General features: G+C 54.6%; 211 protein-coding genes, 8 tRNA genes and 14 pseudogenes (2 of these 233 only partly in view). 122 read left to right on the forward strand and 111 right to left on the reverse strand.

Annotated features, from left to right (window positions below; all coding sequences use genetic code 11):
* On the forward strand, positions 1–119 hold the end of the coding sequence (locus B8P98_RS09715; RefSeq protein ID WP_095032930.1) for a sensor domain-containing diguanylate cyclase. Its footprint begins 853 nt before the window's first position; 119 of the gene's 972 nt are visible here — the last part of the coding sequence; its start codon lies beyond the left edge, outside the window; its stop codon occupies positions 117–119.
* Here the strand turns inward: B8P98_RS09715 and B8P98_RS09720 are convergent.
* Positions 116–1,216, reverse strand: a complete 1,101-nt coding sequence (locus B8P98_RS09720) for a protein kinase family protein (RefSeq protein ID WP_095032931.1) — start codon at positions 1,214–1,216, stop codon at positions 116–118. The two genes, B8P98_RS09715 and B8P98_RS09720, sit on opposite strands and share 4 nt — an antisense overlap.
* Before the next feature lie 141 nt (positions 1,217–1,357).
* On the opposite strand from B8P98_RS09720, the pseudogene B8P98_RS30435 reads away from it, so the two are divergent.
* Positions 1,358–1,435, forward strand: a pseudogene (locus B8P98_RS30435) (type II toxin-antitoxin system PemK/MazF family toxin); the annotation flags it as partial.
* A gap of 53 nt (positions 1,436–1,488) precedes the next feature.
* Here B8P98_RS30435 and B8P98_RS09725 read toward each other — a convergent pair.
* Positions 1,489–1,564, reverse strand: a tRNA-Asn gene (locus B8P98_RS09725).
* A gap of 5 nt (positions 1,565–1,569) precedes the next feature.
* Between B8P98_RS09725 and B8P98_RS32010 the strand changes: the two genes are divergently transcribed.
* From B8P98_RS32010 to B8P98_RS09740, 4 genes are all read left to right on the forward strand, one after another.
* The gene (locus B8P98_RS32010) at positions 1,570–1,749 is read left to right on the forward strand and encodes a DUF5951 family protein (RefSeq protein WP_219163281.1); all 180 of its coding nucleotides are present in this window, start codon (positions 1,570–1,572) and stop codon (positions 1,747–1,749) included.
* A gap of 8 nt (positions 1,750–1,757) precedes the next feature.
* The gene (locus B8P98_RS09730) at positions 1,758–3,194 is read left to right on the forward strand and encodes an EmmdR/YeeO family multidrug/toxin efflux MATE transporter (RefSeq protein ID WP_025711169.1); all 1,437 of its coding nucleotides are present in this window, start codon (positions 1,758–1,760) and stop codon (positions 3,192–3,194) included.
* 127 nt (positions 3,195–3,321) lie between these two features.
* A tRNA-Asn gene (locus B8P98_RS09735) sits at positions 3,322–3,397 on the forward strand.
* Between the two features lie 318 nt (positions 3,398–3,715).
* Positions 3,716–4,927, forward strand: coding sequence for a hypothetical protein (locus B8P98_RS09740; RefSeq protein WP_080897504.1), 1,212 nt, complete (start codon positions 3,716–3,718; stop codon positions 4,925–4,927).
* Positions 4,928–5,015: 88 nt separating this feature from the next.
* Here B8P98_RS09740 and B8P98_RS09745 read toward each other — a convergent pair whose 3' ends face one another.
* Together B8P98_RS09745 and pmrD are read right to left on the reverse strand one after the other, a co-directional pair.
* Positions 5,016–6,470, reverse strand: coding sequence for an AMP nucleosidase (locus tag B8P98_RS09745; protein ID WP_025711167.1), 1,455 nt, complete (start codon positions 6,468–6,470; stop codon positions 5,016–5,018).
* 129 nt (positions 6,471–6,599) lie between these two features.
* The gene (pmrD, locus tag B8P98_RS09750; protein WP_080897505.1) at positions 6,600–6,845 is read right to left on the reverse strand and encodes a signal transduction protein PmrD; all 246 of its coding nucleotides are present in this window, start codon (positions 6,843–6,845) and stop codon (positions 6,600–6,602) included.
* 270 nt (positions 6,846–7,115) lie between these two features.
* On the opposite strand from pmrD, the gene B8P98_RS09755 reads away from it, so the two are divergent.
* On the forward strand, positions 7,116–8,738 hold the full coding sequence (locus B8P98_RS09755; protein WP_080897516.1) for an alpha/beta hydrolase: 1,623 nt from the start codon (positions 7,116–7,118) through the stop codon (positions 8,736–8,738).
* Here B8P98_RS09755 and B8P98_RS09760 read toward each other — a convergent pair.
* The 3 genes and pseudogenes from B8P98_RS09760 to acuR form a co-directional block, all read right to left on the reverse strand.
* Positions 8,649–9,581: a nucleoside recognition domain-containing protein gene (locus B8P98_RS09760; RefSeq protein ID WP_095032932.1), complete on the reverse strand. Its 933-nt coding sequence runs from the start codon at positions 9,579–9,581 to the stop codon at positions 8,649–8,651. The genes B8P98_RS09755 and B8P98_RS09760 overlap by 90 nt on opposite strands.
* Positions 9,582–9,698: 117 nt before the next feature.
* On the reverse strand, positions 9,699–10,619 hold the full coding sequence (locus B8P98_RS09765) for an MDR family oxidoreductase (protein WP_223862129.1): 921 nt from the start codon (positions 10,617–10,619) through the stop codon (positions 9,699–9,701).
* A pseudogene (gene acuR, locus B8P98_RS09770) lies at positions 10,552–11,377 on the reverse strand (acrylate utilization transcriptional regulator AcuR). The gene B8P98_RS09765 and the pseudogene acuR overlap by 68 nt, the downstream one beginning before the upstream one ends.
* Positions 11,378–11,968: 591 nt before the next feature.
* On the opposite strand from acuR, the gene B8P98_RS09775 reads away from it, so the two are divergent.
* Complete coding sequence (locus B8P98_RS09775) at positions 11,969–13,603, forward strand: Na+/H+ antiporter (protein WP_025711161.1); 1,635 nt, start codon at positions 11,969–11,971, stop codon at positions 13,601–13,603.
* Positions 13,604–13,696: 93 nt separating this feature from the next.
* Here the strand turns inward: B8P98_RS09775 and B8P98_RS09780 are convergent.
* Positions 13,697–13,772, reverse strand: a tRNA-Asn gene (locus B8P98_RS09780).
* Between the two features lie 330 nt (positions 13,773–14,102).
* Here B8P98_RS09780 and nac point away from each other — a divergent pair.
* The 3 genes from nac (at position 14,103) to ldtA (ending at position 17,097) form a co-directional block, all read left to right on the forward strand.
* On the forward strand, positions 14,103–15,020 hold the full coding sequence (gene nac, locus B8P98_RS09785; RefSeq protein ID WP_002911729.1) for a nitrogen assimilation transcriptional regulator NAC: 918 nt from the start codon (positions 14,103–14,105) through the stop codon (positions 15,018–15,020).
* Between the two features lie 106 nt (positions 15,021–15,126).
* The gene (cbl, locus tag B8P98_RS09790; RefSeq protein ID WP_004180456.1) at positions 15,127–16,077 is read left to right on the forward strand and encodes an HTH-type transcriptional regulator Cbl; all 951 of its coding nucleotides are present in this window, start codon (positions 15,127–15,129) and stop codon (positions 16,075–16,077) included.
* A 78-nt stretch (positions 16,078–16,155) separates the two neighbouring features.
* Positions 16,156–17,097: a L,D-transpeptidase gene (gene ldtA / locus B8P98_RS09795; RefSeq protein WP_080897507.1), complete on the forward strand. Its 942-nt coding sequence runs from the start codon at positions 16,156–16,158 to the stop codon at positions 17,095–17,097.
* A gap of 47 nt (positions 17,098–17,144) precedes the next feature.
* Here ldtA and B8P98_RS09800 read toward each other — a convergent pair whose 3' ends face one another.
* Positions 17,145–18,155: a GntR family transcriptional regulator gene (locus tag B8P98_RS09800; protein ID WP_095032933.1), complete on the reverse strand. Its 1,011-nt coding sequence runs from the start codon at positions 18,153–18,155 to the stop codon at positions 17,145–17,147.
* Positions 18,156–18,474: 319 nt separating this feature from the next.
* Between B8P98_RS09800 and B8P98_RS09805 the strand changes: the two genes are divergently transcribed.
* From B8P98_RS09805 to B8P98_RS09850, 9 genes and pseudogenes are all read left to right on the forward strand, one after another.
* A complete protein-coding gene (locus B8P98_RS09805) occupies positions 18,475–19,881 on the forward strand; it encodes an amidase family protein (protein WP_095032934.1) in 1,407 nt (468 codons plus the stop codon).
* Positions 19,882–19,883: 2 nt separating this feature from the next.
* Positions 19,884–20,765, forward strand: coding sequence for a polysaccharide deacetylase family protein (locus B8P98_RS09810; RefSeq protein WP_025711155.1), 882 nt, complete (start codon positions 19,884–19,886; stop codon positions 20,763–20,765).
* Positions 20,766–20,797: 32 nt separating this feature from the next.
* Positions 20,798–22,171, forward strand: a complete 1,374-nt coding sequence (locus tag B8P98_RS09815) for an MFS transporter (RefSeq protein ID WP_025711154.1) — start codon at positions 20,798–20,800, stop codon at positions 22,169–22,171.
* Between the two features lie 9 nt (positions 22,172–22,180).
* Entirely contained in the window at positions 22,181–22,957 is a 777-nt protein-coding gene (locus B8P98_RS09820) for an SDR family NAD(P)-dependent oxidoreductase (protein ID WP_077253999.1), read from the forward strand.
* A gap of 9 nt (positions 22,958–22,966) precedes the next feature.
* Positions 22,967–23,713 carry an SDR family NAD(P)-dependent oxidoreductase gene (locus tag B8P98_RS09825; protein ID WP_095032935.1) on the forward strand — a complete coding sequence of 249 codons (747 nt, stop codon included), beginning with the start codon at positions 22,967–22,969 and terminating at the stop codon, positions 23,711–23,713.
* A 10-nt stretch (positions 23,714–23,723) separates the two neighbouring features.
* Positions 23,724–24,035: a hypothetical protein gene (locus B8P98_RS09830; RefSeq protein WP_080897511.1), complete on the forward strand. Its 312-nt coding sequence runs from the start codon at positions 23,724–23,726 to the stop codon at positions 24,033–24,035.
* Positions 24,025–25,047: a CobW family GTP-binding protein gene (locus B8P98_RS09835; protein WP_080924877.1), complete on the forward strand. Its 1,023-nt coding sequence runs from the start codon at positions 24,025–24,027 to the stop codon at positions 25,045–25,047. The genes B8P98_RS09830 and B8P98_RS09835 overlap by 11 nt, the downstream gene beginning before the upstream one ends.
* Before the next feature lie 4 nt (positions 25,048–25,051).
* A complete protein-coding gene (locus B8P98_RS09840) occupies positions 25,052–26,242 on the forward strand; it encodes an ABC transporter substrate-binding protein (RefSeq protein ID WP_025711149.1) in 1,191 nt (396 codons plus the stop codon).
* Positions 26,243–26,616: 374 nt separating this feature from the next.
* Positions 26,617–26,736: pseudogene (locus B8P98_RS09850) on the forward strand (CBASS cGAMP-activated phospholipase); the annotation flags it as partial.
* A gap of 158 nt (positions 26,737–26,894) precedes the next feature.
* On the opposite strand, the gene B8P98_RS09855 reads toward B8P98_RS09850, so the two are convergent.
* On the reverse strand, positions 26,895–27,776 hold the full coding sequence (locus B8P98_RS09855) for a hypothetical protein (protein ID WP_085802821.1): 882 nt from the start codon (positions 27,774–27,776) through the stop codon (positions 26,895–26,897).
* A gap of 436 nt (positions 27,777–28,212) precedes the next feature.
* Here B8P98_RS09855 and B8P98_RS09860 point away from each other — a divergent pair, with 436 nt between their 5' ends.
* Positions 28,213–28,530, forward strand: coding sequence for a JAB domain-containing protein (locus B8P98_RS09860; protein ID WP_445238324.1), 318 nt, complete (start codon positions 28,213–28,215; stop codon positions 28,528–28,530).
* On the opposite strand, the gene B8P98_RS09865 is transcribed toward B8P98_RS09860, so the two are convergent.
* Entirely contained in the window at positions 28,459–31,860 is a 3,402-nt protein-coding gene (locus B8P98_RS09865) for a DEAD/DEAH box helicase (RefSeq protein WP_085802823.1), read from the reverse strand. The two genes, B8P98_RS09860 and B8P98_RS09865, sit on opposite strands and share 72 nt — an antisense overlap.
* Complete coding sequence (locus B8P98_RS09870; protein WP_085802824.1) at positions 31,847–32,620, reverse strand: Hachiman antiphage defense system protein HamA; 774 nt, start codon at positions 32,618–32,620, stop codon at positions 31,847–31,849. The genes B8P98_RS09865 and B8P98_RS09870 overlap by 14 nt, the downstream gene beginning before the upstream one ends.
* A 610-nt stretch (positions 32,621–33,230) precedes the next feature.
* On the opposite strand from B8P98_RS09870, the gene B8P98_RS09875 reads away from it, so the two are divergent.
* From B8P98_RS09875 to B8P98_RS09900, 6 genes and pseudogenes are all read left to right on the forward strand, one after another.
* Positions 33,231–34,418 carry an ABC-three component system protein gene (locus tag B8P98_RS09875; RefSeq protein ID WP_064793689.1) on the forward strand — a complete coding sequence of 396 codons (1,188 nt, stop codon included), beginning with the start codon at positions 33,231–33,233 and terminating at the stop codon, positions 34,416–34,418.
* Positions 34,418–34,921 carry a three component ABC system middle component gene (locus tag B8P98_RS09880; protein ID WP_085802825.1) on the forward strand — a complete coding sequence of 168 codons (504 nt, stop codon included), beginning with the start codon at positions 34,418–34,420 and terminating at the stop codon, positions 34,919–34,921. The genes B8P98_RS09875 and B8P98_RS09880 overlap by 1 nt, the downstream gene beginning before the upstream one ends.
* Positions 34,918–36,861: a DUF3732 domain-containing protein gene (locus B8P98_RS09885; protein ID WP_157738361.1), complete on the forward strand. Its 1,944-nt coding sequence runs from the start codon at positions 34,918–34,920 to the stop codon at positions 36,859–36,861. Before B8P98_RS09880 ends, B8P98_RS09885 begins: the two co-directional genes overlap by 4 nt.
* A gap of 532 nt (positions 36,862–37,393) precedes the next feature.
* Positions 37,394–39,211, forward strand: a complete 1,818-nt coding sequence (locus tag B8P98_RS09890; protein ID WP_227676595.1) for a hypothetical protein — start codon at positions 37,394–37,396, stop codon at positions 39,209–39,211.
* 359 nt (positions 39,212–39,570) lie between these two features.
* Positions 39,571–40,020 (forward strand): annotated as a pseudogene (locus tag B8P98_RS09895) (IS66 family transposase); the annotation flags it as partial.
* Positions 40,021–40,473: 453 nt separating this feature from the next.
* Positions 40,474–41,418 carry an ArdC family protein gene (locus tag B8P98_RS09900; protein ID WP_095032937.1) on the forward strand — a complete coding sequence of 315 codons (945 nt, stop codon included), beginning with the start codon at positions 40,474–40,476 and terminating at the stop codon, positions 41,416–41,418.
* Between the two features lie 162 nt (positions 41,419–41,580).
* Here the strand turns inward: B8P98_RS09900 and B8P98_RS09905 are convergent, their stop codons facing one another.
* The 20 genes from B8P98_RS09905 to B8P98_RS10000 all read right to left on the reverse strand — a co-directional run bounded on the left by B8P98_RS09905 (position 41,581) and on the right by B8P98_RS10000 (position 58,752).
* Positions 41,581–41,868, reverse strand: coding sequence for a hypothetical protein (locus tag B8P98_RS09905; RefSeq protein ID WP_085802827.1), 288 nt, complete (start codon positions 41,866–41,868; stop codon positions 41,581–41,583).
* A gap of 107 nt (positions 41,869–41,975) precedes the next feature.
* A complete protein-coding gene (gene mobC / locus B8P98_RS09910; protein ID WP_095032938.1) occupies positions 41,976–42,722 on the reverse strand; it encodes a MobC family replication-relaxation protein in 747 nt (248 codons plus the stop codon).
* 36 nt (positions 42,723–42,758) lie between these two features.
* Positions 42,759–44,606, reverse strand: coding sequence for a type IV secretory system conjugative DNA transfer family protein (locus B8P98_RS09915; protein WP_095032939.1), 1,848 nt, complete (start codon positions 44,604–44,606; stop codon positions 42,759–42,761).
* A gap of 699 nt (positions 44,607–45,305) precedes the next feature.
* On the reverse strand, positions 45,306–45,608 hold the full coding sequence (locus B8P98_RS09925; RefSeq protein ID WP_095032940.1) for a TrbM/KikA/MpfK family conjugal transfer protein: 303 nt from the start codon (positions 45,606–45,608) through the stop codon (positions 45,306–45,308).
* A 60-nt stretch (positions 45,609–45,668) separates the two neighbouring features.
* Positions 45,669–46,688, reverse strand: coding sequence for a P-type DNA transfer ATPase VirB11 (virB11, locus tag B8P98_RS09930; protein ID WP_095032941.1), 1,020 nt, complete (start codon positions 46,686–46,688; stop codon positions 45,669–45,671).
* Positions 46,678–47,985 carry a VirB10/TraB/TrbI family type IV secretion system protein gene (gene virB10, locus B8P98_RS09935; protein ID WP_095032942.1) on the reverse strand — a complete coding sequence of 436 codons (1,308 nt, stop codon included), beginning with the start codon at positions 47,983–47,985 and terminating at the stop codon, positions 46,678–46,680. Before virB10 ends, virB11 begins: the two co-directional genes overlap by 11 nt.
* On the reverse strand, positions 47,982–48,872 hold the full coding sequence (virB9, locus tag B8P98_RS09940; protein WP_174705284.1) for a P-type conjugative transfer protein VirB9: 891 nt from the start codon (positions 48,870–48,872) through the stop codon (positions 47,982–47,984). The genes virB10 and virB9 overlap by 4 nt, the downstream gene beginning before the upstream one ends.
* A complete protein-coding gene (locus B8P98_RS09945; RefSeq protein WP_095032944.1) occupies positions 48,869–49,552 on the reverse strand; it encodes a VirB8 family type IV secretion system protein in 684 nt (227 codons plus the stop codon). The genes virB9 and B8P98_RS09945 overlap by 4 nt, the downstream gene beginning before the upstream one ends.
* Positions 49,545–49,685: a hypothetical protein gene (locus tag B8P98_RS30790; protein ID WP_032936799.1), complete on the reverse strand. Its 141-nt coding sequence runs from the start codon at positions 49,683–49,685 to the stop codon at positions 49,545–49,547. The genes B8P98_RS09945 and B8P98_RS30790 overlap by 8 nt, the downstream gene beginning before the upstream one ends.
* A gap of 89 nt (positions 49,686–49,774) precedes the next feature.
* Positions 49,775–50,806 (reverse strand): TrbL/VirB6 family protein, encoded by a 1,032-nt coding sequence (locus tag B8P98_RS09950; RefSeq protein WP_095032945.1) that lies wholly within the window; start codon positions 50,804–50,806, stop codon positions 49,775–49,777.
* 71 nt (positions 50,807–50,877) lie between these two features.
* Entirely contained in the window at positions 50,878–51,153 is a 276-nt protein-coding gene (locus tag B8P98_RS09955; RefSeq protein WP_095032946.1) for an EexN family lipoprotein, read from the reverse strand.
* An 11-nt stretch (positions 51,154–51,164) separates the two neighbouring features.
* Positions 51,165–51,893: a TrbJ/VirB5 family protein gene (locus B8P98_RS09960; RefSeq protein ID WP_095033622.1), complete on the reverse strand. Its 729-nt coding sequence runs from the start codon at positions 51,891–51,893 to the stop codon at positions 51,165–51,167.
* Positions 51,894–51,915: 22 nt separating this feature from the next.
* Positions 51,916–54,663 (reverse strand): VirB4 family type IV secretion/conjugal transfer ATPase, encoded by a 2,748-nt coding sequence (locus B8P98_RS09965; RefSeq protein WP_095032947.1) that lies wholly within the window; start codon positions 54,661–54,663, stop codon positions 51,916–51,918.
* 11 nt (positions 54,664–54,674) lie between these two features.
* On the reverse strand, positions 54,675–54,953 hold the full coding sequence (locus B8P98_RS09970; protein ID WP_032936806.1) for a TrbC/VirB2 family protein: 279 nt from the start codon (positions 54,951–54,953) through the stop codon (positions 54,675–54,677).
* On the reverse strand, positions 54,950–55,612 hold the full coding sequence (locus B8P98_RS09975) for a lytic transglycosylase domain-containing protein (RefSeq protein ID WP_095032948.1): 663 nt from the start codon (positions 55,610–55,612) through the stop codon (positions 54,950–54,952). Before B8P98_RS09975 ends, B8P98_RS09970 begins: the two co-directional genes overlap by 4 nt.
* A 71-nt stretch (positions 55,613–55,683) precedes the next feature.
* Positions 55,684–55,917 (reverse strand): hypothetical protein, encoded by a 234-nt coding sequence (locus B8P98_RS09980; protein ID WP_032936876.1) that lies wholly within the window; start codon positions 55,915–55,917, stop codon positions 55,684–55,686.
* Positions 55,918–56,314: 397 nt separating this feature from the next.
* Complete coding sequence (locus B8P98_RS09985) at positions 56,315–56,524, reverse strand: TraR/DksA family transcriptional regulator (protein ID WP_095032949.1); 210 nt, start codon at positions 56,522–56,524, stop codon at positions 56,315–56,317.
* Positions 56,514–57,098: a DUF2857 domain-containing protein gene (locus tag B8P98_RS09990; protein ID WP_095032950.1), complete on the reverse strand. Its 585-nt coding sequence runs from the start codon at positions 57,096–57,098 to the stop codon at positions 56,514–56,516. Before B8P98_RS09990 ends, B8P98_RS09985 begins: the two co-directional genes overlap by 11 nt.
* 61 nt (positions 57,099–57,159) lie before the next feature.
* Positions 57,160–57,345, reverse strand: coding sequence for an AlpA family transcriptional regulator (locus B8P98_RS09995; protein ID WP_032936812.1), 186 nt, complete (start codon positions 57,343–57,345; stop codon positions 57,160–57,162).
* A gap of 600 nt (positions 57,346–57,945) precedes the next feature.
* Positions 57,946–58,752, reverse strand: a complete 807-nt coding sequence (locus B8P98_RS10000; RefSeq protein WP_095032951.1) for an AraC family transcriptional regulator — start codon at positions 58,750–58,752, stop codon at positions 57,946–57,948.
* 76 nt (positions 58,753–58,828) lie between these two features.
* Here B8P98_RS10000 and B8P98_RS10005 point away from each other — a divergent pair, with 76 nt between their 5' ends.
* From B8P98_RS10005 to B8P98_RS10020, 4 genes are all read left to right on the forward strand, one after another.
* Complete coding sequence (locus B8P98_RS10005; protein ID WP_095032952.1) at positions 58,829–60,868, forward strand: FUSC family protein; 2,040 nt, start codon at positions 58,829–58,831, stop codon at positions 60,866–60,868.
* On the forward strand, positions 60,858–61,073 hold the full coding sequence (locus B8P98_RS10010) for a DUF1656 domain-containing protein (RefSeq protein ID WP_004899298.1): 216 nt from the start codon (positions 60,858–60,860) through the stop codon (positions 61,071–61,073). The genes B8P98_RS10005 and B8P98_RS10010 overlap by 11 nt, the downstream gene beginning before the upstream one ends.
* The gene (locus B8P98_RS10015) at positions 61,070–61,933 is read left to right on the forward strand and encodes an efflux RND transporter periplasmic adaptor subunit (protein WP_004899294.1); all 864 of its coding nucleotides are present in this window, start codon (positions 61,070–61,072) and stop codon (positions 61,931–61,933) included. Before B8P98_RS10010 ends, B8P98_RS10015 begins: the two co-directional genes overlap by 4 nt.
* Before the next feature lie 112 nt (positions 61,934–62,045).
* Positions 62,046–62,402 (forward strand): helix-turn-helix domain-containing protein, encoded by a 357-nt coding sequence (locus B8P98_RS10020; protein WP_059476402.1) that lies wholly within the window; start codon positions 62,046–62,048, stop codon positions 62,400–62,402.
* A gap of 575 nt (positions 62,403–62,977) precedes the next feature.
* Here B8P98_RS10020 and B8P98_RS10025 read toward each other — a convergent pair.
* Together B8P98_RS10025 and B8P98_RS10030 are read right to left on the reverse strand one after the other, a co-directional pair.
* Positions 62,978–63,896 (reverse strand): annotated as a pseudogene (locus B8P98_RS10025) (hypothetical protein).
* A 234-nt stretch (positions 63,897–64,130) separates the two neighbouring features.
* Entirely contained in the window at positions 64,131–64,937 is an 807-nt protein-coding gene (locus tag B8P98_RS10030; protein ID WP_016530710.1) for an SDR family NAD(P)-dependent oxidoreductase, read from the reverse strand.
* Between the two features lie 172 nt (positions 64,938–65,109).
* Between B8P98_RS10030 and B8P98_RS10035 the strand changes: the two genes are divergently transcribed.
* On the forward strand, positions 65,110–66,297 hold the full coding sequence (locus B8P98_RS10035) for an MFS transporter (protein ID WP_095032953.1): 1,188 nt from the start codon (positions 65,110–65,112) through the stop codon (positions 66,295–66,297).
* Here B8P98_RS10035 and B8P98_RS10040 read toward each other — a convergent pair.
* The 3 genes from B8P98_RS10040 to B8P98_RS10050 form a co-directional block, all read right to left on the reverse strand.
* On the reverse strand, positions 66,274–69,048 hold the full coding sequence (locus B8P98_RS10040) for a winged helix-turn-helix domain-containing protein (protein ID WP_095032954.1): 2,775 nt from the start codon (positions 69,046–69,048) through the stop codon (positions 66,274–66,276). The genes B8P98_RS10035 and B8P98_RS10040 overlap by 24 nt on opposite strands.
* Before the next feature lie 235 nt (positions 69,049–69,283).
* Positions 69,284–70,141 (reverse strand): DMT family transporter, encoded by an 858-nt coding sequence (locus B8P98_RS10045; protein ID WP_095032955.1) that lies wholly within the window; start codon positions 70,139–70,141, stop codon positions 69,284–69,286.
* A complete protein-coding gene (locus B8P98_RS10050) occupies positions 70,141–71,025 on the reverse strand; it encodes a MurR/RpiR family transcriptional regulator (protein WP_095032956.1) in 885 nt (294 codons plus the stop codon). Before B8P98_RS10050 ends, B8P98_RS10045 begins: the two co-directional genes overlap by 1 nt.
* 76 nt (positions 71,026–71,101) lie before the next feature.
* Here B8P98_RS10050 and B8P98_RS10055 point away from each other — a divergent pair, with 76 nt between their 5' ends.
* Complete coding sequence (locus tag B8P98_RS10055) at positions 71,102–71,998, forward strand: oxidoreductase (protein ID WP_095032957.1); 897 nt, start codon at positions 71,102–71,104, stop codon at positions 71,996–71,998.
* A 10-nt stretch (positions 71,999–72,008) separates the two neighbouring features.
* Positions 72,009–72,731, forward strand: coding sequence for a sulfite exporter TauE/SafE family protein (locus B8P98_RS10060; protein WP_095033623.1), 723 nt, complete (start codon positions 72,009–72,011; stop codon positions 72,729–72,731).
* A 299-nt stretch (positions 72,732–73,030) separates the two neighbouring features.
* Here B8P98_RS10060 and B8P98_RS31585 read toward each other — a convergent pair.
* Positions 73,031–73,352, reverse strand: a pseudogene (locus tag B8P98_RS31585) (IS66 family transposase); the annotation flags it as partial.
* Between the two features lie 437 nt (positions 73,353–73,789).
* Positions 73,790–74,683, reverse strand: a complete 894-nt coding sequence (locus tag B8P98_RS10065) for a LysR family transcriptional regulator (RefSeq protein WP_095032958.1) — start codon at positions 74,681–74,683, stop codon at positions 73,790–73,792.
* Between the two features lie 99 nt (positions 74,684–74,782).
* Here B8P98_RS10065 and B8P98_RS10070 point away from each other — a divergent pair, with 99 nt between their 5' ends.
* The gene (locus B8P98_RS10070) at positions 74,783–75,115 is read left to right on the forward strand and encodes a YciI family protein (RefSeq protein ID WP_227542025.1); all 333 of its coding nucleotides are present in this window, start codon (positions 74,783–74,785) and stop codon (positions 75,113–75,115) included.
* A gap of 571 nt (positions 75,116–75,686) precedes the next feature.
* Here B8P98_RS10070 and B8P98_RS31590 read toward each other — a convergent pair.
* Both B8P98_RS31590 and B8P98_RS10080 read right to left on the reverse strand, forming a co-directional pair.
* Positions 75,687–75,885, reverse strand: a pseudogene (locus B8P98_RS31590) (DUF1471 domain-containing protein).
* A 21-nt stretch (positions 75,886–75,906) separates the two neighbouring features.
* Positions 75,907–76,836 carry an aromatic alcohol reductase gene (locus tag B8P98_RS10080; RefSeq protein WP_095032959.1) on the reverse strand — a complete coding sequence of 310 codons (930 nt, stop codon included), beginning with the start codon at positions 76,834–76,836 and terminating at the stop codon, positions 75,907–75,909.
* Between the two features lie 85 nt (positions 76,837–76,921).
* Here B8P98_RS10080 and B8P98_RS10085 point away from each other — a divergent pair.
* Together B8P98_RS10085 and B8P98_RS10090 are read left to right on the forward strand one after the other, a co-directional pair.
* A protein-coding gene (locus B8P98_RS10085; RefSeq protein WP_095032960.1) for an IS3 family transposase occupies positions 76,922–78,135 on the forward strand; the annotation gives its coding sequence in 2 pieces (ribosomal slippage) (positions 76,922–77,216 and positions 77,216–78,135; 1,215 coding nt in all).
* 105 nt (positions 78,136–78,240) lie between these two features.
* Complete coding sequence (locus B8P98_RS10090; RefSeq protein WP_095032961.1) at positions 78,241–79,146, forward strand: LysR family transcriptional regulator; 906 nt, start codon at positions 78,241–78,243, stop codon at positions 79,144–79,146.
* A 166-nt stretch (positions 79,147–79,312) separates the two neighbouring features.
* Here the strand turns inward: B8P98_RS10090 and B8P98_RS10095 are convergent, their stop codons facing one another.
* The 4 genes from B8P98_RS10095 to B8P98_RS10110 form a co-directional block, all read right to left on the reverse strand.
* Entirely contained in the window at positions 79,313–79,870 is a 558-nt protein-coding gene (locus B8P98_RS10095) for a flavin reductase family protein (RefSeq protein ID WP_080896646.1), read from the reverse strand.
* 63 nt (positions 79,871–79,933) lie between these two features.
* On the reverse strand, positions 79,934–80,791 hold the full coding sequence (locus B8P98_RS10100; RefSeq protein ID WP_080924911.1) for an SDR family oxidoreductase: 858 nt from the start codon (positions 80,789–80,791) through the stop codon (positions 79,934–79,936).
* A 35-nt stretch (positions 80,792–80,826) separates the two neighbouring features.
* Complete coding sequence (locus B8P98_RS10105; protein WP_020078425.1) at positions 80,827–81,594, reverse strand: SDR family NAD(P)-dependent oxidoreductase; 768 nt, start codon at positions 81,592–81,594, stop codon at positions 80,827–80,829.
* A 34-nt stretch (positions 81,595–81,628) separates the two neighbouring features.
* Positions 81,629–82,372 carry an SDR family oxidoreductase gene (locus B8P98_RS10110; protein ID WP_095032962.1) on the reverse strand — a complete coding sequence of 248 codons (744 nt, stop codon included), beginning with the start codon at positions 82,370–82,372 and terminating at the stop codon, positions 81,629–81,631.
* 197 nt (positions 82,373–82,569) lie between these two features.
* Here B8P98_RS10110 and B8P98_RS10115 point away from each other — a divergent pair, with 197 nt between their 5' ends.
* Complete coding sequence (locus B8P98_RS10115; protein WP_075324496.1) at positions 82,570–83,514, forward strand: AraC family transcriptional regulator; 945 nt, start codon at positions 82,570–82,572, stop codon at positions 83,512–83,514.
* A 327-nt stretch (positions 83,515–83,841) separates the two neighbouring features.
* On the opposite strand, the gene B8P98_RS10120 is transcribed toward B8P98_RS10115, so the two are convergent.
* Positions 83,842–84,216: a hypothetical protein gene (locus tag B8P98_RS10120; RefSeq protein ID WP_080924908.1), complete on the reverse strand. Its 375-nt coding sequence runs from the start codon at positions 84,214–84,216 to the stop codon at positions 83,842–83,844.
* Positions 84,217–84,327: 111 nt separating this feature from the next.
* On the opposite strand from B8P98_RS10120, the gene B8P98_RS10125 reads away from it, so the two are divergent.
* Positions 84,328–84,747 (forward strand): Rrf2 family transcriptional regulator, encoded by a 420-nt coding sequence (locus B8P98_RS10125; RefSeq protein ID WP_020078429.1) that lies wholly within the window; start codon positions 84,328–84,330, stop codon positions 84,745–84,747.
* A gap of 54 nt (positions 84,748–84,801) precedes the next feature.
* Here B8P98_RS10125 and B8P98_RS10130 read toward each other — a convergent pair whose 3' ends face one another.
* From B8P98_RS10130 to mtfA, 5 genes are all read right to left on the reverse strand, one after another.
* The gene (locus B8P98_RS10130; RefSeq protein WP_095032963.1) at positions 84,802–87,993 is read right to left on the reverse strand and encodes an efflux RND transporter permease subunit; all 3,192 of its coding nucleotides are present in this window, start codon (positions 87,991–87,993) and stop codon (positions 84,802–84,804) included.
* Entirely contained in the window at positions 87,990–89,159 is a 1,170-nt protein-coding gene (locus B8P98_RS10135; protein ID WP_080896648.1) for an efflux RND transporter periplasmic adaptor subunit, read from the reverse strand. The genes B8P98_RS10130 and B8P98_RS10135 overlap by 4 nt, the downstream gene beginning before the upstream one ends.
* 634 nt (positions 89,160–89,793) lie before the next feature.
* Positions 89,794–91,044, reverse strand: coding sequence for a tyrosine-type recombinase/integrase (locus tag B8P98_RS10140; protein ID WP_080924906.1), 1,251 nt, complete (start codon positions 91,042–91,044; stop codon positions 89,794–89,796).
* 161 nt (positions 91,045–91,205) lie between these two features.
* Positions 91,206–91,281 (reverse strand) — tRNA-Asn (locus B8P98_RS10145).
* 100 nt (positions 91,282–91,381) lie between these two features.
* Positions 91,382–92,182 carry a DgsA anti-repressor MtfA gene (mtfA, locus tag B8P98_RS10150; RefSeq protein ID WP_165931779.1) on the reverse strand — a complete coding sequence of 267 codons (801 nt, stop codon included), beginning with the start codon at positions 92,180–92,182 and terminating at the stop codon, positions 91,382–91,384.
* 90 nt (positions 92,183–92,272) lie between these two features.
* Between mtfA and B8P98_RS10155 the strand changes: the two genes are divergently transcribed.
* A tRNA-Ser gene (locus tag B8P98_RS10155) sits at positions 92,273–92,362 on the forward strand.
* Positions 92,363–92,634: 272 nt separating this feature from the next.
* Here B8P98_RS10155 and ompC read toward each other — a convergent pair.
* Positions 92,635–93,780, reverse strand: a complete 1,146-nt coding sequence (ompC, locus tag B8P98_RS10160) for a porin OmpC (protein ID WP_025711147.1) — start codon at positions 93,778–93,780, stop codon at positions 92,635–92,637.
* A gap of 539 nt (positions 93,781–94,319) precedes the next feature.
* Here ompC and drpB point away from each other — a divergent pair.
* The 4 genes and pseudogenes from drpB (at position 94,320) to B8P98_RS10185 (ending at position 97,301) form a co-directional block, all read left to right on the forward strand.
* Positions 94,320–94,601, forward strand: a complete 282-nt coding sequence (drpB, locus tag B8P98_RS10170) for a cell division protein DrpB (protein WP_025711145.1) — start codon at positions 94,320–94,322, stop codon at positions 94,599–94,601.
* Positions 94,602–94,643: 42 nt separating this feature from the next.
* Positions 94,644–95,349 (forward strand): annotated as a pseudogene (locus tag B8P98_RS10175) (phosphohydrolase).
* Between the two features lie 76 nt (positions 95,350–95,425).
* Positions 95,426–96,826 (forward strand): DNA cytosine methyltransferase, encoded by a 1,401-nt coding sequence (locus B8P98_RS10180; RefSeq protein ID WP_025711143.1) that lies wholly within the window; start codon positions 95,426–95,428, stop codon positions 96,824–96,826.
* The gene (locus B8P98_RS10185; protein WP_025711142.1) at positions 96,807–97,301 is read left to right on the forward strand and encodes a very short patch repair endonuclease; all 495 of its coding nucleotides are present in this window, start codon (positions 96,807–96,809) and stop codon (positions 97,299–97,301) included. Before B8P98_RS10180 ends, B8P98_RS10185 begins: the two co-directional genes overlap by 20 nt.
* Here the strand turns inward: B8P98_RS10185 and yedA are convergent.
* Positions 97,276–98,187, reverse strand: coding sequence for a drug/metabolite exporter YedA (gene yedA, locus B8P98_RS10190; RefSeq protein ID WP_025711141.1), 912 nt, complete (start codon positions 98,185–98,187; stop codon positions 97,276–97,278). The two genes, B8P98_RS10185 and yedA, sit on opposite strands and share 26 nt — an antisense overlap.
* Positions 98,188–98,370: 183 nt before the next feature.
* Between yedA and B8P98_RS10195 the strand changes: the two genes are divergently transcribed.
* Both B8P98_RS10195 and dgcQ read left to right on the forward strand, forming a co-directional pair.
* Positions 98,371–99,282 (forward strand): DUF808 domain-containing protein, encoded by a 912-nt coding sequence (locus B8P98_RS10195; RefSeq protein WP_025711140.1) that lies wholly within the window; start codon positions 98,371–98,373, stop codon positions 99,280–99,282.
* Positions 99,283–99,406: 124 nt separating this feature from the next.
* Positions 99,407–101,077 carry a cellulose biosynthesis regulator diguanylate cyclase DgcQ gene (gene dgcQ / locus B8P98_RS10200; RefSeq protein WP_095033625.1) on the forward strand — a complete coding sequence of 557 codons (1,671 nt, stop codon included), beginning with the start codon at positions 99,407–99,409 and terminating at the stop codon, positions 101,075–101,077.
* 308 nt (positions 101,078–101,385) lie between these two features.
* Here dgcQ and B8P98_RS10205 read toward each other — a convergent pair whose 3' ends face one another.
* A complete protein-coding gene (locus B8P98_RS10205; protein ID WP_167382689.1) occupies positions 101,386–101,607 on the reverse strand; it encodes a DUF2525 domain-containing protein in 222 nt (73 codons plus the stop codon).
* A 136-nt stretch (positions 101,608–101,743) separates the two neighbouring features.
* Between B8P98_RS10205 and dsrB the strand changes: the two genes are divergently transcribed.
* The gene (gene dsrB / locus B8P98_RS10210) at positions 101,744–101,935 is read left to right on the forward strand and encodes a protein DsrB (protein WP_012541227.1); all 192 of its coding nucleotides are present in this window, start codon (positions 101,744–101,746) and stop codon (positions 101,933–101,935) included.
* A 32-nt stretch (positions 101,936–101,967) separates the two neighbouring features.
* On the opposite strand, the gene rcsA is transcribed toward dsrB, so the two are convergent.
* Positions 101,968–102,591, reverse strand: a complete 624-nt coding sequence (rcsA, locus tag B8P98_RS10215) for a transcriptional regulator RcsA (protein ID WP_080896651.1) — start codon at positions 102,589–102,591, stop codon at positions 101,968–101,970.
* Between the two features lie 372 nt (positions 102,592–102,963).
* On the opposite strand from rcsA, the gene yedD reads away from it, so the two are divergent.
* Positions 102,964–103,398, forward strand: coding sequence for a lipoprotein YedD (gene yedD, locus B8P98_RS10220; protein ID WP_167382648.1), 435 nt, complete (start codon positions 102,964–102,966; stop codon positions 103,396–103,398).
* 41 nt (positions 103,399–103,439) lie between these two features.
* Here the strand turns inward: yedD and amyA are convergent, their stop codons facing one another.
* On the reverse strand, positions 103,440–104,927 hold the full coding sequence (gene amyA, locus B8P98_RS10225; protein ID WP_025711134.1) for an alpha-amylase: 1,488 nt from the start codon (positions 104,925–104,927) through the stop codon (positions 103,440–103,442).
* Between the two features lie 200 nt (positions 104,928–105,127).
* Here amyA and tcyJ point away from each other — a divergent pair, with 200 nt between their 5' ends.
* The 5 genes from tcyJ to sdiA all read left to right on the forward strand — a co-directional run bounded on the left by tcyJ (position 105,128) and on the right by sdiA (position 109,468).
* A complete protein-coding gene (tcyJ, locus tag B8P98_RS10230; RefSeq protein ID WP_004203468.1) occupies positions 105,128–105,928 on the forward strand; it encodes a cystine ABC transporter substrate-binding protein in 801 nt (266 codons plus the stop codon).
* Between the two features lie 94 nt (positions 105,929–106,022).
* Positions 106,023–107,009, forward strand: coding sequence for a D-cysteine desulfhydrase (dcyD, locus tag B8P98_RS10235; RefSeq protein WP_025711133.1), 987 nt, complete (start codon positions 106,023–106,025; stop codon positions 107,007–107,009).
* Between the two features lie 15 nt (positions 107,010–107,024).
* Complete coding sequence (gene tcyL / locus B8P98_RS10240) at positions 107,025–107,693, forward strand: cystine ABC transporter permease (RefSeq protein ID WP_025711132.1); 669 nt, start codon at positions 107,025–107,027, stop codon at positions 107,691–107,693.
* Entirely contained in the window at positions 107,690–108,442 is a 753-nt protein-coding gene (gene tcyN, locus B8P98_RS10245) for an L-cystine ABC transporter ATP-binding protein TcyN (RefSeq protein ID WP_025711131.1), read from the forward strand. The genes tcyL and tcyN overlap by 4 nt, the downstream gene beginning before the upstream one ends.
* Positions 108,443–108,745: 303 nt before the next feature.
* Entirely contained in the window at positions 108,746–109,468 is a 723-nt protein-coding gene (gene sdiA / locus B8P98_RS10250; RefSeq protein WP_025711130.1) for a transcriptional regulator SdiA, read from the forward strand.
* A 67-nt stretch (positions 109,469–109,535) separates the two neighbouring features.
* On the opposite strand, the gene B8P98_RS10255 is transcribed toward sdiA, so the two are convergent.
* On the reverse strand, positions 109,536–109,760 hold the full coding sequence (locus tag B8P98_RS10255) for a DUF2594 family protein (protein WP_004122104.1): 225 nt from the start codon (positions 109,758–109,760) through the stop codon (positions 109,536–109,538).
* Between the two features lie 461 nt (positions 109,761–110,221).
* On the opposite strand from B8P98_RS10255, the gene uvrY reads away from it, so the two are divergent.
* The 8 genes from uvrY (at position 110,222) to B8P98_RS10300 (ending at position 115,629) form a co-directional block, all read left to right on the forward strand.
* On the forward strand, positions 110,222–110,878 hold the full coding sequence (gene uvrY / locus B8P98_RS10260) for a UvrY/SirA/GacA family response regulator transcription factor (protein WP_002911539.1): 657 nt from the start codon (positions 110,222–110,224) through the stop codon (positions 110,876–110,878).
* Complete coding sequence (gene uvrC / locus B8P98_RS10265) at positions 110,875–112,707, forward strand: excinuclease ABC subunit UvrC (RefSeq protein WP_025711129.1); 1,833 nt, start codon at positions 110,875–110,877, stop codon at positions 112,705–112,707. The genes uvrY and uvrC overlap by 4 nt, the downstream gene beginning before the upstream one ends.
* Before the next feature lie 57 nt (positions 112,708–112,764).
* Positions 112,765–113,313, forward strand: a complete 549-nt coding sequence (gene pgsA, locus B8P98_RS10270; RefSeq protein WP_008804219.1) for a CDP-diacylglycerol--glycerol-3-phosphate 3-phosphatidyltransferase — start codon at positions 112,765–112,767, stop codon at positions 113,311–113,313.
* A gap of 150 nt (positions 113,314–113,463) precedes the next feature.
* Positions 113,464–113,539: transfer RNA gene (locus tag B8P98_RS10275), tRNA-Gly, on the forward strand.
* A gap of 40 nt (positions 113,540–113,579) precedes the next feature.
* Positions 113,580–113,653 (forward strand) — tRNA-Cys (locus tag B8P98_RS10280).
* Between the two features lie 13 nt (positions 113,654–113,666).
* A tRNA-Leu gene (locus tag B8P98_RS10285) sits at positions 113,667–113,753 on the forward strand.
* 227 nt (positions 113,754–113,980) lie between these two features.
* Positions 113,981–114,862 carry a dihydrodipicolinate synthase family protein gene (locus B8P98_RS10295; protein ID WP_025711128.1) on the forward strand — a complete coding sequence of 294 codons (882 nt, stop codon included), beginning with the start codon at positions 113,981–113,983 and terminating at the stop codon, positions 114,860–114,862.
* Positions 114,863–114,960: 98 nt separating this feature from the next.
* Positions 114,961–115,629, forward strand: coding sequence for a YecA/YgfB family protein (locus B8P98_RS10300; RefSeq protein ID WP_025711127.1), 669 nt, complete (start codon positions 114,961–114,963; stop codon positions 115,627–115,629).
* 24 nt (positions 115,630–115,653) lie between these two features.
* On the opposite strand, the gene tyrP is transcribed toward B8P98_RS10300, so the two are convergent.
* Positions 115,654–116,865 carry a tyrosine transporter TyrP gene (gene tyrP / locus B8P98_RS10305; protein WP_025711126.1) on the reverse strand — a complete coding sequence of 404 codons (1,212 nt, stop codon included), beginning with the start codon at positions 116,863–116,865 and terminating at the stop codon, positions 115,654–115,656.
* 190 nt (positions 116,866–117,055) lie between these two features.
* On the opposite strand from tyrP, the gene B8P98_RS10310 reads away from it, so the two are divergent.
* Positions 117,056–117,295, forward strand: coding sequence for a YecH family metal-binding protein (locus tag B8P98_RS10310; RefSeq protein ID WP_080896653.1), 240 nt, complete (start codon positions 117,056–117,058; stop codon positions 117,293–117,295).
* A gap of 37 nt (positions 117,296–117,332) precedes the next feature.
* Here the strand turns inward: B8P98_RS10310 and ftnA are convergent, their stop codons facing one another.
* Both ftnA and B8P98_RS31595 read right to left on the reverse strand, forming a co-directional pair.
* Positions 117,333–117,830 (reverse strand): non-heme ferritin, encoded by a 498-nt coding sequence (gene ftnA, locus B8P98_RS10315; protein WP_025711124.1) that lies wholly within the window; start codon positions 117,828–117,830, stop codon positions 117,333–117,335.
* Positions 117,831–117,886: 56 nt separating this feature from the next.
* Positions 117,887–117,991, reverse strand: a pseudogene (locus B8P98_RS31595) (hypothetical protein); the annotation flags it as partial.
* Positions 117,992–118,259: 268 nt separating this feature from the next.
* On the opposite strand from B8P98_RS31595, the gene B8P98_RS10320 reads away from it, so the two are divergent.
* Entirely contained in the window at positions 118,260–118,898 is a 639-nt protein-coding gene (locus B8P98_RS10320; protein WP_004899182.1) for an RpiB/LacA/LacB family sugar-phosphate isomerase, read from the forward strand.
* A gap of 34 nt (positions 118,899–118,932) precedes the next feature.
* On the opposite strand, the gene B8P98_RS10325 is transcribed toward B8P98_RS10320, so the two are convergent.
* Positions 118,933–120,357, reverse strand: coding sequence for an MFS transporter (locus B8P98_RS10325; RefSeq protein WP_095033626.1), 1,425 nt, complete (start codon positions 120,355–120,357; stop codon positions 118,933–118,935).
* Between the two features lie 150 nt (positions 120,358–120,507).
* Between B8P98_RS10325 and B8P98_RS10330 the strand changes: the two genes are divergently transcribed.
* Complete coding sequence (locus B8P98_RS10330) at positions 120,508–120,759, forward strand: DUF2766 family protein (RefSeq protein WP_095032965.1); 252 nt, start codon at positions 120,508–120,510, stop codon at positions 120,757–120,759.
* Between the two features lie 39 nt (positions 120,760–120,798).
* Here B8P98_RS10330 and B8P98_RS10335 read toward each other — a convergent pair whose 3' ends face one another.
* A complete protein-coding gene (locus B8P98_RS10335; protein ID WP_025711121.1) occupies positions 120,799–122,310 on the reverse strand; it encodes an MFS transporter in 1,512 nt (503 codons plus the stop codon).
* 72 nt (positions 122,311–122,382) lie between these two features.
* On the opposite strand from B8P98_RS10335, the pseudogene B8P98_RS30805 reads away from it, so the two are divergent.
* Positions 122,383–122,451: pseudogene (locus tag B8P98_RS30805) on the forward strand (succinate dehydrogenase); the annotation flags it as partial.
* A gap of 150 nt (positions 122,452–122,601) precedes the next feature.
* On the opposite strand, the gene B8P98_RS10345 reads toward B8P98_RS30805, so the two are convergent.
* On the reverse strand, positions 122,602–123,111 hold the full coding sequence (locus tag B8P98_RS10345; protein ID WP_025711120.1) for a non-heme ferritin-like protein: 510 nt from the start codon (positions 123,109–123,111) through the stop codon (positions 122,602–122,604).
* 884 nt (positions 123,112–123,995) lie between these two features.
* Here B8P98_RS10345 and B8P98_RS10350 point away from each other — a divergent pair.
* The 5 genes from B8P98_RS10350 to otsA all read left to right on the forward strand — a co-directional run bounded on the left by B8P98_RS10350 (position 123,996) and on the right by otsA (position 129,898).
* The gene (locus tag B8P98_RS10350; RefSeq protein ID WP_004203441.1) at positions 123,996–124,976 is read left to right on the forward strand and encodes an arabinose ABC transporter substrate-binding protein; all 981 of its coding nucleotides are present in this window, start codon (positions 123,996–123,998) and stop codon (positions 124,974–124,976) included.
* A gap of 63 nt (positions 124,977–125,039) precedes the next feature.
* Entirely contained in the window at positions 125,040–126,554 is a 1,515-nt protein-coding gene (gene araG / locus B8P98_RS10355) for an L-arabinose ABC transporter ATP-binding protein AraG (protein ID WP_087805318.1), read from the forward strand.
* Positions 126,555–126,568: 14 nt separating this feature from the next.
* On the forward strand, positions 126,569–127,549 hold the full coding sequence (gene araH, locus B8P98_RS10360; RefSeq protein ID WP_004203438.1) for an L-arabinose ABC transporter permease AraH: 981 nt from the start codon (positions 126,569–126,571) through the stop codon (positions 127,547–127,549).
* 161 nt (positions 127,550–127,710) lie between these two features.
* Entirely contained in the window at positions 127,711–128,499 is a 789-nt protein-coding gene (gene otsB, locus B8P98_RS10365; protein ID WP_025711115.1) for a trehalose-phosphatase, read from the forward strand.
* Positions 128,474–129,898 carry an alpha,alpha-trehalose-phosphate synthase gene (otsA, locus tag B8P98_RS10370; protein WP_025711114.1) on the forward strand — a complete coding sequence of 475 codons (1,425 nt, stop codon included), beginning with the start codon at positions 128,474–128,476 and terminating at the stop codon, positions 129,896–129,898. The genes otsB and otsA overlap by 26 nt, the downstream gene beginning before the upstream one ends.
* Positions 129,899–129,921: 23 nt before the next feature.
* Here otsA and uspC read toward each other — a convergent pair whose 3' ends face one another.
* Complete coding sequence (gene uspC, locus B8P98_RS10375; protein WP_080896656.1) at positions 129,922–130,350, reverse strand: universal stress protein UspC; 429 nt, start codon at positions 130,348–130,350, stop codon at positions 129,922–129,924.
* A 352-nt stretch (positions 130,351–130,702) separates the two neighbouring features.
* Here uspC and B8P98_RS10380 point away from each other — a divergent pair, with 352 nt between their 5' ends.
* Complete coding sequence (locus tag B8P98_RS10380) at positions 130,703–132,286, forward strand: MFS transporter (protein WP_080896657.1); 1,584 nt, start codon at positions 130,703–130,705, stop codon at positions 132,284–132,286.
* A 4-nt stretch (positions 132,287–132,290) separates the two neighbouring features.
* Positions 132,291–133,430 (forward strand): beta-galactosidase BglB, encoded by a 1,140-nt coding sequence (gene bglB / locus B8P98_RS10385; protein WP_080896658.1) that lies wholly within the window; start codon positions 132,291–132,293, stop codon positions 133,428–133,430.
* A gap of 61 nt (positions 133,431–133,491) precedes the next feature.
* On the opposite strand, the gene argS is transcribed toward bglB, so the two are convergent.
* Positions 133,492–135,225 (reverse strand): arginine--tRNA ligase, encoded by a 1,734-nt coding sequence (argS, locus tag B8P98_RS10390; RefSeq protein WP_025711111.1) that lies wholly within the window; start codon positions 135,223–135,225, stop codon positions 133,492–133,494.
* Between the two features lie 236 nt (positions 135,226–135,461).
* Here argS and B8P98_RS10395 point away from each other — a divergent pair, with 236 nt between their 5' ends.
* Both B8P98_RS10395 and cutC read left to right on the forward strand, forming a co-directional pair.
* A complete protein-coding gene (locus B8P98_RS10395) occupies positions 135,462–136,031 on the forward strand; it encodes a VOC family protein (RefSeq protein WP_025711110.1) in 570 nt (189 codons plus the stop codon).
* Between the two features lie 76 nt (positions 136,032–136,107).
* Complete coding sequence (gene cutC / locus B8P98_RS10400; protein WP_025711109.1) at positions 136,108–136,851, forward strand: copper homeostasis protein CutC; 744 nt, start codon at positions 136,108–136,110, stop codon at positions 136,849–136,851.
* An 80-nt stretch (positions 136,852–136,931) separates the two neighbouring features.
* Here the strand turns inward: cutC and cmoB are convergent, their stop codons facing one another.
* Genes cmoB through B8P98_RS10425 form a run of 5 tightly spaced genes read right to left on the reverse strand, consistent with a single transcriptional unit; the run spans position 136,932 to position 140,545 of the window.
* On the reverse strand, positions 136,932–137,936 hold the full coding sequence (gene cmoB / locus B8P98_RS10405) for a tRNA 5-methoxyuridine(34)/uridine 5-oxyacetic acid(34) synthase CmoB (RefSeq protein WP_095032966.1): 1,005 nt from the start codon (positions 137,934–137,936) through the stop codon (positions 136,932–136,934).
* Positions 137,933–138,676: a carboxy-S-adenosyl-L-methionine synthase CmoA gene (cmoA, locus tag B8P98_RS10410; protein ID WP_025711107.1), complete on the reverse strand. Its 744-nt coding sequence runs from the start codon at positions 138,674–138,676 to the stop codon at positions 137,933–137,935. The genes cmoB and cmoA overlap by 4 nt, the downstream gene beginning before the upstream one ends.
* A gap of 39 nt (positions 138,677–138,715) precedes the next feature.
* Positions 138,716–139,111: an MAPEG family protein gene (locus B8P98_RS10415; RefSeq protein WP_008804243.1), complete on the reverse strand. Its 396-nt coding sequence runs from the start codon at positions 139,109–139,111 to the stop codon at positions 138,716–138,718.
* Between the two features lie 52 nt (positions 139,112–139,163).
* Complete coding sequence (locus tag B8P98_RS10420) at positions 139,164–139,982, reverse strand: DUF72 domain-containing protein (protein ID WP_080896660.1); 819 nt, start codon at positions 139,980–139,982, stop codon at positions 139,164–139,166.
* Entirely contained in the window at positions 139,979–140,545 is a 567-nt protein-coding gene (locus tag B8P98_RS10425; protein WP_025711105.1) for a hydrolase, read from the reverse strand. The genes B8P98_RS10420 and B8P98_RS10425 overlap by 4 nt, the downstream gene beginning before the upstream one ends.
* 267 nt (positions 140,546–140,812) lie before the next feature.
* Here B8P98_RS10425 and aspS point away from each other — a divergent pair, with 267 nt between their 5' ends.
* The 6 genes from aspS (at position 140,813) to ruvB (ending at position 146,079) form a co-directional block, all read left to right on the forward strand.
* On the forward strand, positions 140,813–142,600 hold the full coding sequence (aspS, locus tag B8P98_RS10430; RefSeq protein WP_025711104.1) for an aspartate--tRNA ligase: 1,788 nt from the start codon (positions 140,813–140,815) through the stop codon (positions 142,598–142,600).
* 1 nt (position 142,601) lies between these two features.
* On the forward strand, positions 142,602–143,045 hold the full coding sequence (nudB, locus tag B8P98_RS10435; RefSeq protein ID WP_025711103.1) for a dihydroneopterin triphosphate diphosphatase: 444 nt from the start codon (positions 142,602–142,604) through the stop codon (positions 143,043–143,045).
* Between the two features lie 27 nt (positions 143,046–143,072).
* Positions 143,073–143,813: a YebC/PmpR family DNA-binding transcriptional regulator gene (locus tag B8P98_RS10440; protein ID WP_002911459.1), complete on the forward strand. Its 741-nt coding sequence runs from the start codon at positions 143,073–143,075 to the stop codon at positions 143,811–143,813.
* Between the two features lie 34 nt (positions 143,814–143,847).
* Positions 143,848–144,369 carry a crossover junction endodeoxyribonuclease RuvC gene (gene ruvC, locus B8P98_RS10445; RefSeq protein ID WP_025711101.1) on the forward strand — a complete coding sequence of 174 codons (522 nt, stop codon included), beginning with the start codon at positions 143,848–143,850 and terminating at the stop codon, positions 144,367–144,369.
* A 79-nt stretch (positions 144,370–144,448) separates the two neighbouring features.
* Positions 144,449–145,060, forward strand: a complete 612-nt coding sequence (gene ruvA / locus B8P98_RS10450) for a Holliday junction branch migration protein RuvA (protein ID WP_002911454.1) — start codon at positions 144,449–144,451, stop codon at positions 145,058–145,060.
* Between the two features lie 8 nt (positions 145,061–145,068).
* On the forward strand, positions 145,069–146,079 hold the full coding sequence (gene ruvB, locus B8P98_RS10455; protein ID WP_004148860.1) for a Holliday junction branch migration DNA helicase RuvB: 1,011 nt from the start codon (positions 145,069–145,071) through the stop codon (positions 146,077–146,079).
* A gap of 63 nt (positions 146,080–146,142) precedes the next feature.
* On the opposite strand, the gene znuB is transcribed toward ruvB, so the two are convergent.
* Together znuB and znuC are read right to left on the reverse strand one after the other, a co-directional pair.
* Positions 146,143–146,928 carry a zinc ABC transporter permease subunit ZnuB gene (znuB, locus tag B8P98_RS10460; RefSeq protein ID WP_025711099.1) on the reverse strand — a complete coding sequence of 262 codons (786 nt, stop codon included), beginning with the start codon at positions 146,926–146,928 and terminating at the stop codon, positions 146,143–146,145.
* Positions 146,928–147,680, reverse strand: a complete 753-nt coding sequence (znuC, locus tag B8P98_RS10465) for a zinc ABC transporter ATP-binding protein ZnuC (protein WP_025711098.1) — start codon at positions 147,678–147,680, stop codon at positions 146,928–146,930. Before znuC ends, znuB begins: the two co-directional genes overlap by 1 nt.
* A 78-nt stretch (positions 147,681–147,758) precedes the next feature.
* On the opposite strand from znuC, the gene znuA reads away from it, so the two are divergent.
* From znuA to lpxM, 3 genes are all read left to right on the forward strand, one after another.
* A complete protein-coding gene (gene znuA, locus B8P98_RS10470; protein WP_025711097.1) occupies positions 147,759–148,703 on the forward strand; it encodes a zinc ABC transporter substrate-binding protein ZnuA in 945 nt (314 codons plus the stop codon).
* 15 nt (positions 148,704–148,718) lie between these two features.
* Entirely contained in the window at positions 148,719–150,038 is a 1,320-nt protein-coding gene (gene mepM / locus B8P98_RS10475; RefSeq protein WP_025711096.1) for a murein DD-endopeptidase MepM, read from the forward strand.
* 117 nt (positions 150,039–150,155) lie between these two features.
* Positions 150,156–151,130 carry a lauroyl-Kdo(2)-lipid IV(A) myristoyltransferase gene (gene lpxM, locus B8P98_RS10480; protein WP_025711095.1) on the forward strand — a complete coding sequence of 325 codons (975 nt, stop codon included), beginning with the start codon at positions 150,156–150,158 and terminating at the stop codon, positions 151,128–151,130.
* Positions 151,131–151,171: 41 nt separating this feature from the next.
* Here the strand turns inward: lpxM and pyk are convergent, their stop codons facing one another.
* Together pyk and B8P98_RS10490 are read right to left on the reverse strand one after the other, a co-directional pair.
* A complete protein-coding gene (gene pyk / locus B8P98_RS10485) occupies positions 151,172–152,614 on the reverse strand; it encodes a pyruvate kinase (protein ID WP_025711094.1) in 1,443 nt (480 codons plus the stop codon).
* 125 nt (positions 152,615–152,739) lie between these two features.
* Positions 152,740–153,645, reverse strand: coding sequence for a MurR/RpiR family transcriptional regulator (locus B8P98_RS10490; protein WP_167382649.1), 906 nt, complete (start codon positions 153,643–153,645; stop codon positions 152,740–152,742).
* A 159-nt stretch (positions 153,646–153,804) separates the two neighbouring features.
* Here B8P98_RS10490 and B8P98_RS30810 point away from each other — a divergent pair, with 159 nt between their 5' ends.
* From B8P98_RS30810 to B8P98_RS10510, 4 genes are all read left to right on the forward strand, one after another.
* Positions 153,805–153,954: a hypothetical protein gene (locus tag B8P98_RS30810; protein WP_042929057.1), complete on the forward strand. Its 150-nt coding sequence runs from the start codon at positions 153,805–153,807 to the stop codon at positions 153,952–153,954.
* Positions 153,955–153,964: 10 nt separating this feature from the next.
* Complete coding sequence (zwf, locus tag B8P98_RS10500) at positions 153,965–155,440, forward strand: glucose-6-phosphate dehydrogenase (protein ID WP_025711092.1); 1,476 nt, start codon at positions 153,965–153,967, stop codon at positions 155,438–155,440.
* A 222-nt stretch (positions 155,441–155,662) separates the two neighbouring features.
* A complete protein-coding gene (gene edd, locus B8P98_RS10505) occupies positions 155,663–157,474 on the forward strand; it encodes a phosphogluconate dehydratase (protein WP_025711091.1) in 1,812 nt (603 codons plus the stop codon).
* 38 nt (positions 157,475–157,512) lie between these two features.
* Positions 157,513–158,154, forward strand: a complete 642-nt coding sequence (locus B8P98_RS10510; RefSeq protein ID WP_002911423.1) for a bifunctional 4-hydroxy-2-oxoglutarate aldolase/2-dehydro-3-deoxy-phosphogluconate aldolase — start codon at positions 157,513–157,515, stop codon at positions 158,152–158,154.
* A 57-nt stretch (positions 158,155–158,211) separates the two neighbouring features.
* Here B8P98_RS10510 and purT read toward each other — a convergent pair whose 3' ends face one another.
* Positions 158,212–159,390 (reverse strand): formate-dependent phosphoribosylglycinamide formyltransferase, encoded by a 1,179-nt coding sequence (gene purT, locus B8P98_RS10515; RefSeq protein ID WP_080896661.1) that lies wholly within the window; start codon positions 159,388–159,390, stop codon positions 158,212–158,214.
* Positions 159,391–159,525: 135 nt separating this feature from the next.
* Here purT and B8P98_RS10520 point away from each other — a divergent pair, with 135 nt between their 5' ends.
* From B8P98_RS10520 to ptrB, 3 genes are all read left to right on the forward strand, one after another.
* Positions 159,526–159,873, forward strand: coding sequence for a YebG family protein (locus B8P98_RS10520; protein ID WP_080896662.1), 348 nt, complete (start codon positions 159,526–159,528; stop codon positions 159,871–159,873).
* A gap of 140 nt (positions 159,874–160,013) precedes the next feature.
* Positions 160,014–160,679 carry a tellurite resistance TerB family protein gene (locus B8P98_RS10525; RefSeq protein ID WP_025711089.1) on the forward strand — a complete coding sequence of 222 codons (666 nt, stop codon included), beginning with the start codon at positions 160,014–160,016 and terminating at the stop codon, positions 160,677–160,679.
* 120 nt (positions 160,680–160,799) lie between these two features.
* Entirely contained in the window at positions 160,800–162,860 is a 2,061-nt protein-coding gene (gene ptrB / locus B8P98_RS10530; protein WP_080896663.1) for an oligopeptidase B, read from the forward strand.
* A gap of 3 nt (positions 162,861–162,863) precedes the next feature.
* On the opposite strand, the gene exoX is transcribed toward ptrB, so the two are convergent.
* A complete protein-coding gene (gene exoX / locus B8P98_RS10535; RefSeq protein ID WP_080924781.1) occupies positions 162,864–163,523 on the reverse strand; it encodes an exodeoxyribonuclease X in 660 nt (219 codons plus the stop codon).
* Positions 163,524–163,601: 78 nt separating this feature from the next.
* Positions 163,602–163,832, reverse strand: coding sequence for a DNA polymerase III subunit theta (locus B8P98_RS10540; RefSeq protein ID WP_002911406.1), 231 nt, complete (start codon positions 163,830–163,832; stop codon positions 163,602–163,604).
* Between the two features lie 113 nt (positions 163,833–163,945).
* On the opposite strand from B8P98_RS10540, the gene yobA reads away from it, so the two are divergent.
* From yobA to B8P98_RS10555, 3 genes are read left to right on the forward strand one after another with little or no spacing between them, the layout of a single operon-like run.
* Entirely contained in the window at positions 163,946–164,320 is a 375-nt protein-coding gene (gene yobA, locus B8P98_RS10545) for a CopC domain-containing protein YobA (RefSeq protein WP_025711086.1), read from the forward strand.
* Between the two features lies 1 nt (position 164,321).
* Positions 164,322–165,191 (forward strand): copper homeostasis membrane protein CopD, encoded by an 870-nt coding sequence (gene copD, locus B8P98_RS10550; RefSeq protein WP_080924780.1) that lies wholly within the window; start codon positions 164,322–164,324, stop codon positions 165,189–165,191.
* Positions 165,192–165,207: 16 nt separating this feature from the next.
* The gene (locus B8P98_RS10555) at positions 165,208–165,546 is read left to right on the forward strand and encodes a YebY family protein (RefSeq protein WP_002911404.1); all 339 of its coding nucleotides are present in this window, start codon (positions 165,208–165,210) and stop codon (positions 165,544–165,546) included.
* 629 nt (positions 165,547–166,175) lie between these two features.
* Here the strand turns inward: B8P98_RS10555 and B8P98_RS10560 are convergent.
* From B8P98_RS10560 to B8P98_RS10570, 4 genes and pseudogenes are all read right to left on the reverse strand, one after another.
* Positions 166,176–167,138, reverse strand: a complete 963-nt coding sequence (locus B8P98_RS10560) for a glycosyltransferase (protein ID WP_025711084.1) — start codon at positions 167,136–167,138, stop codon at positions 166,176–166,178.
* 274 nt (positions 167,139–167,412) lie between these two features.
* Positions 167,413–168,549: pseudogene (locus B8P98_RS30445) on the reverse strand (DDE-type integrase/transposase/recombinase).
* 221 nt (positions 168,550–168,770) lie between these two features.
* Positions 168,771–168,914, reverse strand: coding sequence for an Ecr family regulatory small membrane protein (locus B8P98_RS30450; RefSeq protein WP_042929055.1), 144 nt, complete (start codon positions 168,912–168,914; stop codon positions 168,771–168,773).
* Positions 168,915–169,017: 103 nt separating this feature from the next.
* On the reverse strand, positions 169,018–169,986 hold the full coding sequence (locus B8P98_RS10570; RefSeq protein ID WP_025711083.1) for a VirK/YbjX family protein: 969 nt from the start codon (positions 169,984–169,986) through the stop codon (positions 169,018–169,020).
* 157 nt (positions 169,987–170,143) lie between these two features.
* Here B8P98_RS10570 and pphA point away from each other — a divergent pair, with 157 nt between their 5' ends.
* Positions 170,144–170,797, forward strand: coding sequence for a protein-serine/threonine phosphatase (gene pphA, locus B8P98_RS10575; protein WP_025711082.1), 654 nt, complete (start codon positions 170,144–170,146; stop codon positions 170,795–170,797).
* Here pphA and B8P98_RS10580 read toward each other — a convergent pair.
* The 5 genes from B8P98_RS10580 to yebS form a co-directional block, all read right to left on the reverse strand.
* Entirely contained in the window at positions 170,794–170,985 is a 192-nt protein-coding gene (locus B8P98_RS10580; protein WP_025711081.1) for a YdfD/YebW family protein, read from the reverse strand. The two genes, pphA and B8P98_RS10580, sit on opposite strands and share 4 nt — an antisense overlap.
* 97 nt (positions 170,986–171,082) lie before the next feature.
* A complete protein-coding gene (locus B8P98_RS10585) occupies positions 171,083–171,322 on the reverse strand; it encodes a YebV family protein (RefSeq protein ID WP_025711080.1) in 240 nt (79 codons plus the stop codon).
* 115 nt (positions 171,323–171,437) lie between these two features.
* A complete protein-coding gene (gene rsmF / locus B8P98_RS10590; RefSeq protein WP_095032968.1) occupies positions 171,438–172,871 on the reverse strand; it encodes a 16S rRNA (cytosine(1407)-C(5))-methyltransferase RsmF in 1,434 nt (477 codons plus the stop codon).
* Positions 172,872–172,996: 125 nt separating this feature from the next.
* A complete protein-coding gene (locus B8P98_RS10595) occupies positions 172,997–175,630 on the reverse strand; it encodes a PqiB family protein (protein ID WP_025711078.1) in 2,634 nt (877 codons plus the stop codon).
* Entirely contained in the window at positions 175,599–176,882 is a 1,284-nt protein-coding gene (gene yebS, locus B8P98_RS10600) for a membrane integrity lipid transport subunit YebS (RefSeq protein ID WP_025711077.1), read from the reverse strand. The genes B8P98_RS10595 and yebS overlap by 32 nt, the downstream gene beginning before the upstream one ends.
* A gap of 132 nt (positions 176,883–177,014) precedes the next feature.
* Here yebS and B8P98_RS10605 point away from each other — a divergent pair.
* From B8P98_RS10605 to htpX, 4 genes and pseudogenes are all read left to right on the forward strand, one after another.
* A pseudogene (locus B8P98_RS10605) lies at positions 177,015–177,528 on the forward strand (GAF domain-containing protein).
* 81 nt (positions 177,529–177,609) lie between these two features.
* Positions 177,610–178,287, forward strand: coding sequence for an RNA chaperone ProQ (proQ, locus tag B8P98_RS10610; RefSeq protein ID WP_025711075.1), 678 nt, complete (start codon positions 177,610–177,612; stop codon positions 178,285–178,287).
* Between the two features lie 19 nt (positions 178,288–178,306).
* A complete protein-coding gene (prc, locus tag B8P98_RS10615) occupies positions 178,307–180,355 on the forward strand; it encodes a carboxy terminal-processing peptidase (RefSeq protein ID WP_080896664.1) in 2,049 nt (682 codons plus the stop codon).
* A gap of 235 nt (positions 180,356–180,590) precedes the next feature.
* Entirely contained in the window at positions 180,591–181,475 is an 885-nt protein-coding gene (gene htpX, locus B8P98_RS10620) for a protease HtpX (protein ID WP_004203371.1), read from the forward strand.
* Positions 181,476–181,540: 65 nt separating this feature from the next.
* Here htpX and B8P98_RS10625 read toward each other — a convergent pair whose 3' ends face one another.
* Positions 181,541–182,911: an MFS transporter gene (locus B8P98_RS10625; protein ID WP_049162589.1), complete on the reverse strand. Its 1,371-nt coding sequence runs from the start codon at positions 182,909–182,911 to the stop codon at positions 181,541–181,543.
* A 177-nt stretch (positions 182,912–183,088) separates the two neighbouring features.
* On the opposite strand from B8P98_RS10625, the gene kdgR reads away from it, so the two are divergent.
* Complete coding sequence (gene kdgR / locus B8P98_RS10630; RefSeq protein ID WP_025711073.1) at positions 183,089–183,880, forward strand: DNA-binding transcriptional regulator KdgR; 792 nt, start codon at positions 183,089–183,091, stop codon at positions 183,878–183,880.
* Positions 183,881–183,938: 58 nt separating this feature from the next.
* Here the strand turns inward: kdgR and B8P98_RS10635 are convergent, their stop codons facing one another.
* Positions 183,939–184,178, reverse strand: coding sequence for a YobH family protein (locus B8P98_RS10635; protein ID WP_023290223.1), 240 nt, complete (start codon positions 184,176–184,178; stop codon positions 183,939–183,941).
* A 159-nt stretch (positions 184,179–184,337) separates the two neighbouring features.
* On the opposite strand from B8P98_RS10635, the gene mgrB reads away from it, so the two are divergent.
* The 6 genes and pseudogenes from mgrB to rlmA all read left to right on the forward strand — a co-directional run bounded on the left by mgrB (position 184,338) and on the right by rlmA (position 188,594).
* On the forward strand, positions 184,338–184,481 hold the full coding sequence (mgrB, locus tag B8P98_RS10640; RefSeq protein ID WP_002911375.1) for a PhoP/PhoQ regulator MgrB: 144 nt from the start codon (positions 184,338–184,340) through the stop codon (positions 184,479–184,481).
* 74 nt (positions 184,482–184,555) lie between these two features.
* Positions 184,556–184,846, forward strand: a complete 291-nt coding sequence (locus tag B8P98_RS10645; RefSeq protein ID WP_025711072.1) for a YebO family protein — start codon at positions 184,556–184,558, stop codon at positions 184,844–184,846.
* A gap of 589 nt (positions 184,847–185,435) precedes the next feature.
* A pseudogene (locus tag B8P98_RS10660) lies at positions 185,436–185,507 on the forward strand (DUF2627 domain-containing protein); the annotation flags it as partial.
* Between the two features lie 85 nt (positions 185,508–185,592).
* Complete coding sequence (gene cspE, locus B8P98_RS10665) at positions 185,593–185,802, forward strand: transcription antiterminator/RNA stability regulator CspE (RefSeq protein WP_001062678.1); 210 nt, start codon at positions 185,593–185,595, stop codon at positions 185,800–185,802.
* Between the two features lie 187 nt (positions 185,803–185,989).
* Positions 185,990–187,738 (forward strand): peptidoglycan glycosyltransferase FtsI, encoded by a 1,749-nt coding sequence (ftsI, locus tag B8P98_RS10670; protein WP_025711070.1) that lies wholly within the window; start codon positions 185,990–185,992, stop codon positions 187,736–187,738.
* A 61-nt stretch (positions 187,739–187,799) separates the two neighbouring features.
* The gene (gene rlmA, locus B8P98_RS10675) at positions 187,800–188,594 is read left to right on the forward strand and encodes a 23S rRNA (guanine(745)-N(1))-methyltransferase (protein WP_025711069.1); all 795 of its coding nucleotides are present in this window, start codon (positions 187,800–187,802) and stop codon (positions 188,592–188,594) included.
* 3 nt (positions 188,595–188,597) lie between these two features.
* Here the strand turns inward: rlmA and mntP are convergent, their stop codons facing one another.
* The 5 genes from mntP to manX all read right to left on the reverse strand — a co-directional run bounded on the left by mntP (position 188,598) and on the right by manX (position 192,797).
* Positions 188,598–189,164 (reverse strand): manganese efflux pump MntP, encoded by a 567-nt coding sequence (gene mntP, locus B8P98_RS10680; RefSeq protein ID WP_025711067.1) that lies wholly within the window; start codon positions 189,162–189,164, stop codon positions 188,598–188,600.
* 419 nt (positions 189,165–189,583) lie between these two features.
* The gene (locus B8P98_RS10690) at positions 189,584–190,042 is read right to left on the reverse strand and encodes a DUF986 family protein (RefSeq protein WP_025711066.1); all 459 of its coding nucleotides are present in this window, start codon (positions 190,040–190,042) and stop codon (positions 189,584–189,586) included.
* A gap of 62 nt (positions 190,043–190,104) precedes the next feature.
* Complete coding sequence (locus B8P98_RS10695) at positions 190,105–190,956, reverse strand: PTS mannose transporter subunit IID (protein ID WP_004145526.1); 852 nt, start codon at positions 190,954–190,956, stop codon at positions 190,105–190,107.
* A gap of 12 nt (positions 190,957–190,968) precedes the next feature.
* On the reverse strand, positions 190,969–191,769 hold the full coding sequence (locus B8P98_RS10700) for a PTS mannose/fructose/sorbose transporter subunit IIC (protein WP_004203359.1): 801 nt from the start codon (positions 191,767–191,769) through the stop codon (positions 190,969–190,971).
* Between the two features lie 56 nt (positions 191,770–191,825).
* Positions 191,826–192,797 carry a PTS mannose transporter subunit IIAB gene (gene manX / locus B8P98_RS10705; protein WP_008804289.1) on the reverse strand — a complete coding sequence of 324 codons (972 nt, stop codon included), beginning with the start codon at positions 192,795–192,797 and terminating at the stop codon, positions 191,826–191,828.
* Positions 192,798–193,243: 446 nt separating this feature from the next.
* Here manX and yoaE point away from each other — a divergent pair, with 446 nt between their 5' ends.
* Complete coding sequence (gene yoaE, locus B8P98_RS10710; protein ID WP_008804290.1) at positions 193,244–194,803, forward strand: CNNM family cation transport protein YoaE; 1,560 nt, start codon at positions 193,244–193,246, stop codon at positions 194,801–194,803.
* A gap of 33 nt (positions 194,804–194,836) precedes the next feature.
* On the opposite strand, the gene B8P98_RS10715 is transcribed toward yoaE, so the two are convergent.
* From B8P98_RS10715 to pabB, 4 genes are all read right to left on the reverse strand, one after another.
* Entirely contained in the window at positions 194,837–196,408 is a 1,572-nt protein-coding gene (locus B8P98_RS10715; protein WP_080896669.1) for an EAL domain-containing protein, read from the reverse strand.
* A gap of 190 nt (positions 196,409–196,598) precedes the next feature.
* A complete protein-coding gene (gene sdaA, locus B8P98_RS10720) occupies positions 196,599–197,963 on the reverse strand; it encodes an L-serine ammonia-lyase (protein WP_025711064.1) in 1,365 nt (454 codons plus the stop codon).
* 162 nt (positions 197,964–198,125) lie between these two features.
* Positions 198,126–198,704, reverse strand: coding sequence for a CoA pyrophosphatase (locus tag B8P98_RS10725; protein WP_025711063.1), 579 nt, complete (start codon positions 198,702–198,704; stop codon positions 198,126–198,128).
* A gap of 3 nt (positions 198,705–198,707) precedes the next feature.
* On the reverse strand, positions 198,708–200,063 hold the full coding sequence (pabB, locus tag B8P98_RS10730) for an aminodeoxychorismate synthase component 1 (RefSeq protein ID WP_025711062.1): 1,356 nt from the start codon (positions 200,061–200,063) through the stop codon (positions 198,708–198,710).
* An 88-nt stretch (positions 200,064–200,151) separates the two neighbouring features.
* On the opposite strand from pabB, the gene B8P98_RS10735 reads away from it, so the two are divergent.
* A complete protein-coding gene (locus B8P98_RS10735; protein ID WP_025711061.1) occupies positions 200,152–200,337 on the forward strand; it encodes a YoaH family protein in 186 nt (61 codons plus the stop codon).
* On the opposite strand, the gene B8P98_RS10740 is transcribed toward B8P98_RS10735, so the two are convergent.
* Positions 200,338–200,682: a RidA family protein gene (locus B8P98_RS10740; protein WP_025711060.1), complete on the reverse strand. Its 345-nt coding sequence runs from the start codon at positions 200,680–200,682 to the stop codon at positions 200,338–200,340.
* Between the two features lie 130 nt (positions 200,683–200,812).
* On the opposite strand from B8P98_RS10740, the gene B8P98_RS10745 reads away from it, so the two are divergent.
* The 5 genes from B8P98_RS10745 to rnd all read left to right on the forward strand — a co-directional run bounded on the left by B8P98_RS10745 (position 200,813) and on the right by rnd (position 207,272).
* Positions 200,813–202,723, forward strand: coding sequence for an ATP-dependent DNA helicase (locus tag B8P98_RS10745; protein ID WP_025711059.1), 1,911 nt, complete (start codon positions 200,813–200,815; stop codon positions 202,721–202,723).
* Positions 202,724–202,868: 145 nt separating this feature from the next.
* Positions 202,869–203,564 carry a tRNA (adenosine(37)-N6)-threonylcarbamoyltransferase complex dimerization subunit type 1 TsaB gene (gene tsaB / locus B8P98_RS10750; protein ID WP_025711058.1) on the forward strand — a complete coding sequence of 232 codons (696 nt, stop codon included), beginning with the start codon at positions 202,869–202,871 and terminating at the stop codon, positions 203,562–203,564.
* Positions 203,565–203,602: 38 nt separating this feature from the next.
* On the forward strand, positions 203,603–204,184 hold the full coding sequence (locus B8P98_RS10755; RefSeq protein ID WP_025711057.1) for a Slp family lipoprotein: 582 nt from the start codon (positions 203,603–203,605) through the stop codon (positions 204,182–204,184).
* A 205-nt stretch (positions 204,185–204,389) separates the two neighbouring features.
* On the forward strand, positions 204,390–206,075 hold the full coding sequence (gene fadD, locus B8P98_RS10760; RefSeq protein WP_025711056.1) for a long-chain-fatty-acid--CoA ligase FadD: 1,686 nt from the start codon (positions 204,390–204,392) through the stop codon (positions 206,073–206,075).
* An 81-nt stretch (positions 206,076–206,156) separates the two neighbouring features.
* Complete coding sequence (gene rnd / locus B8P98_RS10765) at positions 206,157–207,272, forward strand: ribonuclease D (RefSeq protein ID WP_167382690.1); 1,116 nt, start codon at positions 206,157–206,159, stop codon at positions 207,270–207,272.
* A 76-nt stretch (positions 207,273–207,348) separates the two neighbouring features.
* Here the strand turns inward: rnd and minE are convergent, their stop codons facing one another.
* Genes minE through minC form a run of 3 tightly spaced genes read right to left on the reverse strand, consistent with a single transcriptional unit; the run spans position 207,349 to position 209,156 of the window.
* Positions 207,349–207,618, reverse strand: coding sequence for a cell division topological specificity factor MinE (minE, locus tag B8P98_RS10770; RefSeq protein ID WP_004103270.1), 270 nt, complete (start codon positions 207,616–207,618; stop codon positions 207,349–207,351).
* Positions 207,619–207,621: 3 nt separating this feature from the next.
* Positions 207,622–208,434: a septum site-determining protein MinD gene (gene minD, locus B8P98_RS10775; RefSeq protein ID WP_002910900.1), complete on the reverse strand. Its 813-nt coding sequence runs from the start codon at positions 208,432–208,434 to the stop codon at positions 207,622–207,624.
* Positions 208,435–208,457: 23 nt separating this feature from the next.
* Positions 208,458–209,156 carry a septum site-determining protein MinC gene (gene minC, locus B8P98_RS10780; RefSeq protein WP_025711054.1) on the reverse strand — a complete coding sequence of 233 codons (699 nt, stop codon included), beginning with the start codon at positions 209,154–209,156 and terminating at the stop codon, positions 208,458–208,460.
* Positions 209,157–209,282: 126 nt separating this feature from the next.
* Here minC and B8P98_RS10785 point away from each other — a divergent pair, with 126 nt between their 5' ends.
* The 3 genes from B8P98_RS10785 (at position 209,283) to B8P98_RS10795 (ending at position 210,782) form a co-directional block, all read left to right on the forward strand.
* Positions 209,283–209,564: a YcgL domain-containing protein gene (locus B8P98_RS10785; protein WP_002910898.1), complete on the forward strand. Its 282-nt coding sequence runs from the start codon at positions 209,283–209,285 to the stop codon at positions 209,562–209,564.
* A 17-nt stretch (positions 209,565–209,581) separates the two neighbouring features.
* Positions 209,582–210,241, forward strand: a complete 660-nt coding sequence (locus B8P98_RS10790) for a fumarylacetoacetate hydrolase family protein (protein ID WP_095032971.1) — start codon at positions 209,582–209,584, stop codon at positions 210,239–210,241.
* Between the two features lie 94 nt (positions 210,242–210,335).
* Positions 210,336–210,782, forward strand: a complete 447-nt coding sequence (locus tag B8P98_RS10795) for a YcgN family cysteine cluster protein (RefSeq protein ID WP_167382651.1) — start codon at positions 210,336–210,338, stop codon at positions 210,780–210,782.
* A gap of 8 nt (positions 210,783–210,790) precedes the next feature.
* Here the strand turns inward: B8P98_RS10795 and B8P98_RS10800 are convergent, their stop codons facing one another.
* The 3 genes from B8P98_RS10800 to nhaB all read right to left on the reverse strand — a co-directional run bounded on the left by B8P98_RS10800 (position 210,791) and on the right by nhaB (position 213,496).
* Positions 210,791–211,135: a DUF1971 domain-containing protein gene (locus B8P98_RS10800; RefSeq protein ID WP_095032973.1), complete on the reverse strand. Its 345-nt coding sequence runs from the start codon at positions 211,133–211,135 to the stop codon at positions 210,791–210,793.
* Positions 211,136–211,286: 151 nt separating this feature from the next.
* On the reverse strand, positions 211,287–211,817 hold the full coding sequence (gene dsbB / locus B8P98_RS10805; protein WP_025711049.1) for a disulfide bond formation protein DsbB: 531 nt from the start codon (positions 211,815–211,817) through the stop codon (positions 211,287–211,289).
* 128 nt (positions 211,818–211,945) lie between these two features.
* On the reverse strand, positions 211,946–213,496 hold the full coding sequence (nhaB, locus tag B8P98_RS10810; protein ID WP_025711048.1) for a sodium/proton antiporter NhaB: 1,551 nt from the start codon (positions 213,494–213,496) through the stop codon (positions 211,946–211,948).
* 248 nt (positions 213,497–213,744) lie between these two features.
* Here nhaB and fadR point away from each other — a divergent pair, with 248 nt between their 5' ends.
* On the forward strand, positions 213,745–214,464 hold the full coding sequence (gene fadR, locus B8P98_RS10815) for a fatty acid metabolism transcriptional regulator FadR (RefSeq protein WP_025711047.1): 720 nt from the start codon (positions 213,745–213,747) through the stop codon (positions 214,462–214,464).
* A gap of 73 nt (positions 214,465–214,537) precedes the next feature.
* Here the strand turns inward: fadR and B8P98_RS10820 are convergent, their stop codons facing one another.
* The gene (locus B8P98_RS10820; RefSeq protein ID WP_025711046.1) at positions 214,538–216,070 is read right to left on the reverse strand and encodes a SpoVR family protein; all 1,533 of its coding nucleotides are present in this window, start codon (positions 216,068–216,070) and stop codon (positions 214,538–214,540) included.
* A 76-nt stretch (positions 216,071–216,146) separates the two neighbouring features.
* Between B8P98_RS10820 and B8P98_RS30820 the strand changes: the two genes are divergently transcribed.
* The 3 genes from B8P98_RS30820 to dadX all read left to right on the forward strand — a co-directional run bounded on the left by B8P98_RS30820 (position 216,147) and on the right by dadX (position 218,770).
* The gene (locus B8P98_RS30820; protein ID WP_167382652.1) at positions 216,147–216,293 is read left to right on the forward strand and encodes a hypothetical protein; all 147 of its coding nucleotides are present in this window, start codon (positions 216,147–216,149) and stop codon (positions 216,291–216,293) included.
* Positions 216,294–216,391: 98 nt separating this feature from the next.
* Positions 216,392–217,690: a D-amino acid dehydrogenase gene (locus B8P98_RS10825; protein WP_025711045.1), complete on the forward strand. Its 1,299-nt coding sequence runs from the start codon at positions 216,392–216,394 to the stop codon at positions 217,688–217,690.
* Positions 217,691–217,699: 9 nt separating this feature from the next.
* A complete protein-coding gene (gene dadX, locus B8P98_RS10830) occupies positions 217,700–218,770 on the forward strand; it encodes a catabolic alanine racemase DadX (protein ID WP_025711044.1) in 1,071 nt (356 codons plus the stop codon).
* Between the two features lie 82 nt (positions 218,771–218,852).
* Here the strand turns inward: dadX and B8P98_RS10835 are convergent.
* Both B8P98_RS10835 and ldcA read right to left on the reverse strand, forming a co-directional pair.
* Positions 218,853–220,520 (reverse strand): annotated as a pseudogene (locus B8P98_RS10835) (potassium/proton antiporter); the annotation flags it as partial.
* A gap of 92 nt (positions 220,521–220,612) precedes the next feature.
* On the reverse strand, positions 220,613–221,527 hold the full coding sequence (gene ldcA, locus B8P98_RS10840; RefSeq protein ID WP_025711042.1) for a muramoyltetrapeptide carboxypeptidase: 915 nt from the start codon (positions 221,525–221,527) through the stop codon (positions 220,613–220,615).
* Between the two features lie 175 nt (positions 221,528–221,702).
* On the opposite strand from ldcA, the gene emtA reads away from it, so the two are divergent.
* On the forward strand, positions 221,703–222,314 hold the full coding sequence (gene emtA, locus B8P98_RS10845) for a membrane-bound lytic murein transglycosylase EmtA (RefSeq protein WP_025711041.1): 612 nt from the start codon (positions 221,703–221,705) through the stop codon (positions 222,312–222,314).
* A 48-nt stretch (positions 222,315–222,362) separates the two neighbouring features.
* Here the strand turns inward: emtA and B8P98_RS10850 are convergent, their stop codons facing one another.
* The 4 genes from B8P98_RS10850 to B8P98_RS10865 form a co-directional block, all read right to left on the reverse strand.
* On the reverse strand, positions 222,363–223,187 hold the full coding sequence (locus B8P98_RS10850; protein ID WP_095032974.1) for a TIGR04222 domain-containing membrane protein: 825 nt from the start codon (positions 223,185–223,187) through the stop codon (positions 222,363–222,365).
* A gap of 12 nt (positions 223,188–223,199) precedes the next feature.
* A complete protein-coding gene (locus tag B8P98_RS10855) occupies positions 223,200–224,051 on the reverse strand; it encodes a hypothetical protein (protein WP_095032975.1) in 852 nt (283 codons plus the stop codon).
* 179 nt (positions 224,052–224,230) lie between these two features.
* Positions 224,231–226,351 carry a TonB-dependent siderophore receptor gene (locus tag B8P98_RS10860; RefSeq protein WP_095032976.1) on the reverse strand — a complete coding sequence of 707 codons (2,121 nt, stop codon included), beginning with the start codon at positions 226,349–226,351 and terminating at the stop codon, positions 224,231–224,233.
* Between the two features lie 253 nt (positions 226,352–226,604).
* Positions 226,605–228,338, reverse strand: a complete 1,734-nt coding sequence (locus B8P98_RS10865; protein ID WP_095032977.1) for an alpha,alpha-trehalase — start codon at positions 228,336–228,338, stop codon at positions 226,605–226,607.
* A 197-nt stretch (positions 228,339–228,535) separates the two neighbouring features.
* Here B8P98_RS10865 and B8P98_RS10870 point away from each other — a divergent pair, with 197 nt between their 5' ends.
* Positions 228,536–229,450, forward strand: a complete 915-nt coding sequence (locus B8P98_RS10870; RefSeq protein WP_095032978.1) for an alpha/beta hydrolase — start codon at positions 228,536–228,538, stop codon at positions 229,448–229,450.
* 182 nt (positions 229,451–229,632) lie between these two features.
* Positions 229,633–230,686: the 5' portion of a circularly permuted type 2 ATP-grasp protein gene (locus tag B8P98_RS10875; RefSeq protein ID WP_004180417.1), read on the forward strand. It continues 386 nt past the right edge of the window; 1,054 of the gene's 1,440 nt are visible here — the first part of the coding sequence; it begins with the start codon at positions 229,633–229,635; its stop codon lies off the right edge, out of view.

Raw genomic sequence — 230,686 nt, forward strand, 5'->3', positions numbered from 1 at the left:
TCTCCTGGGGCTGCGTTGAGTACGATCCCGCCACTCACCCCAATCTTAACGCGCTGGTGGCCACCGCCGACCGCCTGATGTACCAGGCAAAGCAGAAACAGGGGCGCGAACGTCGCTAACCTGGCGTGGAGGCGTTTTGCAGATACCGCTGTGCCTGCTGCCGCTTCTGTGCATAGCTGCTGAGCAGCGCCTGCTGTGATTTCCCTTCGTTGTCGTAAAACAGACCGCCTTCGTCAGCGATAAAGCGATAATGCTGCTCCAGCTGGTTTAGCACCCAGTCGATGCGTTGCAGGGTGAGTAAGGTACACGACTGGCCATGCAGATCGTCTTCGATATCCAGCACGTGGGAGCGGAAGGCCTCAACGGCAAATAACCGGCTCAGCGCGGCTGGGTCCGCCAGCGCCGACGCCCAGCGCGCCGTTATCTGCTGAAAATGGGCCTGCACCTGCGGAGCGGCCCGCCGGGCGCGGAGCCAGGCGAGCTTGCGCCGGTAGCTTTCGAGCGCCAGCCGCTTCAGATCGCGATAGTGCGCCAGCTGCTGCTCCGCGTCGGGGACCTGGGTCATCAGCCAGCCAAAAAAGAAACGGGTCTCAAAGCGCTCGACAAAGTGAAACAGCGGATCGGCCAGACCGTTGCTGTTGAATTCCCTGAGCGGATCGAAGGGATACATATAGCCAAAATCGAACAGCCACAGCTGCTCCTGACAGTCCACCAGCAGATTTCCACGACAGAGATCCCACTCCATCAGCCCCTTTTCCTCACAGGCTTCCAGGGTCGTAAATAGCTGGGCGATCAACGTCGGGGTCAGCTGGTGGATCAGCTCGCCATCGAGCCACGGTGAGAGCAGGATGCCGAGGCGATAATCGGCATACAGCGTCGGAACAATGTGGGTGAAGCGCGGGGCGGTGACCGGGTTATCCTTCAGCCGCTGCAACGCCTGCCGGCACTGCACTTCATTTAAAAACGACAGCTGGCCGTTGAGGTTGGCGACGCCGGCGACGGCGCGTCGTTTTTTTAAATTGTACTCCTTGCCAGCGATGCGCAGCCGGTAAACCTCGCCGGTCAGTCCCGAGCCGTATACCTGCACCACATAGGGTGAATCGGGGCCCAGCGCGGCGAGGGTTTCTGGTGGCAGCGGGCAGTGGCTGACGTCGCCAACGATAAGGGGGTCTCCGCTGCGATCGAACGCCTGCTGTTGCTGTTGTCTGAGGTTCATGGTGCCTCCGGGTATAACGTTAGACAGCGTGGATAATCCACGCTATCTCACCCGCAAGCGGCGGTGAATTCATCCTACTGGCGGGGGCTTTTTCAGGCTGAGCTGGGCTGCGTTCACGGAGGAGATTCGGGGCGTAGGGCGGCGGCCCGGAACGGCAAGCGTCTGGAACGCATACCTGACGCCGTTATCGATGCCAGGCTGGATGCGATTCTGAGTTAACGTCAGCGACGCAAAAAAGCAAAAAGCCTGCTCGAAAGCAGGCTTTTTAAATGTGGCTCCTCTGACTGGACTCGAACCAGTGACATACGGATTAACAGTCCGCCGTTCTACCGACTGAACTACAGAGGAATCGTGTGGAGTCGTATCTTAGCGGCGAAAAATCTTTTGTCAAACATCAATTCGCCTGTTCAGGTGCAACTGCCGCTTCCATCAACAATTTGTTGTCATTTCCGACAATTATTCAGGAAAAATACTTTGCAGGATACCCATTTCTCAATCATCATTTGAAATGTTGTTTCAACATCTCTCACTAAGGTCTCTCTTGAACGTCACCTCCGCCGTACGCCAGGCCGTCGAACGGACACCCTGGTTTAAAAAACGTCAGCGTTATCGTGTGCTGTACTGGCGCGAAATTAGCCCTCTCGCTGTGCCCATTCTGCTGGAAAATGCCTGTGTGCTGTTGATGGGGGTATTGAGTACCTTCCTTGTCAGCTGGCTGGGAAAAGAGGCCATGGCCGGGGTAGGTCTGGCCGATAGCTTCAACATGGTGATTATGTCGTTCTTTGCCGCCATCGATCTCGGCACCACGGTGGTGGTGGCCTTTAGCCTCGGCAAGCGCGATCGGCGACGGGCGAGGGCGGCCGCGCGCCAGTCGCTGGCCATTATGACCCTGTTTTCGATTTTGCTGGCGGGGGTGATCCATGCCTTTGGCCAGGAGATTATTGATTTTGTCGCCGGCGACGCCACCGCCCAGGTTAAGGACCTGGCGCTGACCTATCTGGAGCTGACGGCGCTGAGCTACCCGGCGGCGGCGATTGCGCTGATCGGTAGCGGGGCGCTGCGCGGCGCCGGAACCACTAAAATCCCGCTGCTGATCAACGGCGGGATGAATATCCTCAATATCTTAATCAGCAGCGTGCTCATCTACGGCATCTTCTCCTGGCCGGGGCTGGGCTTTGTCGGCGCCGGGCTTGGGCTGACCATTGCCCGCTATATTGGCGCGATAGCCACGATCTGGGTGCTGATGGTGGGGCTCAACCCGGCGTTACGACTGTCGCTGAAAGGCTACTTTAAACCCTTTAACTTCGCCATTATCTGGGAGGTGATGGGGATCGGCATTCCGGCCAGTATCGAATCGGTACTGTTCAATGGCGGTAAACTGCTGACCCAGATGTTTGTCGCCGGGATGGGCACCAACGTTATCGCCGGCAACTTTATCGCCTTTTCGGTGGCTTCGCTGATTAACCTGCCGGGCAACGCCCTTGGATCTGCCTCGACAATTATTACCGGCAAGCGGCTGGGGAAAGGGCAGATTGGCCAGGCTGAATTTCAGGCCTGGCACGTATTCTGGCTGTCGACGATCATTCTGACGCTAATTGCCTGGGGCAGCGCCCCCTTCGCCGGCTTTATTGCCTCGTTCTATACCCATGAAGAAGACGTAAAAGAGGTGGTGAAACAGCTTTTGTGGCTCAATGCGCTGTTTATGCCGATCTGGTCGCTGTCGTGGACCTTACCTTGCGCCTTTAAAGGCGCGCGCGACGTACGCTATACCATGTGGGTGTCGATGCTTGGCATGTGGGGCTGCCGGGTGGTGGCGGGCTATACGCTCGGTATCGTGCTGGGGATGGGGGTGATCGGCGTCTGGTTGGGGATGGTGCTCGACTGGGCAGTGCGCGGCGTGTTGTTTTACTTCCGCATGGTGAGCGGGCGCTGGCTGTGGAAGTACCCGCGCGTGAAGGCTTCGCCAGAAAAAAACTGAGTCTCTTGCCGGATAAACGCCATTTTTTGCGCAAAGTGAAGAATAATTCGGCAAACGATTCATTTTATTAAAAACAGGCTTTGACAGGACCGGGCGTCATCGTTACTATGCGCCCCGTTCACACGATTCCTCTGTAGTTCAGTCGGTAGAACGGCGGACTGTTAATCCGTATGTCACTGGTTCGAGTCCAGTCAGAGGAGCCAAATTTAAGAAGCCTGCTTTCGAGCAGGCTTTTTGCTTTTCTGCCCGCCACGCTTCTCTGTGGACGAAGATCTAAAGTCATCACCGGGCCGTTCGTCTGGCCCATCCTGACGCTTCCCAGCGGGGAACACAGCATTTTCCTTTGTATACATTTCTCTGTTTCAATAAAGCTTGTCATATAATTATCCATCATCAATGCAGAACACACACTCACTTCTCTAAAATACCGTTTCCATTGCCGCACGGGATCGTATAATAAGATGCGAATGGAACTCCGATCTGATTATTCACTACACTCTTTTTTGTTAATGGAAATAACGATGAAAAGTAAATACTTTATTATAGTATTGATATCTACACTCTTATTAAGCGCCTGTGCATGGACTTCGCGAGGTAAAATCAACCGTAACCTGGAGAGCGCTTCCTATCTGGCAAATAAGAATTCATATTCTTCTTCCTATTGTGACAGCCTTGATTACCTGAAGGGAGCCCTGGCAATCGCACAGGCTAAGGGGAGTACCGGTCTGCAAGCCAAAGTATTGCAGGCCTATGTCGATAATTACAATAAAATTATAATTAATCTTAAATATATTCATGCACAATCTAGTATTAATGATATTTGGCAAAAAGGCGAAAGCTATGCCTGCTGGATGCCGGAGATGCGCCGCGTCATGCCCTTAATGACGGCAGAAATGAAAGCGCAGATTCATCCTGAATCTTACCCATCCACGGCTTACGAGCAAAAAGGAAGGGACCTGGCGGGAGAGGCTTTTTATCAACTGGCGCAAAAAGAAAAAAATAAAACAGTGAAGCTCCATGACCTGCTTGCAACTTATCGTTACAGCCCGGGGCGTAAAGGTCTTAATCACGATCTGCAAACGGCTTATGAAAATGCTACCAATCATATTATTTTAAAAAATGCCGGGGACAGGGCTATCGCGGGTAAAGATGTATTGAGGGAAGGCGTTATTCCCGGACTTCGTCACTATTACGCGGAAAAATCACTCGATGAACGCAAAAAAGAAGCTAGCGACAGGAATAAAGTGCTTCCTTACCCTCTGGAAGTCAGCTGTATGTGTCACTATGTCTTCGACTATCCCAATGCCCCACAAAAAACCGGTACAAATTTTGTTATTACATTGCGCTTAACCAAAGCCAAACGTGAATCCGGAAGTTACAGACGGACCGCGCCGGAAGAAAGAGAGGGCGTCACACAGCAGTGTTACGATGTCCCTGTTTTCAGTCGCGACGGCAAAGGGAAAAAAATGAAAACCGGTGAAACGAAAACCCGCTGTGTCAATAGCACCTATACTTATACTGAAAATGCCGTTTACAGCGGAACAGAATATACGACCACCCTAAGGGGAAAAATAATGATGAGCATGAATGGTCGCACCATACTCAAAAACCAGGATATTATTGGCTATGAGTCGACCGAGTCTTCTTCCGCAGATAGCCTTGCAAAGGCCCAGAATGATATTGTCCGGCTTATGGCTTACAAAATAAAAGTGGGCATCTTCAGCGCCAAATGACTCTGCTCGCCGGTGGGTATATCGCTGCACACTGACGCTCCCCTGCGGGGAACGCCAGCGTATTTCCTTTCTATCTCTGCGTCATCGATTAACGGAACGGCGGCTCGTTGAAGGTGCGCAGCTTACGCGAGTGCATATGATCCCCCTCGGCGCGTAGCAGGTCGATCGCCCTGATACCGATCTGCAAATGCTCCGAGATAGCGCCCTCGTAAAAGCGGTTGGCCTGGCCGGGGAGTTTGATTTCACCGTGCAGCGGCTTGTCCGACACGCAGAGTAAAGTGCCGTAGGGGACGCGGAAACGATAGCCCTGGGCGGCAATGGTCGCGCTCTCCATATCGATAGCTACTGCGCGGCTGAGATTAAAGCGCAGCGCCGAAGCGGAATAGCGCAGTTCCCAGTTACGGTCGTCGGTGGTGACGACTGTTCCGGTACGCAGCCGTTGCTTCACTTCCTCGCCGGGCATCCCGCTCACCTGCTTGGTGGCGTCGTAGAGGGCGCGCTGTACTTCGGCAATGCTGGGGATCGGGATATCCGGCGGCAGAACGGCGTCCAGCACATGGTCGTCGCGCAGATAGGCGTGCGCCAGCACGTAGTCGCCAATACTCTGGCTTTCGCGCAGGCCGCCGCAGTGGCCGATCATCAGCCAGACGTCCGGGCGCAGCACAGCGAGGTGGTCGCAGATGGTTTTGGCGTTTGCCGGGCCGACGCCAATATTAATCAGCGTGATCCCTTTGCCGTCGTGGGTGATCAGATGCCAGGCCGGCATCTGGTGCTTCTTCCAGGCCAGATCGGAAATGGCCTGCTCCGGCGCTTCGGTTTCCGCAGTGATCCAGATCCCGCCGGCACAGGAGAGGGCGATATAGGGGCTGTCAGGATCGAGGATCTGGCTGCAGCCCCAGCTGACGAACTCATCCACGTAGCGGGTATAGTTAGTGAACAGCACGTAGGGCTGGAAATGTTCCGCCGGCGTGCCGGTATAGTGTCGCAGACGCGCCAGCGAAAAATCGACACGACGGGCGTCAAAGTGCGACAGCGGGTAAAACTCAGTGGGATGGAACAGGCCATCCGCGGTCTCATCGCCAATCTGCGACAGCTCGGTGGTGGGAAAATAGCGTGTCAGACCGGCGCTCATCGAGCGGTCAAGGGTCAGAGTGGAACCATCTATCACGTAAGGATAGGGGATCTCATGCTGCGACAGCTCGACGCTGATATGGGCGCCATAGTCCTGATACAGCAGGGTCAGTTGTTCCAGCAGATAGCTGCGGAACAATTTCGGATTGGTGATGGTGGTGGTATAGCAACCGGCATGGGTGAAACGCCCCCAGGCGCGCGTTTTGAGGGCCTTATGGTCGGCGCCGTCCCAGGAGACCGACAGCTGCGGATAGACAAAAAGGCCTTCCGCGCGGGCTTCGGTATCAGGGAGCGTATTATGGTCGATATAGTCGCCAATGGCTTTGCGTAGCGCGGTGACCGAGGCTTCATAGCGCGCTTCCAGCTCGGTAAGCGCTTGTTCCGGGGTCAGACTGGCGGCCTTGTTATTCATGATTCGCTCCTTGTTTCAGGTCTGCTGACATTCCCGATAGTATGTCACAGCGCGAAAAGGGCGAAAGGGAATTTATCTGGTGAATGCGAAGATACTGAAACGTCACTGGCTAAGGGCCCGCCGCGCTGTTTATCCAACGAAGTTGGCCCAGCGCTCACTGCTATAATGGCTGGCGTTGAGGATCTTTAGCGTGTGCGCCGGATTATTATTCAGACAATAGCGCGCATCGGTCAGCGGTGTGAGTTTATCCCCCACCCGCAGATGGAGTCTACAGGCTTCAATTTCAGCGATCATCTCCAGCGTGCCGCTCTGGAGCACGACGCGGCAGGGACTGGCTGAAGCATTGTCCTGTATTTTTTTTACCCACCACTCCATCAGTTTCTCCCTGTCCTGGTGACACGTACGTCGATAATTCATGTTTCTTTAACGTCTGACAATAAGATTATCCCCTTGGTTTATACAGTGTTTAGAAATACGCGCCCGAACCTTGATCTCATCGTTAGGCTTTTTTTCTTTGAGAGTGAATGATCGGCCGGGTTTAATTTGCCGACAGCGATAACTATGCTGAAAAGCAGACAGTAAAAATAGTCCGTCAGGAACGAGATGGGTGATAACGGCCAGGTGATAAATATAAGAGAGAGCGTCATGAAGCATATTTTTCGACACTGGCAAAGGCCGGGCGTCGTCCTCGGCTCGCTACTGAAAAAAGGGATTATTGCGGTACTGGTGCTGCTGGTGGTCTTTCTCGCTGGACGGATCTATGAGTCCCAGCGCGGCCCGGCCCTGCATCGCTGGCATACCTGGAGTGGCAACGAGATGTCGGCCGAAGAGATAGACCAGGCGACCTTTGCCCAGTATCGGGCGCGGGAGCAGACTATTTTTGCCGATCTCCAGCGGGAAGTGACTGACAAGTTGCCGGAAGAAGATAAAACACCCGTCAACCGCTTTTATCGCTATAGCCGGGTCTGGCCGGGACAGTTTCACCAGGACTGGAACCGTTCTTTTGTGCTGGTGCCGCAGGGTAAGCCGCGCGGCAGCGTGGTGCTGCTCCATGGCCTGACCGATTCGCCTTACAGCGTACGCGATCTGGCGCAGCGCTGGCAGCAGCGTGGCTATGTGGCGGTGGTGCCACGTCTGCCGGGCCACGGTACCGCGCCCGGCGCCTTAACCGCGGTTGACTGGGAGACCTGGCTGGCGACAACGCGTCTGGCGGTACGCGAAGCGACCCGTCTGGCCGGGGAAGATGTGCCGCTACATCTGGTCGGCTACTCTAACGGCGGCGCGCTGGCGCTCAAGTACGCCCTTGATAGTCTGGAGGACAGCCACCTGCGTCAGCCGCAGCAGATTATCCTGCTGTCGCCGATGATTGGCGTGACCGCATTTGCCCGTTTCGCTGGTCTCGCCGGGCTGCCGTCCATCTTCCCGGCGTTCGCCCGCGCGGCCTGGCTGAACGTGGCGCCTGAGTTTAATCCGTTCAAGTACAATTCCTTTCCGGTTAAGGCGGCGAGACAGTCCTGGCTGTTAAGTCAGGCGCTGCAGCAGCAGATTATTCGTGCGGCGCGGCAGGACGAGCTGAAAGCACTGCCGCCGGTCCTCACCTTCCAGTCGGTGATGGATTCCACGGTCAGCACCCGGGCGGTGGTGGAGTCCCTGTATCGCTACCTGCCGGACAACGGCAGCGAGCTGGTGGTGTTCGATATTAACCAGGCGGCGGATCTTCGCGTCCTGTTTCGTCCTGCGCTCTATGCGGCAGTGAATACGCTGCTGCCGCCGGCGCCGCGGGCCTATACCACCACGGTGGTGACCAACGCGACGGCACACACGCTGCAGACCGTCGCCCGTACCACGCTGGCGCAGGAGCAGAACGAGCATCGTTACCCGTTGCATCTCGCCTGGCCGGCGGATATGTATTCTCTGTCGCATGTGGCAGTGCCGTTTCCCCTGAGTGACTCGCTGTATGGTCGCGAGCCGGACGAGAAGAACCGCTACGGCATCAGCCTGGGCACTATTTCACTGCGAGGGGAAACTGGAACGCTGAGCGTGGGGCTGGAGACGTTAATGCGCGTCACCTCCAATCCTTTCTTTCCGTGGATGCTGGCGCGCGTCGATGAGCACATCACCTGCGGCGAACAGGCGGCGGTGGCGGCCTGCCTGAAAGCGCAGGCCAGAGCGGAGGCGTTAAAACAGGATCAGGTGCAGAACGGTGCGCAGCAGGATCCCGACGATCGCCGCCGGAACCACGAAGCGAAACAGACGGACAAACCGTGAGCTGATGCCGAGAAAAATACCAATGCCGGGCAAATCGAATGTCTGGATCAGCAGCCCCGCCGAGGCGTTGACCTGGCTGACGGTAACTTTGCCCTGCTGGATAAGCTCGGATATGACGCCAAAGTAGGCGGTGCCCCCGGCGACGCATTTCACCAGTGCCGGTAGCACAAAATTCTGCGGGATGTGTAGCCAGGCGAGAAGCGGCTTCAGCAACTGCTGCAGCAGGTCGATGACCCCGGCGCCCTGCAGCAGTCCCACGATGGTTAACGACAGGATCAGCATTGGCACCGCGCCAAGCGCCAGGCGGATGGCGTCGGAGCCGGCGCTGTTGATTACCGCCAGAATACCCTGGCTGTTTTGCTCAGCGTTGGGCAGCGCTTCCGCGCGGGGATTCTCAACGACCGATAAGCGCCGGCCGGTGACGTGCCAGGCCACCGCCGCCGCGCACAGGCCGCCAACCACGGAGATAACGATCGACGCCAGCCAGTGCAGACCAAAAGGGGTGAGGGGATAGAAGACATTGCCTTGCCCCATGGCGAACACCATGGCCAGCGTGGCGGCCATTTGCCGGTCGGAAACGCCGCGTTTGTCCATAATCGACAGCGTGGCAAGCGGCGCAGCGAAGCTGACAAAGTTAATCTGGATCAGAGCGAAGGCGCTCATCCCGGTTAAGCCGAAGGGCTTCAGCAGCGGAGCAACCCAGCGAACAATCACATCGAGGATGCCGCGGACCTCCAGGTACTTCATGATGATCAGCATAATCACCATGATCGGCAACAGCGTATACAGCGCGACGTCAACGGACGATTTGCCCGCCGACATAATGATGCTTATGACATCCATTTACTTTTTTACCACTCGCAAAGCCATTCGTTCGCGCCATCATAATCCCGTGGGAAAGGAAATGATATGCCGGGATTGCGGCGCCGCCCGGCACCGCTGAGTGCCGGGCGGAGGGGCTTACCGACTGATATTAACCAGCGTGCGACCGTGGATATTGTTGCTCAGGAAATCTGCGGCATACGCTGGCGCCTGCTCCAGCGTGATTTCCGTGGCGGCTTGCTGGTAGTAGCTTTCCGGCAGAAGCTGGGCCAGACGCTGCCAGACGGCGCCGCGTTCAGCGGTTGGCACCATCACCGAATCCACCCCCTGCAGGCGCACATTACGCAGAATAAACGGCATCACGGTGGTTGGCAGGTCGAATCCTCCGGCCAGACCACAGGCAGCGACGCAGCCGCGGTATTGCGTTTGCGCCAGCACTTTGGCCAGCACCGGGCCGCCGACGGTATCGACTGCGCCCGCCCATAGCTGTTTTTCCAGTGGACGGGTTTCAGCGAAGTCGCTGCGCGGCAGGATCGCATCGACGCCCAGCTGGCGGAGGTAGTCGTGTGTTGACTCCCGGCCCGATACTGCGGTTACCCGATAGCCTAACGCTTTCAGTAATACCACCGCTGTGCTGCCGACCCCGCCGCTGGCGCCGGTGACCAGGATATCCCCGCTTTCGGGAGTGATGCCCGCGTTGACGAGAGCATCGACGCATAACATCGCGGTAAAGCCGGCGGTACCGATGATCATCGCCTGGCGCGCGCTGAGCGTCTCCGGCAGAGCAACCAGCCAGTCACCTTTGACGCAGGCCTCAGTGGCCAGGCCACCCCAGTGGTTTTCACCGACGCCCCAGCCGGTAAGGATCACGGCCTGGCCGGGAACAAAGCGCGGATCGCGGCTTTCTTTCACCTGACCCGCAAAATCAATACCGGGCACCATCGGAAACTGACGGATAATCTTTCCTTTGCCAGTGATTGCCAGCGCATCTTTATAGTTGAGACTCGACCAGTCGACGGCGACCCGCACATCGCCTTCGGCGAGGGCAGGCAGGTCGATCGTTTTAACGGTGGCTACGGTACGGTTGTCAATCTGGTCCAGAACTAATGCTTTCATGACTGAGTATTCCTCGTCTGAAGGGGGTTATCGGCGCTATCGCCGTCCTGTGCAGGTGTTATTGTCGTCATACTGTGCGCGAAGAATTCCCAGTACTGGTTAAGCGGAGTGGCGGACTGGACCAGCCTGGCGCGCATCACCGCGCCTTCCCAGCCGATCCAGAATACCTGCGCCAGCGCCTGCGGTGAGGCGTCGCTGGCGATGGTCCCGGCAGTCCGTGCCTCGTGCAGACAGCGGGCTACTCGCGCCTCCCATGCCGCCAGAATGGTTTTCAATCGCTGGTGAAACGCCTCGGGTAATAGCGGCGCCTCCTGCAGCAGATTGCCCACCAGGCAGCCGCGACGGAACTGGTATTTCTCCATTCCCTGGCCGGCATCACGCACGAAGGCCGCCATTCGTTCCAGCGGTAGTACGGCGCTATTCAGCAGGAATTTATCTAATTTATGCGCAAAAAAGTCGCCATAGGCGGCAAGCACGGCCAGGCCAAAGGCTTCCTTGCTTTTGAAACAGTGGTAAAACGATCCCTTGGGTACGGCGATGTTCTTGATGACGGCCTCGATCCCTGCTGCGAGATAGCCCGTTTCAGTTAGGACCTCAAGGCCTGAGCGAATCAGCGCCTGACGCGTGTCGATAAACTGGCGATCGACCTTTGGGGGCCGACCGCGGCGGGGTTTCAGGTTGTCAGAGATGTCGGGATTCATCATTTAGACCGTATGGTTTAATTGTTTGTCAGGGTACGCCCAATCCCGGGGCAGGGCAAGCACGGCATGGAAGCGTAAGCCTGGCTGACGAATCATCCCGGGCAGGAGAGACGTTAATGATTATTTATTGCTAATACGGGGTTTTCCCTGCAGTGGGGACAAAAAATATAAATCTGCCGATTATATTGGGCAGGTCATTAATATTCGTATGCACAATGAATGATAGGGATGAATAATATCGGAAATATAGAGATACCGGGTGACCGGAGCGCTTGAGCCGTTTTGTCCTTGTGAAAAGGCTAATTCGCGTAGTCCCCGGTCGGCAGATCCATAACGGCTTCTCTCCCCGGAAGACGGGCTGGCAGTGATTTGCAGACGATGGCGCATTGACAAAGTCGACATGATAAAACACATTGTCACCCCTGATTCGGCACTTGATGCTAACTCAGTTTAAATAGAAACGCCGCCAGACAGTGAAGTCTGTCCTTTATTCTCGGCGTCGGGATAAATACCCCGTTGCTGAATACCACCTGCGAAAAGGAATAACAGCCAGATGTACAGAATAAATATTACCGCCAGAGGAGGGGATGAATGTCGCTAATTGCTATTGTGCTGGTCTTTATCATGGCCATCGTGGTGACCGTGTTCCTGTCTCATCTTCTGCCCGTTAAGGTGCCCCTGCCGCTTATCCAGATAGCCGCGGGTGCCGCGCTGGCCGCGTGTGGATTTCAGGTTGATTTCGATCCGCATATCTTTTTGCTGCTGTTTATCCCGCCGCTGCTTTTTCTCGATGGCTGGCGGATCCCCAAAGACGCATTCTTCAGGGATATGAAGCCTATTTTGTCACTGGCGATAGGTCTGGTATTGGTGACGATCCTCGGCATTGGTCTGTTTATTCACTGGCTTATTCCGGCTATCACCGTGGCGGCGGGGTTTGCCCTTGCGGCTATTCTGTCACCCACCGATCCGGTAGCGGTCTCGGCGATGACCGCCAGCTCGCCGCTTCCCTCGAGGATGGCGCATATACTCGAAGGGGAGTCGCTGTTAAACGATGCTTCAGGCCTCGTGGCCTTTAATTTCGCCATCGCCGCGGTGCTGACCGGCAGCTTCTCGCCGGGAGATGCGGTCGTGAAGTTTTTTCTGATGGCGGCCGGGGGGATCCTCAGTGGCCTCGTAGTGGTATGGGTGACCGGTAAATGCAATAATTTCCTCGTGCGGCGCACCCGCGAGGAGCCCGCTATTCAGATCCTGATAAGCCTGCTTATCCCTTTTGTTGCTTATCTGCTTGCCGAGGCGTTCCATGTCTCGGGGATCCTTGCTGCGGTTGCTGCCGGCATCGCAATGCACTATGAGCAGCTGTCGGGTCCCCGGCTTCCGGCGACGCGCATGAAAAGTAGCGCGGTATGGAGCATGCTGCAGACGACCCTCAACGGAATGATTTTTCTCATGCTGGGCGAACAGCTGCCGCGTATGCTAAGGACGCTGCCGGCGGTAGCCAGTCAGGCCGGGGTCTCGTCTCCCTGGTATCTGCTGTTGTACGCGGTAGCCATCACCCTGGCGCTCGGTGTGATGCGTTTTGCCTGGGTATGGCTGTCGATGACCCTGACGATTTTCCGTCGTAAACGCCGGGGGAAAGCCATCACCATTCGCCCGCGCTTCAGCATCATGTCCGTGATGGCGCTGGCCGGGGTCAAAGGCTCCGTTACCCTCGCCGGTATCCTCACGCTACCGGTGGTGCTGGCCGATGGGTCGCCGTTTCCAGGGCGCGAACTGCTGATCTTTCTCTCCATGGCGGTGATCCTGATGTCGCTCATTGTGGCGGCGGTCGGTCTGCCGTTCATGACCCGCTATCTTGCCGATGATTTACCTCATGACACCGGAAAGGATGATATTGGCGCGGTGATGACCGAAGTGGCTATTAACCGCCTGAACGCGCTGCTGGATGAACCGCTGGACGATCCCAGTGAGGAAGCGCTGCGCGCCGATGCCGGTAATATGCTGCTGGAAACGTACCAGCGGCGACTTCACTATAACGATAATGAAGAGGGGCAGGATGTCGGGCTGGAGCTGGCTAAACGCGCCAGACTGGAGAAATATATGCAAAGGGAGGTCATTGTCGCCCAGCGTCAGGAGCTGTTCCGCTTGCGGCGCGCGCATAACATCAGCGATACGACCTTTTATGAGGTGCTGAGAGAGATTGATCTGAAAGAAGAGAGTTTGCGCTAGAGCCGCAATCGCCGGAGGGTGGGCCGTTCGCCTTCCGGCAGGCGTACTGCGCAGAAAAGCAAAAAGCCTGCTCGAAAGCAGGCTTTTTAAATTTGGCTCCTCTGACTGGACTCGAACCAGTGACATACGGATTAACAGTCCGCCGTTCTACCGACTGAACTACAGAGGAATCGTGTGAACGGGGCGCATATTAACGATGCCGGACTGCCTTGTCAAAGCCTGATTCAAAGAATCGCGTTCGACTGCTGACTATTTCAACAACTCACTTTTTGGCGTCGTTTTTTTCACCTGTTTGCACCGTTGCGGTGCAAATATACCTCTGATGGGGCATACCACAATCTGCTTACCGGGCAAATAAAACTCGGATTGCTATCACTATCCCTTATAACACGGCCTCTGGCGGGCAACAGCGGTGGAAATGCAAAGCTGGCAAGCAAATTGCAAAACTCCTTGCATCACACTTCCAGCGTTGACGCTGGCGTTCCTTACAGGAGGCAAAATGAACTTAAGACGACTGAAATATTTTGTGAAAATCGTCGATATCGGCAGTCTGACCCAGGCCGCTGAAGTCTTGCACATCGCCCAACCGGCCCTCAGCCAGCAGGTCGCGACCCTGGAAGGTGAAATGGACCAGCAGTTGCTGATACGCACCAAGCGAGGGGTCACGCCAACGGAAGCCGGTAAAATTCTCTATACCCATGCGCGGACCATTTTGCGCCAGTGCGAGCAGGCGCAGCTGGCGGTTAATAACGTCGGCCAGACGCTGCGTGGTCAGGTCTCGATTGGCCTGGCGCCGGGTACTGCAGCTTCCGCGATTACCATGCCGTTGCTGCAGACGGTGCGTAATGAGCTGCCTGAGGTGATGGTCTATCTGCAGGAGAGCAGTGGCACCGCGCTGAATGACAAACTGCTGGCGGGCCAGCTGGATATGGCGGTGCTGTATGAGCGTTCACCGGTGGCCGGCATCGTCAGTCAGCCGCTGCTGAAAGAGGACCTCTATCTGGTGGGTACCCGCGACTGCCCGGGACAGAGCGTGGATCTCACGGCGGTGGCGGAGATGAACCTGTTCCTGCCGCGGGATTACAGCGCGGTACGGGCGCGGGTCACCGAGGCGTTCACCCTGCGTCGTCTGTCGGCGAAAATTATCGGCGAGATCGAATCCATTACCACCCTGACCGCGGCTATCGCCAGCGGCATGGGGGCGACGGTCCTGCCGGAATCCGCTGCCCGCTCCCTGTGCGGCGCGGCAAACGGCTGGATGGCGCGGATTAGCACGCCGTCGATGAGCCTGTCGCTGTCGCTGAATATGTCGGCACGCGGTAGTCTGTCGCCGCAGGCGCAGGCGGTGAAAGAGATCCTGCTGTCTCTGGTGAGCCGCCCGTCGCTGGAGAACCGTGAACTGCAGCTGGTTAGTTAGGCTATATTCTCTTAAGGAATAAGTTGCTGGTTTTTATTATTTGTTACCTGGGACAACAGACTTTAACAATAGCAGATACGTTAAGTCCATTGGCCCGGAGGAAAGGGTGAACTTCCAGCAACTGAAAATTATCCGTGAGGCGGCCCGTCAGGATTACAACCTGACGGAAGTCGCGAATATGCTCTATACCTCGCAGTCAGGCGTCAGTCGCCATATCCGGGAACTGGAAGAGGAGCTGGGGATTGAGATCTTTATCCGCCGCGGTAAGCGCCTGTTAGGCATGACCGAGCCGGGTAAAGCGCTATTATCGATTGCCGAGCGGATCCTCAATGAAGCCAGCAACGTCCGGCGGCTGGCGGATCTCTTTACGAATGATGCCTCCGGCGTTTTAACCATCGCCACCACCCATACCCAGGCGCGCTATAGCCTGCCGCCGGTGATTAAAGCCTTCCGTGAGCTGTTCTCTGATGTCCGCGTCGAACTGGTGCAGGGCACCCCGCAGGAAATCGAAGCGCTGCTGCATAACGGCGGGGCGGATATTGGCATCGCCAGCGAGCGCCTGAGCAACGATCCGACGCTGGCGGCTTTCCCCTGGTTCCGCTGGCATCACAGCCTGCTGGTGCCGAAGGATCACCCCCTGACCCAGGTTTCTCCCCTGACGCTGGAGGCGATTGCCCGCTGGCCGTTAATCACCTATCGGCAGGGGATCACTGGCCGTTCGCGTATCGATGAAGCTTTCAACCGCAAAGGGCTGATGCCGGATATCGTGCTGAGCGCGCAGGATTCCGATGTTATCAAGACCTATGTTGAGCTGGGGCTGGGGGTCGGGTTGGTCGCTGAGCAGTCCGGGGATGCCCGGGAAGCCGATACTTTTACGCGCCTCGATACCCGCCATCTGTTCGATGCCAATACCGTGTGGCTGGGCTTAAAGCGGGGCCAGCTCCAGCGCAATTACGTCTGGCGCTTTATCGAACTGTGCAATGCCGGACTGTCGCTTGATGAGATCAAGCGCCAGGCGATGGAGCCGGAAGAGGCTGCTATCGACTATCAGATTTAAGCCATGGCGGGTTAACGCGTCGGGTAGAGAAAATACCGCTATAATTCACACACGAGAGTCGCGACTGAGGAAGGGAAAATGACGATGCGGCGTGTGAAATTACTCTGTTCGGCGCTGATGCTGCTCGCCAGCCATAGCGCACTGGCCGTCAGCTATCCGCTGCCGCCGGAGGGAAGCCGTCTGGTAGGCAGCACATTTACCATCGCCGTTCCGGAGAACAACACCCAACCGCTGGAAAGTTTTGCTGCCCAGTACGGCCAGGGGTTGAGCAATATGCTGGAAGCTAACCCCGGCGTTGATGTATATCTGCCGCATTCCGGTTCAACACTAACCATCCCCCAGCAGTTGATCCTGCCCGACACGGTGCGCGAAGGGATCGTCATCAACGTCGCGGAAATGCGCCTCTATTATTACCCGCCAATGGGTAATAGCGTCGAAGTCCTGCCAATCGGCATCGGTCAGGCGGGGCGTGAAACGCCGCGTAACTGGGTGACGGCGGTAGAGCGCAAGCAGGAGGGACCGACCTGGGTTCCGACCGCCAATACCCGGCGCGAGTATGCGAAAGAGGGCAAAACCCTGCCGGCGCTGGTGCCGCCCGGGCCTGATAATCCGATGGGGCTGTATGCGATCTACATTGGCAGGCTGTACGCCATCCACGGCACCAACGCTAACTTTGGCATTGGGCTGCGCGTCAGCCAGGGGTGCATTCGCCTGCGCAATGACGATATTAAATTCCTGTTTGATAATGTGCCGGTCGGGACGCGCGTCCAGCTAATCGATCAGCCGGTGAAGTACACCGTGGAGCCGGACGGCAGCCATTGGCTGGAGGTGCACGAGCCGCTGTCGCGCAACCGGGCGGAATTTGAATCTGACAGAAAGGTCCCCTTACCGATGACGTCGTCGCTGCGCGAGTTTACTCAGGGGCCGGGAGTGAGTCCTTCGCAGGCCGAGCAAACCCTGCAGCGCCGCTCCGGCATGCCGGTGAATATCAGCGCTGCAGCGGTGCAGGGGAGTTTGTAGGTCTCGAACGATGGCGGGCTGACCACCGTCTGCGGGACGCCATCTGTTTAGTTCGCTTCCATAAAATCGGGTAACTCGGGGACAGGCAGCACGGAAAGCACTTTTAAACGCTGAAGCGTCCGGGATTGCGCGCGTTCAAGGTGATCTTTCAGGCAGGCGGCCGCCAGCGCCCAGTTTCCTTTCAGCAACATGTCATACACCAGAGCGTGTTCTTCCAGCGTGGCGGTTTCTACCGGAATGGCCAGTAAATCATAGAAGATACGCGTGATGATGAAAGGGGACTGATGCTGGCGCAGGATCTGCATCATCAGCTTATTACCTGCCGGTTCGAGGCAGCGGATGTGAAGATCTTCTTCCAGTAACTCCAGTTCCGCGGCGGTCAATTGTCGACCTTTATAACCCTGCGTCTTTTGCAGCATAGACGCCAGCCACGCCGATGGAAGATGAGGGCCTGCCTTGCACAGCGCTGCGGGTTCAAGGCTGGCGCGGATCTCGAAGTGATCGGCGATTTCGCGCGCGGTAAGCGGGCCGGTCAACCACTGTGAGTAAGGTTCTTTTTCTACCAGTCCCTTGTCGCGCAAACGCATCAGACTTTCACGGATCACCGAGCGGCTAACATTATAATATTGTGCCGCTTTTTGCTCATTTACCGAGTAACAGCCAAATACCATCGCTGTTGAGAGTACAACCTGCAGGTTTTCCAGCACCTTTTCACCACTGGTACGGGTATCCACCAGGGGCTGCTGCTCGTCAAGGCCGAAGAGCTCCCTGGTCAGGGCAAGGCGCAATGGCTCGACCTCTTCGTCAGGCTGCGCCACGATAAAACCACGCCCCTCGAAGCGGGTAATTAACCCTTCTTCATGTAACAGACTGAGCGCCCGACGCACTGGCACCCGGCTGGTACCGAATAATTGTGCTAACGGACCTTCCAGAAGCACCAGCCCCTTGGGCACTCGCTGGGCAACCAGAATATGACGTAAAAACTGACGAATAACTTCATAGCGCGCAGCGGCGGTGTCTTCCGTTGCCGCATGCGAAGGGTTTGTCTGCATGACCATATGTTCGATCCTTACCTCATCAAACTTACCTTATCACATCCTGAGCAGTGTCATACCAACGCCCATCATTGGCACCGCGCTGGTGCAGGCTGCCCATTAATGGATCATCACATACAATATACATTTAAAGCACTCGCTCATGACGTTCCCTTCTAACTGTTATTGCACTACTCCAGCCGCTTATATCTTCTTGAAAATACATAATTAAAACAAAATTAACACACAATGATCACATTTTAGACACTTTTATGTCATTGCTCTGGCACTTGTTTTGCTATGTTTAAATGGATTTTTATTTAAATATACATTTAAGGGTGATATGAACGCGAATACGATTCGCCTGCAATTTCAGCAGGGGCAAATTGATGCCTGTGCCATTGCCGCGCTGTTTGCCAGCGGCCAGCTGTCGCCACTTGCGTTTACGGAAGCCTGCCTGACGGCGGCAAAAGAGACCCAGGGGATTTTTATTACGCTGACTCCCGAACGCGCCCGTCAGGAGGCTGCCGCCTCGACGCAGCGCTGGCGTAAGGGCGCGCCGCTGAGCCCGCTGGACGGTATCCCGGTCTGCTGGAAAGATTTATTCGATATCACCGGGACCCGAACCACTGCAGGTTCCGCAACCCGTCTGGATGCGCCTCTCGCGACACACGATGCCGGAATGGTAGCGCGCCTGACGCAGGCGGGAATGGTGACTATCGGCAAAACCAATCTGAGTGAGTTTGCCTTTTCCGGCCTGGGTATTAACCCGACGTTTACCACCCCGGCATTACTGGCAACCGATGGCGAGGAACATGTTCCTGGCGGCTCTTCCAGTGGCGCGGCGCGAGCGGTTGCTCAAGGGGTGGCCTGTATTGCAATAGGAACGGACACCGCGGGTTCCGTGCGTATCCCTGCTGCGTTTAACGGAGCAGTCGGTTTTCGCGCCAGCCGTCACCGCTATGACGCGAGCGGAGTGTTTCCCCTGGCGGCGTCTCTCGATACGCTCGGGCCTCTTTGTCGCAGCGTTCGCGATGCTTACGCCCTTGATGTCATTCTCTGTGGCGAGGAGACGACTTCGTCGCCGGTTCCACGGTTAATTGTCGATCCGGACATTCTCGACGCCGCTGATGCTAGCGTCCGTGACAACAGTGTCTCGTTGCTGTCCCGATTAGCGGCGTCAGGCGTTGTTGTTGAATATCGGTGCCTGCCAGCCTTTCATGAGGCACTTACCTGGATTGCTCACCATGGCTGGCCAGGGGCGATTGAAGCCTTTCAGTTACATGCCTCGCTGTTGGCATCACCGGCAGCAACGGCGATGGATCCGTTCATTCGCCGCCGGCTGCTGGCCTCCGGCACGATTGATCCGGCGGTGCTCACCAGCTTTATGCGTCTACGTCCGGTCTGGCAGCAGGCACTGGCTGAAGAACTCAATGGCGCGATTTTGGTGACCCCGACGGTCGCGCATACCGCGCCGCGACTGGCGCCCTTGCAGGCGGATGCCGAGACATTTGCCCTCGCCAATAGCGCCACGCTGCGCTTAACCATGCCAGGTAGTTTACTGGATATGCCCGGTCTCGCGGTGCCAAGCGGTACGACGGCGAACGGCCTGTATACCAGTCTGCTTTTCTCTTCATCGAGCGGTGAAGATCGCTCGCTTTTAGGCGCTGCCTGTGCAGTAGCGCATCTGCTGGCGCCCTCCAAAGGTGATGGCGCCAATTCGTTATCCCTCAACTCAAAAGGAAAATAAACATGGCCAAAGAAATCCTTTGCGCATTTGGTGTGGACGTTGATGCCGTTGCCGGCTGGCTGGGGTCATACGGTGGCGAGGATTCACCAGATGATATCTCACGCGGCTTGTTTGCCGGGGAAGTGGGCGCGCCACGACTGCTGAAACTGTTCGCGGAGCAGCAATTACGTACGACGTGGTTTATTCCCGGGCATTCGATAGAGACCTTTCCGGAGCAGATGAAAGCGGTTGTGGAGGCAGGGCATGAGGTGGGGATCCATGGTTATAGCCATGAGAACCCGATTGCCATGACGCCGGCCCAGGAGGAAGCCGTGCTGGATCGTAGCATCGAACTGGTAACGCAGTTAGCCGGTAAACGCCCAACCGGGTATGTGGCGCCGTGGTGGGAATTTAGCAATGTGACTAACGAGCTGCTGTTAAAAAAGGGCATTAAATACGACCACAGTCTGATGCACAACGACTTCCATCCGTACTATGTCAGGGTAGGTGACAGCTGGACAAAAATCGACTACAGCAAGCATCCCGATGCGTGGATGAAACCATTGCAGCGCGGAGAGGAGACCGATCTGGTTGAAATTCCAGCCAACTGGTATCTCGACGATCTGCCACCGATGATGTTTATCAAAAAATCCCCTAATAGCCATGGCTTCGTCAACCCACGCCATCTGGAGGAGATGTGGCGCGACCAGTTCGACTGGGTCTATCGCGAAAATGATTACGCCGTCTTCACCATGACTATCCATCCCGATGTTTCCGGCCGTCCCCAGGTGTTGTTGATGCTTGAACGCCTGATTCAGTACATCCGTAGCCACGATGGCGTTCGCTTCGTGACCTTTGACGAAATTGCAGATGATTTTAAAGCGCGCAAACCGCGCTCGGCATAATGTCATTTACCCCCTGACAGAGGGATTACGCTATGAGCATTTTTAACAAAACCTCCGTAAACGGCTGGCAGCCGCAGCAGTTAACCATCAAGGATGTGAAATTTGCCACCTGGATTGCCTTTTTTGCCTGGGTTTTCGCTGTCTATGATTTCATCCTTTTTGGCACGTTGCTGCCGGAAATTGGTCTCCATTTTGGCTGGAATGAGGTTGAGCAAGCGGAAATCGCCACCTGGGTGGCGGTAGGCGGCGCAGTGATCGCGCTGGCGATTGGTCCGCTGGTCGATCGTCTGGGACGCCGGATGGGGATTGTCATTACCGTTGGCGGTGCCGCGTTGTGCTCATTACTGACCGCTGTGGGCGGCGCATGGGGCAAAGGTGCGCTGACGGCCATTCGCTCTGTCGCGGGGTTGGGATACGCGGAACAGACGGTGAACGCCACCTATTTATCGGAGCTGTATACCGCGCTCGACGATCCGAAGCTCAACAAACGTAAAGGGTTTGTCTACAGTCTTGTGCAAGGTGGCTGGCCGGTCGGCGCGCTGGTTGCTTCAGCATTGACCGCCATTTTAATGCCCATCATCGGCTGGCAGGGCAGCTTCATTTTTGCGGCATTACCTTCACTGGTCATCGCTGTGCTGGCGCTAAAACTTAAAGAAACACCTCAGTTCCAGGTACAAAAGAAAATCCAACATTTGCGTGAACAAGGGCAGGTCGCCGAAGCCCGTCAGGTCGCTCAGGATTATCAGATTTCATGGGAAGAACATCACCGCGGTGGGATTGCCGCAGCGTTTCGTGGTCCATCACTGCGCGCCACCCTGGTACTGGGGGCGGCGGTCCTGATTAACTGGTTTGCCATTCAGATTTTTAGCGTGCTCGGAACGACGGTCATCACCAAAACCCATGATGTTTCTTTTAACAACTCATTGCTTATCTTAATCCTGTCCAACCTCGTGGGCTATTGCGGTTACCTGGCTCACGGCTGGCTGGGCGACCGGATTGGGCGTCGTAACACTATCGCGGTCGGGTGGATGCTGGGCGGTGTGGCGTTTGCCGGCATGCTTTACTGTCCGGACAACTTTGCCACTATCGTCACGCTCTACAGTATTGGTCTGTTCTTCCTGATTGGTCCCTACGCCGCCGCGCTGTTTTTCATTAGCGAAAGCTTTCCTACCGCCATCCGTGCTACGGCAGGGGCGCTGATTGGCGCGATGGGACCGGTCGGGGCGATCATCGCCAGCGTTGGTACCACCGCGGTGTTAAGCCATGAAGGGCACTGGCAGGATGCTGCGCTGTGGTTTGGCGCCATACCCTGCTTTATCTCGGGTGGGGTGATGTGGCTGGCGCGTGGCGATGTCCAGCACGCGTCAGGGATGAACAAGACCGTTAATACGCAACCTCAGGCGTAAGGAGCAACGATGGAAACGACAAACATCAGTCAGCCAGTAGCGGCAATCAGTGGTGCGGCAAGCGGCATTGGTCTGGCGCTGGCCACCCTGTATGCCCGCCGCGGTGTGCGGGTGATCGCCGGTTACTACCCGGACGATCCGCATGACCCAACTGTCGCCGCTGCTCAGGTTGAGGAGGCTGGTGGCGATGCGCTCTGGCTGCCGCTGAACGTCGCCGATACGGCGTCGGTTGATACGTTTATAGCGCAAGGCGTCGCTCATTTTGGCCGCCTTGATTATGTTATCGCCAATGCCGGGATCTTACGCTGTGCCTCTATTGAAGAGATGAGCGACGAGCGCTGGAGCGAAATGCTTAACGTAGACTTAACCGGCGTGATGCGGTGTTTCCGGGCGGCTTCGCCACGGCTGGTCAGCGGCGGAAGCCTGGTCGCGATCTCATCGATTGCCGGGGGCGTCTATGGCTGGCAGGAGCACGCGCACTACGCGGCGGCGAAAGCCGCGGTCCCCGGGCTCTGTCGCTCACTGGCCGTTGAGCTTGCACCACGAGGTATCCGCTGCAACGCCGTGATCCCCGGGTTGATTGAAACCCCACAGTCGCTGGATAAACAGAACTCACTGGGGCCGGAGGGGCTGGCAAAAGCAGCCAGATCGATTCCACTGGGGCGGGTTGGCTGTCCGGATGATATTGCTCGCGTAGTGGCTTTTCTCACCAGCGACGAAAGCCGCTATCTGACCGGGCAAAGCCTTATTGTTGACGGTGGTTTGACCGTCCGCTGGCCGGATTAAGGAGCCACTATGCAGTTGCGAAACAGACGTTGTGTGGTGACGGGGGCGGCAAGTGGTATCGGCGAGGCTATCGCACTGCTTTTTGCCGGCGAAGGGGCACGACTGATACTTACCGACCGGGACCGTAAAAAACTGGAAGGGGTGGTACAGCGTAGTCGGTTAATTGGGGCGCAATGTTATGGCGTGGTGGCTGACGTTGGCGAGGTCGACGGGGCAACGGCTGGCGTGGATGCCTGCCTGGGGCACTATGAGGGGATTGACGTTCTGGTCAACAATGCGGGCATGCTTACCCAGGCTCCCTGCACCGATATCACCCTGGAGATGTGGGAAACCATGATGGCCGTCGATCTGCGCAGCGTGTTTCTGGCCTGCCAGCGAGCTCTGCCAGTGATGTTGAGCCAACGCCGGGGGCGTATTATCAATATCGCTTCCCAACTGGGCATCAAAGGTGGGGCAGAGCTGTGTCACTATGCGGCCGCTAAGGCTGGCGTAATTGGCCTGACGAAATCACTGGCGCTGGAAGTCTCCAGCCACAATGTGCTGGTAAACGCTATCGCACCCGGACCGATTGAAACCCCGCTTATTGAGGGGATCCACCAGGCGTGGAAGACGGCAAAAACGGCGGAGCTGCCGCTGGGGCGCTTTGGGCGAGCAGAAGAAGTTGCGCCGGTGGCGCTGCTGCTGGCCAGCGAGCCAGGGGGAAATCTGTTCGTTGGCCAGACGCTGGGGCCTAATTCGGGTGATGTGATGCCTTGAGGAGTAGATGATGTGCGGAGTATGCGGCCTGCTTGATAACGGGCCGCAGTGGAGCGATCCGCTGCGGCAGGATATTCCCCTACGCCAGCTGCGCCTGCGGCAGCTGGCATTACTAAACCGTACGCTGAAGCCCTGGCGCCTCTCGCTGACGGAATTTCATGGTCAATGGCTGCTGGCCAGCCCGACGGGACAACAGGTGCTGGTCCACTCCCTGGATCGGTTGTGGAAAGAAGCAGAGAAGATGCTGCATCAGGCGATCGATCCGCTCGATGATGCCTGGTTAGCCTCGCTTGAGGCCAAAGGGGAAGCCTATGCCTGCTGAAGAGAAATTACCCCTCCATGTGCTGAGCGGGTTTCTGGGTAGCGGTAAAACAACGCTGCTGAAAAACTGGCTCACCCGGCAGGACGTGAACGACATTGCTCTGCTGGTGAATGAGTTTGGCGAGGTCGGGATCGACCATCATCTGCTTCACGAAGTCGCGCCGGATACCGTGTTATTGCCGAGCGGTTGCGTATGCTGTCAGATTCGGGGGGAATTGCAGGCCGCTCTGCTGGCGCTTTATGAACGGCGGGCGCGCGGCCTGATCCCGCCGTTTCGCTATGTGGTTCTGGAAACCAGCGGGCTGGCCGATCCGGCTCCCATCTTATCGACGCTTCTCCACGATCGTCAGTTGCAGAGCCATTTCACGCCAGGGACGCTGGTCACACTTGTCGATGCGGAACATGCCCACCGTCAAGCCGATCTTCAGCCCGAGTGGCTGGCGCAGGTGACGGCAGCGGACAAACTGCTGGTGAGTAAGAGCGATCGCGTTGCCCCCGAGGAGACGGTGACACTCCAGCAGTGGCTGCGTCAGCTTAATCCGCTGGCGGAAGTGGGCACTACGCGGCTGGCGCAGGATACCCCGGACTGGCTGTTCCGAAGTGAAGTGTTTCGCGGCTCTCATGAACAACGTTTCCGCTGGTTAGGGTCATGTGCTGACAACACGTTTTCGTTGCTGCCAAAGCGCGATGGCGGGGCGCATCCCACGACAGAAACGTGCGTGATTTCGCTTGAGCAGTCGCTAAACTGGCCCGCTTTTGCTATCTGGTTATCCATGCTATTACATTGCCATGGTGGCGCGGTGCTGAGAATGAAAGGCATTTTGCGCGTGAGCGACAGCGATAGTCCGGTGGTTATTCATGGTGTACAGCATACGTTGCATCCTCCGGTGCATTTGGATGACTGGCCGGGAGCGTTAAGCCGTTCAACGTTGGTATTTATATTACGTGGACTGGAGGCGCATCGCTTGCAGCAGGCCTTTAGCCGCTTTATGCAAGTATTACAGGAGTCCTGAAGGGATGAGTTCTGCGGCGATTATTTCTCCCCCATTAACGCTTCGGGTTTTGGGCACATCGGTGACGTTGCTGGAGATATTGCGCGTTCGCGCTGAGCAGGAGCTGGGGATCAAGATCGAATACCTGCTGCATAGCGTGGAAGATGCCCAGCGCATCGCGGTTATGCAGCCTGAAAGTTACGATCTCTATGACCAGTGGTTTCATAATATCGATTTTGTCTGGCCGGCACGTGCTATTCAGCCGCTGGAGGTGAAGCGGCTGAAATATTGGGACGAAGTAAACGAACTGGCGAAGCAGGGCACGCTGAACGGCGTTGTCGCCGATGGCAGTGTACCGTCCCAGCGCTTGTACGTTCAACGGGATCGCCATTTAAGCAGCCAGCCGAGCGATCTCATCAGTATGCTGCCATTGACGCATAATGCCGATAGCTTTGCCTATCATGTCGACCGTCTTCCCGAGGCGCTTCAGCAGGAAGAAGAGAGTTGGGGATGGTTGCTGCATAGTGCGCTCACTGGCGCGGTCGCCCTGCAGGAGGATGCGGCTATGGGAGGGATCGATGCCGCTCTGGCTATGCAGGGCGCGGGGATGGCGCAGTTTGCCGATATTGGCAATCTGACACTGGAAGAGATCGATGTTTTGACTCAAGGATTAGCCCATCTTAATCGCCAGGGACATTTTGCCGCATTCTGGTCGTCCCAGGATCAGGCATGCGATTTAATCGATAATCGATGCGTTGAGGTCCAGAGTTTATGGGCTCCCATCTATTTCCGGCGCCATTTCCATCAGCGAGGCTATAAAATGGCGCGCCCGCGAGAAGGCTATCGGGCGTGGTATGGCGGCATGTCGCTGTCTCGCTGCGTGACCGGGAAGGTAAAAGAAGCGGCCTATGATTACCTTAACTGGTGGCAGTCTGGTTGGCCCGGCGCAGTAATGGCCCGGCAGGGGTATTATATTTCCAACCCGCAGCGGAGCCGCGCTTGTCTGTCGCAGGCCGAATGGGATTATTGGTATGCAGGAAAACCGGCCGCTGAATTACTCCTGGATGCCTCTGGCGCGCCGCTGATTCCTGCGGGTGAACGTCGGGATGGTGGAAGCTACGAGCAGCGGATGGGACATATTGCGGTATGGAATTCGGTGATGGATGAACATAACTATCTGACGCGACGCTGGCAGGAGGCACTAATGCGCCGCTAACCCTTATGCGGCCGGACTGGCCAGAGGGGAGGCCGGTCTGATGAAAGCTCAAAAGCAAAAAGCCTGCTCGAAAGCAGGCTTTTTAAATTTGGCTCCTCTGACTGGGATCGCCTTTGCCAGTAACTGGCTAATAAATAAGCTAAACCTGAAAACTCTCCCTGTCAAGACCACCAGAATGACCACCAAGTGCTGAAGTGCAACAGACCATAAAATGGCCTCTCGCCAGTCGGCTATCGAGTTGGTTTCTCTGACCATGAACGCCGCATATTAATGACCTGCTCAACATCGACTAAATAGCTGCGCGGAATAGTAGATCACTTTGAGGGAACCCAGCCCGGATTGTGCGATCAGATCAATCACCAAATCAAAACAAATCACCAACCTATTGTGAAGATCTCCGCACTTATTTTGCGGATGGTGGTTTGGTCGCTAACAACCCCAGCTATATCGGTCTGCTGGAAGTTTTCAGGGACATGAAGTTTGATTTTCCTGATGTTACTCATAAAGTCAGTGTATGTATCGTAATAGGTGATGCTTTGTTTCCACATTTTCACCGACTGCACTCTTTGTATCTCTTCCTGCGAGCATAACCCGGATGCACTGGCTCACGCTGAAGTACCCGATACACACGTGCATCGGACCTGTAGAAAGGTTACTGTGTTTGAAACTCCCAGGCATCAATCTCACCGAAAGTGATCTTTTTGCGATGGTTTACCGCTTCCGAAGGTACTAAGTATAATTTGTCTTCCATTTGGAAAAAATAATAACGATTTCCAATGATGATTTTTTCTTCAGGATCTGGATATTTTTCCTTAAATATTTCATTGTCATCGTAGAAACATTTTGCAGGATAAGAGACTCGATCGATAATGAGGTCAGTGGAAGTCATGGGGGCGTTGATAGTGTGCAAATCGCGAGCTTCATAGGGGGTTATGAACAAGTAGTCGGACATCAACTCTACTCGTTGAACAAACTCATGTTCACTATCGTTATTTTTTTTAAGAATATCAACTAACCCGGAATAGAGAGCGTTTTTTTCAAAGAGTGAATTACCGGTCTTTGAGAATTTTACATATTGGTAAATCAGTTCATTGATAACTCTGAACTGCGGAATGGTGACAGTGGTCTCGCTGGCTGTCACTTCGGCACCGTTATAGTTGAGCCGATGGTGAAGCATTTTATTTCTAATCTGAGAACACATTTTGTACAGCGTATGAAGGAACAAATCATCAATTGAATCTTTATCAATATTGGATTCGAGAATGAGGATTTTTTTGTTGAAGCTTTCGTTGACACAGTCAAAACGAAGATCAACATAGCTATCCAGATAATCAAAGAAAATAGGAAATAGGACAAATTTTGTGTAATTATTTTGCAAGCTGCTATTCCATGAGAAAAAACCTATGCAGTTTAATGGGTATTTTGTAGTTGAGCTACCATTCGTCTTGCTGTATAAAAATCTATTGTTTGCCATATTGTTCATAAAGCAGTTACCGATAATAGCCTGAACAATGTCAAAATGTTTTTGCATCATACTGTGACTCCATGTCTGTAAAACATAATAAAACCTTAGATAAGAGGGGAATACTTAAATTTGCGCCAATGATCCTAACATTGTGGTGTTGAGACAAAAGCAATGATTGGTCACTGATGGCCGCCATTTTACTAAGAGTGTGATAGGGGTATCGTCTTGTTAACGGGTATACAGAACGCAGAACAGCAAAAAATCCTGCTTAAGTATCCTTAAGCGGACTCTTCTTAAATACGGCTCCTTTGACTGGGATCGCCTTTGCCATTAATTGGCTGATAATTAAGCTAAATCGCAAATCCCTTTCTGTCAAGCCCCCCCAAACTGACCACTTATGCTGTACATGCAATCTATCTTGAGCATACAAATCTTTTGTTAGTCAGAGTTTAAGTGCACCCGTTTTAGTTCCACGGCGCTGGTCAAGGAATACCTGCGCAGCAAGTTGGCAGGCTTTGAGCATGAAGTCTTTGCGGTGCTGTTTCTGGATACGCGCCACCGGCTGATCGAGCACCGGGAGATGTTCCACGGCACCATCGACAGTGCATCGGTGTATCCGCGTGAAGTGGTCAAGGAAGCCCTGGGGCTAGTTGAGGTGCGTATGCTGGATCAGGTCATTGTGGCCGGAGCAGGCTCCGTGTCGTTTTCGGAGCAGTGGCTGATTTTACGTACCATCTACACAAAAAAGCTATCAGTCCTTATCCACCCAACGCGCCTCGCCTTTTCCAATACGGCGGATGGTGACACTCGTTCCGCTCTGTAGAGATTCAACTTCAAGCAGGCTCGGTAGTTCCGCCTGAAGCCTCTGTCTGATTGTTGTGAGCTGTGAAAAATCTGGCGTCGCTATCGACACTTGTCCATCTTGCGGATCAACTTCAATACGCAGAGGCACTGTTGAGTCTGTTGCCCATTGCATCGTCCACTCCTGCGACGCCCACCTGCCATCTACGCTTGACACAACGTCGTGCCGAAACTGCTGCCAGATTGCATGAGTCTCAAGCGTGGGCCATCCAGGAACATGGTCGAAGCCTGCTACTTCTTCCGATCGTAACCAGGTTTTCATTTCCGCGCGATTCGTGAAGGCGGGCGCGAGTTGCTCCACGGCTATCTTGGCGGCCACCCGCGAGGGCAGTCCGGCCCGAACAAGCATGGCCATGGCGTTGGACGGTAGTCCAGCTTCCAGGCAGGCGGCAGCAGCTCCTTCGACGGGTAGTTCTGATTCGCCTCCATTGATGCGCCGATTCATCCGGATGGCTTCAATCGCCCACACCAGGCGATAGACAAATGCGTCGTCCACGAAGCGCATTCCCTCTTGGCCGATGGCTGCTACGTCTTGCCCTCGCACCCAAGCTCCCAGCAAGTCTCTCCAGTTCGCCGGCAGTGGGTCATCTGGAACGAAGGGACGGATCGCAAGAAGCCGCTCTCCCATTCCAATGAGAGCAGCGATCAGGGCATCTGCGTCACTGGCGAGGGCGGCTGCATCGGCACGGTCAAGAAGCTCAGTCAGCACGACAGCCAACGCGTCGATGGCAAGGCCCGATTCTAGGCCCACTCCCATCGCGAACTGACCTTTGCGTTGCTCGACCGTTGTTTTGTTCCAAATGAGCTGTGCTCTACTGAGGAGAATCCACACTTGCTTCTGCTTTTCGGCGCCGTCAAGGTGAGCGATTTGCCTTGCCCAAAGTGAACCCGCAAGGGCTTCATCGAGCAGCCTTGGTAGATCCGCACTTTGCGCGTCAAGCGCTTCGACGAGCCCAAGGACGGTTGTATCCAACCGCTCGATGAGGCTCTCCATTGAGTCTGACTCCATCTCACCATCTACAGCATCCGGGAACCAAGCATCTTGCGTGCTAGACAGGTAATCCATGGCATCCCCACGCGCAAAAACACCCGACGTCGCGAGGCGCCGTATGACCTCGTTGACCACGACAATGATGCCGCTTGAGAGTGACCGAGCCTTGGCCGACGTGACCAACTCTCTCCATCGCTGGTGGCGCCAATTTTCTGGCTGATGCATTACGTGGATCACGAGTCCTTCGAGATCCACGAATGCGCGCCCGGCGCGGCCAGCAACGTTGGCAAACTCCTCACCCGTGATCAGAGTGCCCGCCCTGTACAGATTTGGGATCAGGAGTACCGCTGCATTGAGGTTCAGTCCCTGCGCCAAGGTGGGTGACGCCACGGTAACGCGTAGAACGCCTGCGGCAAGTAGTGTCTCCACTTCCCGCAGGAAGGGGCCGGGAAGACGACCATGATGAATCGCAACGCCGATGGCCAGACAGCGTACTGCAGGATGTTCCGCGCCTAGCCACTCCCTACCTACGGCCATGGCACGTTCAACCTCTTGGGCGTTGGCAAGCAGAGATGGCAGAAAGCCTCGTCGCTGCAGGTCCAGGGCCGTCTCGGCAAATCCTTCAACATGATCTCGTTGGGTGCAAAATACGAGAGCTCTCTTTCCTTGCTCAGAGAACTTCCATGCCGCTGCGAGAGTTAGCTCCTTGTTGTCCTTTGGAAATGCCGTACGACGAGGGCGAATGGGTGGGACCTCTGGCACAAAGTGTCGAATGAAAGGGCCATTTGGCTCAAGGTCGAAGCTCAGCCGCGCAGAATTTCCGAGCCAAGACAGAGTGCCAAAGCGCTGACGCGTAGGGCGCCAACTGGACTGGATCGGATCGCCAGGCGCATCACTGCGAATCCATGCAGTCAGATCGTTGAGCTGATCGCCTGCCGGCAGAATTGCCGAAAGACAAACGATCCGCCGGTCGCCATGGTCAGTGCGCCGCAGCAACCGTTGCACCAGATTCTCATAGCGGATCTCGCGTTCACTTGGACCAATCAGATGTCCTTCGTCTAGGACGATCAAGCCGACATCATTGATGATGTCGGGGTCGTTCCGCAAAGCAAAATCCAACTTTTCTGGGGTGGCTATGACGATGTTCTGTTCCCGGAGCGCATCCTCGTCATTTCCTGCTACACCGCTGCTTCCATACAGCGACGAGACGGAAAATCCAAGAGGTGTGAATGTCTTGCGGAAGGAGCGCTCGGTCTGAGCGGACAGAGCCCTGAGTGGCGTGACTATCAAAACGCGTTTACCACACGCCAGAGCCATCAACGCAGCGATCTCTGCAATCCGCGTCTTGCCCGCGCTCGTGGGGAGCGCGACCACTAGGTCGTCGGAGACATCGACGGCTCGCTGTGCCGCCAGAAGTTGAGAAGGCCACAATTCGACCTCAGATGACCTCCTGCAGTACAACTCAGAGACAAAAAGCTTCCGAAGTTGTGCGTAGTCTTGCGAGCCTAGTGGCCCTTCGGAGGGCAGAACCTTGTGCAGACTGCTTGCCCAAAGATCATCTATCAGGTTCACGGTGATTCGAAGAATCCACCAGAGTGACACCGCGCTGGCCGCTTTGGTCAACGAAATCGCCCGTTTCAGCAGGTTGCGAGCTTCTACAACGAGGGACTCTTGGCCGGTTTGCAGGGCAAACTCAAAGAACACCAATGCTCTGAACATTGTCGACGTCGCTACACGCGAAACGATATCGTCGGGGTCAAGCGCTCCCTCGGCCGCAGCTCTGGCGATTCCCTCATCTCGGTTCGCTGGGCTGCTAAGCCACTCCCTCGCACGTTGAACCAAGCCTTGAAGATCACGCACGATTAGGAGCGCGAGAGCATCCTCGGCAGGCGAACGATTCTGATCGGCCTGTAATTGCGACAGAAGCGAAAATGCCAGCGCAGAGTAGTTGGCCAAGTGATAGGAAGCAGCCCCCACTGTTCGATAGAACCCTCGAGATGCGTCGGCCTGTGACCCGTTCTGAACCAATGCCTCAAAGGCCCCACCTGCCTGTACGAAGCCTTTTCGCCAAGTCACTGCATCACCTTCAAGCTCGCGTAGCGCCAAGGAAGCACGTAGTACTGAGAAGCCATAGTCCGCAAGATCGGAGTCGATCCCTTCGCTGAAGGCTGGAGCGTCTGGTGGCAAGTTTCCTTCATGGCGAATAAGAGCCCTTGCTTGACCCCGGGCCTGCAAGCGACCTCGATATCCGTCTTGTGTGATGTCGAGCAGGAATGCAGTCAGTTCTTCAGTCGTTTCCAAGTGCCAGAGCCCTCTCGTAGCAGGCCAGAATGAAGGCCTGATGGTCTTCTATGCGCAAATTTGCAGAAAGATGGGGACGAACCAGATCCGCCGCTGCGAGATCGTCGTACAGTGCCTGAGGCGTGGCGTTGCCCGACAAGGTGAACAGCATGTGACTGGTTCGCCCTTGGGGCGCAGATCGACTGGCGACTTCATTACGAATCCGTCTACCCATCTGCCGTCGTTCGCCTTCACCCTCCATGAGTCGATCCGCGACGAAGAGAAGGGACGTTGCCGTAGGTCTGCCATCGTCTCTGGACAGTGCTTTTCGTGCCTCAGAGATGGTGGCGTTGGCAAGGTTTACACGACTCTTAGACTCGCCTTTTAAGTAGTGCAATTTTTGTTGGTCATCGAGCTTTAGACCGACGAAATCGTCGCCGCGCAGCGCCATCTCTCGACCATCTTTGTATCGCAGGCGACGGATCGGAACCTCGAATTCAAGATGTTCTTCGACCAACTCGGTCGCGAGGATCTCGCCAAGCTCTCCCGAACGTGCTCGGGTGGAGCGCGGCATGCGCTCAGCCAAAATTGCAGCCGCGCCTGGGTATCCCAACTCACGGACGTCTTCAGCTATTTCGTCCAAATTGTCGTAGTGAGCTCGGATCCGAGTAGTTAGGGTAGCTTCGATAGCAGCCCTTCCTCCATCGCGTTCGGACAAGCGCCATAGCTGCTTGTTGTCTTGCTCTTGGATAGTTATGTCGCACCAACGTGGATATAGCATTCAAAAGCTCCGTATTCTTATGCCAGGTCTTTCTGAGAGAGGTGGATTAAACCCTCTGTGCGACGGCCGCAAGCTGCAATTTTCTTCCAACCCAAAAGTTGCCTCACGTCATCACTTTAAGTTCTTCGACGTTACTCCGGCTTCAGCCTCGCGGAGAATACTAATGATCTGTTGGTTGGAAAAACGCTTCTTCATGGGGATGTCCTCATGTGGCTTATGAAGACATTACTAACATCGGGTGTACTAATCAACGGGGAGCAGGTCATTCATCCTGTCAAGACCACCAAAATGACCACCAATAGTTGCGGATTGAATAAATCAGGTTGAGCAATCCTCGGAATGTGGTGATCGTTACTATGGTTTAACCCTAAACGTTAGCATAACTAACGAGAGCATCGAGGAATCTATCCTAAGAGAGCAAAGAGGTCTAACAGTCTGCACATACTAAGAGTGGAAGTTGCTTACATAAGGGGCGGATGTTGTACTTGGACTGATTAGGCTATCTAGGGTTCCCCTCATAAAATATTTTTCAGAATCCTGGGTGTTGACAGTAGTAAATTGATTGGATTTCAGTTAGAAAATATTATCGATAAATTAACGGAGTGACGGGATGAGTAACGCGCATGAGGCCAGCGCGTCGGCCACTGGCTATCTGTATCAGTGTCGCTACGCATTGCTAAAAGGACTGGAAGCTACTCTGGATTCACCAGAGTTCAGGATTTCAATTGAAAAGTTTGATGATATAGCTTTTGAGGCAAACGGCTTACCGATTCATCTTATCCAGACCAAACATCATAAAGCCAAAACTGGAAAGCTGACTGACAGCAGCGCTGACCTTTGGAAAACGCTACTCATCTGGATAAAAAGTGTAGCCACCGATAGTGGCGGTTTCTCAAGAACTCGTCACTTCCTAATAACAACTGGTTTGGCACCTTCGAATTCGGCGTCTTTTCTATTACGAACAGAAAGTCGTAACGAGGCTCAAGCCGATTTTTTGTTACTCACGACTGCAAACAGTTCAAATAACCGCGCGCTACAAGAAGCTTTCAACGCCTATAAGCTCTTACCGGAGGAGGCTCGATTTGCTCTGTTAAGATCAATATATGTACTTGATAGATCTCCTTCGATTACTGATGTTAAAGAAGATATTTACCGGCAGTTGCACCGTGCTGTAGGAAGACAGCATATCGAAATTTTCACCGAGCGTTTAGAAGGCTGGTGGTTCGACCAAGTGATACGTATGCTCAGCGGCAATGAGGTGGGCAGCATCCCAGTGCTGGCTATTGAATCCCGCATTGATGAACTGCGAGAGGAGTTTCGACGTTCCTCATTACCTGTAGATTTTCGGTCATTTTCTCCTCCTCAAGAAGTGATCGCTCAGCTAGATAGTCGACCCTTTGTCAATCAATTGCGAAAGATAAATCTCGGTTCGGCCCGTATTGAGTATGCCATCCGTGATTATTACCGAGCTTCAGAGCAACGCTCAAAATGGGTAAGAGAAGAATTATTGCTTAATGATGAGCTTAAAACGTTCGAGCAAGACCTGATAGAGGCTTGGCAACCACGATTCGCCGCACAGAAAGACGATTTATTACCTGATAGTGATGAGTCCGATCGTATACGTTCTGGAAAGGACCTGTTCACATGGGCAGAACAGCAGGCATGTTTTCCTCTCCGCAGCCTACGAGAGCGGTTTCTTACCCACGGAAGCTACCATATTTTGGCTAACCGATACGCAGTGGGGTGGCACCCTGACTTCATGCAGAATAATAGTGATGAACAGAAAGGAGAGGATTGATGATGGAGCCTTGGTCTTCCCGTCCCATAGAGGAGAGCTACCTCTTCAACCCAGCTTTCTGCGTATTGCTTATAGCCAATACATCGTCAGAATTCAATAAAAAGACCGGTTGCTCTTTACCCTTTGCACTAGCCTTTATAATCCTTCCGATAATTCTTCATCAGAAAACACGCAAGGCTCTGCCTGCTACAACCGTAACGTCACTAATGGCATGGTGCCAGGACAACCGAGATACGATGATTAATTTCCCCGACAGAGTCAGGCGGCTAAACGGTATTACCCGTGAGAGCATATTATTTGGCACAAGGCAAAGCGCTCTTTGCTTGGATGAAAATGGTGACTTAAAGAAAGGAGCTAAACTGCTCCCACCTACAGAAAAACGAACGCCGCTGCTTACTCAGGAAGCCGGAGAATGCATTGAGCGTGCGGCATTTCTGGGGCGTTGGCTCGCAGCAGCTGGTACAACAGCGACTATTTATGCTGCATGGGGGATAGCGCCATGAGTCTTCAGATAGCCAGCCTTGTGATTTACAACCACGGGGGAGAACGTCGTGAAATCACCCTTCATCCCGGTCAACTGAACATCTTGACCGGCGCATCCAAAACGGGTAAATCAGCAATAATTGATATTATTGATTACGTTACCGGGCGAAGCGAATGTTACGTAGCCGATGGCGTTATCCGCAAATGTACGCAATGGTATGGGATCCTTTTTCAACTGAATGATAGCCAAATCTTTATCGCGCGACGCAATCCAGATGCCGGTACACAGTCTCACGGCGACATCTATATTGCCCGAGGGAGCTCCCTGTCGATTCCCGATGGCGCAACTCTCCACAAAAACACTACAGTCAACGCTGTGGAGAAATTTCTGGGAACGGCAATCGGCATTAATGAAAACGAACACCGTCCCCCGAGTCCTACGCGACCCTCTCTGGAGGCAAATTTCCGCCACTCGCTTCTTTTTTGTTTCCAGGATCAGAACGACATTGATAACAAACAGCGTCTGTTTCATCGCCAAGATGATGGTTTTATAGCGCAGGCTATCCGGGACACCTTTCCTTATTTTCTTGGCGCAATGGATGAAGAGCGGCTCTTACAGCAAGCCCAATTGGACGATGCGCGAAAACTACTGCGTCAGCTTGAAAGGTTGGTACGGGAAGCTGAATCGCTGGATGACGCCACATTTCCGCGTGCAAAAGCTCTTCTTGAAGAAGCTAAAATGGCAGGGCTTACCGACGATCGAACCGTAGTTGTAAACTATGAGGCCTGCATGACTCTGCTCCAAAGCTTGAGCGAGCGAGGAGTATTTTCAGATGCAGTTGTAGTAAGTGATCATGATGACATATTGATGCGACTGCGCTCAGAACGTCAAGGGATGCGTACTGAGCTTGAGAGACTGAATAGCGAGATTCGTGAAACGCGGGCGTTTACCTCAGAATCAACCGGCTATGAGCGAGAGGCGCGGGAGCAGCGTGCAAGACTCAGCGTAGTGAATTTGATAAAGTCCTCAGAGGTATCGCAGCTTTGTCCTCTTTGCGAAAGTCACCTCGAAAACATTCCTCCTTCTGTTGCTCAACTCAACCATTCACTCAATGAATTGAGCCGACAACTTGAGGCGGTAGAAGCAGAAAATCCAAGGCTCCAGAAGCGCTTAGCAGCCCTCCAAATACAGGAAAATACTCTCCTCAATAATCTTCGAGAGAATCAGAAAAAAATCAGTGATTGCATCCAACAAGCTGAATATCTGCGAGTACAGCAGGAAAACTTTATGCTGCAGGCGCGGACTCTGGGGAAAATCGCACAGTATCTTGAAACTGTCAGCGATGCAGAGCAGTATTCGGGTCTTCGCACCCGGTTAGAAAATCAGCAATTAACTGTAAGTTTCCTTGAAAAAAAATTGGATCCGACTGCTGTACGAGAGAAACTTGCGGCCTTCCTCAATATAATCGGCCGTTATATGACTGAATATTCGGAACTTCTCGATCTAGAACATCAGGGAAGCAACCTGCGTCTAGATATCCGCAAACTCACCGTTGTGGCAGATACCTTGGACGGACCGGTACCACTTTTCCGTATGGGCAGCGGGGAAAATTGGGTCGGCTACCATATTTTGGCTCATCTGGCCCTTCATCGCTGGTTCCGTCAAAAAAAACGCCCCGTGCCAGGATTTCTAATTCTCGACCAGCCATCGCAGGCGCATTATCCACCTGAAAAAGATAATGATGGGTCTATTGACGCTCTGAAGAATGAAGATCAGAACGCTGTAAATCGGCTGTTCAGCCTAATCAACCACGCTGCTAAAACGCTCGCCCCTGATTTACAGATAATAGTTATGGACCATGCAGACCTTAAAGATGACTGGTTTCAGGCTGCAGTCTCTGATCGCTGGCGTAATGGCGTAAAACTTATTCCAACAAGCTGGATAACACCCCAGAAATAATGGCAAGACGCAAATTTGAGCCTACAGCGCACTTATTTCTGAGCGTAAGAATACTGTGCTATGTTGGCGGGGATAGCTACTATCCGGTGACTGAAGTAATGAAGGTTTAACTGGAACAACGACGTCTAGGCAGGCGAAAGATTTGTAAGTAGGTCTGGAGAAGATAAGGTTTGGCTCTGCATGAGAATGTGAACGCTGGAACATAAATCCAATTGAGGCATTAACTATAACTTGCTGCAGTGCTGTGCCAATGCAATAAATTTAGTAAAAATATGATGGCTAGATTTGATAGGTTGATTTATAGGGGTTGTTATGTGTTTTGCAAATTTAAAGATACTCAACTTTCGTGATTTTGAGACAGTTAATATCCCTCTGACGGGCAACATAGTCTTGTTGGGCGAGAACCTCGTCGGTAAGAGCAATCTTCCATTAGCGATTCGCCTGTTCAACCTTATGATAGATAGATATTAATGGTGTGATTTATAAGGGAATGTACAATCATAAAAATGTGCCAAATACTAACAGGAGTTTTATGATGATTGATAGATTAGAGCTTACAAAAAACATTCAATTCTATAACTTAATAATACCAGAAGACAATCGAAACAGAACAATAACAGACGTTGAAATAACTAATATTTTGGATGCTGCAGATGACAATATTGAACCTGGTAGTGATTACCTATTAGAGGAGTTTAGAATTGACAAAAGATTAATTGAAAATGATATCCCTTATAAATATTCATTGCGAATCTTCCCAACACTCAAGCCAGTGTATTTTATTGGGGAGATCGAGGGCGGAGAGAACTACCAAGATAAAATTTATGCTTTTATATTAATTCTTGAGTTTGATAATAGTGTGGCAATAATAAAGAAAAGCTGTGCAAATATTTCAGATGATATTGAAAGAAGTTTTAATTTAGTATCGAGTAATTTATTGGCTAGCACCTTTAATGATTCTGATGTTTTATTCCAAAAAATATCCACAAGAACAATAACTAATTCAGATAAGGCAATCAGAAATAGATCTGCAGAATCAGCAGATCTTAAAGGTTCTTACTCTACTCATGCTGCTGGTAGGTCAATACCTTACTACTTAAAACTTAGGCAAGGTGCAATAATTAAGACAATCTCTGGTTCAGGACGATTGGTAGAGGCATCACAGAGAGTTAATTTCGATGAAATTGCGACATGGTCTTATAATCAACTTTGTCTGATAAGGCAAGGTGGAGGGGTTAAGGACTTCCTCAATTCTTTTGCAAAACAAAAAGATTTAAGTGAGGTTTTAAGATCTACTGTGCCAAGTGCCTTATTAATAGAAAGTACTTCATTATATGAAAAGTTACAATCGGAAGGCGCCATACTGAAATACAAATTGCCTGATGGATCCGATTGCATTCTAAATGAAATACAAGTAAATCGGTTGCTTCGTAAACTTGAAAAAGTTTATGAAATAAAATCCGACTTGACTATTCAAGTGCCGCTTGGTAAGGCTAAGATACGAAAAAACAACAAAACACTAACGATTGACTCTACTGTTCTAAAAAAAATAAAAGTTTCGTACAACTCTAAAGATATAACTTTGCAAAGTTTTATCTTTAAAAATGGTTTCTACAGCATTACGTTTACTGACCCATGCTATATGTATTTTATGGGTAATTGTTTCGAAGACTCTTCAGGCATATCGGAAATCAATAACATATTAGAAATGCTTGTCCCTAAAGCTAATATAAAAAACGTCTTAAGTGAGAAAGGTTTGCTTTTAAAAGGAATGGATAAGTTCTCTAATGATTCCATGTTTGATGTGGTGGAAAACATTCATAGTGGGGATGATTACATCTTTTGCGATGACTTAGGGAATGAGTGGGCAGACCATATCACATTTAATAAAGCGGATTCATGCATTTGTTTCATTCATTCAAAGCATGGTGACAAAAGCACATCAGCAAGTAAACTTCATGACGTTGTTGGTCAGGGTATAAAAAATCTTGGATATATGTATTTTAATACTGCTGATTTTACTGTTAAATTAAAAACAAAATTTAATAAAAATTATACTGGAGTTTACAATAAAAAGTCAGTATCAACCAAGATAAAAAAGGTAAGAAAAGGTGACACTAAAAACATTAAAAAATACCTTGACGACCTTTTTAAGGATGTTAAATTGCATAGAAAATGCATTCTTAGCTGTTCATTTTTATCCAAAAAAGAGATAGAGCGCGAGTTCATTAATTTGCGAAGAAAAAAACCGGTTAAGCCTCATGTGATTCAACTGCTATGGATCTTGTCTTCTTTTTCTCATGCTGTAAAAGAGGCTAATGCTGTTCCAATTATTTATTGCGATAACTAGAAAACATTTTGAGAGGGGTAATAAACCTCTCAAAACAATACCGATGAATATTCCTAATTTATACTATCGATTGGAAGTTTGGAGTTTATTTGAAAGGTGCATCAAACTCTATGTATCCAATCTCAATAGATTAAAGTTCAAACTCTATATAGCATGCTTTATTTAGAAGGAGACAATTGATACTACTCTTTTGATCAGGTATCAATCGCAGAGCTATAAGAATAAATAATAAAAAACTCATAAGCTGAATTGATGAGCTTTAAGTTACGCGCCAACAGGAAGGCAACTGATCCTATAAGATAATCCCTTGAAAAGTCAGCACTTGAATATGTGGGATTTTATCATGACCTCAAATAAGGCTGAGGCCAGAAATACGCGGGCTCCCGGCATCAGAGCGCCTAGCTTCTAGGCAATCCCCGAGCAAACCGCAATTGGCTTCGCTGCATAAGTGGTTGATAGAGAAAAGCGCGACACTGTCGTAGAAATCCCGGTTGGGGGTGGCGTTCGCTTATGCGCTCAATCAGTGGGGTGCTCTGTGTTATTACTGCGATGACGGGCCGGTGGAACCTGATAATGATGATGCGGAGCGGGCGCTGAGAGAGGTCTGTCTGGGGAAAAGAATTATATATTCTTCGGTAGTGACAATGGCGGTAAGCGCGGCGCACTGCTTTATGGGCTGATAGGCACATGCAAACTCAATGTATTGACCCTGAGGCTTATCTGCACCATATCCTGGCGTACTGCCGAAGGCGTCTACAAATAAAGTGGCCGAATTGCTGCCATGGAACGTGGTTCTCACCGATAAATAACCGTCAATACGGCGTTCACTTAACGCTTATCGATATAGTCATTCCATTTTCTTCAAGAGATATACCCTTTTGGCGTAGCTTTATGCCTAGTGTGTACTCTCTAATGTCCGCTTTCGTTAAAGATGAGTGTCAGACTTGAGTGTGTTCTACCTCAGAACACTGCTACATCAGGTCTGAAGTTATACAGTGAAATTCAATTTCTAAATCACAACCTTCAACCCATTTCACCGCTGCGAACCAAGGGGCGCTACGCCCGGCTATGTAGATCATATCTTTTCCTTCCGTGTGCTTTTCGTTCCCGTATCAGCTTCCGGCTAATCGTTTCCCAACACAACCCGTCCCGCAAGGGTAAATAGCACGCATTCTGCGCCCTTGCGGGCCGGAACGATGTCGGGAAAGCGAACCGTCAGGCGATACGAAGACGAAAATCACACCACTGACGGAGAAAAAATCATGACTATTTCCCTGCATACCCAGGCTAGCGCCCCTAACACCGCAGCGGCGACCAGCGTATCCCCGCTGGACCTGTCAGGCTCCTCAAAAACGAAATTTACCAGAACCAAAACTGATATTTATCAGACCGTCACTGACAGCATCATTGCGGCACTGGAAACTGGTGTTAAACCCTGGGCGTGTCCGTGGCAGCGTACCCCTGGTATGTCGGGTTTACCGTCCAATTACGCAACTGGTATGGGTTACAGTGGAATGAATATCATGTTGTTGTGGTGCAGTGCGTCAGAACAGGGATTCAATGATTCGCGTTGGATGACCTACAAACAGGCAAAAGCGGAAGGCGGGCAGGTACGTAAGGGAGAACACGGCACAACAGCTATTTTCTATACCATGTTGGAAAGGGAAAATAACGAAGGAGAAACTGAATATATTCCGATGCTTAAGACTTTCACCGTGTTTAATGTTGAGCAAATTGACGGTTTGACTCTGAGTGATGAAGCCGTTTTCCCGGCAGAGACCTTTGAGCCGTTACCGCAGGCGGAAGCGCTTTTCCGTAACAGTGGTGCAACCATCATTGCGAAGGGGCAGAACGCCTTTTTCGCACCATCAACCGACGAAATCCATTTACCGGAACGTCGTCTTTTTAGCGATGCTGCCAATTTCTACGCTACGGGTATGCATGAGCTGGTTCACTGGAGTGGAGCCAAAAGTCGGCTGAATCGTGAAATGAAAGGGAAGTTTGGCAGTGAGGATTATGCTTTTGAGGAGTTGATCGCCGAGCTTGGAAGCGCGTTCCTAATGGCGGACCTAGGGATTGTCGGAGAGGTTCAGCATGAAAGTTATATTGCTTCCTGGCTGAAAGCACTGAGGAACGACAAACGCTATATTTTCAAGGCCGCCAGCGCGGCATCCAAAGCGCATCGTTATTTGATGGATAAAATCTGAGCAGGAAGGAGTCGCAACGGAATGCGGCTTTGCGTGTAGGGCCGCTTAAAACAGTAACGCTGTAGAGACACGAGTGAGGCGGAGCGCAGCCAGGCGAGCACCGAACAGTCATGTCTCTACAGTGGAATAACGCAAATCACGCGGACAGGGCTGAATGGGCAGCTATTCCCGGTTATCAGCAACTACCTGAAGCGCAAGTAGCCGCTGTTCCAGGTTATTCAGTCTTTCTTCGAGGTCATGGCTCTGCTGCTCAATATCTTCCAGCGTTTCTGACAGTACATCACGCAGCAGCACAAAATTTGCTTGTAAGGCATATACAAAATCGTTGCCGCGTTCCAGTAATGCTTCACGCGGAAAGCCATGTAACGCAGAATGTGTCATCCACGTCACCAACGCTTTTGCGCTCATTTCAGTTAGTACGTCCGAAAGTCGGTCAGTTTCTCTGTTCATACTGGAGTCCTGTCAGTTCTGATGGTGGGGGAGTATTTAGGTAGGGCATTACTTCCGGTCATTGCGCTGCTGGCGGGCGGGTTGGGGCAGTTGGTGATAAAGAACAACTATATGCAGTGACTTACATCGAGCCGTTGCAACTCGTCGAGTGTATAGATGCGGAAGACATTCCGGTGGCGGGTTTCCAGCGGGATGTGCTGATGGTTAACGATCACGTGCCTGATGCTGTCAAACAGCCGTTCAAGACCGCGTTTTTTCTGCGGGTCCGGCACGATATAAAAAACGTAAATCCAGTTTTTATGGGTCCGCGCCAGCAAATGGCTGGCGATGATCGACTGGTAACGGGCTTTGGTTTTCAGACGGCGCTCGGTCTCAATGGCGATCACGGTTCCGCCGGGCAGGGTAATCAGTCCGTCCGGGCGGTGGCTGGTCTGATAACGACTGAGGAAGGTTGTGCGATCGCCGTTTATCCATCCGGATGCGCCTTTTTGCTCAAGGATGATACGGGCGGTTTGATTATCAAGGTGGTGCTCCAGTGTCCAGCCGGTGATTTTTGACGGCTCAAACCGTGCCGGAAAAAGTGTATCGTCGGAGGTTAACACTACGGCCAGTCCGTCACTGGTTATGCCCCACAATGAAATTTTCATCGTGCGCGATACCAGGACATGTTTTTGTATTAAGCCCATACCCTCGACTTTTGAAAGAAGGGAATATAGCGATTTATGGTCTCTGAAGCCGAACAGCAGCATCAGCGTTTTAAAGTCACTGTACGTTTCTTCTTTCAGGAAATTCAGCAGTCGTTGTATTTTTTCGCGGTGCCGCGTCTGGCGTTCGCGGTATGCGGTGATAAGCATCATTCCCCCCTTTTAAAAATCCAGCAATGACGGGTTTTACTCTTTATCGGCATTCGGTGTTGTTGTGTCTTTTTCGTCCGTATCAAAAAAAAGATCGGGCCGCGTTGTGGTGATATCCGGCGTTGATGCCGGTCCGGGGGCGATTTCCTCCTCGCTAAAATCCAGGGTGATGTTTACCGTTGTGGCGGTGGCGGCAATCGCGGGCGACACGGCACAGATCTCCAGTTCGCGTTTTTTCACCCTGATGGGCGAAATCAGAGAAGCAGAGGGGAGAGTTTTTGTCGTGAAGATGAAGCTGACAAAATCGGGTAGGTTCAGGATCATATTGCTGTCGGTAAAGAAACGCTCGGCCTGCCTGATGGTGCGTTCGTCGTCGATAGTCTCTGTCAGCACGGCATCGGTTTTCGCTTTGCGGACCTCGTCATCCACTAATATGGTGCCTGACATCCTGGCCACCCATTCCGCGGTGTCCGGGTCCATGACACGGTAAACCAGTTTGAATTTGGCGTTCTCAACGACCGCGCCGACAACGGCGTCACCCTTCAAATCTGCCGGACAGTCTTTTAAATCGGCAATCGACTGGTGGTCCATAATAATATGCACGCCTTTATCGCGTGCCGCGCCTAAACCTTCCAGCGCGGGCCTGGATAAATGGTATTTCAGTTCGGAAAGATAAATAGCAATGGGGCGGGGCACGTCTTTCACCCGCTCGCGCCTCTCTGCCAGCTGGTACAGGCGTACCAACAGCATGCGCTGAGTGGTAATGATTTTGCTGTTGCGCATTGAACCAATCACATAACAGCAACCGCCTTCCTTAAATATCGTATTAAGCGAAAATCCAGTGGGGGCATTAATGGCATTGAGTAAAGCCAGCTCTTCAATTTTCCCGAAAAAGGCTTTTATCTTATCTGCAGTACCCTGAACGTAGTCTCCGTTATACACATCCCGAATGGTTGAGGCCGTATTACGGGTGACAAACTGCGCGGCTATCCGCGCCGCCTTCCGGTCGTCAATCCGATAAAAGTCAGATTCCTGCCCTTTTTCCGCCAGGCTGAAACCGGCAACAAACAATTCTTCCAGTTCATCTGGCGTGATGCCTTCAATCAGATTTAACTGGTATTGTTGTTTCCGCAGGTCAATCAGGGCAAAAGGTTTTCCTGCATCCTCGCAGGCTTTGCGGTAAAGGTGGGGTGCCCATTCATCATCCTTGGGGTCCATCACAAATACGCCTTCACCGGCCAGAATACTTTGATAGAGTAATATTCCGGTGGCAACGCCTTTGCCCGCTCCGGTGGTGCCGATAATATCTGCGTGTTGTTTTTGCCAGTCTTTTAACGGCAGATACATCGGCTGAACATCGCGGTCCATGCCGATAAATAACCCTTTGTTCAGGTCGATATAATCCAGCGGGTCATAATGCAGTGTTTCCGGCAGCAGTGATTTCACCGTACGGACATCGGTGCGTAATTCCCGTTCAAGCGTGGTTTTTCTGACGAGGCGTTTCTTTATTTTGTCTAATTCAGGGGTTAATACCCTGCGCAACAGAATATGCAAAATAAAACCCGTTACGGTAAAGGCAATCAGCACCGGCCATGCCGGAACGGGAATGCTGGCGACTACACGGCCTTTATAAAGCCACTGGAAAATCCAGATAACAACCGGGGCCATCGTACCGCAAAGAAAACACAGCAGGGAAAAAGCAATCATCAGCTTTTGCCACAGCGGGGCTTTTTGCCGTTCATCGCTTTTCATCGACGCGAAAAATGGCATCGTCAGCCCTGATAACAGCGCCAGCATCAGCTGATGCTGTTGCATAAAAGCAATGAAGCTAAGCGCGCCATTCACTATCGGCGACAGTGAAACGGCCAGCTTATTCAAAATCACGTTGCCTCCTTCATCAGCGGTTCGCCCCATGACATCACCCTATCAGTTCGCCCCACGGTGTAGGGCGAAAAGGCGGGGCGAGCGTATGGGGTAAAGATGGTGGCCGCTGTGCGGCCATATGCAGGAAAGCATGCTTCCCTGCACGTCACGGCGTGCGCCAGTTCATGCGGGCTGGACGCCCTTATTACCTGTCGCATGGGGGTAATGTCGCGGCTGGACGCCGCGCCAAAACCCCCGACGTCAACGGCGGCACACCGTCGCCCGCTACGCGCGACCACCCCCTTTAAGACGGTCGCTTTCGCCTTTTTCTTCCCTTTGCTCGTTCCTCGCTGCGGGAATAAAAGGGAAGCTGACCTTTAAAGAGGGTGGTCGCGCCACGCTACCGGCTTTTGGCCGGAGACTTAGCCGCGACGGTGTGCGGGGGTGTGCCCCCCGGGTAAACCGCTGTCGTGGGCGACAGCTTTTCGCTCGCCGGGGCGGCGAAATTTATCCGGCTCCCCCCGGCCTGCAAAATCCGCGTGGGCGCGGCTGTTTGCAGGTGAGGCGCGGTGCCTGAATTATTTTCGCTCCTTAACCCGCGAAAATATTTCTGTCCGCGGCCTCATTTTTGCGGCCCCTGTTTCTTCGCTCCTTAATCCGCGAAAAACAGAAGCCGTAAAAACCTGAAAACCGTCACGCTCTGTGCCCGTCTCGCCAGTATTAACCACGAACGCGGCCATATTTACTGATGATCTGACCGATAGCCGCCGGGTCTGCCGAATCACATTCAAGTAAAAACGATTGTCTGGCATCGGCCGTATGGTCAGGCAGAAAACCATGCCTGTTCTTTTTTACGATATTAAAGAATGCCCGTTCAGCGGAATGACATTCACTGCCGCCGCCATTTCCGGTTGTTTTACCGTACATACATAACACCACTTCGCAGGCATCAGCAGCCAGTACAGATGTTGAACATAACGCCATAACGCAGAGCAATAATACGGAGGATATTGCTTTTTTCATTTCAGTCACCGTTATGATTAATGAAAGGTTACGTATTTTGGATAATGTTATTTACCGGGGTTATTTTCTGAATGCCTCTTTTATGCTATTTAAATGAACTGGCTTAAAGTAAATATCACGCATCCGGCGAACATCGCCGTGTATATCAATACTGACGATGACATCAATGCTTTTAAGTACCTTGCGTAACAGCACATCAAAAGGAATATTTCGGCAGTCGGGGTTTTCATAGCAGCGGTCAATGATCCCTTCAATACATTCTTCCGGGCTGCCTGCATGCAGGGAGGTGATTAATCCCTCATGCCCGGAACCAATAATTTTCAGCGCGTCCCACGCTTCCCGGCCACGAATTTCCGCCAGTAATATCCGGTCAGGGTTCATACGATAATTAGCACGGATCAGCCTGCCAGGCGTGATAATAGCGTTATCCCCGGCATCCGCAGGGTAAAAAAGATGCACATAATTGGCATGGTGATAAAAACGGATTTCGGGATTATCTTCGATCGTTACCAGACGGAGATGCAGCGGAATATAATGCAGCAGCGTTTTCATATAGGTGGTTTTGCCGGAGCCGGTTTCACCCACAATAAAAATCGTTTTGCCGTATTCCACCGCCTTTTCCATAAAGCGGGGAATATCCCCGCTGTGATATAACCGGATCAGTGCATTATCCTGACTTTCCGTTTTTTCCTGACCAGCCACGCGCTGATAAAATCCTGCATCAATCCATGACTGATGTGTTTTCTGCTCAAATGAGGGTTTGCGCAGCGTAATGGACACCGTATTACGTTCACAGGCCGGGGGAATAATCGCCTGAATACGTTCGCCGGATCCTAATGTTGCAGAAAGGATGGGTGATGTATCGTCAATATTATCGTCATGCCAGGACGCCAGCGCTCTGGCAAAAGCATGACACTGACGCAACGTGATGGGGGATGCCTGTTTTTGCCATTTTCCCCGAATTTTTGTATGCAGCTCACCTGGTCGGTTAACAGCAATTTCTGTCAGGCCATCCTGAGCAAGAAAATCACCAAACAGCCGGTTTTTCATAAAATCCAGTGACAGGTTTTCAGCGCTCATACCATTTCTTTTTCAGCCGTAGTTGATAAACAGAGGAAAAATCAATATCCGTGCCGGTCATGATGCCGATCACATCGCCCTGGTTCAGGTACATCGTGGGCGGGATATTGATGCTGTTTTCCAGTGTCGTTTTCGCCATTTCCGCCGTGGCGGCGCGGGTGTTTTCGGTATAGTCAGTATTGCGGTCTTTACCCGGCGCGGCATCTGATGCCGCTGCCGCCACGTCCTGTACGGTACTCAGCATCAGGGCGTTGCCGAAACGCGCCCAGAAATGGCTGTCGATCCAGCCTGCGATCCCCGCCTCACCGAGCGGGCCGGTGGCCTGCGTATCGGTAAGCGGGATTTGCAGGCTGCCGGGCTCCGGCGTGCGCAGCTCCGTCCACAGCACAAACATCCGGCTGCGCCCGTGTTGCAGTGCGCCGGTGCGGTAGACGCCACGGGCGACCGTTCCTGCCGGGATCAGCTTCACATGATTACTGGCGCTCCAGACATTCTCACCGATCAGGCAGGAGATATGACCGCCAACATCTGATACGAAGCGCCGCATCATCGAACACGGAATATAGCGGTCCACCGGGATATAGAGATCGGGATCGAGGCCCAGCCGTCTGACACCGGTGGCACGGGCAACGCCCGGATTCTCGTTGTCACTGCTGCCTGCCGGTGCTGTCGTATCCGGGCAGCGCAGGCGTCCATCTTCGTCACTGACCAGTACCGACTGACAGGATGTGTACGCCGTGGAGGCTGACGGGCTGCCCGACGTTTCCGCGTTGCTGCGCAATCCGCTTCGGGACGTGCGTATATTGTCGCCTGACCCTGTACTGCCGCTGTTCAGCCCGTCGGCCAGTGCTGCCGCCTTGTTCAGGGCGGGCGGCCCGGGCGACAGAGCTGGAGTGGCAGGGGTGCTCTGACTGGCAGGTCCCGTGCTTTCCTGCCCCCCTGGCCCGAACAGGCCAAACGGATTACTGTCCATGCCCAGATTTTTACGCTCCTGCTGCACCGCCCCGGAGGAGGGCGGCGGCGCGGTGTGAGATTCTTTCTCATCACCCCTTTTCAGGGCGCTGAGCAGACGATCGCCACCGGATGCCAGCGCGATGACCAGGACCAGACTCAGCAGGCTGACGATCAGCGTGCGGCGACCGGAAGCTTTACGGAAACGGGACACTTCCGGCTGACCAGGCGATGTTTTCTGCTCCGGCTCCTGATATGTCATTGCCGCGCGGGCGCGTTCACGGGCTTCCGCTTCCCGTTCTGCGGTGGTTTTTTCCGGTTCGTCCGGGAAAGATTTGTCGGTCATTTTGCCTCCAGCATAACGGAGGGTGAAACAGTGTCACTGTTGGTCAGCGGGATGCGCCCGAACCCGTCGTTTTCGATCCCCACCACCGAGGTACCGTAGCGCAGTACCAGCTGCGGCGATGCCGGAACCACCATCACGGTGTAGCTGCCCCGTTTAACCGTTCCGGGCGTGACAGCCTGCTCCTGACCATTAACCACCCTGAAAACGGAAGGCAGGGTTTTCGAGGGAGAAAAACCGATATACGCGAAACGACCGTCATCCCAGGTAAAGTCCGGGGCGATGGCGGCGGAACAGGCGGCCACCCGTTTTGTATAGCGCCAGTTGCGCGGCGTGGTGGTCTGCCCGAATGCCGCCGCTATCCGCTGCCGGTCCAGTGTTTCCTCCTGTCGTTGCTGGCGGGTGGCGCTGGCGGCGGCTGACTTTTTCCTCTGCTCATCGGGATAGTGGTAGCGGATAACAAAGGCCTGGGCGGGCGAGTCTTTATCCAGCACGTTCAGCTCCAGGCTGTAATCGCGCTTCGAGGTCACCACGAACAGATTGGTTTTCCAGTCTTTTTCCGTCGGCAGAAACACCTGGCTGACGTTGTTGCCGCTGGCATCCGTGACCGGCTGGGTAATCGGGTTCGGGCTGACGCCCACCCGGTTATCGCTTTTCGTCACGGTCCAGCCTTTGGGAAAACCCGCCTGCGCATCGATAACGGTTTCATCATCGTCAAACACCAGCATGGTGACGTAGCCGGGGCGGGTACTGACGACCGTGGCGTTCTGGTTGTTGTATGTGACGTTCTGCATCCGGCTGTCATACGCGCTGCCGCGCGGTGTCGCTGCGCTCCATGCCACGCATGACATCATTAAGCCAGAGAGGAGCAGGGTATGTTTCAGCATCATTCCCCCCTCAGCTCTTTGTCGCGCTGGTAGCTGGTGACGATAAAGCCCAGCGGGTTCACTTCGCGCTGGCTGTTGGTCAGTTGCCGGTGCGGAACGTAGCGGTAAGTGAGGCGGATATTCCACACATCCGTTTTCACGGAATTATCAGCAATACGACGAATTGTGCGCTTAATACGCAGTGTTGCCAGATTATCCGGCCCGGTGGCAGGCGCATGCACATTGGAAATAATGGCGATATCAACAACATATTCCGCCTTGTTAAAAATCACGTCCGGGGCCTGGTCGCCGTTAAACCCGTCCAGATAGTCCCGGTTCACGCTGTCGCTGTTAAATAACTGCACGTCGTCATAATCACGCTGGAGGGAGAAATAATTATATCCCTCGCGGAGTCTGACATAGTGTGCTGCCAGTGAATGTGCCAGCGCTTTTTCAGATGAAATATCCCGCTCCTTCACGCGGGTCATATATTCATAGCGACCGGTCTGTTTATCCACTGACCATAATTCAGTGTCGGTGGTTTTCAGCGGCAGCAGAATAATAATGGCCGTAATCGCCATTGCGGCCAGAATCAGTCCGGCAGCGGCCACCCGCCAGGCGGTTTTTCGGGAACGTTCTTCCTTTTCCAGCAGTATGGATTCAAAAGAGCGGGAAACATTAATAATGTTCTGAATATCAGACATGGTGAGTCAGCTCCTGAATGATGGCGGGGGAATTCACCGGCTCGGGTTCGCCGGATACCGGCGGAAGGTCGCCCTGATGCCGTGCGCAGCCCGTGAGCGCGCACAGCATCAGAAGGAAGATGCTGAATTTCATGGAAGCCCCTTATTATATGGATGCAGGAATGCCGCACCGGTGGCGCAGGCCACGGCGTGACGGGGAAAGGAAATTAAGGGTCGGGAGGATTAACGGTGACGCTGCCGGTTCAGGCGTTTCATGCTTTCGATGGCGGCGGCGCGTTTCTGCCAGGCGCTCACGGTTTTATCCGTGCCTGCGCCAGTGAGCCTGCCGGTCGCCGCGGCGACGGCCATGCCGCCTTTCGCAGCCAGGCGGGAACCGCCCCTGGCGCCTGGGCCGGCAAGGCTTGCAGATTTGTTCGCCAGTCCGCTCAGGCCACTCATGGCTGCCCCCTGTAGTACCGCCTGTACGGCGGCCCCGCTGAGTGCGCTGGCGAGCTTCGCGGAAAACCAGACCACCACACCCGCCGCGACCCCGGCCAGCAGGCACTGCGCCGCCAGCGTGACCATATTAGTTTCAGCAGATGTTTTTGTTGCGGCATCCAGTATTTTATTCAGGTAATTAATGGCGATACGGATGGATAAGGCAGAAAACATGATCGTTAATATTGCCGCGAAAATTGTTTTCAGCCAGTTATCAAACATCGGTTTAAGAAAACCGTACAACAGGCAGAAAATAAAGAGCGGCGCGGTGGTCGTCATTAACAGGATGGTGATTTCGGCGAGCAGGTTGGCAAAGGTGGCTGCCATCAGCAGGACAATAGAGCCGCCCCATACCAGGACTTCGGCAAGGCCACCATTCAGTTTGACGTAAGTTGAGGTGTCCATATTAAATAACTTTTGCCCCAGCGCCTGTGCCTTTTCCCAGACGGTATCGAGCAGCGCCCAGACGTTATCATCGCCGCTGATACCGTCTTTAAGTCCCTGGATAGCCGCTACCGCCATATCCAGCCAGCCATCAAGGTTTAACACAAAGGTGGTGATAAGCAGCATTCGCCCCACATCCCAGACGACATCTTCAACCGGGCTCCGGAGTTTGCCGCCCAGCGTCTGATAGCCGCGATACAGAATAAATAAGGTGAAAGAGCTGACAATGATGACGCTGATCATCGTGCCGTAAGTGGAAGACTGGCCTTCCAGTACGGCATTCAGTCCATCCATGATGTTTTTGTCCATACCCACAAAAATACCACCGGACATGGTGCCTCACCTGATATATAAAGAAAGGAAATAAAAAACAGGGAGAATTCCTTGTTTTGCTGGAGGAGAAATTACTGTGTCACTGCATTTCGTTTTTCAGCTTCCTGCTGAAATATCGCCCCGAATTTCTTTTTAACCCCAGGCTGGCCTTCCTGTGCAAACATAAGTGCTGCCCGGTGGGCAAACTCACAGTTATCGCTCGCCTCGCCATCCTTCAGGCATTGCGTATAAACTGCATAAGTTTCGTCAGGATGCTGTTTATACCAGACCTCGGATTTGGTTTCCTTGCAGCCGGACAGTAATATCACACCTGAGAGTATGTATAAGGTGAATAATGATCTGAGCACGGATAACCTCCTTATAAATTATTAAGGTCAGCAACAGGTGCCGTTAGCTGCTGCTGTTCAAAGGCTTTCTGTCTTTGCTGTTCCAGCAATGTCGTTCGCTGTTCAGCCTGTCTGACAGACATCTCCCACTGATTCGTCAGCGCATTTAACTGTACGCTTTTCGCTGCGATGGCGTTAGCCAGATCCTGAGACTCTTTCGAGTCCTGCGCATTCGATATACGGTCAGATAAGTCTGATATATCGCTGAGTGTGCTGTTGATCCTGTTTTCAACGTCAGTGGTATTCTCAATCGCCATTGCCTGATTGAGGATCATCTGTTTACAACTGTCGGCCAGGGCCTGAGATTTTATTCCTTCCTGTTCCTCGCTGCATACGCTGAACGATTTGTATTTATTGTAAAGGTTTTGCAGTTCAGAAGAATATGAACTGTTCTGCGTGGTCAGCAGATCATCCAGTGAAATACCGTTCTTACGGAGATTATCAATATCGGTTTTCAGGCTTCGGGCATCACTGAGAAAACCCTGAATATCCCGCACGCCGGTTGCGGTAGCCAGTTGCTTCTTATACGCATCAAGTTCACTTTTATAATGGGTAACCGTATCCTCCCATTGCTGTAATTTCTGCATCCACTGGTTAATGGATTCGGTATTCTGCACGGCGTCGAAAACCGGTATTCCGGCGCTGAACGCCTGCGTCGGGAAAAATAACGATAATGCCAGAAAGGTATATCTGCTACGCATATCAATGACCTCCGTATGAATATCAGATTGCCCGCTCAAGGAAGGTATCTTTCCATTCATCAGGTCGCATACCGTCCTGATAAATGGCATCGAATATTTTCAGGTTGTCCTCACTGCCGCTGAGAAGCCGGGTGAGTTTACCCAGTCCGGACAGATCCATTTTCGCCATTGCCACAAACGGGCGGGTTTCTCCGGCCCGCAACGGTGTTTTCAGGATGACCATATAATGCTCGCCCGGATCCAGGTTTCTGACCATCTCATAAACACTTTCCGGCACTTTCATTTTCTCCACGTAATCTGCATGACTGGCTTTCGTATTGGCGAGGAAAATCTGGGTACCGCACTGCTCAATAATCGCCGGGGCTATGGGGTGTCTGACGATTTCATCCGGTGACTGTGTTGCCGGAACGAAGATACCGTTCAGCTTGCGGATGACTTTCAGCATATTGAGCGAGAAGCGGGAAAATTCGACATCGGCCAGCCAGCGCCAGAATTCATCCATAAACATCACCAGGCGGCGACCGTCCAGAAGACTGGTCACACGGTACAGCAGGTAAAAGGTCACGGGGCCGCGAATATCGTCATCATCCAGAAATTCGGTGCCGTCGATACCAAAGTTATCGACATCGCTGATGGTGAAAGTATCAGCCTCGTTATCAAACACCCAGCCGAACTCGCCCCCCTGCGCCCACTGTTTCAGGCGAATACGCAGCCCGTTGGTGCGGGCATCTGTAGTCGGCGGCTCCGGCAGCACTTCCAGCAGCCGGGTGATCCCGAACCGGCGGAACTCCGGCGGATAGTCCAGCATGATGGTGTCCACGGCGGCACTGATCCGCTCCTCATCGCGCGGATCGAGCGGCTTACCGTTTCGGCGGCACAGCATGCGCACCAGCCGTTTGATGAAACTGATGTTCCGGCGGGTTGGCTCCAGCGCAAACGGGTTGAAGCCGGTGGGCTCGCCGGTACGGATGCGGAAGTATCGTCCACCCACCTGGCGGATCGCCATCTCCGCCGCCCGGTCCTTATCGAAATACACCGTGGTCAGCCGTTTGAGGGTGGCAGAAGGCGCAAACGACGCCGGGTTACGGTACTTCTGCATCAGTTGTTGCATGACGGTCATCAGCAGGGTTTTACCGGAGCCGGTTTTTCCGATAATCGCCGTATTCCCCGGCGTTTTCTCTCCGGTGTCATCCCGCCCGGCTTGGCTGTCGTGCAGGTTCAGGTAATACCCGCCACCGCCAGGAGATGTGAGGATGGCGATGGCTTCCCCCCACGGATTACCGCTGCGTTTGTGGGAATGGAAGTTATGCAGGCAGGCCATATCGGCAAAATTCTGGCTGCTGACGGCCACCAGTCGGGGACGCAGCGTATAGACTCCCGGCAGTTGCGCCAGATACGCGGCGGGCAGTGACAGGGTGGAGAGCGTCGTCATAATACCCAGATCGGCGAAGGGCTGGGCCAGAACGTTAGTGTCCTTCACCACCTGTCCGGCACTGTCTGAGGAGATCAGCAGGGAAAAGTGGAATTTACCGCACGACACATGTCCGGACTGGAGCAGGTCGCGCAGGACAATCAGCTCTTCGCGCTGGGAAATCGCGTCGTCGTCCGTGGAGTTAAGCCGTTTTTCCGCCAGCCGGATATGATTCTGCGCCTCATCCCGTGCCATACAGGTAAAGGACTGCGTCAGAATATACTCGCTTTCAGCGTACAGCAGCGCATCCAGCATACCGGTATGGGTTTCCGGGGAATAATCCTTAATCTCCAGGCTGCGGAAGAAGCGGGAACCGCTGACCGTCTGGCATTCACCAGTGTCGGTGGTGAAAAACACGTCCGGCGTGCTTAACGTTTCATAAAACGGCGAGCGCGTTACGGCCACTTTCTGCCACTGGCCTGTGATCAGGCGGTGGAAGAACGCCAGTTGCGAGGAATATACCCGCCCGTTTTCTTCATATATCCCCAGCGGCGTTGCCATATAGCGGGATAATGAAGATTCCAGTGCTTCGCGGTATTCCAGCATGATTTTGAGCGCGTCATCCAGAGCTGGCTGGCGTTTACCGTGCGACTGCGCTTTCATTGTTTTCTTCTCAATCTGAGAGAACGGTGCGTAGCAGACGGTGAAAAACAGCCGGTGCCGCCAGAACGGTTTTTCTTTTACCGGCTGGTAATACCGCCGCGTCACGTCATCGGAAAAAGGAATACCCGAACAGGCTTCAAAAGCATCATGGTATTTTTCACGGAGCCGGTGAATATAAAATGTTACCGGCAGACCTTCATACGAGCGGATAATATTGTTCAGATACGTGGCCATCAGGGTCAGGTGATGTTCATCTTCACATTCAAAGACTGTGCCGCCCAGTTCCCACGTGGCAACAAAATCACGGTGACGGTTTCTGATGACGTAAGGGTGAATATGGGAGGAGTACGGAATATATTTATCCAGCGTAATACGCTCGTTTAATTTCATTTTCTGAATAAACTCCGAGACATCAACATTATCGTACTGATTCGCCAGAAGGGCATTCGCGCCAAAATGGGTATTGGTGAAAAGTCGTCCACGGGTTTTAAACGCCAGCCAGAGCAGACTGAAATAATGAATGTCCTTTCGGGCTTTATTTTTCATTTCCGCCCAGGCCGGGATCAGCAACAGTGCCAGGTAATAGCTGACATAGACCGCCAGCAGGACGATGGCCCCGCTGACGAGAACGAACGGCACCAGAGGAATACCCATAATGGCGGCAGGCCGCGTAAGTGCTTTATTCAGCGTAGCCATCGTTACCTCGCTTATGACGCCCAGTAGGCACCGAAGCCGGACGCGCCGACAATCAGGATCGCGCCGATGATGACGTTACGCATGTCGTGCAGGCTCTTGCCGTCGAAAAGCACCTTGTAGCCCACCCACATGGTCGCCAGCGTGATGGTGACGGCGGCCAGTCCCAGCAGGCCGGTCGAAGTATTGCTCAGTGTCTCATTGGCCTTGTTAAATCCGCTGTCCGCCGCCAGCAGCGGGGCAGGCAGCAGCACGGAAGCAACAACGGAGTAACGGCGTTTACGCATGATCATTTATCCTCATCAGGGATAACAGGGATAGCGCCGCGAATGACGGCACCGGGATAATGCAGAGAAGTCAGGACCGGCGCAGTGGCACCGGCAGGATCGCCACGCAGCACAACTGCGGGATAACGGACAGGCGGTTGCGCGTTCCGGTCAGGGTCACGCTGCCGGTCTTCCCGGGTGGACGGGACGACATAGCCAATGCGCTGCACGTAGCTGGTCTGGTTAAAGGCGGATTCCGGTCGCTGGCCGGTTTCAAAGTTGCCGGAGTAGTAACAACTGAGTGCGCGTTTCAGGGTGCCACCGCGCCGGTAACAGTCGGCGAGAATGCGCTCAAATACCGACAGATTGATGCAAGGGTTAAGCAGGTCGCTGGCCGTGACGCCGTAATGGCGGAAATTGGTGCTGGTGATTTGCATCAGGCCGACAGAGTAACGGCGGCCCTGAGCCATCAGGCGGCGGAGAATATGCTCTGCCTCTCCCCGACTGGCTGGCTGGTGAGAATTAACGTGTTTATCGCCGGAAGATTCTCCGGAGTTCGGAACAATCTCGGCAATGGCATACGGGTTAAAACCGGATTCCACCCGCGCCACGTCGAGTGCCGTGGACGGATGAATGCTGGCGGCGCACTGCATGGCCGCCGCCAGAAAGGCAGTGGTGGAAAGCATGATGGCCTCAGAAAGCAGACAGCATGCAGGGTCTGCAGACGCTGCATGCTGTGGAGTCAGAATCAAAGGGATTACTGCGCGGTTTCGACAGGAGCCGTACTCTGCTGCGGACTGTTTTCCTCGCGGGGTTCCAGCAGGACTAGTTTGCCGGAGACGGCAATACCGGGCGTCAGGACAATATTCAGACCGGCTTTACCGTGGTGAGCAAAGGCAACGCCGACTTTTGTCCAGTATGTATTTTTCTCGCCCTGAGTATCCGGCTGACTTTCCTGGGTAACATATGCATAATAATCGGGTTTTCTCATGATGAGCCCTTTTAATAAAATGGTAGAAAATAATATTTTTTCGATCACGTCCCGATTCTGCATTCCGGTTTTAACGGGTCAGCGAGAACATTCAGCGGCACCCTGAATTGTGGTTTTGTGACAGCCCGTCCCGTATTATTAAAGAGCAATACCCGGCCCGGACGAATTAACGTCCATTAGGGCAACCATTCTGTAATGGCGTGTTCAGCATGAGGGGTCTGGATCGAGTCATAAACGATAAACTCAAAACAAAAATGAAAGAGTTAGTCGGATGGATAAATAAAGAAATTGGAGAGCAGGAAAGGAAGTTGAAGTAAATTATGGGGATTAATTTTTATTTTCTGATACAGATAAAGACGTATGAGCATTTATTACTCATACGTCTTTTGGTTCACATTTAACAACGATGGCGTTCAAGTTTATCCTGACATTCCGTACAGGTTGTTACGCCTGGTAGTGCCTGCCGTCGTTTTTCAGGAATAGGTTTACCGCATAAACGGCAGTGGAATAATGATGGTGTTGTTCCTGGTTTGAAACGGCTCTGTTCAATCATCTCTTCCAGTCGTTGTTCATTGAACTCCTGATCGCGGTCGATCTCATCCGGCATTTGATGCCCTCCTGTTGGCGGCTTCCTTTTCGCAGAGTGTGATGCGCTTCCAGATGGTGGTGAGAGACAGACCTTCGGCGTCCGGCAATAGCTTTTCCGTCACCTGCATCATGGCGGCCAGCGCGTCGGGGGATTCAAGGTTTTCCACCCGGCACTTCTGCCATTGCAGCCAGATAGCCGCATCCGTCTCTTCATCCGGTTCAGGCGTTCGGCCATACGGCACGCTTACACCCAGCAACCGTCGGCGAAGGCAGACTTCATTTGATGTCAGGCCAAAATAGTGGTTGAGCAACGAGATAGAGCCACCCAGGCGGATAGCACGGTTAATCTCCTGTTGATGGTGGTATTCCTGGCGGGCCTGCGCCAGTAAATGATGCAGAACATCATGGCGGACACTGACCGAAACAAAGGGAGCTGCCGCCCGGCTGACCGTAAACAGCTCATCGAGTGATAACTGATTAAGAGCATTCATTTCGTCGAAAGTAAATCCGAGGGATTCACAGTGACGAATATTGCCTTCTTTCAGAGCGTGCAATGCATCAGTTAAGATGGTGTAATTAATTAATGGAATCATTCTGTTATCTCCTCAATCTATATGGAAAAGTTGAGCAAATAAACGGACATTTTTAACTGATCTAACGTCCGGCTAACTTAAGGTTGATCCATTCATCAATTTCCGATTCGAGCCAGGCCACACTGGCCGGGCCAATTTTTATTGAACGTGGGAACGAACCATTTTTCATATACAAGTAAATTTGAGAGCGTTTCAAACCGGTTTTTTCTTCGACCTGTTTTAAACGTAATAACTGATGTGATGTCATTGTATTCTCCTATTGTGGAATGACTGGTGCATGTCCAGAGAAAATAAAAGAACACAGCAGTAAGCTTAGGAAAAGCCGATAGCACCTTATTACTGATGGGAAGATCCTTAGTACGGTTTTGTAGTGAATAAATAATAAGTTATTAGTTGTATAAGGATGTGGAGAAGGATAGTTGTGCTGCTGTGTAGTTTTCAGCGTTTCGCTGGTGCAATGGTGTCATGACTTAGCGTGATAATGAGGACAATAAAAAGATGCGGTTAAATACATTCATTGTGAATTTCAGTCAGGGGGGGCGTTACCACTCTAGCGGTAATGCGCTATGAAGCATCGCCATAGAAGTGTTCTGTGTGGTCGAAACATATATGCTCAACTACTTCCTTAACACAATGCTGAATTGATTGTGCTTCCCGATCATGTATAGACCGATCCAACAGATATAATAAAGTCCTTTGATTCTTGTTATCGTTAAGGCGGCTGAGGCAATATAGTCTTGGCTGGAGGTTCCATGCCGTAAAGATTCTGTAGTGTGATCCCCCGCACAGGGAGACGGATATGGCAGCTCTATGACTCACCTCTGGTTTCTTGGAAAACCTGATGTCGCTAAATATCGGTTAAGTGTGCGCTTGTTTTCCGTTCGGCAAAATAGTGTGCGGGTGTACTGCCCATGGTTTTTTTGAACATGGTGATAAACGCATTAACCGATTCATACCCCAGATTAGCCGCAACATTCTGAACCGAAACGCCGCTAGCCAGTTCCCGGAGAGCAATTATCAGTTGCAGTTGCTGACGCCAGCGTCCGAACGTCAACCCGGTTTCGCGCAGCATTAAACGCGCGAGAGAACGCTCGCTAAGCGCCAGTCTTTTTGCCCATGTTTTGAATGTGCTTCGGTCATCAGGTTGACTGACCAGAGCATCGGCCATGGCGCGGATTTTAGGATGCGACGACACAGGGAGGCTCAGTTTCTGCTGAGGCATGGTGGCTAATTCATCAAGTGTTACTCTGGTCAGTCTGGCTAGATGGCTTTCTGGTGGGTATCCGATGCCCTCGTGGGTTAAACGGGCAATGAGTTCTTTGATCAGACCAGAAATGGCCAGAGTGCAGCATCGCTCCGGCAGCTCGGCGGCTCCAGGCTCGATAAAAAGATAGTTGAGATGCGCATTCCAAGTAGCTTTTGCGCTGTGCGGCACTCCCCCAGGGATCCAGACGGCACAATCAGGCGGCACGATCCAGATATCATTTTCGGCGCGACAAATGACCGCTCCATAGAGGGCAATAATCAATTGCCCTTTGCGGTGCGTATGCACAGGCACTTCGGCCGCGTAATCGACAAAATCTAAATGACGCGCGACTGCGGGGCAGGAGGTGGTATCCGGATCGAACAGCGTATTGGCAAGTGGGGGTAACATAGATTGGCAACATTTAGGTATTTTTTGACAGAATAGAGTATTTAAGTGGATATGCAAGCCGGTAATAATTTCCGGCATGAAAAAATTAACGCGAGTTACTTTCATTTTTTTACACACGATATGCCATCGTCTTCACGGTATGGCTTCTCCTTCACTACTGAATGATGCGAACGCTCTGCTCTATTCGGCGAAGAGTTTTACCGCTGCGATGCTCGCATACTATATTGCATTATCAATTGGCCTGGAGCGGCCTTCCTGGGCAATTATCACCGTATATATTGTTTCCCAAACCTCCGTCGGAGCATCGCTAAGCAGAAGTTTGTATCGTCTGGTGGGAACGGTTATTGGCGCTGGCATGACGGTATTAATTGTACCCACGTTCGTGAATTCCCCCGTATTTTGCAGCGTGATACTGGCAGGCTGGATTACATTCTGCCTCTATTTGTCCTTGCTGGAACGTACGCCCCGGGCCTATGGTTTTGTCCTTGCTGGTTACACTGCGAGTCTGATTGGCTTCCCTGCTGTATCCGATCCTGGCGCGATTTTTGACATCGCTATCACTCGGGTACAGGAAATCATGATCGGTATCTTCTGCGCGGCACTTATTCATCGCTATGTATTACCCGCGCGCATCTCAGGCCAGTTCAACAGTAAATTATCGCAGACGCTGCTCGCGGCGCGACAGCGTATCGCAGAGACTTTAACAGGCAAACCCGATCCTGTTTCCTCGCCGCTGCATATGGCACTGGCATTGCAGTTCCTGCAGGGCATCAGCCATCATATCCCTTATGATTTTGCGTTCTCTGTACCGGTCCGGCAAGCGAGAAAAAGGCTTCATGACAGGCTTGCGCGATTAGTCATTGTTAACTGTGAGTTACGTGACCGTTTAGCGCTGATAGCGAAGATACCTTTCGATGTGCAAATTTTAATGGATGATGTTGAGGTCTGGCTGGCCTGCAAAGATGAAGGAAAATTTAAAAGCGAGGGGGAAGCGCTCAAAAAACGCAGTGAAAAATTACTGCAGCGCTATGTCGTACATGAGTTGACGTTTGTAGAAGCACTGCATGTAAGTTTTATGCGCTACCTGACAGAGGCCATTGTCCTCGTGCAGCAGTGCTATCGTCTTTCGGATGCCATTCATCACGCGAATCAGATGCCTGCGCACTCAGAAATGAATACCGTGAAAGGGTATGTATTCCACCGCGATCCTCTTACTGCTGCCCGCACCGCATTGGGCGCTTTCACCATCATTTTGAGCGGCTGCATGGTGTGGATTTTCTCGGCATGGCCTGATGGCGGTACGGCAGTATCTATCCTTGGCGTTTGTTGCACACTGTTTGGCAGCTTCGATACGCCTGCCCCGCATATTGTGAAATACATCATTGGTTCCCTCTGGGGAGTTGTGATAAGCCTGATTTACAGCTTCGTTCTCCTACCGCAAGTCAGTGATTTTATCGTGCTGGTAGTGGTTCTAGCTCCGGTATATCTGCTTGCCGGATCGCTCCAGGCAAGGCCGCCCACCACGTTTATGGCGATGGGGATCACACTGACGCTGCCTATTTTGTGCGAGCTGGGTGCTCATTACAGCGGGGATTTTGCCGTGGCGGTGAATACCTCTATCGCATTATTTTCTGCAACTGGCTTTGCGGTATTCAGCATGGGCTTTCTGCAGACTGTGCAGGCAGATGCGGCAATAAATCGCCTGCTTAAATTATGCCAGCGCGATATTAACCGCAGCGTGAAAGGTGTGTTGAATACTGATGAAACTCTCTGGATCAACCTGATGATCGATCGGGCTGCGTTGATACTGCCACGTTTGCCGCGCAGCGGACAGTCATCAGAACAGGCATTGAATCATCTTTTGCACACCCTGCGTATAGGCCTGTGTGTAATGCGATTACGCCGATGGGATGCGCATGCAGACAAAGAAATAAAAGAGGTTCTCAATTGTCTTACACACTCGACGGATATTAACACCTTACTTGAACGGATTGTCAGCCTGACTGAGCGTAGCCTGTCCGTAGCAGATGAACTATCGCGGCATCATGTTAATCAACTGGTTGATCTGTACTGCGCATTAAGCACTCAGGAAATGGAGCCTGTCGATGATCAATGATTTCAATATTGAGGGCGTTTTTGTACCCGGTCTACTGTTAATTTCCCTCGTCGCGCTCACCTGTACGCTATTACTCGTGCAGCTTTTCTCGCTAAGCAAGGGTTACCGTCGCTTGCCGTTTCGCCCGATGATCGATTTTTCCATCTTTATTATTACTTTTTACCTGTTGTTGCAGGGACTGACCGAACTGGGGTTTTTAAAATGAAATCGTTACTTTCTCTACTGGGCCGCTATTTGCTGACGCTCAGCGCTGTGGCGGTTGCTACGCTTTTGGCTTTTATTCTCTGGAAACATTATGTGCAAACCCCCTGGACCCGCGATGGTCGGGTTCGTGCGGATGTGGTCCAGATTGCGCCGGATGTCTCTGGACCGGTTCTGAATGTGGCCGTCCGCGATAATCAGTGGGTTAATCGGGGCGATGTGCTCTATTCCATTGACCCGCACTGGTTGAGGTTGGCAGTGGTCAGCGCCCAGGCTGATGTTGAGGCGAAACGTCATGAAATGCTGATGCGCCAGGATGCGGCGAGGCGACGCTCTCAGATTAAAGGGGTGATTTCCAGCGAGGATTTACAACAAACAGCCAGCGCAGCCAGCGTCGCTGCGGCTAATTACCACGGTGCACTGGCTGCGCTGGACCTTGCAGAGCTTAACTTATCGCATGCTATTGTTCGGTCACCGGTTACGGGCTATGTCACACATTTGCGGCTTCGCCCTGGTGACTATGCCACAGCGGGAGAAACTAAAGTTTCCATCATTGATGCCAATAGTTTTTGGGTGGTTGGCTATTTTGAAGAGACTAAGTTGCAACATATCCGCACGGGAAATACTGCACACATTACGCTGATGGGATTTAAGCCGGTGATCACGGGTCATGTTGAGAGTATCGGACGCGGAATAGATGATAACAATGACGAGACCGGGGGGCTTGGCCTGCCTAATGTCGAGCCAACCTTTAGCTGGGTGCGGCTCGCGCAGCGTATCCCGGTTCGGATTCATATTGACAGATTGCCGGAGGGAGTTGAATTGGTGGCTGGACTGTCTGCGAGTATATCCATCACACCATAATAAAAAGTATGGTTTCTATTGAGGATTTATGCAGAACTTAGGGATTGTCAGCTCTTGATCTATATGCCTGATGAAAATGTATTTCTAGTAGAGTAATTCTAAGGTTTCGGTTATGAAAAACAGAAAAGATTTTGTAAATAACTTAATTATCTGGATAAACAAAAATATAGAGATGCCACTAAAAATTGATGATGTGGCTATCAGGTCCGGATATTCAAAATGGCATTTGCAGAGACTGTTTTTTTCTGAAACAGGGCAGAGCCTGGGAGGTTTTATCAGAGAGAAAAAATTATGTCTTATTTTAGAGGCTGTTATCACAACAAATGAACCTTTGATAAACATCGCGATGCGATTTGGCTTTGACTCTCAGCAATCATTAACTCGGGCATTCCGAAAAAGATATAATGTCCCACCACACCGGTATAGAAAAAATGCCGTCAATATTAAAAATAACTCTTCTTGGGGGTAAGGTAATTACCCGTATCATAAGGATGAGTTTTTAAATCCTTAGTAAGTATCTGGGTTATGGGTGGGGTTCATCTTGTAATAATGGTCTTAGTACCGCTGTTATAGATTTTTGAAGAAAATAAAAATTCTCATTTATTTCATTGTAAATGAACTTAAGGCTTTCTGTGCAATATGTTTTTTTCATGCTTTTGCATGTGTAAGGTATCGGTTAGTACAGTCTGATTCATTAATTGGAATATAATTACGAACCCATGTATGTATTTAGTAGTTGGATGAGCTAAGGTTAATCTATTTTGTGGATTTTGGATTCGAGCGAACCTATGCAATTCGACTAAACCCTCCTTTAATAAGGAGTGGCTTTAATGTATATGCGTGGTTGCGAGCATTTAAGTACTGTTGCTTGCTTTTACTTTTCTAATGCTTGATAATTGATGATATGTATTGATACCAGTAGTACAGAAATACAATGTCCCTTGAGGTGACAAGGAAAAAAGAGTCAAAAAAACTAATTATGTCCGTATTACTGATTTTAGAGTCCTTAATACGGACATTTGGGTTTGGTAAAATTCACTTGCGTCAATCAGACATTGATGTGGGGGAACCGCGTACGAGTGCAGTTTTTAACTTATCACCACTGAGCCTGTCGGTAATGCCTTCGTCAGATGCCCATTGTTCGAAAATAGATAGTAGTTTGTACGGTTTACTAATTAATGGACGGATGACTTCATTGTTTTTACAGGCCAGCCAGAAAAAACGAGATAGTGGTGTTGATATTCGCGTTGCAGATAATGGGGGCACTCTGCTATTGGTTATGATGTCAATGACTTTATCAAGTTCAGCATGTCGAATAACAAACCAGGCATCCCGAGGTAAAATATGAGCCGGGAAATACTCTTTCCCCAGGTAATTATTTATCCTCTTTGAGAATATCTCTTTATGTACATATGGTGAAATGTTTTTAGGGAGTTGCATAATTTTTTGTGTTATTCTTTCTTCCCATGTCATTTTATCGAATAGTTGAAATGGTTCTCCTTGTAAGCTAACTGTTATGCCATGATTAAAATCAATAGCTCCTGTTACAGGTAATGGTATTTTAAGAGATTGGGAAAGTAATTTTTGTACTAGAACATATTCATATCCAATCAATAGAGTGTCAATCACTCTCTCTGTGGGAATGATATATTTGCCAGTAGTGCTAACAATAAAATTATGTCCTTCAATAAACGCTTTTTTGTCAAGAAGACATAAACGATTTATTGATGACATATCACATGGTCTGAGCCTTACTTTGTAGCTCGATCTCTGTATTTTTCGTAATGTAATTGGCGACTGAAAGTAAATAGAGAGATGAATGCTGCCATGTAATGCATGCCTGTAAATGTCACTTTTTTTTAATCTTCAGTCCTTTTTTATTTATCACTTCGACTGCTTCACGGATAGTCAGCCAGTCAGGCGAACTATAGTTTGTATTTGATAGTGTTTGTTTTTTTGACATAGTGGTTTGCCTCTATTTCTATTTTTTAAAAAAATACCATGAATTTTCCAGTGAAATTAATTTCATGGTGCGGGATCTATTACGTTATAATATTTGGATTATATTGATACGGGGGCTTCTTAGCGTTTCAGTCCCCCATATCCGGCCTCATATTTCGCAGTGATTGAAAAGAAGAACAAATATCAGGTTAAACTAATTCAATTCTCAAACATTATTTAAGTTGAATGGAAGACATTACATAAATCTGTCTGCTCCGCCTGATGCTTCAATTGTCTGTCCAGTAACAAACTGATTCCTCCCAGAAAGTAGGAACGTAGCAATTGCAGCAATATCTTCAGGAAGTCCAAAGCGGCCCACAGGCGTTTTCTCTTTACCCAGTAATGCCATTACCTCTTCGTCTGTTCTGTCAGCCAGTTCAGGACGACGATTGCGAACATTCGGTAGCATGTTCTGCGCCCAGTTATCCGTCGCGACAGCACCCACTCCGATCGCATTGACCAGAATGCCATCCGGAGCCACGCTAAGTGCTAAACTACGGGTCAGGTTGTTGATAGCGGCGCTCAGTGCGTGTGAGACGGTAAGTTGCGGATTAGGGTAGATACCGCCAATGGATGAGATATTGACAATACGCCCCCAGTTTCGTCTCTGCATCCCGGGAATGATTACCTTACAAAAACGTCGCATGGCGGAGAATTTGGTCTCAGTCATTATCTGCCAGTCTTCTTCCGAAGTGGTTAACAGCGTGCCCGCATGAGCTCTTCCGGCATTGTTCACCAGTAAATCAATACGCTGAAAAACTTTTTCCGCTTGTTCAACCACTAAAGAAGGTAGTTTGGGATCAGTCACATCCCCGGCAATAGGCAGCACCGAAACACCGTATTTCTCTGAAATTTTTTTCGCAGCAAGAATCAGCTCAGGTTCTCGTCTGGCCACCATGACTAAATGCACACCATTCACGGCCAATTCTTCACAAATGCTGAAACCAATTCCGGTATGGGCTCCAGTTACCAGAGCCACTTTTCCAGTCAGTTTTAAATCCATTTGTTGCTCCTCAAGTTAAGCACAGTCAATAACATGAGCAGTATTAGTAACAAATCTCTTTTTCAGGAGCTTGTGCATCAGAATTCAGATGTCTGAAAAAAGCGGTCAAAGAGTTGGGTGTCGCCTTTGCTTATACTCCAGACAATATTGAGTTTAGTGCCAGGAGTGGTCAATGCGTTCGGACAATCACGGGCTTTCTTCTACCAGGATTCTTATGCTGGGGATTATTTGTTGTATTGTTGTGGCTAATATTTATTTTAATCAATCTGTCCTGAATTTAATTGCCGGATCATTTCCCAATGAATGGGGAGCTGTTTCTTTGATCCCCATGGTCACCCAGGTAGGCTATGCGGTGGGCTTATTCTTTCTGATCCCCCTGGGCGATTATATTGAACGTCAGCGGCTTATCCTGCGTCAAGCGCAGGTGCTTTTCCTGGCAATGATCGGCATGATGTTATCCCCAACGGCGACAGTGTTGGTGTTCTTCTCCTTCCTTACCGGGATGGCTGCAACAGTAGCTCAACAGATAGTGCCGCTTGCCGCCTCGCTCTCAAGAACTTCTGCACGAGGTAAAACCGTTGGTACGGTGATGAGCGGTGTCCTGGCAGGTATCCTTGCTGGCCGGGCTATCGGAGGCCTTATTGGTCAGTATTTCGGCTGGCGTGGCGTCTTTTTATCCGGCGCGATCATGACATTGCTGGCTATATTTTTCATCTTACGCATTTTGCCTACTCAGTCGTTGTCAACGCCAAAGTTTAACTATCTGGCGGTATTACGTTCATTAGGACTGCTGTGGAAAAACGAGCCGCAGGTGCGTGGTGCAACTCTTACACAAGCAATGCTGTTTGCCTCCTTCAGCGTGCTGTGGACCGTGCTCCCTTTCTGGTTAGCTCATCGCTACGATTACGGTGCAGGGATAACCGGCGCCCTAGCTGCTTTGGGGTTAATCGGTATTCTGTGTGCGCCTCTGGCGGGAAGTTTCAGCGATCGTCAGGGACCATTCCGAATGGTTGTTTTTGGTGTGATACTCATGCTGCTAGCCTGGACTGTTTTTTGGAGATGGAACAGTATTGTGGGTATGGTGGTGGGCATTCTACTACTGGATGCGGGTGAGCAATGTGTACTGATAGCTAATCAGCACACGATTTATTCTTTGCGTCCGGATGCCAGAAACCGTCTTAATACATTATTTATGTGCGTTATGTTTATTGGCGGAGCATGTGGCTCACTGACTGCCACCTGGTTATGGGAGACAACTCATAGCTGGGCGCTGATTTCTTCAGCAGGGGGCGGACTCGTGATCATGGGGATGTTGATAGCCGTAAAACGTAAATATTCAGGCCCCTATTCGGGCACATAGCGCAATAGCACTTCTTACATCCGTCGCATTGTCTGAGTCATCAACATCATGTAAAGCGTCCTGTATCAATTGTTTAGCAGCCCATTTTTCCCCGGCTTCAGCCTGCAATGTCGCCAATGAATAAGCAATACGGAGGGCCCAGCCATGAGCCTGTTGCTGACGCGCTTTGTCCAGGGCCTTCTCCAACAGCAGGCGTTGCTTCCGAGGAGGTAATTGAGTGGCAGAAAGACGCATCAGCTCAGGCGTGCACCAGTTTTCATGATCCTGGCGGGTGGCTCTCAGCGATAACCCGGTATCAATTTCTGACAACAAGGGTGAATATTGCCAATCTAATCCCATCGTCCGCAACGAGCTAAACAGTGTGGTTTGACTAACATCGGTATGACTGAACTGTTTGGCCCAAACAAGAAACAGCTCGCCGTATGTCTTCCAGAAATATAAATCATGCCTTTTTGCCAGATGAATAAGCCAGTTTGCGGCCTTTATAACCCAACGCGGATTACGATCCAGTGCTGCTGTCATACAAGCGCCTTCAGCCAGTGCACAGCAAAGAGAACAGACATGCTGCAAACGAGCGGCTTTTTTAACACCGCGCCATGCCATCTGTTTCGCGGCCTTATACTCACCCTGTAACCAGAGTAAACGAGACAGAAAGGCCTGACCGGCGCTCTCTTGATCAAGACCAAAACGGAAAGAGTGGCTTAATTCACCATGTTCATACCAATCAAGAGATTGCTGGAGATAATCACGCCCGACATCATGACGGCCCAAAAAATGCAGGGATACACCGAGAATACGCAGCCCGGTTGCCATCGCCTCCTCGTCGGTAATGGACCGTGCTAGCTCGCACATAGATTGCGCATGCTCAAGCGCTTTATCCAACTCGCCAGTACGCAGATAATACAACCATAATCCGTAATGTGCCTGTAAACGTATTTCTTTGTCGTCGAGCTTTTCTGCAATTGTCAGCGCGGTTTTCCAGGCTGAATGTGTTTCAGGCGTAGGGCCTTTTGCCCAGGTTGACGCCTTACCTGCTACAGCGCTGAGATTCATTCTCTGGCGTAGCGTTAATACTACCTGCGAAGTATTTTCATAAAGCAGAGGATAAATATGGCGCTGACATTCATCGTATAGTGAATATTCAATCCAAAAAGGGGTCATCGCTTGTAATATCTTAAGCCCCTTAGAAGGATCGGCCCCCTCAGTCAACGTTTGCTGTAATACACTCCGCAAATCATTAAGCATATGGCTATAACGTTCACGCCACTGTCCCGTTGGCAGCATAAACCAATCACCTTGGGCCTCTTCTACCAGAACTTTATAATAACCGGCAAAACGGGCCTCAAGAACAGTATATTCACCCTGTTGCCTGAGTTTATCGCATGCGAACTGGCGCATGGTTTCCAGCAGGCGGAAACGGGTCTCTGGTACCTGAGTACTGACTTGAATCAGGGATAAAGCCAGTAATCTTTGCAGATCGTCAACAACCTGCCAGCGATGCTTGTCTTTAATCAGCAGAAGGTCGCTTACTGATTTCACACTGAACATATCGGTATAGATCCCCAGAGAGCAAAATAATCGTTGTTCACGTGTGTTGAGCAACTGATAAGTCCACTCCAGCGCGGTCAGTATTTTCTGATGTCTGGGCTCCAGAGATCTGTGCGTATTGCTCAATAGCTGGAAACGGTCTTCCAGTCGGCTATAGATCTCTTTGACACTCATGACTGGCAGACGGGAGGCCGCAAGTTCAATCGCCAACGGCAAACCGTCAAGATGACGGCATAACTCGCCAATCAAAGACAGTTCGCTGGCTGATGGATGGTAATCATGTCGATTTGCCTGCCCGCGTTCGATAAAGAGGCGGACACTGGAAAAATTCAGTAACTCGTGGGTATCAGCCTCTTCGCTCTCAGGAACTTGTAATGGTGGTAGTAGATATTGTTGCTCGCCGGCAACCTGCAACGCTACCTGGCTGGTCAACAACAGTTTGATATGGGGAGCCAGGTGCAGGAGCAACGTAATCACTGGTTCAAGTTCATTAATTACATGTTCACAGTTATCAATCAGCAGTAAACATCGACGCCGTGCAAGCTGTTGCCGTGAATCGGCATCATTATGAATGGCAGCTAATGGAAGATGGAGCGCTTGTGAAATAACGGATAGCAAGCTGGATGCTTCGGTGATATGAGCCAGTTCAGCCACACATATTCCATCAGGAAAATGCGTGTGTGTAAGACTGACGACTTCCCATGCCAGACGAGTCTTACCCACGCCCCCTGAGCCTGTAATCGTCACCAGACGGTATTGATCCAATAAGGCGCATAATTCCTGCACAGCTTTATCACGCCCCAGAATCGACGCTAGAAAAGGGGTAATAGCGGGCTCAGGTATTTTTGATTTAGAGAGCGGTTCAGTTGGCGATTTGTTGATATTAAAGCGATAACCACAACCAAATTCAGTAACCAGTAGATGGCGGTCATGTCCCAGTATGCGGCGTATAGCTGAAATTTGTGCCTGAAGATTATTTTCTTCGACGATTTCATTTCCCCACACTTGCGTAAGTAAAGATTCTTTACTTACGGCTTTACCTCTGGCACTCACCAGAACAACCAGAACATCAAAAGCTCTGGCAGAAATTCTTACTGGCTTACCCCGATGTAACAGAATCCTTAGCTGTGGCCAGATTTGCCAGTCAGCAAAGTGAATCTCATCAATTGATATCATAGTGTTGAGATCTTCTGTTTTGAGCATCACGAACTCTCGCTATGGAGTAAGCCATTTCTAACGAAAGCGGTTATCAGAATCAGGCTACATGTTGAATGTGTTGCATCGGAGTATCACTATTCAATACCACTTTTACCGTTAATGATTATAAAGCCAATAGTGCTATGTGGCATAGCTTTGCGATCAAACTGGTGATGAAAACTGAACTTCGACGAACGACCCACGCTGACAATAAGACGACGATTGGCATCCAACGAAGCGATCAAAGGCTAATTATTGCGATGCCGGTCAGCACCACCACTGCACCGGCAATCCGGCGTGCCAGATGATTTTCACGAAACAGCCAGTACGAAAGAAGGGAGCCGACAATAATGGATGTTTCCCTGAGAGGAGCGACGAGTGCCAGTGGCATGCTCTGCATGGCTGTCAGTACAAGGATGTAGGCAAGGGGAGAGCATACAGCAATGATAAGGATTGGGATGATATCCACACGTACAGCAGTTGGAATGCGATTTCGTCGCCGCATCGCACCAGGGGTAAGAATCACACTCTGTAGCAGGAGTGTGCTGGCGTAGTAGCGCACTGGATCCAGGTGCAGAGAGATTACCGAATAACCGTCCCAGAGTGTATAGCCAGCGATGGCGGTGCCTGTCGCTGCCCCCCAAAGCATTCCCTGTAGTGGTCGGCTTCCGCTCCTGAACGGATTGCCGGTGACAACGAAAATACCAGCGATAACGATAAAAGCGCCGATTAAAGCTCCTGGTGAAAGCCGTTCTCCCATGAGAAGGGTTGCAAAAAGTATCGTCAGAACCGGCCCACTTCCCCGGGCAATCGGATAAACAACACCCAGTTCGGCGCGCTCGTAGCCCGCCTGCAAGATGAGAGAATAAGCGATATGAAGTGCAGACGAGATAACTGCGCCGACTGCGAGTCGCCAGTCGAGCTCCTGTTGTCCCTCAACTATCAGAATGAGGCTGAACGGGAGCCACAGCAATGCTGAGGCACAGCTGTACGCCCAGACGAACACAAGTGTGTCTTCCCTCTTGTATTTTGAGGCAATATTCCATACTGCATGAGCTACCGCAGCAGTAAGAATCATCGCAATCGTGCTGAGCTGCATCAGGACATATCCGGCAAATCAATCCCCGCCCGTTCAGCGCGGCGACTTTGTTCTTTATCCCGCAGAGTGAGAGCAGCGACCAGCGTATCAATAACGATGAGCTGGGCCAGTCGACTCCCGGCAGCAGCCATCTGTGCCGGGAGTGGCATTCCGCCAACAATGAGCGACACGTTGGCGAGTGTCGCCAGTGGGGTATCGTACTGGTTAGTTATTGCGATAAGCGATGCTCCGGCCGAGGATGCGGCATCAGCGATGGCGAGTGTGGATGATGTGCGACCTGTTGAACTGACGACGATCATCACGTCGCCTGGACCGAGGAGGCGAGCAGCAATCATCGCTGATAAATAATCCTGGATACTGATGGTTATCACACCAGCCGTTCGCAGACGAAAAACAGCATCAGCGGCAACCGTAGCCGAGGGGCCAGCACCAAATGCAAATACTTGGCGTGCGCTCTGGATTAAATCGACCGCCTCATCAAGGGCGGAGATTTCGATAGCACCGCTGATCGCAGTCAGCGCGTCTACACCAGTACGAACTGATGTTTCCAGCACCGATGCCAACGTCGCATCCGCTGTGAGAACGTCAGGCGGTGCAAAGAATCGGGCAGTACCACGAGCCCGGGCAATCTCTATCTTAAGTTCAGTGAACCCGGTGAACCCGATCGCTCGTGCAGCGCGTATTACTGTCGGCGGTGATACACCAGCACGGGTGGCAACCTGTGCTGTCGTGCTGGTACCGACAAACAAAGGATCGACAAGCAGGAGATCGACAACTTTAGCCTCACTTGCAGCGAGGTCGCCGCTTCGGGCGTGAATGCTGCCAAGCCATTGCTGTAACCGCTGCTCACCTTCTGAAATTCTATTACCAATTTCTTTTTTCATATGTAATATATTACATACCCTTTGTGAAGGGCACAACCACCACGTAAGTAGATTCTGTTGCAAGGAGTCCGCATTCATGAACACTGAAATCAATACGGTTGTCGCTGTTGTGGGGCCAGGTGCCATCGGCACCACAGTCGCGGCGGCGTTACAAGAAGTCGGCCGCACACCATTGCTGTGTGGACGTACTCCCCGCGATCACCTGACGCTGCAAGATGGCGACCGCTTTATCACCGTACCCGGTCCGGTACAGACGAATCCGGCGCAAATCACTCGCAAGGCTGATCTTGTCTTTCTGGCAGTCAAGTCCACACAAATCGACGCGGCAGCAGAATGGCTCAAGTCGTTGATTGGCCCGGAGACGGTTGTCTGCGTGCTCCAGAACGGAGTCGAACAGTTGGACAGGCTCGCTACGTACTCTCTGCCCGGACAGATCGTTCCCGCTGTCGTATGGTTCCCTGCGCAAGCGCAGTCCGATGGCTCGGTACGCTTGCGTGGTGAGGCGCTCCTCAGCGTGCCAGACACACCAGCTTCCCGTGTAGTGGCCGCAGCGCTGCAAGGCACGTGGTGCTCCGTAGACCTGGCCGCAAATTTCAGTTCCCTGGCCTGGCGCAAGCTGATGCAGAATGCGGTGGCTGGACTCATGGCACTCACGCACCGCCGCTCAGGCATGTTCGGCCGCGCTGATATCGCCAGGCTTACGCTGGCTTATTTGCAGGAATGCCTGGCCGTGGCACGTGCAGAGGGCGCTGAACTCGGCGACGAAGTGCCGCAGGAGATCCTCGATAAGTTCCGGGCGGCTCCTGCAGACATGAGCACCTCCATCCTCACGGATCGAGAAGCTGGCCGACCGCTCGAATGGGATATCCGCAACGGCGTCATTGCGCGTCGCGGCCGGGTTCACAGCATTCCAACGCCGATCAGTGATATCCTGGTGCCGCTTCTTGCGGCTGCGAGCGATGGTCCAGGTTGACCCCAGGCAGATGATCACGCTATTACTTCTCTTCTTCCTCGCCTTCGGAGCTGGAGTGCTCAGCGGCGTCGTCGGCACCGGCTCGTCGCTCATCATGCTGCCCGTCCTCATCACTCTGTACGGGCCACGGATCGCGGTACCTGTTATGGCGATTGCGTCCCTGTTCGGCAACATCGGGCGGGTGATTGCCTGGTGGCATGAGATCCGTTGGCGGCCGGTGTTTGCCTATTCGTTGGCGGGAGTTCCTGCGGCTGTGCTCGGGGCGCACACGCTGCTGACGATCTCTCCTGCCACTGTGGACATGTTCCTGGCAGCTTTCTTCCTTGCGATGATCCCGCTGCGCCGCCTCATCAGACGATCGAACCTCAATCTGAACCTCTGGCACCTGAGTTTTGCCGGGGCGATTGTCGGGTTCCTCACGGGGTTCGTGCTGTCCACCGGGCCGCTCAGCGTGCCGGTATTCACCGGGTACGGAATGAGTGGCAGCGCGTTTCTTGGATCGGAGGCGGCAAGCGCTATCCTGCTCTACGCAGGCAAGCTCGGTACATTCGGTATATCGGGCGTCCTTGCACCGGCCGTCATCACACGTGGGTTTGCCATCGGCATCGCATTGCTCGCCGGGTCGATGATTGCGAAACGTCTCGTCCAGCGGCTCCAGATGCACACGTTCGAGTTTCTCATCGATGCGGTTCTTATCGCCGGGGCAGCAGGAATGATCCTCTCCCTAAAATGAAAAGGCACGCCTGTGCTGACGGCGCTACCGGACCGTTTATGCTGACGGCAATCAAGGCGGGTCGACCAAACCCATTCTCTGCGGAGGTGCAGAACGCCTGCTTAGGCGTGTGCTTTTACCACATAATCCTCCAGTGCCAGGGAACCGATGGTTGCATCCTGCTTCTGTGACATCCAAACATTCGTGCGTACTCCCTACTGAACGGCGAATAGCTCTCGTAGCCTCTTGCATACGCAGAGGATCCGACTTTCATCCGCAGGGGCGGGATCATGAGCCGCATTTCCAGCAACCGAATCCAAGTGCTGTGAGAGCATTTTCTGTTTCTTACGTAGCCAACCTTCCAGTGCGTTCGGTTGCGGTATTGCTTTTTCATGGCGGATATCCAGCCTGCCCGCTGCGCTTTTACCCCGGATACTGGCTTCGATGCCGTACAGTTCACCGATGCGATGCAGTGCTTCGGTCGTTATTTCCGACGGGGTGCGCACGTGCACGTCGTGGATTTTCGCTGTGCGTAAGCCCAGCTGTCGCTTCCTTTATATGTCACTCGCGATACAGCTCGTTGAACCCTGCCTTAGCATCTGCCTTCAGCCCCCCTGAACCCGCAATATGCGTCTGCGGGTTCGCGGGCATGGTTTTATCTGTTTCATATGGATACATTTCGAGATCACGTTACCTCCGAAGATATATCCTTACTGATCACTACGAATCCAGTCTAAGGCAGATGCCTGTTCCGGGGATAAGTTGGCAGGTACTAACCATTTGGGGAATGTCCAGGGAGGGGGGGCACTTCAAAAATCCCTCACTTCAAACACCGTTCAGCTCGTTTTGTAATGGCAGATTGAATTTAACCAACTGAACAGAGGAGATAGTCTTACTTCAAGACAAGACAGGTGTCTTAAATAAAAAAAGAAATTTCATCTCAGCTTTCAGGCGAATGTCCGTTCTTAATGGCAAAAGAAATAGCCCAATGAGATAGGCTATTGCTCATCTGCTGTGAAATTGACTGACAGCAATGATACTAAGTGAGATTGCTGTTATTAAAAGGTTTGCCGGAATAATTAGCTAAGATGTTCATACAATTCGTCAATAAAAACTTTATACCGGTTTTCGTTAGCCCGAGAAGGGTCGTACAATAAATGCATTTCCCGTGAGGGAATAGTGAAGTCCTCCAGAACAGGAATGAGTTTTCCCCTGTTGATAAGTTTCCTGAGCCCTTTTTCATAACCAACCAGCACACCTGTGCCCCTTAATGCAGCCTCAAGCATTGCTCCCCAGTCGTTAATCGCCAGGCGAGAGTTTACCATCACTTCAGCAGGTCCTTCATTACTGGCAAAAGGCCAGTAATGGCTTAATCCCGCAGACCAGGGCGCAAAAACCAGACACTCATGATGTTTCAGATCAGAAGGTTGTTCTGGATGACCGTACTTTGTCAGGTATTGAGGAGCTGCGCATACAATAAATCGGTATGGCGGCAACGGTTTTGCCGCAAGCCGGAGTTTCTTATCAAGCTCGCCGATGCGTATCACCAGGTCAAAATCTTCTGAAGCAGGATTAATAACGTCATCAGAAAGAGTAAGTTCAATGCGCATTTGCGGATGGCGCTCAAGAAATATGCTCAAAAAATCCACTAAGACATAACGGCCGAATGTTACCGGCGCATTCAGCCGTAGCGTACCTGCAAGAACCTCGCTCGTACTGCTTGCTTCCCGTTCTGCGCTGTTGATGGCTTGTAAAATTGTTTCACAACGCCTGTAGTACAGCGAGCCTGCCGGCGTCAGGCTTTGCCTGCGCGTCGTTCGGTTAAGCAGACGCGTTTCAAGCTGCTTCTCAAGTGTGGCGATATGGCGGGCCACCATCTGAGGCGATATACCGAGCCGGTCTGCGGCCGCGACAAAAGAGCCTGTCTGAACAACAACAACGAAGGCCCGCATTCCGGTAAGTTTATCCAGCATTCGCTACTCCTGGTTGTTTCAGAACTCAATATTGGCGAATTTTAAAAACTGCTAATACTTATTATGCTTATTTTTTGTCTCATGAACAGGACAGCGAAAATGATGCAGATTTATATAGTCAGAATGGACCATCCGGATGGCACCGGGTGGAATATCTTTGTGCGTGAGCATGTGATTTATCTGAAGGGGCTGATAGAACAGGGCAAACTGTTAGCGTCCGGTCCGCTCAAAAACACGCCGCTGCGGGCGGGATTTCTTATTTTCAGGGCTGAGACGCGCGATGAAGTCCAGTCCATGATCAGTGCGGACCCTTTTGCTCGTGAAGGTCTCATCGCTAAACTTGAAATCCATGAATGGGACCCGTTGTTTGGTCAGCTTGACAGGTATTCAAGCCACAATACGGTCAGTGAGTTGCAGGACTTAATTGGCTGAAAATTTGAGCCACGAGAAAATTACTATCAGTATCCTGTAGTATTCATATACCGGGTATGAGGTGAGTAGCCCCGCCAGTTACTCGCCTCTCTGCCTGACGGTAATTTTTTAAATTTTACAGTCGTACAAATTATTATGAATTATCAGATTGCAGAACTAAACATCATGTGGTTTCCATAAATCGTTATTTTTTTAACAGGCATCTTACGTACTGATTTTTATTCAGGATAAAATCCTATGCGACTTTTTTAGTTACGTAATGATATCTGCCTGTAAGTAGTCCCCTGGCATTCAGAACAGGTCATTCAGAAATGCCTGGTATATAAGTTATTCGCATTTTCTGGACCAGGTATCCGCCGCTGCCAGGGGGAGACTGGCGTTGCTGTACATGATGGTGGGGGAGTTTTACCTGATACGTACGGTAAAACTCTCAGTTACCCACCCGTTATACTTTATAAATTTATTGATGAATCAAAATAAAAACCTCCAGTATGTAATACGATATAAATATCCTTGACTGCGTCGACAGCCATACCTGGTAAATTCAAGGGGCTGTTTCACCCAGATCTATTTATTCCGGCAGGACTTTTTCTGCTGTGATATATACTTTATTTCCCATGCGGGCTTCGGTGATTTTATAATCCCTGTCAGCCTGCTGGCGAATTTTTTTCTTCCGTCTGCTCCGTATCGCCTGTTGCCGTCACGGTTTGAGCACAGACTGAAAAAGGCAGGACTATAGAGACGAATAACAACGTCATGGTAGTTTTCATTGATAATCCCTTGATTAATAATTAAATGGATGACTTAAGCCAGGCTGCGATATTCTGCGTGGGAATATTATTCTGCACGTTCCAGGTGTCGTTCATCGGCCACCACATACCGTCTCCTCGGGCGAAGGCCGCACGATAGCGAAGCATCTGGTCATCCGGGCTGGCCTGCAATTCCTCCAGCAGGGTCGGTAGGGTCAGAACCTTTTTTACAAAGGTTTGTTGTGTCACTCGCTCGACCGTTTCTGCCAGTTCACCATAGGAAGTCGTTTCTCCTGCAACAAACACCACTTCGTTGGCAATACGCGGCTGATGTAGATAAATGTCGGTGGTGAGTCGGCCGATATCTTCCGGAGAAGTTACTGTAACCTGTGTGTCCCATCCCCCCAGCGCATTGATAGTCCGTGCGGATAAATTCACCACATCGAATGCAGGCTCGAAGAGAAAGCTGGTAAACATACCGGTGGAGATAATGATCCATTCGGTGTTGTGTTGTTCTCGCAGTAATGTTCTTACATCATACTGTTCGTCCCAGACCGGCTGGCCGCTGCCTTTGCCGACGACATCGTAGTTAACACCAAACTGCCATGGAAAGTAGCGGTTAACTCCGGCTTCCAGTACTGCGCGGGTAATTTTTATCTGGGTGCCTGCGCCTGCAACAAACCCCATGCAATTGATAACGGTATCAAACTCTTTAAATTGATCCTTCAGGGAGTCCGTTGTGCAGGCGGCGATATCCAGAGGGATTAATTTTGCACCGGCATCCACATATTTTTGATGCGTGGAAGCTCTCAGTTGACCTTGTTCATCCCAGGCACGAGGCGAAACGATAACGCACACAGTGCCCTCGCGCTGAGTGACTGCCGGGAGCAGATGCTGCAGTACAGCCGCCCCGAGTTGTTCGGCACCCAGGACCAGTACTTTTTCACCTGAGTGTAATTTATGCTCTGCCATATTGGTTCCTTATACGCTGTTAGACTTGTTCATTGAGTGGGAGTAAGAGTGTAGTGGCACAGTAAATTTGGCCACCTGATTAAAGGTGATATTCTCACCTCAACACAAAACAGGTGACTTAATGAACAAGAAAACTAAGCGTACTTTCACCCCCGAGTTCAGGATGGAATGTGCACAGCTGATTGTTGATAAGGGCTACTCCTATCGACAAGCCAGTGAAGCGATGAATGTCGGTTCTACCACGCTTGAGAGCTGGGTACGCCAGCTCAGGCGTGAGCGCCAGGGGATTACGCCCTCTGCCACACCTATTACTCCAGACCAGCAACGTATCCGCGAGCTGGAAAAGCAGGTTCGTCGCCTGGAGGAACAGAATACGATATTAAAAAAGGCTACCGCGCTCTTGATGTCCGACTCACTGAACGGTTCACGATAGTTGCCAGACTGAGTGACAGCCACACGGTCGTCAGCCTGTGTTCTGCTCTGGGAATACACCGCAGCAGTTACCGATACTGGCGAAAACGACGCGATACGGTTAATCCGGCGCGAGTCAGGCTGTGCAGCGAAATACGCCGGGCGTGGAATCAGAGCCGGGGCTCAGCAGGGGCGCGTACTCTGGCTGACATGCTGACCCAAAACGGCGTCCCGATGAGCCGTTACCGTGCGGGGCGTCTGATGAAACATCTGAACCTGAGCAGTTGCCAGCCTGGAAAACATCAGTACAAAAATGCCCGTCAGGAGCATACCTGCCTGCCTAATCTGCTCGAGCGTCAGTTCGCTGTGCCCAAGCCAGACCGGGTGTGGTGCGGAGACATTACGTATATCTGGGCCGGAAATCGCTGGTGCTATCTGGCGGTCGTCATGGATCTTTTTGCCCGCAGGGTTATCGGCTGGAGTCTGTCAGTACATGCCGATACCGCACTGATAAGCAGTGCCCTGCGGATGGCCTATGAAACACGTGGTCAACCGCGTGATGTCATGTTCCATAGCGATCAGGGAAGCCAGTATACCGGTCTGAAATATCAACAACTTCTCTGGCGTTACAGAATAAAACAAAGCGTCAGTCGGCGGGGAAACTGCTGGGATAATAGTCCCATGGAACGCTTCTTCCGCAGTCTGAAAACAGAATGGGTACCGGTGAATGGTTACGCAGGCAAGGACGAAGCCCGACAGCAAATTAATGGTTACATATTGAACTACTACAACAGCGTCAGACCTCACCATTATAACGGTGGGTTGACGCCGGAAGAGTCTGAGAACAGGTACCATTTTTACTGTAAAACCGTGGCCAATATTACTTGACCACTACAGAGTAAGGCAGCGATGGACCTTCGATAAGATCACGGAACCGGGTTAGACTATTCGCTGTTATGGGATAATAAACGTGTACAGGCAAGAGAGGACGGGATGGATAAACTGGGAGCAATGCAGGTCTATGTCAGCGTGGTGGACTCGCATGGCCTTGCAAGAGCGGCAGAAGTGCTTGGCCTGCCACGCTCTACGGTTTCCAGGGTTATCCGGGAGCTGGAGTCCTGGCTTGGTATCCAGCTTTTGCAGCGTACTACCCGCAAACTCAGCATCACGGCGGAGGGCCAGCGCTACTACGACGAATGCAAAAGGATCCTGACGGATATTGCGGCCATGGAGTCGTCTTTTCCCACCCGATCTGAGCAGCCAGGAGGCCGTTTCAAAGTGGGGATGCCCCATTCCCTCGCCCGACATTGCATTATCCCCGGGCTCCCGTCGTTTCTCCGCCAGTACCCCGGGCTGGAAGTGATGCTGTGCTCAAGCGATAATGTTGAGGATATCATCAGGGAAGGGTATGACTGCGTGATCCGTACTGGCAGGATCGAAGATTCAACAACCCTGGTTGCCCGCCCACTGCCTGGTTTTACCTGGGTCGTTCTGGCCGCGCCGTCTTATATTGATGCTTTCGGCAAGCCGCAAAAACTGGATGAACTGGAAAAGCATCACGCGGTTGGCTATCTGAATCACCGCACCGGACGCACAACTGAATGGTTTTTTACCCTTGATGGTGGGGATCGGGCGATCCGTATGAGAGAGGTGCTAATCGTTGACGATACCGATGCCTATATTCAGGCCGGGATAGAGGGGGTTGGGTTAATCCGTGTCGCCAGTTATCTGGCTATGCCGTACCTGCAAAGCGGGGAACTGGTCTCCTGTCTGGAGAACAGCACCTCTAAATTACCGCTATCCCTGGTATACCCCTATAGCCGTTATATACCACCGTCAGTTCGCGCTTTTTATGACTGGAGCAGAACGATGTTAAGTCACCCGGATAATCGTCAGTAAAGTAAAAAGAGAGTTAACTTTTTAGCGTACATTTTCATTCTGTTGGCCGTCAGATCCTGCTACGGGATGGATCACAAGACCTGCGTCCTTTTTCATGACAATACATTACCGGCTTTTACCGGTGATGTATTGCCAGCAAGCGCTTGTAGTCAGAATGGAACAACATTCAGTTCATCAGGTCGCGCCATTTTACCATCCTGTCACTAAGGTCAAGCATCTCTCCGTCGACACTGAAACGGCCATCGCCCTGATGGTGGAGCAGGCGCAGTTCCTGCCATGCGCTGTCAAGCCAAATCCGCCGAACTTCCAGCACCCACAGGTTATAGAGCCGCACCTGGCGGTCATCCACCACTCTGCACTCCAGGTTAGCCAGGCATTCATCTACCAGAGGCGCACTGATCGATTGCGCGGCGACGGGCGTCAGGCCGAAACGCGAAAATTTGTCGTCTGTTTCCCCCGAGCAATTACCGATGTCCACAACGGTCTTTGCCATCCCGGCTGGCGGTACAGCCAGAACACATTCCCCTGTATCTGACAGCGCCTGATAGCTGTAATCCCAGGGGCCGATAATCACACCGACCAGCGGTGGGGCATGCTGCATCATCATGTGAAAACCTGCGGTCATCAGATTCGTTCGGCCATCTGTCCCCCTCGTGGATACCAGAATAACGGGACCAGCTTCAAGAATACGGTACGCTTTCTCCGCAGGCAGGCTGTCATGCATGAGATATCCTCCAGAAAGCAAATCAGGGACAGTGTGGTTCACATGTCCCCGGTGAATGGGGTATTACTCTTCAAAATCCGTGGCATCTGACGCACTTCGCCAGACATCAATGTCCTGACTCACTGCATGCATTTTTTGTTCAGCAAGGGTGTTAGCAATCTTACCTGCAAAAAGATGCACGGGTGGGGTGTCAGCACTGGCCGCCTGCAGTATCAGAGAAGCGACTTTATCAGGATTGCCAGCCTGTTTGCCGTCCAGACCGTTCAGATGGAGGTCCAGCGAGGCCTGAGCTTCGGTATAATCAGAGATTGTGCGCTGGGCCACGACCAGCGTCTCCTTTGACAGGAACCCGGTGCGCACCGGTCCTGGATAAACCACTGTGGCTCTGATGTTCAGCTCGGCCAGTTCGGCCGCCAGGGTTTCGGTCAGACCGGCCAGTGCGAATTTGCTGGCGACATAGCTGCCCCAGCCCGCGTAACCGCCCTGAAAGCCCACGATCGACGCCACGTTGAAGATATGGCCGCTGCGCCGCGTACGCATATGCGGCAGGGCATGGCGCAGTACATGCAGGGGAGCAAATACGTTAACATCGAAATTGCGACGCAATTCGCTGTCGGTTAATGCTTCAATGGTGCCCTGCTGGCCGTAGCCTGCGTTGTTGACCACACAGTCAACGCGCCCGAAGGCGGCAATGGTGCTGTCGATGGCTTTTTGAACGCTGGCTTCGTTCACCAGGTCCACCTCCAGCGCCAGCAGTCGCGCGTTATCGTCGCCGAATGCCTGACGCAGACTGGTCAGGGTGCGGGAGGTTGCGGCTACGGCATCGCCTCGCGCCAGTAACTGGCGTGCCAGTGAAAGGCCAATACCACGAGCAGCGCCGGTGATAAACCAGACTTTTGCAGGGGAGGTTTGTTGTTGCATTGATGAAGACTCCTGTTGTTGAAAAATGAATTGCATCACTGAATGGCGACACTCATGCCACCGTCGGCCATAACCACTGCGCCGACAATGTAACTGGCCCTGTCTGACGCCAGAAAGGCTGCTACTTCTGCGATTTCATCGGGGTGGGCTGCACGACCAACAGGCGCTTTACGACCATGCTCTGCCAGATATGCCTGCCCGTCGGGCTGGATTGTATTCGTGATGTTTGTCACCGCATCTCCGGAACCGACTGCATTAACACGAATACCGTGAGCGATAGCCTCCAGCGCGAGTGTGCGGGTTAACTGTGCCAGCGCCCCCTTGGAGGCTGCATAGGCGGCGATACCGGGAAAAGACTGATAACAGGCGTAAGAACCAATATTAACGATTGCACCCGATTTTGCCGCCATCATTGGGCGCATGGCTTCCCTTGAAAAAAGGAATGCCCCCGTGGCATTAACAGCCATGACCTGGTTCCATTCCCTGAGCGTCATTTCTGCCACGGGCTGGTTGATGATGATGCCAGCGTTGTTGATTAAGACGTCGAGGCGACCGAACTGTTCTGTTGCAGTCCGCACGGCCAGTTCCGCACTGGCTTCCTGAGTCACGTCGGCGACAACGGGGACAATGCCTTCACGTGCTAGCGCATTGACATTATCCCCCCGGCCAACTGCGACGATACGAGCGCCCTGGCGGTGCAACAGTTCGACGGTCGCCAGGCCGATACCGCTGGCGGCACCGGTGACAATCGCAACACGGCCTGCAAAGGGCATAGCCCTGGAAAAAGAGCCTGACTCTGACATGAACACTCCTGAATAAATGAAAACATGTTTACGGTTAATGAGGACTGGCCACAGGGCGGACGATGAGTTCGCTGATATCAACGCCAGCGGGTTGTTCGATGGCATAGGCGATTGCCTGCGCCACGGGCTCCGGAGGTAAGGCGATGCGCCGGAATTCGCGCATGGCAGTCCGGGCTGTTTCGTCCGTAATATGATCGGCAAGTTCTGACTCGACCCCCCCCGGGCTGACCAGCGTCACCCGGATCGCGTCGGTCTCCTGTCGCAGTCCGTCAGAAATAGCGCGCACGGCAAACTTGCTGGCGCAATAGACAGCGGCTGTGGGCGAGACCGTATACGCGCCTGTGGAGGCAATATTAATGATGTGGCCATAACCCTGCTCCTGCATGATCGGCAGGACGGCGGCTATTCCGTGCAGAACGCCCCGAACATTGACATCCAGCATGCGGTTCCACTCTTCGACCTTCAACGCTGCCAGCGGTGAGAGTGGCATAACGCCAGCGTTATTTATGAGCGCGTCAATGCGTCCGTGCTTCTCCAGCGCCCTGGCTGCGATGCGTTGCAAATCTTCTGGTTGCGTGACGTCAATTGCCATGGCATCAACATTACCCCCCATTGCCCGCAATTCTGTCGCCAGTGCGGTCAGTTTTTCCATACGTCTGGCACCGATAAACAAATGATGCCCCTTACTGGAAAGATGACGGGCTGTGGCCTCACCTATACCACTACTGGCACCGGTAAGAATGACCACCTTAGACGTTTCTGATACCACTGTTTTCATCACTCCTCCTTGCCTGTCACCGGGCGGGACAGGGAATGTCATTGGAATATCAAACAGGCAGGTATCATAAAGAGAGGGCACATACGACGACAGGCCTGACACTCTTGCATCATTGCCTAATCCTATTTTCTTTATTGATTTTTAAGCATGCAGGGAGTGAAAATATAATCATTAAATTCAGTTAGCAGGTCTGATGTATGCCAGAAAGATTGCCCTCCATATCTCAACAGTCCGAAATGGCGGCTATGATTTGCCAGCTCGCCCCACATGAAGGTCACACCCGTACGTTGCTGGATGGCGTGCGTCTGATGCGTGCTGACGGTGCGCTGGGGCGTACCCCCGTGTTGTACGAACCAGGCATTGTTATTGTCTGTCAGGGGCACAAAAGAGGTTACCTGGCTGACAGGGTTTACCACTACGACCCTTTGCACTACCTGGTGCTGTCAGTACCTCTGCCATTTTCAAGCGAGACAGATGCCAGCCCGGCAGAACCTTTTCTTGCTGTGTCCATTCGGCTGGATATGACAGCTGTGGCAGACCTGGTTATGGCTGTCGATCACCATGCCACTGCATCAGGTTCACCCGTTGGCATTGTCTCCACACCACTTGACGACACGCTGGCAGATACGACAGTTCGTCTTCTGAAGGTATTATTTTCACCACTTGAAGCGCGGGTTCTGGGGCCGGGGATTGTGCGGGAGCTGATTTTTCGTGTGCTGCTGGGTGAACAGGGCGGAGCCATTCGTGCTGCGCTGGCCTGCCATGGCAACTTTGGACGTATTGCACGTACGTTACGGCGTATCCACCTCGATTACGCCCGTCCACTGGATGTGGCTTCACTTGCGCACGAAGCTGGCCTGAGCGTTCCGGCTTTTCATGCGCATTTCAAAGCCGTGGCGGCGACTTCTCCCATTCAGTACATCAAGTCAGTACGTCTTCATCAGGCGCGACTGATGATGATACGGGACAACGTTACTGCAGCAGGGGCAGCAGCTCGGGTCGGCTACGAAAGTGCGTCGCAGTTCAATCGGGAGTTCAAAAGACTGTTTGGTCGCAGTCCCGGAGAGGAGACACGTAAAATGCGCACGGCATTCGCACTGATGGAACCTGCGCAACTCGAAGCAGCGACATCGACACACTAATCTGCAACTGTCGATATTCATGCGCAAATGTTCACTGTAAACCGGACTGAGACGCCAGGACGCTAACAGTTCATGCTGATATGAAGGTTATCTGAATAACCTGTGGGATTTTCTTTCGTAACAAAAATGTCAGCTACACCTGCCGGCACATCAACACCGGCAGCCAGAACCAGTATGTACCCGTACCTCTGTGAACTGCGTGGAAGACGAACGTAAAAACATCGCAAAACCTGGTGCGAAAGCGTAAAGCAGTAGTGCCATTTATACGCGCAGATTGCCGGGCTAACCGTCCTGTTTTCATCACCAGGTTTTCAGGCTCCGTTCGATTTACAAACCCAGCTTGTCTTTCATTTCTTTTTCTTCAATTGCTTTGGCGATAGCGTTTCTCATTACTTTCAGAATGATCCCGCTGAACATAGCCGTTAAACCGATGGTAAAGAATGCCGTAACCGCAAGGTCAATTAACCAGAATCCGGAATGAACAAGAACGGGCCTGTAAATTGCAACACCGGCAAAAACCACCCAGTGACTGAAACAATAAAAACAACTGAACAGGTAGCCTATCATGGCATTTTTTTTGACCATCCATTCACGCAACGGGCGAAACATTTCCTGCTGCGTGACGGTGATTGAAATGCAACTGGACATCAGTGCAATGACGAGGCAGACCCATAACTGTTCTAACACATTATCGAATGACATAAAAAATACTCTCTGTATGGATTTCATGTAATAGTATAAGATACATGAAATCGCGCCACTTATGCAACAACGAAAGTTTCATAAGCAACTTCGCAGAAAACAGGATAAAAAATGAGAAAAGACCACCGGCTGTCCCGTGCATTACACGTGCTGATACATATGGATAAAATCCGCGATCCCGTTACCTCCGAAGATATAGCCTCGATGATCAATACGAATCCGGTTGTGGTCAGACGCCTTTTCCAGGGGCTCAAACAGGCGGGTATCATTCATTCTGAAAAAGGGCATGGAGGTGGCTGGACACTCCAGAAACCTCTCGGAGACATCACTCTCCTTCAGGTTTTCCACGCTATTGGCAGCACTGAACTTTTTTCAATAGGCTGGGCGACTGAACATGACAAATGCCAGATAGAGGATGCAGTTAACAATGAAATAAGTGATACGCTTGAAGAGGCGAGACGTCTGATTACGAACCGCTTTGCTGAACTTACCCTTGATAAGCTTGTGCCGGAAGTCCTTAAACATAAATAAATTCAACAGCCGGGCATCATATAATGTCCGGCTGTTGAAAGGTCACCATAAATTTTAGTCTGAAGCCTGTTCTGTTATCGGCTGTTCCTCAGGCGCGTCCGGTAAAGTGGCCGAGTGCAGTGGTTTCCCTGATATTTGTCGGGCTAACAGGTAGAACACGGGGGTCATAAACAAGCCAAAAAGGGTGACGCCGAGCATGCCAAAGAATACTGATATCCCAATTGCCTGACGCATCTCAGCGCCTGCTCCATGCGATACCATCAGGGGGATTACACCCATGATGAAAGCCAGTGAGGTCATCAGAATTGGACGCAGCCTGAGACGGCATGCCTCTTTCACCGCGTTAAAGGCAGACTTACCTGAAAGCTCAAGTTCACGGGCAAATTCAACGATAAGAATGGCATTTTTAGATGCGAGCCCGACCAGGACGATAAATCCAATTTGCGTAAAGATATTATTGTCCCCATGAGTCAGCCACACCCCGGTAAGTGCAGAAAGGATACTCATTGGGACAATCATAATGACAGCCAAAGGGAGCGTAAGGCTTTCATACTGGGCAGCCAGTACCAAGAATACCAATAATACACAGAGTGGAAAAATCCAGACGGCACTGTTGCCTGCAAGAATTTGCTGGTAGGTCAGGTCTGTCCACTCATACTCTACGCCGGGTGGAAGTGTTTTCATCGCTATACGTTCAATCTCTTCCATCGCCTGACTTGAAGAATAGCCTGGAGCAGGAGCGCCACTAAGATCGACCGCTGTAAAACCGTTATAACGGGTAACCAGCTCAGGACCGTGTGTCGGCTCAATACGGGCTATGGCAGACAGCGGTACCATATTGCCATCGGCATTTCGGGTCTGTAGTTTCAGTATATCCTCCGGGGTCGCCCTGAACTCTGCGTCGGCCTGCATTCTTACCTGATATACACGACCTATTATATTGAAATCATTTATATAATATGAGCCAAGATAGGATTGTAATGTCTCGGTGATATCACTGATGTTCACCCCAAGTTGTTTGGCGCGATTACGGTCAATATCGACATTAATTTGTGGAGAATTATTCTGGTATGTTGAAAAAAGTGGCGTCAGCACAGGTGATTTAGCTGCTTCTGCCTGAAAGCGTCGAAGTACTTCGGCCATTCCGTCGTAACCGATATTTCCTCTGTCTTCAAGCTGCAATTTGAATCCCCCCAGGGAACCCAGACCCATAACGGGTGGTGCCGGGAAAACGGCCGCAAAATCTGCGCCAGGAAGTGACTGATATCTGGCATTCAGAGAGGCGGCAACATCATCTGCGCTGATGCCAGGCCGTTGCTCAAAAGGCTTGAGGAGGACAAATGTCAGACCGGAACCAGGGCTTGTGGTGGTGCCGTTTACAGACAATCCAGCATAAGAAGATGTGGAAGATACTCCTGGCTCACTTCGTGCTATTTCATTCATTTTTTCCAGTACCCGGTCTGTTCTGGACAATGATGCGCCAGCAGGAAGCTGCACAAAACTGATAAGGTATTCTTTATCCTGAGCAGGGATAAACCCCCCAGGTACAGACCTGCCCAGTAACAGCGTAATTGCCAGCAGAATGCCATAAATCACCATAATCAGAATCTTGCGCTGGCCAAGCGCGCCAACACCTTTTTCATATCGCCTGGCACTACTGTTGAACAGGCGGTTGAAAACAGTAAAGAACCGTCCACAACTACGATGCATAATGCGCGTAAGCCAGTCGCTGTCTGAATCACGTGACTTCAGCAGCATGGCAGAGAGAGCCGGTGAGAGCGTAAGGGAGTTAATAGCGGAGATAATCGTTGAAACTGCTATTGTCACTGCAAACTGCTGATAAAACCTCCCGGTCAGGCCACTCATAAAAGCCAGCGGAACAAATACGGCACTCAGCGTCAGCGCGATCGCAATAATGGGACTACTGACTTCCTGCATAGCCTTGCAGGCGGCATGATATGGCGTCATGCCTCTTTCTATGTTTCTTTCTACATTTTCAACAACAACAATGGCATCATCAACGACAATGCCAATAGCCAGGACGAGGCCAAAAAGGCTCAGGGCATTGATTGAAAACCCAAAAAGGTACAGAAATGCCATTGTGCCGGTTATCGAAACGGGAACAGCCAGCAGAGGAATGACTGAGGCGCGCCAGGTCTGGAGGAAAAGAAAAACAACCAGTACCACGAGGAGTATGGCCTCAAAAAGAGTATGAAGCACAGCTTCTATACCCGCCCTGACTGATTTGGTTGGATTGTAAACTATCTGGTAATCCAGTCCTTCGGGGAACTGTTTTTTCAGCTCTTCCATTGTGCGACTTACCCGTGAGGCAATTTCCAGAGCATTTGCGCCCGGAGACTCCTGTATGGCCAGCGCTACCGCAGGCTTTTTATCCAGGTAAGTACGCATGGCATAATTTTCAGCGGCCAGTTCAATACGGGTGACATCCTTCAATAATGTCGTTCTGGTATCCTGTCGGGCATGAAGCACAATGTTGCCAAATTCTTCAGCCGTTTTAAGCCGACCGCTGGCATTAACTGACAACTGTAACGGTGTTTCTTCCGCCATAGGGGCTGCGCCAACGCTTCCCACTGGTGACTGGGCGTTTTGTTCACGGATAGCAGAGGCGACATCTGATGTCGTCAGTCCGCGAGCAGCCATAGCATCAGGATTAAGCCAGATTCGCATCGCGTAACCACCGGGGCCCCATACTGATACTTGGCCAACTCCCTCAATACGCGAGAGCTGGTCTTTGATGTTACGTATGGCGTAATTACTGATGTAATTATCGTTATATCTGCCATCAGGCGATATCATATGAACGGCAAGTGTGATATTCGGCGAGCTTTTATTCGTTGTGACACCCAGTCGCTGGACATCTTCAGGTAACCGGGGCAGAGCCTGCGACACCCGGTTCTGCACCCATTGCTGAGCCTGATCGGGATCTGTGCCCAGTTTGAAGGTCACTGTCAGATAGAGATTGCCATCCTCATTTGAAAGTGACTGCATATACAGCATATTCTCTACGCCGTTCACAGTTTCCTCTATTGGAGCTGCAACCGTCTGTGCAATCGTAGTGGCATTGGCTCCAGGATACTGGGCATGAACGATAACGGATGGGGGGACAACCGGTGGGTATTCCGATACCGGTAGACGAAATATGGCGATAATCCCTGCCAGAATGAACAACGCAGACAGTACTCCAGCAAAAACCGGCCTGTCGATAAAGAATTTTGATACTTTCATGATGACTTATTTCCTTCCCGGGATTTTGAAGAAGGGGATTCGTCTTTGCTGACAACGACTGTTTCACCGGGACTGACCAACTGCGCCCCATCGGAAATAACTCTGTCACCCTTATTGAGGCCTTTTTTCACAACAATCAGTTCCCCCTGTCTGTTTCCCAGTTCGAGGGGGCGATATTCAACTTTGTCATTGTTTCCGACTACCAGAACATAGCGTCTGTCCTGGTCGGTGCGGATCAGTGTCTGGTCAATCATTACTGCTGTATAAGATTTGCTTGCCTGGAGTCTGACCCGAGCCTGTAAACCGGGAAGCAACCTTGATGTTGGATTATCAAGAAGTGCGCGCATCCTGATAGTGCCGGTTTCAGTACTGAGATGATTATCCACAGAATGAAGAATGGCTTTATGTGGATAATCTTTTTCATCGGCCAGTCCTACCAGCACTTCAGGTTTGTCTTTATTTGAAAGCTTGTCGATATAATTAAGATAGGTTCGTTCATCCGCATTAAAAGCGACATACAAGGGATCAAGAGCAACAATGGATGCAAGAACCGGACTGTCAATACCGGCTGCGACCAGATTACCGACTGTCAGTTCTGCTCTGGAAATACGGCCAGTTACCGGTGCGGTGATCCGGGTATAGCTTTCGCTGAGCCTGGCGCTCTCGACCTCAGCTTCGGCAATCTCCCTGGCTGCTTTCGATTCCCGGGCGGCATTGTTCAGAACGTCATAATCGCGCTGTGAGATAGCATGGGTCCCGATAAGTTTTTTACCCCGGGACAGATCCAGCAATGCCAAGTCCTGCTTCGCTTTTGCCTGCGCGTATGCTGCACGAGCCCGGGCCAGTTCAGTCTTATAAGGGGCTGGATCGATAATAAATAAAATATCGCCTTTCCTGACCAACTGACCATCCCTGAACTTAACATCCACAATCGAGCCTGTAACTTTTGAACGTACAGTGACCTCATCGGTGGCTTCCAGTTTTCCCGAGAATTCGACCCAGTCGTTTACCGTATGAACAACTGCGGACGTAGTTCGCACCGTTTTAAAGTTTGATGTCTCAAGTGCATACGCGCCGGGTATGACGCTCTGTTTTGAAAGGAACAGCCCGATGACAGCCAGTGTACCGGTTAAGCACAACATGCGAAGTTTGAACGATACAGTCATAAATCATTCCAAAAATCATGTGGTTATAAAGGTAAAGTTAAGTTGTTTGTTGGCCCCTACATGTCACAGCGTTTACCTGCGTTACTTTGTGATGTGTGCGCACCATAAGACGTTGCAAACTCGCATCGGAAAGATAAACTCATGTAACTTTACAAGGGACATGAGTTAGCTTATCACATGAAACCATGAAAGTTACATGATATTTTGCGTGTGATGTTTTCAATTCCGTTAAAGTGAATGCAATCTTTCACGAGAAAGTTGTTTTTATTTGCTATTTAATCAGTCTTGATAACATTCCGGTTTTACCGGGAGAATGAGTGGGGCTGGGAAGCAAACACAGTAATGTTCACGTCAAGTTAATAGCCGAGTACCTTCTCGCCCTAAACCAGCAGCGTGTTCGATACGTCAGGAGCCTGATCTGCATTTCTTAGAGTTTTCCTTTGTCGGCCGTTTTAAGACTATGGAATGTTCTGTAGAGAACATCCGCAATAGCCTTTTTCAAAGGCAAATACCTTACAGGAGTCATTACTCCTTCGCAGTCATGGGATTTAAACTAAAAAAACCATATCAATTGACGCCGATATGGGGTTGATTTGTTACGCCAGATAATTCATGAACTATCTGGCGTAATGCTTTATTTTCTGATAAGGAAATATGGTGGAACGTAGGCTTCACGGCATATATCCAGATAATCGGACCACCACTGCATCATCGCCTTGCGGGCTTCCAGATGTTCTGCCTTGTGAATATAAGCCATGCGCACGGTATTGCGCTCCTGATGACTCATCTGGCGTTCTACTGCGTCCTTTGACCATAAACCCGATTCCATCAGCGCACTGCATGCCATCGCCCGAAAGCCGTGGCCACAGATATCCTTTTTTGTGTCGTAGCCCATCACCCGCAATGCCTTGTTGACCGTGTTTTCACACATTGGCTTATACGGGTTATGGTCGCCGGGGAAGACCAGTTCATTATTACCGGTGATATCTTTAATCTGTTTCAGAATGGCGATGACATGTTCTGAGAGGGGGACGATATGCGGCATTCGCATTTTGGCCCCGCGCTCGGAATAACGCACGCCAATAATGGGTTCTCGCGTCGCGGGTATCGTCCAGACCCGGTTTGTGAAATCAATCTCTGACCAGCGGGCGAAACGCAGTTCACTGGAGCGAATGAACACATGCAGCATCAGCAGGACGGCAAGCCGGGTAAGTTCGCGGCCCTGATGATATGCCTCAATACGTTCAAGCAGTTCAGGCAGCCGCTCCAGTGGCAGGGCAGGATAGTGCCGTCTGACAGGAGGTGTGGTCACGCCGCCAAGGTTTGCTGCCGGGTTAGTATCGATTAACCCCTGATGGACCGCATGGCGCATTATGTTACTCAAGTGCTGCCGCGTGCGGGACGCAACTTCCAGCAGACCTTTTTCCTCGATCCCTTTCAGCAGGTCAATGAAATGACGGGGTTTAAGTTCTGATACAGGCAGGTTCCCGATAACCGGAAAGATGTGATTGTTCAGGCTGGCAAGCAGACGGTCAGCGGTGTTCTGCGACCATTTCCGGTTAGTTTTATGCCACGCCCGCGCCACGTTTTTAAAAGCTTTATCCGGTGTTCGTGAGCCACGTTCAGCAGCCCGCTGCTGTACCGGGTTGATGTTCAGCGCCAGCATTTTACGGACACCTTCACGCTGCTGTCGCGCATCAGACAGGGAGACGGCAGGATAGGCACCCAGCGCAATGCGGGATTCTTTACCGTTAATACGGTACTTGAGATACCAGTGACGTGAGCCACCCGGCTTGACCAGCAGATACAGACCGTGGGAATCGGAGACTTTAAAGGGTTTATCAGAAGGCTTGAGAGTGCGGATTTTCGCGTCGGTAAGGGACATATGGGGGTCACTCCATTATCGAACTAACCTGACCCCAGATTTGACCACCAATTTTTCCCGATGCGGAGGGTAAAATCAAAATGCACCGGGAAGAGTTTTCACGCTAACCTGTTGAACCAACATCATATAATGATTCGCAAGGATGCATGAAAACAGGAAATTGGCTCCTCTGACTGGACTCGAACCAGTGACATACGGATTAACAGTCCGCCGTTCTACCGACTGAACTACAGAGGAATCGTGTGAACGAGGCGCATACTACTGGCCCCGCATTTTTGTGTCAACACTAAAATTAACACGCTGATTCAAATGGCTAAATTTAGTTCAACACGTTGTTTTAGTGTACAATGCGCCGTTCGTCTTCATCCTGCAGGCCATTCTCACGAATACGCATTAGCGGGTCCTGTCGGTAAAACTGGCAGAAACGCTGCCACAGGGCCGGGAAACGAGGCGCAAATAATTCGGGAGCGCTGAAAAAATATTCTGATAACACGGCAAAACATTCCGCAGGATCGGTCGCCGCATAGGCATCAATGCTCGCTGCACTCTCTCCCACCAGGTCTATCTCATCCTGAATGTTGTTCATCGCCGCGTGGAGATCGTGCTCCCACCCAGCAACCTCGCGCAGCGGGATGAGAGGCACGCCGCTGGCCCGATCGCCGTTTCTCGCATCAAGCTTATGCGCCACTTCATGCACCACGAGGTTAAAGCCTGAGGCATCAAACGAGTCCTGAATATCCAGCCAGTTCAGCACCACTGGACCCTGCTGCCAGCTCTGTCCCGATTGTACTACCCGTTGATTATGAACCAGTCCAATATCATCTTCCCATTCGTCATCGACCACAAACGGGGCAGGGTAGATCAGGACCTCATGGAAACCGTCCAGCCACTCAATGCCAAGTTCAAGAACGGGCAGGCAAAAGAGCATAGCAATGCGCGCCTGATGCAGCGGAGTCAGCTCCAGCCCCTGCAGGGCCACCAGCCGCTTTTGCTGTAAAAAACGGGCAGCCATCTGCGTAAGCTTCTGCTGCTCAGAGGGCGAAAGATGGGCTAAAACCGGAATGGCAAGCGCTTGCTCCCAGGGCATCTCTGCGTTGCCGGACTCATCATCTGCTTTCCAGGGCCATTTAAACATCATATTGCTCGCAAAGTCGTCACTTGAACACGATTACCGAAACAGGTGCTATTAAAATGCCAAAGATCCTGGCATTATAGCAACCATCACAGCGGAGAGATGCCGGAGCGGCTGAACGGACCGGTCTCGAAAACCGGAGTAGGGGCAACTCTACCGGGGGTTCAAATCCCCCTCTCTCCGCCACTTTTTCCTCGTAAGACCATTCCCCTTCGATGACTCCGTTAGCTTCAGGTATAACGCCTGGGCTGGGGTATCGCCATCATCATCGTCCTGGTTTCAGCGTAAAACGCCTGCGCGCCTTATCCTTTTGTGTCCTTACCGCTGAATGTTGCCCGAACGAGCTTAAACGCATCATAAAGAGGGAAGGTGCGCCTGGAAAGCGGCAATGTTGAAAAGAGTGATCTCAACGGAGCGGGAGTAAGAAAAAGCCCGCTGAGCGCGGGCTTAGAGGGGGATTAGAACTGATAGACCAGACCGAGGGCGACGATGTCATCGGTCGCGATACCGCTGTTTTTATAGAAGCGGTCGTCTTCATCCAGCAGGTTGATTTTGTAATCCACATAGGTGGACATATTTTTGTTGAAGTAGTAGGTCATGCCCACGTCAACATACTTGACCAGATCCTTGTCGCCGTAGCGGGAATAGGTGTAGAGATCTTTACCCTTCGACTGCAGATAGGCGACAGACGGACGCAGCGGTAAATTAAAGTCGTCAAACTGATACTGCGCGACCACTTCGAAGTTCTGCGTTTTGTTGGCAATCCCACCAAAACTATCGTTGCCGTAGAAGGTCATGTTGCGGGTTTCTGCATACATGGCGGCCAGATAGATGTTGTTGGCGTCATATTTCGCCCCGACGGTCCAGGCATCGGCTTTATCGCCATTGGCGTAGCGCTGGCTGCTACGAGCTTCTGCCAGCTGGTTATGGGTACGGTCAGAAGACGAATAGGCTGCCCCGAAGCTGATGCCCATATCGAGATCGTAGTAGCTGGAGATACCGAAACCGTCGCCATTTTCCCGCGCCAGTTTACGATCACCGCCGTTATTAGTGCCTTCGCCAGAACCGGCGTTTTCATTATTACCCTGATACTGCAGGGCGAAGTGCAGGCCATCGACGAGGCCGAAGAAGTCGCTGTTACGATAGGTGGCCACGCCGTTGGTACGGCCGGTCATGTAGACGTCGGTCTGGGTGTAGGTATCGCCGCCGAATTCCGGCAACATATCGGTCCAGGATTCGATGTCGTAAACTACGCCGTAGTTACGACCGTAATCCAGTGAGCCCCAGTCGGCAAACTTCAGACCGGCAAAGCCGAGACGGGTCCAGGAATTCGCGCCTTCTTTTTCGGTGGTGTTTGCCTGAATGTTGTATTCCCACTGACCGTAGCCGGTTAATTCTGAGGCAATTTGTGTTTCGCCTTTCAGACCAAAGCGAACATAAGTCTGATCGCCGTCCTCTGAAGTGTCGTCAGAGAAGTAATGCAGGCCGTCGACTTTACCGTAGAGGTCCAGTTTGTTGCCGTTGTTGTTATAGATTTCCGCGGCGTTAACGGCATTGGCCATTAAGAGTGCCGGTACCATGAGTGCCAGTACTTTTCTTTTCATTATATATTCCCTTTTAATAATAATTGCTATGAATTATGACAAACCCTCCGGAATGACGATCCGATACTAACGACTAAGTTCACCTTTATTTAAAATAAAATATGTAAATAAATAATGTAAAATATTTCTAATTATTTCCATGTGGTTCTTTATATTAAATTTGGATGTTTGTGCAAGATTTATTATCTTATTATATAGCAATGCTTTATTGGAACATTGGTTAGATGTTGTTAATGTTATGAAATGGATTGTATAAATTATAGTCAAAGGCATTATTCATTATGGAAATTTATTTTTCGTGAATGGAAATAACCAGGAAATTATTAACTCAGCTTGCGTTATTTAAAGAATGAATGGCTTTAAGCTTACGGGGAAATAATCAAGACACCTCTTCAGTCTGTGTGCATTGGCAGCAGAAGTCGCGAGCTGGCGCAGAAGAAAGAGATGAAACTGCTGCCTGTGACGCAGGTTGGCGGTATAATGTGATGTTAGTCACGTTTTTGGTGGCGGTAGTGTGTTGTGTCACGGAGAGGAAAGAGATGGAAGAGCAGGCAAAACGCAGCCCCGGAGGGAAGCTCGCGTTATGGGCGTTGTATGCTTTTTGCGGATACTGTATCTGGGTCATTGTGCGTTACTGGTGGGTGGTCGGAAAAATTCAGAGCGTTCCCGGCGCCAGCGTGGACGGCGATTTTGGAACCACGGCAGGGAAATGGCTGGGTGCGCTGTTGGGGATGCTGGTTCTCGGGGGCATTGGGGCGATACTCGGCGCGGTCGTCTGGTATACCCGACCGTCCCGCGGTGGCCAGGATAATCAGCGGTAAAGTTGCTATGCTCGAGGCTGACCTTTATAGAGAGGAAAGCCTATGGACCTGATTGACTGGCAGCAACGGTTTGAGCACTGGATACTCACGCATCACACGCAGGATGATGCCGCGCACGATCTGTCCCATTTTCGTCGCGTCTGGGCCACGGCCACTCAACTGGCCGCAGGGGAGGATGTTGACCAACTGGTGCTGCTGACGGCTTGCTATTTTCATGACATCGTCAGTCTGCCAAAAAATCATCCCGAGCGAAGCCGCTCCTCCATGATGGCCGCCGAGAAGACGCTCGCTATCCTGCAGTCGTCGTTTGCCGATTTTCCTGCAGAGCGTTATTCGGCGGTCAGTCATGCCATTGAAGCGCACAGCTTTAGCGCGTCTATTTCCCCCCGGACGCTGGAAGCGAAGATTGTGCAGGATGCCGACCGTCTTGAGTCGTTGGGGGCGATTGGTCTGGCGCGGGTCTTCGCCGTCTCCGGCGCGCTGAACACCATCTTGTTTGATGCCGCTGATCCCTTTGCCGACCAGCGGGCGCTGGATGACAGAAAATATGCCCTCGACCATTTCCAGTGCAAACTCCTGCGCCTGCCGGAAAGCATGCAAACAGTCAGAGGCAGAGCGATGGCCGAGCATAATGCGCTTTCTCGTCGAATTTATGGCCAAGCTTAGCGCGGAGCTGCAGGGCGAGCCGCTGGCGCTGGATGAAGCGGTTTTACGCCGCTTTGCACCGCAGGCGTCAACCGACCCGTGATTTATGGTACTCTCTGCAAAAATCGTCCGCGCTGGTTGAGGATATGCCACAAAAGTTAATCAAGGAAAACAAGTCGTTGTCGTTGACGGAGCAGGCCAGTGAAGAGGCTCAGGCGCTGCTGCGTCAGTTAATGACGATCTACGATGTGAAAACGCTGGTCGCCGAGCTGATAAGCGTCGGGGAGCAGCACTGGAGTGCGGCGATCCTCAAGCGAGTGGTGACGCTTAACCGCGTGGCGGAACGTTTACGTCCGCAGGAGATCGCCCATCTGGCGACGCTGCTGCCCTCGCCGCCGGTCCATCATCCGCACTATGCGTTCCGTTTTGTCGATCTTTTTGCCGGCATTGGCGGGATCCGCAGCGGTTTTGAAGCTATCGGTGGGCAATGTGTCTTTACCAGCGAGTGGAACAAGCATGCCGTGCGTACCTATAAGGCCAACTGGTACTGCGACCCGCAGCAGCATCGCTTTAATGAAGATATTCGCGATATCACTCTCAGCCATCGTCCTGAGGTCAGCGACGAAGAGGCGGCACAGCATATCCGCGAGACCCTCCCTCAGCATGACGTGCTGCTGGCAGGCTTTCCCTGTCAGCCTTTCTCCCTCGCCGGGGTGTCCAAAAAAAATGCCATGGGCCGCGCCCACGGTTTTGCCTGCGAAACTCAGGGAACACTGTTTTTTGATGTGGTGAGAATTATCGCTGCCCGTCAGCCAGCCATTTTTGTGCTGGAGAACGTTAAAAATCTGAAAAGTCACGATCAGGGACGTACCTTCCGCATCATCATGCAGACGCTGGATGAGCTGGGTTATGAGGTGGCCGATGCCGGGCATACCGGAGCGGATGACCCGAAGGTGATCGATGGGCGTCATTTTTTACCGCAGCACCGCGAGCGCATTGTGCTGGTGGGTTTTCGTCGCGATCTGCAGCTGCATGAAGGATTTACCCTGCGCGACATCGCTGCGCTCTATCCGTCGGTGAGGCCAACGTTTGGCGAGCTGCTGGAGCCGACGGTCGATGCGAAATTTATCCTCACCACGGTATTGTGGAAATATCTCTATCGTTATGCCCGCAAGCACCAGGCGCGGGGCAATGGCTTTGGTTATGGCCTGGTTGATCCCAGCAATCCCCATAGTGTGGCCCGGACGCTGTCTGCCCGCTACTATAAAGATGGTGCCGAAATTCTTGTCGATCGCGGCTGGGACCGGGCGCTGGGTGAGACGCATTTCGACGATCCGCAAAATCAACTGCGGCGGCCTCGCCGGTTGACACCGCGCGAGTGTGCCCGGCTGATGGGCTTTGAATCGCCGCAGGGGATGCGTTTTCGCATTCCGGTATCGGATACCCAGGCCTATCGTCAGTTCGGCAACTCGGTGGTGGTTCCGGTCTTTGCCGCGGTGGCGAGACTCCTGGCGCCGCGCATCGCTCAGGCAGTGGCGCGTCGTGAAGCGGATGATAACGATGGCGGATGTTCACGATAAAGCCACCCGCAGTAAAAATATGCGGGCTATCGCCACGCGCGATACGGCAATCGAAAAGCGGATAGCGGGCCTTCTCACCCAGGCGGGTTTCACGTTTGTTGCCCAGGCGCGTGCGCTGCCGGGGCGCCCCGATTTCGCGTTACCCGACTACCGTTGCGTTATCTTTACTCACGGCTGTTTCTGGCATCACCATGACTGTTATCTGTTTAAAGTACCGGCCACCCGGACGACGTTCTGGCTGGATAAAATCGCCGGCAACGTGGCGCGCGACGCCCGCGACCGGCAACAGCTGGCAGAGCAGGGCTGGCGGGTGCTGATCATCTGGGAATGCGCCCTGCGCGGCCGTCTGAAGCTGGACGATAAGGCGCTCACTGAGCGTCTGGAAGAATGGATCTGCGGCGCCGGGCACGACGCGCAGATCGACACGCAGGGGATCCGCGAGCTGGCGCTTACTTCGCCACCTTACAAGGGGTAGCCTCGCTGTGGGCGGGGAAGAGATATTTCCCCAGCGTCACCAGCACCACGGCGAAAATAATCACCGCCAGCGCCAGCCACTCGATGAGTGACAGACTCTCGCCACCGAAGCCGGTGCCGAGGAGAACCGCGACCACCGGATTAACATAGGCGTAGCTGGTGGCTACCGCCGGGGTGACATTGCGGATTAAAAACATGTAGGCGTTGATGGCGATAAGCGAGCCAAAGATAGCCAGATAGGCCAGAGCGGCAATCCCTGACCAGGAGGGCGCCTGGGTTAAGGTTTCGCCACTCAGCCATGAGGCGGCCAGCAGGACGATCCCGGCGGCGAGCATCTCAATAGCGCCCGCCATCATGCCGGTCGGCAGCACGATCCGCGACCCGTAAACCGAACCAAACGCCCAGCTTAATGAGCCGATCAGGATCAGCAGCGCCCCCCAGGGATTGCCGTTTAAATTGCCACCACTGTTTAGCATCACGATACCCGCCAGGCCAATCGCAATGCCCAGCCACTCCAGTTTTCGCGTGGCGATGCCGAAAAAGCGGCTGAAGCACAGGGTGAACAGCGGAACGGTAGCAACCATCACCGCCGCAATGCCGGAGGGTACATGTTGATGTTCAGCCAGGGTGACGAAGCCGTTGCCGACGGCAAGCAGCAAAATTCCGATAAGTGCAGCGTTAAGCAGCGGCCGCCATGCCGGCAGTTTATGACCGGTGGCCAGTAGCCAGCCCAGCAGCAGCACGCCGGCCGAGAGAAAGCGAATGCCGGCCATCATCAGCGGCGGCCAGCTGGCGACGCCGACGGCGATGGCAAAATAGGTTGAACCCCAAATGATATACAGCGCAAACAGCGCCCCGATAAGCGGTAACAGCTGACGGGTAGACATACTTCCTCACGACGGTGCAGAGATAGAAAGGGGACATATAGTAAACGTGAAAACGATCGTGCTGGCGAGCGCTTAATTTGCCCGAATTTGTTAAATTTATATTGACTAATTGTACCTTGGGCACCGGCCGTTTTTTAACGCATACTCGAGGGAGACATTGATGAAAAGAGAAGGAAAATCATTTTGGCAGGAAGTAGTCTTTTAACGTTACTCGATGATATCGCCACGTTGCTGGATGATATTTCTGTGATGGGCAAGGTCGCAGCGAAAAAAACGGCAGGGGTGCTGGGCGACGATTTGTCTCTCAATGCCCAACAGGTTACCGGGGTGCGCGCGAATCGCGAACTGCCCGTAGTCTGGGGGGTGGCAAAAGGGTCGTTCGTTAATAAAGTGATCCTGGTACCACTGGCTTTGTTGATCAGCGCCTTCATCCCCTGGGCGATTACGCCATTATTAATGCTGGGCGGGGCGTTTCTCTGTTTCGAAGGGGTGGAGAAGGTGCTTCACAGCCTGGAGGCGCGCAAACACAAAGAGGATCCCGAACGGCGGCAGCAGCGCCTTGAAGCGCTGGCGGAGCGCGATCCGCTGGCCTTTGAGCGTGACAAAGTCAAAGGGGCGATTCGCACCGATTTTATTTTGTCTGCGGAAATTGTCGCCATTACCCTCGGCATTGTAGCGGAAGCACCGCTGCTCAATCAGATCCTGATCCTCTCCGGTATCGCCATCCTGGTGACCATCGGGGTGTACGGCCTGGTGGGCGTGATCGTCAAGCTGGATGATATGGGATACTGGCTGGTGGAGAAGCGCGGCGCGCTGGCGCAATGGTTGGGCAAAGGATTATTAGCCGTGGCTCCCCGACTGATGAAAGTGCTCTCTATCGTCGGCACGCTCGCCATGTTCCTTGTTGGTGGTGGGATTGTGGTTCACGGCATCGCGCCGCTGCATCATGCCATTGAGCACTGGAGCGCGGGTATGGGTGGGGTGCTGGCCTCCTCGCTGCCGGTCATCGCCAATCTGGTGCTGGGTTTTATCATTGGTGCGGTGGTTCTGGCGGGAGTGAAGGCAGTTAGCCGTCTGCGTCAGTCCCTGAAATAACGCGTCGTGTTGTCTACTCCTGAAAACGCTGCGCCGGAGATGCCTGGCGTTTTAGTGCGCCCGCAGGCCAAAGCGCCTGGGACGCGGATAGGGTCTGGTTTGCGGAACGTACTGCGAGAAAATGATGGATAAGTCACTGCGGTTGACGTTGAAAAAGCTTCATCATCTGACTCGTCCTTCACATGTGGTCAATGTGTGCTTTATCGTGGTGCTGCTTTTATCCACGCTGCTGATCTGGCGTGAAATCAACGTCCTGGAAGAGGCCTACGTGGCTAACCAGCGTAACAACCTGGCGAACGTCGCGCATGAAATGGATGGACTGCTGCAGTTCAACATCGACAGGATGATGTTTTTTCGTCACGGGATGCAGGCTGCTCTCGAACAGCCGCTCGATATCGACGTATTGCGTAAGGCCAGCCAGCGCTATCTGAGTCAGCGCCGTCTGGAGGCCTGGCGGGTGGCGCTGCCAAATCGCCGAACGCTGCCGGTGTTTGGCGTTTCGGGCAGTGTCGTCAGCAACAATCCTATGCTGTTAGCGGACGATCCGCTGGCGGCGGATGAACTGATGGCCACGCTTGAGCTGGGCTATCTGTTGAATCTGACGCAGCATGACCGCGATTTCGCTGAACGGATGCAGTATATCTCCCGCAGCGGCTTTTTCACCTCCACCCTGCCGCTCAGGGATGAGGCGCAGCTGAGGGCGCATTATTCGCAAGCCGTCAATGCCCTCTGGTTTACCCGCCAGACCCAGCGGAATAATCCCGGGCGAGGCGTCATCTGGCAAACCTTTCCTGATGATGACCCGCAGCTGGAAGAGCAGGTGGTCACCGCTTCGATACCGCTGGATTTTGCCGGTTACTGGCGCGGCGTGCTGGCGATGGATTTTTCAGTCAATGAGATAAAAGCGTTTTTGGTCAGCGCCATGCAGGGAGGACAAGAGGGGGAGTATCAACTCTATGATAGCCATTTGAACCTGCTGGCTTCTTCCGCACCGGGAAATGTCCTCACGTTGCTGTCACCGCGGGAACAAGAACTGCTCAGCCGCGCGTTTGCCCATGATAATCAGGGCGGGTTGCGTCTGCTGACACGCTATATCAGCTGGTCAAAATTGCGTAATTTCGACGGCGTGCTGCTGCGGGTGCATACCTTGCGGGAAGGCGTGCGAGGCAATTTTGGCACCATCACCATCGCTTTGACCCTGATGTGGATCCTCTTTACGCTGATGCTGTTGCTTTCCTGGCTGGTGATCCGCCGCATGGTCCGCAATATGAGCGTTCTGCAGACCTCCCTGGAATGGCAGGCATGGCATGATGCTTTAACTCGCCTGCTCAATCGCGGGGCGTTGTTTGAGCAAGCGATGGCGGTAGCCAGCGCCTGCCAGCGCAGTGGACGGCCGCTGGCGGTGATCCAGCTCGACCTGGATCACTTCAAGAGCATTAACGATCGCTATGGTCATCAGGCGGGCGACAGAGTGCTGTCCACGGTGGCCAGTACCTTGGCCAGCACTGTCCGTGAGGGGGATCTACTGGGCCGGGTAGGTGGAGAAGAGTTTTGTATCGTGCTGCCGAATACCACGCTGCGGGAAGCGGCGGCGATGGCGGAGCGGTTACGTCTGCGTATTCAGGGCCGGGAGGTCTTTTTACATAATAACGTGACGCTGCGGGTCAGCGCCTCGTTAGGGGTGAGCGCCAGCGAAGAGCAGGGGGAGTATCAATTTGAAGCTTTACAGTCGGTTGCCGATCGTCGACTCTACCAGGCCAAGCAAAATGGGCGCAATCAAGTCTGTTTTCGTTGAGATGTGTGAAGAAAACGTTTCGATCCTGATGGGGAAAATGAGAATTATCTTAAAGTGAGGGCAGGCAATCGCGCTATCGAATGAAACCGGTTTGCGACGAACCCTTCCAGCATCAGCCTTGCAGGCTTGTCTGTGGCAAAGCGCCTACATCCTCAATAATTTGCGTCATGAATATCGCTTGTCATGCAAAATAATTGAGGATAATGTTTCAACGCATCGGATTTCTCGGTGTAACGAATTTTCAAGTGCTTCTTGCATTAGCAAGTTTGATCCCGACTCCTGCGAGTCGGGATTTTTTTCAACCGCGTTTAGCGGTTGGCTTCACTGGCACTGAAATCGTGAATATCAAGCTCGAATGCCTCCGCCAGTTCGCGCCAGGTATGCGCGCCACGGCCGTCAATACTGGCACGCTGCGGGTCATCCAGAGTGCGATGAACCTCACTTTCGCTGATCTCATTAATCGCTGCCAGCAGGGCATCCACATTGACCTCTACGTCATCCGCGACCTGGCCTGTCAATCGATTCTTCATCATTACCCCCCACTCGCTGAGCGTTGCTCACGCCACTTTAAGTATAGCCGGTCTAAAAAAACACCAGTCACTGGCCACGACGCTGCGAGTTGCGCGGTTTTGTTCTACACTGGCTGAAAAATAGAGGAGATGAATTATGCAGGTGAACGATCGTGTGACAGTGAAGACCGACGGTGGTCCACGTCGGTCGGGCGTAGTACTGGCAATTGAGTCGTTTAGTGAAGGGACGATGTATCTGGTTTCGCTGGAAGACTATCCGCTCGGGATCTGGTTTTTCAATGAAATAGGACACCCGGATGGGATCTTCGTTGAAAAAGAAGCTTCGTAAAACCGGACTGGCGGCATCACCGCCAGTTTGTTTTAGCGCATATTCACCTGAATACCTGAAGTGATGTTTTCGGTGAGTCGAACGATATGGTAAATAACTTGTTTATTATGCGTCTGGATTTTCTTTTTAATATTGCCTTTATGGGATGATACTGTCTTTGCTTTGATGTTCATTTGCGTTGAAATTTGCGTTGTCCCATGTCCGGCCATCCACATTTGCAGCATATTTGATTCTGTTTTACTCAATGACAAGGTGGGTAAATTTAACTGCCCCAGGCTGCTATTTTTGCATTTGAGATAATTAACCAGAATGACATCAAGGTCTTTTGGTGTTATCGATTTTGAACTGATCAACAGGTTCTTACGTACCCGTAGATAACGGTCAAAATGGATGTTTGCCAGCGACATAAAGATAACAAACAGCGTGGCCGGATTTTGCACGATGATCTGACGGATAATTGTATTACTCTCATCGTCATGCACGAAACAATCTTCATTAAGAAAGACCACCGCCGGACGACCCGACGCGCAGTGGTTTTGCAGTTCTGTGACTGCACGGACCTCAACGATATCCTGCTTTTTTATACCCCGGCTAGTCAGGTATCCCGTTAATCCCAACCGGGTATAGCTGCACAAATCCATAATCATCGTTGACATGACCCATCCTCAATCAACACGTAACGATATTCACTTCCCACCGGTGATGGGAAGCAGTCCTTGCGGGCGGAAATAATAGTAGGTAAGAAAGAACCCTTTAGTTCCTTTAAACTATTCCGCATCCATGCATATAATTTGCCAGGAAAACTCTTAAAGTAAAGTCGAGAACCGGTAGTGTGAGCGAATTAAAAACAAAAAGTGCCCATAGATGCTATGGTTACGGCCTTGTTAATATTTTATTTTCAGAATTTCCTTATTTCAAATGAAAGGCGCCATGCTGGCTCAGGCTAGGCTCAGGGGTTCCACTGACGTCGGGGCTGGAAGGCTTAACGCTTTAATGCCACAATACTTTTTTATCGGCTTGTGGGATGAATGATGAAACAGTTAGTTTTTGCGGGCATGGTCGTGGCGCTGGCCGGATGTGTGCAGGTTGATCATTACGACGACGTTGTTAAAGCGCCAGCACCGGCCGGTCTTGAGGGCTACTGGCAATCGAAAGGGCCGCAGAGCGAAATGATGAGTCCGGACGCGATTGCCAGCCTGATTGTCACCAAAGAAGGGGATACTTTCGACTGTCGCCAGTGGCAGCGTGTGATCGCGCAGCCGGGTAAACTGATGAACCGCGATAGTCAGGTTTACAACGTCACGGCTTCCCTGGATATCTATCCGATCGAGCGTGAAGGTAACATGCTGTCCTATGATCGTATGACGCTGACCCGCGTTGAACGCCTCACTCCCGAGTGTGAAAAGGCATGGGCGAAAGCGCGTGCGACTGGACCCGTCAGCGCGCCTGCCACTGCGCGTTAAAACACCGGCGGGCCATGTTGGCCCGCCCGTCGATTATCACCTCACAGCACTGCTTCCATTACCCACACGCTGACGCTTCCCCCGTTGCAGGTAAAGGTCGCGCAGCCATCGTCGTCGGTTTCAACAATCTCTTCCCGGTTACCGAGAAAATCCCGCCAACGTTTTTTGCCATAATTTTCGCCCAGCGTCAGGGTCTTTTCCCCCTCATCGCCATTGGACATGACCACCACGCAACCAGGATCCTCGTCGGTGCCGCTGCGGCTGAAGGCGATACAGTTGGGGTGATCGAACCAGAGCGTTTGCACACCGTGCGCAAAGCGCTGACGGGCGTCGATCAGTTCGTGCAGTTGCTCGATAACGGGCATCTCTATAGCGTAGGTTTGTCCGTCACCGCCGGTATCTTCATAGGAGGCGCCGAAGAGATCGGCATAGAAGACCGAGGGCACCCCATTTTCACGTAGCAGGATCAGCGCATAGGCCAGCGGTTTAAACCACGGCTCAACTGGCGCCTCGAGGGCCTGCAGCGGCTGGGTGTCATGATTGGTAACCAGGGTAACGGCATGGAACGGGTCAGCTTCCACCAGCGTTCCGCTGAAAATCTGGCTCATGTCATAATCGCGCCCCTGGCGCGACGCTTCATGAAATTTCATCTGCAGCGGGGCATCAAACAGCATCGTCTTGCCCTCGACCAGGTCGATATACTGCTGCAGCTTCTCCACTTCATGGGACCAGTATTCCGCCACAATAAACAATGGCTGCGGCGCCACCTCCTGAACGTGTTCGATCCACACTTTGTAAAACCAGGCGGGAATATGCTTCACCGCGTCAAGACGAAAACCGTCGCAGCCGGTTTGCTCCATCACCCAGCGCGCCCAGTATTTGATCTCCTCGGTGACCGCATGATTGCGAAAATCGATATTGGCGCCCATCAGGTAATCGAAGTTACCCAGTTCATCGTCAACCTGTTCATTCCAGCCCTCGCCGGTGTAATCGTTGACGATTTTAAATACGCCGTCTTCCGTCGGGTTTTCGATATGATCAATGCCGCTAAAACATTTGTAGTCCCAGACAAACTGGGAATACTGACCGGCCCGCACCGGGAAGGTGTAACGAGTCCAGGCCTCGCACTCAATGATCTCTTCATCAATCTGGGTGCGGTCCTGCTCATCGACGCGCTGGACCCGTAGCGCTTCTTTTTCATCGGCGCCCATTTTATGGTTTACCACCACGTCCAGCAGCACGGCGATGTTGTGCTCCTTCAGGGCCTTTATGGCCGCCAGCAGCTGCGCTTTATCGCCATACTTAGTGGCGACAGAGCCCTTTTGATCAAACTCGCCGAGATCAAAGAGGTCGTAGGTGTCATAGCCGACGGAATAACCGCCTGAAGCACCTTTGTAAGCGGGGGGCAACCAGACCATATTGATGCCAATCTCATTGAGACTGGGGGCCAGCGCTTCGACCTCAGGCCACAGTTCGCCGCCAGTGGGGTAGTACCAGTGAAAACATTGCAACAAGGTGGGGTTTTTCATCTTCCATGCTCCAGACGTCAACAGGCTGACCTTTGCAGTATGGGAGATATCCAGCAAAACGGGGGAGGAAAGGCCTGATTTTCGCTATACCCTAAACGGGATCATATATAATAAATTGGCATAAGATGTAGCGTAACGATGTTGGTGTGAGGCCGTTAAGCGCTTTACACTACAGGAAAATCCTAACCTTCGGGGTATCTATGAAATTAGCACTTCTGGGTCGTCAGGCGCTGATGGGCGCGATGGCCGTTGTTTTGATGGCTGGCGTCAGCGTGAAAACTTTTGCGGCGGAAAACCTGCTTAATCAGATTAAAGAGCGCGGCACCCTGCGCGTGGGCCTCGAAGGCACCTATCCTCCTTTTAGCTTTCAGGGTGATGACGGCAAGCTGACCGGGTTTGAAGTGGAGTTTGCCAATGAGCTGGCTAAACACCTCGGCGTGAAAGCCGATCTCAAGCCGACCAAATGGGACGGTATGCTGGCATCGCTGGACTCCAAACGCATTGACGTGGTGATTAACCAGGTCACTATCTCCGATGAACGTAAGAAGAAATATGATTTCTCTACCCCGTATACCATCTCTGGCGTGCAGGCGCTGGTGAAAAAGGGTAACGAAGGCGCGATTAAAACCGCGGCGGATCTGAAAGGCAAGAAAGTCGGGGTTGGGCTGGGCACTAACTATGAAGAGTGGCTGCGTCAGAACGTGCAGGGCGTTGATGTTCGCACCTATGATGACGACCCGACGAAGTACCAGGATCTGCGCGTTGGCCGTATTGACGCCATTCTGGTCGACCGTCTGGCCGCGCTGGATCTGGTGAAAAAAACCAACAATACCCTGGCAGTAACCGGTGAAGCGTTCTCCCGTCAGGAGGCCGGCGTGGCGCTGCGCAAAGGCAACGACGATCTGCTGAAAGCGGTAGATGGCGCGATAGCCGATATGCAGAAAGATGGCAGCCTGAAGGCGCTGTCCGAGAAATGGTTTGGCGCTGACGTGACGAAATAACGGACGGCGGGTAAAAAAGGCGCTCCTGGAAGCGCCTTTTTTATTTAGCGCATAACTGTGTGCATAATGAAGCATAACTGAGTCAGGAGGGGCCATGTCACTGCAAAATTTAACCCGCTTTCCGCGTCTGGAACTGATTGGCGCGCCAACGCCGCTGGAGTATCTGCCGCGTCTGTCCGATCACCTCGGACGTGAAATTTTCATCAAACGTGATGATACGACGCCGCTGGCGATGGGGGGCAACAAACTGCGTAAGCTGGAGTTTCTTGCCGCCGATGCGCTACGCGAAGGCGCGGATACCTTAATCACCGCCGGCGCGATCCAGTCTAATCACGTGCGGCAGACTGCCGCGGTCGCCGCCAAACTGGGGCTGCACTGCGTGGCGCTGCTGGAAAACCCCATCGGCACCCGGGCGGAGAACTATCTGAGCAATGGTAACCGCCTGCTGCTGGATCTGTTTAACACCCAGGTTGAGATGTGTGATGCCCTGACCGATCCTGCCGCCCAGCTCGACGAGCTGGCGACCCGTATCGAGGCGCAGGGATATCGTCCGTACGTTATTCCGGTTGGCGGTTCGAACGCCCTCGGAGCGCTAGGCTATGTGGAAAGCGCGCTGGAAATTGCCCAGCAGTGTGACGGCGCGGTGGAGATTTCGTCGGTCGTGGTGGCGTCCGGCAGCGCCGGTACGCATGCCGGGCTGGCGGTCGGCCTTGAACAACTGATGCCGCAGGCAGAACTAATTGGGGTGACGGTATCGCGCTCGGTCGCGGACCAATTGCCGAAAGTGGTGGCGCTGCAGCAGGCCGTGGCCAACAGTCTGGCGCTGCAGGCGCAAGCCGACATTCAGCTGTGGGATGATTACTTTGCCCCGGGCTACGGTACGCCGAACGAAGAAGGGATGGCCGCTGTGAAGCTGCTGGCGCAGCTGGAAGGTATTTTGCTTGACCCGGTCTATACCGGCAAAGCGATGGCAGGGCTTATCGACGGCATCACGCAGAAGCGATTTAAGGATGAAGGGCCGATTCTGTTCGTCCATACCGGCGGGGCGCCAGCGCTGTTTGCCTATCATCCGCACCTTTAATACAGAAAACACAGCATGCAAGAAAGTATCCAACTGGTCATCGATTCCGCCCCTTTTCTGCTCAAAGGGGCCGTTTTTACACTGCAGCTGAGCATTGGCGGGATGTTTTTCGGCCTGGTGCTGGGCTTTATTCTGGCGCTGATGCGCATGTCGCCGTTGTGGCCGATAAAGTGGCTGGCGCGCATGTATATCTCCATTTTCCGCGGTACGCCGCTCATTGCCCAGCTGTTTATGATCTACTACGGCTTGCCGCAGTTTGGCATCGAGCTGGATCCGATCCCGGCGGCAATGATTGGTCTGTCGCTAAATACGGCGGCTTACGCGGCGGAGACGTTGCGTGCGGCCATCGCTTCCATCGACAAGGGGCAGTGGGAAGCGGCGGCGAGTATCGGCATGACGCCCTGGCAGACGATGCGCCGGGCTATTTTACCCCAGGCGGCGCGGGTCGCTTTGCCGCCGCTGTCCAATAGCTTTATCAGCCTGGTAAAAGATACCTCGCTGGCGGCGACGATCCAGGTGCCGGAGTTGTTCCGTCAGGCGCAGCTTATCACCTCGCGAACCCTTGAGGTCTTCACTATGTATCTGGCGGCCTCCCTCATTTACTGGGTGATGGCGACGGTACTCTCCTCGCTGCAGAACTATTTTGAAAACCAGCTGAACCGCCAGGAGCGTGATCCGAAATGAGTGCGATAGAAGTAAAAAGCCTGGTGAAAAAATTCCATGGCCAGACGGTGCTCCACGGTATCGACCTGGAGGTGCAGAAAGGGGAAGTGGTGGCGATCATCGGCCCCAGCGGCTCGGGCAAAACCACCCTGCTGCGCAGCATCAACCTGCTGGAGCAACCAGAAAGCGGCACCATCCGCGTCGGCGAGGTAACGATCGACGCCGGCCGTAGCCTCGGGCCGCAGAAAGGGCTTATCCGCCAGCTGCGCCAGCACGTTGGCTTTGTCTTCCAGAACTTTAATTTGTTTCCCCATCGTACGGTGCTGGAGAACATTATTGAAGGGCCGGTCATCGTAAAAGGGGAAGACAAGCAGGAGTCGATAGCGCGAGCCCGCGATCTGCTGGCAAAGGTGGGGCTCAGCGGAAAAGAGAACAGCTATCCGCGCCGCCTCTCCGGCGGTCAGCAGCAGCGGGTGGCTATTGCTCGCGCGCTGGCCATGCGTCCGGACGTGATCCTGTTTGATGAACCGACATCGGCCCTCGATCCTGAACTGGTAGGGGAGGTACTTAATACCATCCGCCAGCTGGCGCAGGAAAAGCGTACGATGGTTATCGTGACTCATGAGATGAGCTTCGCCCGCGATGTCGCCGATCGGGCTATTTTTATGGACCAGGGGCGGATTATCGAACAGGGTGAGGCGAAAGCGCTGTTCGCCTCACCTCAGCAGCCGCGTACCCGTCAGTTCCTCGAAAAATTCCTGATGCAGTAAATGATATGCTGGCGCGGCGGCTTCCTGACCCGGAGCTGCCGCGTTTAGCCTGCCTTCCTGTCATGGGAAGGCTCCGTCGCCTTATTCATCCTGTGGCCGTATACACCGCTTCCCATCCTCCCTGGTTGGGTGTAGAAAATGACGCCAGAGGGAGACTGAGTTTCTGCGCGTCATGAGCCAAAAGGCCAGGCATCAGGCTAATAAATGCGACAGCAACGATATTTTATACATATAAATAAGATTTATGTGTTAGTTTTCTGTATTTATAATAATGATTATCAATCAGGAGTTATTTGCACAGCTATGAGGGACAATGATTTTTTCAGCTGGCGGCGGGATATGCTGCATCAATTTCAGTCCATGGCCACCGGTGAGGAGGTTTATAATCTCCTGCAACGAGAAACTGAAGCGCTGGAATATGATTACTACACGCTTTGTGTACGTCATCCGGTGCCTTTCACCCGCCCCCGCGTCACGTTCCAGTCGACCTATCCCCGCGCATGGATGTCACACTACCAGGCTGAGAATTATTTCGCGATAGATCCTGTGTTACGGCCGGAGAATTTTTTGCGTGGTCATCTGCCATGGGACGATGGTCTGTTTCGCGATGCACCAGTATTGTGGGACGGAGCCCGCGATCACGGTCTGCAAAAAGGGGTGACCCAGTGCCTGACGCTTCCGAATCATGCACAAGGCTTTCTCTCCGTGTCGGCGAATAACCGTTTGCCGGGCTCTTACCCTGAAGATGAGCTGGAGATGCGCCTGCGAACGCTGACGGAGCTCAGCTTGCTGGCGCTGCTGCGTCTGGAAGACGAAATGGTGATGCCGCCGGAGATGAAGTTCAGCCGTCGCGAGCTGGAAATTCTTAAATGGACGGCGGAAGGGAAGACCTCGGCGGAAGTGGCAATGATTCTCTCGATTTCGGAAAATACGGTGAATTTCCATCAGAAGAATATGCAACGGAAATTTAATGCGCCGAATAAAACGCAAATCGCCTGTTACGCCGTGGCGACGGGATTAATCTGAGAGCGCCTGTCGTTCTGCGTGCCAGACGTGACACCGGCTGTCAGGGATACTTTCAGCCGGTACAGGATTACTGACGGTAAGCTTGTTTAATTTGCTTAACGGTGCTGGAGAATACGGCAGCCTGAGCCTCATCTTCCATCTGCGCGATCTGCTTTTCCATTTTAATAATCACGCGACCCGCATCCGCCTGACCCATCGCCTGTAGCATCAGCGTTATCATCGCTTTCAGGCAGGAGACTTCCTGCGCGAGTTCTTGATTATTTTCAGCAGTGGAAAAATCTGGTGTGCTCATCGATATCCTCGTTAGCTTGCTGCGCTATTGCGCATTACTCAATGTGAAGGCCGCGCAGTATACCACAAGCGAAAGAAAAAAAAGGAGTGCTGAATTTTTGTCCTCTCATCTGAGTTGTGAATGATTCAGCGCTTCGGATAATACGTAATAGCCGCCAGTCCGCCATTAATTTATTCCATCTATTTAGCACGTTAATATTTGTTACATATTTTGCTTCGTATTTATGCGCTACGTAATCTGTTGTGTTTTTTGTGCTTTCTGTATGAGGATTGTTAACAAATAAGACCAGCGCAACTGACTGTTCTCAATGACTTTCCACTATGTGTGCACAGACATTGCCATAAATGAGAGTCAAATCGAGGAGAGGGCATTTTTTTGCCTTTTAAATTAGCAATAAAACCCGGTAATATGTGGGAGATAAAGTATCAGTAGCGTTATCCCTCATTCTGGAGATTATTCCTTTGATCAACGTTCTTCTTGTTGATGACCACGAACTGGTGCGCGCAGGGATACGACGCATTCTGGAAGATATAAAAGGGATTAAAGTCGCTGGCGAAGCCTGTTGCGGCGAGGACGCCGTGAAGTGGTGCCGGGCTAATTCCGCAGATGTCGTCCTGATGGACATGAACATGCCCGGGATCGGTGGTCTTGAAGCCACGCGCAAAATCGCGCGCTCTGTGGCGGGCACGAAAGTGATCATGCTCACCGTGCATACCGAGAATCCTCTTCCTGCCAAGGTCATGCAGGCGGGGGCGGCGGGCTATCTTAGCAAGGGTGCGGCACCGCAGGAAGTGGTGAATGCGATCCGCTGCGTGGCGTCAGGACAACGCTATATTGCTTCCGATATTGCTCAGCAAATGGCGCTAAGTCAGATTGAACCGGAAAAAACGGAATCGCCGTTTGCCAGTTTGTCTGAACGCGAATTGCAGATTATGCTGATGATCACCAAAGGTCAGAAGGTGAATGAGATCTCAGAGCAGCTGAATCTGAGTCCTAAAACGGTTAACAGCTATCGCTACCGAATGTTCAGCAAATTAAACATTCATGGCGATGTGGAGCTGACCCACCTGGCAATTCGCCATGGCCTGTGTAATGCGGAGTCGTTAGCAAGCCAGTGAGTGATGTTTTTGACGCAAAAGCTTTCCTGAAAACGGTGACCAGCCAGCCCGGCGTGTATCGGATGTATGATGCTGGCGGGACCGTCATCTATGTTGGCAAAGCCAAAGATCTGAAAAAGCGGCTCAGCAGCTATTTCCGCAGCAATCTCGCGTCGCGTAAAACCGAAGCGCTGGTGGCGCAGATTGCGCAAATTGATGTCACCGTCACGCATACCGAGACGGAAGCGCTGCTGCTGGAGCATAACTATATCAAGCTGTACCAGCCACGTTACAACGTGCTGTTACGTGACGATAAATCATATCCTTTCATTTTCCTCAGCGGCGATACCCATCCGCGCCTGGCAATGCATCGTGGCGCTAAGCATGCGAAAGGCGAGTACTTTGGTCCTTTTCCCAACGGCTATGCCGTGCGGGAAACCCTGGCGCTGCTGCAGAAAATCTTCCCCATTCGCCAGTGTGAAAATAGTGTCTATCGCAACCGCTCTCGTCCCTGCCTGCAGTATCAGATTGGGCGTTGTCTTGGGCCATGCGTGGTGGGCCTGGTCAGTGAGGAAGAGTACGCTCAACAGGTCGAGTATGTGCGGCTGTTCCTGGCCGGCAAAGATGATCAGGTCCTGACCCAGCTCATCGCGAGGATGGAGAAGGCCAGCCAGAGTCTGGAGTTTGAAGAGGCGGCGCGCATTCGCGACCAGATTCAGGCCGTCCGCCGGGTGACGGAGAAACAGTTTGTCTCTAACAGCGGCGATGATCTTGACGTAATCGGCGTCGCTTTCGATGCCGGAATGGCCTGCGTTCATGTGCTGTTTATCCGTCAGGGCAAAGTGCTGGGCAGCCGCAGCTATTTTCCGAAGGTGCCGGGCGGCACCGAGCTGGGAGAGGTTGTGGAGACGTTTGTCGGCCAGTTCTATCTGCAGGGTAGCCAGATGCGCACGCTTCCGGGGGAAATTTTACTCGACTTCAGCCTCGGCGATAAAACGCTGCTGGCCGATTCACTGTCGGAGCTGGCGGGACGTCGAATCAATGTGCAAACGAAACCGCGCGGCGACCGGGCGCGTTACCTTAAGCTGGCGCGCACTAACGCGGCGACGGCGTTAACCACTAAACTGTCTCAGCAGTCGACCATCCATCAACGTTTACTGGCACTGGCTACTGTGCTGGAGCTGCCGGCCGTGAAGCGGATGGAGTGTTTTGATATCAGCCACACCATGGGCGAGCAGACCGTAGCGTCCTGTGTGGTATTTGACAGCAATGGTCCATTGCGTGCGGAGTATCGACGCTACAATATCACCGGCATTACCCCGGGCGATGATTATGCGGCGATGAATCAGGTCCTGCGTCGTCGCTATGGTAAAGCGATTGATGACAACAAAATACCGGATGTGATCTTAATCGACGGCGGAAAGGGACAGCTGGCCCAGGCGAAAGCGGTGTTTGCAGAGCTGGACGTGCCCTGGGATAAACATCATCCCCTACTGCTGGGCGTGGCAAAAGGTAGCGATCGTAAAGCCGGCCTGGAAACGTTATTCTTTGAACCGGAAGGGGAGGGGTTTAGCCTGCCGCCGGATTCGCCGGCCCTGCACGTAATCCAGCACATCCGCGATGAATCGCACGATCATGCGATTTCCGGACATCGTAAAAAACGGGCGAAAGTGAAGAGCACCAGCTCGCTTGAGACTATCGAGGGAGTGGGGCCGAAGCGTCGTCAGATGCTGCTGAAGTATATGGGCGGTTTGCAGGGGTTGCAGCAGGCCAGCGTCGAGGAAATTGCCAAAGTACCGGGCATCTCTCACGCTCTGGCAGAAAAGATCTTCTACTCGTTGAAACATTAGGGGCTCTGTAGCAACATAGGGCTAATTTTTACTTACAACAGATAGTTACCCGTCACTATGCAATTTAATATCCCTACGTTGCTTACTCTGTTTCGCGTCATACTGATCCCGTTCTTTGTGCTGGCGTTTTATCTGCCCTTTAGCTGGGCGCCGTTTGCCTGCGCGCTGATTTTCTTTGTCGCCGCGGTGACCGACTGGTTTGATGGTTTTCTGGCCCGTCGCTGGAATCAGAGCACCCGGTTTGGCGCCTTCCTTGACCCGGTGGCTGATAAAGTCATGGTGGCTATCGCCATGGTGCTGGTTGCCGAGCATTATCATACCTGGTGGGTTACGCTGCCCGCGGCGACCATGATTGCCCGTGAAATTATTATCTCGGCGCTGCGCGAGTGGATGGCGGAGCTGGGGAAACGCAGCAGCGTGGCGGTCTCGTGGATTGGTAAAGTCAAAACGACCGCGCAGATGGCCGCCCTGGTATGGATGCTGTGGCGTCCTTATCCATGGGTAGAGTGGGCCGGGATCGCGCTTTTCCTCGTGGCGGCGGTGCTGACGCTATGGTCAATGCTGCAGTATTTGAACGCGGCGCGCGGCGATTTGCTTGATCAGTGATCGTTTCGACGTTATTTTCAGCAAACGATACAAAGTTGCGAAAAATACCGTTGACTCACCGCCAGAGATAAGTAGAATGCAACGCATCGAACGGCGGCACAGTCTTCCAGACGATAACAAAATCAAGTGATTAGCAAATAACTTGATGATGCGGGAATAGCTCAGTTGGTAGAGCACGACCTTGCCAAGGTCGGGGTCGCGAGTTCGAGTCTCGTTTCCCGCTCCAGATTAACAGCATCGGCAGTTGCGGGTGCTTCAGTATCAAAGGCGCGTTAGCAAAGCGGTTATGTAGCGGATTGCAAATCCGTCTAGTCCGGTTCGACTCCGGAACGCGCCTCCACTTTATATCCCGAGCCCGGATGGTGGAATCGGTAGACACAAGGGATTTAAAATCCCTCGGCGTTCGCGCTGTGCGGGTTCAAGTCCCGCTCCGGGTACCATTGGGAAATACAGAATAATCAAAGCAATAAGCAGTGTCGTGAAACCACCTACGGGTGGTTTTTTTGTGTCTGTACTTTCGCTTTCTGATGCCTTTTCCGCCAGCCTGACTCCACGGCGTTTTTCTGTTAACTCTACCCTTGCAGTCAACGTCTCATTTGTCCCAGGACAAAACGATCTTCCCTTGCTACTATCAACCGGACTCTTATCCCAGCCTGCCGGAGGCATCATGTTCACTGGACTTTGCGCATTTCCCCTGACACCTTTGCGTCAACAAGATATCGATGAACAGGCGTTTAGCCGTATTCTTGCGCGTCTTACCGATGCCGGGGTCGACTCCCTGGGCATCTTAGGCTCAACCGGCAGCTACGCTTATCTCAGCCGTGAGCAGCGCAGACGTGTGGTGCAGGTGGCGAAGGCGCATGCGGGGTCGATCCCGATGATGGTGGGCGTCGGCGCTATTGCCACCAGCGAGGTGCTGCGGCTGGTGGAAGATGCCCAACAGGCTGGCGCAGATGCGCTGTTACTGCCGATGATGTCCTATCAGCCGCTTGCCGCGGAGGAGATCTATGCTTTTTACGAGGAGGTCTGTCGGCATGTTTCAGTGCCAGTTTGCCTGTACGACAATCCTCGCACCACACACGTCACGTTGCCGGATGAGCTGCAGACACGCATCGCCGCCTTGCCGGCCATTGCCTCGATCAAAATTCCCGGCTTGCCTGAGCCACGGGCCAGTGAGCGCGTGGCAGCCTTACGCCGTCATCTTCCTGCCCGTGTCTCGCTCGGCGTCAGCGGCGATGCCTGGGCGACAGTGGGTTTGCAGGCAGGCTGCGAAGTGTGGTACTCGGTCTGTGGCGGCCTTTTTCCCCATCTTTCCCGGGGGCTGGTCAACGCGATACGTGCCGGTGATACAACAGAGGTTATTGCGCTGAATGAGCAACTGGCGCCGCTCTGGCGGTGCTTTGACCGCTATGGCGGTAGCCTGCGGGTGATAGCCAGCGCCGCGGCGATCCTCGGGCTCTGCGATCCTGACTCGCTTCCCCGACCATTGCTGCCGTTAGGGGAGGAGGCCCGCCGTGATGTGGCAACGGCACTGCACGGTCTGGCCTGATCGCTTACCGTTGATACCGGCACAATGGGTGTCGCCGGGTGGCTTTCTGCCAACAATTCGGCTACTGTAGGCCCGATTTTTACCATGCGAGCCTGTGAATGAATACCGGACCTTTAAACGAAAACGAACTGGAATGGCTGGACGAAACCCTGGCGAAATACGCCACCGAAGGCGCTATTCTGGATGTGTCTGAACTGGATGGCCTGTTGACGGCAATCCTTTCTGCGCCGACTGACATCGAGCCTGCCGAGTGGCTGCTCGCCATCTGGGGCGGGGCGGACAATGTGCCCCGCTGGGCCAACGATCGCGAACGGGATCGCTTTGTCAATCTGACGCTGCAGCATATGAGCGACATCGCCGAGCGACTGGAGTCCTATCCCGATCAGTTTGAACCGCTGTTTGGCACCCGCGAAGCGGAAGGTCAGGAACTGACCATCGTCGAAGAGTGGTGCTTTGGCTATCTCCGCGGCGTGGCGCTGAGCGACTGGTCAACGCTGCCCGCTGAACTTCAGCCGGAGCTGGACGCGATCGCGCTCCACGGCAGCGAAGAACAGTTTGCCGCGCTGGATAATCTGACGGCGGATGAGTTTATCGCCAGCATTGAGCGTATTACCCCGGCGGCGTTGGCGCTTTATCAGTACTGGATGGCGAATCCCCAGCCGGTGCTGGTCCCACAGCCGGTGAGAAACGAGGCGAAAGTTGGACGCAACGATCCCTGTCCGTGCGGCAGCGGAAAAAAGTTTAAGCAATGCTGCTTAGCGAAATGAAAAAGGGGCCTTTCGGCCCCTTTTTTATCCCACTGCGGGTAACAGTCCGGCGACGATGCAGAACTGGATCGCTACGATGCCCACTCCGCACAGCAAAACCAGCCATAGCGCCGGAGCCCCTCCAGCCACCCGCCAGGCGGCCTGCGGATGTTGACGACGGCTCTTCATGACCAGCAGGGCTGGCAACATCAGGGCCAGCACGGCGAGCGCCACCCCGGCGTAGCCCAGCGCCATAACAAAGCCGCGGGGATAGAACAGGGCGAACGCCAGCGGCGGCAGAAAGGTGATTATGCCGCTTTGCAGACGCCCGCTGACGCTGTTTTTGCGCTGAAACATATCGGCCAGATAATCAAACAAGCCGAGCGAGACACCGAGAAATGAGGTCGCCAGCGCAAGGTCGGCAAACAGATGAACGGCCAGCTCCACGTGCGGTGAGGCAACCACTTCGCGGATCGCCTGCAGCAGACCGTTCAGACCGGCGTTTTGCGCCAGCAGGGCGGTAAAGGCTGGGGCGTCGATACTGCCCAGCGTCGCCAGTTGCCAGAAAATATAGGCCACTAATGGGATAAAGCTGCCGATAATAAACACCCGCCGCAGTTTACGTATATCGCCGCCAAGATAGCTGACGATGCTGGGCACGCTGCCGTGAAAGCCAAAGGAGGTAAAGACGACCGGAATGGCTGACAGGGCCAGGCCTTGCTCAACCGGCAGCGTCAGCAGATTCACCTGATGAATGTGCGGCATCAGCAGGGCCAGCATCACCACCAGAAAGATGATCTTGGCGCTAAACAGAAAACGGTTGAACAGATCGACCAGCGCGGTACCGATGCAGACCACCGCCCCGCCGAGCACCGTGAAGATCATTACGCCCGCTGCCGGCGGCAATTGCCAGTCCAGCCACTGATTGAGGCTGGAAGCCAGTAATTCACCGGCGCCACTGATATAGGCCGCGGTGAGCGCATATAGCAGAAACAGCATGCAGAACCCGGTAACCCACTGCCCGTATCGGCCCAGATAGCGCGCCGCTAGAGAGCCCAGCCCCATGTCGGCAGGGACATGCTGATAGACTTCCAGCAGTAAAAGCGCGGTATAGCACATCAACGCCCACAGGGTGAAAAGTAAACCCAGCGTGACGGCAAAACCGACGCCGGCGGCGGCCAATGGCATCGCCAACATTCCCGCACCGATTGTGGTGCCTGCTACGATTAAAATACTGCCCAGAGTGCGGTTTTTCACGCTTTTCGCTATCCCTACAGCAAATAACAATAAATTATGCCGCGCAGAGTAGGGGATCTTGCGGCATTCGTCAAATGAGGGTTACAAGTGGTGTAATGTAAACTTTACGAAATTTGACAGGCAAAAGTCTGCGCTGACGCAAAGCACGGGCTGCCCGTTTGGCCTAAGCTGGCAGTTTTCAGGAGGGGTTATGTCTTCTATTCATGGTCATGAAGTACTGCAGATGATGCTGGCGTCGCAGGAGTCCTGGACGGTCTCCTCGCTGGAAACGGCGATTCACCGTCGTTTCGGTGCAGAGGCGCGCTTTCATACATGTTCAGCGGAAAATTTGAGTGCTGCTGAGCTGGTGGCCTTCTTACAGAAAAAAGGCAAATTTATAGCTAAAGAGGAAGGGTTTACTACCGCAGAAAATAAGATTTGCCGCCATTAAACAATGCCGCGACGTAAAGTCGTCGCGGCCTGGGCGATTAATTTTGCGTGTCGAGGGTCGCCAGCTCTTTATCGATAAAGTACAGGCCTTCGCCGCTTTTCCCGACGAGGCTCAGTTTATCAATCACTGATTTAAATAATTTCTCTTCTTCGTGCTGTTCAGCAACATACCATTGCAGGAAATTGAAGGTCGGGTAATCCTGACTGGTCATGGCCGCGTGCGCCAGCTCGTTAATTTTACTCGTGATCAACTGCTCATGCTCATAGGTCTGGCGGAACAGTTCATCCAGCGACGCGTAGTCGGCGAACGGAGAAGCGATAGCGTTGATTCGCGGCAGGCTGCCGGTGTCGGTCAGGTAGTCGAACAGGCGTTGCATATGCGTCATCTCTTCCTGAGCATGGCGACGCAGGAACGCCGCAGCGCCTTCAAAACTATGGTAACTGCACCAGGCGCTCATCTGCTGATAAAGAAGAGAAGAATAAAGTTCAAGATTCATCTGCTCATTAAGTTTGTCGATCATTTCCGTTTTCAGCATCATCGCGCTCCTGGAATTAAAAATAGATGTTATAGGCTGCTACTATAATTTGTTATTTAATTATTTGCAAAAAGTAAATTTAAAAATAATTTATTTAAAATGCAAATGGGAATAACACGCATTGGCAGTAAAATAATAAATGAGAATGGTTTTAATTTAATTAAAATCGAAGAAGAAATAAAAATAAGGTCGTTGATGGTCTGGCGAGGGGGAGCATGACCGGCCGGCATCGGTTTCGTCCCGGCGCGGTGCGACACAGTGCTGCGCGGGCGCAGGATGCCGCAGTGGGGGCGTGAAAATGTGAAGCGCTGCGTAATTTTTAAAACAACTTTTCATAAAATTTGAAAGTTTGTTTTCATGGTAGTAAAGTACAGTCAACGCCAATGACATTCTGCGGGCAGGCCCGCACAGCATTCAGGAGAGTAAACCATGAAGATTGCACTGATGATGGAGAACAGCCAGGCGAACAAAAACGCCATCATCCTCAAGGAGCTTACCGCAGTTGCCGACGAAAAAGGATTCCCGGTCTATAACGTTGGCATGAGCGATGAGAACGATCATCACCTGACCTACATTCACCTCGGGATCATGGCCAGCATCCTGCTGAATTCGAAAGCAGTCGACTTTGTCGTCACCGGCTGCGGTACCGGGCAGGGGGCACTGATGTCGCTGAATATCCATCCGGGCGTGGTCTGCGGCTACTGTATCGATCCGGCGGATGCGTTCCTGTTTGCCCAGATCAACAACGGTAACGCTCTGTCGCTGCCGTTTGCCAAAGGTTTCGGTTGGGGCGCTGAACTGAACGTACGGTTTATCTTTGAAAAAGCGTTTACCGGTCGCAATGGCGAAGGCTATCCGCCGGAGCGTAAAGAACCGCAGGTGCGCAATGCCGGGATCCTCAACCAGGTCAAAGCAGCGGTAGTCAAAGAGAACTATCTCGACACCCTGCGCGCCATCGATCCTGAGCTGGTGAAAACCGCGGTATCCGGCCCACGCTTCCAGCAGTGTTTCTTCGAAAACTGCCAGGATAAAGCGATTGAGGCCTTCGTTCGCCAGATTGTTGGCTAATCCTTGCCAGGGCCAGCCTCGCTGGCCCTTTCGTTTATTTGTGTTTCTTTTCCGATACGCTGCTGCCTGCCGTTTTGGTCAGATGCAGGCTGTCGATCATCCCCACCAGACAGATCAACGCGATAAAGACAAACGACAGGCGAAAGGCAATTCCCGGCACAGTGGAAAGATGCAGCCAGTCGCCAACCTGCTCACCCAGGCGGATGCCGATAGCGCCGAGCGTGATCCCCAGCCCTACCGCCAGCTGCGACGCGGTACTGAACAAGGTATTGGCATCGCTCATCTGCGCGGCGGGGACATCAGCAAAGGCCAACGTGCTCACACCCGTAAACTGGATAGAGCGAAAAACCCCGCCGAGATAAAGGATCAGCATGATGGCCCAGACCGGCGTCTGCGGCGTGAGCAGCGCGCAGGCCAGCAGCGAACAGACGTTCAGCGCGCCGTTGATCAGCAGTAGCCGACGAAAGCCCAGCCAGCGAATCAGCGGCGTGGTAGCGGGTTTGATGGTCAAATTGCCGACAAAAACCGCCAGCACCAGCAGGCCGGAGTGAAAAGGATCCATGCCGAACCCCACCTGAAACAGCAGGGGAAGCAGAAAGGGCACCGCGCTGATCGAGGCCCGGAACAGCGAGCCGCCGTACATGGTTACCCGGAAAGTCGGCACCTGCAGAGCATCAAGACGAACCATCGGCGCCGCCGCCAGGCGGAAATGACGAATAGAATATAACAGACAGCCGAAGCCAAGAGCGGCAAGAGCCAGCGTCGGCCAGATCGCCGGTTGGCGATCGCCGAGCCTTTCCATTGCCGTGACCAGGCTGACCATCGCCACCGCGGTGGTGATAAAACCGGTCAGATCGAAGGAACGCCTTTCCGTCTCACGTATATCAGGAATGAGCCGCAGTGAAAGGAAAATGGCCGCCAGGCCCAGCGGAACATTGATAAAAAATATCCAGTGCCAGCTGGCGTAGCGGGTAATAAATCCGCCCAGAGGTGGGCCAATGATAGGGGCCACCAGCGCCGGCCAGGTGAGGGTGGCGATGGCCTTGATCAGCAGGTGTTTTGGCGTGGTTCGCAGTACCGCCAGGCGACCAACGGGCACCATCAGCGCGCCGCCGACCCCTTGCAGGATACGCATGGCGACAAAGGTATTCACCTCGGTGGAAAGGCCGCAAAAAACCGAGGCCAGGGTAAAGATAGCCAGGGCGAGAGTGAAAATAGCGCGGGCGCCGAAGCGATCGGCGATCCAGCCGCTGGCCGGGATCAGTACCGCGAGGGTGATCAAGTAGGCGCTGATACCGATATTCAGTTCGACTGCGCTAACACCAAAATCCCTGGCCATATCGGGCAGGGCGGTGGCGATCACCGTCCCGTCGAGAAACTCCATAAAAAAGGCGCCAGCCACCAACAGCGCAGGCGCGGAAAAAGCACGTTCGTTCCTGGAAGAGATCGCGGTAGTCATGTCATTACTGCCATTCAGAGTGTGATCCTGTGCAATACGGCAGGAAAGGTGCCGCCAGCCAGTAAGATAGTTAAAAAAACCTGCCACGGCAGGTTTTATCATCACTAACGATTTAGGGTACTATTACGCTCCGGAAAAAAGGAGCAATTAATGTCTCAACATCTTAGCGAACACGACGAGCTGGTTTCCGATGTAGTGGCCTGCCAGCTGGTTATCAAACAAATCCTCAATGTGATTGACGTCATCGCGCCGGTGGAAGTCCGTGAAAAAATGACCACTCAGCTGAAAGCGATCGACTTCGCCAGCCATCCGGCCTCTGCCGATCCGGTGACCCTTCGCGCGGTACAGAAAGCGATCGCGTTGATTGAGCTGAAGTTTACTCCACAGGAAGAAACGCATTAATACCAGACCCCGCCCGGTTACCGGGCGGGGTGTGCTACTTTAATGGGACACCACGGTCTGCGCTGGGGTTGGGTCAGCGCTTTTGAACAGTTTGCTGTTGCCCCAGCACTCTTCGTAGCGATGGCCAACCAGATCCTCCACGATAACCCGCACGTCTGGCGCAATATCACTGATTTTACCGCCCGCTTTAATCCGCGCGACTTCCTGCAGTACCACCAGATGCGCCTTACGATCCAGCTTCATCTGTTTGCTGAAGACGATAGCGGCCAGCGCTAATGCGATGACCCCGACGCAGAATACCACCGCGATAGCGGTCACTGCGCTTTCCGGCTGACTGTGCGCTTTTGACTGGAAGCCATAGAAACTCAGAATCGCTCCCATCGAAAACACCACAATCGAGCGCAGAATTTTCCCTGAAAAGGTCATGGCGCCGGCATAGATCCCTTCCCGGCGGCGTCCGGTGTAGATCTCATCGACATCGGCCAGGAAGGTGTAAACGGTCCAGGGGATATAGTAAACCCCGCCGGTACCCAGGCCGAACAGCACGGTAATGCCGAACATCAGCACTGTCGCCAGGCCGGACGGTAGATGGAAAAACCACAGCGAGGTATACAGCAGCACTGCGAAAATCACGATCCCCAGCGCCAGGATATAGGGTTTGCTGAAGCCCTTTTTCACGCACAGGCCGATAAACAGCGCGGTGGAGATGAGCTGCAGAATCGAGTTCAGGCTGTTCAGGCCCGCCACCATCGCCGGATCATGTTGTAGAACGAAGATCACGAAGTAGGTGAAAATGGAGGCAAACAGCCATTCCGCGCCAAACCCGCAGAGGTACATACCGAGATGTTTACGGAACACGCGTAGATAAAAAGTGGAACGCATATCTTTGGCCAGCGATAGCAGGGTGCTGAACAATCCTTTTTTCGCGCTGGTATCGACTTCCTCGTCGCGCTCGCGCTCCCAGCTGCACAGCCACAGGCAGGAAATGGCGATGATCAGAATTACGCCATAGGTTAGTCCGGTGAGGAAGAAGGGAGTCGCGGAATCTTTGCCATACAGCAGAATGAACTGTCCGGGAATAAACGCCGCGAGGAAGTTGGCCAGCTTGCCGAAGATGGCTTTATAGCCGGTAAGCTTTGAGCGCAGCGAGAAATCATCAGTCATCTCTGTCGCCAGTGTTTCATAGGGCACCATGATAGAGGTGTAGATGATCTCAAATACCACATAGGTACACAGGTAATACCAGAAACTGAGACCCTCCACCCACAGCAGCGGGTAGAACATCATCAGCGGAATGCCGATCAGCAGAAAGAAACGCCGGCGGCCAAAGCGTTTACCTAACCGCGTTTTACCAAAGTTATCCGTCAGATAACCCATCAGTGGGTTGCTGATGGCGTCGATGATGCTCGCGACGGAGAAGATAAATGAGGCCTCGATCAGCGTCAGGCCGCAGAAGGTTGTATAAAAATAGAGTAACCACGCTCCGCTAATCGCCAGTGCGCCGCTTCCCAACAGGTTGCCGCCGCCGTAGGCTAACTGATGGCGTAACAAAATCGGTCTTCCCTGCAGCCGTTCAGTGGCTGAAGCCGTGTATCGAGCCATAAAATAAACCCCGTGTTTTAAATTTTTGAAACACTGTTTTTATATTTCTTTTCGGCTCAGCAAAAAGTGACCTTGCTCACTAATCCCTCTTAAGGGGTAACGGCGACCAGGGAATGGGATCGAGTTAAAACTTTTTTATTCTTTTGAAGAATAGATGACAGGGAAAATTGACGAAATGGTGTTAAAGGAGAGGGCGGGGCAGCGCGGTCGCGCTCCCCCTGACCGGGTACCTGATACGGCTTAGTGCGGTTTCTGTGCGTCCCCGACGAACGCCATCAGACGACGATCGGTCTGCTCCATCCCGAGTCCGGCTTTATCGGCATTACGAATTTCCTCAAGCACGCTTTGCAATAGCAGGCCATCCTGCTGCTGCTCCTCCGCCAGCAGCGTGAGAAACCGCCAGGTGCTGTCATCGCTTTGCGCTTTGGCTTCCTGGGCGAGACCGCTCAACATAGTGCTGCGCTGACGGTAATCGAGCAGGGTCTGGGTAAACAGGTCTTCCAGCGAGCTACACTCTGGATTACAGGCGTGGTCGGGATTGACGATAGGCCAGCTGCCGGCTTTTTTCAGATAGTCAAACACGCGCATGGTGAGCGTAATGCTGCATTGCGCGCGGGTGCGCAGAAACGTCGCGGCGCCGTCGAAGCGATGCCGGGCGCACCACTCGCTTAAGTTCAGATAAACGTTAGAGGCGTGGAACTCAAGATTCATTTGGGTGTTTAGCTTTTGTGCCATTCCTGGAACTGCCATAAAAATATCCTTATTAACCGGGAAGGGTTACTGATGCGCATCACCTCAGTGGATGGAAACAGCCAAGTAAAAGGGTGACGCACTGCACTGTTGCAGAATAATAAAACTCTACACATTCCATATGTGTCGGGTAATATTTCCGCTTACCGACCAGTTAAGAATACTCGCTGAAATGAATTAAGAAAACTCTCAATATGGGTAATTTACGTTTTGTTACACCATTATTCATAAATGACAGCGAGCTTGAGCTGTGCGGCGCCGACTGGGGCGTGTAGTGCTGATTAGGTTATAAGTTATCGCTATTTGACTACGAAATTAATCGTAGAAGAAAAAGAAATAAGTTATTTCATAAGCAATGTTTCAGGTTGATGATGATTATTTTTATTTTTTGTTGCAGGCTTTTTTATAAGAGGGATAGCCTTTTATTCGGAATAAATTACGTTAAAGATCCGTTTTTTCGCGATATTAAACGGGCCTCAGTACGATTCCGGCATCAGACCGTTGATCATGATGCCCGGCAGGCGGGAAACGGCCCTTTCAAACGCATTATCCTCATCGTTATAACAGCGATTTAACTCCCTGTTAAAACCTCTCTGACATCGCAAGGATAAGTCTGCTGATGGTATAGATAATCCTGCTATATCCAGGTTAAATTGTATGACAATTATGTCTTTTTTTATGTCATTTTTTGCTAAATGTATGTACGCAATTACTGTAATTCCGCGATGTGATGATGCTCTCGTATGGAGAATTAATTTCCGGGTATTACTACTCTAACAACGGCAGTAGGGAATGCGATTTTTCTAATGCCTTGTTTTGATGCCGATAAAATTGTTAATTCCGATTTTTCCCTACATGAAAGCGAATTAAAGCTGGAGTTTACCATGCACAAATTTACTAAAGCGCTGGCGGCCATTGGTCTCGCTGCGGTTATGTCACAATCAGCTATGGCGGAAAATCTTAAACTGGGTTTTCTGGTGAAACAACCAGAAGAGCCATGGTTCCAGACTGAGTGGAAATTTGCTGATAAAGCAGGAAAAGATTTAGGCTTTGACGTTATTAAAATTGCGGTCCCGGATGGGGAGAAAACCCTCAACGCGATTGACAGCCTGGCGGCCAGCGGCGCGAAGGGCTTTGTTATCTGTACCCCCGATCCGAAGCTCGGCTCGGCGATTGTCGCTAAAGCGCGTGGCTATGATATGAAGGTCATTACCGTCGATGATCAGTTCGTCAACGCCAAAGGCAAACCGATGGAGAGTGTGCCGCTGGTGATGATGGCGGCCAGCGAAATCGGCGCCCGCCAGGGGCAGGAACTGTATAAAGAGATGCAAAAACGCGGCTGGGATGTCAAAGACACCGCCGTGATGGCCATCACCGCTGATGAGCTGGACACCGCCCGCCGTCGCACCACCGGTTCTATTGATGCCCTCAAGGCGGCTGGCTTCCCGGAAGCGCAAATCTACCGCGTACCAACCAAATCTAACGATATCCCCGGGGCGTTCGACGCCGGTAACTCGATGCTGGTTCAGCATCCGCAGGTTAAGCACTGGCTGATCGTCGGGATGAACGACAACACCGTCCTCGGCGGCGTGCGTGCCACCGAAGGCCAGGGGTTTAAAGCGCCGGATGTCATTGGTATCGGCATCAACGGCGTAGATGCCGTGAACGAACTGTCGAAAGCGCAACCGACCGGCTTCTATGGCTCCCTGCTGCCAAGTCCGGATATTCATGGCTATAAAACCAGCGAAATGCTTTACAACTGGGTCACCAAGGGCGTTGAACCGCCGAAGTTCACAGCGGTGACCGACGTGGTACTGATCACCCGCGATAACTTCAAAGAAGAGCTGGCGAAAAAAGGGTTGTAACAGCCCGGTTGAACTGGCCCCTGCCGTAGCGGTGGGGGCTGAGTGCAGAAGAGTGGAGTCGTTATGCAACAGTCTACCCCTTATCTCTCATTTCGCGGCATCACCATGACATTCCCCGGCGTGAAGGCGTTGTCCGATATCAGTTTTGACTGTTATCCCGGACAGGTCCACGCCCTGATGGGTGAAAATGGCGCAGGCAAATCGACGCTGCTGAAAATTCTCAGTGGCAACTACATCCCGACCGCAGGCCATTTGCAGATCGGCGGCCAGCAGATGGCGTTCTCCAATACCATGGAGGCGCTGAACGCCGGCGTGGCGATTATCTACCAGGAGCTGCATCTGATCCCGGAGATGACCGTCGCCGAAAATATCTATCTTGGCCAACTGCCGCACAGAGGCGGCATCGTCAATCGCTCGCTGCTCAACTATGAGGCTCGTCTGCAGCTGGAACATCTGGGGCTGGATATCGACCCCGAAACGCCGCTGAAGTATCTCTCTATTGGCCAGTGGCAGATGGTGGAGATTGCCAAAGCGCTGGCGCGTAACGCCAAGATCATTGCTTTCGATGAACCGACCAGTTCGCTCTCCGCCCGGGAGATCGACAACCTGTTTCGCGTTATCCGCGAGCTGCGGGAAGAGGGCCGGGTCATCATTTATGTTTCACACCGGATGGAAGAAATTTTTGCGCTCAGCGATGCCATCACCGTCTTTAAGGATGGCCGCTATGTCTGCACCTTTGACGATATGGCGAGCGTCAGCCACGACGCGCTGGTCCAGGCGATGGTGGGACGCAACCTGGGCGATATATATGGCTGGAAGTCACGACCGTACGGCGAAGAGCGGCTGCGCCTGGAGGAGGTCAAAGCTCCGGGCGTGCGTACGCCGATCAGTCTCTCGGTACGCAGTGGCGAAATCGTCGGCCTGTTCGGGCTGGTGGGCGCCGGGCGCAGCGAGCTGATGAAAGGCTTATTTGGCGGCACCCGGATCACCGGCGGTCAGGTGTATATCGATGGCCAGCCTGTCGACATCCGCAAACCGGCCCAGGCCATCCAGGCTGGCATGATGCTGTGCCCGGAAGATCGTAAAGCCGACGGGATTATTCCGGTTCACTCGGTGCGCGACAACATCAATATCAGCGCCCGGCGCAAACATATCCATGCTGGCTGCCTGATTAACAACGCCTGGGAGGCGGACAATGCCGCTCAGCATATCCAGTCGCTGAACATAAAAACGCCTGGCCCGGAACAGCTAATCATGAACCTGTCCGGCGGCAACCAGCAGAAAGCGATCCTTGGCCGCTGGCTGTCGGAAGAGATGAAGGTGATCCTGCTCGACGAGCCCACTCGCGGCATCGACGTCGGCGCCAAACATGAAATTTACAACGTGATATATGGTCTCGCCGCCTCCGGTGTCGCCGTGGTGTTTGCCTCCAGCGATCTGCCGGAAGTGCTGGGCGTTGCCGACCGCATCGTGGTGATGCGCGAAGGGCAAATCGCCGGCGAACTGCTGCATGAAGATGCCAATGAACAGCAGGCGTTAAGCCTTGCAATGCCAAAAGTGAGTCAGGCTGTCGCCTGAGTAAGGAGTAAATGATGTCATCAGTGACTACGTCCGGCGCTACCCGCTCTGCCTTTAGCTTTGCCCGTATCTGGGATCAGTTTGGCATGCTGGTGGTGTTTGCGGTGCTGTTTATCGGCTGCGTAATTTTTGTGCCCAACTTTGCCTCATTCGTCAACATGAAGGGGCTGGGGCTGGCGATCTCGATGTCCGGAATGGTGGCCTGCGGTATGCTCTTCTGCCTGGCTTCCGGGGATTTCGACCTGTCGGTGGCGTCGGTTATCGCCTGTGCCGGGGTCACTACCGCGGTGGTGATTAACCTGAGCGAAAGCCTGTGGCTGGGGATTGCCGCTGGCCTGCTGTTAGGCGCGGTCAGTGGCCTGGTTAACGGTTTTGTGATTGCGCGCCTGAAAATTAACGCCCTGATCACCACGTTGGCCACCATGCAGATTGTTCGCGGCCTGGCCTATATTATTTCCGATGGTAAAGCGGTAGGGATCGAAGATGAGCGTTTCTTTACCCTCGGCTACGCCAACTGGTTTGGTTTGCCGGCGCCTATCTGGCTGACCGTCGCCTGCCTGGTGGTTTTCGGATTATTACTAAACAAAACCACCTTTGGCCGTAATACGCTGGCTATTGGTGGCAACGAAGAAGCCGCGCGTCTGGCCGGTGTCCCGGTGGTACGCACCAAGATTATTATCTTTGTGCTCTCCGGTCTGGTATCGGCGGCGGCGGGCATCATTCTGGCGTCGCGCATGACCAGCGGCCAGCCAATGACCTCGATTGGCTATGAGCTGATTGTGATTTCGGCCTGTGTGCTGGGCGGAGTATCACTGAAAGGCGGGATCGGCAAGATCTCTTATGTGGTCGCCGGGATCCTGATCCTTGGCACCGTGGAGAATGCGATGAACCTGCTGAACATCTCGCCTTTCTCACAATACGTCGTGCGCGGGGTGATCCTGCTGGCGGCGGTAATCTTTGACCGTTACAAACAAAAAGCCAAACGTGCGGCCTGAAATTAAGCCGAACTTTTAAGTCTACAGACTAATTGCCGCCAGCGCCCGTTTCGCTGGCGGTAACTATCAAAAATGGCGAGGTTGGTCACACTGTCTATACTTACATGGCTAACATATAATTAACAACCAGCTTCGGCTGGCCATGATAAGGAGGAAACAGGGTGGATAACCAGATATCTGTACCGCCTGCGCTAACCGGAAACTACGCCTTTTTCTTTGACCTCGACGGTACTCTTGCCGATATCCAGCCGCACCCCGATCAGGTGGTGATACCTGACAACACGCTGCAGGCGCTCAACGCGCTGGCCCAGCAGCAGGGGGGCGCAGTGGCATTGATTTCAGGGCGCTCAATGGCTGAACTTGACGCGCTAACCCATCCCTGGCGGCTACCGCTGGCCGGTGTTCACGGGGCCGAGCGCCGTGATATCAATGGAAAAACCTATATCGTCTCTCTGCCGTCGGCGCTGCGCGATGAGATCGCGTCTGAGCTCACCTCGGCGCTGGAAGCGCTCCCGGGATGCGAGCTGGAGAGTAAAGAGATGGCTTTCGCCCTGCACTATCGCCAGGCCCCGCAACAGCAAAGCGCTGTGCTGGAGCTGGCGCAACGCATTGTTCAGCGCTACCCGTTGCTGGCGCTTCAGCTTGGCAAGTGCGTGGTGGAGATTAAACCCCGGGGGGTGAATAAAGGGGAGGCGATTACTGCGTTCATGCAGGAGGCGCCGTTTGCCGGCCGTGAACCGGTTTTTGTCGGCGATGACTTGACCGACGAAGCGGGGTTCACCGTAGTTAATCAACTGCAGGGAATGTCGGTCAAAGTAGGCGCCGGGGAAACTCAGGCGCACTGGCGGTTGGCGGATGCCGCCGCTGTAAGGACGTGGTTGCAACATCTGGCGTATGACGCGCAAACCGAAAGGAGGGATGACCATGAGTCGTTTAGTCGTAGTCTCTAACCGTATCGCCTTACCGGACGATAAAAAATCGAGCGCAGGCGGCCTGGCCGTCGGCATCCTGGGGGCACTGAAAGCGGCGGGGGGTCTGTGGTTTGGCTGGAGCGGCGAAATTGGCGATGACCAGCAGCCGCTGAAGCAGGTCTCCCGCGGGAATATTTCATGGGCGTCGTTCAACCTCAATGAGCGGGACCATGATGAATACTACAACCAGTTTTCCAATGCCGTGCTGTGGCCGGCCTTCCACTATCGCCTTGACCTGGTCAGCTTCCAGCGCGAAGCCTGGGAGGGGTATCAGCGGGTCAATGCGATGTTGGCGGACAAGCTTCTGCCGTTGATTGAGCCTGAAGATACGCTGTGGATCCATGATTACCATCTGCTGCCTTTCGCCAGCGAGCTGCGTCAGCGCGGAGTCAACAACCGCATCGGTTTCTTCCTGCATATTCCGTTCCCGACGCCGGAGATTTTTAACGCGCTGCCACCGCACGCCGAGCTGCTTGAGCAACTGTGCGATTACGACCTGTTGGGCTTCCAGACCGAAAGCGACAGAACCGCCTTCCTTGACAGTGTTGCCATGCAGACCCGGCTCTCCGAGCTCGGCGATAAACGTTATCAGGCGTGGGGTAAAGCCTTCAGCACCGAAGTTTATCCGATTGGCATTGATCCAGACGAGATTACGCGCAACGCCAAAGGTCCACTGCCGCCGAAGCTGGCCCAGCTGAAAAATGAGCTGAAAAATGTGAAGAATATCTTCTCCGTGGAGCGCCTTGACTACTCAAAAGGGTTGCCGGAGCGATTCCTCGCCTACGAGACGCTGCTCGAGAAGTACCCTCAGCACCATGGCAAGATCCGTTACACCCAGATTGCACCGACGTCCCGCGGCGATGTGCAGGCCTATCAGGATATCCGCCATCAACTGGAAACCGCAGCTGGACGCATCAATGGCCAGTTTGGTCAGCTTGGCTGGACTCCGCTCTACTACCTGAACCAGCATTTTGACCGTAAGCTGCTGATGAAGGTCTTCCGCTACTCTGACGTCGGGCTGGTGACACCGCTACGCGATGGTATGAACCTGGTGGCGAAGGAATATGTTGCGGCGCAGGATCCGGATAACCCTGGCGTCCTGGTGCTGTCGCAATTTGCCGGGGCGGCGCAGGAGCTGACCAGCGCCCTGATCGTCAACCCTTACGATCGCGACGAGGTGGCCGCCGCGCTGGATCGCGCGCTCAGCATGCCGCTGGCGGAACGTATCGCCCGTCATTCCGCGATGCTGGACGTGATCAGAGAGAATGATATTCATAACTGGCAGGCGCGCTTTGTCGAGGATTTGCAGCATATTTCGCCGCGCAGCGAGGAGAGCCGTCTGCGGGGGAAGATAGCCACTTTCCCTAAACTGGCCTAGGTCAGGATAAGGGCTAACCGGCGTTAGCCCTTTTCAAGGGAAACCAGCAGGACATCGACGCCGCAGCTGCCAACGATACTTTTCGCTGAGCAGGTAGCGCGCGAGAACAGGGAATGGTTGTGATTGCCGCAGATCACCAGGTCGACCTGGTTTGACCGGCAAAAGTCCTTAATATGATGGCCCAGTTCGCCACAGGCGATGGTCATTTTTTCTATTGGGTAGTCCGCGTGGCGAGCCAGCTCGTTGAGAAAATCACGCATCTCTTCCTGCATCAGTTCGCGCAGATTTTCCATCATCGGCGCCGCAAACTGGTTATACATCTCCGGATCCGTGGCGAGGGTGATAAAGCTCACCTTCGCATTAACGGGGCGGGCGATCGACACCGCTTTTTTAATTAATATCTGACTCTCCGGCGTTGGTGCGACGGCAACCAGCAGATGTGAATAAGGCATCTGGCCTCCTTGAGATACGCGGAATAACCCTTCCTTTCCTTCTTTACTCCTGTTTCCCCGGCTGCGCAAGCGCCACACCTGGGATTTGCGAGCCTCTTCGCCTGTGCGTGATTTCAGGGTGATATCATTAAAATGGACCAATCTTTTGAGTAAAAAGAAATGCTGTTTTATAAATGAGTGAAGTGAAGAGGGCGCCTCTTTGTCTCTTTGCCACTGGCGGCTTTTTCATGGCAAAAGCGCAAAGGTAACGTCGTTTCGCTGCTTTTAGTGTAGCCAGGTACCCACTCCCTTCCGGTAAAAAATCCGGAACGATTGTCGGCGTTCTTTTAAAAAAAGACACAGGATCACGACGATGAAAACACGAAAAATTGGACTGGCTAACTACCTGGCCTACGGCGCGGGCGATTTTCTCGGCGCCGGCACGACGGCGCTTACCGCCGCATGGCTGCTCTACTTTTACACCACCTTCTGCGGACTCACCCCAATAGAGGCCACGCTTATTTTCGCTACTGCCCGCGTGCTGGATGCGGTGGTGAGCCCGCTGATGGGCTTTCTCACCGATAACTTCGGCACCACCTGGCTTGGCAAGCGTTTCGGCCGCAGAAAATTCTTTATTCTGCTCGGCATCCCGTGTGTATTCAGCTACTCGGCGATGTGGGTCGGCGAGATGGGCTTCTGGTACTACCTGGTCACCTATCTGCTGTTTGATATGGTCTATACCATGATTCTGGTGCCCTACGAGACGCTGGTGCCGGAAATGACCGATGACTTTAAACAGAAAACCAAATTCTCCGGCGCGCGTATTTCGATGGCGCAGATGTCGGCGATTTTAGCCTCCTTTCTGCCGGGGATCCTGCTGACCTGGCTCGGCAAAGATAATGCCAGCTCATTCTTTTATGCCAGTCTGGTGTTCTCGGTCCTGTGCGCGGTGATGCTGACCTTCGTCTGGTGTTTCACCTGGGAGCGGCCGCGTGAAGCGTGGTCAGAGGCGGCGCTGCGGGCGGAGGCGGAAAAACAGAACTTAACCCTCGGCCAGAGCCTCAATCGTCTGATTATTGAGCTGAGCTCCACACTACGGATAAAAATTTTCCGCCAGCACCTTGGCATGTATCTGGGGGGCTATATCGCCCAGGATGTCTTCAATGCCGTGTTTACCTATTACGTGGTCTTTGTTCTGATGCAGGAAGCCTCTGTCGCCTCGAATCTGCTGGGAACGATGGCTATCTTTCAGTTTATCGCGGTGATCGCCATGATCCCGCTGTGCATTCGCTTTGGCCCCGCGCCGTCCTACCGCATGGTGGTGGTTCTGTTTGGTCTGAGCTCGCTCTCGTATGCGCTGCTCTATTACGCCGGGCTGAGCGATGTCTACTCATTATTGCTGCTCATCTCGGCTGTTGCCGGACTGGGACGCGGCGGCATTAACTATGTGCCGTGGAATACCTACACCTATATTGCCGACGTCGATGAAGCGATCACCGGCCAGCGCCGGGAGGGGATTTTTGCCGGCATCATGACGCTGACCCGCAAAGCCTCGCAGGCGGGGGCGGTAATGCTGGTGGGTATCATCATGCAGCTGTCGGGGTTTGTCTCCGGGCAAAAAATACAGCCTGAAGGGGTGAGCCATACCATTCTGCTGATCCTCAGCGTCGGCACAGTAGTGGTGTTAGCCTGCGGCTTCCTCGTCTCGCTACGCTTCAAGCTTAACCTGCACACTCACAGCATCCTGCGCAGTGAAACCCTCAGAATGCGCGATCTCGGCAGTGCCCAGCCGGAACAGACCCGTGCGGAACACCGCGCGGTGGTCGAGATGCTGGCGGGGATGCCTTACGACTGCCTGTGGGGCAATAACAATATTGGCTATCTGAATCGTCATAAACCTGCTGCCCCGGCGCTCACCCAGGGCGGCGCTTTCAATTCGACATACACCCGAGGTTAACAACATGAAAGTTTGGCCGGTCAAACATAGCCCCTTACTGTGTCAGCCTGAGCGTTTTATCGCCCGCAGCGAACTGCAGGCGCTGATCCGCAACGTGACGCAAAATCTGGTGAATATCAAGGATGAGAGCGGGCAGTTTCTACTGCGCCTCGATGACGGGCGCGTTATCGATACCAAAGGCTGGGCCGGCTGGGAGTGGACCCACGGCGTCGGGCTGTACGGCATTTATCAGTATTATCAGCAAACCGGTGACATCGAGATGCGCGATATCATCGACCGCTGGTTTGACGAGCGTTTTGCCGAGGGAGCGACGACCAAAAACGTCAACACCATGGCGCCGTTTCTGACGCTGGCGTATCGTTTTGAAGAAACAGGACGGAGGGCGTATCTGCCGTGGCTGGAGAGCTGGGCGGAGTGGGCGATGCATGAGATGCCGCGCACCGAGCAGGGCGGGATGCAACACATCACTCTGGCAGAGGAGAACCATCAGCAAATGTGGGATGACACCCTGATGATGACCGTGCTGCCGTTAGCCAAAATTGGCAAGCTGCTCAATCGCCCGCAGTATGTGGAGGAGGCGACCTATCAGTTCCTGCTCCATGTGCAGAACCTGATGGACCGGGAGACCGGGCTGTGGTTTCACGGCTGGAGCTATGAGGGGCGGCATAACTTTGCCCGGGCGCGCTGGGCGCGGGGCAACAGCTGGCTTACCATGGTGATCCCGGATTTTCTGGAGCTGGTGGATCTCCCCGAGGGGAACGCGGTACGGCGCTATTTGATGGCGGTACTCAACGCGCAGATTGCTGCCTTAGCGAAATGTCAGGACGACAGCGGCCTGTGGCATACCCTGCTGGACGATCCGCACTCATATCCTGAGGCCTCGGCGACCGCCGGCTTTGCTTACGGCATTCTCAAAGCGGTGCGCAAGCGTTACGTCGGCCAGCACTATGCCGGGGTGGCGGAAAAAGCGATTCGCGGGATTGTGCGGAATATTTCACCTGAGGGAGAGCTGCTGCAGACCTCGTTTGGCACCGGGATGGGGTCAGACCTCGATTTTTATCGCCAGATCCCGCTTACCTCGATGCCCTATGGCCAGGCGATGGCGATCCTTTGTCTGACGGAGTATCTGCGCAAGTATTTCTGAGCAGGAGGCCCCGCTGGCGGGGCGGTGAATAAAACTAACCCGGCTTTCGCCGGGTTGCTTATTACATACGCTCTACGGTTTCGATACCCAGGGTATCGAGGCCCAGTTTGAGGGTTTTCGCCGTCAGCAGCGCCAGCTTCAGGCGGCTGTTGCGGGTCTCTTCGCTTTCCGCGCTGAGGATCGGGCAGTGCTCGTAGAAGCCGGAGAACAGCCCCGCCAGATCGTACAGGTAGGCGCACATCACGTGTGGCGTCCCTTCGCGAGCGACCACGGAGAGGGTCTCTTCAAACTGCAGCAGGCGCGCGGCCAACTGGGCTTCGCGATCTTCGGCGATGACCACCGGCGCATCGATCAGCGCATTTTCGTCAATGCCCGCTTTGCGGAAGACGGAGAGCACGCGAGTATAGGCATACTGCATATACGGTGCGGTGTTGCCTTCGAACGCCAGCATATTATCCCAGTCGAAAACGTAGTCGGTGGTACGGTTTTTCGACAGGTCGGCATATTTTACCGCACCGATGCCCACCACTTTAGCCAGATTTTCCAGCTCGTCAGCCGGCATATCCGGATTCTTCTCCGCCACCAGGCGGCGGGCGCGCTCCAGCGCTTCGTCCAGCAGATCCGCCAGCTTCACGGTGCCGCCGGCGCGGGTTTTAAACGGCTTGCCGTCTTTCCCCAGCATCATACCGAACATATGGTGCTCCAGCGGCACAGAGTCCGGCACGTAGCCTGCTTTACGCACGATGGTCCACGCCTGCATCAGGTGCTGGTGCTGACGAGAGTCGATGTAGTAGAGCACACGGTCAGCGTGCAGCGTTTCATAGCGATACTTCGCGCAGGCGATATCGGTGGTGGTATAGAGGTAGCCGCCATCCTTTTTCTGGATGATGACGCCCATCGGTTCGCCTTCCTTGTTTTTATACTCATCAAGGAACACCACGGTGGCGCCTTCGCTCTCGACGGCCAGCCCTTTGGCTTTCAGATCGGCGACGATCCCCGGCAGCATCGGGTTGTACAGGCTTTCACCCATCACGTCATCGCGGGTCAGCGTCACATTCAGGCGATCGTAGGTGATCTGGTTCTGCGACATGGTGATGTCGACCAGCTTACGCCACATCTGCAGGAAGTACTCATCGCCGCCCTGCAGCTTAACAACATAGCTGCGCGCGCGCTCGGCGAAGGCTTCGTCTTCGTCGTAGTGCTTTTTCGCTTCGCGATAGAACCCTTCGAGATCGGCCAGGGCCATTTCACCCGCGTTTTCCTGCTGCTGTTTTTCCAGATACGCGATCAGCATGCCGAACTGGGTGCCCCAGTCGCCGACGTGGTTGGCGCGGATCACCTTGTGGCCAAGGAACTCCAGGGTACGGACCGAGGCATCGCCGATGATGGTCGACCGCAGATGGCCGACGTGCATCTCTTTCGCCACGTTGGGCGCCGAGTAGTCGACGACGATGGTCTGCGCCTGTGGGGTTGTGACGCCCAGGCGCTCAGACTGCAGCGCGCGGTTGACATTGTCCGCCAGGAACGCGGGGTCGAGGAAAATATTGATAAAGCCCGGCCCGGCGATTTCAACCTTACTGGCAATGCCGTTGAGGTCAAGATGAGACAGTACCTGCTCTGCAAGTTGTCGCGGCGCCATGCCCAGTTTTTTGGCGACAGCCATCACGCCGTTGGCCTGATAGTCACCGAACTGAACTTTTGCTGACTGGCGGACCTGAGGTTCGCAATCGGCAGGCGCACCTGCCGCGATCAGGGCCTGGCTGACTTTTTCTGAGAGAAGAGCCTGAATATTCACCGGAATACCTTACGTGTAATGCGCCAGCCCCCGAGGGAGGCGGCGCCGGAATGTGGACAAATTAGGGCGGGAGTATACTGCATTTGTCCCCGTCCGTCAGCATTGCGCGCGGCGTGGCGGCGTGCGCAATCCATCGCCGTTCAGTTGCCCATCAGCAGGACGGCGGTTGGTCCGCAGGCCGAAACACGGTAGATTAGCCTTTTTATTATTGACGAACATAAGTGACGAGCAAACCCATGGCGAACTGGCAGCAGATTGAACAACTGGCCGATATTACGGCGGATCTCCCGCGATTTTCCGAAGCGCTGCAGCGCTTCGCTGCGCGACTGGGACTGGAGATCGCTGGACTCGACGCCGACCATATCTCCCTGCGCTGTCATCAGAATACCACCGCGGAACGCTGGCGCCGCGGTCTGGAACAGTGCGGAACCCTGCTGTCGGAGAATATGATCAACGGCCGGCCTATCTGCCTGTTCAAGCTGGCGGAGCCGGTCTGCGTGGCGCACTGGCGCTTCCATATCGTTGAGCTGCCGTGGCCGGGTGAAAAGCGTTATCCCCATGAGGGCTGGGAGCATATTGAAATTGTCCTGCCCGGCGATCCGGCAACCTTAAATGCCCGCGCGCTGGCGCTGCTGGCCGATGATGGGCTTGGCCAGCCGGGAATTGTCGTCAAAACCAGCTCGCCGAAAGGGGAACGCGAGCGCCTGCCGAATCCCACCCTGGCGGTAACGGATGGCAGCGTGACGATAAAATTTCATCCGTGGTCCATAGAACAAATCGTCGCCAGCGAGCAAGCCGATAGGTAACACTGTGAAGCCGCGCGGCGTCTGCCGCGTGAAATCGTGACATGCTAACAAGGTTGTCTGGATCAGGGAGAGAGGAATGGCGGTACTGGAAATCTGTTGCTATAGCATGGCGTGCGCCCGGGAAGCTGAGCGCTGCGGCGCTGACCGTATTGAACTTTGTGCCGCGCCGCAGGAAGGGGGACTAACGCCGTCTTACGGGGTGCTGGTCTCGGTGCGCGAGGCGATTACCATCCCGGTGCATCCGATTATTCGCCCACGCGGCGGCGATTTTTGCTACACCGAGGCGGAGTTCGCCGCGATGCTTGCCGATATTCACCTGGTGCGGGAGCTGGGGTTTCCAGGGCTGGTGACCGGCGTGCTGGATGCCGATGGCCAGGTCGATATCCCGCGGATGAAAAAAATAATGGCCGCGGCAGGACCGCTGGCGGTGACCTTTCATCGTGCTTTCGATCTGTGCGCCGACCCGCGTCAGGCCTGGAATACGCTGGGTAACCTGGGGGTCAAACGTATCCTGACTTCCGGTCAGCAATCCTCGGCAGAGAAAGGTATTTCATTAATTACGGAACTTATTGCCGCAGGGGATACTCCAATCATTATGGCCGGTGCGGGAGTCCGCGCCGCGAACCTGCCGCTGTTTCTGCAGGCGGGGGTGCAAGAGGTTCATAGCTCGGCAGGCCAGTGGTTACCATCGGAAATGCGCTTTCGTCATCCGGGCGTTTCGATGTCAGCCGATCCCGATGCAGACGAATACAGGCGCTACGCCGTCAATGGCGAAGCGGTGGCGGAGATGAAAAAGATGATTTCCGCCTGGAGACGTTAAACGATTTTTGCTGCACATCATGTCGCCCAATATGATGATTGCCCGTACCAGGCCCCTGCCCATTAAACAGGGGCCTTTTTTTATCTCGCCTTTTTCGCCAGCGACTGCTGGGTTTCCGGTTTGGTGGCAATTATCACTGCGCGCAGCGGAGCCGGATAGCCTTCCACCGTTTTGCTCTGATCCTGTGGATCGAGGAAATCGGCCAGCGATTCGGTCGTCATCCATTCAGTGCGCCGCTGCTCCTCTGTCGAGGTGACGCAGGCGTCGACGATGCGCACGTCAATAAATCCGCACTTCTCCAGCCACATTTTCAGGGCCGGCGCCGAAGGAATAAAATAGACGTTGCGCATCTGCGCATAGCGGTCGCCCGGAACCAGCACCGTATTTTCATCGCCTTCGACCACCAGCGTCTCCAGCACCAGCTCGCCCCCCGGCGCCAGCTGATCTTTCAACTGCCACAGGTGATCCAGCGGCGAGCGGCGATGGTAGAGCACGCCCATCGAGAACACAGTGTCAAAAGCTTCCAGCGCCGGCAATTGCTCGATACCCAGCGGCAGCAGATGCGCCCGCTGGTCGTTGCCGAGCAGCTTACGCACCGCTTCAAACTGGCACAGGAACAGCTGGGTGGGATCGATGCCGACCGCCAGATGTGCGCCGGCGCCGATCATCCGCCACATGTGATAGCCGCTGCCGCAGCCCACGTCGAGGATAGTCCGCCCGGTGAGATCGGACAGGTGCGGCAGAACGCGCTCCCATTTCCAGTCGGAACGCCATTCGGTATCGATATTAATGCCGTACAGCGAATAAGGGCCTTTGCGCCACGGCATCAGGTTTTTAAGCAAATTTTCTATCCGCAGCTGATGGCCTTCGCTGAGCGGCGTTTCGCTCTCGGCGGTGACGCTGTGCAGAAGGTCCAGACGCCAGGGCGTTAACTCCGGCAGAAATTCAACGGCGCGCTCCCATTCGCGAAACTTGCCGTGCAGGGCCTCGCGCTGCCAGGCGGCTACCTGGGCAGGCAGCGTTTCCAGCCAGTGAGACAGCGGGCTTTTGGCGATCAGCTGATAGAAGTTACTGAAGTCGATCATGCCTGCTCCCCGGATTTTACTGCCACCAGCGAGCCAAAGTTAAAGCACTGGAACCACAGTTCGGCATGTTCGAACCCAGCCTGACGCAGGCGTTTTTTATGGGTTTCCACGGAGTCCGTCAGCATCACGTTTTCCAGCATGCTGCGCTTCTGGCTGATCTCCAGCTCGCTGTAGCCGTTCGCGCGTTTAAAATCATGATGCATATTGAACAGCAGCTCGCCGACGTGGGCGTCTTCGAAGCTGAATTTCTCCGAGAGCACCAGTGCGCCGCCCGGATTAAGCCCCTGATAGACTTTATTGAGGATCGCCTGGCGATCGCCCGGCTCAAGGAACTGAATGGTAAAGTTCAGGATCACCAGCGAGGCGTTTTCAATGGCCACATCGCGGATATCCCCTTCAATAACCTCGACCGGCGTCGGCGCTTTATAGGCGTCAATATGGCGACGGCAGCGCTCTACCATCGCGGGAGAGTTGTCGATGGCGATAATGCGACATCCCGGATGACTAATATTGCGGCGCACAGAGAGGGTGGCGGCGCCCAGCGAACAACCAAGATCGTAAACCTGGGTGTTGGGCTGAACGAAGCGCTCGGCCAGCATGCCGATCATCGAGATGATATTGGAGTAGCCGGGCACAGAGCGCTGGATCATATCGGGGAAGACTTCAGCAACCCGTTCATCAAAGGTCCAGTCGCCGAGGCTGGCAATCGGCGCGGAAAAAAGCGTATCGCGGTGAGACATAACGTTAAACCCGAAAAAACGAAAACGGCGTATTGTGCGCTAACGGAGGGAGAAAACCAACTCCCAGGGCATATACCAGAGGTTGGCCAGCACCATCAGCAACAACGCGCACCAGGTGGCGCTCATGCCGGAGCGGCGCCAGTGGTAAACGCGGTGATGAAAACCCCAGGAGTGCATCAGTCGCCCGACAATCAATAAAATGCCGCAAACGTGCACCATCCAGGTCTGGGCGCCGTTCATCTCCATAAACAGCAGCAAAATCAGGCCAATCGGTACATATTCGACGGCATTACCATGAACGCGAATGGCGACCTGCAGCTCGCTGAAACCACCGTCACCGTAGCCTACATGGTACTGGGTGCGCAAACGCACCACGTCAAATGAGAACTTCACTAACAATAACGCACCTAAAACGGCATACAGCGCGCTGACCATACGAAAACTCCCTTTAACTCTGTCAGATGGCTCCGATTATGATAGCAGGATATCAGAAAAGGGAGGATTGCTGCGGTATCGACGGCGCATTTCCTGCCGCCGGCAGGGCGGCGCGCAGATCGCTCCACAGCGTATCCACCAGCGTCGGGGCGAAAGCAATGTCCGGGGTATGCAGGAACAGCCACGGGGTGCCGGACTGATGCCACTTTAGCAGGGTCTGCAGCCAGACGCGAAACAGTTCGCGGTTGTGAGCCATGTCGTCACCGCCGATAAAGCGCACCATTGGCTGCCGGGCGGTCATCACCGCATGCACCGGCACTTTGGGTTTCTTTTTCTGCGCGTCGATCATTGCCGGACTGGTGGCCACGGCGCTGTGAACCGGGCGGCTGTCGAGGATCACGCGGTTAACGTTGCGCTCGTGCAGCCCGCGGTTCAGCTGCTGCTCTGCTTCGCCTTTGGCGAAGAATTCGGGGTGACGAACCTCGATGCCGTAGGTGAAATCCTTCGGCAGCCCGTCGAGAAATTGCCATAACGCGGGGAGATCGCGAGGACCGAAGGTTGCCGGCAGCTGCAGCCAGTACTGGCCGATGCGCGGGGCCAGCGGCGCCAGGCGGGCGAAAAATTCACGGCTTAACTCGTCGCAATGGCGCAGCGCGGCCTGGTGCGAGATAGTGGCAGGGAATTTGAAGCAGAAACGGAAGTCATCGTGGGTCTGTTCGTACCAGCGGGCGACGATCTCTGGCTTCGGGAGCGCATACAGGGTGGTGTTGCCCTCCACGCAATTGAAGTGGCGGGCGTACTCTTCAAGGCTGGTGATGCCAAGGCGCACCCATTTCGGGTGCGACCACTGGGGAAGCCCAATATAAATCATAACGCGGCGAGGATCTCCTCGGTGCTGCGCACCCGGCCGATGCGCGGGAAAATATGCGTCATGCTGCCCTGATGCTGCTCGGCGGAGGCGGCGCTGCAGGCATCTTCGGCGATGACCAGGTTAAAGCCCAGCTCCCAGGCGTTGCGGGCGGTGGATTCGACGCCGATGTTGGTGGAGATACCGCAGAGGATAATGGTGTCGATCCCGCGGCGGCGCAGCTGAAGCTCCAGGTCGGTACCATAGAACGCGCCCCACTGGCGTTTGGTCACTTCGATATCGCTCTCCTGCTTACCGAGCGTGGCCGGGTAGGTCCACCAGTTTTCGGGTAGCGTATGTGCTCCGGCCTGAGCGTCGACAGGCTGTTTCAGCGCTTCGGCGAAGTCGGCGGACCAGCCGACGCGGACCATGATGACCGGCGAACCCTGTTGCCGGCACTTGTCTGCCAGGCGAGCGGCGCGCGCCACCACCTCATCAGCCCGATGTGGTCCACCGGCAAAAGGCAGAATGCCTTCCTGCAGATCGATCACCACCAGCGCCGTGTTTTTTGCATTGAGTTCTAACATGGTATCCCCGTATCTTCTTCTGTTGTCAGGCGGCTACAATACCTGCGCGGCTTCTGCAAAAGGGTAACAAATATTGTTAATTTATGTGAGTGTAGACGTTAAGCGCGCAGCAAAGCAGCGTACATCGTGCGTCGGACTTATCGAACGACAGAATTTCCAGTATAATAGCCGCCTTTTTTCATTCAGTTGTGACATCAGCTAAAGCTGCGACCTCGTCGCCTGCAGGGCAGACGACAATCCGCCGACGGCTAAGTTAAGGGATATCTCATGCGTACAGAATATTGCGGACAGCTTCGACAGTCCCACGTTGGGCAGCAGGTGACTCTGTGTGGTTGGGTCAACCGCCGTCGCGATCTCGGTAGCCTCATTTTTATCGATATGCGCGACCGCGAAGGCATCGTTCAGGTGTTTTTCGACCCGGATCGTGCGGATGCGTTGAAATTAGCCTCTGAACTGCGTAATGAGTTCTGCATTCAGGTCACTGGCACCGTCCGCGCGCGTGAAGAGAAAAACATCAACGCGGACATGGCCACCGGCGCCATCGAAGTGCTGGCCTCCGATCTGACGATCATTAACCGCTCAGAATCGCTGCCGCTGGACTCCAATCACGTCAACACCGAAGAAGCGCGTCTGAAATACCGCTACCTCGACCTGCGTCGTCCGGAAATGGCGCAGCGTCTGAAAACCCGCGCGAAAATCACCAGCTTTGTGCGCCGCTTTATGGATGACCATGGCTTCCTCGACATCGAAACCCCGATGCTGACCAAAGCCACCCCGGAAGGCGCTCGCGATTACCTCGTGCCTTCTCGCGTGCATAAAGGCAAATTCTACGCGCTGCCGCAGTCCCCACAGCTGTTCAAACAGCTGCTGATGATGTCCGGGTTCGATCGCTACTATCAGATCGTTAAATGCTTCCGCGATGAAGACCTGCGTGCCGACCGTCAGCCTGAATTTACCCAGATCGACGTGGAAACTTCCTTTATGACCGCGCCGCAGGTGCGTGAGATCATGGAGGCGATGGTGCGTCAGCTGTGGCTGGAAGTGAAAGGCGTCGACCTGGGCGATTTCCCGATCATGACCTTCGCCGAAGCCGAACGTCGCTATGGCTCCGATAAACCGGATCTGCGTAACCCGATGGAGCTGGTGGACGTCGCCGACCTGCTGAAGTCTGTGGAATTCGCGGTCTTTGCCGGCCCGGCCAACGATCCGAAAGGGCGTGTGGCGGCGCTGCGCGTCCCGGGCGGGGCATCTCTGACCCGCAAGCTGATTGACGAATACGGCAACTTTGTGAAGATCTACGGCGCGAAGGGGCTGGCCTATATTAAAGTGACCGAGCGTGCGAAAGGCATGGACGGGATCAACAGTCCGGTGGCGAAGTTCCTGACTGCGGAGATCGTGGAAGCGATCCTTGAACGCACCGGCGCGCAGGACGGCGATATGATCTTCTTCGGCGCTGACAATAAGAAAGTGGTGGCCGACGCGCTGGGCGCGCTGCGTCTGAAGCTCGGTAAAGACCTGAGCCTGACAGACGAAAGCAAATGGGCGCCGCTGTGGGTGATCGACTTCCCGATGTTCGAAGACGACGGCGAAGGCGGTCTGACGGCGATGCACCATCCGTTCACCTCGCCGAAAGATATGACGGCGGATGAGTTGAAAGCCGCGCCGGAAGAGGCCGTAGCGAACGCCTATGATATGGTCATTAACGGTTATGAAGTCGGCGGCGGTTCGGTGCGTATCCACCGCGGCGATATGCAGCAGACCGTATTCGGTATTCTGGGCATTAACGAACAGGAACAGCGTGAGAAATTCGGCTTCCTGCTGGATGCGCTGAAGTACGGTACCCCGCCGCATGCCGGCCTGGCCTTCGGTCTTGACCGTCTGACCATGCTGCTGACCGGTACCGATAATATCCGCGACGTTATCGCCTTCCCGAAAACCACCGCCGCGGCTTGTCTGATGACCGAAGCGCCAAGCTTCGCCAATCCGACTGCGCTTGGTGAACTGGGTATTCAGGTTGTGGAGAAAGAGGCGAAAGCGTCTCTGGAGAACAAGTAATATGTCATTTAAGCTGCCCGTTTCGGTGCTGGTGGTGATTTACGCCAAAGATACGAAGCGGGTGCTGATGTTGCAGCGGCGCGACGATCCCGCGTTCTGGCAGTCGGTCACCGGCAGCCTGGAAGCAGGAGAGACCGCGCTGCAGGCCGCCGCGCGTGAAGTAAAGGAAGAGGTCGCCATTGATGTTGCCTGCGAGCAACTGGCCTTAATCGACTGTCAGCGCACGGTGGAGTTCGAGATATTTTCTCATTTGCGTCATCGCTATGCGCCGGGCGTGGAGCGCAATACAGAATTTTGGTTCTGTCTTGCGCTGCCTCATGAGCGGGAGATTACCTTCACCGAACATCTGGCCTACCGCTGGGTTAGCGCGACGGAAGCCGCTGCGCTGACCAAGTCGTGGAGCAACCGGCAGGCGATTGAAGAATTTGTAATTAACGCCGCCTGAAAGGGCGCGCTTTTTGGAGAGTTTTTTATGGCAGGTCATAGTAAATGGGCCAACACCAAACACCGCAAAGCGGCACAGGATGCTAAACGCGGTAAAATCTTTACGAAAATCATTCGCGAGCTGGTCACCGCAGCCCGTCTGGGCGGCGGCGATCCGGCTTCCAACCCGCGCCTGCGTGCGGCCGTTGATAAAGCGCTGTCTAACAACATGACCCGCGACACCCTGAACCGCGCCATCGCGCGCGGCGTCGGCGGTGATGAAGACGCGAACATGGAAACCATCATTTATGAAGGTTATGGCCCTGGCGGCACCGCGGTGATGGTGGAATGTCTGTCCGACAACCGTAACCGCACCGTTGCGGAAGTGCGTCACGCCTTCACCAAAACCGGTGGTAACCTCGGTACCGACGGCTCCGTCTCCTACCTGTTCAGCAAAAAAGGCGTCATCTCCTTCGAGAAAGGCGATGAAGACACTATTATGGAAGCGGCGCTGGAAGCGGGTGCAGAAGACGTGGTGACCTATGACGACGGCGCCATCGACGTCTACACCGCGTGGGAAGAGATGGGCGCCGTGCGCGACGCGCTGGAAGCCGCTGGCCTGAAAGCCGACGCTGCTGAAGTGTCGATGATCCCGTCCACCAAAGCGGATATGGATGCCGAGACGGCGCCGAAGCTGCTGCGTCTGATCGATATGCTGGAAGACTGCGACGACGTGCAGGAAGTGTACCATAACGGCGAGATCTCCGACGAGGTCGCAGCCACGCTGTGATGCTGTCGCATCCACGATTAACCGGAGGCGCGTGATGGCTATTATTCTCGGCATTGATCCGGGGTCGCGCGTCACCGGTTATGGCGTGATCCGCCAGGTCGGACGGCAGTTGAGCTACCTTGGCAGCGGGTGCATCCGCACCAAAGTGGACGATCTGCCGTCGCGGCTGAAGCTGATTTACGCCGGGGTGACGGAGATCATCACCCAGTTCCAGCCCGACTATTTCGCCATAGAGCAGGTCTTTATGGCCAAAAATGCCGACTCGGCGTTAAAGCTCGGGCAGGCGCGCGGGGTGGCCATCGTCGCGGCGACCAATCAGGCGTTGCCGGTGTTTGAATACGCCGCCCGCCAGGTCAAGCAGACCGTTGTCGGGATTGGCAGCGCCGAGAAGAGCCAGGTCCAGCACATGGTGCGAACCCTGCTCAAACTGCCCGCTAACCCGCAGGCGGATGCGGCGGATGCGCTGGCGATTGCCATCACTCATTGCCACGTTAGCCAGAATGTCGCTCAAATCAGCGAGACCCGGCTTAATCTGGCGCGAGGGCGCTTACGATAATCGCAAATCAGGCTGGATATCTATCCAGCCTTTTTTTATGATACCGCCAGATACTTAGACCATAACGCAGGAGCCCCATGTGATAGGCAGACTCAGAGGCATCATTCTCGAAAAACAACCCCCGCTGGTGTTGCTGGAAACGGCGGGCGTCGGCTATGAAGTGCATATGCCCATGACCTGCTTCTATGAGCTGCCGGAGGCCGGGCAGGAGGCAATTGTCTTCACTCATTTTGTGGTGCGTGAAGATGCCCAGCTGCTGTATGGTTTTAACAACAAACAGGAACGAACGCTGTTTAAAGAGCTGATTAAAACCAACGGCGTGGGGCCCAAGCTGGCGCTGGCGATCCTCTCCGGCATGTCGGCGCAGCAGTTCGTCAATGCCGTTGAACGGGAAGAAGTCGCCTCGCTGGTGAAACTGCCGGGCATTGGTAAAAAAACCGCAGAACGCCTGATTGTCGAAATGAAAGACCGCTTCAAAGGCCTGCACGGTGATCTGTTCACCCCGGCGGCCGATCTGGTGCTGACCTCGCCGGCAGGCCCGACGGCAGACGATGCCGAACAGGAAGCGGTTGCCGCGCTGGTCGCGCTGGGCTATAAACCGCAGGAGGCCAGCCGGATGGTAAGCAAGATTGCGCGTCCGGACGCCAACAGTGAAACGCTAATCCGCGAAGCGCTGCGCGCCGCGTTGTGAGGTAAGGGATGATTGAAGCAGACCGGCTGGTATCGGCAGACAGCAGCGGCTTTGAAGAGGCTGCTGACCGCGCCATCCGCCCAAAATTGCTGGCAGAGTATGTCGGTCAGCCGCAGGTGCGCTCGCAGATGGAGATCTTTATCCAGGCGGCGAAACTGCGCGGCGACGCCCTCGATCACCTGCTGATTTTTGGCCCGCCAGGGCTGGGCAAAACCACCCTGGCCAATATCGTCGCCAATGAGATGGGGGTGAATCTGCGCACCACCTCCGGCCCGGTGCTGGAGAAGGCCGGCGATCTCGCCGCGATGCTCACCAACCTCGAACCGCACGACGTGCTGTTTATCGATGAGATCCATCGTCTTTCGCCGGTGGTGGAAGAGGTACTCTATCCGGCGATGGAAGACTACCAGCTGGATATTATGATTGGCGAAGGTCCGGCGGCGCGCTCCATCAAAATCGACCTGCCGCCGTTTACCCTGATCGGCGCTACTACCCGGGCCGGTTCGTTGACCTCGCCGCTGCGCGACCGCTTCGGCATTGTGCAGCGTCTGGAGTTCTACCAGATACCCGATCTACAGCATATTGTCAGCCGCAGCGCCCGTCATATGGGGCTGGAGATGAGCGATGAAGGCGCGCTGGAGGTGGCCCGCCGTTCACGCGGTACGCCGCGTATTGCTAACCGTCTCCTGCGCCGGGTGCGCGACTTCGCGGAAGTGCGCCACGACGGCACCATCTCTGCCGATATCGCCGCCCAGGCGCTGGATATGCTTAATGTCGATGCGGAAGGGTTCGACTATATGGACCGTAAACTGCTGCTGGCGGTGATAGATAAATTCTTTGGTGGGCCGGTGGGGCTGGATAACCTCGCCGCCGCGATCGGCGAAGAGCGGGAAACCATTGAAGATGTACTGGAGCCTTATCTCATCCAGCAGGGATTTCTGCAGCGTACGCCGCGCGGAAGAATGGCGACGGTGCGCGCCTGGAATCACTTCGGGATTACACCGCCGGAAATGCCGTAGCGTGTTGCGGTGGTGCAGGTAGTGAGGAAGCCCGGTCAGCAGCGCGACCGGGCTTTTTCATTATTAGCTGGCGGCTTTTTTCGTCATGCTGAGAATAAACAGTACGGCGGCACACAGCACCACCGACGGCCCGGCCGGGGTGTCGTAGAAGGCCGAGAAGGTCAGCCCGCCGGTGACGGCCAGCATGCCCACGCCCACCGCCACGGCGGCCATCTGCTCCGGTGTGCGGGCAAAACGGCGGGCGGTGGCGGCCGGGATAATCAGCAGGGAAGTGATGATCAGCGCCCCGACGAACTTCATCGCCACCCCGATAGTCAGGGCGGTGACCAGCATCAACAGCAGCTTGACCCGCTGCAGCTTCACGCCGTCGACAAACGCCAGGTCCGGACTGATGGTCATCGCCAGCAGATTCCGCCACTGCCAGAGCAGGATGGCTATCACAATCACCACGCCAGTGGCAATCGCGATCAGGTCCTGCGGCGTCACCGCCAGCAGATCGCCGAACAGGTACGCCATCAGATCGACGCGGACGTTAGACATCAGGCTGACCACCACCAGCCCCAGCGACAGCGCGCTGTGGGCCATGATGCCCAGCAGGGTATCGATCGCCAGATGGGGGCGTTTTTCCAGCCACACCAGCCCGCCGGCCAGCAGCAGGGTCACGGCGATCACCGCATAGAACGGATTGACGTTAAGCAATAAACCGAAAGCGACGCCGAGCAGCGAGGCATGCGCCAGCGTGTCGCCAAAATAGGACATGCGGCGCCAGACCACAAAGGAGCCCAGCGGACCGGCGGCGCAGGCCAGCATCATCCCGGCAAGCCAGCCAGGTAACAGAAGTTCAATCATTAGCGGCTGTTTCCCCGACGCAGTACAATTCGCCCCTGAAGATCGTGGCGGTGATTATGGTGGTGGCGGTAAATCCCCAGCTGTTCCGCGCCGCGCGGGCCAAACATGGAGATAAACTCCGGGTGCATGGAGACGACCTCCGGCGCGCCGGAGCAGCAGATATGCTGGTTCAGGCACAGGACTTCGTCGGTTTTAGCCATCACCAGATGCAGGTCGTGCGATACCATCAGCACCGCGCAGTCCAGTTCATGGCGCAGTTGATCGATTAGATCGTAGAGCGCCACCTGGCCATTGACGTCAACGCCCTGGGTTGGCTCATCCAGCACCAGCAGCTGCGGGCGGTTGAGCAGGGCGCGGGCCAGCAGCACGCGCTGGGTTTCGCCGCCGGAGAGCTTTTGCATCGGCGCGTCAATCAGATGCCCGGCCTGCACGCGCTTCAGCGCCGGCAGGATGTCGTCTTTGTGAGTGCCAGGACGCAAACGCAGAAAGCGGCTGACGGTCAGGGGCAGCGTGGCGTCCAGATGCAGTTTCTGCGGCACATAGCCGATCCGCAGGCGTGCTTCCCGCTTGATCACACCCTCTGTCGGTGCTACCAGCCCGAGAACCACCCGTACAAGGGTCGATTTGCCGGCGCCATTCGGGCCCAGCAGCGTTAATATTTTGCCTGGCGTAAGAGCCAGCGAGATGTCAGACAGCACGCGGCGTTGGCCAAAGGCCACCGAGACATTTTCCAGCGTTACAAGGTTTGTCATAGTAATTTAGGGGTTGCACAAGCTAGTGAATGTTATAATATCACATCACACTCACTCGTTTCGATGACTAGACGCATTATGTTACATAAAAATACGCTTCTTTGCGCTGGACTTAGCGCTGTTTTTTTGTTCGCGCAGGTACCGCAGGCCAGCGCCGCTGTGGTCACCTCCATGAAACCGCTGGGCTTCATCGCTGCCGCCATCGCCGATGGGGTTACCGAGACTCAGGTACTGCTCCCTGATGGTGCCTCCGAGCATGATTATTCTCTCCGTCCTTCTGATGTAAAACGCTTACAGAACGCAGACTTAGTGGTATGGATTGGTCCGGAAATGGAAGCCTTTATGGATAGGTCGACGCAAAGCATTGCGGCGAATAAAAAGGTGACGATTGCCGAACTGGATGGAGTCAAACCGCTGCTCATCACCGGCGCGGACGACGATGACGATCATGCGGGTCATGACCATGGCGCAGCAGAAAAAAGTGACGGCGATCACCATCACGGTATTTACAATATGCATCTGTGGTTATCCCCAGAGATAGCGCGGCTTTCGGCGGTTGCAATCCACGATAAATTATTGGAACTTATGCCGCAGAGTCGAGCCAAACTCGACAGCAACCTGCAGCAGTTCGAGGCCGCGCTGGCGGAGACCGACAAGCAGGTGAGCAATGAGCTGGCACCGCTGAAAGGAAAGGGCTATTTCGTTTTTCATGACGCCTACGGTTACTTTGAAAAACACTACGGTTTGACCTCGCTGGGGCATTTTACCGTCAACCCTGAAATACAGCCCGGTGCGCAGCGTTTACACGAAATCAGAACACAACTGGTTGAGCAGAAAGCCACTTGCGTTTTTGCTGAGCCACAGTTCAGGCCAGCAGTTATCGAAGCTGTTGCCCGGGGCACGTCTGTGCGCATGGGAACCCTGGATCCGCTGGGGACAGGAATTACGCTGGGTAAAACGAGTTACCCGCAATTCCTCACCCAGCTGGCAAATCAGTATTCGAGCTGCCTGAAAGGAGATTAACGAGGAAGTGAATACGTGCAACAGATAGCCCGCGCTGTCACTCAGGCATTCAACAATTTGCCACGACCTCATCGCGTCATGTTGGGGTCGCTTAGCGTTCTTACCTTAGCGGTCGCCGTCTGGCGACCCTACATTTACCACCCGGAATCCGCTCCCATCGTCAGAACCATTGAACTGGAAAAAAGCGAGATCCGCTCCCTGCTGCCGGAAGCCTCCGAGCCGATCGACCAGGCCCCACAGGAAGAAGAAGCCATTCCTCAGGATGAACTCGACGAAAAAGCCGATACCGATGCCGGCGGGCACGAATACGTGGTGTCGACCGGCGATACGCTCAGCAGCATTCTGAACCAGTACGGTATCGATATGGGCGATATCGCCCAGCTCTCCTCCGCCGATAAAGAACTGCGTAACCTGAAGATTGGTCAGCAGCTCTCCTGGACCCTGACCGCCGATGGCGATCTGCAGAGTCTGACCTGGGAGATGTCCCGCCGCGAAACCCGCACCTATACCCGTGTGGATAACGGTTTTAAAATGAGCAGCGAGCTGCAGAAAGGCGACTGGGTCAACAGCGTGCTGAAGGGCACCGTCGGCGCCAGCTTTGTGTCCAGCGCGCGTGATGCCGGGCTGACCAGCACGGAAATCAGCGCGGTGATCAAGGCCATGCAGTGGCAGATGGATTTCCGTAAGCTGAAGAAAGGCGACGAATTTTCGGTATTGATGTCGCGCGAAATGCTCGACGGCAAACGTGAGCAAAGCCAGCTGCTGGGCGTGCGTCTGCGCTCCGATGGTAAAGACTACTTTGCTATCCGCGCCGAAGACGGCAAATTCTACGACCGCAACGGGACGGGGCTGGCGAAAGGCTTTATGCGCTTCCCGACGGCGCGTCAGTTCCGCGTTTCCTCTAACTTTAACCCGCGTCGTCTCAATCCGGTGACCGGCCGCGTCGCACCGCACCGTGGCGTCGATTTCGCGATGCCGCAGGGAACGCCAGTGCTGGCGGTGGGCGATGGCGAAGTGGTGGTGGCCAAGCGCAGCGGCGCTGCCGGCTATTATGTTGCGATCCGCCACGGTCGTACCTATACCACCCGCTATATGCACCTGCGTAAACTGCTGGTGAAGCCGGGGCAGAAAGTGAAGCGCGGCGATCGTATTGCGCTGTCAGGGAATACCGGTCGCTCTACCGGGCCGCACCTACACTATGAAGTGTGGATCAACCAGCAGGCGGTCAACCCGCTGACGGCGAAACTGCCGCGTACCGAAGGGCTGAGCGGGTCCGATCGTACCGATTACCTGGCGCAGGTCAAAGAGGTCGTTCCGCAGCTGCGGTTTGACTAACTGCCGGTCAGTGGAAAGCCGGTGCCTCAGGGCGCCGGCTTTTTCTTTTGTAGGTTATCCAACGTCTCGCTACACTATCCCATTATCTTGATTAAGCAGTCGACCTGCGGATTGGGCATGGAAACGAAAAAAAATAATATTGAGTTTATCCCTAAGTTTGAGAAATCCTTTTTACTGCCGCGCTACTGGGGCGCGTGGCTGGGCGTCTTTGCCTTCGCTGGCATCGCGCTGACGCCGCCTTCCTTTCGCGATCCGATCCTTGGCAAACTCGGTCGCTTCGTAGGACGTCTGGCAAAAAGCTCGCGTCGCCGGGCGCAGATTAATTTGCTGTACTGCTTTCCGGAAAAAAGCGAGCACGAGCGGGAGGCTATCATCGACGCCATGTATGCCTCGGCGCCACAGGCGATGGTGATGATGGCTGAGCTGGGTCTGCGCGATCCGCAGAAAATCCTTGCCCGCGTTGACTGGCAGGGCAAAGAGATCATCGACGAGATGCAGCGCAATAACGAGAAGGTGATTTTCCTCGTTCCACATGCCTGGGGCGTGGATATTCCGGCGATGCTGATGGCCTCCGGTGGGCAGAAGATGGCGGCGATGTTCCATAACCAGGGTAACCCGGTGTTCGATTACGTGTGGAATACCGTGCGCCGTCGTTTTGGCGGGCGTATGCACGCGCGCAACGATGGGATCAAACCGTTTATCCAGTCGGTGCGCCAGGGCTACTGGGGCTACTATCTGCCCGATCAGGATCACGGCGCCGAGCACAGTGAGTTTGTGGATTTCTTTGCCACCTACAAGGCCACGCTGCCGGCGATTGGCCGTTTAATGAAGGTATGCCGCGCCCGCGTGGTACCGCTGTTCCCGGTCTACGATGGCAAGACGCATCGCCTGACGGTGCTGGTCCGTCCGCCGATGGACGACCTGCTGGACGCTGACGATACGACGATTGCCCGGCGAATGAACGAAGAGGTGGAGGTGTTTGTTAAGCCGCATACCGAGCAATATACCTGGATCCTGAAGCTACTGAAGACGCGTAAGCCGGGTGAAATCGAGCCCTACAAGCGCAAAGAGCTGTATCCGAAGAAAAAATAAAAAAAGCCTCCGTCAGGAGGCTTTTTTGTCGCTGGCGGCGCTTATTCTACGGTGAGGATACGCGTAGTGTTGGTGCTGCCGATGGTGCTCATCACGTCGCCCTGGGTCACAACCACGAGGTCGCCAGTGACCAGGTAGCCTTTGTCCCGTAGCAGATTGACGGCATCGTGCGCGGCGGCCACCCCGTCATTCTGGCTGTCGAAGAATACCGGCGTTACCCCGCGGTAGAGCGCGGTCAGGTTCAGGGTGCGTTCGTGACGGGAAAGGGCGAAAATCGGCAGGCCGGAACTGATGCGCGAGGTCATCAGCGCGGTACGGCCCGATTCGGTCATGGTGATGATGGCGGTGATGCCTTTCAGATGGTTGGCGGCGTACATTGCCGACATGGCAATCGCCTCTTCCACGTTGTCGAACTGGACGTCCAGACGGTGTTTGGAAACGTTGAGGCTGGGGATTTTTTCGGCGCCCAGACAGACGCGTGCCATCGCGGCTACCGTTTCTGACGGGTACTGACCGGCCGCGGTTTCCGCGGAAAGCATCACCGCGTCGGTGCCGTCCAGCACGGCGTTGGCCACGTCCATGACTTCCGCGCGGGTCGGCATCGGGTTGGTGATCATCGACTCCATCATTTGGGTAGCGGTTATGACGGAACGGTTCAGCTGACGAGCACGACGAATCAGCGCTTTCTGGATACCAACCAGCTCCGGATCGCCGATTTCGACACCGAGGTCGCCGCGCGCAACCATCACCACATCGGAGGCGAGGATCACGTCGTCCATCGCGTCCTGATCGCAGACCGCTTCCGCACGCTCAACTTTGGCGACGATTTTCGCATCGCAGCCGGCATCGCGCGCCAGGCGACGGGCGTAGTTGAGGTCTTCGCCGCAGCGCGGGAAGGAGACGGCGAGGTAGTCGACGCCGATTTTAGCGGCGGTGACAATATCGGCCTTGTCTTTGTCAGTCAGCGCTTCGGCAGACAGGCCGCCGCCCAGTTTGTTGATCCCTTTGTTGTTAGACAACGGGCCGCCGACGGTCACTTCAGTGAACACTTTCATCCCCTGCACTTCGAGGACTTTCAGCTGCACGCGACCATCGTCGAGCAGCAGGATATCGCCCGGCACGACGTCCGCCGGCAGGCCTTTGTAGTCGATCCCGACTTTCTCTTTGTCGCCTTCGCCTTTACCCAGGTTAGCGTCTAGCAGGAATTTATCGCCAATATTGAGGAAAATTTTGCCTTCTTTGAAGGTCGATACGCGGATTTTTGGTCCCTGGAGGTCGCCGAGGATGGCTACGTGACGGCCCAGTTTTGCCGCAATCTCACGCACTTTATCGGCACGGAGCTGATGATCTTCCGGGGTGCCGTGAGAGAAGTTCATACGTACTACGTTTGCGCCCGCGGCGATAACTTTTTCCAGGTTGTTATCGCGGTCCGTTGCTGGGCCTAAGGTAGTGACGATTTTGGTTCTGCGAAGCCTTCTGGACATGTAATACTCCGTTGACTGATACAACTTTGGTGTTGCGTGAACATGGATTCGGTAGCGCCAGCCTGCAACGTCGCACAGCCGGATCGTTATCGAAGGTGTAATGGGGTACTGCTTGTTATCAACTTTTATTGATTATCACTGGGTACGAACGGTTCTTTATCAAAACGCGATTCCTTCAGCGCTTCCTTGACCCTCTTCAAGTTATCTCTGAATTTTGCCCCCCGGCGCAAGGTAAAGCCTGTCGCTAGCACATCAATGACGGTCAACTGGGCCAGACGGGAGACCATCGGCATATAGATGTCGGTATCTTCCGGGACATCAAGGGTAATGGCGAGCGTGGCTTCCCGGGCCAGCGGCGTACCGGCGGAAGTGAGGGCGATCACCATGGCATCGTTTTCACGGGCCAGCTGCGCCAGCTCCACTAGGCTCTTGGTTCTTCCGGTATGCGAGATAATCACCACCACATCATCGTCATCGCAATTCATACAGCTCATGCGTTGCAGGACAATGTCGTCGGAATAGATGACCGGCACGTTAAAGCGGAAAAACTTGTTCATCGCGTCATGAGCGACCGCTGCGGAGGAACCCAGACCGAAAAAGGCGATTTTTTTCGCCTGGGTCAGCAGATCCACCGCGCGGTTCACCGCCGACATGTCGAGGGAATGGTGGGCCTGGTCTAAACTCGCCATGGCCGATTCGAATATTTTTCCCGTGTATGACTCAACGCTGTCGTCTTCATCAACATTCCGGTTAACATAGAGCGTGCCGTGCGCGAGGCTCTGGGCAAGATGCAGTTTGAAGTCGGGAAATCCACGGGTTTCCAGACTGCGACAGAAGCGATTGACGGTGGGTTCGCTCACCCCGGCCTCAAGGGCGAGGGCGGCGATGCTCGAATGAATGGCCTGTGCGGGGGCGGCAAGGATCACTTCCGCCACTTTGCGTTCAGATTTGCTAAGGTGTTCCAGTCGGGACTGGATTTTTTCCAGCATGTTCATTAGTAACAGGGCGCTCATCAATGGAAACGATTTCATTAATCGGTGAAATCATCGGGCGTTTTAGCAAGAATATACCCCTCCGCAAGCGCCAGCGGTGAGGAATGACGTGAAATAATGTTGTTTTTTTTCATTACATGATCAGAGTCGTATTTTACTGACCTGAACCAGGCACAAACAACGAACAATCACGGCCAGATGCCCAAATCATCAGCGAATGTTTTCACCCTGTGCGGTTTTACCGCCGCAAACCGAGGGGAAGGCTTTCGGGAAATACGTAAACACAGTACAGTGCAGTGTAAGAAAATTACAAATATAGCCTGGCAAAAGCACCAGACTATCAACTGAGGAGAATGACATGGCGGTAACGCAAACGGCCCAGGCATGCGACCTGGTCATTTTCGGCGCGAAGGGCGACCTGGCGCGACGTAAATTGTTGCCTTCCCTGTATCAGCTTGAAAAAGCGGGCCAGATCCACGCTGACACCCGTATCATTGGCGTGGGGCGTGCCGACTGGGATCGCGCGGCTTACACCAAAGTCGTGCGCGAAGCGCTGGAAACCTTCATGAAGGAAAAAATTGATGAAGGTTTGTGGGATTCCCTGAGCGGACGTCTGGAGTTCTGTAATCTTGACGTCAATGACACCAGCGGCTTCACTCGCCTGGGCGAAATGCTGGATCAAGAGAACCGTGTCACCATCAACTATTTCGCCATGCCGCCGAGCACCTTTGGCGCAATTTGCAAAGGGCTGGGCGAAGCGAAGCTCAATGCCAAACCTGCGCGCGTGGTGATGGAAAAGCCGCTGGGCACCTCGCTGGAAACGTCCCGTGAAATCAACGACCAGGTCGGCGAGTTTTTTGAAGAGTGCCAGGTCTATCGTATCGACCACTATCTCGGCAAAGAGACGGTCCTCAACCTGCTGGCGTTGCGCTTTGCCAACTCCCTGTTCGTCAATAACTGGGACTGCCGTACCATCGATCATGTTGAAATCACCGTGGCAGAAGAGGTGGGCATTGAAGGGCGCTGGGGTTACTTTGACCAGGCCGGGCAGATGCGCGACATGATCCAGAACCACCTGCTGCAGATCCTGTGCATGATTGCCATGTCGCCGCCGTCCGATCTCAGCGCCGACAGCATCCGCGATGAAAAGGTTAAGGTACTGAAATCCCTGCGCCGCATTGATCGCTCCAATGTGCGTGAGAAAACCGTTCGCGGCCAGTACACCGCCGGCTTTGCCCAGGGCAAAAAAGTGCCGGGCTACCTCGAAGAAGAGGGCGCCAACAAAACCAGTAACACCGAAACCTTCGTGGCGATCCGCGTCGATATCGATAACTGGCGCTGGGCTGGCGTACCGTTCTATCTGCGTACCGGCAAACGTCTGCCAACCAAATGCTCTGAGGTCGTGGTTTACTTCAAAACGCCGGAACTTAACCTGTTTAAAGAAACCTGGCAGGAGCTGCCGCAGAACAAGCTGACCATTCGTCTGCAGCCGGACGAAGGGGTGGATATCCAGGTACTGAACAAAGTGCCTGGACTCGACCATAAGCATAACCTGCAGATCACCAAGCTGGATCTGAGCTACTCCGAAACCTTCAACCAGACGCACCTGGCCGATGCTTATGAACGTCTGCTGCTGGAGACCATGCGTGGCATCCAGGCGCTGTTTGTGCGTCGTGATGAAGTGGAAGAGGCGTGGAAGTGGGTGGATTCCATCACCGAAGCCTGGGCTGCCGATCGCGATGCGCCGAAACCGTATCAGGCCGGGACCTGGGGACCGGTTGCGTCAGTGGCGATGATCACCCGCGACGGCCGTTCGTGGAACGAGTTTGAATAAGCCTGCGGGCTAATCCGTCAGGGTTATTTTACCGGTAACATGATCTGACGCAGAAAGTCGCATGCTTTTTAATCTTTTAAGCCCCGTGAGGATTCACCCACGGGGCTTTTTTTATTACACTGCTTTCAGACATTTTGCCCCTGAGCGCTGGTGTTGGTGGCCTTTAGCACAAAAATACGTCATCACGCAGCGGCCGGACAGATAAAAATTTGAGGAGCCTTTATGAATCCGACAATGTTACGGGTAACAAATCGCATTATCGAACGGTCGCGTGATACCCGCGCGGCTTACCTCGCAAGGATTAACCAGGCTAAAACCGACACCGTGCATCGTGCGCAACTGGCCTGCGGCAACCTGGCTCACGGTTTCGCGGCCTGCCAGGCGGAAGACAAAGCCTCCCTGAAAAGCATGTTGCGCAACAATATCGCCATCATCACGTCCTACAACGATATGTTGTCCGCTCACCAGCCCTATGAACACTATCCGGACATCATCCGTAAAGCGCTGCATAGCGCCAATGCGGTCGGCCAGGTGGCCGGTGGCGTGCCGGCGATGTGCGATGGCGTAACCCAGGGGCAGGACGGGATGGAGCTCTCTTTACTGAGCCGCGAAGTGATCGCCATGTCCGCTGCCATTGGTCTGTCGCATAACATGTTCGACGGCGCGCTGTACCTCGGCGTGTGCGATAAAATTGTCCCCGGCCTGACCATGGCAGCGCTCTCTTTCGGCCATCTGCCGTCGGTCTTTATTCCGTCCGGTCCAATGGCCAGCGGCCTGGCTAATAAAGAGAAGGTCCGCATTCGCCAGCTGTACGCGGAAGGTAAAGTGGATCGTATGGCGCTGCTGGAGTCCGAAGCTGCCTCGTACCACGCGCCGGGGACCTGTACTTTCTACGGCACGGCGAATACCAACCAGATGGTGGTCGAGTTTATGGGCATGCAGCTGCCGGGCTCCTCTTTTGTCCATCCGGATGCCCCGCTGCGTGAAGCGCTGACCGCCGCCGCCGCGCGCCAGGTCACCCGCATGACCGGCAATGGCAACGAGTGGATGCCGCTGGGGAAAATGTTCGACGAAAAAGTGGTGGTCAACGGTATCGTGGCGCTGCTGGCGACCGGGGGGTCCACCAACCACACCATGCACCTGGTGGCGATGGCTCGCGCGGCAGGGATCATCATTAACTGGGATGATTTTTCCGACCTGTCCGACGTGGTGCCGCTGCTGGCGCGCCTCTATCCCAACGGCCCGGCGGATATCAACCACTTCCAGGCAGCGGGCGGCGTTCCGGTACTGGTGCGCGAACTGCTGAAAGGCGGCCTGCTGCATGAGGATGTTCACACCGTAGCCGGCTTCGGTCTGTCACGCTACACCCTGGAGCCATGGCTGAATAACGGCGAGCTGGACTGGCGTGAAGGGGCGACAGCGCCGCTGGACGACCAGGTCATCGCCACTTTCGAAAAACCGTTCTCCCGTCACGGCGGCACCAAAGTGCTGAGCGGTAACCTGGGACGTGCGGTGATGAAAACCTCAGCCGTTCCGGTAGAGAACCAGGTGATCGAAGCGCCGGCGGTGGTGTTCGAGAGCCAGCACGACGTGTTGCCAGCCTTTGAAGCGGGTCTGCTGGACAAAGATTGCGTAGTGGTGGTCCGTCATCAGGGACCAAAAGCGAACGGGATGCCAGAATTACATAAACTTATGCCGCCACTTGGTGTATTATTGGACCGCCGTTTCAAAATAGCGCTGGTGACCGATGGCCGACTCTCTGGCGCCTCCGGTAAAGTCCCCTCAGCCATCCACGTCACGCCTGAAGCGTACGACGGTGGGCTGCTGGCGAAAGTGCGCGATGGCGATCTTATTCGCGTGAACGGGCAGACGGGGGAACTGACGCTGCTGGTGGAGGATGCCGAACTGGCGGCGCGTCAGCCGCATATCCCTGACCTCAGCGCGTCGCGCGTGGGAACCGGTCGGGAGATGTTTGGGGCGCTGCGTGAGAAGCTCTCTGGCGCGGAGCAGGGCGCAACCTGCATCACTTTTTAAGACGATTTAATTTCTAGATCTGGCGAGAGAAAATCCTGATGAAAAACTGGAAAACAACAGCAGAAGCAATCCTCACCTCCGGTCCGGTTGTCCCGGTTATCGTAGTGAAAAAGCTGGAGCACGCGGTACCGATGGCGAAAGCGCTGGTCGCGGGCGGCGTGCGCGTGCTGGAAGTCACCCTGCGCACCGAGTGCGCCCTGGAAGCGATCCGCGCGATTGCTAAAGAAGTGCCGGACGCGATTGTCGGCGCGGGCACAGTCACCAACGTTGAGCAACTGAAAGCGGTGACGGAAGCTGGCGCGCAGTTCGCTATCAGCCCGGGGCTGACCGAATCCCTGCTGAAAGCGGCGACCGAAGACGGCACCATTCCGCTGATCCCGGGGATCAGCACGGTGTCCGAGCTGATGCTGGGTATGCAGTATGGTCTGAAAGAGTTTAAATTCTTCCCGGCGGAAGCCAACGGCGGCGTGAAAGCCCTGCAGGCGATTGCGGGTCCGTTCGGCCACATTCGCTTCTGCCCGACCGGCGGTATCTCTCCGGCTAACTACCGTGACTATCTGGCGCTGAACAGCGTGCTGTGCATCGGTGGTTCCTGGCTGGTGCCAGCCGACGCGCTGGAAGCCGGTGACTACGATCGCATCACCACCCTGGCGCGTGAAGCGGTGGAAGGCGCGAAGTAAACGGCGCCTCAAGGTCAACAACCCGGTCAGCGGCAACGCGACCGGGTTTTTTTGTCTTTAGCCTTCGACGATGACCGCAGCGGCGGCGGTTTTAGCCCGTACTACAGCCTCCTCAACCGAATCGGCAACGGCGAGGGTCACCCCCAGGCGGCGGGTGCCGTCGATCTCCGGCTTGCCGAACAGACGCAGCTGCAGGCCAGCCCCGACGGCTGACTGTAGCTGGCCAAAGCGGACGTTCTGGCTGGTCAGCTGCGGAAGGATCACCGCGGAGGCGGCCGGGCCATACTGGCGGATGGCGCCGACGGGCAGTCCAAGGAAGGCGCGAACGTGCAGGGCGAATTCCGAGAGATCCTGCGAGATCAGCGTGACCATGCCGGTGTCGTGTGGGCGAGGGGAGACTTCACTAAAGATCACCTCGTCGCCGCAAACGAACAGCTCCACGCCGAACAAGCCATGACCGCCCAGCGCCAGCACTACCTTGCGGGCGATGGTCTGGGCACGTTCGAGGGCCAGGTCGCTCATCTGCTGCGGCTGCCAGGATTCACGATAGTCGCCGTCTTCCTGACGATGACCAACCGGGGCGCAGAAATGCACGCCATCGACGGCGCTGACGGTGAGCAGGGTAATTTCGAAATCGAAATTCACCACCCCTTCAACAATCACGCGCCCGGCGCCGGCGCGGCCGCCTTGTTGCGCATAACGCCAGGCTTCGCTGAGCTGGTCAGCCGAGCGGATAAAGCTCTGGCCTTTGCCGGAGGAGCTCATCACCGGTTTGACGATGCACGGCAAACCGATCTCGGTAACCGCCGCGCGGAAGCCGTCTTCGCTGTCGGCAAAACGATAGCGGGAGGTAGGAAGCTGCAGCTCTTCTGCCGCCAGGCGGCGAATGCCTTCGCGGTTCATGGTGAGCTTTGCCGCCCGCGCCGTGGGGACCACTTTCTGCCCGGCCTGCTCGAGTTCGACCAGGGTATCGGTGGCTATCGCTTCGATCTCAGGCACGATGTAATCGGGTTTTTCCTGTTCAATCAGGGCGCGCAGGCTCTCGCCGTGCAGCATATTGATGACGTGAGCGCGGTGGGCGACCTGCATCGCCGGGGCATCGGGGTAGCGGTCGACGGCGATAGTTTCAATGCCCAGACGCTGACATTCAATGGCGACTTCCTTGCCCAGCTCGCCGGAACCTAACAGCATTACTTTGGTGGCTGCCGGGCGCAGCGCGGTGCCTAATACAGTCATAACTCTCTTCCGCAGTAAAAAAAGATGGCCACGATTATAAACGAAAACGTTTGCGTCTGTCTTTACGCGCGTGAGTTGAGTCCGCAGAGGAAATTTGTTATACTGTATAAAAATACAGTATTGAGAGGCTGCAGCATGGCGGTTGAAATTAAATATGTGGTGATCCGCGAAGGTGAGGAAAAAATGTCTTTTGCCAGCAAAAAAGAGGCCGACGCTTACGACAAAATGCTCGATCTGGCAGAGGTGCTGAATGACTGGCTGGTGGCATCGCCGCTGGAGATGGATGACGCCCAGCGCGATACCATGGCGATGTGGCTGGCAGAGCGAAAAGAGGCGCTGCAGCATATTCTGCGCGTCGGCCGACTGCCGGAGCATGATACGCCCGCGCACGACGTCCCCGCACCGGCGGCGGCCGGCGAGACTTCTTCGGCGGATGATGACGCCGTGCCGGTTGCCAAAGCGCGCAAAGGCAAAGCGGCCTGATTAGCGGCGGCCAGCCATCGGCTGAGGGGGCAGGAAGCCGTCTGCCGCGCCCACCTTTGCGCATCTTTAGCCACGTCTAACATTTCCTGACATCGCGTCGTTTAGGCTGATAACAGTGTTTGTCACCTGAGAGGAAAACCATGGCTAACTGGCTAAATCAACTGCAGTCGCTGCTTGGGCAGAAGGGCGCGTCACCGACTGGCGAGTCGTCAACAGGAAGCGCCTTACTACCCGGCGCCATCGGTGGGCTGGCCGGACTGCTGGTGGCCAGCAAATCGTCACGCAAACTGCTGGCGAAATATGGCACCAGCGCGCTGCTGGCAGGCGGCGGGGCGGTGGCAGGCACGGTATTGTGGAACAAGTATCAGCAGAAAATGCGCGCTCAGCACACGCCCGCACCCGGATCTGTCCCTGAAACGACTGCGGTGCCGGCGGATGTCGATCCGCGAAGCGTACGGCTGATTACGGCCTTGGTGTTTGCCGCGAAAAGCGACGGCCATATTGATGACCACGAGCGGGCGAATATTGAAACCCAGCTGCGGGCGGCCAATATTGACGTTCAGGCCCGGGTATTGATTGACCAGGCGCTGGCCCAGCCGTTGGATCCGCAGCGTCTGGCAGAGGGCATTGTTGATCCGCAGGAGGCGCTGGAGATCTATTACCTCAGCTGCGCGGTGATTGATATCGACCATTTTATGGAGCGCAGCTATCTGAACGCGCTGGGAGAGGCTCTGGCATTGCCAAAAGATGTGCGGGCCGACATCGAACAGGATATCCAGTCACAAAAACAAGCGCTAAGCGGTTAAATTATCACGTTTCGCTTGCATCGCCCGCGTCTTTTGCCACCCTTATAGACACGTCATCATTCAGGCGCCACCGTGCGCCCTGAATGCACTTGTGTCACGATAAAGCAGCAGAAGAATAACATGCCACCTAAAGCCAAACGGATCCCGCACGCCATGACCTTGCATGGCGATACACGCATCGATAACTACTACTGGCTGCGCGACGATGAGCGTGCGCGACCTGACGTGCTGGAATACCTGCACGCGGAAAACGCCTACGGCAAGGAAGTGATGGATTCGCAGCTCAATCTGCAGGAACGTCTGCTGAAAGAGATTATCGACCGCATCCCGCAGCGGGAAGTCTCCGCCCCCTACAGTAAAAATGGCTTTCGCTACCGTCAGGTATATGAGCCAGGCTGCGAATACGCTATCTACCAGCGGCAGTCGGTGCTGAAAGAGGAGTGGGACGAGTGGGAAATCCTGCTCGACGGCAACCAGCGGGCGGCGAAGAGCGAGTTCTACACGCTGGGCGGGCTGGGCATCGCGCCGAACAACCAGCTGATGGCCGTGGCGGAGGATTACCTTTCCCGTCGCCAGTATGGCCTGCGTTTCTGCGATCTCAGCAGTGGGGAGTGGTATCCGGAAATTATCGAAAATGTCACCTCCGGATTTGCCTGGAGCAACGATTCACGCTTTGTGTGGTATGTGCGTAAACATCCGACTACGCTGCTTCCTTATCAGGTCTGGCGCCACACTGTCGGCACTCCGGCGCAGAACGACGCGCTGATCTACGAGGAAAAAGAGGAGACCTTCTACGTCAGCGTGCATAAAACCACCTCTCAGCAGTTCGTGGTGATTTATCTTTCCAGCGCCACCACCAGCGAAGTGCTGCTGCTCAACGCCGAGCTGCCGGACGCCGAGCCGGTCTGTTTCCTGCCGCGGCGTAAAGATCACGAATATAGCCTCGATCACTATCAGCATGCCTTCTATCTGCGATCCAACCGGGACGGAAAGAATTTTGGTCTCTACCGTACCGTACTGCGCGATGAAGAGCAGTGGACCACGCTGATCCCTCCACGTCATGACGTGATGCTCGAAGGATTTACGCTGTTTACCGACTGGCTGGTTGTTGAAGAGCGCCAGCGCGGCCTGACCAGCCTGCGGCAAATTAACCGCAAGACCCGGGAGGTAGTGGGGATCGCCTTTGACGATCCGGCCTATGTCACCTGGCTTGCCTATAATCCGGAACCCGAAACGTCGCGCCTGCGCTATGGCTATTCCTCCATGACCACCCCGGACACCCTGTTTGAACTGGATATGGATACCGGTGAACGGCGGGTCATCAAGCAGCAGGAGGTGAAGGGGCTTGACACGCGCTGTTACCAGAGTGAACACCTGTGGGTGACGGCTCGCGATGGCGTCGAAGTCCCGGTTTCGCTGGTCTACCATCGCGACCATTTTCGTAAAGGGAACAATCCGCTGCTGGTCTATGGCTATGGCTCATATGGTGAGAGTATTGATGCCGATTTCAGCGCCAGCCGGCTGAGTCTGCTTAACCGCGGCTTTGTCTACGCCATCGCCCACGTCCGCGGCGGTGGCGAACTGGGGCAGCAGTGGTATGAGGACGGTAAATTCCTGTGCAAGAAAAATACCTTTAACGACTATCTGGACGTCTGCGATGCGCTGCTGGCGCAGGGGTACGGCGATCCGCAGCTCTGCTATGGCATGGGCGGCAGTGCAGGCGGCATGCTGATGGGCGTGGCCGTAAATGAACGTCCAGAGCTGTTTCATGGCGTGATAGCCCAGGTGCCGTTCGTTGACGTGGTGACCACCATGCTGGATGAAACTATTCCGCTGACCACGGGGGAATTTGAAGAGTGGGGGAATCCGCAGGATGAGACCTATTATCGTTATATGAAAAGCTACAGTCCTTACGACGGCGTGCGGGCGCAGGCTTATCCGCATATGCTGGTGACCACCGGGCTGCACGATTCCCAGGTGCAATACTGGGAGCCGGCCAAATGGGTGGCCAAACTGCGGGAACTGAAAACGGATGATAACCTGCTGCTGCTCTGTACCGATATGGATTCCGGGCACGGCGGCAAATCCGGTCGCTTCAAAAGCTATGAAGGGGTGGCGCTCGAGTACGCCTTTTTCATCGCCCTGGCGCAGGGCACACTGCCGGGCAAAGCGGCAGTGTAGGGGCTATTCCCCGAGGTAATGCTTAAGCGTCAGGCGCAGCTCGGGGCTCATGCGGTCGAGATTGTTGAATAACCAGCGCAGATAGCCGGGGTCGTTTTCAGCAATTTCGGCGACCGCTTTACCCCGGTATTTACCGAAGGTAAAGGTAGTGAGCAGCGCCGGGCGGCCGGTAATATCGGCCATTTCGTCAGGCGTCCAGCCGGAAACGTTGATGATATCCAGCAGCAGCGCAGCAGTAATATAGCAGTCATACAGCGCGCGGTGATGATGCAGCCCCGGTGGGGTCATCACGTTTAGCTTCCGTGATTTATATAGCCCCATATTGCTGTATTTGATCCCTGGCCACAGGCGGCGGGCCAGCTTCATCGTGCAGATCCACTCGCCATGCATCTCCGGTAACACCCGGCGGTCAAAACTGGCGTTATGCGCGACATACCACGGGCTACCATGATAGTGCGGAATAATCTCCTCAATCCACGGCTTATTGGCAACCATCTCTTCCGTTATACGATGGATGGCCATCGCCTGCGGGCTGATGGGGCGATCGGGGCGCACCAGATGGCTCATCGGGTTGGTGATTTGTCCGTCGACAATATCGACCGAGGCGATTTCGACGATGCCCCCCTGCAGGCCGCAGGTTTCGGTATCAATGACGCGCAGCATGGCTCGCTCCAAAGCAAAACGATAAGCGTAAAGGAATTGACCGGTCTTGCCAACCGACGACGAGCAGGCGAGCGCGCATTATTTCTGTTTCGGCTCCCACGGCAGTCGGGAAAGGGAGACAGAGGCCAGCCGATGGGCGATCAGCCGTTCCCGAAACCAGTCGCGCAGATGGGCCGGCTGCTCGCGTTCGACCAAATCAGCGACCACCGGCATGTTGTATCGCTCTTTAAAGGCGACGCCGGCGGCGGCGAGATCGACGTTGACTTTATCCATCTCATCTTGCGAAATTTTGGCCAGATTTCTTTCCATTATTTACTCCAGTGTGCTGGTAAACCCGGTCGAGGCGCTGACGCTTAGCTCGACTCTGCCATTATACAGGGTTATTCTCTGTGCTACAGACATAACAAAAGGGAATGACGAATATGCGACTCCTCGCTGGACGCGCGTTGCGCCTCTCCGTTGCGTTTGCCGGTATGTTAACCGCGGCAGGCGCCTTCGCCCACGCTCACCTGCAACAGCAGACCCCCGCCGCCGGTGCCCAGCTGACAGCCGCCCCGCAGTCGTTGACGCTCAGTTTCTCTGAAGGGATAGAACCCGCGTTCAGCGGCGTGACCATCACGGGTCCGCAGCAGCGCGCGGTTGCCACCGGAAAACTGACCCGTCATGCCGATAATCCCGCGCAGGTCACCATACCCCTGGCGGAAACCTTGTCGCCGGGGGAGTACTCCGTGTCATGGCATGTGGTCTCGGTGGATGGCCATAAAACCAAGGGGCAATACACCTTTAGCGTGAAGTAAAATGCTGACCGGGCTCTATATCACGCTACGCTTTGCGCACTTTTTCACCCTGATACTGGCTTTTGGCTGCGTGCTGTACGGCGCGTGGTGGGCGCCGGTGACGCTGCGACGCCTGCTGATGCAGCGCTTTTACCCCCTGTTACGCCCGGTGATGTTGATCGGCGCGCTCTCAACGGTGGGGCTGTATTTGCTGCAGGGAGGCATAATGGGCGACGGCTGGACGGACGTCTGGCAGCCCGCCGTCTGGCAGGCAGTAGCGGGTACCCGCTTTGGTGGGGTATGGATCTGGCAGATCCTGCTGGCATGGATCGCTTTCGCCGTGGTATGGATCCGCCCCCGTCGTGGTGCCCGACAGCTGGTGGCGCTTCTGGCGGCCCAGTTGCTGCTTTCCGCCGGAGTAGGGCATGCTGCTATGCACGAGGGTCTCCTTGGCGCCCTGCAGCGGACCAATCATGCGTTGCATCTCTTCTGCGCTGCCAGCTGGTTCGGCGGTCTGTTGCCCTTCATCTATTGTCTGCGCCTCGCGCAGGGACGCTGGCGGCGGGCGGCGGTCTATACCATGGCGCGCTTTTCACGCTACGGGCATCTGGCCGTCGCCGGCACGATTGCCAGCGGTGTGATCAATGCGCTGTTGATCCAGGGGGGAATGGTTGGTGCCTCTCCATGGGGACGGATGCTGTTGATCAAATGTGCGCTGGTCGCCGGGATGGTGGCAATTGCGTTAGTGAACAGGTATGTTCTGGTACCACGCATGTCGGCAAGCGGTTCGCGGGCGGAAAACCTGATCCTGCGAACCACACAGGCAGAGATGGGTTTAGGCGCGCTGGCGCTACTGGCCGTTAGTCTGTTTGCCACCTGGGAACCTTATTGAATTAACTGGCAAAATCATGAAAAAAATTGTTCTGACCATGTTGTTACTGGCAAGCTCCGGCGCTGCTCTGGCGGCGCCGCAAATTATCACGGTAAGCCGCTTTGAGGTGGGGAAAGAAAGCTGGGCATTTAATCGTGAGGAGGTGATGTTGACCTGTCGTCCGGGTAATGCGCTCTACGCTATCAACCCGAGCACGCTGGTCCAGTATCCGCTTAATGAGGTGGCTGAACAGCAGGTCAAAGCCGGGAAAACCACCGCGCAGCCGATCTCAGTGATCCAGATCGACGATCCGCAGCATCCAGGACAAAAAATGAGCCTCGCCCCGTTTATCGAACGAGCGCAGAAGCTCTGCTAAATTTTTGTACTATCTTCCTGTAATAGCATAAAAAAAACCGCCATTGCCGGCTAGCGGCTGTGGCGGTTTTTTGTCTAACTGGCGGCCCTTTTCCATGAATTATGTGGTCACATTGGCCACGGACTGGAAAAGCTGACGCGTTAAACTATTCTTATAGTGCAAGGCGACTTAGCCTGCATTAATGCCAACTTTTAGCGCACGGCTCTCTCCCAAGAGCCATTTCCCTGGACCGAATACAGGAATCGTATTCGGTCTCTTTTTATTCCCCATAGATATCAGAGATCTACAAGGGTGTGACCGAGATTATGCGAACTTTTCCCCAGTTTCCACATTGCGGTCGAATCCACTTATAACACAACAAAACGCGCTCTAACATTCCTTTTACATAAAATTCAGAGCATAACGAACGATTTTTTATCATGTTCATCCAGACAGTACTTTGTTGTGGCATACTAAAATTGACCACTGCTTAGCGCTTTTGCGCTATGAGTCTTCCGATTCGTTGGGTGGTCTGGCTGGGTACTTTTCTTTGAACGCTAATCTCATCTCCAGTAACCCCGCAGGCCGAGCGGGAATACGCGGCGAAATCAACATTAAAGAGTATGCGTAATGCATACTCTTTAAAAAAATCACTTTTTGATGATATCTTTTATTTTCCTTAGCGGAGCTGTAATCTTCCATGATGAGGACTGTTTTAATGCTGAAATATGACTTTTGATCTCATTAATTTCACTCTCATGTTGAATTTGCATTTGTCTCATCTCATCTTTATATTGCCTGGCAATATCCAGATTGGTGTATTTAAAACAATCAAGCATATGTGTGAGGAATTTATTATATTCAGGGAGAGCCAGTAAATGATTGTTGGGTGGGTTGTTTATTAATTCAGATACACATGCATAGTAGCCATTAAGGTGATTGTCACCTTTTTTCTGAGTCATAACGGAACCATGCCGTACTCGTCTTTGATAAAGCTTTTCTTTGATGCAATATACCGACGGATTGTTATGCAGAAGTAACATCGTAGTGAATATGTTATCCTCATGAATGATTCCTTCCTTAAACTTTATATCCTGGGAAAACTCTTTTTTGAATGTATATAGACAAGGGCTTACTATATAATTGTTTTCATTCATTGCTGTTTTAAAAAACTCAACGCCGGTGAGTGCTTTATCTGCTAATGACTGTGCCCTTTCATAGATGGGATTGAACTTGGTTGTTAACAGTTCATCATCAAAGAAAACGTCTGACTCGAATAAAATAACGTCTGCCTTACTTTCAGATATGACCTCCAGCAACCTATGTAAGGTTTTTTTGTTAAGTTTGTCATCGCTGTCTAAAAAAAGGATGTAATCACCAGTTGCTTTATTAATGCCAGTATTCCTGGCAGCGGATTGTCCCTTATTTTCAGTGTGGATTTTATGAATAAAATCATCTTTAAAAGAGTTGATGATATCCCCTGTTCGATCGGTGGAACCATCGTTTATAATGATGATTTCTATATCATGACACGCATTGTCAAGAACCGATTGAATGCATTCTTCTATATAAAGTTCAGCATTGAATGCTGGAATAATTACTGAGAATTTCATCTTAATTACAATTTCCCGCGAACATTGTTAAGGATGTTTTTGTTATTCATGTCAGCATTATAGATGAATTTCCATAGAGAGGCTATATGGATAATCAATAAAAAGTCGAAGACTCCGCCTGTTTTAAGACTAATGCCCTTGCATAGGATGATTTCATGTCCAGCGGAAAAGCAACCTTTGTCTCTAGTTTTGAAATAAAAAATTACTTTGAATGGTAGTCAAATAATATAAGTCACCATATTGAATAATGGAAAAGTGAAGCGCCATGTCTAATTTAGACACTTCTGAGTAATTGATAATATTGATTTTCATATTCTGTCGATAACACCTGATGATGCGAACTATGCCGCGCTTACGGTTATAGAACATTTCGACATAATAAAAATATCGCTGCGCGCTGCTTCCCGTGTTCCGTAGATTTTTTACTTTATCGGTTCGCGGTTCAGGCGGTGGCATATTTCTCCCACTGCGTTGCCGTGACAGTTACCGCGACGGCTCATACTGCCCCGCAGACCGGATGATTTCCGCAGCGACTGCCACTCATGGCTTGCGTACTGACTACCGTGATCAGAAAGAACCTGCGCCGGGTTTTGGGGATTACGACGCCACACGGCCAGCAAAGGTATATACAGGGCAATATCCTTTCCAGCGGGTTATATTGACCAGCTGATAACGTTGTGTATGAGCAGGCCAACAATCAAAATACAATCAGCCTTTGGTGGTTCGGATGTAAGCGATTTTCCTTATCCAAGATTCATCCAGTTCATCCGGGATGAACCGCCGCTTGAGTCTGTTGAGTGCTACGATACTGGTTTCCCCTTTACGCGCTCATGGGCTTCGGTACCCCCCCCTTCAGAGTCTTTATCCCTGCACGCGTCTTCAACCGCCAGACCGGGTTTATCCTGCAATATTGCCCGCTATCTCGCAGGTCGAGAGAGATGGTGCGATAACCATAGACGTAGCCGGATTCCAGGCAGAACTTTTTTGATTTGTCCGTCAGCCTCAGAACCGCCTAATGCTGCGGTGAATACGGCTGCTAAAATCAGATGTAAAACCAGCTCGGATGATCATTCCCCACCCGACAAAGTAGACGAACAGGCCTGGATCAGAAGTTGTCACCGGTAAAGACGTCCCTCAGTCGAACAGCTTCGTGAAGTACACCGCGGTGTTTTAATCTGTCCCGCTCGTCAGTAATCCGCTTCGGTTTATTCTGGAGTCGGCGGCTCTCGACCTGAGCCTCTGAATGCTATTTGTTGGTGGACGAGTCCGGCCCGTGCGTCTTTATCCAGGTATAGCGACTAGGGGTAGTGCCATTGAGACGTGTTTCAATACTGGAAACAGAATGGGCACGATCAACATCCTGTTCGACTGCTTCACTTTTAAACGCTTCAGGATAACGCTTGCTGCGCATGACTTGGGGAAGGGAAGACGAAAAGAAAAAACCTGCACCTAAACAGGCCCGGCGTGCAGGTTAACTGGCGGGCCAACATCGGAAGTCTGCTAGTATACATATTTGTATGATAAATAAAATAAGCAAAATCTACTCGGTTTGGCAATTCATGCGATTAGCGCTCTCAGCACAAGCGTGTGGATAAAATAATAGGCAAAAAGGCTTTTTCCCAACACATAAATTTATTCAGGAACGCTAAAAGTGGGGTATATCTGACTTTCGAGATAGCAGAGTAAAAGCCAAATTTCATCGCTGAAAATAAACCATATGCAGCCAACCAGAATGATGGCAAGAATAATCAGCAGGAACATTTCGGTTTTACTCATCTTGCCACCTACTATCCAATGGCGCCAGGGGCCATGATAGTAGCGAAATAAGGACCGAATAAGCAAACGCCGCGTGTCAGCGCGGCGTTACAGGCAGTGAAATTCAAGCACGGTGGCGCGGTTGCGTCAATATTGCCACCTGCTCAGTCAACTGATCCAGCAACTGGAATCGACGTCGGTATTCGGCCCGTTTTTTACTGGCGATGCTCTCCAGCGATTTTCTTTCCAGACCCAGCGGCAACTGCCAGCGCCAGGCGCTTTCCCGCTTGCCATCGATGGACTGCCAGAACTCGTCATAGCTGGCATGGAAATGGCGCCCCTTGCTCAGGCGATAGCGAAGCGCGCGGAACACATGACCATTATCGCTGACACCGTAGATCGACTCGATATGGCTGCGGGCAGCCAGTAGCCAGATAAACTCCAGCAGCAGACGCTTTGGGAACAAGCCATAGCAGGCGCGTGTCGCCTGCTTAATCACGTCATGGGAAACGTGGCGTCGCGGTCCCTGCAGACCGCCGATGATTAATTGCCAGGCTTCGCCATCCCAGGTTACACTGAAGGTGGCACTGGCTAACAGGGTGTGGTTGCTGTCGCGTAACCACAGCGTGGTTTCTCCCTCTCGCTCCGCTTTCCCCGCCGAGGAGGCGGAGAGGGTGAACTGGCTGTCATCTTTGCCATCCAGCGTTAGCAGCGAGACCTCATTGACCGCGGTCATGGCATGCGCCAGTAGCGACTCCTGCAGCGTGTCGATGTAGCGATAATGACTTATCACCGCCATTGCCCGTTGCCAGGCGTTGAGATCGCGGGTCAGATACTGACGGTGTACTTTCCCCGGCAGCGTTGCCTGCGCAGCCAGCAGCTGATTAAAATCGTCCCGGGCGCTAAGTGCCTCCAGCATCGCTCTGGTCGGGCTATAAAATAATACGGTACGTAGCAAGAACTTTAAGCGATAATTTTTCTGCCGCCAGATAGGTGCAGGTGTTAATCTGCCCATCACCAGATCGGCAATAAGATGCGAGCGCGGCGCAAGCACGCTGGATGAATGCAGGCTATTGTCTGTCACGATAAACACCTCGTTGTTATTTCCTCCTATTTTAAAACGAGCCTCTGGCAAGCTTAATCACCTGACCGACTATATTTGCCGTTTGTTTAAAATCGATTGAAGTGAAAATAAAAAATCGGCGGACCTGAGCTGGAATTACCTATAATTACCGCAGAGAGGTAATGATATGTATCAACGTATTAATGGCAGTGACTGGCGTAATATCTGGCTAATGGGCGATCTGCACGGCTGCTTTGCGCTGCTGATGGGCCGCCTGCGTCAGCTGCGCTTTGACCCCTGGGCCGACCTGCTGATCTCGGTGGGCGATCTGATCGATCGTGGGCCACAGAGCGCGGAGTGTCTCGCCCTGGTGCGCTGTCGTTGGTTCAGGGCCGTGCGGGGAAATCATGAACAAATGGCGCTGGAGGCACTGGAGAGCGGGGATATGGCGCTCTGGCAGATGAACGGCGGCGACTGGTACGCTCGAAGCCATGCACAGCAGCGGGCCGACGTTGACCGGCTGCTGTGGCGTTGTCAGCAGCTGCCGTTGATTATTGAAGTTGAGTGCGCAAACGTGAGGCATGTGATCGCTCATGCCGATTATCCGGCGCCGGTCTATCACTGGCAGCAGCCGGTGGATCCCAAGCGGGTATTATGGAGCCGCCACCGCCTGAGCGAACATCTGGCGGGGCGTCATGGCGCAATCGCCGGGGCTGACCATTTCTGGTTTGGTCATACGCCGCTTCAGGCGCGTTATGACCACGATAACCAACACTATATTGACACGGGCGCCGTGTTTGGTGGGGCGCTGACGCTGGTGGCGCTGCAGTCGGCAGGCTAAAAATCGCTATATTCGCTGGCGGGCTGCCAGAAGCCGTCAATAAAATCTTCGATCGGGTAGCAGCCGCCGTGACGGATCCGCTGATCTTCCATCGCCACTATGCACTGCGTTTCCTCGCGGTAGACGTCAACCACAATGTCCTCGCAGCCGCCATCCAGATAGCAAATAAACAACACTAAGGCAAACATCCTGGCCTCATGCTCGGGTTCACATACTATTTAGTGTAGGGGATGACGGCGGGATGGGGAAATAAATAACCCGTCTCAGGCGACGGGTTCATTGGTGTCAGGCTAGGCGCATGACCCAGGCATCGGACTGGCGGTCGTAATGTTTACGGTAGAGGACGGAATGTTCGCCATTGAGAATGGCGGGAACGCTGGTATCGGCATCCCAGGCGTCAAGTTGCATACATAAATCTGGATCGGATTTGCAGGGAATGCTTAACGTTCGCTCACCCTGATGGTCACCGTGCAGTTCGGCATCGTCTATCTCAAACGCGCCGATGCGGACATTGGTTTTACTCATCGCTTCACCCCATTTTTCAGCTGAGTTGTGGTACGACCAGTTGCGGCCGTCATTTTTCAGCGTAGTCAATGGGGCGAAAACCGCCAGTCAAAAAGTGCGCATTTTCTGCGCGACGTCACACCTTGCCGGCAAAAAGTTTTCCGTCGCGCACCAGCTCTCGCGGATAGCTGTTCTTCAGACGAGAACCAACCCGCTTGGCCAGGCCCAGCGGGACGCCCTGGAAGGTCACAATGGTTTCATCCTGCTGCGGCGGGGTCTGCGGATAGACATCGCGCCCGCGATACCACTCCTCCGCTTCCCCCAGCGTCAGCTCGAAGGCGTGCTGAGGGGCGGCAAAGGCGATAATCGCCTCATGCTGCCAGCGGTAGCCTTTATTGTGCAGCTCCGCCAGGCGCACGCCGATGCGAGAAAAACGCACCTTGCCAAACAGAGGTTCCATGGACTGCGGAAACAGCCACAGCTCTTTATCCCGCTGCCACAGCGTATGGCTTGCATCCCATTCCAGCCCAACGGTCCTGGCAGCGGCGGTCGCCGCGGCGGCTTCCCGTCCCTTCAGTGGTACAAACGGGAATTTACCGACCTTATAACCTGGCGCCGGGAGCGGATCGATCGCCGCTGTCTTGCGCAGGCGAGCAACAAAGAAGCCTTCGCAATCGTAGATCTGTGGGAACACGTGCAGAAATCCTTCTGCGGTTAAAGCATCGGCCGCGCCGGAAAACAGATCTCCCAGCGGCAGGATCTCCACCGCCTGTGGGTAGCGGGACAGCAGCCACTGAATGACCGACTGATTTTCCTCGCGGTTCAGGGTGCAGGTGGAATACACCAGCGTCCCGCCAGGGCGCAGGGCATGGAAGGCGCTGTCGATAAGCTCGCGCTGGGTGGCGGCGATGTCGAGGTTGCTCTCCGGCGACCAGTTTTTCAGCGCGTCAGCGTCTTTACGTACCACGCCTTCGCCGGAGCAGGGAGCATCAAGCAGGATGGCGTCGAAAGCTTCGGGGAGCGCCGCGCCGAAAACCCGGCCGTCGAAGTGGGTCAGCGCAACGTTGCTGATGCCGCAGCGGCTGATGTTGGCATGCAGCACCTTTACCCGGCTGGCAGAGAACTCATTAGCCAGGATGCCGCCCGCGTTACCCATTCGGGCGGCAATCTGGGTGGTTTTCGACCCCGGCGCGGCGGCAACGTCCATCACCCGTTCGGGCTGCCGGTTATCAGCGAACAGGGCGGCGACCGGTAGCATCGAGCTGGCTTCCTGAATATAGAACAGCCCGCTGAGATGTTCGGCGGTGCTGCCCAGCGGCAGAGCATCGTCGTTGTCCCGCTCGATCCAGAATCCTTCTGCGCACCAGGGAACCGGCGTCAGCTGCCAGCCATACGGGGCGACCAGAGAGAGGAAATCGTCGACGCTGATTTTCAGCGTATTGACGCGAATACTGCGGCGTAGCGGGCGCTGGCAGGCGGCGATAAAGTCGTCGAACGAGAGATGCGCAGGCATGGCCGCGCGCATTTGAGCGAGAAACGCTTCAGGGAAATAGACAGTATTTTCAGCCACAGGCAGCGCACCACAGAAAAAAAGGGTGCGCAGTTTAGCATAAACGCCCCGGCGCGGGACACCGGGGCGTGCGGTTTGTCATCTTCCCGCCCCGGTGTTTTCCGCGGCGGGAGAAGGGGGGAGGGCTACTGCGGCAGGGCGGTGCCCCATTCCCGCCACTCTTTCGGCTCGCTCTCCTGCAGCAGGAAGTGCTTGCCATCCTGGGCTTTCGGCGCCAGCGGCGTCCCCGGCGGTGTGGCAAAGGCGATCCCCCCGCGGATAAACTGATTGAAGGTGCCGGTTTTCACTACCCCGCCAATCAGACCGAAATCGAGGCTGTAACCCGAGGCCAGCCAGAATACCGAGTTATTGCGCACCAGATACTGGTAACGCTTGCTGATACGCAATTTCACCATCACCCGGTCGGACATCGAGCCCAGCGACAGGCCGGTGACGGTCCCCACTTCCAGCCCGCGGAACAGCACCGGCGTACCGATGCCGAGCGACCCGGCTTCTGGGGCTTCCACCACGATGTTCAGACCGTCGATATAGCGCGAGTCGCTGATCGTCGTATCCTGGATCTCAAAGTCCCGTCGCGCCGGGCCGCGACCGGGTTCCACGTTAATATAGGACTGGAACAGGGTGTCCAGGTGCTCCACGCCCGCAGCGGAGATTTGCGGCGTGATCACTGAGAAGCGGGTCCCGGCACGGGCGAAGGTGCCGACGTATTCCGGATAGAGCACCGCTTTCGCCTGTACCTCGTTTTTGGCGGTGATCAGCTCCAGCGACTGGATCTGACCGATATCAATGCCAAGGTAACGAATCGGCATCCCGGTCGCCATTTTCCCGGCGTCGAACGCATGCAGGGTGATCTGGCCGCCCACCGCGCGCGCCGCCGTTTCCGAGGCGTAAAGGATACGTTTGTTGTTCAACCGCGCGTTGGCGCTGCTGCCGTTGAGGTTATCAAAACTGATGGCCCCTTTAATGGCGCGGGCCAGCGGCGAGGCCTGCACGGTGAGTCCATTGCCGTCAAGTTTGACCTTCGCACCGCCTTCCGCCCAGAAGACGCTGTTGTTGGTCAGCAGATAGCGGTACTCCGGCTTGATATGCAGATCGATATCGAAAGCATCCCTGCGTGGTTTGACAGCGATGATCTCGCCGACGGCGAATTTACGATACAGCACCACCGAACCGGCCTGAACGTCAGGCAGCGTTTCGGCAGTCAGGCTTAACGTGGTAGTCGGCACTTCGCTGAGGCTGTTTTCCTGCGCCTTTTCGAGGTTAGCGTACAGCGGATAACTGCTCTGCATTTCGCCTTTTTCACCCGGGATCACGCGTATCCCGCCATTCACCCACTCGCTGGCGCTGGCGCCCAGCACCTGCACACCGTCAAGCCCCACTTTGACATCCAGACGACTGTTAACCACAAACTTGCTGTCGCCGCGGATGAGATCGCGGTACTCCGGGGCTATGGCCACCTGGAAAGTTACCCCTTTAGCCGTCAGTTTGCGCTCCAGCACCTGGCCGACTTTTACGCCGTGCAGCACCAGCGGCTGACCGCCGTCGATGCCGTAGCTCTCCGGCGCCGAAAGCGTGACAGTGGCGACGTTGGGCTCATCCAGCAGCGCTTTATCCGCCGGCATCACCGAGAAATGATTGCGCGGTTCGCCTTCGCCGGGCACCAGCTCAAAGGTATTACCGGTGAGCAGGGCGCTGACGCTGGGGTTGTCGAGGGAGAGCTTCGGCTTCTTCATCTGAATCAACGTGTTCTCCCGCAGCAGCGTCACCACGCTCGGGTCGACGGTCATCTCGCCGGTAACTTTGCCGCCGGGATTAAGATTCAGTTTGCTCAACTGACCGACTTCCAGCCCCTGATACATCAGCGGCGTCGAGCCCGCTTTCAGGCCATCGCCGTCAGGCAGATCCAACGTGACCACCACGCCACGCTGGCTGTGCGCCAGGTCTTCGTACAGGTGATAGTCATCATTTTGCGAGGCGACCTGCGAGTCGGCGGGGGAGTCAAAGGCGATAGCGCCATTCACCAGCGCGGACAGGTTCTCCAGCTGCACTTTGGCCCCGCTCAGGCCGACGTCGGCCTTGACGCCGGAGACGTTCCAGAAGCGGCTGCCTTTTTTCACCAGGTTGGTAAACCGGCGCTCGATCAGCACATCAATGGTCACTCCCTGGTTATTGGCATTCAGGGTGTAGTCATACACCCGCCCGACCGGGATCTTGCGGAAGTAGACCAGCGAGCCACTGTTCAGGGAGCCAAGATCCGGCGCCTGCAGATGGATCATCAGCTCGCCGTTGTTGATGCGGTATTTGGGCTGGGTGTCGAGGGCGACAAAGTGATCTTCGGGCTCACCTTTTCCCGGCATCATGCCAATGTAGTTCCCGCCCACCAGCGCATCGAGGCCCGATACGCCAGCCAGTGAGGCTTTCGGCGTGACCAGCCAGAACTGGGTCTCTTTGCGCAGCGCATCTTTCATATCGCGCTTGATGCTGGCGGAAACCTCAATCTTACTCAGGTCTTTGCTGAGACTGATATCCTGCACCGTGCCGACTTCCACCCCCTGATAGCGGATCGGCGTCCGCCCCGGCACGATGCCGTTAGCGGACTGAAAATCGATAGTAATCGTCGATCCGCGATCGTCAAAGCTGGTCCAGATAAGCCAGGCGGCAATCAGCAGCGCGATGACCGGCAGCAGCCAGAATGGCGAGATACGGCGTTTGGTTTTTATTCTGGCTTCAGTCTGCGAAGCGGGCGTTTCCTGACTCATGTGCGTCCCAAAGTAAGCGGCTGTCCAGCCATTCAACTGCAAGAATAGTTAAAATTACCGCGCCGCCGAAGTAAACCGCCGCCGGCCCCATGGTGAAGGCGAGGAGCTGATCGCGATTTATTAGCGACATGGTGAGTGAAATAACAAACAGATCCAGCATCGACCAACGGCCAATCCAGGTGATCAACCGCAGCAGCAGGATGCGGGTGCGCAGGCCCTGCTCGCACTTGAATTGTATGCTGACCAGCAGGGTAAATAACACTATAACTTTGGTGAATGGTACTAAAATACTGGCGATGAACACCACGCCGGCAATAGCGACATTGCTGCTGGCCAGGGAGATAATCCCGGAAAGGATGGTGTCGTCCTGACGCGCGCCGTTGACGTAGATGATGGAGATGGGCAGCAGGTTGGCCGGTAAGAGGAAAATCAACGAGGCAATCAGCGCCGCCCAGCTGCGCTGCAGGCTCTGCGGCCGGCGATGATGCAGCGACGTGTGGCAGCGTCGGCAGCGGCCACGCGCGTCGCGGTAGCCGGTGTAGTGGCAGCCGGTACATACCTGGAGATTATTATCGGCGCGGGTCGCCGGGCGTTCCGGGTAGAAACGCTCCCACAGCTCTTCGACGTTCATATGGATAAGCGTCAGGATGCTCAACAGTGTCAGGGAGATAAACGCCACCAGACCGATGCCCGGCTGTAGAAAAGCGTAATCCTGCACTTTGATCGAGGCGACGCCGATGCCCACCAGATAGATATCCAGCATCACCCACTCTTTGAGCTTGCCGAGCATCAATAGCACCGGGCGCAGGTTCATTCCCAGCACGTTGCCCAGCCACAGATAGCAGATGGAGACCACCAGCAGCACCGGCGCGACCACGGCGCAAAACAGCACCATCGCGGCGGTAATGGGGTCGCCCTGCGCGGTCATCTGCCAGATCCCCTGCAGGACGTTGGCATCGATGCGCATCCCCAGCAGGTGCAGGCGCAGCAGAGGTTCGGACCAGGCAAAAGGCATTAACAACAGCATTGCGAGTGCCATGCTGCCCAGACGTGTGAGCGACCAGTCGCGGCCATCTCGCACCTTTGCGTGACAGCGTGGGCACCAGGCGCTTTGGTTGCGTTTGAGCACCGGGAGGCGAAAGAGCATGTCACACTGGGCACAGCGTTGGTAATGCGTATAGGGAAGGGGTGTGCTGACAGCATGCACAACCATCTTATTCGCAGGTTTCAGGGTAGTTGTTTTTATCGGCATTTATTACGTACAGGAATGAATGTATCTAACTATCTTAACCTATGAATGAATTCATCTTGAGCCCAAGCGCATTTAATGCTTATTTTAGTAGGCTGTACGTATCAGGCAGTAAGACAACCAAGTGAAGATATAATGAGCAAAACAGAATTTTACGCGGATCTGAACCGCGATTTCCAGGCATTAATGGCAGGTGAAACCAGTTTTCTGGCGATGATCGCCAATACCAGCGCGCTGTTGTTTGAGCGGCTGACAGAGGTCAACTGGGCCGGTTTTTATCTTCTGGAAGGCGATACCCTGGTGCTGGGGCCGTTCCAGGGCAAACTGGCCTGTGTGCGGATCCCGGTCGGGCGCGGCGTGTGCGGCGCGGCGGTGGCGCAAGGCCAGGTCCAGCGCGTCGAGGATGTCCACGCCTTTGACGGCCACATTGCCTGCGATGCCGCCAGTAATTCGGAAATTGTCTTCCCTCTGCGGGTGAACGACCAGATTATCGGCGTGCTGGATATCGACAGTCCGGTGTACAACCGCTTCACTGCTGAAGATGAGCAGGGGTTGCGCACGCTGGTCGGGCAACTGGAAAAACTTATCGCAGCCACTGATTATCAAAAAATCTTTACCCGTGTCGTGGGATAATCAACGGATAACGTAGCATTTAGCGAGGACGTCATTATAATGTCGCCTGTTCATGCCTGCGGCTTGTTGGCTACGTCCGTTGTAATCAGGAAATTTCATGGAAAATCAACCTAAGTTGAATAGCAGTAAAGAAGTTATCGCCTTTCTGGCCGAACGTTTCCCGCAGTGCTTTAGCGCTGAAGGTGAAGCGCGCCCCCTGAAAATCGGAATTTTTCAGGATCTCGTTGAGCGAGTGGGTGGTGAGATGAATCTCAGCAAAACCCAGCTTCGCGCTGCATTACGTCTCTACACGTCCAGCTGGCGCTATCTGTACGGTGTAAAAGCCGGCGCAATCCGCGTCGATCTCGACGGCAACCCATGCGGCGAACTGGAAGAACAGCACATTGCCCATGCGCGTCAGCAACTGGAAGAAGCGAAAGCTCGCGTTCAGGTGCAGCGCGCTGCCCAGCAGGCGAAAAAACGCGAAGCCGCCGCGGCCGCAGGCCAGCAGGATGAAGGGGTTCGCCGCGAGCGTAAACCGCGTCCTCAGCAGCCGCGTCGTAAAGAAGGTGCTGAACAGCGTAAACCGCGTCCTGTTGCGGCCAAAGCCCCACGTGAAGAGCGTCATACTCCGGTATCGGATGTTTCCGTTCTGACCGTCGGCCAGGCGCTGAAGGTGAAAGCAGGCAATAACGCAATGGACGCCACCGTTCTGGAAATCACCAAAGATGGCGTTCGTGTACAGCTGACTTCTGGTATGTCAATGATTGTACGCGCAGAACACCTGGTGTTCTGAAACGGAGGCCGGGCCAGGCATGAACACATTTTTTAAAATCACCGCGCTTGCGGGCCTGCTGACACTAGCAGGCCATGCTTTTGCCGTTGATGACATAACCCGCGCAGATCAAATCCCCGTGCTGAAAGAAGAGCCGCAGCACGCGACGGTAAGCGAGCGCGTGACATCGCGCTTTACCCGCTCTCATTACCGTCAGTTCGATCTCGACAATGCCTTCTCGGCAAAGATTTTTGACCGTTATCTGAACCTGCTGGATTACAGCCACAATGTGCTGCTGGCCAGCGATGTAGCGAAGTTTGCGGCCAAAAAAGACCAAATCGGCGACGAACTGCGCACCGGGAAACTGGACGTCTTCTACGACCTCTACAACCTGGGGCAGCAGCGCCGCTTCGAACGCTATCAGTATGCGCTGAAGGTGCTGGAACGTCCGATGGACTTTACCGGCAACGACAATTTCAATCTTGACCGTTCCAAAGCGCCGTGGCCAAAAGACGAGGCCGAGCTGAATAAGCTGTGGGACGCTAAGGTTAAGTTTGACCAGCTAAGTCTGAAGCTGGCGGGTAAAGACGATAAAGAGATCCGCGACACGTTAACCCGTCGCTATAAGTTTGCGATCCGTCGTCTGGCGCAAACCAACAGTGAAGATGTCTTCTCGCTGGCGATGACCGCCTTCGCTCGCGAAATCGACCCGCACACCAACTACCTGTCGCCGCGCAATACCGAGCAGTTCAATACCGAGATGAGCCTCTCTCTTGAGGGGATCGGCGCCGTGCTGCAGATGGATGATGACTACACCGTCATTAATTCGCTGGTGGCGGGCGGTCCGGCCGCGAAGAGCAAAGCCATCAGCGTCGGCGATCGCATCGTTGGCGTTGGCCAGACCGGGAAGCCGATGGTCGATGTTATCGGCTGGCGTCTGGATGACGTTGTCGCGCTGATTAAAGGGCCGAAGGGCAGCAAAGTGCGCCTTGAGATCCTGCCAGCCGGTAAAGGGGCCAAGACGCGTATCGTCACCCTGACCCGCGAACGCATCCGTCTGGAAGATCGCGCGGTGAAGATGTCGGTGAAAACCGTCGGTAAAGAAAAAGTCGGCGTGCTGGATATTCCGGGCTTTTACGTTGGCCTGACCGATGACGTGAAAGTACAGCTGCAGAAGCTGGAAAAACAGAACGTCAGCAGCATCGTCATTGACCTGCGCAGCAACGGCGGCGGGGCGCTGACCGAGGCGGTATCGCTCTCGGGGCTGTTTATTCCGTCCGGCCCGGTGGTGCAGGTGCGGGATAACAATGGCAAGGTGCGCGAAGACAGCGATAACGATGGCGTGGTCTATTACAAAGGGCCGCTGGTGGTGCTGGTTGACCGCTTTAGCGCCTCGGCGTCTGAAATCTTCGCCGCGGCGATGCAGGATTATGGCCGCGCGCTGATCGTTGGCGAACCGACCTTTGGTAAAGGGACTGTACAGCAGTATCGCTCGTTGAATCGTATCTACGATCAGATGCTGCGTCCGGACTGGCCGGCGTTAGGCTCTGTCCAGTACACCATCCAGAAGTTCTACCGGATTAACGGCGGCAGTACCCAGCGCAAAGGCGTGACGCCGGATATCATGATGCCCACCGGGAATGAAGATCGCGAAACCGGCGAGCAGTATGAAGACAACGCTCTGCCATGGGACAGTATCAATGCGGCCACCTATGTGAAGTCCGGGGATCTGACCCCGTTTGGACCGGAGCTGCTCAAGCGCCACGACGAGCGCATTGCACAGGATCCGGAGTTCCAGTACATCATGAAGGATATTGCCCGTTATAACGCGATGAAAGACAAGCGTAACATCGTCTCTCTGAACTACGCCCAGCGTGAGAAAGAGAACGAAGAGGATGATGCGATTCGTCTGGCGCGGATTAACGATCGCCTGAAACGCGAAGGCAAGCCGCCATTGAAAAAACTGGACGATCTGCCGAAGGATTATCAGGAACCGGACCCGTATCTTGATGAAACGGTCCACATCGCGGTCGACCTGGCGCATCTTGAAAAAGCGCGCCCGGCAGTGGAACCGCCGGCCAGTAAATAAGTCACTAACGGGCACCTCAGAAGGTGCCCGTTTTTTTTGCGCGCTTTGTCATCGCCATTCAGCTCAGCTAACAAAATGTCAACCTGATCAGCCGCTGTCAGCAAGATGCTACAAAATGTAAAGTTGTGTTTTTATCGTGACTTAGCGGGGGTTGATGGTTGAAAATTGCAGCCTGACCCATACGATGTGGGTAATCGCATAGTGCGTTTTGTTAAATTGAGGTAAAAAGAAAATTATGATGCGAATCGCGCTTTTCCTGCTGACGAACCTGGCAGTGATGGTTGTGTTCGGGCTGGTGTTAAGCCTCACGGGGATCCAGTCCAGCAGCATGACCGGTCTTCTGATTATGGCCCTGCTGTTCGGCTTCGGTGGTTCTATCGTTTCGCTGATGATGTCGAAGTGGATGGCGCTGAAGTCTGTGGGTGGGGAAGTGATCGAGCAGCCGCGCAACGAAACGGAACGCTGGCTGATGAACACCGTTGCACAACAGGCGCAGCAGGCGGGTATTGCCATGCCGCAGGTGGCTATTTATCACGCGCCGGATATCAATGCCTTCGCCACCGGCGCGCGTCGCGACGCCTCGCTGGTCGCCGTCAGCACCGGGCTGTTACAAAACATGAGCCGTGATGAAGCGGAAGCGGTAATTGCCCATGAGATCAGCCATATTGCCAATGGCGACATGGTGACCATGACGCTGATTCAGGGGGTAGTGAACACCTTCGTTATCTTTATTTCGCGGGTAATCGCGCAGATTGCGGCCGGTTTCCTCGGCGGCAACCGGGAAGATGAAGGGGAGAGCAGCAATGGTAACCCGCTGATCTACTTCGCCGTTGCCACGGTGCTGGAGCTGGTGTTCGGTATTCTGGCGAGCATTATCACCATGTGGTTCTCGCGTTACCGTGAGTTCCATGCCGATGCCGGCTCGGCGCGTCTGGTGGGCCGCGAAAAGATGATTGCTGCCCTGCAGCGTCTGAAAACCAGCTATGAGCCGCAGGAAGCCAGCAGCATGATGGCGTTCTGCATCAACGGTAAAGCGAAATCCATGAGCGAGCTGTTTATGACTCACCCGCCGCTGGATAAGCGTATTGAAGCCCTGCGTAGCGGTGAATATCTGAAGTAATTCGTCATCTGACGCTGAAAACAAAAATCCGCAGCCCGCACGCTGCGGATTTTTTTTGCTGCCCGTCAGGCGGCGCGCGGCTGGGTCACGCGCAGACCGCTAATCAGTGCGGCAACGGTAGCCAGGATACCGGCCAGCAGCAGGGCGGTGTGGGTACCGCTGTTGCCGAGCAGGTTGAACAGCAGCGCGACCAGCGCCGCGCCGGTGCTCTGGCCGAGCAGGCGAGCGGTGCCCAGCATACCGCTGGCGCCGCCGCTACGATGGCTCGGAGCCGAGGCAACGATGGTATGGTTGTTTGGCGACTGAAACAGCCCGAAGCCGGCGCCGCACAGTGCCATGCGCCAGATGATATCCAGATCGGAAGGCGCCGACGGCAGCAGCGCCAGGCCGAACAGACCGCAGGCCATAATCAATAGACCGATGGCCCCCAGCAGCCCCGCGTGGCACTTCTCAATCAAATAGCCAGCCAGCGGCGCCATTACCATGGTCGCCAGCGGCCACGGCGTCAGCAGCAGACCGGTCTCCACTTCGCTGCGTCCCATCATCGACTGCAGGAAAAAGGGCAAGGAGACCATCGCCAGCATCTGCGCGCAGAAGGAGCAGATGGAGGTACAGATAGAAAGGGAGAACAGCGGGATGCGCAGCAGGTCGACCGGCAGCAGCGGGACGGGCATTTTGAGCTGGCGGCGAACGAAGAAAAAGCCCACCACCAGCATGGCCGCCACCTCCGCCAGCACCAGCTGCGTGGACTGCCCCTGGGCGAAACCGCTCAGGGCGGTGATCAGCAGCCCGAAGGTGAGGGCGTTCATGATGGCGCTCGGCAGATCGAAGCGGATGATTTTGCTGCGGGCGCTGTTGGGCGGCAGAAAGCGCATCGCCAGGACAAAAGCGACGATCCCGAGCGGGACGTTAATTAAAAACAGCCATTGCCATGAGGCAAGGGAGAGGATCGCCGCGGCGATAGTCGGGCCAGCCGCCGAAGAAACAGCGACCACAAAGGAGTTAATGCCCATGCCGCGACCAAGAAAGCGCTGCGGATAGATCAGGCGGATCAGCGCGGTGTTCACGCTCATCAGCGCGGCGCCGCCCAGCCCCTGAGCGACGCGGGCGAAGGTCAGCATTTCGAGGCTGCGCGACAGGGCGCAGGCCAGCGAGGTAAAGATAAACACCACCAGGCCTATCTTATAGATGCGACGATAGCCGACCATGTCGCCGAGAAAGGAGAGCGGCAGCAGGGCGATGACAATGGCGATTTGGTAGGCGTTGACGATCCAGATTGACGCCGCCGGTGAGGCGTTGAGATCGCTGGCGATGGTCGGGAGCGCGACGTTGGCGATTGCGCCGTCGAGCACGGCCATGGTCAGCCCAAGCACGATGGTCAGAATGGCGCCATAGCGTTGCGGCAGCGGCACGCCATCGGAAGAGTTTTTATCCATGGTGAATATGAGTCTTAAATGAAACGGTTTTTTGAATGATGAGTTTAGCATTGATTAATCCGCAGCATGTCGCAGATTTGTAACGAAGTGGCAGAAGAATGATTGCGGCCCAGGGGCGGCGAATTTATAATAAAAACCGGTTCTAAATTTTATAAAACAGTTACGACGAGGTGATAAATGGCAGGTGCAGATTTGGATAAACAGCCAGATTCTGTCTCTTCAGTATTGAAGGTTTTTGGTATCCTGCAGGCGCTGGGTGAAGAGCGTGAAATTGGCATTACCGAACTGTCCCAGCGCGTCATGATGTCAAAAAGCACCGTTTATCGCTTTTTACAGACCATGAAATCACTGGGCTATGTAGCACAGGAAGGGGAGTCTGAGAAATACTCCCTCACCCTCAAGCTGTTCGAGCTTGGCGCACGCGCGCTGCAGAACGTCGACCTGGTGCGCAGCGCGGATATTCAGATGCGCGAACTCTCGCGACTGACGAAAGAGACTATCCACCTCGGCGCGCTGGATGAAGACAGTATCGTCTACATTCACAAGATTGACTCGATGTACAACCTGCGGATGTATTCGCGTATTGGCCGCCGTAACCCGCTGTACAGCACCGCGATCGGCAAAGTGCTGCTGGCCTGGCGCGATCGCAGCGAAGTGGAGCAGATCCTCGAGGGCGTGGAGTATAAGCGCAGCACCGAGCGGACGATCACCAGCACGCAGGAGCTGCTGAAGGTACTGGATGGCGTTCGGGAGCAGGGGTACGGCGAAGATAACGAAGAGCAGGAAGAGGGGTTGCGCTGCATTGGTGTGCCGGTATTCGACCGTTTCGGCGTGGTCATCGCGGGGCTGAGTATCTCTTTCCCGACGCTACGTTTTTCAGAAGAACGTCTGCATGAATATGTGGCGATGTTGCACCAGGCGGCGCGCAAGATTTCTGAACAAATGGGATATAACGACTACCCGTTCTGACGCGATAGCTTAAGCCTGTGGCGACCGCGATGCTACATCGTGGTCGCCGGGCGCCGTCTTAGCCGTTATCAACCACGGTTGCGCTTTTACGCAGCAGAGGACAGCTGCTGACACCAATTACGCCGCTATTGGAATGAACATAAAGTGCGGTGCTCACACCGCGCGCGGTGAGATATTGGCACTTCAGTCCCAACCCACCCACGTTTTCTTCACTGTGGAATAATACGCCATAGCCGCTTAATAATACGCCAATCCATAAGATAGCCACCACGACAATAGTACGAATGATTAATCGCATTGATGCCTCGTTATTTGTATGATCCTTGCCGTGATTGTGACATGAACACGTTTTGAAACAAGTCGATGATTCCTAAACTTGCCTTTCGTAATACAGTTAGCCGCGGTTTAAGAAGGCCGTGTTATCCTGGCGACATAAAGTACTGATGCGGAGAGTGGAGTGAAAAAATTACGGTGGGTTTTACTGATAGTCATCATAGCAGGCTGCCTGTTGCTGTGGACTCAGATGCTTAACGTAATGTGCGACCAGGATGTACAGTTTTTCAGCGGTATTTGCACTATCAATAAATTTATCCCGTGGTAAGACATTTTTCTGACGACTGATTTCCTTCTGCGGCGTGGGTGGTAGAATGAACGCCTTCTCTTTGAGGTGGTGAAATGAGTGAGTTACTAAATCCTGGAATTTTAAATCTGGCATCGCTGGCCGTATCCGTAGCGCTGCTCCTTGTCGGTCTGTTGTTATGGTTCTTCGTCAACCGCGCCAGTTCGCGGGCGAATGAGCAGATAGAGCTGCTGCAGGCGCTGCTGGATCAGCAAAAGCGGCAGAATGCGCTGTTGCGTCGCCTTTGCGAAGCTAATGCGCCGGAAAAAGAGGACGTGGCTGAGCCGACCGTCGCCGGTAAGGCAAAAGCGGACGATGACTTTATCCGCCTGGTCGCAGAGCGCTAAGAGGCTCGACAGGTGTGCATCATAAGATGCGCACCTGCATGATAGCTGGCAGTAATATCTTATTCTTATTCCATTATTCCTTTCCCCGCGCATTATTTCCTTTTTACATGCTGTAAATAAAGTCAACTCCGTCACGTTTATTGTCGGGTTCGTGACACTGTCATCATTTTTTCATTATTAAGGTGCAGAATTAGCACTATTTTTAGTACAGCAACTAACAGATTTTATTATCACTACACTAACGCGGCTTTAGCGATTTTTCGTCTGCGGTTATAACGAATTATGCGCATCGATATTCACCATTGCGCTTGCGATGGTGGCAGTATGGCAGTTCGTATACGGACATACCTGGACGAAGCGAAGTTGTTGAGCTATGGTAAAAAAGTTGCAGTAATGAGGCAGTGTCCAGGCGATATTAGCGAAGGCTGTAGCGCCTTGCCAGGGGCGGCAAAGACGCATAAATGTGCAGGCGATCAAATGATTACCTTATAATTTGTGCGAACGATCGAGACACGTTTAAAAATGGCTTGCCATTATTTACGTAGTGTGTGATAACACGTTTCGGGTTAAACGAGGTACAGTTCTGTTTATGTGTGGCATTTTCAGTAAAGAAGTCCTGAGTAAACACGTTGTCGTTGAATACCGCTTCTCTGCCGAACCTTAAATTAGTGCCTCATGCAGTTATGTGTCAGTTTTATCTATGTAAACGCCAGCAGGCGAAGAAAACAGTCTAAGGAATTTTGCAAATGGCAAAGATTAAAGGTCAAGTTAAGTGGTTCAACGAGTCTAAAGGTTTTGGTTTCATTACTCCGGCTGATGGCAGCAAAGATGTGTTCGTACACTTCTCCGCTATCCAGGGTAACGGCTTCAAAACTCTGGCTGAAGGCCAGAACGTTGAGTTCGAAATTCAGGACGGCCAGAAAGGTCCGGCTGCAGTTAACGTAACTGCTATCTGATACAAGACCACTCTTCTTGTATAAAAGCCTCGCTTGTGCGGGGCTTTTGCGTTTTTATTGCAAAGCATGTCATTTTTACCCCTCTCGTCGCGCCTTGTTGCAAATACTCAACTTTATTAGCATTGTGTAGCAGTCTGTTTTGCTAATTTTCTGTTAAATCAGTTGGTTGCAAAACAATGCCGGAGCTATGGTGCTAAACAAAAAAACGAAGTCCGCGGCCAACTTTACCCCGATTCGCTTCGGGTTACTGTGTGTGGCTATTCTCGGTTGTCTGGGGCTGCTGTTGGCTCGCGTGGGCTGGCTACAGATAATCTCACCCGATAACCTTGTGAAACAAGAAGATATGCGATCGCTGCGCGAAGAGCCGATTGCGGTTGAGCGGGGCATGATCAGCGATCGCGAGGGGCGGCCGCTGGCGGTGAGCGTTCCGGTCAGCGCTATCTGGATTGACCCGCAGACCACCATGGAAAAGGGCGGTGTGGGCTATGGGCCTCGCTGGCAGGCGCTGGCCGAGGCGCTGCATCTGAATCTCGGGGAGTTGGCCCAGCGGGTACAGAGTCATCCGCACGCCCGTTTTCTCTATCTGGCGCGCCAGATCAATCCCGAGCAGGCCGAGTGGATTGATAAACTGCATCTGCCGGGCGTCTATCTCCGCGATGAATCGCGACGTTTCTATCCAGCTGGCCATGTGGCTGCCAATCTGCTGGGTTTTACTAACGTCGATAATCAGGGGATTGAAGGGGTGGAGAAAAGCTTTAACGCCCAGCTGACCGGTAAACCCGGGCGACGTCTGGTGCGTAAAGATAAACATGGCAATGTCATTGAGAACATTACCGAAGTGCCGCCGGTCCCGGCGCATAATCTGCAGTTGAGTATCGATGAGCGACTGCAGACGGTTACCGAAGATGCGCTGGATAACGCTGTTCGCTGGAATAAAGCGGAGTCCGGGGCGGCGGTGTTGATCAAAATCGACACCGGCGAGATTCTGGCGATGGCCAACTATCCGGACTTCAATCCGAACAATCGCGATACGGCAACGCTGGATGATTTCCGTAACCGCGCTATCAGCGATACCTTTGAACCCGGCTCGACCGTCAAACCGCTGGTGATCATGACCGCGCTACAGCAAGGCATCGTCCAGCCGGACAGTGTGGTGGACACGCATCCCTTTGTCCTCGACGGCCACCGCATCCGCGACGTCGGCTATTATCCGGAGCTGACCCTGACCGGGATCCTGCAGAAGTCCAGCGATACCGGTGTGTCGCATCTCTCGCTCGCCATGCCGGTACAACATCTGATCGATACCTACAAGGCTTTCGGCTTCGGTGAGTCGACCGGGCTGGGGTTAACGGGTGAAAGCGCCGGGCTGATGCCACAGCGCCGCTACTGGGGACAACTGGATCGTGCCACCTTCGCCTTCGGCTATGGTTTGATGGTCACGCCGCTCCAGCTGGCGCATGTTTATGCAACTATCGGCGGCTTCGGTATTGAACGACCATTGTCGATTACGCGTATCGACCCGCCGGTGATTGGCACGCGCGTGATGCCGGAAAACATTGTTCACAGCGTAGAACACATGATGGAAAGCGTGGCGCTTCCGGGCGGGGGAGGGACCAAAGCGGCGGTGCGTGACTATCGGGTAGCGGTTAAAACCGGGACGGCGAAGAAAATCGGCCCGGACGGCAAATATATCGATAAATATGTGGCCTATACCGCCGGTGTGGCGCCCGCCAGTCGCCCACAGTTCGCGCTGGTGGTGGTGATGAACGATCCGAGCAATGGTTCCTACTACGGCGGGGCCGTTTCCGCCCCAGTGTTCAGCCAGATTATGGGCGATGTCCTGCGCCTGGAGAACGTCATGCCGGACGGCATGCCGCAGGGGGCGGAGAATCTGATCGTGATGCATGACAGTCACCCACTGGCGCCGGCGCTGTAACAGTGGTCTGCAGGGGCGAATAGCGCTACACTTTCGCCCTTTCAGCGACACCGGAGCCGTCATGTCATACAGTTGTCCCCTTTGCCACGCGCCGCTCAGCCTTAGCGACCGTCACTATTCCTGCCCGCAGCGGCACCAGTTCGACCTGGCGAAAGAGGGGTACGTTAATCTGCTCCCGGTGCAGTTCAAACGGTCGCGCGATCCTGGCGACAGCGCCGGGATGATGCAGGCCCGTCGGGCGTTTCTTGACGCCGGGCATTACCAGCCCCTCCGTGACGCGATCGCCGAACGGCTGCGGCGCTACGCCCCGGCGGACTTGCTGGATATCGGCTGCGGAGAGGGGTATTACACCCATGCGTTTGCCACCATCGCTGGCCGCAGCTGGGGGCTGGATGTGTCGAAGCCGGCGATCCGCGCGGCGGCAAAACGCTACCCGCAGGTTAATTTTTGCGTAGCCTCCAGCCAGCGGCTGCCGTTTTCCGATGCCAGTTTCGATGCGGTAGTGCGTATTTACGCGCCCTGTAACGCTGAAGAGCTGGCGCGGGTGGTGCGGCCAGGCGGATGGGTGATCACCGCCACGCCGGGTCCCCGCCACTTACTGGAGCTGAAAGGGTTGATTTACGATGAAGTTCGCCTGCATGAGCTGAAGACGGAAGCGATGCCGGGGTTCCATCTGGAGGCACAGGAGCAGCTGGCCTATCCGATGACCCTGACGGGAAGCGAAGCGCAGGCGCTGCTGCAGATGACGCCTTTTGCCTGGCGCGCCAGGCCTGAGGTGCATGCCGCGCTGCGTCAGCAGGCGACCTTTGGCTGCCAGACCGATTTTATGATCCATTGCTGGCAGCGCGAAGCGTAAAGGTTAACCGGCGAAATGGCTCCAGAGGATTTCGCTACCGATACCAATCAACACGATACCGCCGAGGATTTCGGCCCGTTTACCCAACAGCGGGCCAATAAAACGGCCGACCATGATCCCCAGCGTTGACATAAGAAACGTCGCGCAGCCGATCGCCAGGGCGGTGGTCACAATGCTGACCTGCAGGAAGGCCAGACCGACGCCGACAGCCATGGCGTCGAGGCTGGTGGCAAAGGCAGTGGTGACTAGCAACCAGAAGCCATGTCGGCGGGGGGCCTCGCACGCCTCGTCGCTGTCGCCACGAAAACCTTCGACGATCATTCGCCCACCGAGAAACACCAGCAAAATAAAGGCAATCCAGTGGTTCCATTCAAGGACAAACTGACTGGCCAGCATGCCGAGCCCCCAGCCGACCAGCGGCGTCAGGGTTTCAATGACACCAAAAATCAGCCCGGTGCGCACAGCTTCTGAGAATTTGGGTTTATGCAGGGTGGCGCCTTTGCCGATAGAAGCCGCGAAGGCGTCCATGGACATGCCGAAGGCGAGAAGAATGGTAGCGGATAAATTCATGTGCGTGTCCTGACCGGGGATAATCCATATGACACATCGCTGCCCCCAGTAAATATACGCGGAGCCGCTCAATGGCTGAGCAATACGTACAGCAGTGATGTATCTATGGTCTCGCCTGATTGAATCACTTCAACCCGTACGTGCCACGTTTTGCAACGAGTATGTTGACACGCACATTCCCCGACAGACAGGAAATTGGCTACTCCCCAACGACGGGCGCAACCTTAACATATTTTTAGAATATAAAACAATAACAGAAGATGGCTATTTTACCAACCAAATGATAACGATTTTCATTTAAATTTATAAGTAAATTAATAGTTAATAAAATGAATGACGATGGATGGGAAAATATAGCCAGGGCTATATAATTTCCCACATGAAAACTGGAAAAATATAGCGCTGGCTATATTCTTAACTTACTGAGTTGAAACGAGAAGTTTGTAAATCTTCTCCAGATCGTCGATATTTCGTACGCGTATAAGTAGCCGCCGTTGCTCTAATTGCATCACCAGCACGCCATCTTCAGATAAATTCATCTCTTTAATCCGCTGATATTCTATCCACACGTTGGCGAAGAAAAATCCACGCGGCTTAAAAATGATTTTCGGCGTGCGGATCCAGAATAAATAGAAACCCATCAGCGCCAGGGCAGATAATAGCCAGGTGGTGATGACCGTGCCGTGCTGGGTGATGTTGTTATAGATCAGAATGGCAATGAGGCCGACAAAGATGATGCCGTCAACGCGGCTGCGGCGAAGCAGGGGGACCGCCAGCAGTACCGGGCCGTTCCGCCGCGGCATGATAAACTGGTCGTACACGGCGTAGGCCAGTAGCGCAAGGATAAACAGGATGATTACCAGGTCCGTGAATGTCATTGCTTTGCGTTTCTCCTGATAAAAAAAAGCCGGGGGCAAGCCCCCGGCGTACAGCTCGAAAATTACAGACCCAGCAGGCCGACCGCGTAACCGGCGATACCGATGACGAAGAAGCCAACGATGATCCACAGCGGGTTAACTTTCTTACGCAGCAGCCACATACAGGCGAAGGTCAGCAGCAGCGGCACCAGGCCCGGCATCAGCTGGTCGAGGATAGTCTGCACGGTGGTGACGTGAACCTGTCCGTCAGAGCCGGTGATTTTTGACACCACCATCGGAATGTTTACGTGCGTCCACTTGTTAACCAGTGCCCCCATGACAAACAGGCCGAGGATAGATGCCCCCTCAGTCAGTTTCTGCAGGAAGCCGCCGCCCATATCTTTAACGATGTCGACGCCTTTGCGGTAACCGTAGGCGACGCCGTAGTAACGGGTCAGCAGGCGCACGGCGTTGAACAGGATAAAGAACAGCAGAGGACCGAGCAGGCTACCGCTCATTGCTATCCCGGCGCCTAAAGCGGCGAACACGGGACGTACGGTACCCCAGAAGATCGGGTCGCCGACGCCGGCCAGCGGCCCCATCAAGCCGACTTTGATACCGTTGATGGCGCCATCGTCAATTTCTGCGCCATTGGCGCGCTGCTCTTCCATCGCCAGCGTGACGCCCAGTACCGGAGCGGCAACGTAAGGGTGGGTGTTGAAGAACTCAAGGTGACGTTTAATCGCCTGCTTACGCGCATCGTTGTTCTCAGGGTACAGACGGCGAATAGCCGGAACCATGGAGAAGCAGAAGCCCAGCGCCTGCATACGTTCGAAGTTCCATGAACCCTGGAACAGGTTAGAACGAATGAACACGCCACGAATATCACTCTGAGTGAGTTTTTTCTCGGTGGTATTTTTAGTCATATCAACCATTTCGCTCACCTGTTAGTCCAGTTCGTTATCGAGATCGTTGTTGCCAGCCGCCTGAGCCGGGGCACCCGCGACGCGGTTATATTTCGGGCTCAGCTGGATGTAGAGGATAGCCATAACCGCACCAATCACACCCAGCGCAACCAGGTTGAAGTTGGTGAAAGCGGCGGTGACGAAGCCGAGGTAGAAGAACGGCATCAGGTAGCCTGCGCGCATCATGTTGATAACCATCGCATAACCGACAACCACGATCATACCGCCGGCGATGTTCAGACCGCTGGTGACCACTTCAGGGATCGCGTTCAGCAGGCCCTGGACTTCGCTGGTACCGACGGAAATGGCGACGATGACGGCCGGGATAGCGATACGCATCGCCTGCAGGAACAAGGACGAGACGTGCAACCACGACAGGGCGGTCAGGTTGCCATTCTCCGCCGCTTTATCTGCCGCGTGCTGGAAGGCTACGGTGATGGTACGAACGATAATGGTCAGCACCTGGCCTGCCGCCGCCAGCGGGATAGCCAGCGCGATACCGGCACCGATGCTCTGATGGCCGGCAATAACCAGAACGGTGGAAATAATGGACGCCAGCGCGGCATCAGGGGCAACCGCCGCACCGATGTTCATCCAACCCAGAGCGATCATTTCCAGCGTACCGCCGATGATAATACCGGTTTTCATATCGCCGAGAACGGCGCCAATCAGCGTACAAGCGACCAGAGGACGGTGGAACTGAAATTCATCAAGCACCGACTCCATACCCGCAATACACGCGACGATGAACACCAGCACAATCTGAAGAAGGGTAATCTCCATTGTACTTCTCCTGTTGATTAAGTCTTAAAGTGAAAACTGGGGCGCGATCGGCCGGGTTATTTATCAACCTTGGCGATCAGATCCATCATTTTCAGTTTCGGGTCGGTGGACACTTTACGTGCCTCCAGCTCGATACCGCGTGCGTTCAGCTTGTTAAACGCCTCAATATCTTTGGCATCGACCGAAATCGCGTTGTTAACCTGGGTTTTGCCCTGGCGGAACGCCATACCACCGATGTTGACGCTGGTGATTTTCACGCCGCCCTCGACGATACGCTCAACGTCGGTCGGGTTAGTAAACAGCAGCATGACGCGCTGCCCGGCGTACATCGGGTTGTTGTAAACGCGGATCATTTTGGCGACGTCCACCACGTGGGCGGTGACGCCCGGTGGTGCAACCTGGGTCAGCAGGGTTTTGCGCACCGTATCCGCGGCCACTTCGTCGCTGACGACGATGATGCGGGTGACGTTGGTCTCTTTGGTCCAGCGGGTGGCGACCTGACCATGGATCAGGCGGTCGTCAATGCGCGCGAGGCCAATCACCATGTAGTCGTTCGGGCCCATCGGTTTGGCCGGCGCGGCGGCTTTTGGCGCCGCGGCAGGGGCTGGCGCGGGAGCCGCTTTTTCCACCGGTTTGGCCTTCAGCGCTTTCACGCCTTCGCTACCGGTCTCCACCGCTAAGGCGACCAGTTCATCAAACGAAGGGTCATCATCGCGGGCCATGAAGGTTTCCACCAGCATCGGGATGTTAACCCCGGCGATGACTTCGTAATGCTCTTTATCGACGACAATGCGGCTCGCAGCGTTGAACGGGCTGCCTCCCCATGTATCGACGAGAAATAGCACGCCTTTACTGGTATCCAGTTTTGCCAACTGGGCATTGTATTTCTCGATCAGCGTTTCGGCGTTTTCACCCGGAACGAAATCGATCCAGCCAACGTTTTCCTGCTCGCCCAACAGCATCTCTGCTGTTTTCAGCAGCTGTTCTGCAGCCCAACCATGTGTGCCTATTACAATAGCAATCGTCACTTGCTACCTCCTTTATTATCGTGAATGCATCATCTGCTTTGATACATCCTGAATCACTCTTGAGGACAAAATCGATTCAGTTAGGGTGTAAGATAGAAAATAGTTACTACCGCGAATTATTTTAGACAGTGAAAAAATAATTAATGTGATGAAGATCCGTTAATCAGGCATCGCCTGGTAATAATTTTGCAGCGCAAAAAATAGCCTTAGTTATTGCAAATTCAGGTAAATTTTTTCCAATTTCGATCTATATTTTGCTATGTTTAACTTCCGTTTAATTACTCAGGAGTATAGGGCATAGCCCGCAGTATGGACCGTCATCGACGTCTTTTCACTTTCTGGCACCTGGTTGCCACCTCCACGCATCACGCTTTTCTCTCAGCACCTATTGTCGCGCCCATGCATGACATGGCGATGACTCAGCTTGCCGCTAACCGGAGTCGTACATGGAATTGTTAATGGATCCCTCAATCTGGGCTGGCCTGTTGACGCTTATCGTTCTGGAGATTGTGCTCGGTATCGACAACCTGGTGTTTATTGCCATCCTGGCGGACAAACTGCCGCCGAAGCAGCGCGATAAAGCGCGACTGATCGGCCTTTCGCTGGCGCTGGTGATGCGCCTGGGGCTGCTGTCGGTGATCTCCTGGATGGTGACCCTGACGAAGCCGCTGATTACTATCGCTGATTTCTCCTTTTCCGGGCGCGACCTTATCATGCTGCTCGGCGGGATCTTCTTGCTGTTTAAGGCGACGACTGAACTGCATGAGCGGCTGGAAAACCGCCAGCACGATAGCGGTCACGGTAAAGGGTATGCCAGTTTCTGGGTGGTGGTGCTGCAGATCGTGGTGCTGGACGCCGTCTTCTCTCTGGATGCGGTGATCACGGCGGTCGGGATGGTTAACCATCTGCCGGTGATGATGGCGGCGGTGGTGATCGCCATGATCATGATGCTGCTGGCGTCGAAGCCATTGACGCGCTTTGTCAACCAGCACCCGACGGTGGTGGTGCTCTGTCTGAGCTTCCTGTTGATGATCGGCCTGAGCCTAGTGGCGGAAGGGTTTGGCTTCCATATTCCGAAAGGGTATCTGTACGCGGCGATCGGTTTCTCGATCATCATCGAGTTCTTTAACCAGGTGGCGCGACGCAACTTTGTCCGACATCAGTCGACGCTGCCGCTGCGTGCCCGTACCGCGGATGCGATCCTGCGCCTGATGGGCGGCCGGAAACAGACCTCCGTCAGCCATGACGCCGACAGCCCGGCAGCCATACCGGTGCCGGAAGGGGCGTTTGCCGAAGAAGAACGTTACATGATTAACGGCGTGCTGACGCTGGCCCAGCGCTCCCTGCGCGGTATTATGACCCCGCGCGGTGAAATCAGCTGGGTCGACGCCGAACAGAGTGATGACGAAATTCGTCGTCAGCTGCTGTCGTCGCCGCACAGTCTGTTCCCGGTCTGCCGCGGAGAGCTGGATGAAATCATCGGTATCGTGCGGGCGAAAGAGTTGCTGGTGGCCCTTGAGGCGGGAGAAAACGTTGCGGCGCTGGCCTCTGCCTCCCCGGCGATTGTCGTCCCGGAAACGCTGGACCCGATCAATCTGCTCGGCGTTCTGCGCCGCGCGCGCGGCAGCTTTGTCATCGTGACCAACGAGTTTGGCATGGTACAGGGGCTGGTGACGCCGCTGGACGTCCTGGAAGCCATCGCCGGTGAATTCCCGGATGCCGATGAGACGCCGGAGATCGTCATTGACGGCGATGGCTGGCTGATCAAAGGCTCGACCGACTTGCATGCGCTGCAGCAGGCGCTTGGACTGGATGCGCTGGTCAATGAAGATGAGGATATTGCCACGGTGGCCGGGTTGGTGATCGCCGTCAATGGCCATATCCCGCGCATTGGCGACACCGTGTCGCTACCGCCGCTGCAGTTTACCGTGGTGGAAGCGAATGATTACCGGGTCGACCTGGTCCGCGCGGTGGTCACCCGTCCGCTGAGCGACGAAGAAGAGTAATTGCCCTGCTCGTCGGCCCCTGTGGCCGGCGAGCTATTCTCCCCCCTCGCTTTTCTGCCCCTCTCTGTCTGCCAGCCACGCCGGAAACGCCTCTATCGGCATCGGCCGGGCATAATAAAATCCCTGCAGCACATCGACGCCGTGGCCCCGGAGATAGCTTTCCTGCTCCAGCGTCTCCACCCCTTCGGCCACGGTAACGATATTCAGACGGTCGGCGAGGGCTATAATAATATCCGTCACCGTGGCATTGACGCTGTCTATCCCGACGGAACTGGTAAACGAGCGGTCGATCTTCAGCACGTCCGGCCGCAGTTTTTCCAGCCACGAGAGCGAGCTGTTACCGGTGCCAAAATCATCTATCGCCAGCTGGACCCCTTTTAAATGCAAATGTTCGGCCATGTGCTGGTCGCCATCCTGCAGGACATCACGTTCGGTGAGTTCAACCACCAGCTGTTGTACCGGATTGACGCTAAACCAGTAATTGTGCAGGTCATGCAGCAGCAAACCGTGTGCAAAGTGACGGGCAGCGACATTAATCGCGATATGAAAATGCGGCTCGCTGGGGAAGGCGTCCAGGCGGCGGGCGGTTTCGGCGATCACATAGCGGGTGAGGGGAATAATCAGATTGTCCCCTTCGGCGATGGGAATAAATACCTCGGGCGAAATCTCGCCGCGGCGGGGGTTGTTCCAGCGCAGCAGGATCTCAACCCCGCAGCAGCGTCCGCTGCGCGCATCCTGCAGCGGCTGGCACCAGAGGGCAAACTCCCTGGCCGAAATGCCAAGGCTTATTTCCCGCGAGAAACTCATTCTGCCCGCGGTGGCCAGCCAGGCGATACCGGTCATTAACAGGCTGAAGATCAGCGCCAGCGGCAGCTCACCGGGCAGCTCTTCAAGAGCGATGGCCGTGGCGCCGGGGCCGTTGATGTTGACGGTAAAAGGAAACTCCGTCGAGCGCTGGCGATAAATCACCGTTCCCTGCGGAGCATGCGCTTTATCAAGAAGCCCATGGCTGCTGCTAAAATAACGGTCGCCAACCTGCAGGCTGACGTCGCTGATCAGGGCCGATTTTTCATTAAGAATTAAGGTTCCCAGCAGCTCGATATTGAACATCAACATCACACCATCCAGGCCGCTCTCCGAGGCTGGATACCACTGAATTAGCACCGGTGTGCCTTTAAGCAGCGAATTGTCCGTTGAAAAGAGCAGCAGAGGATGATGCGCCGGCAGCGCGGGCTGCAGCTGGTGTAAATTCGCCTGCCGCTGGCCAAAGATACTTGAACAGTAGATCGTGCCCGACGACACCAGGGCGATGGAACGAACAGTTTGTAGCGAGGCTGCCATTTTGCGCAGCGTCAGATGAATATCCATGCAGGGTTTATCGACCAGCGACAACAGCGTCTCCCGCTCCACGCTTAGCGGGCGCAGAATATTATCCAGCGCCGTAACCCGCTGGCTGGCGGCGGTACGAATAGCATCTTCATTTACGCTACGCTGTGAAATAAATCGAATGGCTAAGGTAGCGCCGAGGGTTATCAGCGCTACCAACAGGCAGACAATAATGCGTTTGCGACGATAGGCCGTAATGACTTTTTGTGCAGTCTGCATGTGCGACACCCTGTCGACAGGACGAGTGGTTAAGCGTGGCTTATTTAATAGAGCAATTGTAGTGGCAGAATATCGCTAGGTATAGAAAAAAGAAAATGCGCCACTGAGGGCGCATCAGAAAGGCAGAGGACGTTCACTCCCCGAGGCAAGACGTCGGCGCCTCTGGCGGGCGTAAACGAAAGCGAACAGTTTAGTCACACTGAACTTTAATCGCCAGGCCGCCGCGGGAGGTTTCACGGTACTTGGCGTTCATGTCTTTCCCGGTTTCGTACATGGTCTCGATCACTTTATCGAGCGAGACGCGCGGTTCACTGGTACGGCGCATTGCCATTCGCGCGGCGTTGATCGCTTTGACGGAGGCGATAGCGTTACGTTCAATGCACGGCACCTGTACCTGACCGGCGACCGGGTCGCAGGTCAGACCGAGATTATGTTCCATGCCGATCTCCGCCGCCACGCAAACCTGTTCCGGGCTGGCGCCGAGCAGTTCGGCCAGGCCCGCCGCCGCCATCGAGCAGGCGACGCCGACTTCGCCCTGACAGCCGACTTCGGCTCCGGAAATGGACGCATTCATCTTATACAGCGCACCGATCGCTCCGCAGGCCATAAAGTAGCGGATATAAATTTCCGGGCTGACAGATTCGATAAAATGATCGTAATAGGCGAGTACCGCCGGAACGATGCCGCAGGCGCCGTTGGTCGGCGCGGTCACCACGCGACCGCCGGCAGCGTTCTCTTCATTGACCGCCAGCGCGAACATGTTGACCCAGTCAACGACGTTCATCGGATCGCTGGAGAGCTTATCGCTGGCCACCAGCAGGCGACGCAGGGCCGAGGCGCGACGCGGCACGCGCAGCGGGCCAGGCAGCACGCCTTCGGTATTCATGCCGCGGTCGATACAGGCGCGCATGGTTTGCCAGACGTTAGCGAAATAATCCTCGATCTCTTTTTTGCTGTGCAGCGCCAGTTCGTTCTGCATCACCATCCCGGAGAGCGACAGGCCGGTCTCTTTGCAGTAGGCCAGCATTTCCTGCGCCGATTTAAACGGGTAGGGCACCTGCAATTCGTTGGCGTCTTCTTTGCCGAAGTGCTCTTCGTCAACGATAAAGCCGCCGCCAATTGAGTAATAGGTCTTGCAGTAGATCTCTTTCTCGCCGGCCCAGGCATGAATGGTCATGCCGTTTTCGTGCAGCGGCAGGTTGTCGCTGCGAAAACGCATGCCGTCATCGGCCGGGAAATCGACTTCGTGCTGCCCGTTGGCCAGCAGCAGCCGACCGCGCGCCTCGACGTCGCGGATAAATGCCGGGATGCCGTCAATATCGACCGTATCGGGCTGATTGCCCGCCAGTCCCATGATAATGGCGATGTCCGTATGGTGGCCTTTGCCGGTTAATGACAGCGAACCGTAGACGTCAACCGCCACGCGGGTCACTGCATTAAGCAATCCTTTTTCGACCAGGTCATCGACGAACTGTTTACCGGCCTTCATCGGGCCAACAGTGTGGGAAGATGAGGGACCAATCCCCACCTTGAACATGTCGAATAGACTAATCACGATAATACTCCTGACAGGGTTACCGCGGGTGCGGTAACGATGTAATAACTGCGCATAGTGTAAGAGGGAAGCGCCCTGTCAGTTCAACTATTCACATGAATTAAACTAATGGATAACCGCGATTTTACTAATAGTGAGAGCGCCCTCTCATAATCAGTATAGCTAAGGTCGCGCGCCTATCTGCAGCGCCAGCTCGCGAATGATCCCGGCGGTCATTCCCCAGACAAAATAATGCTGGTACCAGGAGAGCCAGACGCGGTGGTCATTGCCGCGGCGGTGAATATCCAGCGGATGGTAGCGCCCCAGGCGCAGGGCTTCGGCCAGCGGCATTTCAAATACTGCGGCGACTTCGTCCTGGCTGGCGTGGTAGTGCAGATCCGGGGGAATAATGCCCACCACCGGCGTCACCTGAAAACCGGTGACGCTGTCTACCGGCGGCAGGACGCCAATCACCTCGACTGCATCCGGCGGGATCGCAACTTCTTCCTGGGCTTCGCGCAGGGCAGCTGCGATAAGCGTCGCGTCCGTGTTATCTACCGCGCCGCCGGGAAAGGCGACCTGGCCGGCGTGCTTGCGCAGCAGCGGCGAACGCTGGGTCAGCAGCAGGCCGGGCTGCGGCCGACGCACGATCGGCACCAGCACCGCTGCCTGCCGTTGATTAAGCGCATGGCGCGAAGGCTGCGGGCGCAACAGCTGAAAACGGGACAGAAAGTCATCCAGATTGAGGGCGCGGTCCGCCATGGTTTAATTCTCCAGTTGGTGCAGGATACGATTAACTTTATCAAAAGTTTCCTGATATTCCGCCGCTTCATCGCTATCCGCCACAATTCCGCCGCCGGCGGAGCAGTACAGCTGCCCCTGCCAGGCCGTCAGGGTGCGAATGGTGATGCTGGTATCCATATTGCCGCAATAGCTCAGGTAGCCGATGCTTCCGCACCAGGCATTGCGTCGCTGGGGCTCCAGCTCATCGATAATCTCCATTGCCCGCACCTTTGGGGCGCCGGTGATCGACCCGCCGGGAAAGGCGGCGCGCAGCAGGTCGCTGGCGTGCAGCGTTGCCGGTAAGCGGGCGGTGATGGTACTGACCAGATGATGGACCGCAGGGAACGGCTCGACCACGAACAGCTCGGGGACTCGCACGCTGCCCGGGACGGCGACGCGGCCGATGTCGTTGCGCATCAGATCGACAATCATTACATTCTCGGCGCGATCTTTCGGCGAATTTGCCAGCTTCTCAGCCTGCTGCGCATCTTCCAGCGGCGAATCGAGCCGTGGCAGGGTGCCTTTTATCGGGCGTGTCTGGATCTCGCCCTGGCGCAGCTGAATGAAGCGCTCCGGCGACAGGCTTAAAATCGCGCCTTCCTCAAGGCGGATAAAGGCGCTAAAGGGGGCGCGGTTGGCGGCGTTTAGCTGGCGGAAAGCCTGCCATTCATCACCGACGTAGTTGGCCTGAAAGCGCTGAGCGAGGTTGACCTGATAGCAGTCGCCGCTTTGCAGATAGGCCTGTACCTGGCGAAATTTCTCGCCGTACTGCTGGCGGTTCATATTTGACTGCCAACTGGAGGTCAGGGAGAAAGTTTGAGCCGGCTGGCGTGTTTGTGATTCCAGCCACTGCAGGCGCTGCTGCGGGTCGTCATAGCTGAGCAGTGAAATTTGCTGACGCTGGTGGTCGACGATCAGCGCCCAGTCATAAATGCCTACCGCCATCTCCGGCAGGGCGATATCAGCCTGCGCGTGCGAAGGGAGACGCTCAAAGCGGCGGCCCAGGTCGTAGCCGAATAGCCCCAGCGCGCCGCCGAGAAACGGCAGGTTTTCATCGGCCGGCGGCGTTAACTGACAGCGATCCAACTGCTGTTGCAGCAGTTGCAGCGGATCTTCCGCAGAGATACAAACGGTTTCGCCGTCATCGACCCAGGTCTGTTCACCGCGCGTCAGCAGCGTGGCGCGCGGGGCCGCCACCAGGATATCAAAGCGGTTATGCGGATGATCGGCAAAGCCGGAATGCAGCAGCATCGCCCAGGGCGTGGCGCTTAACGGCGTAAAATAGTGTTCGGCCGCATCCGGGCGCCAGGGCAGGGTAATAATCGCGGGGGACAACATCTTTCTCTATCCTGAACGTTGCCGTCCCTCTGGCGTAGGCGGGGACGGCGTGAAATAATTACGCCCCACAATGTAGCAGGAGTAAAAGATGTTTGCAGGTTTACCTTCGCTGAGCCACGAGCAACAGCAAAAAGCGGTCGAACGTATCCATGAGCTAATGGCCCAGGGGATGAGCAGCGGCCAGGCGATTGCCCTGGTGGCGGAAGAGCTGCGCGCAACGCATACCGGCGAGCAGATCGTCGCGCGCTTTGAAGATGAAGACGAAGACGAGTAATTACACCGCGGCGATAATTTTGATCTCGACTTTATACTGCGGTTTCATCAGCGTGGCTTCTACCGTGCAGCGCACCGGGGCGTGACCGGCCACTACCCAGGCGTCCCAGGCCTTATTCATCGCCGCAAAGTCATTTTTGTCGGCGAGGAAGATGGTGGCGTCAAGAATACGCGACTTGTCGCTACCCTGTTTTTCCAGTACCGCGTCAATCTGCGCGAGGGTATTAGCGGTCTGCTCGAAGGCGTCGGCGTCGAGATTTGCCGGCACGCCGGTGTAGTACAGAGTCTGGTTGTGGATCACCACGTCTGACCAGCGGGCTTCAGCATCAATACGCGTAATTGTCATTTCTCATTCCTCTTGAGGGTTCCATTCGGCTGCGGCAAGACTGCCATAATGTGCCGCGCGCGTCACTACCCGGACTGGCGAAACGCCGTGCTCCCTGACATAATCACTGTCCAAATAACCAGGGGGCAATGTGATCGACGATTTTGCAGCAGACGGCCAGCTAGCCAAAGCCATACCGGGATTTAAACCGCGCGAACCGCAGCGCCAGATGGCGGTGGCGGTCAGCGAAGCGATTGAGGCCTCCCGGCCGCTGGTGGTGGAAGCGGGGACCGGAACCGGTAAAACCTATGCCTATCTGGCACCTGCGCTGCGGGCGAAAAAAAAGGTGATTATCTCCACCGGGTCGAAAGCGCTGCAGGACCAGCTCTATAGCCGCGATCTGCCCACCGTCGCCAAAGCGCTTAAGTTTACCGGTAAACTGGCGCTGCTCAAAGGGCGCTCTAACTACCTGTGCCTCGAACGTCTTGAGCAGCAGGCGCTGGCGGGCGGCGATCTGCCGGTGCAAACCCTCAGCGACGTGATCCTCCTGCGCTCCTGGTCGAACCAAACCCAGGATGGCGACATTAGCACCTGCGCCAGCGTGGCGGAAGATTCCCAGGCCTGGCCGCTGGTCACCAGCACCAACGATAACTGTCTCGGTAGCGACTGCCCGCTGTATAAAGACTGCTTCGTGGTGAAGGCGCGTAAAAAAGCGATGGACGCCGACGTGGTGGTGGTCAACCATCACCTGTTCCTGGCCGATATGGTGGTCAAAGAGAGCGGCTTTGCCGAGCTGATCCCCGAGGCGGAAGTGATGATCTTCGATGAAGCCCATCAGCTGCCGGATATTGCCAGCCAGTACTTTGGCCAGTCGCTCTCCAGCCGCCAGCTGCTGGACCTGGCGAAAGACATCACCATTGCCTATCGCACTGAACTCAAGGATACCCAGCAGCTGCAAAAATGTGCCGACCGCCTGGCGCAAAGCGCCCAGGATTTCCGCCTGCAGCTGGGCGATCCCGGCTATCGTGGCAACCTGCGCGAACTGCTGGCGGACACCAACATTCAGCGCGCGCTGCTGCTGCTCGATGACGCTCTTGAACTGTGTTACGACGTCGCCAAACTCTCCCTCGGGCGCTCGGCGCTGCTCGATGCCGCCTTTGAGCGCGCGACCCTCTACCGAGGGCGCTTAAAGCGGCTGAAAGAGATTAATCAGCCGGGTTACAGCTACTGGTATGAGTGTACCTCGCGCCACTTCACCCTCGCGCTGACGCCGTTAACCGTGGCCGAGAAGTTTAAAGAGGTCATGGCGCAGAAATCGGGGAGCTGGATCTTTACCTCGGCGACGCTGTCGGTCAACGACGACCTGCATCACTTCACTGCCCGGCTGGGGATCGACGAGGCACAGACCCTGCTGCTGCCGAGTCCCTTTGATTATCAGCATCAGGCGCTGCTCTGCGTGCCGCGCAACCTACCGCTGCCGAATCAGCCCGGCGCGGCGCGGCATCTGGCGGCGATGCTCAAGCCGTTGATCGAGGCCAACGACGGTCGCTGCTTTATGCTGTGTACCTCGCATGCCATGATGCGCGATCTGGCGGAGCAGTTCCGCGCTACCATGACGCTACCCGTGCTGCTGCAGGGGGAGACCAGCAAAGGCCAGCTGCTGCAGCAGTTCGTCAGCGCTGGAAATGCGCTGCTGGTGGCCACCAGCAGCTTCTGGGAGGGAGTCGACGTGCGCGGCGACGCGCTGTCACTGGTGATTATCGATAAGCTACCCTTTACCTCGCCGGACGATCCGCTGCTGAAAGCGCGGATGGAAGATTGCCGTCTGCGCGGCGGGGACCCCTTCGATGAAGTGCAGCTCCCGGACGCGGTGATCACCCTTAAACAGGGGGTGGGGCGCCTGATCCGAGATATTGACGACCGTGGGGTGCTGGTGATCTGCGACAACCGGCTGGTGATGCGCCCTTACGGGGCGGTGTTCCTGGCGAGCCTGCCGCCGGCGCCGCGAACCCGCGATATCCGCCGGGCGGTGCGCTTTCTCGCCGTACCGCCGGCAAGGTAATCCGCACTAAAATGTGTTAAGCTGCGCGCCATTTTGTTAATTAGCGGTTCCCAATAGACTTCGGGCGGCATGGCGGCGGGTTGACCGTATGCCGGGAAACAGGCTGCCTGAAGGCCTGAACTATGTAACGAGAGCGTGACCACCCATGCGAATTTTGGCTATCGATACCGCCACAGAGGCCTGCTCCGCGGCGCTGTGGAATGATGGCACCCTTAGTGCTCATTTCGAAATTTGTCCCCGCGAACATACCCAACGTATCCTGCCGCTGGTGCAGGAGGTCCTGACTGAAAGCGGCACCATGCTGACCGAGCTTGACGCGCTGGCCTTTGGCCGCGGTCCGGGCAGCTTTACCGGCGTGCGTATCGGCATTGGTATCGCCCAGGGGCTGGCGCTCGGCGCCGAACTGCCAATGATCGGCGTTTCCACCCTGGCCACCATGGCGCAGGGCGCCTGGCGCAAAACCGGCGCCACCCGCGTGCTGGCGGCGATTGACGCGCGAATGGGCGAAGTCTACTGGGCTGAGTACCAGCGCGACGAGCAGGGCGTCTGGCACGGTGAAGAGACCGAAGCGGTACTTAAACCGGACGCGGTGGCCGAACGGCTGGCGCAGCTTTCCGGCGAATGGGCCACCGTCGGCACCGGCTGGCAGGCGTGGCCGGATCTGGCGAAAGAAAGCGGACTGACCTTAAGCAGCGGTGAAATTGAACTGCCGGCGGCAGAAGATATGCTGCCGTTAGCCTGTTACCTGCTGGCGGCGGGGAAAACCGTGGCCGTGGAGAAAGCGGAGCCGGTTTATTTGCGAAACGAGGTGGCGTGGAAGAAACTTCCGGGCCGCGAGTGAATCTCAGTAACAAGAAGACTGAGAAAAGGAGTCGCATCATGGCGGGTCAAAAACAGGGCGTTCGCTGGCTGCTGGCCGCGGCGGTTGCCGTTGCGTTAAGCGGCTGCGTATCGGTGCCGGATGCCATCAAAGGCACCAGCCCTACGCCGCAGCAGGATTTAGTGCGGGTGATGAACGCCCCGCAGCTGTACGTTGGCCAGGAAGCGCGCTTTGGCGGCAAGGTGGTCAATGTGCAGAACCAGCAGGGGAAAACCCGTTTAGAGATCGCCACCGTGCCGCTGGACAGTGGTGCGCGGCCTGTACTGGGCGAACCATCGCGGGGGCGGATCTATGCTGATGTTAATGGCTTCCTCGATCCGGTGGACTTCCGCGGTCAACTGGTGACCGTCGTCGGGCCGATTGCCGGCGTGGTAGACGGTAAAGTTGGCGCAACGTCGTATAAATTCATGTTGATGAACGCCACCGGCTATAAGCGTTGGAACGTGGTGCAGCAGGTGGTAATGCCCCCGCAGCCTATCGATCCGTGGATGCTGGGTCCGCGCCCCTGGGGTTACGGCTATGGCGGCTGGGGCTGGTACAACCCCGGTCCTGCTGAGGTGAGAAACGTTGTAACCGAATGATTTTGTTGTTTTTGTAAGTTGAAAGAAACAGCGGCTTGTCCGCTGTTTCTTTGTTTTCAGTTGAATAAGAAAAAAAATAGTGACGCGCTTCGCAACCTGCTCATCGCCTAATTAATAAACTGGTACGCTGAGTTAATATAATGTTAACAAAATGTATTTTCCAGGGGCTGTGATGACGACGAATAACTATTTCAGAGGTGATGCAGTGAAAAAGGTTTGGCTAAACCGTTATCCCGCGGATGTTCCTGCGGAGATAAATCCTGACCGCTATCAATCCCTGGTTGAATTGTTTGAACATGCCACCACCCGCTACGCTGACCAACCGGCGTTTATCAATATGGGTGAAGTGATGACCTACCGTAAGCTGGAGGAGCGCAGCCGGGCCTTCGCCGCTTACCTTCAGGAGGGGTTAGGGCTGCAGAAGGGCGATCGCGTGGCCCTGATGATGCCTAACCTGCTGCAGTATCCGGTGGCCCTGTTTGGCATCCTGCGCGCCGGGATGATCGTGGTCAACGTCAACCCCTTGTATACCCCGCGTGAACTGGAGCATCAGCTCAACGACAGCGGCGCGGCGGCGATCGTTATCGTTTCTAACTTTGCCCATACTCTGGAAAAAGTGGTGGCGAAAACGCAGGTCCAGCATGTGATCCTGACGCGCATGGGCGACCAGCTCTCCACCGCCAAAGGCACGCTGGTGAACTTTGTGGTCAAGTACATCAAGCGCCTGGTGCCTAAATACCATCTTCCGGATGCCATCTCATTTCGCAGCGCGCTGCAGCATGGCTACCGCATGCAGTACGTTAAGCCGGAGATTGTTGCGGAAGATCTGGCTTTTCTGCAGTACACCGGGGGCACCACCGGCGTGGCCAAAGGGGCGATGCTAACCCACCGCAACATGCTGGCAAACCTCGAGCAGGTTAATGCCACCTACGGTCCGCTGTTGCATCGCGGTAAAGAGTTCGTGGTGACTGCGCTGCCGCTGTATCACATTTTTGCCCTGACCATGAACTGCCTGCTGTTTATCGAACTGGGCGGGCAGAATCTGCTGATCACTAATCCGCGCGACATTCCCGGGCTGGTGAAGGAGCTGGCGAAATATCCGTTTACCGCCATGACCGGGGTCAATACCCTGTTCAACGCTTTGCTGAACAACAAAGAGTTCCAGCAGCTGGACTTCTCTTCTCTGCACCTGTCCGCCGGCGGCGGGATGCCGGTGCAGCAGGCGGTGGCCGAGCGCTGGGTGAAACTGACCGGACAATATCTGCTGGAGGGCTACGGCCTGACCGAGTGTTCGCCGCTGGTCAGCGTCAACCCGCACGATATTGACTACCACAGCGGCAGCATTGGTCTGCCGGTGCCCTCCACCGAAGCGAAACTGGTGGATGATGATGATAACGACGTGGCGCCGGGGCAGCCGGGCGAGCTCTGTATCAAGGGGCCGCAGGTGATGCTGGGCTACTGGCAGCGGCCTGACGCGACGGATGAAATTATCAAAGACGGTTGGCTGCACACCGGGGATATCGCGGTGATGGATGACGAGGGATTCCTGCGCATCGTAGACCGCAAAAAAGACATGATCCTGGTGTCGGGCTTTAACGTCTATCCGAATGAAATCGAAGATGTCGTCATGCAGCACAGCGGGGTGCTGGAAGTGGCGGCCATCGGCGTGCCGTCCGGCAGCAGCGGTGAAGCGGTGAAGATTTTCGTGGTCAAGAAAGATGCCGCGTTAACGGAAGAAGCGCTGATTACGTTCTGCCGCCGCCATCTCACTGGCTACAAAGTGCCGAAGCTGGTGGAATTTCGTGACGAACTGCCGAAATCCAACGTCGGGAAAATTTTGCGGCGAGAACTGCGTGACGAAGCGCGCGCTAAAGTGGACAATAAAGGCTAAGTAACGAATGAGTCGCCTGACGCCGGCTACGCCGGCGTTTTTTATGGGCGCAGGTTAAGAGAGTATGCTTTGAACTATCAGATGATCACCACCGACGATGGCCTGCGCGCTGTCTGCGAAGCGGCAAGCACGGCCTCCGCCGTCGCTCTGGATACAGAATTTGTCCGCACCCGCACCTATTATCCGCAGCTGGGCCTGCTGCAGCTGTTCGACGGCAACCAGGTCTCTCTGATCGATCCCTTGACGATTAGCGACTGGGCGCCGATGCGCGACCTTCTCCTCAACCCGCAGGTGACCAAATACCTCCATGCCGGCAGTGAAGATTTAGAAGTCTTCCTTAATGCGTTCAACCTGATTCCGCAGCCGCTGATCGATACCCAGATCCTGGCGGCGTTCTGTGGCCGCCCGATGTCCTGGGGCTTTGCTTCGATGGTGGAAGAGTATTCCGGGGTAGCGCTGGATAAAAGTGAATCCCGCACCGACTGGCTGGCGCGCCCGCTGACCGAGCGTCAGTGCGAATATGCCGCGGCCGACGTCTGGTACCTGCTGCCGATCGCCAGCCAGTTAATGGCGGAAACCGATCGCGCGGGTTGGCTGTCGGCGGCGCTCGATGAGTGCCGTCTGATGCAGCAGCGTCGTCAGGAAGTGGTCGAACCGGCCGAGGCCTGGCGTGATATCGGCAACGCCTGGCAGCTGCGTACCCGCCAGCTGGGATGCCTGCAGCTGCTGGCGGAGTGGCGCCTGCGTAAAGCGCGTGAGCGCGATTTGGCGGTGAACTTTGTGGTGCGGGAAGAGCATCTGTGGAGCGTGGCGCGTTATATGCCCACTAGCCTCGGCGAGCTCGACAGCCTCGGGTTGTCCGGTAGCGAAATTCGCTTCCATGGCAAAACGCTGATTAGTCTGGTCGAGAAAGCCCAGGCGCTGCCGGAATCGGCCCTGCCGGCCCCGCTGCAAAACCTCATTGATATGCCGGGCTACCGCAAAGCCTTTAAAGATATCAAAGCGCTGGTGCAGGAAGTGAGCGCCGACAAGGGCGTGAGCGCGGAACTGCTGGCCTCGCGTCGGCAGATCAACCAGCTGCTGAACTGGCACTGGCAGCTGAAAACCCAGGCCGCTGAGCCGGAGCTGATTTCCGGCTGGCGCGGGGAACTGATGGCCGAGCGGCTGACGTCGTTATTAAACGACTATCCACGTTAGCGGACGGCCTGCTCCAGGCAATAAAAAACCGGCGGCGCGTGGCGTTGCCGGTTTTTTTTCGGGCGGAACAACAGGGTCAGGGTTTCGACTCTTCCGTTTCGGGTAGGGTCACGTTCAGCTCAAGAATGGAAATATCACCATCCCGCTGCTCCAGCTGCACGCTCACCATCTCCGGGTCGATCTGCACGTATTTACAAATCACTTCCAGGATATCTTTGCGCAACTGCGGCAGGTAATGCGGTTCCGCGTCTCCGCGGCGGCGCTCGGCGACGATGATTTGCAGGCGTTCTTTCGCAATATTAGCCGTGTTCTTTTTTCGCGAGAGAAAAAAGTCGAGTAAAGCCATAATTTATCCTCCGAACAGGCGTTTGAGGAATCCTTTCTTCTCTTCTTCAATGAAGCGGAAAGGGCGTTCTTCTCCGAGCAGACGTTCAACGGTATCGGCATAGGCTTTGCCTGCGTCCGACGCGGCATCCAGAATCACGGGCTCACCCTGGTTGGATGCGCGCAGAACTGACTGGTCTTCCGGGATCACGCCCACCAGGTTGATGCGTAGAATTTCCAGCACGTCTTCCATGCTCAGCATATCGCCTTTATTGACGCGGCCTGGATTGTAACGGGTCAGCAGCAGGTGCTCTTTGATCGGCTCTTCGCCATTTTCCGCGCGGCGGGATTTCGATGCGAGAATGCCGAGGATGCGGTCAGAGTCACGTACGGAGGAGACTTCCGGGTTGGTGGTGATGATGGCTTCATCCGCAAAATAGAGCGCCATCAGCGCACCGGTTTCAATGCCTGCCGGGGAATCGCAAACGATGAAGTCGAACTCCATTTTCTTCAGTTCTTCGAGAACTTTGTCGACGCCTTCGCGGGTCAGGGCGTCTTTATCCCGGGTCTGGGAAGCCGGGAGAATGTAGAGATTTTCCGTGCGCTTATCTTTGATCAGCGCCTGGTTTAACGTGGCATCACCCTGGATGACGTTGACGAAATCATAAACGACGCGACGTTCACAGCCCATAATCAGGTCGAGGTTACGCAGGCCGATGTCGAAGTCGATAACGACGGTTTTCTTTCCCTTCTGGGCCAAACCTGTAGCGATGGCCGCGCTGGAGGTGGTCTTGCCAACGCCCCCTTTACCCGAAGTCACAACAATAATGCGTGCCATAGAAATTCCTTGTTAAAAAGGGATTAATTTAACGGTTGAATTGCCAAAGCGCTTTCACCTAAACGCAGGCGTGCCGCTTTGCCATAAAATTCGGCCGGGATGTTATCGCTCAGCCAATATTCCCCGGCGATGGAAACCAGCTCCGCCGCAAGGTGGGTACAAAATATCTGGGCGTCTCTGTCGCCACCGGCGCCAGCCAGCGCACGTCCTCGCATCATGCCATATACATGGATATTTCCGTCAGCGATAAGTTCCGCACCGGCACTCACATGATTTGTAACAATAAGATCACAGTGTGGCGCATAAATGCGCTGACCGGAACGTACCGGCTGATCAATCAAACGCGTTTTTGTGATCTGACTAGCAACTGGCGGCGGAGGGGCGGGTTCGGACGGTGCCGGACGAGGCGCTTTTTCTTTCCCTTCGGTTAATAACGGGATCCCGGCGCGGTCGATTTCGGTTTTCAGGCGCGGAATTTTGCATCCGCTGACGCCCATAATGCGTAAACCGGTCGCGGCGATAGCCTCGTTGACGGCGCGCCACTCGACCTTCTCCTCGATGCTGGCGATATTCACCACCACCGGGGCATGACGCAGAAAGGCGGGAGCCTGGGCGATTTTGTCTTCTAACGCCTGACGAATAACCTCGGGATTTGCATCGTGCAAATGAACGACAGATAACGTGAAGCTACTGCCTTTAAGTTCGATTGGCGTATTTGACATCCTGGCCTTACTCAATTTGCTGTTTATCGACCGCCGAAGTGCGGTGATATTCCGAAGACTAAAAGGCATGTTATAGTCACTCATATATTGAGGCAAGTGACCACAGGTCTAATTCCGAGTAAAACTATGTTTTGTGTGATCTATCGAAGTACTAAACGTGAACAAACCTATTTATACGTCGAAAAAAAGGACGATTTCTCACGCGTTCCTGACGAGTTAATGCGCAGCTTTGGCACGCCGCAGATGGCGATGCTGCTGCCGCTGGATGGACGTAAAAAGCTGGTTAACGCCGACCTGGAAAAAGTGAAACAGGCGTTGAGTGAGCAGGGTTATTACCTGCAACTTCCCCCGCCATCTGAAAATCTACTAAAGAAACACCTGGCGGAACAGGGGAAACAATCCGATTAACCCACCGAGGGAAAATAATGTACCAACATCATAACTGGCAGGGAGCGCTCCTGGATTATCCAGTGAGCAAAGTGGTTTGCGTCGGCAGTAATTACGCGAAGCACATCAAGGAAATGGGCAGTGCGACGCCGGAAGAGCCGGTGCTGTTTATTAAACCTGAGACCGCGCTGTGCGATCTTCGTCAGCCGTTGGTGCTTCCCGAAGGGCTGGGCTCCGTGCATCACGAAGTCGAGCTGGCGGTGCTGATCGGCAGTACGCTGCGTCAGGCAACGGAAGAGCATGTGCAGAAGGGGATTGCCGGCTATGGCGTTGCGCTGGATCTCACTCTGCGCGACCTGCAGGCTAAAATGAAAAAAGCCGGACAACCGTGGGAGAAAGCCAAAGGTTTCGATAATGCCTGTCCGATTTCCGGCTTTATCCCGGCCGCCGAGTTCCACGGTGACCCGCAGAATACTCCACTGAGCCTGAAAATTAACGGTGAGGTGCGCCAGCAGGGAACCACCGCCGACATGATCCATAAGATTGTGCCGCTGATCGCCTATATGTCGCGCTTCTTCACCCTCAAAGCCGGGGACGTGATCCTCACCGGCACCCCGGATGGGGTCGGGCCGCTGCACAGCGGCGACGAGCTGGAGGTCGGCTTCAACGGCCTGTCGCTCACTACCCGCGTACTGTAAGCGCTGCTTGCCGCCTTTTGGGGCGGCAAAACTTGCATCGGCGTGCCAGACTGGTTATAAGGTGCACCCTTAACTGGTAATGACGGACACTCCGATGAGCGAACAACCTTTCTGGCAACAAAAAACACTGGATGAAATGACCGACGCGGAGTGGGAATCGCTATGTGACGGCTGCGGCCAGTGCTGCCTGCATAAGCTGATGGATGAAGATACCGATGAGATCTACTTCACCAACGTCGCCTGCCGTCAGCTCAATATCAAAACCTGTCAGTGCCGTAACTACGAACGCCGCTTCGAGTATGAGCCGGACTGCATCAAGCTTACCCGCGAAAACCTGCCGACCTTCGAATGGCTGCCGCCGACGTGCGCCTATCGCCTGCTGGCGGAAGGTAAGCCGCTGCCGACCTGGCATCCGCTGCTGACCGGCTCAAAAGCGGCGATGCATGGCGAACGCATCTCCGTTCGCCACATTGCGGTCCCCGAGTCCACTGTCGTCGACTGGCAGGACCATATCCTCAACCTACCTGACAGGGCGCGCTAAGCGCCGGGTCACGCTTTCCTGGCGTGGAATAGCCCGTTTTCACCGTCGGATTCTTCAGCCACCCAGAAGTGGATATTGAAGCGGGCGTCATCGCTCAGTTCCACGCGATGCCAGTACTGCGGCGGGCTGGTGGCAAACTGCCCGGCGTGAATCACGACTTTTTTCTCCGGCTCCGTCGCCTGTTCATCGGCAAAACCATAATAGGTCACCGTACCTTCCATGACGCACAGCTGGCCGAAGACGCCGGCCGCGGTATTGTGATGGCTCAGCAGAGCGGCAGGGACGTTCTCTTTAGTAAAGAACGGTGTGGAGCGTTTAACTTTCCAGTCAGCGGGAATCAGTAATGATGACATCGTGAGCTCCTGTGGTGCTGTATAAGATGTATTTAATATGCACCTTTTAGGGGCTGTGGTCAACCACAGGCAGGAAACGATGCAACGATGCGCAGCAGACATAAAAAAACGCCCCGCAGGGCGTTTCATTGTGGGCGGTACTCGCCGCGGCTTAGCGGCCAAACAGATCGCGTTTTTTCGCTTTGAAAGGCTGGGCAATAACCACCAGGATAGCGACCACCAGATAAGCAGCGAAAATCCCGACCAGCCATTGCGGCATCTCCAGTGACAGGAACTGCCACTGACGCACCGAACAGTCGCCGGTGGCAACGAAGACCTGAGGTAGCCATTTATCCAGCGGCAGCCAGCTTGGGAAGCGGGCGGCGAAATCGCAGGTCTGGAACGGTGACGGGTGCAGCTGGATCATTGTATGTTCCCACGCCAGCTGCAGTCCGCGTATTGCGCTGTACAGCCAGATTACCATGGCGACATAGCGCAGCGGCGTTTTGGGGGCGATGGCGCCCACCAGTCCCGCGCCCATGATACCGAACAGGGCACAGCGTTCGTAAATGCACAGCACACACGGCTGCAGCAGCATCACGTGCTGGAACCACAACGCGACGAGTTCGAGAATGAAAGCGGTTAACGCCATCAGGAGCCAGGCACCGCGTCCCCTTGAGCACTGGTTTAAATATTGCAACATAATCATTTCCCTGGAAGATGCTAAATCATGGCAGTGTAAACGAAAACCGAACCGACGCCAGAGGCGCGGTGGAAAATATTACGTAACGGATTATTGAATGGCCCGGATGGATCCGGGCCAGGATCGGGTCAGGGCAGCACGGGCGTGGTCACCCAGCCGTGCGCCAGCAGCCAGTTGGTGACCGGCATCAAGGTGAACTCGACGCACAGCAGGCCGACCAGCGTGAGTACGATGGTGTAGGGCAGGGCCATCCACACCATGCGGCCATAGGAGAGTCGGATAAGCGGCGCCAGCGCGGAGGTCAGCAGGAACAGGAATGCCGCCTGACCATTTGGGGTGGCCACTGACGGCAGGTTGGTGCCGGTATTGATTGCCACCGCCAGCATCTCAAACTGCGGCAGGCTGATAGCGCCGTGTTCGAGGGCCGCTTTCGCTTCGTTAATATAGACTGTGCCGACAAAAACGTTATCCGAAATGGACGACAGCAGGCCGTTGAACAGATAAAACAGCGACAGCTGCGCGTGCGGCGAGGCCTGCAGCACAAACTCAATGACCGGGGTGAACAGCTGCTGGTCGATGATAACCGCCACAATGGAGAAGAAAACCGTCAGCAGCGCGGTAAAGGGCAACGCCTCGGTGAACGCCTTGCCAATGGCGTGCTCATCGGTCACCCCGCTAAAAGTGGTGGCGAGGATGATTACCGACAGGCCAATCAGCCCAACTTCGGCCAGATGAAAGGCGAGGGCGAGGATCAGCCAGACGCCAATTACCGCCTGAGCGACCAGTCGCAGACGCTCCTGACGGCTACGCTGCGCGCGGCTGCGATGGTCAAAGTCCTGCAGCACTTTCCTCACCGCCGGCGGCAGCGGTTCGCCGTAGCCGAACAGATGATACTTTTCGACCAGCAAACAGGTGAGGAGGCCGCAGACCAGCACCGGCAGAGTCACGGGCGACATACGTATAAAGAACTCGCCAAAATGCCAGCCTGCGGCTTTGGCGATAATCAGGTTTTGCGGCTCGCCGACCATGGTCATGACCCCGCCGAGCGCGGTCCCGACGCCGGCGTGCATCATCAGGCTGCGCAGAAAGCCGCGGAACTGCTCCAGCACTTCCCGGTAGTGCTGGTCGATATGGCTATCATCCAGCAGATCGTTATCATCAGGGCGAGCCGAGGCGACGCGGTGATAGATGCCGTAGAAACCGACGGCGACGCTAATCACCACTGCGACTACCGTCAGCGCATCGAGAAAGGCTGAGAGGAAGGCCGCCGCCAGGCAGAAGGCCAGCGACAGCAGCATTTTACTGCGGATCCCCAGCAGCAGGCGCGTAAACACGAACAGCAGCAGCTGTTTCATAAAGTAGATGCCCGCCACCATGAACATCAGCAGGAGCAGAACTTCCAGGTTGTTGGCGATCTCCGCCCGCACGTGGTCCGGGCTGGTCATACCGATCAGCACCGCTTCCAGCGCCAGCAGGCCGCCCGGCAGCAGCGGGTAGCACTTCAGCGCCATGGCCAGGGTAAAAATAAACTCAACCACCAGCAGCCAGCCGGCGACAAAGGGCGCCACGGCAAACACCAGCGGGTTTATGATTAAGAAAATGATTAATGCCAGCTTATACCAGTCCGGCGACTGGCCAAGAAAATTGCGCCACAGCGCGCGGCCATAAGAAATTTCCACGACAGAATCCTTCCCGGTCAATTAGTGCATGATTTTGTGCGTAACTATTGGCAAGAGTACCAGTTGAGTAAAATGAGAAGCAACTTTCTTCGCGTAGCGGCGAGTGGGGATAAGGAAAAGCGCAAAGCAAAAGTAAAAGCGGAAAATGAAACGGCGATCCCTTTTTAATTCACTTGCCATGCTATCTGCCCTATAACGGCTCTGGTATGATGAGTACAATTGTAACGCTGTGTAATGGAAATCTTACTATGGTCATTAAGGCGCAGAGCCCTGCGGGTTTCGCGGAAGAGTACATCATTGAGAGTATCTGGAATAACCGCTTCCCTCCTGGATCGATTCTCCCCGCTGAACGCGAGCTTTCTGAGCTGATCGGTGTCACCCGCACCACCCTGCGCGAAGTGCTGCAGCGCCTGGCCCGTGACGGCTGGCTGACCATTCAGCATGGTAAACCCACCAAAGTGAACAACTTCTGGGAAACCTCCGGGCTGAATATCCTCGAAACCCTGGCGCGCCTCGATCACGACAGCGTGCCGCAGCTGATTGATAATCTGCTCTCTGTGCGCACCAACATTTCCACGATTTTTATCCGCACCGCATTTCGTCAGCATCCGGATAAAGCGCTGGCGGTACTGGACAGCGCCCGGGAAGTGGAAGATCACGCCGACGCCTTTGCCGACCTCGATTACAACATTTTCCGCGGTCTGGCGTTCGCCTCCGGCAACCCGATTTACGGCCTGATCCTTAATGGCATGAAGGGGCTGTATACCCGCATCGGCCGCCACTATTTCTCCAGCCCGGAAGCCCGCAGCCTGGCACTCGGCTTTTACCACCAGCTGGCGAAGGTATGTGAAGCCGGCCTGCACGATCAGGTGTATGAGCTGGTTCGTCGCTATGGTCACGACAGCGGCGAGATCTGGCACCGGATGCAGAAATCGCTGCCCGGCGATTTAGCCATGAATATGCGTTAAGCCGGCTATTCGCGATCGCTAAACAGAACAAGGGGGCCGATGGCCCCCTTGGTTATTTTAATCGCCCGCAATGCTATAGCGCGTTCGGTCGCGCCGGGCAGCGGTCCAACAGCTCAATGCTGCCGTCCGCGTTCTGCTGCTCCAGCAGCACATCGAACCCCCACAGACGATGCACATGCTTCAGCACTTCGCGCCGGCCTTTATCGAGCGGGACGCGGTTGTGCGGCACATAGCGCAAGGTCAGCGAGCGGTCGCCGCGCAGGTCAACGTTCCACACCTGGATATTTGGCTCAAGATTGCTGAGGTTATACTGCGCCGAGAGCTTGTTGCGGATCTCGCGATAGCCCTCTTCGTTGTGTATCGCCGAGATCTCGAGGTAATTGTTGTGATCGTCATCGAGCACGGTGAAGAAGCGGAAATCGCGCATGATCTTCGGCGACAGGAACTGGCTGATAAAGCTCTCATCCTTGAAATCACGCATCGCGAAATGCAGCGTTTCCAGCCAGTCAGAACCGGCAATATCCGGGAACCAGTACTTGTCCTCTTCCGTGGGCGACTGGCAGATGCGCTTGATGTCCTGGAACATGGCGAAGCCCAGCGCGTAGGGGTTTATCCCGCTGTACCACGGGCTGTTGTACGGCGGCTGGAACACCACGTTAGTGTGACTGTGGAGAAACTCCAGCATAAACCGCTCGGTCACTTTCCCTTCATCGTAGAGATGATTGAGGATGGTGTAGTGCCAGAAGGTCGCCCACCCCTCGTTCATTACCTGGGTCTGTTTCTGCGGGTAGAAATACTGGCTGACTTTGCGCACGATGCGCAGGATCTCGCGCTGCCACGATTCGAGCAGCGGAGCATTCTTCTCCATAAAGTACAGCAGGTTCTCCTGCGGTTCGGAAGGATAGCGGCGGGCGGCTTCAATCGCCTTCTCCTCTTCCCGCTTCGGCAGGGTGCGCCACAGCATATTCACCTGGCTCTGCAGATACTCTTCCCGGCTTTTTTGCCGCGCTTTCTCCTCCTGCAGAGAGATTTTTTGCGGACGTTTATAGCGGTCGACGCCGTAGTTCATCAGCGCGTGGCAGGAGTCGAGCAGTTTCTCCACTTCGTCGACGCCATAGCGCTCTTCGCACTCGGTAATGTATTTGCGGGCGAAGATCAGGTAGTCGATGATCGAGCTGGCGTCGGTCCAGCTGCGAAACAGATAGTTATTTTTAAAGAACGAGTTATGCCCGTAGCAGGCATGGGCCATCACCAGCGCCTGCATGGTGATGGTATTTTCTTCCATCAGGTAGGCGATACAGGGGTTGGAGTTGATGACTATCTCATACGCCAGACCCTGTTGGCCGTGCTTGTAGGCCTGTTCGGTCTCAATAAATTTTTTGCCGAACGACCAGTGCGGATAGTTGATGGGCATGCCGACGCTGGAGTAGGCGTCCATCATCTGCTCGGAAGTAATGACTTCGATCTGGTGCGGGTAGGTATCAAGACGATAGAGCTTGGCGACCCGGTCCACTTCGGCCAGGTAGGTCTCCAGTAACTCGAACGTCCAGTCGGGTCCATCGCTTAAACGGGTGGTGTCCCTGTTCATGGAGTCAATCGTAGCCATTAGCGCGCCCTCGTTGTTGTTGGTTTTCTCTGAACGGAAAACCTCTAAACAAGCATAGAACACGGCACAGCAAACTGTGTTATCTGCCAATCTCTTTTCTTCGCGATTTCCCCATCTCAAAGCCGTATTTTTCGCTTATTTACAGAATTTAATGCTGGGTAAAAATAAAGCGCAGCATGAGATCGTAAATCTCACAGCGCAGGTGTGGTGCGGTTTGCTGTGAGTTAAGTCACCATAAATAAAGCGTATGTTGAATAATATTTTCAACTGAGTTATCAATTTGTAATTAGATGATTGTTCTTTAACTGTTACGGAGTCGCTATGCGTGTCGTCATACTGGGAAGTGGGGTGGTTGGGGTAGCCAGCGCGTGGTATTTGAGTCAGGCGGGTCATGAAGTGACGGTCATCGACCGTCAGCCCGGTCCGGCAGAGGAGACCAGCGCGGCCAACGCCGGGCAGATCTCCCCCGGCTATGCGGCGCCCTGGGCGGCGCCGGGGGTGCCGCTGAAGGCGATCAAATGGATGTTTCAGCGCCATGCGCCGCTGGCGATCGGCCTTGACGGCACCTCGTTCCAGCTGAAGTGGATGTGGCAGATGCTGCGCAACTGCGACACCCGCCACTATATGGAGAATAAAGGCCGGATGGTGCGCCTGGCGGAGTACAGCCGCGACTGCCTGAAGGCGCTGCGTGACACCACCGGCATTCAGTATGAAGGCCGTCAGGGCGGGACGCTGCAGCTGTTCCGGACCGCCAAACAGTATGAAAACGCCACCCGCGATATCGCGGTGCTGGAAGATGCCGGCGTGCCGTATCAGCTGCTGGAAGCGAAGCGGCTGGCGGGAGTGGAGCCGGCGCTGGCGGAAGTCAGCCACAAACTGACCGGCGGCCTGCGCCTGCCCAATGATGAAACCGGCGACTGCCAGCTGTTTACCACCCGGCTGGCGGCGATGGCGGAACAGGCCGGCGTGACCTTCCGCTTCAACACCGCAGTGGACGCCCTGCTGCAGGAGGGCGATCGCATCGCCGGGGTGAAATGCGGCGATGAGATTATCAAGGGCGACGCCTATGTGATGGCTTTTGGCTCCTACTCAACCGCGATGCTCAAGGGGCTGGTGGATATTCCCGTCTACCCGCTGAAAGGCTACTCATTGACCATTCCGATCGCTCAGGAGGACGGTGCGCCAGTTTCAACTATCCTTGATGAGACTTACAAAATCGCCATTACCCGCTTCGATCAGCGCATTCGCGTCGGCGGTATGGCCGAGATCGTCGGTTTTAACAAAGCGCTGCTGCAGCCGCGTCGCGAAACCCTGGAGATGGTGGTGCGCGACCTGTTCCCGCGCGGCGGCCACGTGGAGCAGGCGACGTTCTGGACCGGCCTGCGGCCGATGACGCCGGACGGTACCCCGGTAGTTGGGCGCACGGCGTTTAAAAACCTGTGGCTCAACACCGGCCACGGCACCCTCGGCTGGACCATGGCCTGCGGTTCCGGGCAGCTTATCAGCGATCTGATCTCCGGGCGCACGCCGGCGATCCCTTACGACGATCTGGCGGTTGCCCGTTACCGCCCCGGTTTTACCCCGGCGCGCCCGCAGCACCTGCACGGCGCACACAACTAAGGAGCTTGCATGACCCGTCCGGTAGTGGCCAGCATCGACCTGCTGGCCTTGCGGCAGAATTTACAGATAGTGCGTCGCGCGGCCCCCGGGTCGCGCCTGTGGGCAGTGGTCAAAGCCAATGCCTATGGCCATGGCGTGGCGCGGGTATGGAGTGCGTTAAGCGCGGCGGATGGTTTCGCCTTGCTCAATCTGGAAGAGGCGATCCTGCTGCGCGAGCAGGGCTGGAAAGGCCCGATCCTGCTGCTGGAGGGTTTCTTCCATGCCGATGAGCTGGCGGTGCTGGATCAATATCGTTTAACCACCAGCGTCCACAGCAACTGGCAAATTAAGGCTCTGCAGCAGGCGAAGCTGCGCGCGCCGCTGGATATCTATCTCAAGGTGAACAGCGGCATGAACCGGCTGGGCTTTATGCCTGAGCGGGTGCACACCGTCTGGCAGCAGCTGCGGGCGATAAGTAACGTCGGCGAGATGACGCTGATGTCGCACTTCGCGGAGGCGGAGAACCCGCAGGGCATTGTCGAGCCGATGCGCCGTATCGAACAGGCGGCGGAGGGGCTGGAGTGCCCGCGCTCGCTGGCCAACTCGGCGGCGACCCTCTGGCATCCGGAAGCGCATTTTGACTGGGTGCGTCCGGGCATCGTGCTGTATGGCGCGTCGCCTTCCGGGCAGTGGCAGGACATCGCGAACACCGGGCTGAAGCCGGTGATGACGCTGCGCAGCGAAATCATCGGCGTGCAGAATCTGCGCGCCGGCGAGGCGATTGGCTATGGCGGCCTGTACCGCACCACCCAGGAGCAGCGGATTGGTATCGTTGCCTGCGGCTATGCCGATGGCTATCCGCGGGTGGCGCCGAGCGGCACGCCGGTGCTGGTGGACGGCGTACGCACCACCACCGTGGGACGTGTGTCGATGGATATGCTGGCGGTCGATTTAACGCCCTGTCCGCAGGCCGGGATCGGCGCGCCGGTTGAGCTGTGGGGCAAAGAGATTAAAATCGACGACGTGGCGGCCAGCAGCGGCACCGTCGGCTATGAGCTGATGTGCGCCCTGGCACCGCGGGTGCCGGTTGTGACCCTGTAACGTATTCCGGGGCGGATCACTCCGCCTCGTCTTCCGCGACCCGCACCCCGACCTTCAGCACGTGATCGTTCTCTTTCTCCGCCACCGTCCACACCATCCCGGCGAACTCCACCTGATCGCCCACCACCGGCGCGGCGCCCAGTAACTGTTGCACCACTTCCCCGAGCGACTGCTGATGCTCGCGGAACTCCTCTCCGCCGTCGAGACCGTAGATTTGCGCCACATCGGCGAAGCGGGCCTCGGCATCAAGAATAAAGTCGCCGAAAAAGCGCTGGTCGAGCGCCACCGGCGGCGACTGGCTGAACATTTTACCCAGCGCCGGCAGGTCATGCTCCCGGCCGATGACGCACAGGATATCGCCTTCCCGCAGGCGGGTGCTGCCGGTGGGGTGCAGCAGGGCATTGTTGCGAAACAGCGCGGCAATCCGCGTCTCCGGCGGCATATGCAGATCGCGCAGCGCCGCGCCGATGCACCATTTATCGGCTCCCAGCTGATAGACAAACTGCTCCCACGGGTTTTCCGGGTGTATATCCAGCCCAACGCGGGAGATGGGCCAGCTGATCGGCGGCACCACCACTTTGGCTTTTTTCGCCGCCCACGACAGCGAAGTGCCCTGCAGCAGCAGCGACACCAGCACCACGAAGAAGGCGACATTGAAGAACAGACGGGCGTTGTCCAGCCCGGCCATCATCGGGAATACCGCGAGGATAATGGGCACCGCGCCGCGCAGGCCGACCCAGCTGATAAACACCCGCTCGCGCAGGTTAAAGCCGCGAAACGGCAGCAGACCGGCAAACACCGACAGCGGCCGGGCAATGAATATCATCCACATCGACAACAGCAGCGCCGGGATGGCGATCGGCAGCAGGTCGGATGGCGTCACCAGCAGGCCCAGCACCAGGAACATGGCGATCTGCGCCAGCCACGCCAGGCCGTCAAAGTTCTGCAGGATGCCGTGTCGGTTGCGGATCGGCCGGTTGCCCAGCAGAAAACCGCACAGATAGACGGCGAGGATACCGCTGCCGTCGAGGGTGGTGGTGACGGCAAAAATCATGATCCCGCCGCTCAGCGCCAGCAGTGGATAGAGCCCGGCGGGCAGCACGATGCGGTTAATCATTTGCAGCAGCAGGTAGCCGCCGCCGAGGCCGATGGCGATCCCAAGGCCGAACTGCTGAATGATATGCACCGCAAACATCCAGCTGAGGCCGGTCTGGTGCTGCTGGATCATTTCGATAAGGGTGATGGTCAGGAAGACCGCCATCGGGTCGTTACTGCCTGACTCGATCTCCAGCGTTGAGCCAACGCGCTCGTTGAGCCCCTTGCCGCCGAGCAGCGAGAAGACCGCCGCGGCGTCGGTGGAGCCGACAATGGCGCCGATCAGCAGGCCTTCGATCAGATCCAGCTTGAACAGCCAGGCCGCCATCATCCCGGTCAGCGCCGAGGTGATCAGTACCCCGACCGTCGCCAGCGACAGCGCGGGCCACAGTGCGACGCGAAAGGAGCTGGCCTGGGTGCGCATCCCGCCGTCGAGCAGGATGACCGCCAGCGCCAGGTTACTCACCATATAGGCGAAGGGGTAGTTGTCGAAAGGGATGCCACCGATGCCGTCAATGCCTGCCAGCATCCCGATGGCCAGAAAGATGACCAGAATCGGGATGCCAAGGCGCGAAGAAAAGGAGCTCAATAAGATACTGCAGGTTACTAAAACAGAACCCAGAATAAACAGACTAATGACCGCAGCGGCGTCCAATGTTCACGTACTCCCTGACTGGCGTGAAAAAATGGCTAAAAGTGACACTATTTTAACAATTCGCAGGGGATCCGCCTATGCGTCCGGGAAATTTATTCTTCCAGTACCGGGTGACCGCCGATCGTCAGGGTGGTGGCTGCCGCCTGATTCGCCAGCCGCGCGTGGGCGCCCAGCGGCAGGGTCACCGTGCGCGGCTCGTGGCCAAACTCCAGTCCGCTAATCAGCGGCAGGGAGAGCTGCTGGCGCAGGTAATCAAAGACCTGCGGCAAATCGTATCCCGCGTCATAGTCGTTTGGCGCGCTGCCGGTGAAGCTGCCGAAGATCACTGCTTTCTGCGCCGCCAGCACACCGCTGTGCAACAGCTGAAGCAGCATGCGCTCGACGCGGAACGGGTGCTCGTTGATATCCTCCACCACCAGGATACCGTCGCGGATCGCCGGCAGCCACGGCGTGCCGATAAGCGAGGTCAACATCGCCAGATTTCCGCCCCACAGGGTGCCTTCCACCCGGCAGTTCGGCCCTTCACCCGGCCATTCGAGGGTGAATTCCGGCTGGTGCAGCGCCTGCCAGAAATGGTGTTCGGTAAACGGATCGAGGGTCTCCGCGCCGAAGTTGCCGGCAAGCATTGGCCCGCTGAAGGTGATAACGTTGCCCGCAGCCAGCAGGCCCGACTGGATGGCGGTGAAATCGCTATGGCCGCAAATCAGCAGTGGATCGCGCTGCTGGCGGGCAACCAGCGCCTGCCAGTCGATATGCGGCAGCAGACGGCTGGCGCCGTAGCCGCCGCGCACCGCGAGGACGATACGGTTGCGCCCGGGCAGCTGGGCAAGCTGGTTAATATCGGACAGGCGTTCATGTTCAGTCCCGGCGAAACGCTGCTGTCGGCGGGGGATGACCTGCTGGTGGGCCACCTCGTGTCCGGCCTGCTGCAGACGCTCGACGCCGCGGGCTGCCGCCTGCTGGTTGATGCAATAACCCGATGGCGCGACCAGATAAAACTGAGACATGATAATTCCTTGCTATGAATGAAAGGGTTATGATGCCGCCTGGAATGGCGATTGTCATCTCCAGGTGGCTAACTTCAGTCCGCACCCGTCATCCTTCAGGTTGTCGGCAGGCGGGGGACGTACCGCTGCCGTCGATCTGCAGCATGATGGCGTTTGGGTAGATAAGGATAGATGTGTGAAATTGAGATGGTTGCTTATTTTAGTCGTTTTTCTGGCCGGTTGTAGTTCGAAACATGATTACACCAATCCGCCGTGGAACCCTGAAGTCCCGGTGAAGCGGGCGATGCAGTGGATGCCGATCAGTGAAAAAGCTGGCGCCGCCTGGGGTGTAGACCCGCAGTTGATCACGGCGATCATCGCCATTGAGTCGGGCGGTAATCCTGTGGTGGTGAGTAAATCCGGCGCCGTCGGACTGATGCAGCTCAAGCCGTCGACCTCCGGACGCGATGTCTATCGGCGGATGGGCTGGCGCGGCGAACCGTCGGTCAGCGAGCTGAAAAACCCGGAACGCAATATCTCGATGGGGGCCGCCTATCTGAGCATTCTGGAGAACGGTCCGCTGGCGGGGATCAAAGACCCGCAGGTGATGCGCTACGCGGTGGTGGTCTCCTATGCCAACGGCGCCGGCGCGCTGCTGCGCACCTTCTCGTCGGACCGCCAGGACGCCATCGATGAGATTAACGATCTCGACGCCGATGAGTTCTTCGAGCATGTGGTGAAAAAACACCCGGCACCGCAGGCGCCGCGCTATATCTGGAAACTACAGAAAGCGCTGGACGCCATGTAGGCCTATGCTCACCCCGCAGGCCTGGCGGGGTGAGCGCTTCCCACTCACCTAATCCTCTGTGCGCAGCGAGGTGATATCGCTTATCGGCGCAATTAGCGTGGTATAGTCGCGATAGCGCTCGGGAAGGGATCCTGGGCCGTTTACCGCCACGCAGAGCATGGCTGTCGCGTCATCCCCCTGATCGCCTTTCAGCGCTAACGCTTCTCTTAACGCATCGATGCAGGCATGGGCGTCATGGTGTGAGATGCCGCAGATATCGAGACGTATGGTTTTGCTAATGGCCTCTATCCATAACCCGCCCCATAGCACACAACCCGCGGGCATGAGCAGACAACTGAAGATGCTGTAAGCGGTGAAGTCGAGCCAGATAAAGGTCTTACTGACAACGATAACGCCGAGGGCGATCGAAGGGATGCCGATGGCCAGCATATTACACCCGCGGCGCAGCGGACTTAAGGCTAAGCCCGCGCTCGCTATCTGTTCCTGCCAGAGGTTACGTCTGGCAATACTCAGGCTGCAGGGCAGATCTTCATGACACGGCTTTCGCTCCTCAAAATGGTCAAACAGGAGTCTTTCAATGACGTTCATTTCCTCGTTTGCATAGCGTCCGTTGGCCAAAACCTGCCCGGCCTCCGGGATCCACAGATACTTTTTACTGAGTAAGCTGAACATCGCCAGCTGGATCACCCGGGTCCCTTCTCCGGTCAGCCAGGCCAGCAGCCATGGACTGACCTCCGTCGCGTGCGGTTGGGGCTGAGCTGCTGTCCGTGTCAGGACGATCGTCGTTCCGATAGCAATAAAAATACCCGGGACGATAAACATAAATCCGGCGAGAAACAGCAGTGGATGCAGATGCATCAGAAAATTCCACATACTCTCCCCTCGTTAATCCAGCCGTTGCAGACAAAAGGGATACTGAATAAGTTTGATGACTTTTACATATTCACCAAATCTTTCGGGAAGCAGGGTGGTTGAACCAATCGCCACGCAATAATCGGCGTTTTCATCGGTCAGGATATCGGCGTCAGCAATAAGCGTCTCTTTCAGGGTATCAATATAATGGTGAAGGATATTAATAGCGATCCCCTCCCGGTCGAGCCGGGTGGCGTTTAAGGTGATGCATAACAGCCACAGCCACCACAGGCCGGATACCATAAACATCGCCAGCCAGCTCATTACGCTGGAGTGAGTCATCGCCTGATTATCAAAAAGTGTTTTCCAGGCGAGCGCGGCAATTAACACCAGTGATGGCGCGACCACCAGTATCATATTCCACGTTTGCTGTGTCGGACTTAGCCGCAGCCCGTTGCACTGGGGATCGGTGGTCCAGTGGTTCCGTTCAGCAACATGCAGAGAAAGCGGGAGATCCTGGTGACTGGATTTTGGCGTCGCGAAATGGTCAAACAGTATTTTTTCCACACAGGTCATTTTGCATTCTGCATACTGCTGATTGGCGCAGAGCTGAATATTTTCCGCAGAATGGATGAGAGTGACATAGTTTTTTCTTAACAGCCGGAACATGGCCAGCTGAATGACGCTGGTGGCGCTATTACGTAGCCAGGCTAAAAAAGAAGGGGAGATAGAATAGGGCGCCGGAACGGCGGTGGTATTTTCAGTCGGGCGGGTCTTCGCAATAATAATATTCACCAGAATATATATAACAGTGGTGAATAATACATGATAACCCATAAATGATAACGGATGTAAATCAACGATATAGCTAATGACTGGGTTCACTTTTATTCCTTGTGAGCGCTATAACCGGTTTGCGCCAGCATAGTAAGCTTTCTCATTCGAGGGGGGCAAGTGAAATAATGGGCGGCATCTTTAATTTAATATCAGCAATAAAAGCGAGACGGAAAGTCTTCACGAAAGCCTCCGCCGTCATGGCCGGAGGCTGATATTGCTGCGGTCAGTTAAAAGTCGTAACCGACGGTGGCCATAACGCTGCGCTCTGCCCCCCAGTAGCAGTTGCCGGTGCCATAGCAGCCGGAAATATACTCGCGATCGCCGATATTGTTGGCGTTAACCTGCACATAAGCGCCTTTCAGCCCCGGCGACCAGACGCCGAGGTCGGCCCGTATCATGGCATCCATCAGCGTGACCGACGGTAGCCGTTCGGTATTCGCATCATCCGCCCACTGTTTACCGATGTAGCGGACGCCAGCGCCAAGGGAGATCCCCGCCGGGAACTGATAGCGAGCCCAGAAGGAGGCCATTTGATCCGGGGTCAGCTGCGGCGTGTTGTTGTCGGTCCCGTCTTTGGTGTCCTGAAAGCGCAGACGATTCCAGGTATACGAGGCGATAGTACTCAGCTGCGGGGTGATCTGGTGGTGCGCTTCCAGCTCAACGCCCTGGGAATGGACCTTACCCGCCGGAATATAGGTGGCGGTGGCGATGTTCGGGTCGCGGGTGGCGACATCCTTTTGCGTCAGGTCGTAAATCGCAATGCTATAGAGGTCGCGGCTGCCCGGCGGCTGGAACTTCAGGCCGGCTTCAACCTGCTCGGCGGTGGTCGGCTTCAATGGTTTGCCGTCCGCGCCCGGCAGCATCGCCGGGGTAATCGCCTGGCTGTAGCTCAGGTAGGGCGAAAGACCGTTGTCCAGAGCGTACAACAGCGAGGCGCGGCCGCTGATATGGTCGTCTGAACGACGGTTTGAGGTGCCTAAGGTATCACTGACCTGCCGGGAAACGATGCGGTCGTAGCGTGCGGAAACATCCACATGCCAGCGGTTCCAGGCCATCTCATCCTGCAGGTACAGCCCGGTCTGGTAGTAGCGGCGATTATTGTTATCGCTGTAGGTAACGGTATGGCCGGTCTGCGCGGTATAGCCGCTAAACGGGTTTAGCGGCGCCGCCCCGCCGGCGCCGGTCCACAGGTCGTTACGGAAGCGATGATATTCGGCGCCGAGGATCAGGGTATGCGCCAGGTCGCCAGTATTGAAATCGGCGCGCAGGCGGTTATCGGTTGACCAGCCGTCCAGCGAACCGCGCGAACCGCTGTAGCCGCGGGCCAGCATGTCGCTGTCATCTATCCAGCCGACCTGGTAGACCTGATCGAGGGAGACGTTGGTATGGGTGTAGCTCCCGGCGGAATAGACCGACCAGACGTCGGTGAACTGGTGGTCAAACTCATAGCTGTAGATCTGCTGGCGCCGCTGATAGCCATCTCCCGGATCGCCTTCGTTGGTGCTGGGGGAGAGCTTACGGCCATTGTGGGCGTAGCGAGTGCCCTCCAGTGGCAAAGAGCCGTGGTAGCCGCCGGAGGGATCTTTTTGCAGATAGGCGCGCAGCAGCAGCGAGGTATCGCTGTCCGGCTGCCACAGCAGGGAAGGCGAAATCGCGTAGCGCTCTTCGCGGGTATGGTCATACTGCGTGTCGCTGCTGCGGGTCATCCCGATCAGCCGCCATGCCCACTGCTCGTTGATGGCGTCGGTGTAATCGAAGGCTGCGCCTTTGGTATTTTGCGTACCGCCGGTCAGACGGACGTGGCCCTGCTGGCTGAACTGCGGGCGTTTGGAGGTCAGGTTGACCACGCCGCCCGGCACGCTCTGCCCGTAGAGCGCGGAGGAGGGGCCGCGGATCACATCCACGCGTTCGATAAACCATGGGTCGATTTGCACAACGTTATGGCTGCCGCCGTCGCTCATCAGGCGCATGCCGTCGAGGAACAGGTTATCGACATCGCCGCCGTGGTAGCCGCGCAGGGAGATAGCGTCGAACCGGGTCGCGCCGCCGCCGAAGCTGGAGTAAACCCCCGGGGTATATTCCAGCGCCTGGCTGATGGTATTCGCCCCCTGGTCCGCCATCTGCTGGCGGGTGACCACCGACACCGACTGGGCGGTGGTGATTAACGGCTGGTCGGTTTTCGTCGCCCCGAGCGAAGTGCTGGCGCTGTAGCCTTCAGTCGGCGCGCTGGCAGACGCCGGTGGGCTGGCAGTGACCACCACCGTCTCTTCGGCTTGCGCGGTGAAGGGAAGGGCGACCACGAGGGCGTACAGCAGCCCCGGGCGTTTTCGGGAAATAGCCACGTTCATAAGATCATCCTGAACCAACGCGGTCTGGTACTCCTGTACGCCGCCGCGTGAAAAACGAATCTGTCATTATTCGTTAAAAAGTAATGCGAATTATTATTGTTTGTATTTATGTGATCAAGCGAAAAGGTGAACGGTCCTGGGCGATGGAGTGGGACAGGTGTTTCCCGCGCGCCGCAGAGCGGGGCTGCTGTCAGCAGGGAGATGACTTCCCCCCTACCGAATTTGGTAGGGGGAGCGGCGGGCCGGAAAAGCGTCAGGAGCCGGTCTTTTGCGCGGCCGCCGGCGCCGGGTCGTTGGCGGCGGGCTGGCTCTGCGCGGAAGGAGACGCCGCCGGGCGCGTGGCGGGCAGGGCGTCACAGGGTTTCTCCTGCGGACAGATCAGATCCAGCATCATCAGGGTGACGCCATTGGTCCAGCCAAAGCCATCCTGTAGCGGATATTCCCCACCGCCGCCGCCGGTGCCGGTCGAGCTGACGTCATACTTCTCCACCAGCTTTTGCTTGCTGTCATAGGTATGCTGAACGTTGCTCAGGAAGCGCCAGCTGACCTCCATGGCGATCTTTTGTTGGCCGTAGTTTTGCAGGCCCTCGACCGCCACCCACTGCAGCGGCGCCCAGCCGTTCGGGGCGTCCCACTGCTGGCCGCTGTTGACGGTGGTGGTGGTCAGTCCACCGGGTTTGAGCAGGCGCGACTCAGCGGCGGCGGCCACTTTCGTCGCCCGCTCGCGTGACGCCGCATTGACGTACAGCGGGAACAGCGCCGCCGCGGTCAGCTGATTGCGCACCTTGTGGGTTTTCAGATCGTAGTCGGCGTACCATCCCTCTTTATCATTCCACAGATATTTCTCGATGGCCTGCTGGCGGGCGTTAGCCAGCGCATCGTACTGCGTAGCGCCAGCGCTGTCCCCCGCTGCCCTGCTGGCGCGGGCGAGGGTTTTCTCCAGATGGAACATCAGGGCATTGAGATCGACCGGGACAATCGAGGTGGTGCGAATGGTGGCGAGCTGCTGCGGATTATCCATCCAGCGGGAGCTGAAATCCCAGCCGGAGGCGGCGGCGGAGCGCAGGTCGCGATAGATCTCGGTTGCCGGACGATTCGGGTTGCTTTTGGCGGTTTTGACGTCGTCAAGCCAGGACTCGGGACGCGGGGTGTCGTTATCGTCCCAGTAGCGGTTGAGCAGCGCGCCATCCGCCATCCGCACCGCCCGTTTGTCGGTGCTGCCGGGGGCCAGCGCGTCCGCCCCGGCCATCCAGTAGCGATACTCTTTCTCCAGCTGCGGCTGGTAAGTTTTCAGCACCTGGTCGCCATCGTGCGTCGCCAGCAGGCTTACCATAAAGGAGAAGAAGGGGGGCTGCGAACGGCTGAGGTAATAGGTGCGGTTGCCGTTGGGGATATGGCCCCAGGTATCAATTTCCGCGGCGAAGTTGGCGACCATATCCTCGACTTTATCCCAGTGACCGCTTTCGGCAAGACCCAGCATGGTGAAATAGCTGTCCCAGTAATAGACTTCGCGAAAGCGTCCTCCGGGGACCACGTAGGGCTTAGGCAGCGGCAGCAGCGAGTCCCATTTTTCCACCTCGACGGTGCTGCGGGTCAGGACCGGCCACAGGCCATCGATATGCTGACGCAGGGTTTGCCCTTTAGGCGGCACATAAGTGTCATTTTCTTTCGGCAGCGTGAAGTTCAGCTCGACAAAGTGGCGCAGGTCAAAGCTGGCCTGGTTTTTTTGCATCCGGTAATCGGCAAGGATCATCAGCGGATCGCTGTTAGGAATGGCGTCGGCGAAGGTTTTTTGATCGGCAAAGAGCTTTGCGCTCTGGACATCATTGAACAGCGGGCCCAGCAGAATATCCGGCGAGGGGGGCGGCGCTGTTTTGCCGTCTGCCGCCTGAGCGTTCAGGCTCATCAGGGCGAACAGGGCGCCGCCGATTGCCAGGCGCAGGGAACAGGGCAAAGCAGCGGGACGATGTGCATCAGTACTCGTCATGGGGAGTTCTCCTTATCATTATCGACTGCGGGCCACGACGTTTGGCCATCCAAAAACCTTAGACGAATATCTGCCGCTGCGCGTGTCAGGGGTAACATTTTGCGCGAAAACAGAGGATTTACCTGCCAGGTTTTCTGATACAACCGCCAGCAAAGCGGTTAGGCTTACAGGCAAGCTAACGCGCCCGGGAGTCAGTTATGAATCGACGTCAATTTCTGCTGTTCAGCGCCGCCGCGCTGTCTGCGGCGCGGGGCGCGGCGGCCACTGCTCCGGCGATGACGCTGCCGCTGTGGCCGGATCAACCGCCGGGGGGCGGCGGGCCGGGGGGCGAGGCCCGGTTATCCGCCCGCGGCGCGCTGAGCCATATCGCTCGTCCTGTGCTGACGGTCTGGCAACCCGCCCGGGCCACTGGCCACGGAGTGTTGGTGGCGGCCGGCGGCGGATACCAGCGGATCGAGATGGCCAGTGAGGCCTGGCCGGCGGCGCACTGGCTGACGGCGCACGGCTATACCGCCTATGTGCTGAGCTACCGCTTGCCGGGGGAAGGGTGGCGGGCCGGGGCGCTGGCGCCGCTGCAGGATGCGCAGCGGGCCCTGCGGCTGATTCGCGCCCGGGAATCGCAGGTCAGCGTGCTCGGTTTTTCGGCGGGGGGACATCTGCTGGGGATGGCCGCCTGTCGGCCGGCGTTTGCCAGCTATCCGCCGGAGGATGTGCTGGACCACCAGCCCGCCACCGCCGACGGCGCCGCGCTGATCTATCCGGTGATCACGCTCCTGCCGCCCTGGAGCCATACGGCGACTCATCGCCAGTTGGTGGGGCCGCAGGCGAGCGAAGCAGCCGACCGCGCCTGGTCGGTACAAACCTGGGTGACACAGGCCACGCCGCCCTGTTTCCTGGTGCAGGCGCAGGACGATCCGGTTTCCGACCCGCATAATACGCTGTTGATGGCCGACGCCTGCCGTCAGCATCAGGTTCCGGTGCAGCTCTGGCGCTATGCCAGCGGCGGGCATGGCTTTGGCATGGGGCGCCCGGGCACGCCGACGACCGCCTGGCCCGCGGACTATGCCGCCTGGCTGACGGCGCTGGCGTCCACGATGGCGCAAAAAACATAGCCCTGCCTCACGACGGTGCAACCGCTGCCGGGCGCGGGCCGCCGGCGCGGTGATTTTTTGCACAATCAAACGGCGCGTAAGAACCCGTTTGCACAACGCCGCGTCGGCAGATGACCTGGCATAATTAATGCTTATCTCTTACCGGGATTACCACAAAGTGAGTCCAACCGGAGGGGATGGCCATGATAAAAATTACGCTTCCTGATGGGCATTATTATGACGAGATGCTGACCGCGCAGGGGGAACAGCGGCCGCACTATAATGCCTGGTGGCAATGGTTTCGCAACACCGATCAATTCTCTATCCGGCAGAAAAAAGCGCAAGCGGAACTGCTTTTTCACCGTATCGGCATCACCTTTAACGTGTACGGCGAGGATGAGGGAACCGAGCGGCTGATCCCGTTTGACAGTGTGCCGCGGATCATACCCGCCGGGGAGTGGCAGCGCATTGACCGCGGCATTCGCCAACGGGTGAAAGCGCTGAACGCCTTCCTCTATGACATCTATCATGAGCAGAATATCCTGCGCGCGGGGCTGATCCCGGCCGAGCAGGTGCTGGCCAACGAGCAGTATCAGCCGTGCATGCAGGGCATCAACCTGCCAAACAACACCTATGCCCATATCACCGGCGTCGATATGGTGCGCAATAACGACGGTCAGTACTACGTGCTGGAGGATAATTTGCGTACGCCGTCCGGCGTCTCCTACATGCTCGAAAACCGTAAGATGATGATGCGCCTCTATCCGGAGATGTTCGAGCAGCATCACATTGCGCCGGTGGAGCGTTACCCAAGCTACCTCCTGCAGACCCTGCGCGAAAGCTCGCTGGTGGATGACCCCTGTGTCGTGGTGATGACCCCGGGGCGCTTCAACAGCGCCTACTTCGAGCACAGCTTCCTGGCGCAGCAGATGGGGGTCGAGCTGGTGGAAAGCGCCGACCTGTTCATTAAGAACGGCGCGGTGTATATGCGGACCACCGAGGGGCCGCGGCGGGTGGATGTGATTTATCGCCGCATCGACGACGCCTGGCTCGACCCGCTGGCCTTCCGCGCCGATTCGATGCTCGGCGTACCGGGGCTGCTGTCCGTCTATCGCGCCGGCGGCGTGGTACTGGCCAACGCCATCGGCACCGGTGTCGCCGACGACAAATCGATCTATCCGTACGTTCCGGAGATGATCCGCTTTTACCTCGGCGAACAGCCGATCCTCAGTAATATCCCCACCTGGCAGTGCCGGA

Origin of the sequence: Klebsiella quasivariicola (assembly GCF_002269255.1) — a bacterium.
Lineage (GTDB): Bacteria > Pseudomonadota > Gammaproteobacteria > Enterobacterales > Enterobacteriaceae > Klebsiella > Klebsiella quasivariicola.

Excerpts from the sequence above, each read along its gene's own strand:
- B8P98_RS09720 (WP_095032931.1), bottom strand. The coding sequence starts at position 1,216 with ATGAACCTCAGACAACAGCAACAGCAGGCGTTCGATCGCAGCGGAGAC.
- B8P98_RS09740 (WP_080897504.1), top strand. The coding sequence starts at position 3,716 with ATGAAAAGTAAATACTTTATTATAGTATTGATATCTACACTCTTATTA.
- B8P98_RS09745 (WP_025711167.1), bottom strand. The coding sequence starts at position 6,470 with ATGAATAACAAGGCCGCCAGTCTGACCCCGGAACAAGCGCTTACCGAG.
- pmrD (WP_080897505.1), bottom strand. The coding sequence starts at position 6,845 with ATGGAGTGGTGGGTAAAAAAAATACAGGACAATGCTTCAGCCAGTCCC.
- B8P98_RS09755 (WP_080897516.1), top strand. The coding sequence starts at position 7,116 with ATGAAGCATATTTTTCGACACTGGCAAAGGCCGGGCGTCGTCCTCGGC.
- B8P98_RS09760 (WP_095032932.1), bottom strand. The coding sequence starts at position 9,581 with ATGGATGTCATAAGCATCATTATGTCGGCGGGCAAATCGTCCGTTGAC.
- B8P98_RS09775 (WP_025711161.1), top strand. The coding sequence starts at position 11,969 with ATGTCGCTAATTGCTATTGTGCTGGTCTTTATCATGGCCATCGTGGTG.
- nac (WP_002911729.1), top strand. The coding sequence starts at position 14,103 with ATGAACTTAAGACGACTGAAATATTTTGTGAAAATCGTCGATATCGGC.
- ldtA (WP_080897507.1), top strand. The coding sequence starts at position 16,156 with ATGACGATGCGGCGTGTGAAATTACTCTGTTCGGCGCTGATGCTGCTC.
- B8P98_RS09800 (WP_095032933.1), bottom strand. The coding sequence starts at position 18,155 with ATGGTCATGCAGACAAACCCTTCGCATGCGGCAACGGAAGACACCGCC.
- B8P98_RS09805 (WP_095032934.1), top strand. The coding sequence starts at position 18,475 with ATGAACGCGAATACGATTCGCCTGCAATTTCAGCAGGGGCAAATTGAT.
- B8P98_RS09810 (WP_025711155.1), top strand. The coding sequence starts at position 19,884 with ATGGCCAAAGAAATCCTTTGCGCATTTGGTGTGGACGTTGATGCCGTT.
- B8P98_RS09815 (WP_025711154.1), top strand. The coding sequence starts at position 20,798 with ATGAGCATTTTTAACAAAACCTCCGTAAACGGCTGGCAGCCGCAGCAG.
- B8P98_RS09820 (WP_077253999.1), top strand. The coding sequence starts at position 22,181 with ATGGAAACGACAAACATCAGTCAGCCAGTAGCGGCAATCAGTGGTGCG.
- B8P98_RS09825 (WP_095032935.1), top strand. The coding sequence starts at position 22,967 with ATGCAGTTGCGAAACAGACGTTGTGTGGTGACGGGGGCGGCAAGTGGT.
- B8P98_RS09830 (WP_080897511.1), top strand. The coding sequence starts at position 23,724 with ATGTGCGGAGTATGCGGCCTGCTTGATAACGGGCCGCAGTGGAGCGAT.
- B8P98_RS09835 (WP_080924877.1), top strand. The coding sequence starts at position 24,025 with ATGCCTGCTGAAGAGAAATTACCCCTCCATGTGCTGAGCGGGTTTCTG.
- B8P98_RS09840 (WP_025711149.1), top strand. The coding sequence starts at position 25,052 with ATGAGTTCTGCGGCGATTATTTCTCCCCCATTAACGCTTCGGGTTTTG.
- B8P98_RS09855 (WP_085802821.1), bottom strand. The coding sequence starts at position 27,776 with ATGATGCAAAAACATTTTGACATTGTTCAGGCTATTATCGGTAACTGC.
- B8P98_RS09870 (WP_085802824.1), bottom strand. The coding sequence starts at position 32,620 with ATGCTATATCCACGTTGGTGCGACATAACTATCCAAGAGCAAGACAAC.
- B8P98_RS09875 (WP_064793689.1), top strand. The coding sequence starts at position 33,231 with ATGAGTAACGCGCATGAGGCCAGCGCGTCGGCCACTGGCTATCTGTAT.
- B8P98_RS09880 (WP_085802825.1), top strand. The coding sequence starts at position 34,418 with ATGATGGAGCCTTGGTCTTCCCGTCCCATAGAGGAGAGCTACCTCTTC.
- B8P98_RS09885 (WP_157738361.1), top strand. The coding sequence starts at position 34,918 with ATGAGTCTTCAGATAGCCAGCCTTGTGATTTACAACCACGGGGGAGAA.
- B8P98_RS09890 (WP_227676595.1), top strand. The coding sequence starts at position 37,394 with ATGATGATTGATAGATTAGAGCTTACAAAAAACATTCAATTCTATAAC.
- B8P98_RS09900 (WP_095032937.1), top strand. The coding sequence starts at position 40,474 with ATGACTATTTCCCTGCATACCCAGGCTAGCGCCCCTAACACCGCAGCG.
- B8P98_RS09905 (WP_085802827.1), bottom strand. The coding sequence starts at position 41,868 with ATGAACAGAGAAACTGACCGACTTTCGGACGTACTAACTGAAATGAGC.
- mobC (WP_095032938.1), bottom strand. The coding sequence starts at position 42,722 with ATGCTTATCACCGCATACCGCGAACGCCAGACGCGGCACCGCGAAAAA.
- B8P98_RS09925 (WP_095032940.1), bottom strand. The coding sequence starts at position 45,608 with ATGAAAAAAGCAATATCCTCCGTATTATTGCTCTGCGTTATGGCGTTA.
- virB11 (WP_095032941.1), bottom strand. The coding sequence starts at position 46,688 with ATGAGCGCTGAAAACCTGTCACTGGATTTTATGAAAAACCGGCTGTTT.
- virB10 (WP_095032942.1), bottom strand. The coding sequence starts at position 47,985 with ATGACCGACAAATCTTTCCCGGACGAACCGGAAAAAACCACCGCAGAA.
- virB9 (WP_174705284.1), bottom strand. The coding sequence starts at position 48,872 with ATGATGCTGAAACATACCCTGCTCCTCTCTGGCTTAATGATGTCATGC.
- B8P98_RS09945 (WP_095032944.1), bottom strand. The coding sequence starts at position 49,552 with ATGTCTGATATTCAGAACATTATTAATGTTTCCCGCTCTTTTGAATCC.
- B8P98_RS30790 (WP_032936799.1), bottom strand. The coding sequence starts at position 49,685 with ATGAAATTCAGCATCTTCCTTCTGATGCTGTGCGCGCTCACGGGCTGC.
- B8P98_RS09950 (WP_095032945.1), bottom strand. The coding sequence starts at position 50,806 with ATGTCCGGTGGTATTTTTGTGGGTATGGACAAAAACATCATGGATGGA.
- B8P98_RS09960 (WP_095033622.1), bottom strand. The coding sequence starts at position 51,893 with ATGCGTAGCAGATATACCTTTCTGGCATTATCGTTATTTTTCCCGACG.
- B8P98_RS09965 (WP_095032947.1), bottom strand. The coding sequence starts at position 54,663 with ATGGCTACGCTGAATAAAGCACTTACGCGGCCTGCCGCCATTATGGGT.
- B8P98_RS09970 (WP_032936806.1), bottom strand. The coding sequence starts at position 54,953 with ATGATCATGCGTAAACGCCGTTACTCCGTTGTTGCTTCCGTGCTGCTG.
- B8P98_RS09975 (WP_095032948.1), bottom strand. The coding sequence starts at position 55,612 with ATGCTTTCCACCACTGCCTTTCTGGCGGCGGCCATGCAGTGCGCCGCC.
- B8P98_RS09980 (WP_032936876.1), bottom strand. The coding sequence starts at position 55,917 with ATGAGAAAACCCGATTATTATGCATATGTTACCCAGGAAAGTCAGCCG.
- B8P98_RS09985 (WP_095032949.1), bottom strand. The coding sequence starts at position 56,524 with ATGCCGGATGAGATCGACCGCGATCAGGAGTTCAATGAACAACGACTG.
- B8P98_RS09990 (WP_095032950.1), bottom strand. The coding sequence starts at position 57,098 with ATGATTCCATTAATTAATTACACCATCTTAACTGATGCATTGCACGCT.
- B8P98_RS09995 (WP_032936812.1), bottom strand. The coding sequence starts at position 57,345 with ATGACATCACATCAGTTATTACGTTTAAAACAGGTCGAAGAAAAAACC.
- B8P98_RS10000 (WP_095032951.1), bottom strand. The coding sequence starts at position 58,752 with ATGTTACCCCCACTTGCCAATACGCTGTTCGATCCGGATACCACCTCC.
- B8P98_RS10005 (WP_095032952.1), top strand. The coding sequence starts at position 58,829 with ATGAAAAAATTAACGCGAGTTACTTTCATTTTTTTACACACGATATGC.
- B8P98_RS10010 (WP_004899298.1), top strand. The coding sequence starts at position 60,858 with ATGATCAATGATTTCAATATTGAGGGCGTTTTTGTACCCGGTCTACTG.
- B8P98_RS10015 (WP_004899294.1), top strand. The coding sequence starts at position 61,070 with ATGAAATCGTTACTTTCTCTACTGGGCCGCTATTTGCTGACGCTCAGC.
- B8P98_RS10020 (WP_059476402.1), top strand. The coding sequence starts at position 62,046 with ATGAAAAACAGAAAAGATTTTGTAAATAACTTAATTATCTGGATAAAC.
- B8P98_RS10030 (WP_016530710.1), bottom strand. The coding sequence starts at position 64,937 with ATGGATTTAAAACTGACTGGAAAAGTGGCTCTGGTAACTGGAGCCCAT.
- B8P98_RS10035 (WP_095032953.1), top strand. The coding sequence starts at position 65,110 with ATGCGTTCGGACAATCACGGGCTTTCTTCTACCAGGATTCTTATGCTG.
- B8P98_RS10040 (WP_095032954.1), bottom strand. The coding sequence starts at position 69,048 with ATGCTCAAAACAGAAGATCTCAACACTATGATATCAATTGATGAGATT.
- B8P98_RS10045 (WP_095032955.1), bottom strand. The coding sequence starts at position 70,141 with ATGCAGCTCAGCACGATTGCGATGATTCTTACTGCTGCGGTAGCTCAT.
- B8P98_RS10050 (WP_095032956.1), bottom strand. The coding sequence starts at position 71,025 with ATGAAAAAAGAAATTGGTAATAGAATTTCAGAAGGTGAGCAGCGGTTA.
- B8P98_RS10055 (WP_095032957.1), top strand. The coding sequence starts at position 71,102 with ATGAACACTGAAATCAATACGGTTGTCGCTGTTGTGGGGCCAGGTGCC.
- B8P98_RS10060 (WP_095033623.1), top strand. The coding sequence starts at position 72,009 with ATGATCACGCTATTACTTCTCTTCTTCCTCGCCTTCGGAGCTGGAGTG.
- B8P98_RS10065 (WP_095032958.1), bottom strand. The coding sequence starts at position 74,683 with ATGCTGGATAAACTTACCGGAATGCGGGCCTTCGTTGTTGTTGTTCAG.
- B8P98_RS10070 (WP_227542025.1), top strand. The coding sequence starts at position 74,783 with ATGATGCAGATTTATATAGTCAGAATGGACCATCCGGATGGCACCGGG.
- B8P98_RS10080 (WP_095032959.1), bottom strand. The coding sequence starts at position 76,836 with ATGGCAGAGCATAAATTACACTCAGGTGAAAAAGTACTGGTCCTGGGT.
- B8P98_RS10090 (WP_095032961.1), top strand. The coding sequence starts at position 78,241 with ATGGATAAACTGGGAGCAATGCAGGTCTATGTCAGCGTGGTGGACTCG.
- B8P98_RS10095 (WP_080896646.1), bottom strand. The coding sequence starts at position 79,870 with ATGCATGACAGCCTGCCTGCGGAGAAAGCGTACCGTATTCTTGAAGCT.
- B8P98_RS10100 (WP_080924911.1), bottom strand. The coding sequence starts at position 80,791 with ATGCAACAACAAACCTCCCCTGCAAAAGTCTGGTTTATCACCGGCGCT.
- B8P98_RS10105 (WP_020078425.1), bottom strand. The coding sequence starts at position 81,594 with ATGTCAGAGTCAGGCTCTTTTTCCAGGGCTATGCCCTTTGCAGGCCGT.
- B8P98_RS10110 (WP_095032962.1), bottom strand. The coding sequence starts at position 82,372 with ATGAAAACAGTGGTATCAGAAACGTCTAAGGTGGTCATTCTTACCGGT.
- B8P98_RS10115 (WP_075324496.1), top strand. The coding sequence starts at position 82,570 with ATGCCAGAAAGATTGCCCTCCATATCTCAACAGTCCGAAATGGCGGCT.
- B8P98_RS10120 (WP_080924908.1), bottom strand. The coding sequence starts at position 84,216 with ATGTCATTCGATAATGTGTTAGAACAGTTATGGGTCTGCCTCGTCATT.
- B8P98_RS10125 (WP_020078429.1), top strand. The coding sequence starts at position 84,328 with ATGAGAAAAGACCACCGGCTGTCCCGTGCATTACACGTGCTGATACAT.
- B8P98_RS10130 (WP_095032963.1), bottom strand. The coding sequence starts at position 87,993 with ATGAAAGTATCAAAATTCTTTATCGACAGGCCGGTTTTTGCTGGAGTA.
- B8P98_RS10135 (WP_080896648.1), bottom strand. The coding sequence starts at position 89,159 with ATGACTGTATCGTTCAAACTTCGCATGTTGTGCTTAACCGGTACACTG.
- B8P98_RS10140 (WP_080924906.1), bottom strand. The coding sequence starts at position 91,044 with ATGTCCCTTACCGACGCGAAAATCCGCACTCTCAAGCCTTCTGATAAA.
- mtfA (WP_165931779.1), bottom strand. The coding sequence starts at position 92,182 with ATGATGTTTAAATGGCCCTGGAAAGCAGATGATGAGTCCGGCAACGCA.
- ompC (WP_025711147.1), bottom strand. The coding sequence starts at position 93,780 with ATGAAAAGAAAAGTACTGGCACTCATGGTACCGGCACTCTTAATGGCC.
- drpB (WP_025711145.1), top strand. The coding sequence starts at position 94,320 with ATGGAAGAGCAGGCAAAACGCAGCCCCGGAGGGAAGCTCGCGTTATGG.
- B8P98_RS10185 (WP_025711142.1), top strand. The coding sequence starts at position 96,807 with ATGGCGGATGTTCACGATAAAGCCACCCGCAGTAAAAATATGCGGGCT.
- yedA (WP_025711141.1), bottom strand. The coding sequence starts at position 98,187 with ATGTCTACCCGTCAGCTGTTACCGCTTATCGGGGCGCTGTTTGCGCTG.
- dgcQ (WP_095033625.1), top strand. The coding sequence starts at position 99,407 with ATGGATAAGTCACTGCGGTTGACGTTGAAAAAGCTTCATCATCTGACT.
- B8P98_RS10205 (WP_167382689.1), bottom strand. The coding sequence starts at position 101,607 with ATGAAGAATCGATTGACAGGCCAGGTCGCGGATGACGTAGAGGTCAAT.
- dsrB (WP_012541227.1), top strand. The coding sequence starts at position 101,744 with ATGCAGGTGAACGATCGTGTGACAGTGAAGACCGACGGTGGTCCACGT.
- rcsA (WP_080896651.1), bottom strand. The coding sequence starts at position 102,591 with ATGTCAACGATGATTATGGATTTGTGCAGCTATACCCGGTTGGGATTA.
- yedD (WP_167382648.1), top strand. The coding sequence starts at position 102,964 with ATGATGAAACAGTTAGTTTTTGCGGGCATGGTCGTGGCGCTGGCCGGA.
- amyA (WP_025711134.1), bottom strand. The coding sequence starts at position 104,927 with ATGAAAAACCCCACCTTGTTGCAATGTTTTCACTGGTACTACCCCACT.
- tcyJ (WP_004203468.1), top strand. The coding sequence starts at position 105,128 with ATGAAATTAGCACTTCTGGGTCGTCAGGCGCTGATGGGCGCGATGGCC.
- dcyD (WP_025711133.1), top strand. The coding sequence starts at position 106,023 with ATGTCACTGCAAAATTTAACCCGCTTTCCGCGTCTGGAACTGATTGGC.
- tcyL (WP_025711132.1), top strand. The coding sequence starts at position 107,025 with ATGCAAGAAAGTATCCAACTGGTCATCGATTCCGCCCCTTTTCTGCTC.
- tcyN (WP_025711131.1), top strand. The coding sequence starts at position 107,690 with ATGAGTGCGATAGAAGTAAAAAGCCTGGTGAAAAAATTCCATGGCCAG.
- sdiA (WP_025711130.1), top strand. The coding sequence starts at position 108,746 with ATGAGGGACAATGATTTTTTCAGCTGGCGGCGGGATATGCTGCATCAA.
- B8P98_RS10255 (WP_004122104.1), bottom strand. The coding sequence starts at position 109,760 with ATGAGCACACCAGATTTTTCCACTGCTGAAAATAATCAAGAACTCGCG.
- pgsA (WP_008804219.1), top strand. The coding sequence starts at position 112,765 with ATGCAATTTAATATCCCTACGTTGCTTACTCTGTTTCGCGTCATACTG.
- B8P98_RS10295 (WP_025711128.1), top strand. The coding sequence starts at position 113,981 with ATGTTCACTGGACTTTGCGCATTTCCCCTGACACCTTTGCGTCAACAA.
- B8P98_RS10300 (WP_025711127.1), top strand. The coding sequence starts at position 114,961 with ATGAATACCGGACCTTTAAACGAAAACGAACTGGAATGGCTGGACGAA.
- B8P98_RS10310 (WP_080896653.1), top strand. The coding sequence starts at position 117,056 with ATGTCTTCTATTCATGGTCATGAAGTACTGCAGATGATGCTGGCGTCG.
- ftnA (WP_025711124.1), bottom strand. The coding sequence starts at position 117,830 with ATGCTGAAAACGGAAATGATCGACAAACTTAATGAGCAGATGAATCTT.
- B8P98_RS10320 (WP_004899182.1), top strand. The coding sequence starts at position 118,260 with ATGAAGATTGCACTGATGATGGAGAACAGCCAGGCGAACAAAAACGCC.
- B8P98_RS10325 (WP_095033626.1), bottom strand. The coding sequence starts at position 120,357 with ATGACTACCGCGATCTCTTCCAGGAACGAACGTGCTTTTTCCGCGCCT.
- B8P98_RS10330 (WP_095032965.1), top strand. The coding sequence starts at position 120,508 with ATGTCTCAACATCTTAGCGAACACGACGAGCTGGTTTCCGATGTAGTG.
- B8P98_RS10345 (WP_025711120.1), bottom strand. The coding sequence starts at position 123,111 with ATGGCAGTTCCAGGAATGGCACAAAAGCTAAACACCCAAATGAATCTT.
- B8P98_RS10350 (WP_004203441.1), top strand. The coding sequence starts at position 123,996 with ATGCACAAATTTACTAAAGCGCTGGCGGCCATTGGTCTCGCTGCGGTT.
- araG (WP_087805318.1), top strand. The coding sequence starts at position 125,040 with ATGCAACAGTCTACCCCTTATCTCTCATTTCGCGGCATCACCATGACA.
- araH (WP_004203438.1), top strand. The coding sequence starts at position 126,569 with ATGTCATCAGTGACTACGTCCGGCGCTACCCGCTCTGCCTTTAGCTTT.
- otsA (WP_025711114.1), top strand. The coding sequence starts at position 128,474 with ATGAGTCGTTTAGTCGTAGTCTCTAACCGTATCGCCTTACCGGACGAT.
- uspC (WP_080896656.1), bottom strand. The coding sequence starts at position 130,350 with ATGCCTTATTCACATCTGCTGGTTGCCGTCGCACCAACGCCGGAGAGT.
- B8P98_RS10380 (WP_080896657.1), top strand. The coding sequence starts at position 130,703 with ATGAAAACACGAAAAATTGGACTGGCTAACTACCTGGCCTACGGCGCG.
- bglB (WP_080896658.1), top strand. The coding sequence starts at position 132,291 with ATGAAAGTTTGGCCGGTCAAACATAGCCCCTTACTGTGTCAGCCTGAG.
- B8P98_RS10395 (WP_025711110.1), top strand. The coding sequence starts at position 135,462 with ATGGCGAACTGGCAGCAGATTGAACAACTGGCCGATATTACGGCGGAT.
- cutC (WP_025711109.1), top strand. The coding sequence starts at position 136,108 with ATGGCGGTACTGGAAATCTGTTGCTATAGCATGGCGTGCGCCCGGGAA.
- cmoB (WP_095032966.1), bottom strand. The coding sequence starts at position 137,936 with ATGATCGACTTCAGTAACTTCTATCAGCTGATCGCCAAAAGCCCGCTG.
- cmoA (WP_025711107.1), bottom strand. The coding sequence starts at position 138,676 with ATGTCTCACCGCGATACGCTTTTTTCCGCGCCGATTGCCAGCCTCGGC.
- B8P98_RS10415 (WP_008804243.1), bottom strand. The coding sequence starts at position 139,111 with ATGGTCAGCGCGCTGTATGCCGTTTTAGGTGCGTTATTGTTAGTGAAG.
- B8P98_RS10420 (WP_080896660.1), bottom strand. The coding sequence starts at position 139,982 with ATGATTTATATTGGGCTTCCCCAGTGGTCGCACCCGAAATGGGTGCGC.
- B8P98_RS10425 (WP_025711105.1), bottom strand. The coding sequence starts at position 140,545 with ATGTTAGAACTCAATGCAAAAAACACGGCGCTGGTGGTGATCGATCTG.
- aspS (WP_025711104.1), top strand. The coding sequence starts at position 140,813 with ATGCGTACAGAATATTGCGGACAGCTTCGACAGTCCCACGTTGGGCAG.
- nudB (WP_025711103.1), top strand. The coding sequence starts at position 142,602 with ATGTCATTTAAGCTGCCCGTTTCGGTGCTGGTGGTGATTTACGCCAAA.
- B8P98_RS10440 (WP_002911459.1), top strand. The coding sequence starts at position 143,073 with ATGGCAGGTCATAGTAAATGGGCCAACACCAAACACCGCAAAGCGGCA.
- ruvC (WP_025711101.1), top strand. The coding sequence starts at position 143,848 with ATGGCTATTATTCTCGGCATTGATCCGGGGTCGCGCGTCACCGGTTAT.
- ruvB (WP_004148860.1), top strand. The coding sequence starts at position 145,069 with ATGATTGAAGCAGACCGGCTGGTATCGGCAGACAGCAGCGGCTTTGAA.
- znuB (WP_025711099.1), bottom strand. The coding sequence starts at position 146,928 with ATGATTGAACTTCTGTTACCTGGCTGGCTTGCCGGGATGATGCTGGCC.
- znuC (WP_025711098.1), bottom strand. The coding sequence starts at position 147,680 with ATGACAAACCTTGTAACGCTGGAAAATGTCTCGGTGGCCTTTGGCCAA.
- znuA (WP_025711097.1), top strand. The coding sequence starts at position 147,759 with ATGTTACATAAAAATACGCTTCTTTGCGCTGGACTTAGCGCTGTTTTT.
- lpxM (WP_025711095.1), top strand. The coding sequence starts at position 150,156 with ATGGAAACGAAAAAAAATAATATTGAGTTTATCCCTAAGTTTGAGAAA.
- pyk (WP_025711094.1), bottom strand. The coding sequence starts at position 152,614 with ATGTCCAGAAGGCTTCGCAGAACCAAAATCGTCACTACCTTAGGCCCA.
- B8P98_RS10490 (WP_167382649.1), bottom strand. The coding sequence starts at position 153,645 with ATGAAATCGTTTCCATTGATGAGCGCCCTGTTACTAATGAACATGCTG.
- B8P98_RS30810 (WP_042929057.1), top strand. The coding sequence starts at position 153,805 with ATGCCCAAATCATCAGCGAATGTTTTCACCCTGTGCGGTTTTACCGCC.
- zwf (WP_025711092.1), top strand. The coding sequence starts at position 153,965 with ATGGCGGTAACGCAAACGGCCCAGGCATGCGACCTGGTCATTTTCGGC.
- edd (WP_025711091.1), top strand. The coding sequence starts at position 155,663 with ATGAATCCGACAATGTTACGGGTAACAAATCGCATTATCGAACGGTCG.
- B8P98_RS10510 (WP_002911423.1), top strand. The coding sequence starts at position 157,513 with ATGAAAAACTGGAAAACAACAGCAGAAGCAATCCTCACCTCCGGTCCG.
- purT (WP_080896661.1), bottom strand. The coding sequence starts at position 159,390 with ATGACTGTATTAGGCACCGCGCTGCGCCCGGCAGCCACCAAAGTAATG.
- B8P98_RS10520 (WP_080896662.1), top strand. The coding sequence starts at position 159,526 with ATGGCGGTTGAAATTAAATATGTGGTGATCCGCGAAGGTGAGGAAAAA.
- B8P98_RS10525 (WP_025711089.1), top strand. The coding sequence starts at position 160,014 with ATGGCTAACTGGCTAAATCAACTGCAGTCGCTGCTTGGGCAGAAGGGC.
- ptrB (WP_080896663.1), top strand. The coding sequence starts at position 160,800 with ATGCCACCTAAAGCCAAACGGATCCCGCACGCCATGACCTTGCATGGC.
- exoX (WP_080924781.1), bottom strand. The coding sequence starts at position 163,523 with ATGCTGCGCGTCATTGATACCGAAACCTGCGGCCTGCAGGGGGGCATC.
- B8P98_RS10540 (WP_002911406.1), bottom strand. The coding sequence starts at position 163,832 with ATGGAAAGAAATCTGGCCAAAATTTCGCAAGATGAGATGGATAAAGTC.
- yobA (WP_025711086.1), top strand. The coding sequence starts at position 163,946 with ATGCGACTCCTCGCTGGACGCGCGTTGCGCCTCTCCGTTGCGTTTGCC.
- copD (WP_080924780.1), top strand. The coding sequence starts at position 164,322 with ATGCTGACCGGGCTCTATATCACGCTACGCTTTGCGCACTTTTTCACC.
- B8P98_RS10555 (WP_002911404.1), top strand. The coding sequence starts at position 165,208 with ATGAAAAAAATTGTTCTGACCATGTTGTTACTGGCAAGCTCCGGCGCT.
- B8P98_RS10560 (WP_025711084.1), bottom strand. The coding sequence starts at position 167,138 with ATGAAATTCTCAGTAATTATTCCAGCATTCAATGCTGAACTTTATATA.
- B8P98_RS30450 (WP_042929055.1), bottom strand. The coding sequence starts at position 168,914 with ATGAGTAAAACCGAAATGTTCCTGCTGATTATTCTTGCCATCATTCTG.
- pphA (WP_025711082.1), top strand. The coding sequence starts at position 170,144 with ATGTATCAACGTATTAATGGCAGTGACTGGCGTAATATCTGGCTAATG.
- B8P98_RS10580 (WP_025711081.1), bottom strand. The coding sequence starts at position 170,985 with ATGTTTGCCTTAGTGTTGTTTATTTGCTATCTGGATGGCGGCTGCGAG.
- B8P98_RS10585 (WP_025711080.1), bottom strand. The coding sequence starts at position 171,322 with ATGAGTAAAACCAATGTCCGCATCGGCGCGTTTGAGATAGACGATGCC.
- B8P98_RS10595 (WP_025711078.1), bottom strand. The coding sequence starts at position 175,630 with ATGAGTCAGGAAACGCCCGCTTCGCAGACTGAAGCCAGAATAAAAACC.
- yebS (WP_025711077.1), bottom strand. The coding sequence starts at position 176,882 with ATGCCGATAAAAACAACTACCCTGAAACCTGCGAATAAGATGGTTGTG.
- proQ (WP_025711075.1), top strand. The coding sequence starts at position 177,610 with ATGGAAAATCAACCTAAGTTGAATAGCAGTAAAGAAGTTATCGCCTTT.
- prc (WP_080896664.1), top strand. The coding sequence starts at position 178,307 with ATGAACACATTTTTTAAAATCACCGCGCTTGCGGGCCTGCTGACACTA.
- htpX (WP_004203371.1), top strand. The coding sequence starts at position 180,591 with ATGATGCGAATCGCGCTTTTCCTGCTGACGAACCTGGCAGTGATGGTT.
- B8P98_RS10625 (WP_049162589.1), bottom strand. The coding sequence starts at position 182,911 with ATGGATAAAAACTCTTCCGATGGCGTGCCGCTGCCGCAACGCTATGGC.
- kdgR (WP_025711073.1), top strand. The coding sequence starts at position 183,089 with ATGGCAGGTGCAGATTTGGATAAACAGCCAGATTCTGTCTCTTCAGTA.
- B8P98_RS10635 (WP_023290223.1), bottom strand. The coding sequence starts at position 184,178 with ATGCGATTAATCATTCGTACTATTGTCGTGGTGGCTATCTTATGGATT.
- B8P98_RS10645 (WP_025711072.1), top strand. The coding sequence starts at position 184,556 with ATGAGTGAGTTACTAAATCCTGGAATTTTAAATCTGGCATCGCTGGCC.
- cspE (WP_001062678.1), top strand. The coding sequence starts at position 185,593 with ATGGCAAAGATTAAAGGTCAAGTTAAGTGGTTCAACGAGTCTAAAGGT.
- ftsI (WP_025711070.1), top strand. The coding sequence starts at position 185,990 with ATGGTGCTAAACAAAAAAACGAAGTCCGCGGCCAACTTTACCCCGATT.
- rlmA (WP_025711069.1), top strand. The coding sequence starts at position 187,800 with ATGTCATACAGTTGTCCCCTTTGCCACGCGCCGCTCAGCCTTAGCGAC.
- mntP (WP_025711067.1), bottom strand. The coding sequence starts at position 189,164 with ATGAATTTATCCGCTACCATTCTTCTCGCCTTCGGCATGTCCATGGAC.
- B8P98_RS10690 (WP_025711066.1), bottom strand. The coding sequence starts at position 190,042 with ATGACATTCACGGACCTGGTAATCATCCTGTTTATCCTTGCGCTACTG.
- B8P98_RS10695 (WP_004145526.1), bottom strand. The coding sequence starts at position 190,956 with ATGGTTGATATGACTAAAAATACCACCGAGAAAAAACTCACTCAGAGT.
- B8P98_RS10700 (WP_004203359.1), bottom strand. The coding sequence starts at position 191,769 with ATGGAGATTACCCTTCTTCAGATTGTGCTGGTGTTCATCGTCGCGTGT.
- yoaE (WP_008804290.1), top strand. The coding sequence starts at position 193,244 with ATGGAATTGTTAATGGATCCCTCAATCTGGGCTGGCCTGTTGACGCTT.
- B8P98_RS10715 (WP_080896669.1), bottom strand. The coding sequence starts at position 196,408 with ATGCAGACTGCACAAAAAGTCATTACGGCCTATCGTCGCAAACGCATT.
- B8P98_RS10725 (WP_025711063.1), bottom strand. The coding sequence starts at position 198,704 with ATGGCGGACCGCGCCCTCAATCTGGATGACTTTCTGTCCCGTTTTCAG.
- pabB (WP_025711062.1), bottom strand. The coding sequence starts at position 200,063 with ATGTTGTCCCCCGCGATTATTACCCTGCCCTGGCGCCCGGATGCGGCC.
- B8P98_RS10735 (WP_025711061.1), top strand. The coding sequence starts at position 200,152 with ATGTTTGCAGGTTTACCTTCGCTGAGCCACGAGCAACAGCAAAAAGCG.
- B8P98_RS10740 (WP_025711060.1), bottom strand. The coding sequence starts at position 200,682 with ATGACAATTACGCGTATTGATGCTGAAGCCCGCTGGTCAGACGTGGTG.
- tsaB (WP_025711058.1), top strand. The coding sequence starts at position 202,869 with ATGCGAATTTTGGCTATCGATACCGCCACAGAGGCCTGCTCCGCGGCG.
- B8P98_RS10755 (WP_025711057.1), top strand. The coding sequence starts at position 203,603 with ATGGCGGGTCAAAAACAGGGCGTTCGCTGGCTGCTGGCCGCGGCGGTT.
- rnd (WP_167382690.1), top strand. The coding sequence starts at position 206,157 with ATGATCACCACCGACGATGGCCTGCGCGCTGTCTGCGAAGCGGCAAGC.
- minE (WP_004103270.1), bottom strand. The coding sequence starts at position 207,618 with ATGGCTTTACTCGACTTTTTTCTCTCGCGAAAAAAGAACACGGCTAAT.
- minD (WP_002910900.1), bottom strand. The coding sequence starts at position 208,434 with ATGGCACGCATTATTGTTGTGACTTCGGGTAAAGGGGGCGTTGGCAAG.
- minC (WP_025711054.1), bottom strand. The coding sequence starts at position 209,156 with ATGTCAAATACGCCAATCGAACTTAAAGGCAGTAGCTTCACGTTATCT.
- B8P98_RS10785 (WP_002910898.1), top strand. The coding sequence starts at position 209,283 with ATGTTTTGTGTGATCTATCGAAGTACTAAACGTGAACAAACCTATTTA.
- B8P98_RS10790 (WP_095032971.1), top strand. The coding sequence starts at position 209,582 with ATGTACCAACATCATAACTGGCAGGGAGCGCTCCTGGATTATCCAGTG.
- B8P98_RS10795 (WP_167382651.1), top strand. The coding sequence starts at position 210,336 with ATGAGCGAACAACCTTTCTGGCAACAAAAAACACTGGATGAAATGACC.
- B8P98_RS10800 (WP_095032973.1), bottom strand. The coding sequence starts at position 211,135 with ATGTCATCATTACTGATTCCCGCTGACTGGAAAGTTAAACGCTCCACA.
- dsbB (WP_025711049.1), bottom strand. The coding sequence starts at position 211,817 with ATGTTGCAATATTTAAACCAGTGCTCAAGGGGACGCGGTGCCTGGCTC.
- fadR (WP_025711047.1), top strand. The coding sequence starts at position 213,745 with ATGGTCATTAAGGCGCAGAGCCCTGCGGGTTTCGCGGAAGAGTACATC.
- B8P98_RS10820 (WP_025711046.1), bottom strand. The coding sequence starts at position 216,070 with ATGGCTACGATTGACTCCATGAACAGGGACACCACCCGTTTAAGCGAT.
- B8P98_RS10825 (WP_025711045.1), top strand. The coding sequence starts at position 216,392 with ATGCGTGTCGTCATACTGGGAAGTGGGGTGGTTGGGGTAGCCAGCGCG.
- dadX (WP_025711044.1), top strand. The coding sequence starts at position 217,700 with ATGACCCGTCCGGTAGTGGCCAGCATCGACCTGCTGGCCTTGCGGCAG.
- ldcA (WP_025711042.1), bottom strand. The coding sequence starts at position 221,527 with ATGTCTCAGTTTTATCTGGTCGCGCCATCGGGTTATTGCATCAACCAG.
- B8P98_RS10850 (WP_095032974.1), bottom strand. The coding sequence starts at position 223,187 with ATGTGGAATTTTCTGATGCATCTGCATCCACTGCTGTTTCTCGCCGGA.
- B8P98_RS10860 (WP_095032976.1), bottom strand. The coding sequence starts at position 226,351 with ATGAACGTGGCTATTTCCCGAAAACGCCCGGGGCTGCTGTACGCCCTC.
- B8P98_RS10865 (WP_095032977.1), bottom strand. The coding sequence starts at position 228,338 with ATGACGAGTACTGATGCACATCGTCCCGCTGCTTTGCCCTGTTCCCTG.
- B8P98_RS10870 (WP_095032978.1), top strand. The coding sequence starts at position 228,536 with ATGAATCGACGTCAATTTCTGCTGTTCAGCGCCGCCGCGCTGTCTGCG.